Annotated in this window: 187 protein-coding genes, 6 tRNA genes, 2 other RNA genes and 21 pseudogenes (2 of these 216 cut by a window edge); 100 read left to right on the plus strand and 116 right to left on the minus strand. The window is 33.9% G+C overall.

Annotated features, from left to right (window positions below):
* The 4 genes from wmk (OPR29_RS04590) to wmk (OPR29_RS04605) all read right to left on the minus strand — a co-directional run.
* A protein-coding gene (gene wmk, locus OPR29_RS04590) for a WO male-killing family protein Wmk (RefSeq protein WP_265025140.1) crosses the window boundary here: on the minus strand, nt 1-288 show its beginning. The gene continues 621 nt to the left of window position 1, outside the view; the window shows 288 of its 909 coding nt (coding positions 1-288); its start codon is at nt 286-288; its stop codon lies off the left edge, out of view.
* A gap of 86 nt (nt 289-374) precedes the next feature.
* On the minus strand, nt 375-1,562 hold the full coding sequence (locus tag OPR29_RS04595; protein WP_264376223.1) for a hypothetical protein: 1,188 nt from the start codon (nt 1,560-1,562) through the stop codon (nt 375-377).
* A gap of 170 nt (nt 1,563-1,732) precedes the next feature.
* On the minus strand, nt 1,733-2,398 hold the full coding sequence (locus OPR29_RS04600) for a JAB domain-containing protein (RefSeq protein WP_264376224.1): 666 nt from the start codon (nt 2,396-2,398) through the stop codon (nt 1,733-1,735).
* A gap of 171 nt (nt 2,399-2,569) precedes the next feature.
* The gene (wmk, locus tag OPR29_RS04605; protein ID WP_264377138.1) at nt 2,570-3,499 is read right to left on the minus strand and encodes a WO male-killing family protein Wmk; all 930 of its coding nucleotides are present in this window, start codon (nt 3,497-3,499) and stop codon (nt 2,570-2,572) included.
* A gap of 364 nt (nt 3,500-3,863) precedes the next feature.
* Between wmk (OPR29_RS04605) and OPR29_RS04610 the strand changes: the two genes are divergently transcribed.
* On the plus strand, nt 3,864-4,760 hold the full coding sequence (locus OPR29_RS04610; RefSeq protein WP_264376226.1) for an Rpn family recombination-promoting nuclease/putative transposase: 897 nt from the start codon (nt 3,864-3,866) through the stop codon (nt 4,758-4,760).
* On the opposite strand, the gene OPR29_RS04615 is transcribed toward OPR29_RS04610, so the two are convergent.
* The 4 genes from OPR29_RS04615 to OPR29_RS04630 form a co-directional block, all read right to left on the minus strand.
* On the minus strand, nt 4,744-17,562 hold the full coding sequence (locus OPR29_RS04615; RefSeq protein ID WP_265025141.1) for an ankyrin repeat domain-containing protein: 12,819 nt from the start codon (nt 17,560-17,562) through the stop codon (nt 4,744-4,746). The genes OPR29_RS04610 and OPR29_RS04615 overlap by 17 nt on opposite strands.
* A gap of 76 nt (nt 17,563-17,638) precedes the next feature.
* Nucleotides 17,639-18,127 carry a hypothetical protein gene (locus OPR29_RS04620; protein WP_265025142.1) on the minus strand — a complete coding sequence of 163 codons (489 nt, stop codon included), beginning with the start codon at nt 18,125-18,127 and terminating at the stop codon, nt 17,639-17,641.
* Nucleotides 18,128-18,228: 101 nt separating this feature from the next.
* Nucleotides 18,229-19,464 (minus strand): hypothetical protein, encoded by a 1,236-nt coding sequence (locus OPR29_RS04625; protein WP_264685382.1) that lies wholly within the window; start codon nt 19,462-19,464, stop codon nt 18,229-18,231.
* A 333-nt stretch (nt 19,465-19,797) separates the two neighbouring features.
* Entirely contained in the window at nt 19,798-22,116 is a 2,319-nt protein-coding gene (locus OPR29_RS04630) for a hypothetical protein (RefSeq protein WP_265025143.1), read from the minus strand.
* Nucleotides 22,117-23,203: 1,087 nt separating this feature from the next.
* On the opposite strand from OPR29_RS04630, the gene OPR29_RS04635 reads away from it, so the two are divergent.
* Together OPR29_RS04635 and OPR29_RS04640 are read left to right on the plus strand one after the other, a co-directional pair.
* Nucleotides 23,204-24,643, plus strand: a complete 1,440-nt coding sequence (locus OPR29_RS04635) for a hypothetical protein (protein ID WP_265025144.1) — start codon at nt 23,204-23,206, stop codon at nt 24,641-24,643.
* A gap of 148 nt (nt 24,644-24,791) precedes the next feature.
* A complete protein-coding gene (locus OPR29_RS04640) occupies nt 24,792-25,661 on the plus strand; it encodes an ankyrin repeat domain-containing protein (RefSeq protein WP_265025145.1) in 870 nt (289 codons plus the stop codon).
* Here OPR29_RS04640 and OPR29_RS04645 read toward each other — a convergent pair.
* The 22 genes and pseudogenes from OPR29_RS04645 to secA all read right to left on the minus strand — a co-directional run bounded on the left by OPR29_RS04645 (nt 25,626) and on the right by secA (nt 44,588).
* Nucleotides 25,626-26,291 (minus strand): ankyrin repeat domain-containing protein, encoded by a 666-nt coding sequence (locus OPR29_RS04645; protein WP_265025146.1) that lies wholly within the window; start codon nt 26,289-26,291, stop codon nt 25,626-25,628. The two genes, OPR29_RS04640 and OPR29_RS04645, sit on opposite strands and share 36 nt — an antisense overlap.
* A gap of 168 nt (nt 26,292-26,459) precedes the next feature.
* The gene (locus OPR29_RS04650; RefSeq protein ID WP_265025147.1) at nt 26,460-27,620 is read right to left on the minus strand and encodes a phage tail protein; all 1,161 of its coding nucleotides are present in this window, start codon (nt 27,618-27,620) and stop codon (nt 26,460-26,462) included.
* Nucleotides 27,620-28,420, minus strand: coding sequence for a baseplate assembly protein (locus tag OPR29_RS04655; protein WP_264685004.1), 801 nt, complete (start codon nt 28,418-28,420; stop codon nt 27,620-27,622). Before OPR29_RS04655 ends, OPR29_RS04650 begins: the two co-directional genes overlap by 1 nt.
* Nucleotides 28,421-28,422: 2 nt before the next feature.
* Nucleotides 28,423-28,758, minus strand: coding sequence for a GPW/gp25 family protein (locus OPR29_RS04660; protein ID WP_264685003.1), 336 nt, complete (start codon nt 28,756-28,758; stop codon nt 28,423-28,425).
* On the minus strand, nt 28,755-29,009 hold the full coding sequence (locus OPR29_RS04665) for a PAAR domain-containing protein (protein ID WP_015587734.1): 255 nt from the start codon (nt 29,007-29,009) through the stop codon (nt 28,755-28,757). Before OPR29_RS04665 ends, OPR29_RS04660 begins: the two co-directional genes overlap by 4 nt.
* A gap of 3 nt (nt 29,010-29,012) precedes the next feature.
* On the minus strand, nt 29,013-29,477 hold the full coding sequence (locus OPR29_RS04670; protein WP_264377717.1) for a phage baseplate assembly protein V: 465 nt from the start codon (nt 29,475-29,477) through the stop codon (nt 29,013-29,015).
* A complete protein-coding gene (locus OPR29_RS04675; protein ID WP_264377716.1) occupies nt 29,464-29,937 on the minus strand; it encodes a hypothetical protein in 474 nt (157 codons plus the stop codon). The genes OPR29_RS04670 and OPR29_RS04675 overlap by 14 nt, the downstream gene beginning before the upstream one ends.
* Entirely contained in the window at nt 29,934-30,431 is a 498-nt protein-coding gene (locus OPR29_RS04680) for a phage tail protein (RefSeq protein ID WP_141457118.1), read from the minus strand. Before OPR29_RS04680 ends, OPR29_RS04675 begins: the two co-directional genes overlap by 4 nt.
* 118 nt (nt 30,432-30,549) lie before the next feature.
* Entirely contained in the window at nt 30,550-31,863 is a 1,314-nt protein-coding gene (ltrA, locus tag OPR29_RS04685; protein ID WP_264337348.1) for a group II intron reverse transcriptase/maturase, read from the minus strand.
* 498 nt (nt 31,864-32,361) lie between these two features.
* The gene (locus tag OPR29_RS04690) at nt 32,362-32,667 is read right to left on the minus strand and encodes a head-tail joining protein (protein ID WP_141457114.1); all 306 of its coding nucleotides are present in this window, start codon (nt 32,665-32,667) and stop codon (nt 32,362-32,364) included.
* Nucleotides 32,668-32,791: 124 nt separating this feature from the next.
* Nucleotides 32,792-33,796, minus strand: a complete 1,005-nt coding sequence (locus tag OPR29_RS04695; RefSeq protein ID WP_141457112.1) for a major capsid protein — start codon at nt 33,794-33,796, stop codon at nt 32,792-32,794.
* 4 nt (nt 33,797-33,800) lie between these two features.
* Nucleotides 33,801-34,172, minus strand: a complete 372-nt coding sequence (locus OPR29_RS04700; RefSeq protein WP_141457362.1) for a head decoration protein — start codon at nt 34,170-34,172, stop codon at nt 33,801-33,803.
* A gap of 142 nt (nt 34,173-34,314) precedes the next feature.
* Nucleotides 34,315-35,226, minus strand: a pseudogene (locus OPR29_RS04705) (S49 family peptidase); the annotation flags it as partial.
* Nucleotides 35,227-35,306: 80 nt separating this feature from the next.
* Nucleotides 35,307-36,460, minus strand: a pseudogene (locus tag OPR29_RS04710) (IS3 family transposase).
* A gap of 165 nt (nt 36,461-36,625) precedes the next feature.
* Nucleotides 36,626-38,029 (minus strand): phage portal protein, encoded by a 1,404-nt coding sequence (locus tag OPR29_RS04720; protein ID WP_265025148.1) that lies wholly within the window; start codon nt 38,027-38,029, stop codon nt 36,626-36,628.
* A gap of 128 nt (nt 38,030-38,157) precedes the next feature.
* Nucleotides 38,158-38,355: a type II toxin-antitoxin system RelE family toxin gene (locus tag OPR29_RS04725; RefSeq protein WP_237350101.1), complete on the minus strand. Its 198-nt coding sequence runs from the start codon at nt 38,353-38,355 to the stop codon at nt 38,158-38,160.
* A 93-nt stretch (nt 38,356-38,448) separates the two neighbouring features.
* Complete coding sequence (locus OPR29_RS04730; RefSeq protein WP_007302904.1) at nt 38,449-38,736, minus strand: hypothetical protein; 288 nt, start codon at nt 38,734-38,736, stop codon at nt 38,449-38,451.
* Nucleotides 38,737-38,775: 39 nt separating this feature from the next.
* The gene (locus OPR29_RS04735; RefSeq protein ID WP_213863749.1) at nt 38,776-39,009 is read right to left on the minus strand and encodes a gpW family head-tail joining protein; all 234 of its coding nucleotides are present in this window, start codon (nt 39,007-39,009) and stop codon (nt 38,776-38,778) included.
* A gap of 1 nt (nt 39,010) precedes the next feature.
* A complete protein-coding gene (locus tag OPR29_RS04740; RefSeq protein WP_265025149.1) occupies nt 39,011-40,843 on the minus strand; it encodes a phage terminase large subunit family protein in 1,833 nt (610 codons plus the stop codon).
* Between the two features lie 130 nt (nt 40,844-40,973).
* Nucleotides 40,974-41,392: pseudogene (tnpA, locus tag OPR29_RS04745) on the minus strand (IS200/IS605 family transposase).
* A gap of 15 nt (nt 41,393-41,407) precedes the next feature.
* Complete coding sequence (locus tag OPR29_RS04750; protein WP_038227401.1) at nt 41,408-41,716, minus strand: IS4/Tn5 family transposase DNA-binding protein; 309 nt, start codon at nt 41,714-41,716, stop codon at nt 41,408-41,410.
* Between the two features lie 220 nt (nt 41,717-41,936).
* Complete coding sequence (gene secA, locus OPR29_RS04755; protein WP_264376958.1) at nt 41,937-44,588, minus strand: preprotein translocase subunit SecA; 2,652 nt, start codon at nt 44,586-44,588, stop codon at nt 41,937-41,939.
* Between the two features lie 225 nt (nt 44,589-44,813).
* Here secA and OPR29_RS04760 point away from each other — a divergent pair, with 225 nt between their 5' ends.
* Nucleotides 44,814-44,960: a hypothetical protein gene (locus OPR29_RS04760; RefSeq protein WP_007302910.1), complete on the plus strand. Its 147-nt coding sequence runs from the start codon at nt 44,814-44,816 to the stop codon at nt 44,958-44,960.
* Between the two features lie 16 nt (nt 44,961-44,976).
* Here the strand turns inward: OPR29_RS04760 and tnpA (OPR29_RS04765) are convergent.
* The 3 pseudogenes from tnpA (OPR29_RS04765) to OPR29_RS04775 all read right to left on the minus strand — a co-directional run.
* A pseudogene (tnpA, locus tag OPR29_RS04765) lies at nt 44,977-45,395 on the minus strand (IS200/IS605 family transposase).
* Between the two features lie 464 nt (nt 45,396-45,859).
* Nucleotides 45,860-46,255, minus strand: a pseudogene (locus OPR29_RS04770) (integrase core domain-containing protein); the annotation flags it as partial.
* Between the two features lie 28 nt (nt 46,256-46,283).
* Nucleotides 46,284-46,835: pseudogene (locus OPR29_RS04775) on the minus strand (IS256 family transposase); the annotation flags it as partial.
* Nucleotides 46,836-47,057: 222 nt separating this feature from the next.
* On the opposite strand from OPR29_RS04775, the gene OPR29_RS04780 reads away from it, so the two are divergent.
* Nucleotides 47,058-48,071: an IS110 family RNA-guided transposase gene (locus OPR29_RS04780; protein ID WP_264376686.1), complete on the plus strand. Its 1,014-nt coding sequence runs from the start codon at nt 47,058-47,060 to the stop codon at nt 48,069-48,071.
* A 130-nt stretch (nt 48,072-48,201) separates the two neighbouring features.
* Here the strand turns inward: OPR29_RS04780 and OPR29_RS04785 are convergent.
* Nucleotides 48,202-48,511 (minus strand): annotated as a pseudogene (locus tag OPR29_RS04785) (transposase); the annotation flags it as partial.
* 80 nt (nt 48,512-48,591) lie between these two features.
* Here OPR29_RS04785 and OPR29_RS04790 point away from each other — a divergent pair.
* The 5 genes and pseudogenes from OPR29_RS04790 to OPR29_RS04810 all read left to right on the plus strand — a co-directional run.
* Nucleotides 48,592-49,395, plus strand: a pseudogene (locus tag OPR29_RS04790) (IS4 family transposase); the annotation flags it as partial.
* Between the two features lie 62 nt (nt 49,396-49,457).
* Nucleotides 49,458-50,286 (plus strand): annotated as a pseudogene (locus OPR29_RS04795) (IS630 family transposase).
* 29 nt (nt 50,287-50,315) lie between these two features.
* Nucleotides 50,316-51,129: pseudogene (gene tnpC, locus OPR29_RS04800) on the plus strand (IS66 family transposase); the annotation flags it as partial.
* A gap of 493 nt (nt 51,130-51,622) precedes the next feature.
* Complete coding sequence (locus OPR29_RS04805) at nt 51,623-53,041, plus strand: AAA family ATPase (protein WP_265025150.1); 1,419 nt, start codon at nt 51,623-51,625, stop codon at nt 53,039-53,041.
* A gap of 69 nt (nt 53,042-53,110) precedes the next feature.
* Nucleotides 53,111-53,329: a BRO-N domain-containing protein gene (locus OPR29_RS04810; RefSeq protein ID WP_265025151.1), complete on the plus strand. Its 219-nt coding sequence runs from the start codon at nt 53,111-53,113 to the stop codon at nt 53,327-53,329.
* A gap of 91 nt (nt 53,330-53,420) precedes the next feature.
* Here OPR29_RS04810 and OPR29_RS04815 read toward each other — a convergent pair whose 3' ends face one another.
* Nucleotides 53,421-54,005 (minus strand): RNA-dependent RNA polymerase family protein, encoded by a 585-nt coding sequence (locus tag OPR29_RS04815; RefSeq protein WP_265025152.1) that lies wholly within the window; start codon nt 54,003-54,005, stop codon nt 53,421-53,423.
* Between the two features lie 53 nt (nt 54,006-54,058).
* Complete coding sequence (ltrA, locus tag OPR29_RS04820) at nt 54,059-55,303, minus strand: group II intron reverse transcriptase/maturase (RefSeq protein ID WP_265025153.1); 1,245 nt, start codon at nt 55,301-55,303, stop codon at nt 54,059-54,061.
* Nucleotides 55,304-55,534: 231 nt separating this feature from the next.
* On the opposite strand from ltrA (OPR29_RS04820), the pseudogene OPR29_RS04830 reads away from it, so the two are divergent.
* Nucleotides 55,535-56,688: pseudogene (locus tag OPR29_RS04830) on the plus strand (IS3 family transposase).
* Nucleotides 56,689-56,710: 22 nt separating this feature from the next.
* Here the strand turns inward: OPR29_RS04830 and OPR29_RS06030 are convergent.
* The 3 genes and pseudogenes from OPR29_RS06030 to OPR29_RS06080 all read right to left on the minus strand — a co-directional run bounded on the left by OPR29_RS06030 (nt 56,711) and on the right by OPR29_RS06080 (nt 59,559).
* Nucleotides 56,711-56,869 carry a reverse transcriptase N-terminal domain-containing protein gene (locus tag OPR29_RS06030; RefSeq protein WP_406848649.1) on the minus strand — a complete coding sequence of 53 codons (159 nt, stop codon included), beginning with the start codon at nt 56,867-56,869 and terminating at the stop codon, nt 56,711-56,713.
* Between the two features lie 678 nt (nt 56,870-57,547).
* A complete protein-coding gene (locus OPR29_RS04835) occupies nt 57,548-58,621 on the minus strand; it encodes an AI-2E family transporter (RefSeq protein ID WP_213863752.1) in 1,074 nt (357 codons plus the stop codon).
* A 49-nt stretch (nt 58,622-58,670) separates the two neighbouring features.
* Nucleotides 58,671-59,559: pseudogene (locus tag OPR29_RS06080) on the minus strand (alpha/beta hydrolase family protein).
* 101 nt (nt 59,560-59,660) lie between these two features.
* Here OPR29_RS06080 and ispD point away from each other — a divergent pair.
* The gene (gene ispD, locus OPR29_RS04845; RefSeq protein WP_264376683.1) at nt 59,661-60,866 is read left to right on the plus strand and encodes a 2-C-methyl-D-erythritol 4-phosphate cytidylyltransferase; all 1,206 of its coding nucleotides are present in this window, start codon (nt 59,661-59,663) and stop codon (nt 60,864-60,866) included.
* Between the two features lie 84 nt (nt 60,867-60,950).
* Here ispD and OPR29_RS04850 read toward each other — a convergent pair whose 3' ends face one another.
* The 3 genes from OPR29_RS04850 to OPR29_RS04860 form a co-directional block, all read right to left on the minus strand.
* A complete protein-coding gene (locus tag OPR29_RS04850) occupies nt 60,951-61,817 on the minus strand; it encodes a ParB/RepB/Spo0J family partition protein (protein WP_213863753.1) in 867 nt (288 codons plus the stop codon).
* Nucleotides 61,814-62,656 carry a ParA family protein gene (locus tag OPR29_RS04855; protein ID WP_006014513.1) on the minus strand — a complete coding sequence of 281 codons (843 nt, stop codon included), beginning with the start codon at nt 62,654-62,656 and terminating at the stop codon, nt 61,814-61,816. The genes OPR29_RS04850 and OPR29_RS04855 overlap by 4 nt, the downstream gene beginning before the upstream one ends.
* A gap of 86 nt (nt 62,657-62,742) precedes the next feature.
* Nucleotides 62,743-65,223 carry a response regulator gene (locus OPR29_RS04860; RefSeq protein ID WP_007302355.1) on the minus strand — a complete coding sequence of 827 codons (2,481 nt, stop codon included), beginning with the start codon at nt 65,221-65,223 and terminating at the stop codon, nt 62,743-62,745.
* Between the two features lie 159 nt (nt 65,224-65,382).
* Between OPR29_RS04860 and hemF the strand changes: the two genes are divergently transcribed.
* The 9 genes from hemF to sucD all read left to right on the plus strand — a co-directional run bounded on the left by hemF (nt 65,383) and on the right by sucD (nt 70,962).
* Nucleotides 65,383-66,207, plus strand: coding sequence for an oxygen-dependent coproporphyrinogen oxidase (gene hemF, locus OPR29_RS04865; RefSeq protein ID WP_052264973.1), 825 nt, complete (start codon nt 65,383-65,385; stop codon nt 66,205-66,207).
* A gap of 234 nt (nt 66,208-66,441) precedes the next feature.
* Nucleotides 66,442-66,597, plus strand: a complete 156-nt coding sequence (locus tag OPR29_RS04870) for a hypothetical protein (protein ID WP_007302353.1) — start codon at nt 66,442-66,444, stop codon at nt 66,595-66,597.
* A gap of 3 nt (nt 66,598-66,600) precedes the next feature.
* Entirely contained in the window at nt 66,601-67,431 is an 831-nt protein-coding gene (locus OPR29_RS04875; protein WP_007302352.1) for a hypothetical protein, read from the plus strand.
* Between the two features lie 60 nt (nt 67,432-67,491).
* Nucleotides 67,492-67,563, plus strand: a tRNA-Glu gene (locus OPR29_RS04880).
* A gap of 32 nt (nt 67,564-67,595) precedes the next feature.
* Nucleotides 67,596-68,291, plus strand: a complete 696-nt coding sequence (locus OPR29_RS04885) for a 16S rRNA (uracil(1498)-N(3))-methyltransferase (RefSeq protein WP_265025154.1) — start codon at nt 67,596-67,598, stop codon at nt 68,289-68,291.
* Nucleotides 68,292-68,413: 122 nt separating this feature from the next.
* Nucleotides 68,414-68,487: transfer RNA gene (locus tag OPR29_RS04890), tRNA-Pro, on the plus strand.
* A gap of 198 nt (nt 68,488-68,685) precedes the next feature.
* Nucleotides 68,686-68,886, plus strand: a complete 201-nt coding sequence (rpsU, locus tag OPR29_RS04895; RefSeq protein WP_007302350.1) for a 30S ribosomal protein S21 — start codon at nt 68,686-68,688, stop codon at nt 68,884-68,886.
* A 30-nt stretch (nt 68,887-68,916) separates the two neighbouring features.
* Nucleotides 68,917-70,077, plus strand: coding sequence for an ADP-forming succinate--CoA ligase subunit beta (gene sucC / locus OPR29_RS04900; protein WP_254229962.1), 1,161 nt, complete (start codon nt 68,917-68,919; stop codon nt 70,075-70,077).
* Nucleotides 70,078-70,080: 3 nt separating this feature from the next.
* On the plus strand, nt 70,081-70,962 hold the full coding sequence (gene sucD / locus OPR29_RS04905) for a succinate--CoA ligase subunit alpha (RefSeq protein WP_007302348.1): 882 nt from the start codon (nt 70,081-70,083) through the stop codon (nt 70,960-70,962).
* A gap of 6 nt (nt 70,963-70,968) precedes the next feature.
* Here sucD and dapF read toward each other — a convergent pair whose 3' ends face one another.
* A complete protein-coding gene (gene dapF / locus OPR29_RS04910) occupies nt 70,969-71,763 on the minus strand; it encodes a diaminopimelate epimerase (protein ID WP_012481958.1) in 795 nt (264 codons plus the stop codon).
* 72 nt (nt 71,764-71,835) lie between these two features.
* Here dapF and OPR29_RS04915 point away from each other — a divergent pair, with 72 nt between their 5' ends.
* Nucleotides 71,836-72,981: a glycoside hydrolase family 5 protein gene (locus OPR29_RS04915; RefSeq protein WP_265025155.1), complete on the plus strand. Its 1,146-nt coding sequence runs from the start codon at nt 71,836-71,838 to the stop codon at nt 72,979-72,981.
* Here the strand turns inward: OPR29_RS04915 and OPR29_RS04920 are convergent.
* Nucleotides 72,957-73,529 (minus strand): nitroreductase family protein, encoded by a 573-nt coding sequence (locus tag OPR29_RS04920; protein WP_265025156.1) that lies wholly within the window; start codon nt 73,527-73,529, stop codon nt 72,957-72,959. The genes OPR29_RS04915 and OPR29_RS04920 overlap by 25 nt on opposite strands.
* Nucleotides 73,530-73,625: 96 nt before the next feature.
* Between OPR29_RS04920 and OPR29_RS04925 the strand changes: the two genes are divergently transcribed.
* The 6 genes from OPR29_RS04925 to petA all read left to right on the plus strand — a co-directional run bounded on the left by OPR29_RS04925 (nt 73,626) and on the right by petA (nt 79,068).
* The gene (locus OPR29_RS04925; protein WP_264336415.1) at nt 73,626-74,153 is read left to right on the plus strand and encodes a biotin transporter BioY; all 528 of its coding nucleotides are present in this window, start codon (nt 73,626-73,628) and stop codon (nt 74,151-74,153) included.
* Entirely contained in the window at nt 74,150-74,548 is a 399-nt protein-coding gene (locus tag OPR29_RS04930) for a DUF1284 domain-containing protein (RefSeq protein WP_007302343.1), read from the plus strand. Before OPR29_RS04925 ends, OPR29_RS04930 begins: the two co-directional genes overlap by 4 nt.
* A gap of 68 nt (nt 74,549-74,616) precedes the next feature.
* Nucleotides 74,617-75,483, plus strand: coding sequence for a tetratricopeptide repeat protein (locus tag OPR29_RS04935; protein WP_010403952.1), 867 nt, complete (start codon nt 74,617-74,619; stop codon nt 75,481-75,483).
* 64 nt (nt 75,484-75,547) lie between these two features.
* Nucleotides 75,548-75,620 (plus strand) — tRNA-Val (locus OPR29_RS04940).
* Nucleotides 75,621-75,671: 51 nt separating this feature from the next.
* A complete protein-coding gene (gene gyrA, locus OPR29_RS04945) occupies nt 75,672-78,374 on the plus strand; it encodes a DNA topoisomerase (ATP-hydrolyzing) subunit A (protein WP_265025157.1) in 2,703 nt (900 codons plus the stop codon).
* 94 nt (nt 78,375-78,468) lie between these two features.
* Nucleotides 78,469-79,068, plus strand: a complete 600-nt coding sequence (petA, locus tag OPR29_RS04950; RefSeq protein WP_006014178.1) for a ubiquinol-cytochrome c reductase iron-sulfur subunit — start codon at nt 78,469-78,471, stop codon at nt 79,066-79,068.
* Between the two features lie 448 nt (nt 79,069-79,516).
* Here petA and OPR29_RS04955 read toward each other — a convergent pair whose 3' ends face one another.
* Entirely contained in the window at nt 79,517-80,530 is a 1,014-nt protein-coding gene (locus OPR29_RS04955) for an IS110 family RNA-guided transposase (protein WP_264376686.1), read from the minus strand.
* Between the two features lie 222 nt (nt 80,531-80,752).
* Between OPR29_RS04955 and OPR29_RS04960 the strand changes: the two are divergent.
* Nucleotides 80,753-81,304: pseudogene (locus OPR29_RS04960) on the plus strand (IS256 family transposase); the annotation flags it as partial.
* A gap of 192 nt (nt 81,305-81,496) precedes the next feature.
* Here OPR29_RS04960 and OPR29_RS04965 read toward each other — a convergent pair.
* From OPR29_RS04965 to tnpA (OPR29_RS04975), 3 genes and pseudogenes are all read right to left on the minus strand, one after another.
* Nucleotides 81,497-83,731, minus strand: coding sequence for a coiled-coil domain-containing protein (locus OPR29_RS04965; protein ID WP_265025158.1), 2,235 nt, complete (start codon nt 83,729-83,731; stop codon nt 81,497-81,499).
* 836 nt (nt 83,732-84,567) lie between these two features.
* On the minus strand, nt 84,568-84,915 hold the full coding sequence (locus tag OPR29_RS04970) for a hypothetical protein (RefSeq protein WP_265025159.1): 348 nt from the start codon (nt 84,913-84,915) through the stop codon (nt 84,568-84,570).
* 44 nt (nt 84,916-84,959) lie between these two features.
* A pseudogene (gene tnpA / locus OPR29_RS04975) lies at nt 84,960-85,378 on the minus strand (IS200/IS605 family transposase).
* 353 nt (nt 85,379-85,731) lie between these two features.
* Here tnpA (OPR29_RS04975) and OPR29_RS04980 point away from each other — a divergent pair.
* A complete protein-coding gene (locus tag OPR29_RS04980) occupies nt 85,732-90,018 on the plus strand; it encodes a DEAD/DEAH box helicase family protein (protein WP_265025160.1) in 4,287 nt (1,428 codons plus the stop codon).
* A gap of 234 nt (nt 90,019-90,252) precedes the next feature.
* On the opposite strand, the gene OPR29_RS04985 is transcribed toward OPR29_RS04980, so the two are convergent.
* On the minus strand, nt 90,253-90,933 hold the full coding sequence (locus tag OPR29_RS04985) for an IS6 family transposase (RefSeq protein ID WP_264376282.1): 681 nt from the start codon (nt 90,931-90,933) through the stop codon (nt 90,253-90,255).
* Nucleotides 90,934-91,022: 89 nt separating this feature from the next.
* Entirely contained in the window at nt 91,023-91,571 is a 549-nt protein-coding gene (locus OPR29_RS04990; RefSeq protein WP_052265027.1) for a hypothetical protein, read from the minus strand.
* A gap of 196 nt (nt 91,572-91,767) precedes the next feature.
* Here OPR29_RS04990 and recO point away from each other — a divergent pair, with 196 nt between their 5' ends.
* Entirely contained in the window at nt 91,768-92,496 is a 729-nt protein-coding gene (recO, locus tag OPR29_RS04995) for a DNA repair protein RecO (RefSeq protein ID WP_007302913.1), read from the plus strand.
* Nucleotides 92,497-92,518: 22 nt separating this feature from the next.
* Here recO and OPR29_RS05000 read toward each other — a convergent pair whose 3' ends face one another.
* The 5 genes from OPR29_RS05000 to OPR29_RS05020 form a co-directional block, all read right to left on the minus strand.
* Nucleotides 92,519-93,895 carry a PleD family two-component system response regulator gene (locus tag OPR29_RS05000; protein WP_007302914.1) on the minus strand — a complete coding sequence of 459 codons (1,377 nt, stop codon included), beginning with the start codon at nt 93,893-93,895 and terminating at the stop codon, nt 92,519-92,521.
* A complete protein-coding gene (tatB, locus tag OPR29_RS05005) occupies nt 93,867-94,157 on the minus strand; it encodes a Sec-independent protein translocase subunit TatB (protein ID WP_007302915.1) in 291 nt (96 codons plus the stop codon). The genes OPR29_RS05000 and tatB overlap by 29 nt, the downstream gene beginning before the upstream one ends.
* 5 nt (nt 94,158-94,162) lie before the next feature.
* Nucleotides 94,163-98,833, minus strand: coding sequence for an NAD-glutamate dehydrogenase (locus tag OPR29_RS05010; RefSeq protein ID WP_265025161.1), 4,671 nt, complete (start codon nt 98,831-98,833; stop codon nt 94,163-94,165).
* Between the two features lie 27 nt (nt 98,834-98,860).
* On the minus strand, nt 98,861-101,422 hold the full coding sequence (gene clpB / locus OPR29_RS05015; protein WP_254229799.1) for an ATP-dependent chaperone ClpB: 2,562 nt from the start codon (nt 101,420-101,422) through the stop codon (nt 98,861-98,863).
* A 182-nt stretch (nt 101,423-101,604) separates the two neighbouring features.
* A complete protein-coding gene (locus OPR29_RS05020; RefSeq protein ID WP_264376282.1) occupies nt 101,605-102,285 on the minus strand; it encodes an IS6 family transposase in 681 nt (226 codons plus the stop codon).
* An 87-nt stretch (nt 102,286-102,372) separates the two neighbouring features.
* Between OPR29_RS05020 and OPR29_RS05025 the strand changes: the two are divergent.
* The 3 genes and pseudogenes from OPR29_RS05025 to OPR29_RS05035 all read left to right on the plus strand — a co-directional run.
* Nucleotides 102,373-102,726: pseudogene (locus tag OPR29_RS05025) on the plus strand (AAA family ATPase); the annotation flags it as partial.
* Nucleotides 102,727-102,814: 88 nt separating this feature from the next.
* Complete coding sequence (locus OPR29_RS05030; RefSeq protein WP_264376282.1) at nt 102,815-103,495, plus strand: IS6 family transposase; 681 nt, start codon at nt 102,815-102,817, stop codon at nt 103,493-103,495.
* 213 nt (nt 103,496-103,708) lie between these two features.
* A complete protein-coding gene (locus OPR29_RS05035; RefSeq protein WP_264376284.1) occupies nt 103,709-104,626 on the plus strand; it encodes an Rpn family recombination-promoting nuclease/putative transposase in 918 nt (305 codons plus the stop codon).
* Between the two features lie 337 nt (nt 104,627-104,963).
* Here OPR29_RS05035 and OPR29_RS05040 read toward each other — a convergent pair whose 3' ends face one another.
* Both OPR29_RS05040 and OPR29_RS05045 read right to left on the minus strand, forming a co-directional pair.
* Nucleotides 104,964-115,520: an ankyrin repeat domain-containing protein gene (locus OPR29_RS05040; RefSeq protein ID WP_265025162.1), complete on the minus strand. Its 10,557-nt coding sequence runs from the start codon at nt 115,518-115,520 to the stop codon at nt 104,964-104,966.
* Between the two features lie 22 nt (nt 115,521-115,542).
* A complete protein-coding gene (locus OPR29_RS05045; RefSeq protein ID WP_265025163.1) occupies nt 115,543-116,826 on the minus strand; it encodes a hypothetical protein in 1,284 nt (427 codons plus the stop codon).
* Nucleotides 116,827-117,510: 684 nt separating this feature from the next.
* On the opposite strand from OPR29_RS05045, the pseudogene OPR29_RS05050 reads away from it, so the two are divergent.
* Nucleotides 117,511-121,545: pseudogene (locus tag OPR29_RS05050) on the plus strand (ankyrin repeat domain-containing protein).
* Between the two features lie 255 nt (nt 121,546-121,800).
* Here OPR29_RS05050 and OPR29_RS05060 read toward each other — a convergent pair.
* Together OPR29_RS05060 and OPR29_RS05065 are read right to left on the minus strand one after the other, a co-directional pair.
* Nucleotides 121,801-122,349: a hypothetical protein gene (locus OPR29_RS05060; protein ID WP_264687044.1), complete on the minus strand. Its 549-nt coding sequence runs from the start codon at nt 122,347-122,349 to the stop codon at nt 121,801-121,803.
* 24 nt (nt 122,350-122,373) lie between these two features.
* On the minus strand, nt 122,374-123,387 hold the full coding sequence (locus tag OPR29_RS05065; protein ID WP_226079700.1) for an IS110 family RNA-guided transposase: 1,014 nt from the start codon (nt 123,385-123,387) through the stop codon (nt 122,374-122,376).
* Nucleotides 123,388-123,653: 266 nt separating this feature from the next.
* Here OPR29_RS05065 and OPR29_RS05990 point away from each other — a divergent pair.
* Together OPR29_RS05990 and OPR29_RS05070 are read left to right on the plus strand one after the other, a co-directional pair.
* Nucleotides 123,654-123,806: pseudogene (locus OPR29_RS05990) on the plus strand (phage terminase large subunit); the annotation flags it as partial.
* A 122-nt stretch (nt 123,807-123,928) separates the two neighbouring features.
* The gene (locus OPR29_RS05070; RefSeq protein WP_007302421.1) at nt 123,929-124,450 is read left to right on the plus strand and encodes a pyrimidine dimer DNA glycosylase/endonuclease V; all 522 of its coding nucleotides are present in this window, start codon (nt 123,929-123,931) and stop codon (nt 124,448-124,450) included.
* 208 nt (nt 124,451-124,658) lie between these two features.
* On the opposite strand, the gene trmB is transcribed toward OPR29_RS05070, so the two are convergent.
* Entirely contained in the window at nt 124,659-125,303 is a 645-nt protein-coding gene (gene trmB / locus OPR29_RS05075) for a tRNA (guanosine(46)-N7)-methyltransferase TrmB (RefSeq protein WP_063631013.1), read from the minus strand.
* Between the two features lie 103 nt (nt 125,304-125,406).
* On the opposite strand from trmB, the gene OPR29_RS05080 reads away from it, so the two are divergent.
* From OPR29_RS05080 to OPR29_RS05090, 3 genes are read left to right on the plus strand one after another with little or no spacing between them, the layout of a single operon-like run.
* A complete protein-coding gene (locus OPR29_RS05080) occupies nt 125,407-127,059 on the plus strand; it encodes a 30S ribosomal protein S1 (protein WP_052264995.1) in 1,653 nt (550 codons plus the stop codon).
* A gap of 19 nt (nt 127,060-127,078) precedes the next feature.
* On the plus strand, nt 127,079-127,357 hold the full coding sequence (locus OPR29_RS05085) for an HU family DNA-binding protein (protein ID WP_007302418.1): 279 nt from the start codon (nt 127,079-127,081) through the stop codon (nt 127,355-127,357).
* Nucleotides 127,358-127,400: 43 nt separating this feature from the next.
* Nucleotides 127,401-127,718, plus strand: coding sequence for a cell division protein ZapA (locus OPR29_RS05090; protein WP_007302417.1), 318 nt, complete (start codon nt 127,401-127,403; stop codon nt 127,716-127,718).
* On the opposite strand, the gene OPR29_RS05095 is transcribed toward OPR29_RS05090, so the two are convergent.
* Nucleotides 127,696-127,962, minus strand: a complete 267-nt coding sequence (locus OPR29_RS05095) for a succinate dehydrogenase assembly factor 2 (protein WP_019236875.1) — start codon at nt 127,960-127,962, stop codon at nt 127,696-127,698. The two genes, OPR29_RS05090 and OPR29_RS05095, sit on opposite strands and share 23 nt — an antisense overlap.
* Nucleotides 127,963-128,061: 99 nt before the next feature.
* Between OPR29_RS05095 and rseP the strand changes: the two genes are divergently transcribed.
* The 8 genes from rseP (at nt 128,062) to ffh (ending at nt 139,573) form a co-directional block, all read left to right on the plus strand.
* The gene (gene rseP, locus OPR29_RS05100) at nt 128,062-129,177 is read left to right on the plus strand and encodes an RIP metalloprotease RseP (protein WP_007302416.1); all 1,116 of its coding nucleotides are present in this window, start codon (nt 128,062-128,064) and stop codon (nt 129,175-129,177) included.
* Nucleotides 129,178-129,184: 7 nt separating this feature from the next.
* On the plus strand, nt 129,185-131,518 hold the full coding sequence (gene bamA / locus OPR29_RS05105; RefSeq protein ID WP_052265000.1) for an outer membrane protein assembly factor BamA: 2,334 nt from the start codon (nt 129,185-129,187) through the stop codon (nt 131,516-131,518).
* A complete protein-coding gene (locus OPR29_RS05110; protein ID WP_007302414.1) occupies nt 131,519-132,079 on the plus strand; it encodes an OmpH family outer membrane protein in 561 nt (186 codons plus the stop codon). It abuts the gene before it with no gap.
* Nucleotides 132,080-132,083: 4 nt separating this feature from the next.
* Complete coding sequence (gene fabZ, locus OPR29_RS05115; RefSeq protein ID WP_006014455.1) at nt 132,084-132,515, plus strand: 3-hydroxyacyl-ACP dehydratase FabZ; 432 nt, start codon at nt 132,084-132,086, stop codon at nt 132,513-132,515.
* A 45-nt stretch (nt 132,516-132,560) separates the two neighbouring features.
* The gene (locus tag OPR29_RS05120; protein WP_265025166.1) at nt 132,561-135,626 is read left to right on the plus strand and encodes a WPE palindromic element domain-containing protein; all 3,066 of its coding nucleotides are present in this window, start codon (nt 132,561-132,563) and stop codon (nt 135,624-135,626) included.
* A gap of 69 nt (nt 135,627-135,695) precedes the next feature.
* On the plus strand, nt 135,696-136,076 hold the full coding sequence (locus tag OPR29_RS05125) for a hypothetical protein (protein ID WP_213863887.1): 381 nt from the start codon (nt 135,696-135,698) through the stop codon (nt 136,074-136,076).
* Between the two features lie 609 nt (nt 136,077-136,685).
* Entirely contained in the window at nt 136,686-138,245 is a 1,560-nt protein-coding gene (locus OPR29_RS05130; protein ID WP_265025167.1) for a proton-conducting transporter transmembrane domain-containing protein, read from the plus strand.
* A complete protein-coding gene (gene ffh, locus OPR29_RS05135) occupies nt 138,230-139,573 on the plus strand; it encodes a signal recognition particle protein (RefSeq protein ID WP_265025168.1) in 1,344 nt (447 codons plus the stop codon). The genes OPR29_RS05130 and ffh overlap by 16 nt, the downstream gene beginning before the upstream one ends.
* Before the next feature lie 279 nt (nt 139,574-139,852).
* On the opposite strand, the gene OPR29_RS05140 is transcribed toward ffh, so the two are convergent.
* Nucleotides 139,853-140,554, minus strand: a complete 702-nt coding sequence (locus tag OPR29_RS05140) for an ABC transporter ATP-binding protein (RefSeq protein ID WP_012481975.1) — start codon at nt 140,552-140,554, stop codon at nt 139,853-139,855.
* Nucleotides 140,547-141,329, minus strand: a complete 783-nt coding sequence (locus OPR29_RS05145; protein WP_012481974.1) for an MlaE family ABC transporter permease — start codon at nt 141,327-141,329, stop codon at nt 140,547-140,549. The genes OPR29_RS05140 and OPR29_RS05145 overlap by 8 nt, the downstream gene beginning before the upstream one ends.
* Nucleotides 141,330-141,560: 231 nt before the next feature.
* Between OPR29_RS05145 and rpmF the strand changes: the two genes are divergently transcribed.
* From rpmF to OPR29_RS05165, 4 genes are all read left to right on the plus strand, one after another.
* Nucleotides 141,561-141,743 carry a 50S ribosomal protein L32 gene (gene rpmF / locus OPR29_RS05150; protein WP_006014434.1) on the plus strand — a complete coding sequence of 61 codons (183 nt, stop codon included), beginning with the start codon at nt 141,561-141,563 and terminating at the stop codon, nt 141,741-141,743.
* 8 nt (nt 141,744-141,751) lie between these two features.
* Nucleotides 141,752-142,789, plus strand: coding sequence for a phosphate acyltransferase PlsX (plsX, locus tag OPR29_RS05155; RefSeq protein ID WP_006014431.1), 1,038 nt, complete (start codon nt 141,752-141,754; stop codon nt 142,787-142,789).
* Entirely contained in the window at nt 142,782-143,738 is a 957-nt protein-coding gene (locus tag OPR29_RS05160; RefSeq protein WP_213863884.1) for a beta-ketoacyl-ACP synthase III, read from the plus strand. Before plsX ends, OPR29_RS05160 begins: the two co-directional genes overlap by 8 nt.
* 142 nt (nt 143,739-143,880) lie before the next feature.
* Nucleotides 143,881-143,954: transfer RNA gene (locus tag OPR29_RS05165), tRNA-Arg, on the plus strand.
* A gap of 8 nt (nt 143,955-143,962) precedes the next feature.
* Here the strand turns inward: OPR29_RS05165 and OPR29_RS05170 are convergent.
* Nucleotides 143,963-144,928, minus strand: coding sequence for a complex I NDUFA9 subunit family protein (locus OPR29_RS05170; RefSeq protein WP_250147213.1), 966 nt, complete (start codon nt 144,926-144,928; stop codon nt 143,963-143,965).
* A 33-nt stretch (nt 144,929-144,961) separates the two neighbouring features.
* Entirely contained in the window at nt 144,962-146,338 is a 1,377-nt protein-coding gene (locus tag OPR29_RS05175) for a UDP-N-acetylmuramoyl-tripeptide--D-alanyl-D-alanine ligase (RefSeq protein WP_019078639.1), read from the minus strand.
* Between the two features lie 184 nt (nt 146,339-146,522).
* On the opposite strand from OPR29_RS05175, the gene OPR29_RS05180 reads away from it, so the two are divergent.
* The 7 genes from OPR29_RS05180 to mdh are packed head-to-tail and all read left to right on the plus strand — an operon-like array spanning nt 146,523 to nt 150,310.
* Nucleotides 146,523-147,257, plus strand: a complete 735-nt coding sequence (locus OPR29_RS05180) for a hypothetical protein (RefSeq protein WP_254229885.1) — start codon at nt 146,523-146,525, stop codon at nt 147,255-147,257.
* Nucleotides 147,258-147,260: 3 nt separating this feature from the next.
* Nucleotides 147,261-147,545, plus strand: a complete 285-nt coding sequence (locus tag OPR29_RS05185; protein WP_019236871.1) for a hypothetical protein — start codon at nt 147,261-147,263, stop codon at nt 147,543-147,545.
* Between the two features lie 6 nt (nt 147,546-147,551).
* Nucleotides 147,552-147,920 carry an HIT domain-containing protein gene (locus OPR29_RS05190; protein WP_006014413.1) on the plus strand — a complete coding sequence of 123 codons (369 nt, stop codon included), beginning with the start codon at nt 147,552-147,554 and terminating at the stop codon, nt 147,918-147,920.
* A 17-nt stretch (nt 147,921-147,937) separates the two neighbouring features.
* Nucleotides 147,938-148,291: an NADH-quinone oxidoreductase subunit A gene (locus tag OPR29_RS05195; RefSeq protein ID WP_064085468.1), complete on the plus strand. Its 354-nt coding sequence runs from the start codon at nt 147,938-147,940 to the stop codon at nt 148,289-148,291.
* Entirely contained in the window at nt 148,282-148,785 is a 504-nt protein-coding gene (locus tag OPR29_RS05200; protein ID WP_007302257.1) for a NuoB/complex I 20 kDa subunit family protein, read from the plus strand. Before OPR29_RS05195 ends, OPR29_RS05200 begins: the two co-directional genes overlap by 10 nt.
* Nucleotide 148,786: 1 nt before the next feature.
* The gene (locus tag OPR29_RS05205; RefSeq protein WP_007302258.1) at nt 148,787-149,362 is read left to right on the plus strand and encodes an NADH-quinone oxidoreductase subunit C; all 576 of its coding nucleotides are present in this window, start codon (nt 148,787-148,789) and stop codon (nt 149,360-149,362) included.
* A gap of 3 nt (nt 149,363-149,365) precedes the next feature.
* Complete coding sequence (mdh, locus tag OPR29_RS05210; RefSeq protein WP_007302259.1) at nt 149,366-150,310, plus strand: malate dehydrogenase; 945 nt, start codon at nt 149,366-149,368, stop codon at nt 150,308-150,310.
* 5 nt (nt 150,311-150,315) lie between these two features.
* On the opposite strand, the gene OPR29_RS05215 is transcribed toward mdh, so the two are convergent.
* From OPR29_RS05215 to OPR29_RS05225, 3 genes are read right to left on the minus strand one after another with little or no spacing between them, the layout of a single operon-like run.
* Nucleotides 150,316-151,104, minus strand: coding sequence for a TatD family hydrolase (locus tag OPR29_RS05215; protein WP_007302260.1), 789 nt, complete (start codon nt 151,102-151,104; stop codon nt 150,316-150,318).
* A complete protein-coding gene (locus OPR29_RS05220; RefSeq protein ID WP_007302261.1) occupies nt 151,094-151,582 on the minus strand; it encodes an RNA pyrophosphohydrolase in 489 nt (162 codons plus the stop codon). Before OPR29_RS05220 ends, OPR29_RS05215 begins: the two co-directional genes overlap by 11 nt.
* Nucleotides 151,575-152,174, minus strand: a complete 600-nt coding sequence (locus tag OPR29_RS05225; protein WP_052264674.1) for an AAA family ATPase — start codon at nt 152,172-152,174, stop codon at nt 151,575-151,577. Before OPR29_RS05225 ends, OPR29_RS05220 begins: the two co-directional genes overlap by 8 nt.
* A gap of 128 nt (nt 152,175-152,302) precedes the next feature.
* Here OPR29_RS05225 and rsfS point away from each other — a divergent pair, with 128 nt between their 5' ends.
* Complete coding sequence (gene rsfS / locus OPR29_RS05230; RefSeq protein WP_007302263.1) at nt 152,303-152,620, plus strand: ribosome silencing factor; 318 nt, start codon at nt 152,303-152,305, stop codon at nt 152,618-152,620.
* A gap of 228 nt (nt 152,621-152,848) precedes the next feature.
* Nucleotides 152,849-154,111 (plus strand): tyrosine--tRNA ligase, encoded by a 1,263-nt coding sequence (gene tyrS / locus OPR29_RS05235; protein WP_052264675.1) that lies wholly within the window; start codon nt 152,849-152,851, stop codon nt 154,109-154,111.
* A 102-nt stretch (nt 154,112-154,213) separates the two neighbouring features.
* Here the strand turns inward: tyrS and OPR29_RS05240 are convergent, their stop codons facing one another.
* Entirely contained in the window at nt 154,214-154,966 is a 753-nt protein-coding gene (locus OPR29_RS05240) for an ankyrin repeat domain-containing protein (protein WP_265025169.1), read from the minus strand.
* 509 nt (nt 154,967-155,475) lie between these two features.
* On the opposite strand from OPR29_RS05240, the pseudogene OPR29_RS05245 reads away from it, so the two are divergent.
* Nucleotides 155,476-155,856, plus strand: a pseudogene (locus tag OPR29_RS05245) (IS4-like element ISWosp8 family transposase); the annotation flags it as partial.
* 79 nt (nt 155,857-155,935) lie between these two features.
* On the opposite strand, the gene OPR29_RS05250 reads toward OPR29_RS05245, so the two are convergent.
* Nucleotides 155,936-156,487, minus strand: a complete 552-nt coding sequence (locus OPR29_RS05250; RefSeq protein ID WP_007302267.1) for a WD_0033/WD_0034 family tandem repeat-containing protein — start codon at nt 156,485-156,487, stop codon at nt 155,936-155,938.
* 389 nt (nt 156,488-156,876) lie between these two features.
* Here OPR29_RS05250 and OPR29_RS05255 point away from each other — a divergent pair, with 389 nt between their 5' ends.
* A complete protein-coding gene (locus OPR29_RS05255) occupies nt 156,877-157,896 on the plus strand; it encodes an Mrp/NBP35 family ATP-binding protein (RefSeq protein ID WP_265025170.1) in 1,020 nt (339 codons plus the stop codon).
* Nucleotides 157,897-158,044: 148 nt separating this feature from the next.
* Nucleotides 158,045-158,272: pseudogene (locus OPR29_RS05260) on the plus strand (helix-turn-helix domain-containing protein); the annotation flags it as partial.
* Nucleotides 158,273-158,472: 200 nt separating this feature from the next.
* Here the strand turns inward: OPR29_RS05260 and OPR29_RS05265 are convergent.
* Nucleotides 158,473-159,036 (minus strand): DNA-3-methyladenine glycosylase, encoded by a 564-nt coding sequence (locus OPR29_RS05265; RefSeq protein ID WP_010403621.1) that lies wholly within the window; start codon nt 159,034-159,036, stop codon nt 158,473-158,475.
* Nucleotides 159,037-159,104: 68 nt separating this feature from the next.
* Entirely contained in the window at nt 159,105-160,082 is a 978-nt protein-coding gene (locus OPR29_RS05270) for a hypothetical protein (protein ID WP_265025171.1), read from the minus strand.
* Nucleotides 160,083-160,239: 157 nt separating this feature from the next.
* On the opposite strand from OPR29_RS05270, the gene mraY reads away from it, so the two are divergent.
* Together mraY and OPR29_RS05280 are read left to right on the plus strand one after the other, a co-directional pair.
* On the plus strand, nt 160,240-161,220 hold the full coding sequence (gene mraY / locus OPR29_RS05275; RefSeq protein ID WP_052264679.1) for a phospho-N-acetylmuramoyl-pentapeptide-transferase: 981 nt from the start codon (nt 160,240-160,242) through the stop codon (nt 161,218-161,220).
* Nucleotides 161,221-161,225: 5 nt separating this feature from the next.
* The gene (locus tag OPR29_RS05280; protein ID WP_007302272.1) at nt 161,226-161,819 is read left to right on the plus strand and encodes a ribonuclease HII; all 594 of its coding nucleotides are present in this window, start codon (nt 161,226-161,228) and stop codon (nt 161,817-161,819) included.
* A gap of 7 nt (nt 161,820-161,826) precedes the next feature.
* On the opposite strand, the gene virB9 is transcribed toward OPR29_RS05280, so the two are convergent.
* From virB9 to OPR29_RS05300, 4 genes and pseudogenes are all read right to left on the minus strand, one after another.
* Nucleotides 161,827-162,612 (minus strand): P-type conjugative transfer protein VirB9, encoded by a 786-nt coding sequence (gene virB9 / locus OPR29_RS05285; protein ID WP_007302273.1) that lies wholly within the window; start codon nt 162,610-162,612, stop codon nt 161,827-161,829.
* 315 nt (nt 162,613-162,927) lie between these two features.
* A pseudogene (gene tnpA, locus OPR29_RS05290) lies at nt 162,928-163,346 on the minus strand (IS200/IS605 family transposase).
* 272 nt (nt 163,347-163,618) lie between these two features.
* Nucleotides 163,619-163,984: a histidine phosphotransferase family protein gene (locus tag OPR29_RS05295; RefSeq protein ID WP_125855783.1), complete on the minus strand. Its 366-nt coding sequence runs from the start codon at nt 163,982-163,984 to the stop codon at nt 163,619-163,621.
* A complete protein-coding gene (locus tag OPR29_RS05300; protein WP_012481935.1) occupies nt 163,969-164,244 on the minus strand; it encodes a hypothetical protein in 276 nt (91 codons plus the stop codon). Before OPR29_RS05300 ends, OPR29_RS05295 begins: the two co-directional genes overlap by 16 nt.
* 137 nt (nt 164,245-164,381) lie before the next feature.
* Between OPR29_RS05300 and purM the strand changes: the two genes are divergently transcribed.
* On the plus strand, nt 164,382-165,419 hold the full coding sequence (gene purM, locus OPR29_RS05305) for a phosphoribosylformylglycinamidine cyclo-ligase (protein WP_019236866.1): 1,038 nt from the start codon (nt 164,382-164,384) through the stop codon (nt 165,417-165,419).
* Here the strand turns inward: purM and purC are convergent.
* On the minus strand, nt 165,416-166,138 hold the full coding sequence (gene purC / locus OPR29_RS05310) for a phosphoribosylaminoimidazolesuccinocarboxamide synthase (protein ID WP_052264678.1): 723 nt from the start codon (nt 166,136-166,138) through the stop codon (nt 165,416-165,418). The genes purM and purC overlap by 4 nt on opposite strands.
* Before the next feature lie 65 nt (nt 166,139-166,203).
* Between purC and trmD the strand changes: the two genes are divergently transcribed.
* The 6 genes from trmD (at nt 166,204) to OPR29_RS05340 (ending at nt 170,673) form a co-directional block, all read left to right on the plus strand.
* Nucleotides 166,204-166,902 (plus strand): tRNA (guanosine(37)-N1)-methyltransferase TrmD, encoded by a 699-nt coding sequence (trmD, locus tag OPR29_RS05315; RefSeq protein WP_213863878.1) that lies wholly within the window; start codon nt 166,204-166,206, stop codon nt 166,900-166,902.
* Entirely contained in the window at nt 166,899-167,276 is a 378-nt protein-coding gene (gene rplS, locus OPR29_RS05320; protein WP_007302278.1) for a 50S ribosomal protein L19, read from the plus strand. Before trmD ends, rplS begins: the two co-directional genes overlap by 4 nt.
* A gap of 15 nt (nt 167,277-167,291) precedes the next feature.
* Nucleotides 167,292-167,465, plus strand: coding sequence for a hypothetical protein (locus OPR29_RS05325; RefSeq protein ID WP_265025172.1), 174 nt, complete (start codon nt 167,292-167,294; stop codon nt 167,463-167,465).
* 16 nt (nt 167,466-167,481) lie between these two features.
* The gene (locus OPR29_RS05330) at nt 167,482-168,438 is read left to right on the plus strand and encodes an IS5 family transposase (RefSeq protein ID WP_213863789.1); all 957 of its coding nucleotides are present in this window, start codon (nt 167,482-167,484) and stop codon (nt 168,436-168,438) included.
* Between the two features lie 187 nt (nt 168,439-168,625).
* On the plus strand, nt 168,626-169,879 hold the full coding sequence (locus tag OPR29_RS05335) for a PstA family ABC transporter permease (RefSeq protein ID WP_265025173.1): 1,254 nt from the start codon (nt 168,626-168,628) through the stop codon (nt 169,877-169,879).
* Nucleotides 169,876-170,673, plus strand: coding sequence for a phosphoribosylformylglycinamidine synthase subunit PurQ (locus OPR29_RS05340; protein WP_019236865.1), 798 nt, complete (start codon nt 169,876-169,878; stop codon nt 170,671-170,673). The genes OPR29_RS05335 and OPR29_RS05340 overlap by 4 nt, the downstream gene beginning before the upstream one ends.
* A gap of 113 nt (nt 170,674-170,786) precedes the next feature.
* Here OPR29_RS05340 and pdxH read toward each other — a convergent pair whose 3' ends face one another.
* From pdxH to OPR29_RS05355, 3 genes are read right to left on the minus strand one after another with little or no spacing between them, the layout of a single operon-like run.
* On the minus strand, nt 170,787-171,380 hold the full coding sequence (gene pdxH, locus OPR29_RS05345) for a pyridoxamine 5'-phosphate oxidase (RefSeq protein WP_265025174.1): 594 nt from the start codon (nt 171,378-171,380) through the stop codon (nt 170,787-170,789).
* A 15-nt stretch (nt 171,381-171,395) separates the two neighbouring features.
* A complete protein-coding gene (gene mutM / locus OPR29_RS05350) occupies nt 171,396-172,211 on the minus strand; it encodes a bifunctional DNA-formamidopyrimidine glycosylase/DNA-(apurinic or apyrimidinic site) lyase (RefSeq protein ID WP_007302281.1) in 816 nt (271 codons plus the stop codon).
* A 17-nt stretch (nt 172,212-172,228) separates the two neighbouring features.
* Nucleotides 172,229-172,441, minus strand: a complete 213-nt coding sequence (locus tag OPR29_RS05355) for a hypothetical protein (protein ID WP_149168766.1) — start codon at nt 172,439-172,441, stop codon at nt 172,229-172,231.
* Between the two features lie 28 nt (nt 172,442-172,469).
* Between OPR29_RS05355 and OPR29_RS05360 the strand changes: the two genes are divergently transcribed.
* Nucleotides 172,470-172,542, plus strand: a tRNA-Thr gene (locus tag OPR29_RS05360).
* A gap of 141 nt (nt 172,543-172,683) precedes the next feature.
* Here the strand turns inward: OPR29_RS05360 and OPR29_RS05365 are convergent.
* From OPR29_RS05365 to OPR29_RS05395, 7 genes are all read right to left on the minus strand, one after another.
* On the minus strand, nt 172,684-172,959 hold the full coding sequence (locus OPR29_RS05365; RefSeq protein ID WP_265025175.1) for a hypothetical protein: 276 nt from the start codon (nt 172,957-172,959) through the stop codon (nt 172,684-172,686).
* A gap of 121 nt (nt 172,960-173,080) precedes the next feature.
* Nucleotides 173,081-173,335 carry a hypothetical protein gene (locus tag OPR29_RS05370; protein WP_265025176.1) on the minus strand — a complete coding sequence of 85 codons (255 nt, stop codon included), beginning with the start codon at nt 173,333-173,335 and terminating at the stop codon, nt 173,081-173,083.
* A 65-nt stretch (nt 173,336-173,400) separates the two neighbouring features.
* Nucleotides 173,401-173,550 carry a hypothetical protein gene (locus OPR29_RS05375; protein ID WP_265025177.1) on the minus strand — a complete coding sequence of 50 codons (150 nt, stop codon included), beginning with the start codon at nt 173,548-173,550 and terminating at the stop codon, nt 173,401-173,403.
* 17 nt (nt 173,551-173,567) lie between these two features.
* Nucleotides 173,568-174,191, minus strand: a complete 624-nt coding sequence (locus OPR29_RS05380) for a M61 family metallopeptidase (protein ID WP_265025178.1) — start codon at nt 174,189-174,191, stop codon at nt 173,568-173,570.
* Nucleotides 174,188-174,547, minus strand: a complete 360-nt coding sequence (locus tag OPR29_RS05385) for a hypothetical protein (RefSeq protein ID WP_254230006.1) — start codon at nt 174,545-174,547, stop codon at nt 174,188-174,190. Before OPR29_RS05385 ends, OPR29_RS05380 begins: the two co-directional genes overlap by 4 nt.
* A 749-nt stretch (nt 174,548-175,296) precedes the next feature.
* Entirely contained in the window at nt 175,297-176,823 is a 1,527-nt protein-coding gene (locus tag OPR29_RS05390; RefSeq protein WP_265025179.1) for an acyl-CoA carboxylase subunit beta, read from the minus strand.
* A 124-nt stretch (nt 176,824-176,947) separates the two neighbouring features.
* A complete protein-coding gene (locus OPR29_RS05395) occupies nt 176,948-177,589 on the minus strand; it encodes a hypothetical protein (RefSeq protein WP_265025180.1) in 642 nt (213 codons plus the stop codon).
* Nucleotides 177,590-177,905: 316 nt separating this feature from the next.
* Here OPR29_RS05395 and der point away from each other — a divergent pair, with 316 nt between their 5' ends.
* From der to lpdA, 6 genes are all read left to right on the plus strand, one after another.
* Nucleotides 177,906-179,231, plus strand: a complete 1,326-nt coding sequence (gene der, locus OPR29_RS05400; RefSeq protein WP_265025181.1) for a ribosome biogenesis GTPase Der — start codon at nt 177,906-177,908, stop codon at nt 179,229-179,231.
* A 132-nt stretch (nt 179,232-179,363) separates the two neighbouring features.
* Nucleotides 179,364-179,789 (plus strand): hypothetical protein, encoded by a 426-nt coding sequence (locus OPR29_RS05405; RefSeq protein ID WP_265025182.1) that lies wholly within the window; start codon nt 179,364-179,366, stop codon nt 179,787-179,789.
* Between the two features lie 5 nt (nt 179,790-179,794).
* On the plus strand, nt 179,795-180,388 hold the full coding sequence (locus OPR29_RS05410; RefSeq protein ID WP_149168763.1) for a hypothetical protein: 594 nt from the start codon (nt 179,795-179,797) through the stop codon (nt 180,386-180,388).
* Nucleotides 180,389-180,486: 98 nt separating this feature from the next.
* Complete coding sequence (locus OPR29_RS05415) at nt 180,487-180,978, plus strand: disulfide bond formation protein B (protein WP_265025183.1); 492 nt, start codon at nt 180,487-180,489, stop codon at nt 180,976-180,978.
* Nucleotides 180,966-181,844 carry an aminoglycoside phosphotransferase family protein gene (locus OPR29_RS05420; RefSeq protein ID WP_265025184.1) on the plus strand — a complete coding sequence of 293 codons (879 nt, stop codon included), beginning with the start codon at nt 180,966-180,968 and terminating at the stop codon, nt 181,842-181,844. The genes OPR29_RS05415 and OPR29_RS05420 overlap by 13 nt, the downstream gene beginning before the upstream one ends.
* 613 nt (nt 181,845-182,457) lie before the next feature.
* Nucleotides 182,458-183,843, plus strand: a complete 1,386-nt coding sequence (lpdA, locus tag OPR29_RS05425; RefSeq protein WP_265025185.1) for a dihydrolipoyl dehydrogenase — start codon at nt 182,458-182,460, stop codon at nt 183,841-183,843.
* 1 nt (nt 183,844) lies between these two features.
* Here the strand turns inward: lpdA and OPR29_RS05430 are convergent, their stop codons facing one another.
* On the minus strand, nt 183,845-184,204 hold the full coding sequence (locus OPR29_RS05430; RefSeq protein ID WP_264376009.1) for a hypothetical protein: 360 nt from the start codon (nt 184,202-184,204) through the stop codon (nt 183,845-183,847).
* A gap of 73 nt (nt 184,205-184,277) precedes the next feature.
* Between OPR29_RS05430 and OPR29_RS05435 the strand changes: the two genes are divergently transcribed.
* On the plus strand, nt 184,278-185,300 hold the full coding sequence (locus OPR29_RS05435; protein WP_265025186.1) for a UDP-N-acetylglucosamine--N-acetylmuramyl-(pentapeptide) pyrophosphoryl-undecaprenol N-acetylglucosamine transferase: 1,023 nt from the start codon (nt 184,278-184,280) through the stop codon (nt 185,298-185,300).
* Here the strand turns inward: OPR29_RS05435 and gshB are convergent.
* The gene (gene gshB / locus OPR29_RS05440) at nt 185,285-186,211 is read right to left on the minus strand and encodes a glutathione synthase (RefSeq protein ID WP_265025187.1); all 927 of its coding nucleotides are present in this window, start codon (nt 186,209-186,211) and stop codon (nt 185,285-185,287) included. The two genes, OPR29_RS05435 and gshB, sit on opposite strands and share 16 nt — an antisense overlap.
* 63 nt (nt 186,212-186,274) lie before the next feature.
* Here gshB and bcp point away from each other — a divergent pair, with 63 nt between their 5' ends.
* Nucleotides 186,275-186,742, plus strand: coding sequence for a thioredoxin-dependent thiol peroxidase (gene bcp / locus OPR29_RS05445; protein WP_010403789.1), 468 nt, complete (start codon nt 186,275-186,277; stop codon nt 186,740-186,742).
* Between the two features lie 8 nt (nt 186,743-186,750).
* Complete coding sequence (gene recF, locus OPR29_RS05450; RefSeq protein ID WP_007302298.1) at nt 186,751-187,830, plus strand: DNA replication/repair protein RecF; 1,080 nt, start codon at nt 186,751-186,753, stop codon at nt 187,828-187,830.
* Between the two features lie 15 nt (nt 187,831-187,845).
* Here recF and OPR29_RS05455 read toward each other — a convergent pair whose 3' ends face one another.
* The 3 genes from OPR29_RS05455 to OPR29_RS05465 form a co-directional block, all read right to left on the minus strand.
* The gene (locus tag OPR29_RS05455; protein WP_007302299.1) at nt 187,846-189,006 is read right to left on the minus strand and encodes an aspartate kinase; all 1,161 of its coding nucleotides are present in this window, start codon (nt 189,004-189,006) and stop codon (nt 187,846-187,848) included.
* A 90-nt stretch (nt 189,007-189,096) separates the two neighbouring features.
* Nucleotides 189,097-190,815: a monovalent cation:proton antiporter-2 (CPA2) family protein gene (locus OPR29_RS05460; RefSeq protein ID WP_007302300.1), complete on the minus strand. Its 1,719-nt coding sequence runs from the start codon at nt 190,813-190,815 to the stop codon at nt 189,097-189,099.
* Between the two features lie 5 nt (nt 190,816-190,820).
* Entirely contained in the window at nt 190,821-191,393 is a 573-nt protein-coding gene (locus OPR29_RS05465) for a thioredoxin family protein (protein WP_052264880.1), read from the minus strand.
* Nucleotides 191,394-191,499: 106 nt separating this feature from the next.
* Between OPR29_RS05465 and tmk the strand changes: the two genes are divergently transcribed.
* Entirely contained in the window at nt 191,500-192,117 is a 618-nt protein-coding gene (gene tmk / locus OPR29_RS05470; RefSeq protein WP_007302302.1) for a dTMP kinase, read from the plus strand.
* Nucleotides 192,118-192,248: 131 nt separating this feature from the next.
* On the opposite strand, the gene OPR29_RS05475 is transcribed toward tmk, so the two are convergent.
* Nucleotides 192,249-192,325 (minus strand) — tRNA-Met (locus OPR29_RS05475).
* A 96-nt stretch (nt 192,326-192,421) separates the two neighbouring features.
* Here OPR29_RS05475 and OPR29_RS05480 point away from each other — a divergent pair.
* The 3 genes from OPR29_RS05480 to OPR29_RS05490 all read left to right on the plus strand — a co-directional run bounded on the left by OPR29_RS05480 (nt 192,422) and on the right by OPR29_RS05490 (nt 197,247).
* Nucleotides 192,422-194,446: a ComEC/Rec2 family competence protein gene (locus OPR29_RS05480; RefSeq protein WP_026097260.1), complete on the plus strand. Its 2,025-nt coding sequence runs from the start codon at nt 192,422-192,424 to the stop codon at nt 194,444-194,446.
* 41 nt (nt 194,447-194,487) lie between these two features.
* On the plus strand, nt 194,488-196,293 hold the full coding sequence (locus OPR29_RS05485; RefSeq protein ID WP_265025188.1) for a hypothetical protein: 1,806 nt from the start codon (nt 194,488-194,490) through the stop codon (nt 196,291-196,293).
* Between the two features lie 81 nt (nt 196,294-196,374).
* Nucleotides 196,375-197,247 carry an RluA family pseudouridine synthase gene (locus tag OPR29_RS05490; RefSeq protein ID WP_265025438.1) on the plus strand — a complete coding sequence of 291 codons (873 nt, stop codon included), beginning with the start codon at nt 196,375-196,377 and terminating at the stop codon, nt 197,245-197,247.
* A 6-nt stretch (nt 197,248-197,253) separates the two neighbouring features.
* Here OPR29_RS05490 and OPR29_RS05495 read toward each other — a convergent pair whose 3' ends face one another.
* The 5 genes and pseudogenes from OPR29_RS05495 to OPR29_RS05515 all read right to left on the minus strand — a co-directional run bounded on the left by OPR29_RS05495 (nt 197,254) and on the right by OPR29_RS05515 (nt 203,751).
* Nucleotides 197,254-197,601: a diacylglycerol kinase gene (locus OPR29_RS05495; protein WP_254229995.1), complete on the minus strand. Its 348-nt coding sequence runs from the start codon at nt 197,599-197,601 to the stop codon at nt 197,254-197,256.
* Between the two features lie 197 nt (nt 197,602-197,798).
* Nucleotides 197,799-198,627, minus strand: a pseudogene (locus OPR29_RS05500) (IS630 family transposase).
* 165 nt (nt 198,628-198,792) lie between these two features.
* Nucleotides 198,793-202,068, minus strand: a complete 3,276-nt coding sequence (gene carB / locus OPR29_RS05505) for a carbamoyl-phosphate synthase large subunit (RefSeq protein ID WP_264684878.1) — start codon at nt 202,066-202,068, stop codon at nt 198,793-198,795.
* A 116-nt stretch (nt 202,069-202,184) separates the two neighbouring features.
* Nucleotides 202,185-202,949: an SDR family oxidoreductase gene (locus OPR29_RS05510; RefSeq protein ID WP_006013430.1), complete on the minus strand. Its 765-nt coding sequence runs from the start codon at nt 202,947-202,949 to the stop codon at nt 202,185-202,187.
* Complete coding sequence (locus OPR29_RS05515; protein ID WP_265025189.1) at nt 202,936-203,751, minus strand: YihY/virulence factor BrkB family protein; 816 nt, start codon at nt 203,749-203,751, stop codon at nt 202,936-202,938. The genes OPR29_RS05510 and OPR29_RS05515 overlap by 14 nt, the downstream gene beginning before the upstream one ends.
* A 128-nt stretch (nt 203,752-203,879) precedes the next feature.
* On the opposite strand from OPR29_RS05515, the gene OPR29_RS05520 reads away from it, so the two are divergent.
* The 3 genes from OPR29_RS05520 (at nt 203,880) to OPR29_RS05530 (ending at nt 205,412) form a co-directional block, all read left to right on the plus strand.
* Nucleotides 203,880-204,218, plus strand: a complete 339-nt coding sequence (locus tag OPR29_RS05520; RefSeq protein ID WP_265025190.1) for a TrbC/VirB2 family protein — start codon at nt 203,880-203,882, stop codon at nt 204,216-204,218.
* A gap of 86 nt (nt 204,219-204,304) precedes the next feature.
* On the plus strand, nt 204,305-204,439 hold the full coding sequence (locus OPR29_RS05525; RefSeq protein ID WP_264687584.1) for a hypothetical protein: 135 nt from the start codon (nt 204,305-204,307) through the stop codon (nt 204,437-204,439).
* 16 nt (nt 204,440-204,455) lie between these two features.
* Nucleotides 204,456-205,412, plus strand: a complete 957-nt coding sequence (locus OPR29_RS05530) for an IS5 family transposase (protein WP_213863789.1) — start codon at nt 204,456-204,458, stop codon at nt 205,410-205,412.
* Between the two features lie 542 nt (nt 205,413-205,954).
* Here OPR29_RS05530 and purF read toward each other — a convergent pair.
* Nucleotides 205,955-207,340 (minus strand): amidophosphoribosyltransferase, encoded by a 1,386-nt coding sequence (gene purF, locus OPR29_RS05535; RefSeq protein WP_052265009.1) that lies wholly within the window; start codon nt 207,338-207,340, stop codon nt 205,955-205,957.
* A gap of 249 nt (nt 207,341-207,589) precedes the next feature.
* Here purF and OPR29_RS05540 point away from each other — a divergent pair, with 249 nt between their 5' ends.
* Nucleotides 207,590-208,822: a hypothetical protein gene (locus tag OPR29_RS05540; RefSeq protein WP_064085594.1), complete on the plus strand. Its 1,233-nt coding sequence runs from the start codon at nt 207,590-207,592 to the stop codon at nt 208,820-208,822.
* Nucleotides 208,823-208,953: 131 nt separating this feature from the next.
* On the opposite strand, the gene OPR29_RS05545 is transcribed toward OPR29_RS05540, so the two are convergent.
* The 3 genes from OPR29_RS05545 to def form a co-directional block, all read right to left on the minus strand.
* Nucleotides 208,954-209,481 (minus strand): demethoxyubiquinone hydroxylase family protein, encoded by a 528-nt coding sequence (locus OPR29_RS05545; RefSeq protein WP_007302313.1) that lies wholly within the window; start codon nt 209,479-209,481, stop codon nt 208,954-208,956.
* 445 nt (nt 209,482-209,926) lie between these two features.
* Complete coding sequence (locus OPR29_RS05550) at nt 209,927-210,700, minus strand: uracil-DNA glycosylase (protein ID WP_010403847.1); 774 nt, start codon at nt 210,698-210,700, stop codon at nt 209,927-209,929.
* On the minus strand, nt 210,690-211,229 hold the full coding sequence (def, locus tag OPR29_RS05555) for a peptide deformylase (protein WP_007302315.1): 540 nt from the start codon (nt 211,227-211,229) through the stop codon (nt 210,690-210,692). Before def ends, OPR29_RS05550 begins: the two co-directional genes overlap by 11 nt.
* A gap of 137 nt (nt 211,230-211,366) precedes the next feature.
* Here def and ftsA point away from each other — a divergent pair, with 137 nt between their 5' ends.
* Together ftsA and map are read left to right on the plus strand one after the other, a co-directional pair.
* Nucleotides 211,367-212,605, plus strand: coding sequence for a cell division protein FtsA (gene ftsA, locus OPR29_RS05560; protein ID WP_265025191.1), 1,239 nt, complete (start codon nt 211,367-211,369; stop codon nt 212,603-212,605).
* 117 nt (nt 212,606-212,722) lie between these two features.
* A complete protein-coding gene (gene map, locus OPR29_RS05565; RefSeq protein WP_007302317.1) occupies nt 212,723-213,505 on the plus strand; it encodes a type I methionyl aminopeptidase in 783 nt (260 codons plus the stop codon).
* 30 nt (nt 213,506-213,535) lie between these two features.
* Here map and OPR29_RS05570 read toward each other — a convergent pair whose 3' ends face one another.
* Nucleotides 213,536-214,747, minus strand: a complete 1,212-nt coding sequence (locus tag OPR29_RS05570; protein ID WP_012481950.1) for an MFS transporter — start codon at nt 214,745-214,747, stop codon at nt 213,536-213,538.
* Between the two features lie 205 nt (nt 214,748-214,952).
* Here OPR29_RS05570 and rsmH point away from each other — a divergent pair, with 205 nt between their 5' ends.
* The gene (rsmH, locus tag OPR29_RS05575) at nt 214,953-215,837 is read left to right on the plus strand and encodes a 16S rRNA (cytosine(1402)-N(4))-methyltransferase RsmH (protein ID WP_007302319.1); all 885 of its coding nucleotides are present in this window, start codon (nt 214,953-214,955) and stop codon (nt 215,835-215,837) included.
* Nucleotides 215,838-216,820: 983 nt separating this feature from the next.
* On the opposite strand, the gene OPR29_RS05580 is transcribed toward rsmH, so the two are convergent.
* Nucleotides 216,821-217,120 (minus strand): ETC complex I subunit, encoded by a 300-nt coding sequence (locus OPR29_RS05580; RefSeq protein ID WP_007302320.1) that lies wholly within the window; start codon nt 217,118-217,120, stop codon nt 216,821-216,823.
* Nucleotides 217,121-217,262: 142 nt separating this feature from the next.
* On the opposite strand from OPR29_RS05580, the gene OPR29_RS05585 reads away from it, so the two are divergent.
* Both OPR29_RS05585 and pth read left to right on the plus strand, forming a co-directional pair.
* Entirely contained in the window at nt 217,263-217,874 is a 612-nt protein-coding gene (locus OPR29_RS05585; RefSeq protein ID WP_265025192.1) for a 50S ribosomal protein L25/general stress protein Ctc, read from the plus strand.
* A complete protein-coding gene (gene pth / locus OPR29_RS05590) occupies nt 217,874-218,428 on the plus strand; it encodes an aminoacyl-tRNA hydrolase (protein WP_265025193.1) in 555 nt (184 codons plus the stop codon). The genes OPR29_RS05585 and pth overlap by 1 nt, the downstream gene beginning before the upstream one ends.
* Nucleotides 218,429-218,805: 377 nt before the next feature.
* Here the strand turns inward: pth and recA are convergent, their stop codons facing one another.
* The gene (gene recA / locus OPR29_RS05595; protein WP_264376085.1) at nt 218,806-219,873 is read right to left on the minus strand and encodes a recombinase RecA; all 1,068 of its coding nucleotides are present in this window, start codon (nt 219,871-219,873) and stop codon (nt 218,806-218,808) included.
* 114 nt (nt 219,874-219,987) lie between these two features.
* On the opposite strand from recA, the gene truA reads away from it, so the two are divergent.
* The gene (gene truA, locus OPR29_RS05600) at nt 219,988-220,725 is read left to right on the plus strand and encodes a tRNA pseudouridine(38-40) synthase TruA (RefSeq protein ID WP_007302324.1); all 738 of its coding nucleotides are present in this window, start codon (nt 219,988-219,990) and stop codon (nt 220,723-220,725) included.
* Nucleotide 220,726: 1 nt separating this feature from the next.
* Here truA and dnaN read toward each other — a convergent pair whose 3' ends face one another.
* From dnaN to ffs, 7 genes are all read right to left on the minus strand, one after another.
* Entirely contained in the window at nt 220,727-221,878 is a 1,152-nt protein-coding gene (gene dnaN / locus OPR29_RS05605) for a DNA polymerase III subunit beta (RefSeq protein ID WP_007302325.1), read from the minus strand.
* A 111-nt stretch (nt 221,879-221,989) separates the two neighbouring features.
* Nucleotides 221,990-222,487, minus strand: a complete 498-nt coding sequence (locus OPR29_RS05610; protein WP_254229981.1) for an invasion associated locus B family protein — start codon at nt 222,485-222,487, stop codon at nt 221,990-221,992.
* Nucleotides 222,480-223,373 (minus strand): RNA polymerase factor sigma-32, encoded by an 894-nt coding sequence (locus OPR29_RS05615; protein ID WP_265025194.1) that lies wholly within the window; start codon nt 223,371-223,373, stop codon nt 222,480-222,482. Before OPR29_RS05615 ends, OPR29_RS05610 begins: the two co-directional genes overlap by 8 nt.
* Before the next feature lie 283 nt (nt 223,374-223,656).
* On the minus strand, nt 223,657-224,337 hold the full coding sequence (locus OPR29_RS05620) for a P44/Msp2 family outer membrane protein (protein WP_265025195.1): 681 nt from the start codon (nt 224,335-224,337) through the stop codon (nt 223,657-223,659).
* A 336-nt stretch (nt 224,338-224,673) separates the two neighbouring features.
* On the minus strand, nt 224,674-224,988 hold the full coding sequence (locus OPR29_RS05625) for a YbaB/EbfC family nucleoid-associated protein (RefSeq protein ID WP_019236840.1): 315 nt from the start codon (nt 224,986-224,988) through the stop codon (nt 224,674-224,676).
* Between the two features lie 21 nt (nt 224,989-225,009).
* On the minus strand, nt 225,010-226,536 hold the full coding sequence (dnaX, locus tag OPR29_RS05630; RefSeq protein ID WP_265025196.1) for a DNA polymerase III subunit gamma/tau: 1,527 nt from the start codon (nt 226,534-226,536) through the stop codon (nt 225,010-225,012).
* Between the two features lie 16 nt (nt 226,537-226,552).
* Nucleotides 226,553-226,651: signal recognition particle sRNA small type (gene ffs / locus OPR29_RS05635), an RNA gene on the minus strand.
* 357 nt (nt 226,652-227,008) lie between these two features.
* On the opposite strand from ffs, the gene OPR29_RS05640 reads away from it, so the two are divergent.
* Nucleotides 227,009-227,662 (plus strand): glutathione S-transferase family protein, encoded by a 654-nt coding sequence (locus OPR29_RS05640; RefSeq protein WP_019236837.1) that lies wholly within the window; start codon nt 227,009-227,011, stop codon nt 227,660-227,662.
* Here OPR29_RS05640 and OPR29_RS05645 read toward each other — a convergent pair.
* On the minus strand, nt 227,634-228,311 hold the full coding sequence (locus OPR29_RS05645; RefSeq protein ID WP_265025197.1) for an O-methyltransferase: 678 nt from the start codon (nt 228,309-228,311) through the stop codon (nt 227,634-227,636). The two genes, OPR29_RS05640 and OPR29_RS05645, sit on opposite strands and share 29 nt — an antisense overlap.
* A gap of 250 nt (nt 228,312-228,561) precedes the next feature.
* On the opposite strand from OPR29_RS05645, the gene OPR29_RS05650 reads away from it, so the two are divergent.
* Entirely contained in the window at nt 228,562-228,840 is a 279-nt protein-coding gene (locus OPR29_RS05650; RefSeq protein WP_265025198.1) for a DUF2671 domain-containing protein, read from the plus strand.
* A gap of 28 nt (nt 228,841-228,868) precedes the next feature.
* Here OPR29_RS05650 and OPR29_RS05655 read toward each other — a convergent pair whose 3' ends face one another.
* The 3 genes from OPR29_RS05655 to ssrS all read right to left on the minus strand — a co-directional run bounded on the left by OPR29_RS05655 (nt 228,869) and on the right by ssrS (nt 230,255).
* Nucleotides 228,869-229,561, minus strand: a complete 693-nt coding sequence (locus OPR29_RS05655; protein WP_007302335.1) for a thioredoxin domain-containing protein — start codon at nt 229,559-229,561, stop codon at nt 228,869-228,871.
* A gap of 53 nt (nt 229,562-229,614) precedes the next feature.
* Entirely contained in the window at nt 229,615-230,076 is a 462-nt protein-coding gene (locus tag OPR29_RS05660) for a type II toxin-antitoxin system RatA family toxin (protein WP_264682777.1), read from the minus strand.
* 17 nt (nt 230,077-230,093) lie between these two features.
* A non-coding RNA gene (gene ssrS, locus OPR29_RS05665) (6S RNA) lies at nt 230,094-230,255 on the minus strand.
* Between the two features lie 117 nt (nt 230,256-230,372).
* On the opposite strand from ssrS, the gene OPR29_RS05670 reads away from it, so the two are divergent.
* Nucleotides 230,373-230,686 carry the 5' portion of an MlaC/ttg2D family ABC transporter substrate-binding protein gene (locus OPR29_RS05670; RefSeq protein ID WP_265025199.1) on the plus strand. It continues 271 nt past the right edge of the window, so only the first 314 of its 585 coding nucleotides appear in the window; it begins with the start codon at nt 230,373-230,375; the stop codon falls past the right edge of the window.

Raw genomic sequence — 230,686 nt, forward strand, 5'->3', positions numbered from 1 at the left:
TTCTTTATCTTTATAACCCTTTACTAAATTTAATATTTCTTCATCTTCAAAATATCTTTTTTCATTTGGTAGCGTCTCTCCACAAACTAGACCTTTAACATTTACTGATAATGCTTCTGCTATAGCATATAATTTCTTAATTGGAATTTTACGACTCCCTTTTTCATATTGCAGTATTGCCCAGTACTTTACACCAACCTTCTCCGCTAAATCCTTCTGAGTATACCCTCTCTCTAACCTCCAATTTTTTACTTTTTGCCCTACCTCACAGTCTAGACTTTTTTCCATACAAAGAACCATACATATAATATTTTCTACTATAGCTCAAAGGCTCCAGATATAATGGTAGACTCTGGAACCTTAAAATAAATGAATTAAAGCCCCCTAAAAGTTTCTTTACTATTTTCACGTACTTTATCTACCCATGAAGACAATTTTTCACTTGGGCTATCAACCTCCTTCATAAGCTGCTTGCTATTCCATATGCCACATCTCATAAAACTTCCCTTTTCTACTGCTTCTTTAAGTTTTACTCCAGCAAAAAGACAATTTTTTCCTATTTCTTCGCCTCTTTCTTGTAATTTAGACCACATTTCCTTATTTTCTACTCTGACTTGTACTTGATCATATTTTTTTACATCGTGGTACAATATAATATCTAGCTTACCAATGCTTGTAGGAAATTCTAATATAATAGAGCTTCCATCTGACATATCGATATAGTTTCTTATACCTCCCTTCTCACTTTTAACCTCAACTGCATCATTGCCAATTTTTAAAATATTACTTCCTAACTCTCTCAGTATTTTGGCTACCTCTACCTTGCTATCCCCAGAAAATTCTATATACGATGTTGTATTATCTATTTCAACATCTATTAATTCTCCTTCTTGCACAGCACTTTCTCCAGCTTTCTCTAGTTCTTCTAGTCTCTCATCTATCTGTGGCTGAACTTCTGGTTGTAGCTCATTATAGATTTCACCTATCAATTTATTCTCCAATAAAGTATCATGAAACTCTGCACCGTTTAGCATTAGTTTACGTATTAGCTTTTTACGATCAGCCTTATCAAATTTATGAAAATGTGTACCCAATATTACATACTCAGCAAAGCTCCATTCCCCATCATTACATGCATTTAGCCTTTCTCCAGATGCTAATACTTGGTCTATGGCTTTATGCAATTCATTTACGCTTTTTGCCTCTACTACAGAACTCTTAAACCAGCTTAACTTTTCACTTTCGCTTGCACTTGGCTTTATTTTTTTCAAAGCTGAAGTAAATGGATTTAAATATTCTGCTTGATCGTTTAAAGGTTTTGTACCATATATATAATCAAGCCCTTTTCCATAGTTGATTTGAACGTCTCTATTAGAGGAGGGCACTTCTCCAGGTTTTTTAGCCTTATTAATTTTGCCTACAAAGGTGGATTGCTCCTTAGTACGACCAATTCCTATAATCGCATTTGATATTTCACCCTTTGATAATCTATCAAGATCAACATTTAATTCGTAAACACCTCCTTCTTGATCATCAAAAGGTACAATTATTTTATTAACCATATTAGCCTCCGCTATTAAATATACTTTACTAAGTCTACAACCGACTTTATTACTTTATTATTAACTTAATATATACTTTTTCATTAATTATAAGCAATAATTAATGCATTTACAAATACTTTCTTCATTCAAGTAGTTAAACAGCTCATGAAAATCTTCAAACATCTCCTTTATAACAGTCCTTGCTCTTTAAAGCTAAAATACCCAACACTTGTGATGATAATATGATCCAGTAACCTAATCCCTATAGTCTGACAAGCTTTAGCCAAGTCTTTAGTTACAGCTTCATCCTCATCAGATGGCTTTAACCTTCCTTCTGGGTGGTTATGCGATATTATTATTGACGTCGCTTTTCTTATTAATGCCTTTCTTGTTACTTCTCTTATGTAAAAAGGTACCTTATCTACTGTACCAGTAAACACTTCTTCCCCCTTTAAACGGCACTTTTGATCAAAATATATTATTTTCATCTTTTCCTCCTCTGAATAGCCAATACTCACCCTTAAATATTTTACTATGGTTTCCAAGTTATCCATTACAGGTCCTTTCTTTAACTCTTCTCTTGGTACTCTCTTTGAAGCTTCCTTTAGGCATAAAATTACTGCTACTGTAGAGTCAGTTATCCCTTCTATAGTTTTCAAGTCATCTATTTCCTGGCCTAAAACTCCTCCTATTCCAAAACTATCTATTAGCTTTCTAGCAATAATTCGAGCTTCTTCCCTGTCATGCACTGCACTTAGAAACGTTTCTATTACTTCACGATCAAGTAGTGCTTTACCGTTGCTTTCTAATGCTCTGAATTCTATTTCTTCTCTACGATCTTTCTTATTATTCATAAAAATTACCCTTCACTAATAACAAAATGTTTTTATATATTTACTGCTGTTTTTTTGTCAGCATTGGCATAGAGCCATAGCTTTCGAGTGAAGTCAAATCAATTTTTCAATCTTTTTTACTTATTTTTTCATCAAAAAGTAAAGATATTAATAGATACTGATTTTTTTATTTTAAATTTGTTGAATTTCGTCTAAAGAGATGCCCACTGTTTTTAAAATAATATTGATAGAAATTCCTTCCTTAACTAAGTTCTTTGCAATTTTTATCTTTTCTATTTTCTTTACTTTCTCTTTGCAAACTTGTATGATTTCAAGCAGAGACTTTATTAGTACATAACGTAGTTCTTGGCTTTTAATCTTTTTGTATTCTTCTATTAACCTTGATAGCTCTGCTTCACTATTCTCATTTTCTGTTGTTTCTGGAAGCAGATCTGTAATATTAATTAGTAGTACCTTTGCTATTTCATCTAACATTTCAAGTGAAACAGCAGCTCGTCCTTGTTCATATTCATATATTCTTTGATTTATTATACCCACTTTACTTGCTAAATCTTCCTGAGTGTATCCTCTTCTCAACCTCCATTCTTTTATTCTTTGACCTACTTTATACGGAATGGAAATTTTTTTCTCATCATTATCATATTCATCAATAGATAAACTGGTCGTTTGAGAGATAACATGAGCAGAAACTCCTTCCTTAACTAAACCCTTTGCCACCTCTACTTTTACTGCCTTTCCACTCTCTTCCTCACTAATACAGATGAATTTAGTTAATAAATAAAACGTTTCGCGTAATTCTTGATCCTTAATCTCTTTATGTCTTCTTACTAGATTTACTATCTCTTCTCCCTCATACCTTTGCTTATTTGATACTTCTTGTCCGCAAGCTAGATCTCTAGCAGTTGTTGATAATGCTTCTGCTAATTCATATAACTTCTTAATTGAAATTCTGCGTGTTCCTTTTTCATATTGCAGTATTACCTGATATGTTGTTCCGATTTTTCCCGCTAAATCTTTTTGAGTATATCCTTTTGCTAACCTACAACTTCTTACTTTCTGTCCTAGTTTGTAATCTAAAGATTCAAGGTCGCTAGCGGTCATTCTTTTTCGTAACCTGCCATTTTAGAAATTTTATATAGAAGTTTTGCTAGCATATTGTTATCTTTATTGAAGAGTAGTATATTAAACTTCTATGCTGTGACAAGCTAAGAAGTTCACACTTTAAATAGGTATCTTTGAGGCTGCTAAATCACGAATCCATTTGTTGGCCTTTTAATGTACCTTATAGAAGAGTTGATAAAAAGATCTATAAAAGGACGTCCAAGGTGCGTACTAGGGTCATCTATGAAGGTAGTTTTTTACCAACTCTTGAAATTTAGCTAACTTTAATAGACTTTGGCATAAAAACGTTGAATATTTCTTCACAATTGTGTATAATTATTAATGCTTTTTAGGTACTCGCGCTATGGCTCTTTCGAAGTTTCTCGATCCAAAATTAGACTTAACATTTAAAAAAATATTCGGTACTGAAAAAAATAAGAATATCCTTATTCACTTTTTGAATGATATCTTAGGCTTTACTGGAGTCAATGCTATTCAAGATGTTGAGTTCCTCAGCACCATTATGGACCCTGAAATTGCCTCTGATAAGCAGAGTATTGTTGATGTTCTGTGCAGAGATTCCACTGGGGCCAGATACGTGATTGAGATGCAACTCGCTCGTGATAAAGGCTTTGAAAAACGTGCTCAATTATATGCTGCTAAGGCTTACTCAAGGCAGGCTGATAAAGGTGGTAAGTACATTGATTTAAAGAAGGTTTTCTTTATTGCTATTTCCAATTGTAATTTATTTCCTGATAAGCCTGATTATATATCTAGCCATACCATAAGAGATGAAAAAACTAACGAGCATGACTTAAAAGATTTTCAATTTATTTTCATTGAGTTACCAAAGTTTCCTAAGAGTAGAGAAGAACAGCTAGAAAATGTAGTAGATCGTTGGCTATTTTTCTTCAAATATGCAGAAGAAACAACTGATGAAGATTTAAGGAAAATAGCAGAAAAGTCACCGATAATAAAGCTAGCATATGATGAATTAGACAAGTTTCATTGGAATGAGAAAGATCTCGTAGCTTATGAAGAAAGGGTCATGGATTTACAGAAAGAAGCTGCTATCTTGGAACAAAAACTCGATGATGCTAAACATGAAGGTAGACAAGAAGGTATCCAAATCGGCCATCAAAAAGGTAAAATTGAAGGTAAAATTGAAGTTGCAAAAAATTTACTTAAAGCTGGCATCTCTATTGACGTTGTATCACAAACTACGGGCCTTTCTTTAGATGAGATTAAGAAATTAATTTAACCTTATTCCTAGTCAAATGGCCTTGAACTGAAGCATTACTTAAATAACTTTGAGGCTCTAAACTCATTTGCTTTGCATCATCAACTTCTAATCTACCATCTCTGTTGTGTAATATCTGCTCTATTGATTGATTTAGCAGACCCTTATTAAATTGAGCTATAAACTTGTCAAATTTCTTCGGATTTAATTTACCAGCTTCTTCATCAGGACATGCTTTCTCTACATACGATTTTAAAATCCCTGAAATTTCATTGAATTTACCACCCATGATTTTTCCAGTAATCTCTTTGTGCATTCCCACAAAATCAATATTCAATCGATGCATTGATACACCACTTTTTAATCCAGCTTGCTCTACTACTTTCTCAAATTCCTTTGTAATATTTAATGCATAGCCCTGTGCTTCTAGTGGGGATATAGACTGACCTACTGTAGAAATATACTTTTGACCTGTAACTTTTCTAATTAATAAATCAAGTAACATTATTGTACCATTTACATCGATTGGTGGACTAATTTGTGAGATTGAACTTTGAGTGAATGTTTTCTCAGGTAAAGCAGCTCTAGAACCTAATAACCCACTCACAGAGCTTCTTATCCAACCAAATACATTTATCCATGAAGATGGTCTTGTGCCACTACTTGCTGCTATCTCAGGTTGATTTATAGCAAGTGGTTTTCTTGAAATATGATGACGAGCATGATCTCCATGGTGATGACGACGTCTGCGTTGCACAGGTTTTTCTCTTTCTTCCTTGAGTTTTTCTTTTAAATATTCCACAATATCATTGTGTCCTTCGCTTCTAGCAATATCTAGCGGTGTTCCATCAGCATTACATTTAGCATTAATGTTGGCCCCCTTAACTATAAGGTACTCTACTACATCCAAATGACCACTCCAAGAAGCCCAGTGCAGTGGTGTATGACCTTGTGTATCAGTATCATTAACGTTAGCTCCCTTGCTTATCAGATCTATAGCCTTATTAAGATCACCACCTTTTGCTGCGATCAACAATTTTTTATCTAAGTCTAATTGCGTTTGCTTCAAATATTCTACAACATCACTAAGTTTTTGATAGGCAGCAATATCTAGCGGTGTTTTACCAGCCTTGCACTTAGCATTAATGTTGGCTCCCTTACTTATAAGGTATTTTACTACATCTAAATAACCAACAGCAAGGTGCAGAGGAGTATCATCATTGTTATCTTTAACATTAACATTAGCTCCCTTGCTTATCAGATCTATAACTTTATTAAGATTACCACCTTTTGCTGCGATTAACAATTCTTTATTCAAATCTAATTGTGCTTGTTCTAGATATTTTACAACATTATTATGTTTTTGATCGATAGCAACATTTAACGGTGTTTTACTACCCTTGTCTTTGGCATTAATATTAGCCCTTTTATCTACAAGATACTTTGTTATATTTAGATACCCACCCCAAGAAGCCCAATGTAGTGGTGTCCAGTAACCATTATCTATTATATTAACATCGACTTTCTCTTCATCTATAAAATATTTTACTATATCTAATTTACCGTTGGAAGCAGCACAGTGCAGGGGAACTCTGCCACTATTATCTCTGATTTCTAAAATATTTTTCTCACCTATAGAACATTTAATTATATCTAAATGATTACCTAAAGAAGCATTACATGGAAGAGTGCTACCATTATTGTATTTAAATATTGAATCAGCGTATTCTTTTATCAAAAACTTTGCAACCTCTAAACGTCCTCTCCATGCAGCATAGTGCAGTGGTGTGTAACCTTGTTTATCAGTATCATTAATACTTACTCCCTTGCTAAGAAAAAACTCTATGATATCTTTACTATTATTCTCAGCAGCAACATGTATAGACTTTTTACCATAAGGGCCTTTATCTGCAGCATTAATATCAGCGCCTTTCTTTACCAAAAACTCTGCAACTTCTAAATGACCTTTGTATGCAGCCCAATGTAGTGGTGTCCAACTGTACTTATCTCTAGTATTAACATTAGCATTTCGACTAATAAGACTCTTCACTTTATTGAGATCGCCATTTTGTACTGCAGTCAGCAATTCTTTATCTAAATCTGACTGTACTTGTTCTATTATTTGTATTATATCTGTATAACCTTCTTGCACAGCCAAATCCAAAGGTGTTTTACCATCCTTGTCTTTAGCGTTAATATTAGCACCTTTATTGAGAAGAAGTTTGACTGTACTTGGTTTATTTCCTTGTATAGCTAAATGTAAAGGTGTTGAACCGTTATTATTTACATCATTAATGCCACTAGCATTTCTATCTAAAAGAAATTCAACTATTTCAAGCTTACTATCATACTGAGCAGCCACATGTAAAGGTGTATTACCATACACATCTTTAGCTTTAATATTAGCGTTCTTATCAAGAAGAAACTTAACTATGTCGAACTTGTTGCTAAAAACAGCAAAGTGTAAAAGTGTCCAATCATTACTACCTTTAGTATTCAATCCAGCACCTTGATTTGCAAGGCCTTCAACTTTATTGAGATCTCCATCTTGCACTGCAGTCAATAATTCTTTATCCAAATCTAACTGTGCTTTTTTCAAAAATTCTATTACATTTACGCGATTCTTTTGAGCAGCTAATTCTAAAGATGTTCTACCGTCAGCAGTTAAAGCATTAATATTAGCGCCTCTCTCAACAAGATACTTAACTACATCTAATGAACCCAATTGAACAGCCCAATGAAGAGGCATCCAACTTTCATTATCTTTGGCATTAATATCAGCACCGTTATTTACGAGAAGTTTAACTATATTTAAATTATTCTTTTGAATTGCCCAGAACACAGAGGCCCAACCCAGCCTACTTTGAGCATTAACATTAGCACCTCGTCTGATATTGTCTTTAACTTTGCCAAGATCTTCTTTTTCTACAGCAATCAATAACTCTCTATCCAGATTTAATTGTGTTTGTTTTAAAATTTCTACTATATCTGTGTAACCCTTTTGCTCAGCCAACTCTAAAGGTATTTTACCATCTTTATTTTTAGCCTTTAAACTAGCTCCTTTTTCTATAAGATATTCTACTACTTTTAAGCGATCATTATTACAAGCATTATGTAGAGGAGTATTATCTTTAGTCTCTAAATTTGCACCTTGAGCGATAAGATCTTTTACTTTATCAAGATTACCACCCCTTGCATTAATTAATAACCCTTGATCCAACTCCGCCTTCTTCAAAATTTCTATCATATTTCCTTTAGTAGCTAAACCTAAAGGCGTTTGGCTATTCATGTCCGTAACGTTGACACTAGCACCTCTATCAAGAAGGAGTTTGACTACACTCAACCTGTTCGCATCAACAGCAAGATGCAAAGGCTTTTTATTATCTTTGTCTTGAGATTCGGTATCAACACCTTCATCAAGAAGAAATCTGACCATATCTAAATTACCCTCTTGCACAGCAAAATGTAAAGGCGTTCCTTGAATCGTTATTTCATTATTAAATTTAGCACCGTTACCAATAAGAAGCTTTACTGCACCCCATTTACCTAACTGAGCAGCATAAAGTATCGGTGTCCAAGCAATATTATCTTTAATTTCAATATTAGCACTTCTATCAATAAGGAACTCAACCATGTCCAAATTATCCTTTTGAGTAGCAAAGTGTAAAAGTGTTTTACCTTCCTTATCTTGAACATCAACATTAGCTCCTCTATTAAGAAGAAGTTCTACTACACTCCACCTACCTGACTGAGTAGCGAGAAATATTGGTGTGTACCCAAATTTATCTTGAACTTCAATATTAGCACCTCTATCAAGAAGAAGTTTCACCTTATCAAATTCACCCGCCTCGGAAGCAAGATGCAACAGTGTTCTGTCAAGTTTACCTTGAGCATTTATGTCTCCACTGTTTGGAACCTCTGAATGTATAGAACTCTCTTGTGAATTAACAATAGAACTCACATTATTTAATTTATCAATACTGTCTGAATTATTTATTTTATCCATTTCGTTACTTAATAATATCTCTTTGTCAGTAAATTTTATAGTTAATGTTTTCATTTTAGATTCTTTATAGAAATCCTTAAACCGTATAATACATAACTCACTTGCCTCTATATCAGCATTAAAGGCATTGGTAACTATCAAGTCGTACTTATCATGAAGATAGGTATACTGCCCTGCTTTTTTAGATATTACTAATTTATTCTTTTCTTCTATGTCTTGAGGTGTTACTACAATAATTTTTTCATCAGAAATAAAGAACGAAGACTTTAAACCTAAACTATCATCTATTTCCATCGGTGCATTATCAAGAATAATTTGTAATTTTTTATACCACTTATTTACAAGGGCATCTTTTAGCCTAACTGTTACTACATCTTGCTGCAAGCCGGTAGCTGATATAGATAACTTAATTAATAAATCACTTTTGTCTTTAATAACTGTTGGTATCGGTTTTATACTCAAATCCCTATCTACTTGTTGCACCAACTGATGTAAATCTAATGTACTTCTTAAACTTTTCTTTCCATTGACATCATCATTAATCACTACTTCTTGAATAGGGAAGTTTTCAATATCAAGTGTTTCATAACCTGAAGTAATTGCACATACATCGTTTCCGCTTAGAACAATATTTCTTCTCCCACTTGCATTGAGTTCACTACATACATCTCTCCTCATAGAATCCGCAGCATTGCTTCTCCCTCTATTATTTAAATAAATATCTAAATCTAACTTATTTTTTGACTGATTTAAAAAGGTGTGCCTTTCAACATCTTCAACTATAGCAGATATTCTACTTGCTATTTGCTGACTATTTTCTTCAGTCAATATTGACTGATAGTCTACTACAGTTTGATTATAACCATTTAATTCTTGTATGCTACGTCTCTTGCGAGTAGATCCACAATCTTCAATTTTCCACTTAAATTGATCATTATTTCTATTTGAAGGCCAAGTGAACACATACCGCCTATCCCTGTCACAATTGTTTAAGTGGTACATACAATCATTATTAGGTGAGTACAAGTACCTTCCATACTCAACATTTTTTAGATACACATTACCACCATCAAGCTCAACTTTCCACTTGCCATTGTTTCCTAGCTTTGAAGGCCAGGTAAATACATACCGCCTATCCCTGTCACAATTGTTTAAGTGGTACATACAATCATCATTAGGTGAATACAAGTACCTTCCATACTCAACATTCTTTAGATACACATTATCGCCATTGAGCTCAACCTTCCACTTAAATTGATCACCATTTCCATTTGAAGGCCAAGTGAACACATACCGCCTATCCCTGTCACAATTGTTTAAGTGGTACATACAATCATTATTAGGTGAGTACAAGTACCTTCCATACTCAACATTTTTAATACATACTTCTGATGAAAATACTGCATTTCTCACTGATTCTGGTAATTTATTTTTTAGCCTTTCAAGATCAGATTTCTCTTCTGAATTGACCCTAGGCATTTTCATGGTCTCTCTAATAGAGTAAGCTAATTTGAACATTGCACCATCATTCTTTGGTATTTTGTCAAACGCAGCTATATAACCTGGAATAAACTGACCAATATAATGGTGACTGCGTATAAACCTTAATATTCCTTCTATACCTACACCCGCGTATGTGTCATTTACAGCTTCCTTAATTGCTTCATTAAACAACCTTTCATCGAAATTATAAACCTTATCTATGAGTTCAATAGTCGAAGCACTACGACTATGCAGTATACCCTCCTTTAGCACCTTTTTGGCTGCACTTTTTATTGAATCTCTTAAACTACTTATACAAGACTCTACCAATCTTTTTGCATTAGATGGAATATTTGCTTGGTTAACAACTTCCTTCTTTAAAAATCCAACCTGTTTTATCATTTTAGATGCGTCATTACTTTTAGTCTTGATCCTGTTACAAAGAAGTTCAATTACACCTGAGTCATTATTGTAAGCAGCTAAGTACAGAGGTGTTCTACCATCGTTGTTTTTAGCCTCGATATCAGCACCTCTATCAAGAAGAAGATTAATTATATTTTGCTTGGCTTCTTCAACAGCCAAATGCAGGGGTGTCTGACCCTCCTTACTTCTAATTTCAATGTTAGCACCTTTATCTACAAGAAAACTAACCATATCAAAGTTGCTGTAATGAACAGCATAGTGTAAAAGTGCCCAATTATCATTGTTACAACTAGTTAAGGCATTAATGTCACCTTTCTTCTCTAAAAATGATTTAAATATACTTTCGCTTAATTTCACATTACCGTTATAAACAGCATGATTCAAAGTCGTCCAGTTCTTTGAACACTGGTTTTTATACTCAACATCAGCTTTACTTTTTCTAGCAGTTTTATCAAGAAGAGTTTTAACTTCATCCCATTTACCTTCATAAATTGCTGTGCTTACCAAAGGTTTCAATACTCCCAATCCTGAAGTGATCATCCACTTATTGCACTGATCTATTATGTTTGAATCATAGCCATTCAGCAAAAGGTTGTTTTCTAACTTTTCAAGCAATGTTAAAATCTGATTACTACTTGGCGTTTTATTTTTTAATTCCTCAATTTGTTCTAAACTACAGGAACTTTCTGTAAAGCTAACCCGGTCTTGCAGTGAAGGAAAACCAAGACATTGATGTACTGGATCTCTATTTTCTCTTTCAAAATCGTCAACTGATATTAAACATTTAAAGTCATTTTCTACTTTAGGGGTATATTTACTTCTATTTTGATAATTTTCTGAAGCTTTATCAATTAAAGCTTGTATTTTTCTTACCTCAGGCAAACTAAACCTATCTAACTTACGGATTGTTATTGGTTCTAAACCCAGATCGAATTCCAATGTGGAAATTCTATAAGATTCAGAATTATTCCAATTGTTTATGTTGATCGTATGATTAGACTTCTTATCACGAAATATCAGATCTGTACCACTACTAGAAACTTCAACCTGATCCGGAGTAATATTTTTTAGTACCATTACTCCTATTCGTTCCTCATCTTGTCCTACAGAAGTAGAGATATTTTTTTCTAATTTTTGATTGTGCTGAATGATACTAGTAGAATCACTAAAGTCTTCAATATATTCTTTTACAATTCTTTCATAATCACCTCTAAGTTTATCCTTATACTCCACTACATTATCAACATTTTCTAATAAGCCAGAAGATAGGAAAAGGTCATTATTATTCCATAAAGAATAAGAAATATTTTCCCATTTACTTCGATCAGTATAGAATCCTTCTATTCTAATGATAAAAGGATTTTCACTTTCTCTTATTAATAAGAGATCATCCTTATCTTTATATTTCTCAATATCTTCAAGACGGGAATCTATCACTACATGATCATCTTCAAAATCTTTAGGCAATAAAAACATATTCTGAGTTTGTGTAGCCTGTAAAAAAGGAACTAATTTATCCTTTCCCGAAGAAAAGGGAGAACAAGACATTGATTGTATATTGGGGATAAAAGTTTCTCCTTTTTTGTTCATAATTATAAGATGCCTATAATTAGGATCTTGAAAGTAGTTTTTCACTCGAATGTTACTATTATTGTATTTTAAATACAGATCACATTGCTGGATTGAAAAATCTTTCTCAACTGCCGACATAAATAGTGTATCTAGTTTTTTATCACTTGAGTTATTATCAATTTTTACTTCTCTACTATTTATATCATTGCTAATAAAATACACATCACTTCCTCCTCCTCCCCTAGCAAACATAGTTCCTTGATCGAAGTTAATTATATCATCTCCTGAAGAACCAAAAACCATGTGTGAAACTACACTATTATTTTGACTTTGTGTTTTACCTCTAACAACGCTCAAGACTTTATAACCCTTATGATTATTTAGAATTTTCTTGTAATGATTTTCTACAGCTCTAAAACCCTTTAGAGAATGTTCTGAATGTAATTCAAATGAGGTGATTTTTATAGTTGATGAATCTGATCTTTCAATCTTAGGAACAATATTACTACCATTTTTATCTATTAGTACAAAGTAAGGCTTATTACTGCTTCGCTCAACGTAATTTTTTATATCGAGAGTAAATTGATTATTTTGACCAAAATTTATTTTCAAAGATAAAGTATTACTGTTTTTAGAGTAAGTTATTTGATCACAATCACTTAATAAATCAAATTCAGGAAAACTTACAGTTCCTGTTCCATCTACGTCAATTTCTGAATATAACCCCCTACCCTTATAGTCTGCAGTTTTTACGTAAAAAGTATAATTGCTTTTTCTACCTTTGACTCTAGTATACGGCGAAATAATTACTTTTTTGCAACTTTCAACTACATCTTTCTCATTGTTGTTAGAGCCACCACCACTATCTATGATAACGTCACGATCATCGGTTCCTGTAAAGTGTTCAGAATAACCCATGCACAAGATCTTATCTACCTTGTCCTTCCTTCCAACATAATGGTAATTAAAGAGGTTATTACTAACATAATCATCAATCAACAAACGACTATTTATTTTTACCTTTAATCTTCCATATGCACTAGGCTTAAAACGATAGTCAACATTTACTCCTATAACTTTCTCTTTTGTTAACTGGCTTAAATCAAGTATATTAGTAGAGTTGCTTCCACCAATAATTTTACCTGAAAAGCTAGGGTTATTTACAAGAACAAATCTGTTTGCTACATTATTGCCACCAGTTATTCCTGCTGTACCTGAGTAAATTAGAAAATTATTGTTCCACACATTACTTCCAGCAATGGTACCTCTGTCCACATTTTGTAAATCGTAAACAATCGTCTTGTCTTTCTGTTTCATCTTTACTCTACCACCGTGGTCAATAATCATTGCATTTTCACAGTAGTATACAGCCGACTTAACTGAGCTTTTAATACCTTTTTCATAATCTTGATTAGTAATCTGTGGTAAACAAATCCTGTCAGCACCTTTGATATAATCAGGTACAACACGTGAAAGATTTTTTGTATTGGCATTTGTTCTATTCATCATAATCGTTGCATAATCTGGACGAAGAGTATTACCGTTTATTTTTCCAAGACCAATACTATAAGCAACAACATTACTAGGGTCATTATTTAAAGCTTTCCAAACTCCTTTAGCTAGACTATTAACCATTTCCTTTCTTGCTGCAAGATGTTGTACATCTTGTGGTACAGGTTGAAAAGCAAATGTATGCCAAAAAATACGCCAATTTTCATCATGGGTTGTATCATACTTTTTCTCGTACTCCACGATATTGCTAACACCACTATAAACTCCGGAAGCTACCATCAATGCAACTCCAACTGCAATGCCGATTCCAGGCATACCAAGTGCTGTAAGAGCAACACCAGACACAAACGATATAGTGGAAAAAGATATAGTTGCTATATTATCTCTTATTTCTTTCTCTCCACATGGATTATCACTATTCTCTCTTTTTTTACAATCAACAAGATTGTTTACTGACATGCCTATATCAACAATATCAAAGACACCAGTTACAGCTCCTGCTGTACCTCTTGCTATTGTACTTCCAAATTTTACTCCCACAACTCGAATAGCAAATTTTGTCTGTTTACCTAAAGTACCTGGTATAATTTTTCCCACAACCTTTTCAGCTGATGCTACAACTTTTGGAGTAATTTTAACCATTACATTTTCAATCGGTTGAGATGCAAAAGACCATCCTATTCCGCCTAGATTTAATCCACAATCTGTAGCTGTCCCTTCCTTGCAAGATACGATAGCACCATGGATCCCTCTTATTAATTGTATCCCACCAGCAGCATTCATTAACCTGCCTTTTAATTTTGAGCCTTTTGTTGCACTGCTAGCTTGCTGTGAGATATCTCCATGCAAATTCTTAACACGTTCATTCTGAACATAGCGTTCATACCCTTGATCTCCAACAACCTTATCAAGTAAATACTTACGATCACCTTCAATACTTTTATCTCCAACAAACTCTACTAGTTGAGCGTTTTTTGCTTCATCTTGACTATTTTTAACATAAGTTAGGAACTTTTCACTATCAATTATAGTTTTGTCTACATTATTTTCATCTACCTTTCCTTTACTAAACTTTTCTACATCACTCTTTGAAAATAAACAAGGATTGACACTTCTTTTGCTTCTACCACCAGACCTTACACAACTGTTTAGGTTGAATTTCTTCCTATTTGCTTGTGTTTCAGCAAGTATAGCTTCATCTAAGTTAGCTATACGTTGTGGATCTATACTTAATCTATCTGAAATATTTTCTCTTTGTTCTTGAAAATATGCTTCATTTCGATTAAATAGTAACAGATCTCTAACCCAATCGGAATCATAGCCATTTGCTATCATTTGGTTTAGGGAGTGAGCATTTTCTAATGCCCATAAGCCGCAATTGTGACCATCTGTTTGTTGAGCAATAGAAACGTCATTAACGGTAATTCGAGCACGTTCTAGAACTTGACGAATATTACCTGGAATATCATTACCCAACGAGTCTACATAGTATCCATTATATTGCCCATTTTGATGGGAAATGACTAACGTAACCCAGTGATTATTATCTAAATTAACAATTAAAGTTAATGGCCGTTTTTCACCTCTTGTTGCTACGCTATTCTGAAACTGTTGTAATTGATTAGCTATATGCTTCGGTGATCCCACTACTTCAAACAATGTGTTAGCCCCATCAGTACCATAGCCATATTCTATTCTTGCAATATCAGCTATATCGTGTTGTTGAAGCCAGTAATGATAATCCTTTTCTGCTGTTGCAGACTCTAATGTACTTAGGTTCTCTTCTTGTATACCCATATCTTTGAGTCTCTGGGTTACTTCTTGTATTCCTTCTAAATGTTTTCTCTTAGCTATGTCAATAGAACTATGAACTACTAGAGCAGGAACAAACTTATCACTCGTTAATATTAAAGAATTTTTATCCTTAGCCTTCACATTAACAACTACACCCATGAAAAACATTTTATCACTATCTGTAATTGCTTTCAGTGCCGCACCTTTAGCATATCTAATGTTTTGTTCTTTTGTTAATTTATCAACTTCCTGTTTTAGCTGATCTTGATTTAAGTTTTTACCTATAAGCTTAAATTCCAGTGCTATAGGAGTGTATTCTTTAGCACCCTGAGGTGAAGGACCAATACCTTGAATTACCATATCGACACGACCACCTGCTCCTACTTGAAATTCAGGTATAATTACAGTCTTCGCAGAAGTCTCCTGTAGCTTTAAATCACTGTAACTACTAAATAAACCATTAAGAATGGCTTGTAATCTTGCTTCATTAGTAATCAAATCTTTGATAGGGTAAATCGTATCTGCTACTTCAGTAAGCAACACTTTATAGGCTTGCAATGAAACCTCACCGTCGGAAGCATGTTGAGAAGTGATTGCTTGATCAAATTTTGCCTTTAATTCATCAGAATTAGGTATCTCAATAAACTTGCCATCTGTAAATTGTTGATCATTACCACTTGATTCATATTTACTTATCTGTTCTATTTCAAAAAGGTCTTCAAAAGATAACCCTGTTTCATATTTTTTGAGACTCATTTTAATTTCTATAACATTGCCTACTCTTCCTATTTCAGGTATGTTCAGCACTGGAATTTTTTTATCAGCATAGAATTCTTTTGTATTGGACTCTCGTATATGAAAAATGAATGCTGTGTTTTCTTGCCCTTCATTACCTTGAACAAATATTAATGTCATAACCGGGCTTTTGGACAAAGTGTACTCCGTTCCTCCAGACCAATCCAGAGGGTACTCACCATATGAGTATATATATTTTTTAATGTTACTTTGATCTTGACCAATCTTGTTGATTAAAATTGATTGACCTAATATGTCTCGACTGAAATAGTAATGATCTTTTGTTTCTTTATTTGCTGGAAAAGTATGGTATTCACTTGATAACAAATCCGTTATTTCTTGCTTAAAATCTTCCTCAGAAATTTGTTGATTATCCCACTCGCCAACTAGTTCGATAAATTCCTCCATCAAAGGAGCTGGTGGTTGTTTAATAGGTTGTACTTCGGTTTTAAACGGTTCCGCGTCATCTAAATTTAACCCAACAGCAATGGCATTATCTGCATTGGTTAAAATCCTCATCTTATTTGGTCTAAAACCTTTTATATAATCTTTAGCTTGCTCAAGTGCATCACTTGGATCAACTTGTCCTTCAGTTCCAGCCTTGAGTTCAATAAGAATTGGAACTGAATCAATAGCACGATTAGGCCCACGAACAAGCAAAACAATATCAGCGTAACCTCCACCAGCAAATTGTTCCAAATAGAGTTTGGTATTATCACGATATCGAAAATTATCGAATATTCCTGCTACAAAGCCATGTTGAGCAGCTTCGCGAGCTTTAATACCATAAACATTACCCTGTAAATCTAAATTGGTATGAACTTCTTTTATGTAAGTTAGAATTTTTTCAAGATTATCCTGAACTTGATCTATTTCTGCATCTGGGTTAGCAAGCTTTTCAATATAACTTTCCAGATAGACAGATTTATCTAACTTTTTTGTCACTTCTTGAAACTTTACTGTAGGCTCGATGGGTTGATCTACAATCTTCTTTTTACTTTCTACCTTAATGTTTATTTTTTCATCTTCTCCATCACTCTTTAAGGTATATCCCTTTGCTGACGTGATTCTTGATAACTCCTTTCTAACATCATCACTAAGATCTTTACCTGACTTATCTAAAAACTGCTTGATTTCATCAAAAAATTTATTTTTAAATGCATTATTACCTTTTAATTCATCAGGACCAATTTGTATCGTTTGAGTATTTCCATATACATCCTTAGCTTTACACTTCAATACGTTATTCCTCAAGTATAAATATAACTTCTTCGATTTAACATCTTTATCTGACTTCGATCTGCTTTTTACTAACTCATAACTTATCTTTTAAAATTTTTATTACATCAATTTGAAGCTTATGCGCATCTGATTTAGTATAATCTCTACCCATCACATTCTTCCACTCACCTGTGGTGAATTCGAAATTCTTAGTATTTGTTTGTTTAGAATGTTGAGCTTCTATATCTTCAGTGAAAATAAAAACATGTATTTTGGATTCTGTTTCTGCTACAACTTTTAAAGTTCTCGCCCCCTCAAAACGAAAGTGCAATTTCTTTATGCCTAACTTGTCATTAAGTTTAGTATCTAATACACTGGAAAAAGAACCTAAAAATCGATGAGGAAAAAAGCCAGGCTTTTCACTAGAATGTAAATAAGATTGTATTTGATCAACCAACGACTGATATCTTGCTTCAAAAGATTTATCCAGTGAATCAGAAGTTGAAGAATCTACTTTCCCAAAAAGTAACTCCATTAGCTCGAAATCTTGTGGTTTTTCTTGCTGTTGATCGTTATTAACCATAACTAGCCCCCGATTTTAACCCTTTACAAATTTTATCCTCACTAAGCTCTTTGCATGCTTTCGTTTAAGTCTAAGTAACTGAATTTTTAAAAAGAGAAACTCTACACTTCGCCTCTAACACCACTTACCTTCTGCTGTATAGTTTCTACATCTAATGATGAACTTGGCAACTGATCACCACCTCCACCAACTAGTTGCTTATTTCTAACCTTGGCAAATACCTCATACCTTGACTTATCTTTATCCATAATATATTGTATTTGCTCTTGACTAAGTGAATTGATAATTTCTGACAATATCTCAATAGCCATATTCCTTTCAATTAAACAACCAACTCTATATCTGGACGGTGAGTACTGTCCACTTAACTCATGCAAAAAGTGTTGTCTATGAGACTCAAAGCCAGGACAATTCCACATAGAGGTGAGCATGTCACTGCCAGATTTAACACAATTATCATCTGGTGCAGAAACAAGCGAGTTTAATGCTGAAAACATTGATGTACTGTAAGCTTCAGGAGATAAATCTTCTGGCTTTAAATGTTCAAATAGCTTTCTAGCATTTTCGAAAGAATGGTTTCTTCTTAATATACTTAAAGTATAATAACACCCATGTTGTTTAAAATCCCTTTTCAATAACTCATGATACTTATCTTCATGAAGGTAACGTAGACAGAAATCAACCATACCAACATCGTCAGTGGAAAAACGCCCTTTATTATATGCTACCTCCATCAATAAATCTTCTTTCCTTTTTGGGGATACAGAACCAATTGACTGTAACTTATTCCAGAAGAATTCCAAAGCTTCAACATGCTTTTCCAGCATTGCACATTTAAAAGCGTAAACGTATGGATGCTCATTATTTAATTCTAACTGATGTTCTTGGTTATTCATAGCATGTGACCAATAGATCATTAAAGCCCCTTTATCACATCCCTTAACTAAACTCTCTACTGGTTTACCACCTAATGTTAATTTAAATTCTTCAAAAATAGCTCTTATCTCGTCCTCAAAACAACACCAGCAGGCTATTTTGTAGCGATCAAAGGGTCTAATAAGACTTCTTTGCCCATCCAAAGTTTTCAAGGCTAACAATTTTTCCCCGAAAGTATACCTATTGAGTCTAATTTGTCCTGAAGCATCTTCTATCTTCCAACAAGTTTCATCTTCTAAAACTTTCTTAAAAAGGGGTGGTATTATTGTTCTACCCCATTTATTCAGCAATGTCTGATATGCAATACACCATCTTTTAATCTCTAACTCTTTAAGCCCTTTATGAGGATCATCTTCTTTAATAGACGTTAGTAATATCTTTTGTACATCTTCGTAATCCATACTTACCCCTTAACAAGATTTAATATATTTTAGGAATATTGCTCTACCTTTAAAACTCTGTCAATTACTATTTTAGAAAAATTTTCTAACCTAAAGTGGTTTTCAGTAAAAGGCTCTTAATAGTCTTAATATACGATCTTTTGTTCATTTTTTAATTCTGTTTTTTATAAGTCTACCTTAGTGATTATTCTAAAATAAACTAGTATTAATTTAGCAAAATATATTATTAAGATCTCAAGTAAAATAACCACTTCCAGCGTTCAAAATCAAAGTCGGTGAGAAGTGTTTTTCTTGGGATGGCATGGTCTACCGCGCAAGATCATTGACATCTTCTTATTTGCTTTTCCCTATTCCACTAATATTCTGTTGTTGAAGCGATATATCATCCAAGGGAGTAAAAGGAACTCTTCTAACTTTTTCATATAGTATACTAAATACCTCACGCCGATTATCTTTGATAAGATTGTTTAAATATTCTGTTTTATTTCCTGCCTTATCAAAACAAAGATCATGTAACTTCTCAAAAATGTGACAAACATTAATCCCTACTCCATATAATATCTTATTTGATAAATTTTTCGGCGTAAAAAGTTTTTCCTCGGTGAGGAAGTGATTTAAATAATTTTCTTTAAAACATGATGTGTGAAAATTTCTTAAAATAGAAGAGGCATTATTTCCTGCCATGGATAATACATTTGATAGATAATCCGGCCTAAAACCTTCCTTATAAAAATCATCTAAAAGCTGTGTTACGTTTCCCGTCTCATCAAAACAAACATCATGAAAATTTTTTAAAGCAGAACAAATATTAGCTTTTGCTCCGTGTAATATCCCAGATAAATTACTTGCTGTAAAACCCCCTTCTTTATTTAAAAAATGGTATAAATACTTTTTTGTCTCTCCTATAAAACAAAAATTATGAAATTTTTTTAAACTATCAGCTGATCCACTCAGTATACTACATAAATCACATGGCCTAAAACCTCCCTTATATAAATCATCTAAAAGCTTTGTTTTTTCCCTTTTCTCATTAAAACAAACACTATGCAACTTTTTTAAATTAGAAGAAGTATGAACCCCTGATCCACATAACATACAGGATAAGTTGCTTGGCTTAAAACCTTCCCTATAGAAATCATCTAAAAGTTCTGTTCTTTCCCCTTTTTCATTAAAACACAGATCATGCAATTTTTTAAAAGCACCCTTAGCATTAACTCCTGCTCTACTTAACATACCAGATAAGTTATGTAACGTAAAACCTTCTTTCCCATCTTTGTTCTTAATAAAGTGCTCTAAATATTGAGTTTTATTTCCTTCTGCATCAAACCAAAGGTCATATAATTCTTTAAAAGCTTTTGCAGCATTAGCTCCCGCTCCACCTAAAATACTCGATATATTAGATAGATTTATTCCTTCTTTTTCTAGAGTTTTTAAATATCGTGTCTTTTTTCCGTTCTGATCAAACCAAAGATCATATAATTCTTTAAAAGCTTTTGCAGCATTAGCTCCTGCTTTACCTAAAATACTTGATACATTAGATAGATTTACTCTTTCTTTTTCTAGAGTTTTTAAATATTGAGTTTTATTTCCTTCTGCATCAAACCAAAGGTCATATAATTCTTTAAAAGCTTTTGTAGCATTAGCTCCTACTCCACTTAAGATACTAGACATACGAACTAGATCTACTCCACTTTCTTCTAGTTTTATTAAGTATCGTGTCCTTTTTCCGTTCTGATCAAACCAAAGGTCATATAATTCTTTAAAAGCTTTTGCAGCATTAGCTCCTGCTTTACCTAAAATACTTGATACATTAGATAGATTTACTCTTTCTTTTTCTAGAGTTTTTAAATATTGAGTTTTATTTCCTTCTGCATCAAACCAAAGGTCATATAATTCTTTAAAAGCTTTTGTAGCATTAGCTCCTACTCCACTTAAGATACTAGACATACGAACTAGATCTACTCCACTTTCTTCTAGTTTTATTAAGTATCGTGTTTTTTTTCCTTCTGTATCAAACCAAAGATCGTATAATTCTTTAAAAGCTCTAGGAGCATTAGCTCCTGCTCCATGCAAAATACTAGACATACGAACTAGATCTACTCCACTTTCTTCTAGTTTTATTAAGTATCGTGTTTTTTTTCCTTCTGTATCAAACCAAAGATCGTATAATTCTTTAAAAGCTTTTACAGCATTAGCTCCTGCCTTACTTAAAATACTGGAGACACTAGATAGATTTATTCGTTTTTCTTCTAGAGTTTTTAAGTATTGAGTTTTATTTCCTTCTACATCAAACCAAAGGTCATATAATTCTTTAAAAGCTTTTGCAGCATTAGCTCGTGTTCTATGTAAAATACTGGACATATTAGCTGGGTTTATTCCATTTCTTTTCAGAATTTCTAGTCTTTTTTCTCTAATTAAACAATCTAAGAACTGATCAAATTCAGGTATTCCATCTCTACCAATCACACTTTTAGCAAATTTAGTTTCCTCATTGTGCAGCCTCTTCGATACTACGTCAACACAACGCCTCCGTTTTCCAGAGCTAGAACCAGCTTCAGGACTTTCCTTGGCTGAACTCCTTGAACCACTACTTTGTTCTGATGGGGTAGTTCTAGCATCTCGTAATCGTTTCGAACGCTCTTTGCCTAACATAAAAAACACTCCTTGCTTCCATTATCACTTTCTTAATTATTGATGGTATTCAAAAATAAGCAAGTTAAATTTTATGACTCAATGTATGAGTCCAGAGTATTAGATATAATATTCAAGAGATCGCAATAATAGCTACAAATTAGCAGTCAGTATAATCCGATAATTTTATTCTATTAACAGCCTATTAGCATCACATTAATAATCCATAAATTTGTTTTACGTTTTTTGAAATGCAAGCTTTAATTGAGTCACTAGGCTTATGTTTTTAAAGTTGAAACTAGCGCTGACAAGCAAGATTATGTTTATTTTATTATATCTTTGCTATAAATTTACCTTAATTCTTCTTCATTCTTAGATAAATCTGTTATTAATCTAGGAATAAATATTGCTAAAAACTTAAAAAACACAACCACTTCCAGCAACCAAAACCAAGGGCGGTGAGAATTGTTCGTTTTGGGATGGCATGGTCTACCAAATAACCAGTACGAACTTTTTTATATGGCAATTTCACTGTGCGCTAAAATCAGCTATATTAGCCCATTTCATCCATATCTACATACGAACTTTTTTGCCTAAGCTTATTGAAATAATTTAAATCTTCTATTTTTATAACCTTATTTTTACGCGGCTTGTTCTCACAAATATACGACCTTTTTTGCAATCTTAGGAAGAGTCAATAATTCAATTCTTTAGCTAGCATGGTATCTTCACTAAAATATTTTTTGAAAAAGTTAGTTGACTTATAAATAATTCTCTACTAATACTGGCATGTGTTTGTTTATTCTGCTGAAGTTGCTCCATACAGGTTTGCTGTAAAAACTTCAGCAGTTTCCGTACTCCTTTAAAGCATAATCCATCACGCTCTTAATAATAGTGATATCAAATATAGGTCTTAACTATTTTAATCTATAGTAAAATTAGCTCAAATTTGCAGTCATAAGCAACTTTTAACCTATCTACATACTCCATTGTTACTCACCATAAAAACTTAACAAAAATATGAGTAGTAAAAAGATTGTGTTGAAATTAGCTTGACCAATATTATATATTGTACATAATATATTCTATATCTAGGCTAGGAGGTAGTATGGATACAGAGTCAGTAAAATATGTTGTAGAATCTATCAGTGAACAAAAGCTAGGAGAGGAATTAAATACTGAGCCATGGCATTCAAAAATTGAGCGTAATAGCAATGAGGAACCAACACCTGAAGATGACATAACAGATTTAGATGATTATAGTTTGTTTGTTCAAGGAATAAGTAATCGTTCGGAATGTTATGACCTTGATCAGAGACATGAAACTAGGGAGGCTGTTGACACATGTGTAAAACATACATTGTCGTATCAGAGTAAAACTGATGATATTGATTTATATTGGAAAAATTACCCTATTAGTCCAAGAGACTCTGCTTTAATTAAGCTAGATCTACCACTGACTGAAAGTGAGAGAAGTCTAATTGATGAATTTCGTAAAGAGTTAAAAGATGTAGTAGCAAAAAATGATCAAGGTTATAGGGATAAGCATGAAAATTTTACAAACACTGCTTTAGAGCGTATAGAGTGCATAACAAATAAATATTTGCAAAAAGGGATAAGACTCAATTCAAAATATAACGATGATAAGTATACTATAACAAGTTTAATTTTTAAGGAAATAAGAAATATCCCTGATAGAATACGACAGCATAAGGGATTACCACCTTATGAGAGTTTATCAGACGATAGTGAGACTATAACAAGTTTAGTTTCTAAGGGAATAAGAGATATTCCTGCCTACGAGGGTGTATCAGATGATAAAAATATAGGTATTATACGCAATATCATGAGTAATTTACTATTAAAAGGTGGAAGAGTAAAATGCAGTTCCTTTTATGATGATAAGTTATTGTATGCAACTTATGGGTTCAGTTATGAGATTTTTGCAGAATGTGAAGAAATCGATAACAAGCTAAAAAGTGTAGCAGATGAAGGTATTATAAACAGTAGTGCCCAAGGCAAAGCTTTACACGTAGAAATGGATAATGGATATTTTTATGTAAAATATTCGCAAGATAGCACTGTTGAGGTTGCAAAAGTTATAAATAATCCAAAAGTGAAAGATTTAAGTTTTAGACATCATATATTTCATGTTGGAAAGAGTATAGTAAGAGTTGAAAATGTAGGAGGAAAAAGAAATTATACAGACGTTTTAGAAGGTGGCATTGAAATGTCTTTTACTACTGAAGTAGGAAAGATTAGTATTCATCTACGTTCTAGTGATAAAGACAACAATAAAATTGAAGTAAAGATAAGTGACGATGACAAGAAGAAACTTGATCAATTAAAAGATAAGGAAGAAATAGGAGAAAATTGCTTACTTGGTGGATATTCAGTACATGATGCGATTAAACGAGGATATTTTGAAAAACATGAAACACTACGTCAATCTTCTGAAAAAATTACCTTATCTAATGAAAAGAAAAAAAATAGTTGGTGTGAGATAGTAACAAATTCAAAACAGACAACAAGCCGTACTGTAGGGTAAATGCTAAACTGCTTGATTGTCTAAAGATCTTATATTACTCACCATAAAAACTTAACAAACGACATAAGTAGTAAAAAGATTATGGTTATTGACTTAATGTTACATATCACATACAATGTATCATATATCTTAGCTTAGAGGGATAAGTATGGGTGAGTCTACTGGGATAGTAAAATCTATTATCAATCTACTAAAACCAAAATCCAAACCAGAGCCATCTGATTTTGAATATGAATCAATTATAGAACATCTATCATCTAAAGAGCATTTATTAAATGAACTGATGAATGATATGTGGTACTCAGGAGATTTACCATCAGTTAGAAACTATAATGAACCATCATCTTTGATAGATAGCAAACTTGGATTAAGTGAACAGATTTGTGTTTGGTTTGCTCTAGATCATGATCTTACACCAAGTCAAAAAAATTTAAACAAAAAGTTACTTAGTGCTCTAAAATGTTTAGCTTCTAACTGTGGTTCATTTGATAATACTGAGCCCCTTGAAGAATTCTTACATGATAATAAAAACAATAAAGATTTAAAAGTAATTCTTAACCTCAGAAGAGGAGAATCTCAATCAACAGTATTGCATGCAATTGCAGGAGCAAACATTGGTGGATTTCGTCGCACAGGAAATCAGGCTATAGATTTACTCTTAGAAGCAGGCGCAGATCCTAACATACAAGATAATAAAGGAAAAACACCATTATACCTTGCTGCTGCCAAAGGTCACCACGATAATGCAAACTCTCTTCTTTTGAAAGGAGCTAAACCTAATATAACAAGTAGAAAGGGCAAAACTCCACAACAAATAGCAACTAATAAACTCTGCTATAATATAGAAGAATTATTTTTAACTGATAAACAGAAAAAGTTGAATAAGGAATTGTATGACTTACTTGTACTCGATTCAGACTGCACTAAAAATTTAAAGGAGTTTTTAAGTAAGCATAAAAGAGATTCAGACCTAAAAGTAGTGCTAAATATTAGGCAAGGAATTTATCTTGCTTGCTAAATTTTGACATTCTTCCTTTATTAGTGATTTGTCTCTCTTCCTTATTTCTTCTATCTCTATTATTTTTAACTCCGGCATATAGCTCCCATTCAACATGTCTGCTATTTCTCCTACTAGCCTCTCTATTCCATAGCAGGTCAGTTCTCTACTTTTTGTTATTCCTCCTTTTTCTCTCAGAAATTTACTCGCCCTTTCACTTTCTTTGCTATCACATAGACGATACTTTTCACTTTCCCAGATGTAATACATTGGTGTTGCACCATACTTATTCAGTTGATTAACTTCAGCTCCTGCTTTTACTAGCTCTTTTATTATTTCAACTCCTCCTATTTTGCATGCAGAGTGGAGTTGCGTACATCCAGTGACATATTGAGTGGCATTTACTTCTGCTCCTTCCCTTAGCAGCACTTTTACATTTTCTAAGCTTTTCGCAAATACTGCACAGTGTAGTGGTGTATAACCATTTTTATCTCTTGCATTTACCTCTGCCCCTTTTTTTATTAATAATCTCACTGTTTTGTAATCAGAGATTTCTACTGCTTGGTGCAATATCGTCTCTCCTTCTTCATTTCTTTTATTAATATCGTTACTTGATACTTCTTTAAAAAACTTACTCTTGCTAAAACTCATTTCATACCTCACAAAATTAGCTTTTCTAGCGCCAGACAAATTTCTTATATTTACCTGCTGCTATTCAAGTCATGTCCTTTTTAGCATGAGAAAGCAAGTCCTTTTCTTTTTATTTCATACACTTTAACCTTATATTAATATAATATATGAGAATCTAAATATAAGTACTTAACTTATTAGACATATTACTTGACTATTTTTCCAACTTCTGTGCAAATGTCTATGTTCGTGCCACTTCAGTACTCCTGGGTAAAATACTAAAATGTAATTTTCTAATTCATGTATCGAATCTTTTTGGTCTGAATCTAAATCGTTTTCATACTTAATATTGTGTTCTGCTAAACCATATTTTGTAATCTTCTGATCTGTATAGTTTTCTATTTTGTAGTGGTGAGTAACGCTAAACCTTTCTAAAATTGGCTTGTGTTTTAAACTCCAATGCTGCCCTGAAAGTTTATCGCTTCCCAATACAAATTTATTTCCTCTTTCTTCTACGCTACTAACTGGAAAGCACGTATTTATGTCTCCTAAATCCCAACTGTCTGATAATACTATCTGCGCTTTTGCAAATTTAATCGATGGTAATAAACTCTGTGGTAATGGATATAGTGCTTTTAAGTTGTACCACAAATGATCTCTTTCATAGATGCCTTTATAATCCCTTGTGTGAGGCTCGGTTTCTCCAAGGATTGCTACATCTAGGCGATATATATCATTGCTTAAAGCTCGTTCATAATGATCGCGTAGATAGTTTTCTATAATCCTAATAACTGGACCACTAGACCTGAAAAAATTTACTCTTCCAAACGATAATACTGGTCCATCTTTTTCAACTTTTCTACCTGAATAGTCTGACAATAAGCTGCCGAATAAACTTTCATCTAAAATAAACCTATCAACGTTATAGTGATCATTGAAAATCCTCATTAGCCTTGATCTTGCTGGTAATGATAGTTTTGCAAGTTCTACTACTGCATCCACAAAAAAGTCATTTGGCACATCCTTTATTCCAATTTGCAGCTCAAAAAAATGTTTTCCAGGCGGTTCTTCAATAATTGTAATCTCATCTATATTGGCCCATTTTAGAGCTATTTTTAATGATGCGAGCGTTCCTCTAACTCTTTGAAACTCTATTCCTTCTTTGATTGTTTTCTTTTTATCTTTTACCCATGAGAGAATCTCTTCTAATCCGTATTCCTCAATTAACCATGGTAATATTTCTTTCTCTAAGTTGAACTTGAACCCTTTTATGCAGCTCGAATCTACTTTGTAATCTATTGCTTCAACTATTTCACGCTCTTGTTTTGTTGAGTTTTGTGGAAGCAGCATCAGTTTTTCCTCACCAGTTCAATTCTCAAATTTTCTAACTTAGCACACTCATTGCCTGCTACAACAACATCTTTTTTTGGTTCGATTAATTCTACATTCTCTACACCCTCTACAAATAGGTTTGCTATTATCCAAGATCTGGTCACATTCCATCCTAGTCTTTTGTTTGCTTCGAACTTTTCGATAAATTGTTTTTTTATTTCTTCCTCTGATATTACAGGACTTATGCTCATTCTGCTGTGAATATCTATTTCTATAATATTGCAACCAATTACTGTTATCGTATCTGTTAGTATCCTTATATCATCTCTAGTAACTTGCTTTCTTACAATTTCAAGTAGCTCTTCTAACGCTATGCCAGTTTGTGTTGATAAGATTGAAATTTGTACTTTTCCTGGTATAGGTGATTCTACTAGTGCATCTTTTACTCTACTATCTGCTGACAGTGCATGATATTTATAATATTCCTTACTTCCTCCTGTTGACCACCCCTTTATTTTTGCTTTGATTCTTTTTCTAAATCGTTCGTCCTCTTCTTCTTTCTGCCTCTCCACTCCATAAAACTCAGCTAAATTATCAAGATCTTCTCCCGTTGCAAATTTTAGTAAATTGCTCTTTACTGCTTCATTTATTCTTTGTCTTAGTAACAATTCCCTCCATGCTGCTACCTCCAGAATCTTTATCGCTGGATCACTTTCTACTAATGCTGAAAAGGTTTCATCTCTATTTACTAACTCTTCCTTCATCCGAGAAAAAATCTCTTCAAAGTTCAGTGGTTCGATAATATTTGGCTGCTGCATTTTTAAACAACTACTCCATTAATATTTATGAACTTACCTTCTGAAAGATAGACACCTTCTAAATTCAATGTTACTCTCCCTTCTTTTACTCCTTCAACTTTTACTTTTTCTAACTTAAATCTCTTTTCCCATTTTTCCAAAGCTTCTGCTGTTGCTGCATATATCTCAAGTGTTAAATCTCTATTTATTGGCTTATCTACTAATTCAAATAATCGAGAACCATACTCTCTTCTCATAATACGTGATCCAATAGGAGTGGTTAAAATATCAGTAATTGATTGTTTTAAATGTTCTATTCCTTCCAATTCCTTTCCCGTGCTAGCATTCATGCCTCTCATTCTGCAAATACATTTTTGCTAACACCTATCACTTTAAAACTACACGATACCAAGTCTCCTGTTCTTGTTACTCCCATACCGTTCACAAATACGCTGTTTGACCCTTGCGTTAGTGTCTCCCCTATAGTCAAGATATCACCCCTACGACACACAGATCTACTATTTACAAATACGTCTTCACTTCCACTCATACAAACATGAACCGGTATTCCTGTACAATTATCCCCTACACAAACGATTGCTTTACCCATATGCTAGTTTAGATCTATTCTCCTTCCCTTAAGTTTTATTCTTTCTTTTGTCATTTCTATACTCGATTCTCCAGCTTTCAGTGTTATTTTATCTACTACTTCAATCTCTAAATGATGTTTATCTTTATCGTATGATAACTTTGTTCCATCTTGAAATGTTAAGCTACTCACCTCTTTTTTATTCTCTGATGCAGGGTATTTTTCCTGGTATATCCCTCCTAACACCACTCCTAACGATAATTCGCCAAGAGGAGAAAATATCATAACCTGTTCACCGATATCTGGTGGAGACCAATCTCTATCTTTTCCTGCTTTACTTGTTATCCACGGTAAATAATCTGTTAAAAATTCGCCTATTTTCACTCTTACTTTTGCTTTTTCATAATCTATTTCTTTTACAATTCCTATACGAATAACGTTTGCTAGCTTCCTATTCAGCTCTGAAATTGCAAAACTATGGTCTAACATGCACTTCACCTATCTCAATAACATGTGGCATTATGCCAGTTGACCATACTGATTTACCCGAGTGTACCTCATGAACCCATTCAACTAGCCACACAAGATAAGCATCTAGCTCTGGCCTAAATCCGTCAACTTCCGCAGAGATAAATTCAGCAGGTGAAACATTTTCCACATTCCAAGTATTTTTATTTACTACTCTTGCTACTTCTGCTGCTAATGACCTTACAACTAACGAGGAATACTCGACTGTTCCATCAACTACAATCCTTGCCTCAAATCTTACTTTTAGTGCTAACTCTTCTGTTCCAGGATCATGTCCCTTTTCAAATCCGCTAAGCTCCACAAAAACCGCTGGTGCTACTAATTCTTTTCTTATTGCTGGATATACTTCGCATGTCTGTATCGATGATATTTCTCTCTTCAGCGTAGTGCAGATTGCATTATGCAAATCTTTAAAATTCATACATTTCTTGTAATATAGTTCAATTCACGTTCAAAGAACTTTCCAAACATCCTTTCAAACTCATAATTAACTAGCTCCTTTATTATTTTTGATGCTTCTGGCTCCAGTCCTAATTTTACCTCTTGTATTGGCAAAGCTTTTCTTCCTTCACGCCTAAAAACACCACTATTTCCTCTTGGCATTGTTGCAGTAAACGCTCCTATAAACTCATGTTTTCCTATTTTTGTACCTCTTTTTGTTTGTCTCATCTTGCCCATTGCTGATACTCTAATATCATACAAATTTGCTCTAATTAACACGTCTAATCTGCTAGTTTTTGCCTTAAAAATTCTTAATCTCTTTCTTATCAAACTTAATTTTATCTGCTTTTCCTCACTGATTTCCTTAGCTGCTTGCGCTTTTAACCATAGTGCCGTTTTGTTTAATGCCTTTACCGTTGCTAATTCTACTTTTCTTCTTTTAGCATTTACATTTTCTATTACCTCAACTTCTATATGAACAGGTCTGGTAGAGACTTATGACCTTGAAATCAGCGATTTGGTCTCATAACCATAGTCTCCCCAAAAGAACCGTGCTTGCGGATTTCCCGCACACGGCTCCACAATACAGCGTTCACACTAGTGCTCCTGTGTATAAAGAAACATATACCTTTGGTTTTGGTAATGGATTTACTTTTAAATAGTGTATAAATTGTTCCCAATCGATACTTTTCTTTTGACTACGTCGGTTTATCCACTTAAATGCTAACTTTGTTGCCAGTCGATTGAATTGAATCAAACACCGATAATTTCCGCTAACTCCGAAGTAGCTATAGTGTCCTGTTAGTTTGGCTTTAAGTTTCTGCCACCAATCTTTGAGACAGATACGACTTCGTACCATCTTCAACCACTCTTTGATTTCTTTAATCTTTCTAGCTAGGCTTATTTTTGAAGTTTTCTGCTTCATCATAAGTTTACCATTACGACTTTTTCCACAATAATGTGTAAATCCTAGAAAGTTGAAGCTAGCCGTCCTACGTTTCTCTCTTTCTGCTTGATACCATTCTTTCTTACCAAACTTTACTATTTTTGTTTTATTTTCAGCTATTTCCAATCCAAATTTACTTAGTCTTTGTTTCAGTAATTCTAGAAATTCTTTTGCGTCTTCTTCCCTCTCGCAGCCAACTACAAAATCGTCGCAAAACCTTATTAGCTGTATATATCCTCTGGCTTTTGGCTTAAATTTCTTTTCAAACCATAAGTCCAGCACATAGTGTAAGTATATATTAGCTAATACAGGGCTTACTATACCACCTTGTGGTGTGCCTTGATCGGTTGCTTTGTAACATCCAACTTCGACTATTCCTGCCTTTAGAAATCGTTTTATTAACCACAATAAATTTGGGTCAGCTATTCGTTCCCTTAGACAATTCATTAGCCATTTATGTTGAACATTATCAAAGAACTTCTTGATATCCACTTCTACAATATAGTTAATTGGTTTGTGCATAACTGCTTTATCTAGAGCGTTTATCGCCTGATGACAATTTCTTCCTGGTCGAAATCCATACGAGCTGTCCATAAAGTTTGCTTCATAAATATTTTCTAATATCTTCTTTAGCATTACCTGTACCAACTTTTCTTCTGTTGATGGTATTCCGAGACCGCGTTTTTCCTTGCTTCCAATTTTGGGTATGTATACCCTTTTCACTGGTTGCGGTCGGTATTGCTTTCTCTTCATACTATCCACTAGCGTTCTAAGTTTCTCTTCTAGATTTTCTCCATAAGCTTCCACTGTCACACGATCTATACCGCAAGCCTTGTTGCGTTTTAGTTCCTTGTAACACTCTGCAAGATTCTCTTCATTAATCAAATGAACTAGCGATGTAAATTTTACTCGCTTATCTTGCTTAGCCCTTACTGCTATCTGGTTTAGTTTTCCTTGCATACTCCTCCAATCTCTGTTGTATTGGTATAGCAATCCCTATACCAGTCACTATATTGCTAACCGCTTCCCCTTGTATGTGGCTTTCCCACACTCCGAGTACTATCAGTTAGTCCGACTTCCTTTGCATCTTCCTCCAGTCCTTGCCTTTATTGACTTGTTCCAGAGTACCCTTACAGGAATACAAAGGATCTCCCAAGTTCACGTAAGGTCCATCTCAACACATGACGCGGCCTTCGATCCCGATGGGGTGAGTAATATCTTTCCTTAGCGTTATTACCCATGTTGCCTTCCACCAAATGTAAAGTGTCGGCCCCCATGACGCGTGAATTACGGGACTCAATACCTTCACTTTCGTTGCACCCTATGTTGTCCATTCCATTAGCTTTACTACGCTCGTTACCTTACGCAGCATAATGGTTTGTTCCAGGTTGCTGGCTAAGCTTTACCCGTGTTGGATTTTCACCAACTGTTCCTTACGCACTTCTTGGCGCACACATTTTACACCCCAGACGCTTTTATTTTCCACGTTATTCCAGACTTGTCTCTAAGTGGCGGTGAGTGTACTTTATATCTTCGATCACCTATAACAAAAACATCTCCTACTATTGGCCTTAACACATCAAACGCACTTACTTCTAACGCTAAAGTTTCTTCCACAAATTGTCCTTCACCAATCTCGTATAATTTATCTGGCTGTTGCTTTAATACTTGTACCATATATGACTTATCCTTTGACTCATATAAAGCTATCTCCCCTAAATGGATAAGACAATCTTTCAATAACCTCTTTACATTTTCCTGCATACCATTTTCTATTCATTCAAATTCACTTCTAAAGGCTTCTAAAAATATATTGCATCCTTATATTTTTTTAGCATACTCAACACATATTAAAACCATAAGTAGAGTTTTCTACGTGAGGGCTCTACTATGTTGTTACTATTTTTACCAAAACGGACGGACGGTGGCACATTGGCAATGGATTCGACTGCGTATGTAAATCAGTTCCTCTATCAAATCTCCTTGGTTCTTGTTTTGCATATAGTGGCTGTCCAAGAGTATTTACTGTTTCATTAAAATCTGCTGGTGCAAAATATGTTGTAAATGTGCTTGCTGTTCCTAGTGGAAAACAGTGCCCTGTATCTTTCTCAATAAATCTTCTTACGGTTCCTTCAGGATCAGTTGCTTGCCCTCTATATTCCTCAAATGTAATTCCACAGAACGTAAATCCTGATCTCATATCATTTCGAAGTGCTGCTCCTTCTTGCCATCTTTCATATGCTTCTTTTACTTTTTGGTGAGAGGTTAATGCATCAAAAAATTCAGGACTTACCAGAGCATGTACTCTTTCCATATACTCGCCACTTAAATTATCTTCAATATGCCTTAGTACTTCCATGCACTTTCGCTTTACATCTGTCGTTGCTGTGCCAAGAGCAAAGTTTACTGTTTTTGCTGTAATTCCAAACTCTGTGTACAGGTTAAGTAATTCAGACCCATCTGCATCTAAAATTATTCCCTTTAAAGCTCCCATACGCAGATGTTCTAGCGTGATTGAATGTTTATTTCTCATTGTTTGCAAGTGATCAGTGATAACGTCAGCAAGCGCTACAAGTTCGTTTTCTGAGCCAAAAGCACGGATTCCTTGAACTTCTTCAGGTAAAACTACATCATCATGAGGAATATGTGGTATTGTAAACGTTCTTACTCTTCTTTTTCCTCTTTTTCCTACTGTTGCTGGTGCTCCTGGAACTTGCGTTGGCAATAAACTTAATACACCGTTTTGCTCTTCTATAGTAATATGACGAAACCTTACTGACTTGCCTGGAAATAACTTTAAACTTTCAGTTCTACCAAAATTACTCGGCAATATGTTAATAGCACCAGTTAAAGCTGTCATACTGAATGCTGTATTTGAAAATGGATTTTGCATTATGTTACGCTCCTTTACGAATAATAATACCACGTGTTTCTAGTTGTTTTATTGCTGCTGCTTTTTGCTCTTCAGTTATATTTGCTGGCCATACAACAGCGTTATCAGCAAGTAAAGCTATTCGTGTAATTATCACTGCTTTTGAGTTTTCTTTTGCATTTACATCACTTGCAATAACACCTATTGCTGTCTGTGTGCCATCTGTTCCAGCAGGATTAAGTACTCTAATAAAACCATCTTCCGTCTTTTTGGCAACTACTGCACCAAGCTTAAGATTTTGACCTTTAGCTACTGTTATTTGGTCTCTTGAATATAGGTTGGACACTTCATATTTCAGAAGATCGCCTAAATTATTTCCTTCAGTTATACTTATCATGTCTTTTTCTCTCCTTTTTTTATTTTTTTTACCACCGTGTTTATAACTGCTATACACTGCGGTTATTACCTTATAATTAGCCATTATGGCGCATTTTGGACACTTATTTACCGCAGAGCACTATATATGGCGGTTATAAAATTTAAATGCACCGACTTTTCGCTACCTGTGTCATCAAATCTTCCTGCGAATTCTGTGGTATTGCACTCAGTATCTCTGTCTTCTTCGTTCTCTCTGCAAGTAATTCCATTAAAACCTCCCTTGCTTGCTCAACACTTACGCCCTGCTCAATAAATTCTCCTATTTTCTCTGGCATTCGTGATAAGTTACATAAACGTATTAATTCAACAACTTCAGTACGATACTTAGTTAAATTATCAGTTTCTAGGTCAGTTGTAGTTTGTTTATTCATAGTATTTTCTCCTTTGTTAATAAATTCAAAAAATGTTGTAACTCCATCTGCAAGACCTATTTCTACTGCTTTCTCGCCAAAATATAGACCTGCTTCTGTTGATCGAATCTTTTCAATTGAAAGACCTCTGTTTCTTGCTATTAGCTGCACAAACATTTCATATAGTCGGTCTACTTCTTTTTGTAAGCTTTCCAGACTTTCAGACGTCATTGGCTCATGTGGGTTTAAATCATTCTTTCGACTACCAGCAAAGATTGTGGTGTACTTAATACCTTGCTTTTCATCAAAACCGCTTTGGTCAATGTGACTTGCAATAACACCTATACTTCCAACACCAGAGGTTCTACACACAAAAACCTTTTCAGCGCTTGAAGCTATAGCATATGCAGCAGAGTACGCATCATCATTTGCTATCGCTATTATCCTCTTTTTTCCTCTTACACCGTAGATAAAATCAGCTAGATCAAACACTCCATTTACTTCTCCACCTGGACTATCTATGTCAAGTAGAATCGTCTCTATGCTTTTATCTTCTAAAGCGCTCTCTATCTCTTCATGAATATTTTCATACGAAGTCATATCTAAAATATGATCAAAAGCTTCTGTTTTTTTTGTCAACACTCCATAAATACGTATTACTGCTATTCCTTTTGGGTTTATATGAAAATGCTTTAAGTTTGACCTTACCCAGAAAAAGTAGACAGGTAGTTAAGACGTTTTTTTCATGAAAATGATGAATCAAATTTTTCAGGAATGCAATAGTTAATAGTAGAATGTCTACGCTGTTTATTATAAAAAATTTCTATATATTCAAATATTGCGGTTTTAGCTTGTTGTGCAGAGTGTTGTGAAGTATCAATGAGTAACTCTCTCTTAAGTGAACTAAAAAAGCTCTCTGAAACAGCATTATCATAACAACAACCTTTGTGACTCATACTAGAAGTAATATTTTTTGTACTTAGTAAAAATTGATAATTTTTAGAGGTGTATTGCGATCCTTGATCGCTATGAAATAGTAGATTTTTAACGGGTTTGCGCCTATCAACAGCCATCAATAAAGCATCTATAACTAATTGCTTATTTATTGAATTACTCATTGACCAACCAACTACCATGCGTGAATATAAATCTATTATTGCTGTCAAATATAGCCATCCTTCGTTGGTGTTTATGTGTGTAATATCAGTTACCCATATCTTGTTTGGCTGATCAGTGGTGAAATTCTGATCCAATATGTTAGGAGTTATAACTCTATTGTCTGTTTGAAGTTTCTTAGTCTTAAACCTTCGTCTAAGTTGGGCTTGAATGCCATTTTCCTGCATAACATTTTGCACTGTTTTGATGTTATAATTTTTACCTAAAACCTTTAATTCAGCGTGGATTTTGGGAGCTCCGTATCTGCATTGTGACGCTTGATATATCTTTTGAATATCTTTTATGAGCTCTTCTCTTGTTGATTTTTTATTACTTTTTTCCTTAGAAATCCATTTATAATAACCACAAGCAGATACGTTCAAAAACCTGCATAGCTCTCTTATTTTACAGCAGTTTTCATGCTCTTTTATAAAAGAATATTTTACTCTTTTTGGTTTGCAAAATATCCCAGGGCTTTTTTTAAAATGTCTCTTTCCCTCGTTACTCTTGCCAGCTCTTTCTTTAAATCAAACTTTTCTTTGTCACAATGAGCTACTTTCCCTTTTCCTGGAAACGCATCTACTCCAGACATTCTATCATTGTATGTTTTTACCCATCTGCTTAATGAATCACTGCTAATACCCAAATCTCTTGCTATTTTTGCTGATGATTGACCTGTTTCTTTTACTAGTCTTATAGCTTCAATTTTGAATTCTGCTGTATATTCTTTTCTTTTTGTCATACCACACCTCTTTGAAAAAACGTTTTATTTTACTTCAAAAACGTCTTAACTTTCTGTCTACTTTTTATGGGTAAGGTCAGTTCTTAAAGATAGGTTGTTTGCTATTATATAATGATAATAGTTCAAAGCTTCTTCTCTCTACCATTACTGGTTTATTTATCCACATCACCTTCCTTCCCTTTTATGATTAATGTCAGAATCGAAACAAAGTCCAAAAGAATCAGCTCGCTTTTGATCTTCGGCAATCTCTTGATCAATTTCTTCAACATCGTAACCCAATTCTGAAACAACTTCTGAGCGACTCTTGAAGCCATTTCTTACTGCCATTTGCTGTGCTTGTTGGTCTTTTAAAGGATCAACCCAATCAAACCCTTGTGGTACCCATTTTACTTCTTTCAGCGTTTGATCATCTGTTGTAGAAAGTTTTCCAGATAAAAGAGCAAGCTCTAGCCATCTATTCCATATAGGTCTGCAAAACTGATATACCATAATATTATGCTGCAACATTGAGCATCTTCTTCTGAACTCTATTAACCCTGCACGAATAGATGAATAATTAACACCTGTTAAATCTCCTGTTAGTTGCTCATATGTTATTCCTGTGCCTATTGCAATAGCTCTCAGTTGCTGTCTCATGAATGCTTCATAACTTCCTCCAACATCAGATGGCTCTGAAAACTTTATATCCTCACCTGGATCAAGTAGTTGCATAGTACCAGGTTCTAGGCCAGATAGTGCTACTCCTTGCTCATTACTTTCACCTTCTCCCATGATATTTGCTTCAGGATCGAGTCTCGTAATGAATCCCGCAAACATTGCAGCAGTCTTTTTTCGTACTAATTCTGCATCATCATATTGGTCAAGTTCGTAAAGTTTTAAAAGCACGTTAGAAAGCCATGGTTCCCCTCTAATTTGTCCAGGTCTTAATGGTCTATAAATATGTAAAACATCATTTGCTGGTACTCTCACTGATTCACCAAACAAACCTTCACCTGGGTGCTCTCTAAATAAGTAATATGCTTCTCTTTGACCAAGTCGGTTAAATTCAATGCCATTACGGATTATGTTACCATTTGCTAAAGTTTTATTTGTTTTATTGTCTAAATGTTCAGACTCAAGTACTTGCAATTGCAACGGCACACAAAGACCATCTTCTCGTTTTCTTGTTCTTAATCTTACAAAACATTCTCCTCCCTCTATCATACTTCTGCATACTAGAGCTTGTAATCCATAAAAATCACTTATTCCACAGCTATCTGCTTCATCTGTCCATCTTAGCCATAATTCTTGCACCTTCTTTCGAAATTCTCCATCTTTTGATTGTGGTTTTATTCCTGTTCCAATAGAGTTACTTACTATCGTATCAATTATATTTGCAGCGTAAGGATTTTTTCTCACCATATCACGTGATCTACTACGTAAAGTTTCAAGGCTTTGAGACAGCAAATTGTTTATACTTCCTAACTCTGGTTGAAAGTGAAAAAATCTTCTTCCTGAGTCTGCTGCATCCCACGCTGAGCCTTTTATCTTTGGCTTACTAAATAGTTGTTTGAACGATTTTAATAGCATTTTGCCTCTTTGATTATGCAGCAGTTTGTTGCGCAATTTGACATTAAAAAATTACAGCAAGCTGCTGGAGAGTCTGGCTGTTAACACTTTATAAATTATGCATGAGGCTCTTGCACAAATACCAACGCTTATTCTGGGCTGCGTTCATAAATGTCCTTCCGATGTCCCATTGCAGTAATAGTTACTGTGTGTTTTGAGTAATTTATCCTATAAATTACACGATAATCACTTACTCGTATCCTAAAATACCCTTTGAATTCATGCGATAATGCTTTACCTATTGCTTTAGGGTTGGTTGCAAGACGACTATCTACAGCTCTTCTCACTCTAGATCTTATCGTTTGTGGTAATGCAAGAAAGTCCTCCTCAAGAACTCTTTTTGAATAGATAATATCGTATCCCAGCTTGTATCTCCACCTTTAGACTGTTTTTGCAGATAATATTCTATTCCAATCTACATCCTCACTTCTAATTTCTTCATCACCTCTAGCATCACGCTCAAGAGAAAGCTTAGCCAACTTTATATCTACTTCATCTATTTCATCATCTTCTTCAGATAATTTGCTTGCTTCAATTTCTTCTTCCACTAGGTCCTTTACAACTTCTCCTATAGTTCTATTTTGAACTTTTGCCATTTCTATAAGGTAGTGAGCAAATTCCCCCTCAAAATTTACATTAACATTAAGCCTTTCTTGACTTTGATCCATATTTTAACTAGAAAATACCAATTTTAAACTATAACATTTTTACACAATTTTGTCAATCCCCTTACTTGTCGCAATCACAATTCTTCTCTTCGGTCTCACACCTGCAACTTTCAGTTCAGCTTTAATACGTTGTCTTAAGCTTAGCAGGTCATTTATCTGAACTTCAGCATATCTCACAACATGGTCACCATATGCAATTGATACTACTCGCTCTCCGTTTTGCAGCTTCTTTATCGCTTCTTCGACTTGACTTAAATATTCTTGATTGTACATTTTACTTCTCATTCAACCATTTACTTTGCCTCACTTTTTTAGGCTTTTTGCTTTCCATTTTTCCACTTAAACTATTCCATTTACTCTCTGGCCATCTGTCTACTCCCAGTGCTATCGATGCTGCTCTTGCGTAAATTCGGCAATCTAGTACTTCATTTCTTTCTCTTACCTTCTGCCACTCTTGTTTAGTGTATCCTTTTACTACTTTGCTGACTAATTGCTCTGCCGTTAGTTGCTTAAAATATTCAGGTGCATACTCAGGAAAATGACAATATCCTGCTGGCACTTTTTCTTTTTCCCCGTTTTTTAAAACATTAAGTAATTGAAAAAGCTCTGACTTTAATATCGATACTCCTACTGGCCAGAGCTTTATTCCTCTCTTTAGCTTTTGACCACCAACTGTTATATCTACTCTACTTGGGCTGCTCAGTGGCACTAGGGCTTTATTTACACCTTTGACTGCCATTACTCTTCCAGATCCTTGATGACCTCTTACCCAGTTGTATACTTCTTGCGTTGCATATCCAGCATCTACCGCCATCATGCTTATCATATATTCAAGCCCATTTTCACCGATAAAATGATGATTGAGGAGCTCCGAAAGCTTTCCCCATACTTCTCCTCCTCCTGTATCTCCTTCAAATACTCGGTAGTCTATTGACCAACTTTCACGGCTTTTTCCCCATGCTACAACTTCTACTTCTAACCGATCTTTTTGGACATCTACTCCTGCTGTGAGAACCACTTCACCTTTTGGTACTGTGCCTACGGGAAAAAATTCTCTCCTGTTAAATAATTGCTTCCAATCTGGTACTTCTCCTTTATCTACCCAGGTTTCTCCAAGCGTAGTATTTATCCAAACCTTCAGTAATTGTTCGCTTTCCTTTGCATGGAGAAAGTCCTCTACTGCTTGTTGCCAACTATACCAGCCTACTGGACTATAAAGACTTGAAAGATGAAATCCTTTTTTCTCCCCTTCTTTTGCCCCTGTAGCTCTCCATTCTCCACGGTCTAGCATCTCTGTCTTTTGATGATTTTCTATCTTTTCACCACATTCTATACACATATAGTGTGCTGTATTTGGATTTTTATCTTCCCATTTTATTTGTGACCACTTTAAAATTTGGTAATAATTACAATGCGGACATGGTACAAAAAAATATCTCTTGTCTGTAGCTTCAAATTCCTTCTCAATTCTGCTTATTCCATGAATCGTTGGCGTTGATACTAAAAAGATCTTTCGCCGTGCAAATGTATTGGTACGAGCTATGCTGAGCAGTACTGGATCTCCTTCTCCTCCTGAGTCTCCTGGATATGCATCTATTTCATCAAGAAAGAGGTATTTTACTGGCATAGAGCGAAGTCCTACACTGCTATTTGCACCTGTTATTACTACAATTCCACCTGGAAATTCCTTACTTTGTACAGTATTCCCTGAATCTCTTGATCTTGGGTCTTTTACTTTACTTTTTAAACATGGTGTACTTTCAATCAGTGGCGCAAATCTTCCTTTTGACCAACGTTTTCCCATTTCAACTGTTGGCTGTACTACTAGCATTGGCCCTGGTGTTTGATCGATGATATAGCCTATCCAATTGTTACCAGCTTCTGTTCCCCCAATCTGCGCTCCTTTCATGAATACTACTTTTTCTGCAGGTGAAGAAGGAGAAAGTGAATCCATTATTTCTTTTAAATAAGGAGTTCTTTCTGTTCTCCATTTCCCTGGCTCTGATGCTGCAGTTGGTGCTAGAACTCGATACTCATTTGCCCACTCTGATACTTTAAGCTCTGGATCTGGTCTTAAACCTTCAGAAAATGATGTGGCGTATATCATATTGCTAGCTCTTCACCATCATTAGATGATACTTCAACATCACTTAAATTAGGACTACTTGTTTTCTCACTTTCGAGTTCATTCAACCACTATGGATTAAAATCCAAAGATTGAGAGAGAGCATAGAATGCTAACTTTCGACTTGAAAGTCACCAAATTTATCTTCTTTTTTAGAGTGATTTTCAATATAATTTTTTATCATTTCGTCAGTTACATTTCCGCTAGTCCTGACAAAGTAGCCTACTGCCCACAACCCAATATCTCTTTTTTAGCTCTGGAAAGTTTTGCTGGATTTTTCTGGAACTTTTTCCTTTTATTAACTGCACTAACTTACTAATACTTAAGTATGGGGGTACAGAAACGTATACGTGTACATGACTTGACGCAACTCTACCTCTGATAATTTCTACTTGATTATTTGCACATACTTCTTGTACAACTTCTTTAGCTTTCTGTCCAATATCTCCAACTAGTACTGGATATCGATATTTTGTTATCCACACTATGTGATATATATACAGAGTGACTGCTTTTTCTATAATATTCCACATTCTTTCAGATTTTTCACCTTAAAATTATATTCTTAAAAGGATGGACTTCAAGTCCAGGGTTTTTCTCCCAAATTTGGGACAATAAATTATCCTTATCCTTAAGCTTTTCATTGCTAAATAATCTGTATGCACCCTTAGCTTCTTTCCATCCACTACAGCTTTGATTAATTGATCCAGACACCTTACCCTCTATACAATAGCCTGTTTTAATAAGTCTCTTATTAAGTCTTGTATCTCCTAAATTAACGTGTTTTAACTCTCTTTCCAGCCATTTATCCCCTAAGCCATCAGTATATTGCACATTTGTACTTACTTCACTCATTTTAATCCCAAATTTATTTGGTATCCATTTTACTCACTTTTTTATTTGTGGGTAAAAGTGAGATTTGAATCCGATTGAGAAGTTCTGATCAAGCACGCCATAAGAAAGTCTCTACAAACCTTTTGGCCCAATATTAATTCGGCTATTGATTTTGTCTTTCAGAGTGCTCGAGCAGATCTGACTTCGGTTAGCTATAGCAGCTATAATGTGCTTGCAACAACTAATTCACTACGGCAACTGCACCGTGACAGTGTTTGTATTTTTTTCCAGAGTTACAAGGGCACTTGTCATTTCTTGAAACTTTTGGAAGTCTGCTATTTTTAGTAGAGCGTGACCTATTGCCTATTTCTTGATTGTCTAGCAACTTAAAGTGCGCTAGGCGGTGAATGGTAAGCTCCCTCCACTTTTCAAGCATCGACTCAAACATTAAGAAAGCTTCGCGTTTAAATTCATTCAGTGGGTCTTTTTGCCCCATGGCACGCAAATTTATGCTTTGTCTTAGGCTCTCTAAGACCGAAAGGTGCTCCCTCCATAAATGATCAAGTGTCATGATCATCACTTGTTTCACTATCGTATTCCACAAATCTGTAGTTTGTTGACTATTGAAATATTTTTCTTTCTCAGTAAAAAATTCTTGTATTTTGTCATTTATATAATCCAAGGCTTCTTGTTTATTCAAAAACTCTGCTAGATTAAGCGTTATCCCGTATCTTATGTGGAATTCTTTTGCAATATCTTCAACATAATCTTCGTAATAACCACTTTGTACTATACCTTCTATTATATCCTCATTTACTTCACTATATACTTCAACTAAATCATTGATTTCATTGTTTAAAATATGATTTCTCTGCTTAAAAATAACCTTACGTTGATTGTTAATTACATCATCAAACTTTAGCAAAGACTTCCGCACATCATAATTTCTAACTTCAACTTTCTTCTGTGCTTTCTCAAGTGCTTTATTAATCCATGGGTGATGAATAGCTTCATTGTTCTTTAGTCCCACTTTTTGTAAAAAATTCCTCATTCTATCAGAGCCAAATATTCTCATTAAATCATCTTCAAGTGATAGAAAGAACTTAGAAAGTCCAGGGTCACCCTGACGACCAGAACGGCCACGCAGTTGATCATCTATTCTCCTGCTTTCATGCCTTTCGGTTCCGATAACACATAAGCCACCAGCTTTTATAGCAATTTCCTTATCTTTTTTTACTCTTTCGACTATTTCTTGATATTTTTTTTCTCTTTCATCAGCATTTTTTATTTTCTCGAGCTCTATTTTTGCAATCATTTCAACATTTCCACCAAGCTGAATATCAGTTCCACGTCCTGCCATGTTTGTTGCTATAGTAATGCTGCCTGGTATTCCAGCTTGCGCTATTATGTACGCTTCTTGTTCATGATAACGAGCATTTAGTACTGAATGCTTAAGAGAATAGCTTTGCAAAAGCGCAGAAAGTTTTTCAGAGTTTTCAATACTTACCGTACCAACAAGGACTGGTTGTAGGCGTTTGTGGCATTCTTCTATGAACTTCAATACAGCACTAAATTTTTCTTTTTCTGTGCCATAAATTTCATCGTCAACATCTATTCTTTTAACAGACACATTAGTTGGAATTTTTACTACATTTAATCTATATATATCATGAAACTCCTCTGCCTCTGTTACTGCTGTTCCTGTCATACCAGAAAGTTTGTTGTACATACGAAAGTAGTTCTGAAATGTGACTGATGCTAAAGTTTGACTTTCATGCTGAATTTCAAGATTCTCCTTTGCCTCCAATGCCTGGTGAAGACCATCAGAATATCTCCTACCTTCCATCATGCGCCCAGTAAACTCATCAATAATTACCACCTTACCGTTTTTCACTATATAATCTTTATCAGCAGTAAACAGCTTATGTGCACGAAGTGCTTGATCTATATAATGAGTCAGTATAATATTGCTAGTATCATAGAGCGAGGAATTTTCAGGAATGATGTTATACGATTTTAGTAATTCCTCCACTCGTGAAATGCCATTTTCAGTGAGGAACACTGCTCTACTCTTTTCATCGACTTCATAGTCAGAATCAACTAATTTGATTACTATTTTATTGATATGCTTATATATCTGATTATTTTCCTCAAGTGGGCCAGAAATAATGAGCGGAGTACGCGCTTCATCAATCAGTATAGAGTCTACTTCGTCTACTATCGCGTAATTGAAGCCTCTCTGAACCATATCTTCTTGAGAAAATTTCATATTATCTCGTAGATAATCAAAGGCAAGTTCATTATTTGTTGAGTATACGATATCTGCGCTATAAGCCTTTTTTCTCTCGTCGTCTGTCAAATTATTTGTAATAAATGCAACAGAAACTCCAAGAGAATTATATAATTTACTCATCCACTCTGTATCTCGTTTTGCAAGATAGTCGTTAACAGTTACGATGTGCACACCTTTTCCTTCTAAAGAATTTAGATATGCAGCTAAAGTTGCGACGAGTGTCTTTCCTTCTCCTGTTTTCATTTCTGATATCATGCCATTATGGAGAACCATGCCACCAATTAGCTGAACGTCGAAATGCCTCATGTTAAGGAATCTTCGTGATGCTTCTCGTACAACCGCAAATGCAGGTACGAGAAGGTCATTTAGTGTTTTTCCATTTTTCAGTTCTTGTTTTAATTCCGCAGTTTTACTAGCAAGATCCTCATCAGATAAGCTCTGCATTTCTTGCTCTAGCGCATTAATCTGCTGAGCAATTTTTCTGAAGGATTTTATTATCTTCTTGTTCGTTGATCCAAATATCCTTTTTATAAAAAAAAGTGACAACGTAAAGATGAAGAATATAAGAATAGTTGTTAAAACTAACGTAGAGTCTGGCATAAACTTAGGTAAAGTTTTATTTAATATGAGATTATATTACTAAACGTAACCTGCGGCAATTAGATTCAGAAAATCTTTATTTACAAACTAAGGAAAAGATCCTTGCAGATGAAATGTAAAAGAGTCTATTTATTTTATTAAATATTATAATTAATAATTAAACTTTCTTGATAAATTATTAAAATAGTCTTAAGCTACATGTATAAAACGGTTAGTGGAGTTACAATGTTAAGCAATATTATAAAAGTAAAATTAGAGAAAAATAGTTGTCCTTTTGAAGAATTAGAAGAATTTTTTGCTTCATTAAAATTTGGTACAAAAGGGTTTAAAGATTCTTCATTCAACCACTATGGATTAAAATCCAAAGATTGAGAGAGAGCATAGAATGCTAACTTTCGACTTGAAAGTCACCAAATTTATCTTCTTTTTTAGAGTGATTTTCAATATAATTTTTTATCATTTCGTCAGTTACATTTCCGCTAGTCCTGACAAAGTAGCCTACTGCCCACAACCCAATATCTCTTTTTTAGCTCTGGAAAGTTTTGCTGGATTTTTCTGGAACTTTTTCCTTTTATTAACTGCACTAACTTACTAATACTTAAGTATGGGGGTACAGAAACGTATACGTGTACATGACTTGACGCAACTCTACCTCTGATAATTTCTACTTGATTATTTGCACATACTTCTTGTACAACTTCTTTAGCTTTCTGTCCAATATCTCCAACTAGTACTGGATATCGATATTTTGTTATCCACACTATGTGATATATATACAGAGTGACTGCTTTTTCTATAATATTCCACATTCTTTCAGATTTTTCACCTTAAAATTATATTCTTAAAAGGATGGACTTCAAGTCCAGGGTTTTTCTCCCAAATTTGGGACAATAAAATTAGTTTGCCAAGGATGGGGTGTGCCGTAGAGACACAAAGAAAGATCAGAAATGAGCAAACTAAGTGCTTAAGCTGCACAATAGATGAGGGAAAGGTCCCTCACAGTCGGCTTGCAAGAGCAGGCTTTAAACAACCATAAGCTGCTTTGATAAAGAGTCAAGGTAGTGAGAGTTATGGATAAAGGCACAAATACGTGTCATGTACGAAATAGAGAGGCGAATGAAAATGAACCACTGATGAAGTGTCGAAAGGGCTGAAACGACGTCAAAACCAGGAGCTCCCATCTCTCCTGGGATAGATCTACAAAGAACTTGCTTACTGGGTAGGTGGCGTGAAACTATGTAATAGTTTAGACTTAATCTGACAGGCATAAATTAACTGACAGAAGAATCGACGAAGTCAAAACCGATATCAGAATCTGTTTTAATGTTATCAATATTTTTTTGGTAAGCAATATGCATACTATCAAAAAAGGTCTGCATAGGAGTCTTACCATAGCAATATTTACCGGAATGAGGTCTAGCTCTATTGTAAGAATGCAACCAATGATCGACATCTAACTGGAGTTCTTCCAAAGTACTATAAATCTTTTTCCTAAAAATAATATTATAACATTCATCTTGCATAGTTCTATGAAGCCTTTCACATATACCATTAGTCTGTGGAGAGTAAGCTTTGGTTCTAGAATGATCAATATTTTCTACTCCCAAATATAACTGGTACGCATGATTTCCTGGCTTGCCACAATACTCTGTACCACGATCGGGAATGTTCAAAAAAGTGTGTCAAGCCGCATTTTTAGTTCAACTCAATTTTCAATCTGTTGGGAAAGAAGATGTCAAGTTGAGACATAGTTAAAGCCCAATTAGGGAGAGCCATAATCCACTTTTGCTCCACTTTTTTTATAGCACAATATACCAACTTATACAAGGCATTTGTACTGGTAAATGAGCCCTTGGTTTTAATGAATTTCCTGATTCGTCTATGCAACCCCTCAATTGGATTGGTGGTATAAATTAGCCTTCTAACAGGGCCAGAATACTTAAAATAACCAGACAAATTTTCCCAATTGTTTTGCCACGATTTTATGACCAAAGGATATTTTTCACCCCATTTTTCTTCCAGCTCAAGCAAATAATTTTCAGCGATTTCTTTACTTGAAGCACGATATATTTTTTTCAAATCATTCATGAAAATTTTCACATCTTTGCTGGATACATATTTCAATGAATTTCTTATCTGATGCACTATACATATTTGTACTTCTGCTTTGGGAAATACACTATTTATAGCCGCAGGAAAACTTTTTAGACCATCAACACATGCAATCAGAATATCCTCTACCCCTCTTGTATCTTGTAAAAAGCATCTAATGTTTTAAGCTTAAGCATTAGGTGGAGGAGGGAAGAACTCTGTTTCCCCTCTTAGATATAAAATCTGTAAGAAAGATAAGAGTTCCCTCCTCAAAAGTATAGGCTGGACGGTATCGTAGAAAGACCTAAATGGCTCTAATTCTGTATCCACAAGGTTAGCCTTACTTTTCGTTTTAAATGGTAACGTATGGGGTTATATATGATCAACAACTTTCTTGGAATTGATGTATCAAAAGATCGCTTTGATGTTTTTCTTTCATTCATAAGTAAAAAAGAAAAGCGTGAAACTAGGAAAAGAAGCTTTAAGAACGATGATCTTGGGTTTCAAGGTCTGCTGAGTTTTCTACAAAAGCATAATGTGGAAGAAGTAAAGTCATGCATGGAGGCTACTGGTTGTTATAGCGAAGCTTTGGCTGAATTTCTGCACAATGCTGGACATTTTGTTAGTGTTGTAAATCCTTATTGTATTAAATCTTATACAAGGAGTAAACTCGTAAGACAAAAGAATGATCAGACTGATGCAGAAATTATTGCTGATTATTGCCAAAGACAGGAACCAACTCGTTGGACACCACCTTCTTCTGAAATGAAAAAATTAAAACATCTTTATCGTTGCTCAGTTGCGTTAAAAGATGAATTAGCATTAGTAAATAACCACCTAGAAAAAAAAGAGAGACTGCCTAAAGAAGTTGCAAATGCTTGGGAAGACCTTGCAATGAATATAGCTCAAAAAATAGAAACAATAAAAAACTCCGTACGTGAACTATTAAAGCAACACAAAGAGTTGTTGGAAAATTTTCAACTTCTACTGACTATTCCAGGCATAGGAGAGGAATCAGCAGTAGCTATTTTAGCTGAAATCCCTGACATAAAAGCTTTTAGAGATGCCAGACAATTGGCAGCATATACAGGAGTTATACCGAAAAATATAACATCAGGTTCATCTGTACATTCTAAACCAAGATTAAGTAAATCAGGTTCACAAACATTACGTAAGGCCCTTTTCTTTCCTGCCATAGTAGCCAAGAATCACAATCCTATCATTGTGAGTTTTTGCCAAAGACTAAAGAAGAAGGGTAAGCATAATATGGCAATTGTGGGAGCTGCAATGCGTAAGCTACTCCATATCATTTTCGGTATCCTGACATCCAAAAGTGCTTTTGATCCAAATCATATCAAGAATTACAGAACTAGGATGTTGACTGTAGTTTAAAATCAAAAAATGCTTCCAATCCATTCAACATATTCACTAACTGTAATCTGTGTACTGTTACACAATCAGAAGTATTTTTTGATTTTATGATACAGCTTGAGTAATTTTTTTGTTGACTAGCAAGACAGTATCTCTCTTTTAGGTCATTTAACACTCCTAACCAGAACTTCACTTTCGGCTAAATAAAAGCCTAGTACTTCTTTTCTGCCATTTTGATCTATGCCTAATATATTATACATGCATTTACTTACGCAATGCCCGTCCTCCTTGACTTTGAAAAACATGCCATCCATGAATACTATTGGATATACAGATTGCAGTGGACGACTGCGCCATTCATTGATTAACGGCAGTAATTTGTCGGTAATACTTGATATCTCTGCTGCCGATATTTTGTGGTCATACATCTCCTCTACATGCGATGCTATGTCCCTATACCCTTACTATTACCCACAAATGTAAATGGACTTATAAATAAAGGATTAGAATATTAAAGTTTGTGAATATTGAGGGTATAAAAATGGCAAACAAGGGTAATGAATGGGCTAGAAATGAATTGGGGGATGCTGCACTTGGAGATAAAAGACTGACAGATCGATTAGTAAATATTGCTGATAGTTTAATAAGTTTACCTGAAAGTTCAATCAATCAAGCATGTGGAAGTTGGTCAGAAGCAAAAGCAGCTTATCGTTTTTTTCAAAATGAGAATGTAAAAGGAAGTGATATCTTAACATCGCATATTGCAAAAACTGTTGAAAGAACAAAAACTCATAAAAGGATTCTTGTGATTCAGGATACAAGTTGCATTTCATATATGGGACATGAAAAAATAAGAGGATTGGCAGTTGTTTCAAAAAAACAAAGTAAAGGTATTATGATGCACACAGCTTTTGCGATTAGTACAGAAGGCTTGACATTAGGAATACTAGACCAAAAGCTTTACTCGAGACCATCTATATCTAAAGAAGACCAAGAGCTAGAAAAAAGAAGACGTTGTAGAAACGTTAGTATTGAAGATAAAGAAAGCATAAAGTGGCTAGAAAGTTTAAAGAAAACAAATGAAATTATAGATTCAACTCAAACAGAAACTATAACGGTATGTGATAGAGAAGCAGATATTTATGATTTTTTTGAGCTTGCTTACCGTCTTAATTCAGCGGTTTTGATAAGAGCTTGTAGAAACCGAAACGTAAATAAAACATCTAGGTATTCTCGAGAAGAAAAATTATGGCAATTTATAGAAAGGGTTCCTTGTACTGGAAAAGTAGAAGTTGAAATTCCGGCTAGAGATAACAAGCCAAAAAGGATAGCATCTTTAGAAGTTATAGCACTTCTCATAATAGTCCAAAAAAGGTAAGATATGGATTTATAGTAGTGATGGTAAGCATGCCAGCAGCATATAGTTATGACTTAAGGAAAAAGGTAATGGAAGCATTGGATGAAGGAGAGAGTGGAGAAACTGTTGCCAAGAGATTTAAGATCGGAAAAACAACTTTATATGAGTGGAAGAAAAGACGTGAGAAAACGGGAGATTTTCAATCAAAAAAGCCTGGAAGCGTGGCATAAAATTACCGACTGGAATGCATTTACCGAATTTGCAAATGAGCAAGGTGGTAAAACTCAGTCAGAGATGCTGGGGCAATATTAGTAGACAAACAATTCATCGAGCACTTAAAAATATAGGATTCACAAGAAAAAAAAGACCTACGGATATAAAGAAAGAAATGAAGAAAAGCGAGCTCAATTTTCAAAGGTTATAGCAACAAAAGAACCTAAAGAATTAGTGTATATAGATGAGTCTGGCATTGATAACACTGAACCTATGGGTATTGCCAGAAAGGACAGCGGTTTTATGCCCTAAAATCTGGAAAGAAAACTCAACGAATTAGCATGGTTGCAGCCTTAAGTGGAAGAAAAATAATTGCTCCGTTAACCTTTAAAGGCCACTGCAATATGGATATCTTTAATAAATGGTTTGAGCAGTTTCTGACACCGATTTTGGAACCTGGACAAACTGTTATCCTTGATAATGCTACTTTTCATAAGTCTAATAAGATTTGCTAAAGGAGTTGGTGCAGAAATTTTATATCTTCCTCCATATTCTCCAGATTTCAACAAAATTGAGCATTATTGGTTTGCTATAAAAAACAGAGCCAGGAAAAACATTCCTCTATTCGAATCCTTTCGTCGTGCTGTTGATTCTGCCTTCCTATGACCTGTTCGGACTATTATGAGAAATGTTATAACCCCAGCATTAACATGAGTATAAGTGTTGGTAGTGTGTCCAACAGCGAAGCAAGGGTCTCATCAAAATGTAAAGAAGTCTATGAACAAATAGAGGAAGAAATGAAAGCAAGCGAAATTTTGCATATTGATGAAATCAGTCACTACAACAAAGGCAAGTTGGGATGGTGCTGGATGTTTGCCAACAATAACTCAAGTCTTATGAAGTTAGCAGATACAAGAGGAATGAGGTTTTTAAAGAATAGTGCATTTTGTGATTACAAAAATCGTGTAATTACCGACAGATATGCAGTTTACAACTACTTCAGTGATGAAAAACGACAAATTTGTTGGGCTCACTTGTTGAGAAATTTCGAGAGGTTATCTCATAGCTGGAATAGTGAAGTAATGAGACTTGGCAATTGTTTAAAAGATGCAGCTAATGGATTATTTGCATTAAAAAATGCTTTGTCAGAAAATGAAATTAGTATTTCAAAGTTCACTAAGCAATCTAAAGAGTTGCGAAGATTTATGCAGTACTGCATGATAAAAATATCTTATATACTTGAAGCAAAAGGAGCTTCACGAACGGTAAAGGGTATTATAAAATCCGAGCCAATGATGTGGACATTTTTGGATGACCCAAAGAATATTCCATTAACGAATAATCATGTTGAACGACAAATACGGCGTTATGTTGTCTATCGTAAGAATTCATATTTTGCACAGTCAGAGCGAGGGAATAGATTCCTTGAGCGGATAATTTCTCTGTATCTCACTTGGAGACAAAAAAAAGTTAAATCCATTTCAAAACCTTTTATCTATTGTCTCTTAAGCCGCACCTCTGAACGGATACCCGTAATTGGGTTTTAAAGCGATTCTACAACCTCAGGGTACAACTATACCACCAAGACCCAAGTTACTCACATAGGGTAGCTTAAAACTCGATTATGAGGTACTTCTAAATTATCTTTTACCTTAAACTTTCACTTACTAGAAAGAGCCCTGTTCAATTTTATTATGTTTTTTATTCCTTGTAAAATATTTTTTCAAAAAAGTGAACAGTTTTTGTAATTTCGGTGAAACAAGAGCTGGTTTTGGAGGTCTTATTGAAATATAACGACTTTTATCTAAAATTCTTAAGTTGAGTTTTTAGGTAATCTGTATAAATAATTTGTAGATGAAGCTAAAGGAAAAAAGTTTTGCCATAAACATAAGCTACAAAACCCTCTCAATAATTCAAGATGGAGACAAAGATCTAAATTTATTTATTTACGTCTCCAATTTTATCGCGTATAATGGAGACAAAGATTTATATTTCGTATTTTATGTCTCCATTGTTTATTGGTAGAAAAACTGAGTTAAAGCAATTACTGGAGCTTACAGAAAAAAATACTGCATCTTTTGTAGTAGTCAAAGGAAGGCGTCGTATAGGAAAAAGTCGTTTAATTCAAGAGTTTGGTAAATACTTCGAGCAATATTACTCCTTTATAGGTTTGCCACCAGAAAAGCATACTACAATGTCCTACCAACTTAATGAATTTTCTAGACAAGTTGCTAGACAATTTAATACATCTTTTGCTAGGTATGATGACTGGAGCGATTTACTATGGGCAGTTGGTGAACGTCTACTATCAGGAAAAACATTATTGCTGTTTGATGAAATTTCTTGGATGGGCTCAAAAGATCCAACCTTTTTAGGCAAAATAAAAAATTTTTGGGATACGCAGCTAAAAAATAATAACAAGCTAATTTTCGTTGTTTGTGGATCAGCTTCATCATGGATCGAGAAAAATATACTTAGTAGTACTGGTTTCGTAGGGAGAATATCGTTAACTTTAACACTCGGAGAATTATCACTTTCTGATTGCAATGAATTTTGGCCAAAAAATATTTCAGCATATGAAAAGTTCAAGGTGCTTGCAGTAACTGGCGGAATTCCAAAGTATTTAGAAGAGGTAAATTTTAAGCATAGCGCTGAAGAAAATATTAAAAGGCTTTGTTTTACAAAAGGTGGGTTTTTAGTTGAAGAATTTAATCAAATATTCTCAGATTTATTCATGCGAAAAACGGCTTTTTATAAGCAAATAGTCAGAGCTCTTTCTACTGGAGCTAAAGAACAAGAAGAAATTTGTGCTACTTTAAATATCGTAAGACATGGACGCATTTCTGAGTATCTACATGAGCTTGAGCTTGCTGGTTTTATTGCAAAAGATCATACTTGGAGTATAAAAACTGGTACTGATTCACGACTCAGGAGATACAGACTTCAAGATAATTATTTAAGGTTTTATCTAAAATATATCGAAAAAGATCTAGGGAAAATTAGTCGTGACACCTATTCTATAGGGTTCTTACCAGAGTGGTATACAATTATTGGGCTTCAATTTGAAAATTTGGTGCTGAACAATAGAAAGAGCATACATAATATCTTAGGGATTGATGGAATAATAAGCGAGAATCCATTTTTTCAGAAAAGAACACGTAATAGTGCAGGTTGTCAAATTGATTATATGATTCAAACGAAGTTTAACACTCTCTACATTTGCGAAATCAAATTTTCAAAAGATAAAATTGGTCATTCAATAATACAAGAGGTACAAAAGAAAATAGATGCACTAAATCGTCCAAAAGGCTTTTCATGTCGTCCAGTCCTTATCCACGTTAATGATGTAAGTGATGATGTTATAGATAGTGGTTACTTTTCACACATAATTGATTTTGGAAAATTATTAAATTGTAAGTAATGGTTTTTCTGACTTTAAAATAGTGTCTTTTTAGTTTTTATGTTTATTCTTAACTTATAGAGGTTGCTTATGACTGATACTTTAACTTTAAAAGAGGGAGATATTGAAACTACTGCTTTTGATAATAGCAATTTTACTAGAGTATTACACGATGGAGAATGGTGGTACGTAATAACAGAAGTAATAGCTTTTCTGACAGGTAGTAAGAACCCATCTGACTATCTAAAAAAGATAAAAAGCAGAGATATAGGGCTTTCTGAAGGATGGGGGTCTGGTAGAGACTTATGACCTTGAAATCAGCGATTTGGTCTCATAACCATAGTCTCCCCAAAAGAACCGTGCTTGCGGATTTCCCGCACACGGCTCCACAATACAGCGTTCACACTAGTGCTCCTGTGTATAAAGAAACATATACCTTTGGTTTTGGTAATGGATTTACTTTTAAATAGTGTATAAATTGTTCCCAATCGATACTTTTCTTTTGACTACGTCGGTTTATCCACTTAAATGCTAACTTTGTTGCCAGTCGATTGAATTGAATCAAACACCGATAATTTCCGCTAACTCCGAAGTAGCTATAGTGTCCTGTTAGTTTGGCTTTAAGTTTCTGCCACCAATCTTTGAGACAGATACGACTTCGTACCATCTTCAACCACTCTTTGATTTCTTTAATCTTTCTAGCTAGGCTTATTTTTGAAGTTTTCTGCTTCATCATAAGTTTACCATTACGACTTTTTCCACAATAATGTGTAAATCCTAGAAAGTTGAAGCTAGCCGTCCTACGTTTCTCTCTTTCTGCTTGATACCATTCTTTCTTACCAAACTTTACTATTTTTGTTTTATTTTCAGCTATTTCCAATCCAAATTTACTTAGTCTTTGTTTCAGTAATTCTAGAAATTCTTTTGCGTCTTCTTCCCTCTCGCAGCCAACTACAAGGAGAGTAGACCGGCGGAGCTTCCCCACCAGTCTCTCGCAGAACTGCACGGAAACCTCTCGGCTTATACAGCTCCCATTATTTAGCCTTTTGATCCTAACCCAAGTGTCCAATGATAGAAAATACTTGGAGACCTCTTTCTCACTTTTCCTAGAAATTGCTTTGCTAGTCTTCCGTGATCACGAAGTTTCTTATATTTTGTCCTGACCCATCTTATGAGGTATCTCTCTATATTTCTAAGAGATGGATACATCTCTGATTTATAAAACCTGCCATAGTACTGAAACCAGCCTCTGACTATTGGATCTATCTTCTTCGATATTTCCTCTAGTGTGGTCCATGTAATCCGATGTATTCTCCATGACTTTATGGTTTTCTTGATCTTCTTCTTGGCTTTGTTACTAATTGCAGGTAGAAATGAGATGAAATAATTCCTCATCTTATTCTTTGCTACTCTAGGTCTAAAAGTATAACCTAGAAAATCAAAGCTTTGTTTAGGAAATTGTTCTTTTCTATCATCATCCTTACTGTACACAATCTGTGTCTTTTCAGGATGTAACTTCAATTTACACTTAGCCAATCTTTCTTCAATCATTACTTTCATAAATCCTGCCTGTCTTTTAGTTCTGCAGTGCACTATCGCATCATCTACATATCTTTCAAATGGTACTGTTGGATAATTTTGTTTCATCCACATATCAAACGCATGGTGCATAAATATGCTTGAAATGATTGGGCTTATTGAACCTCCTTGCGGAACTCCTTTATCCCTTGTTACCCTACTGCCATCTGCTTGCTGAATGGGGGCTTTCATCCACCTCTCAACATACAGTATGACCCATTTGCAGTCTGTGTGTTTCTTGATAGCCTGCAGTGCTAAATCGTGGTCCAGATTGTCGAAAAATCCAGATATATCAAGATCTACCGTCCAATCATTTTTCCAACATCTCTTCTGTGCTGTGTATACCGCATCCAGCGCAGACTTATTTGGTCTATAACCATATGAATCTTCGTGAAATTTCGGTTCTACTAACGGCTCAAGATACATTGTAGCTGCTGTTTGCGCTATTCTGTCGAATACTGAAGGCACACATAAAATTCTTTGCCCTCCTGTATCTTTTGGTATCGCAACAGCTTTTACCGGCTCTGGAAAATAACTTCCGGATGACATCCGATTCCATAATTTGTATAGATTATCCTTTAGATTTTCTTCAAACTTTGTTATCGAGACCTCATCTACACCTGCTGCACCTTTATTTTTCGATACTTGTTTATAAGCTCTCCAAATAAGTTGCTTCGGTATATCAAAAGACTTTGTTTTATTCATTAACTCCTCCCTTTCGGTTGATAAATAATTAAAACTAAATAACTTAGCCCCTTCACTCCATTTCCATTACAGAAACTTCTTCGCTACTACGAGCTAATCCGCCCCTGTTTTTCGCATCGGTACTCTCATCCTCAGAGATCAGCTCTTTGGACTGACCTTACCCATAAAAAGTAGACAGAAAGTTAAGACGTTTTTGAAGTAAAATAAAACGTTTTTTCAAAGAGGTGTGGTATGACAAAAAGAAAAGAATATACAGCAGAATTCAAAATTGAAGCTATAAGACTAGTAAAAGAAACAGGTCAATCATCAGCAAAAATAGCAAGAGATTTGGGTATTAGCAGTGATTCATTAAGCAGATGGGTAAAAACATACAATGATAGAATGTCTGGAGTAGATGCGTTTCCAGGAAAAGGGAAAGTAGCTCATTGTGACAAAGAAAAGTTTGATTTAAAGAAAGAGCTGGCAAGAGTAACGAGGGAAAGAGACATTTTAAAAAAAGCCCTGGGATATTTTGCAAACCAAAAAGAGTAAAATATTCTTTTATAAAAGAGCATGAAAACTGCTGTAAAATAAGAGAGCTATGCAGGTTTTTGAACGTATCTGCTTGTGGTTATTATAAATGGATTTCTAAGGAAAAAAGTAATAAAAAATCAACAAGAGAAGAGCTCATAAAAGATATTCAAAAGATATATCAAGCGTCACAATGCAGATACGGAGCTCCCAAAATCCACGCTGAATTAAAGGTTTTAGGTAAAAATTATAACATCAAAACAGTGCAAAATGTTATGCAGGAAAATGGCATTCAAGCCCAACTTAGACGAAGGTTTAAGACTAAGAAACTTCAAACAGACAATAGAGTTATAACTCCTAACATATTGGATCAGAATTTCACCACTGATCAGCCAAACAAGATATGGGTAACTGATATTACACACATAAACACCAACGAAGGATGGCTATATTTGACAGCAATAATAGATTTATATTCACGCATGGTAGTTGGTTGGTCAATGAGTAATTCAATAAATAAGCAATTAGTTATAGATGCTTTATTGATGGCTGTTGATAGGCGCAAACCCGTTAAAAATCTACTATTTCATAGCGATCAAGGATCGCAATACACCTCTAAAAATTATCAATTTTTACTAAGTACAAAAAATATTACTTCTAGTATGAGTCACAAAGGTTGTTGTTATGATAATGCTGTTTCAGAGAGCTTTTTTAGTTCACTTAAGAGAGAGTTACTCATTGATACTTCACAACACTCTGCACAACAAGCTAAAACCGCAATATTTGAATATATAGAAATTTTTTATAATAAACAGCGTAGACATTCTACTATTAACTATTGCATTCCTGAAAAATTTGATTCATCATTTTCATGAAAAAAACGTCTTAACTACCTGTCTACTTTTTCTGGGTAAGGTCACCCCATCTTCCTTCTTGGAAAGCCTTAACAATACGCCTCTGTAGCCTCATAACAACTTTTTGGCATTTCTTCCAGGATAACTGGTTCCATGCTTCGGAATTGTTGGTAAGTGCACTTACAGTTTTACTTGTAATCATCTGCTTTCCTACCTTAAGTGGTTAACAAAGTTTCTTGTCACGAAGGACCAAATGGAAGTCTGCTCGTTTTCACGCGAATTAATGTTACAAATTCTATCCATTTCATTACAAACTGGCATTCGCTTTCTCCATTCTCCTTTACCTGCACCTTCATCAGCATTCCTTGCGGTTTGCTTGCCATATAGGCGAAAATACAGGCTTACCCTGTTCCTTCTATCATACAACAGTGGGTTAGGTGGCTTCTCTATATCGGTGGAGTTATTATTTGCGTACATCCAGAAATGAAGAATGTAACTTATCCACATTACCTTTTGGTCAGAGCTTATCAGCATCTTTAGCTCTTTCGTAATTACGATACTTATGAAACTTCACTTACGTTCACCATACCACTAAGCCTAGCCCTCCAACCACATGATGCTTGCAGTTTATGCCCCTCTCACGATTGAGCATCTTCTTTTTCAAGAGGAGGTTCATTGTCCGCATCGCTTGGCACCAACCGGTTGCCCGATTCGCACTGATGCGTAGACTCAGACGGCAAAACATCTGGTTTAATAAGTTTTAGAATCCTTTCAGTTTCTTTCTGAATGAATTCCTCTCCTTTTAAACAATATGACCGAAGACTTTCAGGTCGCACCATCTCTCAAATGTATCAGAGATCCTTTTTTTATCGTGAACTAATTAGCCATTTTTATAAAGCTCACTTTCAAAATATTTATTGACTGCATATTCTACTAATACACTGAACATTGCTATTATTGGAATAAAAAATAATATACCTATAAATCCAAAATATGAGGTGCATATGACAACTCCTAAAATAATGATAGTTGGATGTATATGAACTTTTTTTCCTATTAATAAAGGCACTAATATGCTTGAATCTATTAATTGACCAACACTAAATAATAGCAAGACAGCAGCACTTTCAAACCATCCACTAAATTGAGTAATGGCGCTCAAAAATCCGATAATAGTGTATAATAATGGCCCTATATAGGGTATAAATGTTAATATTCCTGATAAAATTCCAATAGCTACAGAATGCTTCAGCCCAATTATGCTAAGGCCCACGGAGTAAAAGATCATCATGATTATACATACGTTTAACTGTCCCCTTAGGTAATTAGATATAATGAAATCTACTTTGGAAAAATAACCTGCAGCTTTTTCTCTGTAAAGAATGGGAATTAGTTTATTAGCCTTTTCTACAATTGCAGGCCAATCACGTAATACATAAAAAAACACCACAAGCGTAATAGCTATTAATGATACCATGTAAATCAAATTAAAGCTTGAATTTAGCACTTGAATTATAAGATTACTGCCCATGCTAAGAGCATTTATAAAATAAGATATATAATCACTGTAATTTTCTACTAGATTTTTAGACAAATGATCAAATAAACTATCTTCAGTTTTTATATTAAGAAATTCTAGCACAGAAGGAATCACTTTAAGCTTTAATGAAGGTATCTTATTTACTAAGAAATTTAATATTAAAGTAATTTGAAAATATATAATAGGTAAAACAAATGTAATAACTAATATAAAAGCTATCAATAAGGCAAGTGTTATAAAAACTACAGAACATGAACGCGGTATTCTATATTTTTCAAACTTGGTTACTAGCGGGTTAAATAGATGTGCAACAAAAACAGATATTAGACACGGAACAATCATAGGACGCATCAAAAATAATGCCCCTATTATGAAAAGCAGTACACAACAAATAGTTATATGACGTTTTTGCATGTGTTTAGAATAGTTAATTTACCGAAAAATATAAAGTTTTTTGTAAGTACTATCTATTCATTATTTTATTAGGCATGAGATCAGCCAAATTTTCACTCAATTGCCAACTAGATAAAACTCCGTTATGCGGGTTATCTGTAAAGCCTCTCAGATTAACGATCTTAATCGAATTTCTATTTAACAATAGATCATCTACTGCCTTTGCCAATTGTGCAGGATATGGTATTAAGGTGTCTCTTTCATGATTAATGACTACTATTGGTATATTATCATTTTGTAGCTTTTGTATATTGCTTACTATATCAAAATCTAAATTTAGGACCTTAAGCATCTTTTTCAATAAGCATGAGGGCAGTACACTTAAAATTTTTGCTTGAGGAATTGGAAAATGCTTTATTGCATTATGAAAAGAGCTGAAAGTGCTAGTAAAAATAACGCCTCCAAGTTTAATATTTTTGTCTGTAAAATATTTTAATACTTCTGATGCAACTGCTCCCCCAAAAGAATGGCCGAAAAGTATTATATTTTCCGATTTCACACCCTTCTCCATTAATTCATTGATTTTTTCTATTGAAGACTTAGATAAGCTTTGATTCTTATTTATAAATGGAATCATGAGTGGTGGTACAGATAAAAAGGTGCAAGTTAAAGCTGCTAAGATGGCTAAACTTGCTGTACTAGATGTCATTGGATTAGTAAGTAATATTAACAGTTGGTAATAGTATTGATGTTCCTAAAAACAAGAAACTAGCTATTGCGTAAGTTATATAGTTTTGAAATGCAATTGGGTATTTATGTGCATGAGTGTAAAAATTAGACCTATGGAGATATGTAGATCTATCTTGTATATACCTGGCCGCATTCTTATAATTATCACCTATTCCATGAAAAAATATAAGATGTATCTCATTTTCTTTATTATACTTAGCAACGTGTATTATTTTCCTCTAGCATATATTACACCTAGTAAAAGAATATTCTTTTTTGAGAATTGGATCAACTTTTTTAAAATGCTAGATAACTTGTATTAACACCGAAAATGGTAAGCATGTACACTAACAGACTTGAGGAATACAAGATAGCAGCATTAATAGTTGCAGCAGGAGTAGGCAGTAGATGCAATGCCAAAATCCCTAAACAGTATATAAAATTGGCAGGTAAGTCTGTTTTATTTCACACAATTAGGAAATTCTTAGCTAATCAGTACATAAGTTACATAAGAGTGGTAGTGAATGAAAGTCAAAAAGATTTCTATAAAGAAGTTACGTCATCAACTATAGATACTAAATTGCTGAGTCCAGTATGTGGAGGAAAAAGCAGGCAGAGTTCAGTTAAACTTGGACTGGAGAGTTTGCAAAAGATCAATCCAGATTTTGTTATTATACATGACGCTTGTAGGCCTTTTGTATCAAATATTCTAATAAACAACTTGATTGAATCTATGATTAATGGTCAATATACAGGAGTAGTTCCAGCAATAGAAGTCGAGGATACTATATCGTTGGTGAGTAATAATTTCATTGAATCTACGATTTCAAGAGAAAAACTTAGAGCCATGCAAACTCCTCAAATTTTTAATTTCAGAGAATTATTATCGTGCCATCAATCAGTCAAAGAATTTACTGATGATTCATCACTAATGGTAGAGCATAAAAAACATGTTGCGATTATTGAAGGTGAGAAAAAGAATTTTAAGTTAACTACAAAAGAGGATATCAATATGGCAAAACTTCTCTTTGGAGAGCCAAAATTCCGTGTCGGAACCGGTTATGATATACATAAATTTGTTAAAATTCAAAATGATGCTAAGAGCTTTATAAAAATTTGCGGTGTGGAAATTGAGCATAATATGGCAATAGAGGCACATTCCGATGGTGATGTTGCAATACATGCAATCGTTGATGCAATACTCGGAGCACTAGGATGTGGCGATATAGGAGAACATTTTCCTCCTAATTCCTCTAAATGGAAGGATTGCAATTCATCTCATTTTCTTGACTTTGCTGCTAAAAAAGCACAGGAAAAAGGATATAGCGTGTCTAATTTAGATATTACTATAGTTTGTGAAGAGCCTAAAATATCGCCTTACAAAGCAGGAATGAAGGAATTCATATCAAAAATATTAGAAATTAATGGTGAATTCGTAAATATCAAAGCAACCACAGCGGAAAAATTAGGTTCTATTGGAAGAAATGAGGGAATAGCAACGTATGCTTCTGTGCTATTGCGTGCAAATTTTTATTGAAGGTAGAAACGAAATAACTTACTTGACAAACTCCACCATTTCACTTCCATTGCAAGGAAAGTGGGAAGGTTTGTCAAGAAATTTCTATGAGCTACTTTCGACATTAATAGCTGATTCAAGTCTTCTATTCAAAATTTTCAATATAAAATCCAATTCATTTGAGTTGTTATAACGTATCATGACTTTACCCTTAGAATTACTGTCATTAATTTTGATCTTTAAACCAAGCTGAGAAGATATAGCTCCTTCTAATACTGCCATATCTTGATTTTTAGTACACTTATGCTCTTTTCGGTCGTTATTTTGTTGTAAGTCTTTTATCAATTTTTCAGTTCGCCTAACGCTCAGGCCCTGAGAAACTATTCTTTCTGCAATACTTTCCGCATTTTCAACATTAATCAATGCTCTTGCATGACCCATAGACAATTTTTTCTCGTTGATCATTGTTTTTACTCCATTAGGGAGTGACAGCATTCGTATCATATTGGTTATGTGACTGCGGCTTTTACCTAAAGTTAAGGCTAATTCTTCGTGTGTATAGGAGAATTCATCTATTAGTTTTCTGTACGCCTCACCTTCTTCTATTGGATTAATATCTTGCCTCTGTATGTTTTCAATTATCGATACTTCTAAGCATTCCTTGTCATTTAAATCTTTTATGATAACCGGCACACTATCAAGATTTATGACCTTACTTGCTCGCCAACGACGTTCCCCTGCTACTATTTCATAACCTTCATTACTTGGATCTTTGCGCACCACAACAGGTTGTATTATACCATTTTTCTCTATCGAACCTGCAAGTTCTTTTAATGACTCCTCATCAAAATATTTTCTCGGCTGAAATTTGCTCGGGTGTAGTAATGAAATAGGTAACCGATCTTCTTTATTACCATAATTATCGCCTATGAGGCCAGCAAGACCTCTACCTAAGCGCCTATTGTCCTTCACGCTGCACCCTCACTTATCAGCTTTTTCTCTTTACAGATGCTCATGTGTTTCTTTAAAATTTCTTTTGCCAAACTTATATATGCTTGTGCACCAGGACACTTAAGATCATATACAATAGCAGGTTTTCCATGAGAAGGCGCTTCTGATAACCGTACATTACGTGGAATAATGGTCTCATACAAGGGGATAATAGTTTTATATACTTTATCATTTAAATATTGGCAAATATCATTTTTAATCTGCTCACTAAGTTTGTTGCGTCTGTCATACATTGTGAGCAATATTCCTTCTATTAACAGGAAAGGGTTTAGGTTATTTCTTTTTATCAGCTCTACAGTCTTAACTAAATGGCTCAATCCTTCCAGAGCGAAAAATTCACACTGAAGAGGAACAATAATCGAGTCAGCAGCGGTCAGAGCATTGATAGTAAGCAGACCAAGTGATGGAGGACAATCGATAATTATGTACTCATAATTATTACGTACTTTCTCTAGCGTATCTTTTAGTACGAATTTTCCCTGCTCAAGTTGTGATAGCTCAATTTCTGCAGCTGATAAGTCAACCACTGATGAAATCAGCGATAGATTTGGAATTTCCTTTATATTGAAAATTGCCGATTCCACCAATTCACTTTCGCTGCTCAGCAGTATTTTATATATATTTTTTTCTTCCCTGCTACGATAAGAAATCCCAAGTCCTGTACTAGCATTTCCTTGAGGGTCAAGATCTACCAGTAAAGTACTTTTTCCCACAGCAGCAAAGGCTGTTGATAAATTTATACTAGTTGTAGTTTTACCAACTCCACCCTTTTGATTTACTATTGCAATGATCTTGCTCACGCCTTTTATCTTATGTATAAAATAACTCTATTGTATATATGCAAGAAATTTTTGCATTAGAAAAATTTTTTTGTTGCCAATCATGCTCAAAGTAAACTGCCTTTTTTTGTCTTGTGTAACACACTTTGAACCTTATTTCCTAACTCATTCAGAGTAAATGGTTTGGGTAAAAAATGGAAGTCTTCTATATTGATTTCATCGCTCTTTAAAAAAGCATCCTCTGTATACCCAGAAATAAAAATAACTTTGATGTTTGGCCTATGTATCAATGTTTCTTTAACTATTTCTGGACCACTCACCTCTGGCATGATTACATCAGTGATTATTAGATCTATGTGTTGATTTTTTTTTCTAATGATCTCTAGTGCCTCGCTGCCTATACTCGCTTCTATTACATTAAATCCTTTTCTTGTAAGAGCCTTAGCAGTAAATTCCCTTACTGAATCTTCATCTTCAATTAATAAAATTATACCATTACCTTTAATCTCTACCGGTTTCTCTATTTCTTTACTATCTTCCTCTTTATCATTTTCATCCGATATGTAAACTATGGGCAAAAATATGCTAAATTTAGTTCCATGATTCACTTTGCTAGCAACATAGATGTATCCTTCGGTTTGTTTAATAATGCCATATACAGTAGAGAGGCCAAGACCTGTACCAGAAGTAATATCTTTGGTAGAAAAAAATGGATCAAATGCCTTTTCAATTATATCACTCGTCATTCCACATCCAGTATCAATCACTTCAATCACAACATAATTCCCATGTTCAATCGTTTCCTTATCTGGAGAAAACATATCCTGAGGTGTAGAATTTAATGAATCAACCTTTTGATTAAAGGTTCGTATAGTTAACTCTCCCCCCTTTTCCATAGCAGCACCAGCATTAACTGCTAAGTTAAGCATAACTTGCTCTAATTGTCCTTGGTCAGCCCTAACAGCACCCAAATCGCTACCATAATAAATATTAAATTTTATATTTTCACCTATTAATCTTTTGATCATTTCATAAAGATTAGCTATCGTACCATTTACATTAATAATCTTTGGCTGCAAAGTCTGTCTTCTTGAAAAAGCAAGCAGTTGTCTTACTAAATTTGACCCACGTTTTGCATTTTGCTGTATCTGTATTATATCTCCAAAAGATGGATCGCTAGCTGAGTGCTGGAGTAAAAGCAAATCACAAAATCCTATTATTCCGGTTAATATATTATTGAAATCATGTGCAATACCACCTGCTAATTGCCCTATAGCTTGCACCTTTTGATAATGCTCAAGTTTTATCTCTAGTTTTTTACGTTCAGTATTATCAATAAAATAACAAAGTATGAACATCACTTTATTATGAAGAAACTTATTAAAATATATTTTCATGTTATTACCGCCATTGAGCTGCACATCAAAGGACGCATTATTTATCCTATTACTTGAAAAATATTCACGCACTTTCATATGATAACCATCTGATATCAATGCAAAGATAGAATCATTACTTGACCCCGCAAGTTTTACTAATGCTATATTTTTCTTTATAAAATTGCCATTTATATCGCATTGTGCAATAGCAATTGACGAATTTGTAAAACAAGGGTGTAGTTGATAATCAACAATATTTGATTCAGTTGGTGTTATAAAGCCGTGTATATAGCTATGATTGTATTTATCACAAAATATAGCAGTACTCATATAAGCCTTAAATGGAGCACCGCTTATAGTAAAAAACATAATTTCATTTTTGGTTATTGTATCGTCATACTTAGATTGAGATATAAAATCATTGATTGAGCTACCTTTTTCCAATTTTTTTAGTTCAAACATGTCTAAAAATCTTTTATTTACAGATAAGATACCTCCTTTTGTATTTGCAACGTAAGTTGCTATATTGTGTTTCTCTATCAACTCTTCATATACCTGCTCTTTGTTTACCTGTGTTGCCTTCAGTACAAAATACCCATTCGGTCTTGCTATTGGGGCTAATGATAAATTTAAAGTCTTATTACTATTTATAGCAATTTGTGGATTATCCGGTATTGGTTCAGAGAGCAAAAGAAAGTTAGATATTCTACTCTTCTTGCTTAAGGAAATGCATACTTTTACAGAAGTGTTATTTCTTAACGCATGATAGAGTGATTTTCTGTCTTTTTCTGACACATCTCCTGCTTCAAGAATTTTATCTAGCGTAACATCATCGTTTATGTGATCTTTGAACCTTTCGTAGAACCTCGCATCAGCATAAATAATACCCTCATCTTTATGTAAAATGAGACAAAACTCTGTATTATGATTCAGCGCATTTGCAAATATTGCATTTTGAAACTCTATGATATTAAGTAGATACTTGTAACGTTTTATATTATATACCACAAAGAGAGTCATTAGAATGCTAATTAATAAATTAATCTCTATATTAACATGCTGACTATATACATTAGAAAAATAGAGTACTGATATTGCTATTGGAGGTAAGAACATAATGACTGCCATCACAATAATTGACATCCCATAATTTCTTAGTATGAAGTCAACTCTGTTCTCTTTTTTGTTATCTATGTATCTTTTACTCATTATTATTGCTTGGCATCCTTGCACATATAAAAATATTCTACTATATTGATTTAATTATTATAGATTTATTAACATCCTTGATGAGTAGTTACTATCCCAATCTAATTAAGTCCTGTAAATATAGAGTACAATAATATTAATAAGCCAACAGAAGGCATTATGGAAAAACAAAAGACACAAGCATTTGAATGGTTCTGCGCACTGAGAAACAAGATCACCGAATCTTTCTTATCAATTGAGGTACAGTCATTCACACAACCAAAAATCGAAAAAAGAAAGTGGAACCGACCAGGTGGAGGAAGTGGTGAATCTACAATTATCTTTGGTAATATTTTTGAAAAAGTTGGAGTAAACGTTTCAAGAGTATACGGAAAGCTCGAAGACTCAGCCATTAATGAAATTCCTGGTGCAAGTGAAAGCAATGGAGAGTTTTGGGCAAGCGGTATATCTTTAGTGTCTCACATGCAATCTCCCCTTATCCCTGCAGCACATATGAACACAAGATTGATATATACCTCAAAACAATGGTTTGGTGGAGGAATGGACTTTACTCCAATTTATAAGGATGAGGGAGATTGCAAGTATATTCACGAATCAATTAAAGCAACTTGCGATGAGTTCAACATCGAATATTATCCGAAATTTAAAAAGCAATGTGATGATTACTTTTTTTTACAACATAGAAAAGAGCCACGTGGTATTGGTGGAATTTTTTATGACAATCTAACTTCTGGCAACTGGAAAAACGATTTTGAGTTCACAAAAGCAGTAGGTGAAGCCTTTTTAGAAATTTACTTACACATCATACACAAACATATGCAAAAATCTTGGACAAAAGAACAACGAGAAGAACAATTGATAAAACGTGGCAGATATGTGGAGTTCAATCTTCTTTATGATCGTGGTACAAGGTTTGGTTTAATGACTAATGGTAACCCCGATGCAATTATGATGTCGATGCCTCCTCTTGTTAAGTGGGTGTGAAAAGCGATTATTAATATAAAATAAATCGTTATAGTTTAAGATTGTACCACATATGGTGAGCTTTTGTATAGAGGGGTACAATCATGGGTATAAGTAGATAGTTTTTTAATTAAATCCGCTAGAAATAGCAATATAAGAGGCGTGAGGCTAGCTTTAAGTCTTCATAATATAGTAAACAGCTTTGAAAAACTCTTTTCTAGAATTAATCCTTTTAGGAACAAGGGGTCATTTGACTTGAATAATGATCAAACTTTAAATCGAGCTTTAGAGTATGCAGTAACAAATCTTGATCATAATGTAATGACGTTACTTATTAGTGCTGGAGCAAATATTAATGAGATAAATAATAGTATAGGAAATGTAATCCTTCAATACAAAATAGCATCATAAGCTATGCAGTACGGAGATAAGGACAGTCTCAAAGATCATAAAGAAAAATGTTGTTTAGTGCTTGGTGAGCTAATAAAAAAAGAAAGAAAAGAAATATTGGAGATTTTGAAACAAACGGAAAGTTGTGACAAGCTTAAAGAGGAAGTAGAGATAAAATTTAAGGCCAACTCACCTAAAAAACCTCCTAGGATTTTTGAGCATGATGATATTTTACTTTTAAAAGAGCCCATTTATGATGAGGTATATGACGCTAAGGTTAGTAACTCATTAGAAGAGTTGAGCGTATCGGAAGAATCCATTTATGCTGAAGTATATGATTTGCATAAAAGATCTACTGAAAATTTATCATTGAAAGATAGTGGTTATTCTAGTATATCAGGAGAACCTATTTATGAAGATGTAGATGATTTCTCAGAGCAAAAAAAGCCCACTAGCTTAAATCATAAAGAGCAACCAGAGCCTATTTATGCTAAAGTAGATTTATCGAAAAAGAGATCAGAAAGACAAGCAAAACATATAAAAGATAATTCTGGGACTTATCATGGATTAGTGAAGGATAAAGTGAATAATTTGCAAGTAAAACTAAATGAGCAAAGTGCTAATAAGCCAGCGAGTCAGCAAATCAAGACCAAGGCTGGCTTTAACGTAAAAGAAATAAGGCAAAATTTTGAGCGTAGAGATTCTGGATACGATTCTGGCTATGATTCAGATACAAAAGTTGAACAAAAATTAGAATTAGGATCTAAAGCTCCTAAATCTGAGATAGGTTCAGTAAGCATTGAACATGGGGTAATAGGAGGCTGTCGATATAAAATCACTACTCTAACTGTGTGATTCAAAATAATTGAATTGACTTTATATGTATAATCGATATAACTCAGTTAGATTCAAGTCGACTCTTTCGTCTAGTGGTTAGGACACCACCCTTTCACGGTGGTAACACGGGTTCAAATCCCGTAAGAGTCACTCAAACAGAATGCAAATAACTAAAGTTTTGAATGAAAAAAATTAGGCTTTATGTTGAAGAAGCTTTATCACAAAATGTAAGTTTGGCGCTTCATCCACGACAAAGTCACTATATTTACAATGTAATGCGGCTTAAGAAGCATGATAACATCTATCTTTTTAATGGAAAGGATGGAGAATGGTTAGGAGAAGTAGTGAATATATCAAGTAAATCGATAAAAATTATAATAAAAGAACGCACTAAACAACAACAACATGAAAAAAATCTATATTTGTATTGTGCTCTGGTAAAAAGCGGCGCCTTAAGCAACATAGTAAGACAAGCAACTGAAATGGGAGTAACCTGCATTCAATTTATTTCAACAGAACGTACAGTAGTAAAAAACATTAACCTAAGTAGAGCGAAATTACAGGCAATTGAAGCTGCGGAACAATCCGGTAGGACAAGTATACCACAGATTTTTCTTCCTATTAATTTTTGTGAATTATCCGATTCCCAGAATAAAAATTTTGTTTTGTGTGATGAAACAGGTGAAGGACAACCTCCTAATAAAGTTCTAAAAGGCAAGAAAAACGTTGCTATTATTGTTGGCCCCGAAGGTGGTTTTTCATCTTGCGAACTTGATTCTGCCAATAAATTTTGTCAGAAACTGAGTCTAGGAAAAAGAATTTTGAGAGTTGATACTGCTGTAGTTGCTGCATTAACCTTCACCAATTGGTATAGCTAGATTTTTTAATATGGCTAGTGCAACTTGACACTCTATATAAAGAAATCTGCATTATATTTTTCCTAAAAGAAATAAATGAAACTTGCATTTTTCCGAACTATCGATACTCTTAGTAAAGAAGTCGGGGCGTAGCGCAGCCTGGTAGCGCATTTGGTTTGGGACCAAAGGGTCGGGAGTTCAAATCTCTCCGCCCCGAGATTAGAAAAATTACAAGAGCACTGTAACCTAAGAGCAATTTTTATCAGCAAGTAAATGATTGACAGCAGAATGAAGCTTTTTTCATATAAATCACTGCATATCATATTCTATCGCTCAAGTTTATAAAATAATTGACAATGTTAATTTTCTAATTTATAAATGGATTTTGAAGTGATTACCGAAGGAGGTATAGAGTTTGATTGAAGTATCAGTCCATTATGGTGATGTAGATAGAGCTCTTCCAGTGTTGAGAAAAATAATTCAAAAGGAAGGAAGAGGGCTCAAAATGAAAAAAAAATATCACGAAAAGAAATCAGAGAAAACAGCTAAAAAAAAAGCTGAAGCAAGGAAAAAGAGGTATCAGCAAGAATGCAGAAGACAGCGTTATGGTTGGTAGTTTTTACTAAGGTTAATAATTAGTTATCTTATGAATATTCATGAATATCAAGCAAAGGAAATTTTACACAAGTTTAATGTCCCGGTACCAAAGGGTTTTGTTGCTACATCTGCAGAAGGAGTAGAAACTCAAATAAATCAACTAAAATCTGACGTGTTTGTGGTTAAAGCTCAGATTCATGCAGGTGGTAGGGGTAAGGCTGGTGGTGTAAAGCTAGCAAAGTCAGTTGAAGAAGCTCAACAGTTTGTAAAGAACATGCTCGGCATAACTTTAGTTACTCATCAAACAGGGCCTAGTGGACAGCAGGTAAGAAGAGTATACATTGAGGAAGGTTCAAGCATTAAAAAAGAGTACTATTTGAGTCTAGTAGTTGATCCAAAGCTCAGTAGGTTAGTATTTATATTTTCCTCAGAAGGTGGTATGGATATTGAAGAGGTAGCAAAAAATTCTCCTACAAAAATTGTGAAATTTGATATTGACCCTGCTACTGGTTTTACAAATCTTGATAACAGTAAACTTGCCAATAATTTTAATTTGAATTCAGAACAAATAGAAAGAATAACAAATATTGCAAAAAATATATATGATGCGTTTATTACAACTGATGCAAGCCAAATAGAAATTAACCCACTAGTTGAAACAAATTCTGGGGATTTTGTTGCACTTGATGCTAAAATTAATTTTGATGACAACGCTTTATATCGTCATCCAGAAATCGTGCAGCTTCGTGATTATGATGAAGAAGTTAAAGAAGAGATAGAAGCTTCAAAACATGGACTTAGTTACATCAAAATGGATGGCAATATTGGTTGCATGGTGAACGGTGCAGGTCTTGCTATGGCAACAATGGATATAATAAAGTACTATGGAGCAGAGCCTGCTAACTTTTTGGATGTTGGTGGTGGAGCGAGTAAAGAAACTGTAACTGAAGCATTTAAAATCATATTGTCTGATAGCAACGTAAAAGGAATTCTGGTTAACATATTTGGTGGTATAATGCGTTGCGATATTATCGCAAGTGGAATTGTTGCGGCTGCAAAAGAAATGAGCATTAAAGTTCCTCTAGTGGTTAGATTATCAGGTACTAATTTTGAAGAAGGAAAAAAAATCTTAGAAGAGTCAGGATTAAATATTATTGCTGCAGATGAACTGGGTGATGCTGCGCAAAAGATAGTAAAAGAGGTAAAATAAAGCATGTCCGTTTTAGTAAACAAAGATACAAGATTAATATGCCAGGGTTTTACTGGTGCACAAGGCACATTTCATTCAGAGCAAGCAATTGATTACGGAACGAAAATGGTGGGAGGTGTAACTCCTGGAAAGGGTGGTAGCACTCACCTTAATTTACCGGTTTTTAATACTGTAGCAGAAGCCAAAGAAAAAACCTGTGCAAATGCTACAGTTATATATGTACCTGCTAAATTTGCTGCTGCTGCAATACTTGAAGCAATAGATGCAAAAATAGAATTGATAATTTGTATTACAGAGGGCATTCCTATACTTGACATGGTAAAGGTAAAGCATGCTCTCGCTGGTTCAAACAGTCGATTGATTGGCCCAAACTGTCCAGGGGTTATTACACCTGAAGAATGCAAAATAGGAATTATGCCAGGACATATTCACAAACGTGGACATATAGGAATTATGTCTCGCTCTGGAACTTTAACTTATGAAGCGGTAGCACAAACAACTGCTGTTGGTCTTGGTCAATCCACGTGTATCGGAATTGGGGGGGATCCAGTTCATGGTATGACATTTGTTGACTGTATGGAGCTCTTTTTAAAAGATGACGATACTCATGGTATTGTAGTTATTGGTGAAATAGGTGGAAACGAAGAAGAAGATGTATCACATTTTGTGAAAACAGAAAAAACTAAAAAGCCAATCGTTGGTTTTGTAGCAGGCCAAACGGCACCTCCAGGAAGACGTATGGGACACGCTGGAGCAATCATCTCTTCCAGCGGTGGAAGTGCTGGTGCAAAGTTAGAGGTTATGCGCAGTGCTGGGATTGCGATTGCAGAAACCCCTGCTGTGATTGGTAAAAAGGTGTTAGAAGTAATGAGTGTCAGTGCCTAGCCTAGGTCATAAAAACCCTATATCCCCAGTCATCAGTATATTTTTTGACCACTCAATCAGTAAATGACCTCCTGGTAAATGTACTGAAGTTTGTTTAGTAGCCAAACACTTACGAAGTATAGATGCAACAAATGCTGCACAAGCCGCACTACCACATGAAGCAGTAATACCTGTTCCTCTTTCCCAAACTCTTAAGTTTATTTCTCCAGATTTTTCTATTTGTGCAATACTAACATTTGTTTTCTGAGGAAATAATTCGTGATTTTCTAGCTTTGGTCCTAAATTCTGCAATGGTATTTCGCTTATGTTATCAACAAAAAAAACTATATGAGGGTTACCAATATTTACTGCAACTGGCTCTTTCAGCATTTCAAGCTCTATAGGTAGATAAAGGGGATCGCATTCACAAGAAAGAGGAATTTCATTCCATTTAAGCAGTGGTTTACCCATATTGACCTTTATTGATTTATCACCTACTTTAAAACATTCTAAGATACGATTATTTATCAGCTCAATAGTGATATATTCAGTACCTTTTTCTAACATTATCAAATACCCAACACAGCGTGCTGCGTTTCCACACATTTCAGCTCGACTACCGTCAGCATTGTAGATATGCATAAAGCAGTTTGCAGCATTAGACATTGTTATAATTATCACTTGATCACAACTGCCTTGATCAGCAATTTGTCTATAATTCCAGTCTAAATTATTTGCTGAACGTGAGTCTATGATAACAAAACTATTGCCAGTACCATGCATCTTTACAAACGGGATCTTGTCTGTTAGGTTACTTACCATTATAGCAAAATTATATAAGTGAAAATTTTTCTTCTAATTACAGCTGTTTTGTATTCTATAGTTTTCTGTAATGTGAGTGCTAAGTCAATACCGGAGAACAGCAAAATGCTCTTTTGGCAAACTGGAGTTAGAAAGGGAGCAAATGTTTTCAATAGAAAAGTTGATAGTGACTTAATCAAAGCAGCAAAGGAATACAAAATTGGTTTTATTCGTCTTGCTCCTGACAAATTTGAAACTACGCAACGTGACTTCCTCTTAGGTAATGCAGACAGTTATCAGGGCCTAATTCCCAAAGACCTGAAAGTTCTGAAAGATGTTTTAGATGCTTTTCATCAACAAAAAATACCAGTAGTGTTAACGATGCTTAGCTTACCTGGATCTAGATGGAAGCAAAATAATAACGATAAAGATGATTTACGTTTATGGTCAGATCAAGCTTTTCAAAAACAAGCAGCAAAATTTTGGCAAGATCTTGCGAAAGAGCTTAAAGATCATCCTGCTATTGTTGGATATAATATCTTAAATGAACCACATCCAGAAAGGCTTTATAATACTGCAGATTCGGCTATTTATAACGTAGAACAAAGCAAAGTTCAGAAGAATCTATTTGGCTTTTATAGCAGCGTGGTAAACAGTGTCCGCCAAGTTGACTCAGAGACCCCAATAATACTTGATAGCAGCAGTTATGCTGACTCTAATACTTTTGATAAATTCAAACCAGTTGATGATTCTAATATTCTTTATTCTTTTCACATGTATGAGCCCTTTGCTTATACAAATTTAAAATTAAACCAGGATAACTTTGCCTACCCTGGACATGTTCAATCTTTTGATGGAAAAAAAGTAGAGTATTGGAATAAAGATAAGTTAAAATTATATATAGAACCTGTAAAAATTTTCCAAGAGAAGTATAATATACCAGATTATCAGATCCTTGCTGGAGAGTTTGGCGGACATCGCTGTTCAAAAGGATTAGAGCACTATTTTCGAGATCTTACTTCTATTTTTAATGAATATAATTGGCACTTTGCTGTTTATGGCTTTCGAGAAGATATGTGGGATGGAATGGATTATGAATTGGGAAGTAAAAAGCTTTCATGGAAAGATTGGCAAGCAATTGAAGAGGGTAGGATGAAAAAAAATTATTTGCCAGATAATCCAATTTTTAAGATATTAAAAAAAGAATGGTCAAGTCAGCTCGCTGGCCATTCGTCATAAAAAAATATTTCTTCTATTGGCTTTCTGTTCTTTTCTTTAACTTCGGCACCTTCTTCCTCGTAACCAACCGCTATCACTGACATTACATTAAAATCATCAGGTACATTAAACTTCTCTATTATTTTGTCTTTGTCAAATCCGCCCATCTGATGAGCCATTAAGCCTATAGCTGTAGCCTGTAGCATAAGTGCGTAATTTGCTGCACCAGTATCATGCTTAGCCCAAAAATTTCCCCCTTTGTCTGGCTTTCGGAAGTTTTTAGCACTTAAAGATATGATTAACACTTGTGCATCTTTTGCCCACTTTTGATTAGATTCATCAAGGCAATCGAACAATTTTTTCCATGCGCTTTGATTGTTCTGTTTGTTGCATATCACATATCGCCAAGGTTCATCACCAAAACACGAGGGTGTTAGCCTTACAGCTTCTATTAAAATATCCATTTCTTTTTGAGATATTGCTTTTGTAGGATCGTATGAACGTCCACTGTGTCTTGCTTTCATCAACGATAATAGATCTTGTTTACTCATCATTTTTAAATAGTGCATAAATAATTCATTGTAGCGCAATATGAGCAAAATTTAAATTGCAAAACCTCTTATACACATATATTACATTTAGTAAGTTATTTCTATTGGGAAGATATGTTTATAACACAATCAAGCAGTAGGTCAACACTGGTTGAAATATTGTCTTGCGTTTTACTTTTATTCTTGATGGCTCAAATAAGCGTACCGTTGCAGCCTGTGCCTATCACATTGCAAACTTTAGGAGTAATGCTCATTGGGCTTAAATTTAACCGCAGAACAGCATTCTATTCTGTGCTTACATATCTATCACTTGGTGCAGCAGGATTTCCTGTTTTTGCGAATTTTTCTAGTGGTTATCACATTTTTCTTGGACCAACAGGTGGATATTTAATTGGCTGTTTAGCTGCTGTTATGGTAATGAACAAAGTAAATGAATTACTGAACTCTAAATATAAATCATTTGTGTGTAATTCTTTAAGTTGTCTGGCCGGTACAGCTGTAATCTTTATTTGTGGTGTTAGTTGGCTTTCTGTTTACTTTGGTCTGGAACGAGCAATAATGGTAGGTGTTTTACCATTTATCCTTCCTGGTTTGGTAAAAATTTTTCTACTTGTAGCAGCTTTGCAATATTTGAAAAAATGATAAAATTTCGTCCTCATCATTTCATGTGCACTCTTGCATTTCAAGGATATGGGTATTCTCAGGGTTTTGTAGAAAATTACAAAAAGATAGCAAGTAAAGTAATTAATGATCCTAATACTAAAATCGAAGTAGTTGATAATCTTGACACTATTTGCAGTGTTTGCCCAAACCAGACTAAACAAGGTAAATGTACCACACAAGCTAAAGTTTTAGAGCTAGATAGAAGGCATATGGAAATTTTAGGAATGAAAATAGGAGAGATTTTAACCTGGAATGAAGCAGTAAAAAGAATTAGAAAGAAAATGTCTTTAGAGAAATTTGACTACGCATGTGAGGAGTGTAATTGGCAACCATATGGAATGTGTAGAAGTGCTCTTTTAACTCATTCTAAATAGTATCTGCCAATTAATAATATCTTTATTATTATATTAGATAAGTAATGTAGCATTTATGAATTTGTAATGTGTTGCGTATAGTTCAAAGAAATAAGATTTACTGGTTACGCGCTGCAGCCAATGCCACAACACTAGGATCTATGTTTGTCTGCATGTTAATTTGCGTTGTGATTTTATGGAGGTCTTCTGTTACCTATGCTAGTGAAAATTTGGAGATACAGAAGGTCTTTGATAGTGTTGTCAAGCATATAAAAGCTGATAAAAAATATAAAGATCTTGATGTTATCGAGAGAAAAAGTGACAAATTTAATATCAAAATTTCGCAGAATTCTGGCAAGAATTTTGACATATACTCTATTTTAAAAAAAGCAAAAGATTCCTTTGAGTTAGGAGATAGTGAAACAGCTACTTCTCTCCTCAATCAGATTATCGCAAAATTTCCTTATCATGAAAGTGCTTTAATTGGACTAGGGAATATCTATTACGCTAACAAAGAATTTAAAAAAGCTGTAGAGATTTACACAAGACTGTTAAAAGAATATCCTAGCAACCCTTATGTATTAAAGAACTTTCTGACGATAATCTCACAATATGATCCTAATTTAGCATTGAGTGAAATGTTGAAATTGTATGATACACTCAGAAATAGCGCCCCTTTATCAGCAAATTTAGGTTTGATCTATATGAAAAAAGGGGATTACGTAAAAGCTAAAGAATATATGAAAGCAGCAATTTCTTTAGATCAAAACAATATTTTTTATACCTATAATTTAGCTGTTATTCTAGATAAGCTCTCAGATTTTAAAAATGCCACAGCATGTTATTCAAAGTTGTTGAACATGTCAAAAAATGCAAGTGAAAGAATACCTTTATACAAGGTAGCAGCAAGACTAAAATTTATACAACTCCATAGTGCGCACCCAGCGATTCCATAAGAGTTGCTTGTATCGCTATTTTTGTTTACAACAACAACATTGAACTATAGAATTATATCTAGAGGGGCAATTAGCTCAGCTGGTAGAGCATCTCGTTTACACCGAGGAGGTCGGCAGTTCAAGTCTGTCATTGCCCATTAGCCTAGTTGAATATTAATATTACAATTATTTCAATCAAAGTATAGAAAATGCAAGACAACATAGTACCAGTTTCAATAGTGAAAGAGCTAGAAGATTCTTATCTCTCCTATGCAATGAGTGTGATCATAAGTCGAGCTATACCTGATGTGCGAGATGGATTTAAACCTGTTCATAGGCGCATATTATACGCAATGTCGAGGGCTGGGTTCGATGCCGGTAAACCGTATAAAAAAGCAGCTCGTATAGTCGGGGATGTAATGGGAAAATATCACCCACATGGTGATGCAGCCATTTACGATTCTTTGGTCAGGATGGCTCAAGATTTTTCTCTTCTTTTACCGCTTATCGATGGGCAAGGTAACTTTGGTTCAATAGATGGAGATCCACCAGCTTCAATGCGATATACAGAAGCAAGGCTCCACAGAGTATCGCATTTTTTACTGAATGATATTGATGAAGATACAGTTGACTTCAGATCAAACTACGATGGAAATGAAACAGAGCCTGTTGTACTGCCTGCAGAATTTCCGAATCTATTGGTAAATGGTGCAAGCGGTGTTGCAGTTGGTATGGCAACCAATATTCCTTCTCACAACCTTGGAGAAATAATAGATGCTTGTATGTTATATATAGATAATCCTGAAGTTACTTTGGATGAGTTACTTGAAGTGATGCCAGGACCGGATTTCCCAACTGGAGGAACGATTCTTGGAAGGTCTGGAATAAGATCAGCATTTGCAACGGGTCGTGGATCAATTGTTGTGCAAGGCAAGACTCACATGGAAGACCTGCCACAAGATAGGCAAGCAATAGTGATTGATGAAATACCTTACCAGGTAAATAAAGTAAAATTAATTGAGAAGATAGGTGAGCTTGTAAAAGAAAAAAGAATTGATGGCATAACAGAAATTAGGGATGAGTCTGATAAGTCTGGTATTAGAGTAGTAATTGACCTCAGAAGAAATGCTGAAGCAAGTTTTATACTTAATCAAATATTGGGACTAACTCCACTAAGAAGTAGTTTTAGTGTTAATACTTTAGTCCTCAACAATAACAGGCCTGCTTTGATGTCATTGAAAGAAATCATAGCTGCTTTCATTGATTTTAGAAAAGAAGTATTAATCAGGAGAACAGAATTTCGTTTAAGAAAAACGAGGGAAAAAGCTCATATATACATAGGGCTCTACATTGCGGTCTTCAGCATAGATGAAGTGATAAAAATCATCCGTGGTGCAAAAGATCCTGAAGAAGCAAGTAGAGAGCTTTTAAACAAGAAATGGAAAACCTCAGCTGAAATAAACACGATTATTGAACTAATCTCAGACAGTGTGAGCTTTTTGAAAGATGGAGTATATAGATTAACTGAGCTGCAAACAAAAGCTATTCTTGACATGAAATTGCAACGTTTAACAGGCCTTGAAAAAAGCAAATTAGAAAATGAGTTAAATTCAATGCTTAGCCTGATAAAAGAATATATCTCTTTTCTTGGCTCAGAAGAGAAATTGATGCAAGAAATAAAAAACAATTTACAAGAAATAAAGAATAGATTTGCCGTACCTCGAAGAACTTCAATAGAAGAATCAGACATGGACATTGAAGCTGAAGATCTAATTCCACAAGAAGATATGGTAGTGACCGTAACTATGAATGGTTACATCAAACGTGTGAAGCTCTCTCACTATAGAACCCAGCATCGTGGTGGAAAAGGAAAGCTAGGACAGGGGTTAAAAGAGGAGGACGTAATCACAAAATTATTTGTTGGAAATACTCATACTAGCCTTTTATTCTTTTCTAATACTGGTCGAGTTTACAGATTAAAGGTTTATAAACTGCCTCTTGCAGAGCCAACTGCACGTGGAAGAGCGCTTGTTAATATATTCCCGCTTAGCGATGGTGAAACTATAACTAACATCATGCCGCTTCCAAGTGAGAATGACGAAAATCAAAATATAGTTTTTGTTACTGCTCATGGGAACATAAGGCGTAACTCCTTAGCAGATTTTCACTATATTCCAAGCAATGGAAAAATAGCAATAAAGCTCGACGAAGGGGATAGGTTAATATCAGTTAAAGTATGTAGCGAAATTGATCATGTTCTACTTTCAACAACACTTGGAAAAAGCATCAGATTTGTTGTAAGTGATGTGCGTCAATTTAAAAGTCGCAATTCAGATGGCGTAAGAGGTATCAAACTTGCAAAGAATGACAGCGTGATATCTATGACCATATTAAATGGGATAGGTGTAGCAACAGAAACAAAAGAACTTTACTTAAAAGTTCCACTTGCAAAAAGACTGGGGACTGCAATTAATAACTTCATTGATTCTAAATTGGAAAAGACTTTGAATGATTTAGGAATAGATAACAAACTGTTCTTAAAACTTGCAATGAATGAGGAGTTCATATTAACTATTACTGAAAATGGCTTTGGTAAAAGAACTTCTGCGTACGAGTATAGGGTAACAAATAGAGGTGGTGTTGGTATTACAAATATCCTGACTACCGACAGAAACGGTAATGTTGTTGCTAGCTTTCCAGTTGAACAGGGTGATAATATCATGCTTATTACAGATAAAGGAAAGTTAATTCGTATTTCAGTAAATGATATCAGAATTGCAGGACGTAGCACTCAAGGAGTCACTCTGTTTAAAACAGAGAGTAGAGAAAAGGTGGTGTCAGTAGCGAAAATTGAGGATCCCGATTCCACTGAAGATAGTATTTCCGAAATTGACAACTCTGTTTCTTCTTAACTGTATAGCAAAGGTTAAACAAATAGTGCAAATTTCTATTGATTAATCTATAATATTTAAATTAAAATATATGTCTATGTTCAAGTAGAGATTGATGGATAAGAAGTTAACTAAAAATAAAAAATCATTGACGAATGAGAAGAATAAAAAAACATCTCTTGTTAAAGATTTTGCCAAAAATAAGAGTAGAAGAGATTTTATCACATTAACTACGTGTGCCATGGCAGGTATAGGAGCTGCAAGCGGTCTTTGGCCATTGGTTAAGTCTATGAATCCTTCTGCTGAGGTTTTAGCGATGTCTACGGTTGAAGTTAATCTATCTGATATTCAAGAAGGACAAGGAAAAAAGGTAAAATGGCAAGGTAAGCCAGTATTTATCCGCAAGCGCACAAAACAAGAGATTGAGGCTGCAAGAGCCATAAATGCAGAAAATTTGAGAGATCCTGAATCAGATGAAAAAAGAGTATACAAAGGAAAAGATGAATGGTTAATTATGATTGGAATATGCACCCATCTTGGATGTGTACCAGTTGATCACGCTACAAAAGACGGCAACGGTTGGTTCTGCCCTTGTCACGGTTCATATTATGACACATCAGGCCGAGTAATTGGCGGTCCTGCACCAAAGAACATGGCTATACCTGACTACTTTTTTCCAAGTGAAAATATTGTAGTAATTGGCAAGAAGGCTTAACGGATTTTCATAATTAAAGTAATAAAAGTATATTGCATTTCAAGAAGCACACTGACTTCATAGGCAAAGCTCTTGAAGTCTATCAAGCTAATTTTATACTATGCACATATTCGGGTGATAATTAAGAAACTTGCCTGCCAAATTTTCAGAGTTGACAGCTAAATTTAAAACTTGTTCCTTTGCGTCAGAAAAATTCTGACTAACTTGCTTAAAGTTATTTTCTAACTCTTCGAGGATGGAGCTGAAATTAAAAAAACTTTTCTGCATTTTATCAAGATTTTGAGTTATATAGCTTAATACATAAAGATAGAGACAAGATACTGTCTTGCTAGTCAACAAAAAAATTACTCAAGCTGTATCATAAAATCAAAAAATACTTCTGATTGTGTAACAGTACACAGATTACAGTTAGTGAATATGTTGAATGGATTGGAAGCATTTTTTGATTTTAAACTACAGTCAACATCCTAGTTCTGTAATTCTTGATATGATTTGGATCAAAAGCACTTTTGGATGTCAGGATACCGAAAATGATATGGAGTAGCTTACGCATTGCAGCTCCCACAATTGCCATATTATGCTTACCCTTCTTCTTTAGTCTTTGGCAAAAACTCACAATGATAGGATTGTGATTCTTGGCTACTATGGCAGGAAAGAAAAGGGCCTTACGTAATGTTTGTGAACCTGATTTACTTAATCTTGGTTTAGAATGTACAGATGAACCTGATGTTATATTTTTCGGTATAACTCCTGTATATGCTGCCAATTGTCTGGCATCTCTAAAAGCTTTTATGTCAGGGATTTCAGCTAAAATAGCTACTGCTGATTCCTCTCCTATGCCTGGAATAGTCAGTAGAAGTTGAAAATTTTCCAACAACTCTTTGTGTTGCTTTAATAGTTCACGTACGGAGTTTTTTATTGTTTCTATTTTTTGAGCTATATTCATTGCAAGGTCTTCCCAAGCATTTGCAACTTCTTTAGGCAGTCTCTCTTTTTTTTCTAGGTGGTTATTTACTAATGCTAATTCATCTTTTAACGCAACTGAGCAACGATAAAGATGTTTTAATTTTTTCATTTCAGAAGAAGGTGGTGTCCAACGAGTTGGTTCCTGTCTTTGGCAATAATCAGCAATAATTTCTGCATCAGTCTGATCATTCTTTTGTCTTACGAGTTTACTCCTTGTATAAGATTTAATACAATAAGGATTTACAACACTAACAAAATGTCCAGCATTGTGCAGAAATTCAGCCAAAGCTTCGCTATAACAACCAGTAGCCTCCATGCATGACTTTACTTCTTCCACATTATGCTTTTGTAGAAAACTCAGCAGACCTTGAAACCCAAGATCATCGTTCTTAAAGCTTCTTTTCCTAGTTTCACGCTTTTCTTTTTTACTTATGAATGAAAGAAAAACATCAAAGCGATCTTTTGATACATCAATTCCAAGAAAGTTGTTGATCATATATAACCCCATACGTTACCATTTAAAACGAAAAGTAAGGCTAACCTTGTGGATACAGAATTAGAGCCATTTAGGTCTTTCTACGATACCGTCCAGCCTATACTTTTGAGGAGGGAACTCTTATCTTTCTTACAGATTTTATATCTAAGAGGGGAAACAGAGTTCTTCCCTCCTCCACCTAATGCTTAAGCTTAAAACATTAGATGCTTTTTACAAGATACAAGAGGGGTAGAGGATATTCTGATTGCATGTGTTGATGGTCTAAAAAGTTTTCCTGCGGCTATAAATAGTGTATTTCCCAAAGCAGAAGTACAAATATGTATAGTGCATCAGATAAGAAATTCATTGAAATATGTATCCAGCAAAGATGTGAAAATTTTCATGAATGATTTGAAAAAAATATATCGTGCTTCAAGTAAAGAAATCGCTGAAAATTATTTGCTTGAGCTGGAAGAAAAATGGGGTGAAAAATATCCTTTGGTCATAAAATCGTGGCAAAACAATTGGGAAAATTTGTCTGGTTATTTTAAGTATTCTGGCCCTGTTAGAAGGCTAATTTATACCACCAATCCAATTGAGGGGTTGCATAGACGAATCAGGAAATTCATTAAAACCAAGGGCTCATTTACCAGTACAAATGCCTTGTATAAGTTGGTATATTGTGCTATAAAAAAAGTGGAGCAAAAGTGGATTATGGCTCTCCCTAATTGGGCTTTAACTATGTCTCAACTTGACATCTTCTTTCCCAACAGATTGAAAATTGAGTTGAACTAAAAATGCGGCTTGACACACTTTTTTGAACATTCCCGATTAAGTCTAAACTATTACAGATAAATTAATCTTTTCTTCATCATTTATTTTAACAGTTACAAGCTTATTTTTACCATCACAAAAAGCACCTCCCGGCTCTAAATTAAAACGCATCTTCATCCCCCTTATTTTTATATCTACAATGTACAGCAACTATCATAATCCCCGACCATAAGCTCTTGCATTTACTCTGAGTAATTGATTTTTATTCACCCCCTCTAGAAAGCTAGATGGATTTTCCATTGTACACTCTGACTGTTTAATAGTCTTACCTGACTCTTTAAAAACACTACTATTTCTTTCGAAATATCCATTTTCTATAGCTGTCAAAACACTTTTTCCCCCTAACAGACAACTCTGCCCTAAACTTGATTTATTCTCTAACTTGTTAAATCTTACTTCATCGACAAGCCTCACCTCTATTTTATTACTATCTTTCTCATTAGGACATAGATGAATACTGATCTCTCCTACTTCAGTGGTAAAAGACATTTCAATGATATCTCCTGAGATGTCTGTATAATTTCTCCTTCCTTCTATGTTTTCAACTCTAATTATACTTTTTCCAACTTGAACTATACCAATATTTAGATTTAAATCTTTAGCTTTTTGATTATTGAATATCTTTGCAACTTCAATAGTACTATTTTGTGGGTAATCTATACAAAAATATCCATTATCTATTTCTAGTTCAAAGTCATGTTTATCAATTTGCTCACTTTTACTTATAATACTTTCAAGTGCTAACTCCTTCAGCTTTGAAAGGTTTGCTTTTCGCTGACCTAAGGTATCTTTATCTGAACAAATTACGTTTACTACATCTCCATGCTCTTCATCGCTAAATCTGTTTAAAGATGCACCTTCTGATATTATCTGAAATATTTTTTTCTTGTGTAAAAACTCATAAATTCGAGTAGTGTCAGCAGATAAATATAGCTTTGGGAATGTGTCAGCTATACGATCTATCAAGGACATATCAGATTTATATGGAAAAGTGAACATTATTCCTTGTTTCAGTGCTTCGTTTATAACTTTATCAAGTTCTTTTTCGCACTCCTCATAATCTTCTTCGCTACCAGAGTAACCTAAAATGTCCAGATAATCATGGATCTTATTTATTTTTTGCCAAATACTTTCATACTTTTCTTCTTCTCTTGTATTCGGTTTTACTTTCGCTAAAGAAAAAGAATCTTTTTGACGAATTAAAACAAAAGTATCTTTTTCTTTATGAATTATGGCTTCATCATAGAATAGTTGACTGTAACGCCTACCAAAACTTTCATCATAATCAGGGCAAGGGCTAACATTGTCACTTTCACTATCCGTTTCGTTCCATACTTCAATTGGGAAATCATTATTTTCAAGGTTTTCATCTTCACTTGTTCGGCAATTTTCTGTTTTTCCATATAGCCAGGTTGATTTCTGGTCATCGCTACTTTCATCGTCAGCTTCATTCCATACTCCAATCTCGAAATCAGTATTTTCAAGGTTTTTATCTTCACTTGTTCGATAATTTTCTGCTTCTCTATCTGGTAAGGTTGATTCTTGGTCATTATTATCAATAATATGTTTAATTTTCACTTCAGGTACAAACTGAAGCTTTGCTATTTCTTCTCTTACGTTTTCTTTGTTTATTTCATCTGCAAGAGACACTTCATTACTAATATAGAAATTTTTCTGTTTTAAACTTTCGTTTTCCTTCTGCAGTCTATTGAATTCTGCAAATAGTTCTTTATACTCTGATAAATAAATACAAAATTGATCTCTTACATCATTAAGCTCCTTCTCTTTTTCTAATATCTGATTTTCATAATCACCTTTCAAATCCTCTATACTGTTTATCAGCACTGTACTTTCTTTTCTTACTCTATTTAACTCATCTTCAGTCAAAACCAGTTTTTGCTGTAATTCTTCATTTATTTTGTCTGTTAACTGAATTTCATTCTTTGCCTCTTTTAATTGATTATTTAAGTTCTTAATTATATCACTTTTGTTCTGAGTTTCTAATAATAATATTTCTACTTTCTGTTTTAGCTGTTCGATGTCTTGATCATTTTCAGTTAAATTTCTCGTCCTTCTTTGTAATTCAACTTCAAGCCTTTTAATTTTCCCTTCTAGGGTTTGCATTTCTCTGGTAAGTTCACTTACTTCTTCGTAATACTCTTCTACTCTTTTCTTATAGTGTTTTTGTAACTCTACATTTTTTTTAAGATCAAAATTTTCTTGTTGTAGATTTTCTATTTTACTTTTCAAACTATCTATTGCTTGATTTTCTTCATTGCTAATCTCAAATACCTCTTCAGGAAAATCTTCAAATTCACAAGATGAATTGCCTTCAAGGTCGTTACTACCAAATAAATTATATTGTACTACCTGCTTTAAACTAAACATACCTATACCCCCCACTAAAATAAACAAGTAATATATTGTATGCGCTATATATTATAAATACAATCAATTTGAATATAATCTATTTACTAATTCGTATTGTGAATTTTTATAGAGTAGGTTTAGGTGTAAAATATTATAATACCATTAAAGCAGGTGAATAAAGCATAGTCTTTTTGAAAGGATAAATTTAATGAAAAGACCATACTAATTAGTGTTATAAGGAATTGAATTATTTACTTTCTCCAAAAAACATAAAAAGATCGTATATTTGTGAGAACAATTTAAGCAAAAGCTGCGTTATGAAAATAGAAGCTTGAAATTTTTGCAACAAAGCCAAGTAAATTGGTTCGCATGTAAATATGGCTGAAGTAGGCTAATATAGCTGCTTTTACTATATAATAAATTGATATAAAGAAAAGTTCGCACGGATCTAGCGGTAGACCAATTGATTCCAAGAAAAACACTTCTCACCGCTCTTAATTTTAAACACTAGAAATGTGTAATTATTTAAGTTATTAATAGTATATATTATTAAATTAGTAAAGATTTATCTAAAATATATAGGAAAGTATGGTAGCTTTATATCTTGAATAGAATAAAAGATTTTTATTGGTATCATTCTTCTTATGAAAAATATTCCTGTCTTCTGCACCTTCTTCTCGGATAAGGTTAGCTCTCAAAATGCTACTTGATTAACAAATTTACTGATATTAGTATATCTCTTTTTGAATTTGCTTCATAAATTCTTCTCATGAGTAGCTATGTGACAAGATCCCTTAACTTATTTTTTGTCGTTATTACAAAAACAACTGTGCAAGATTAGGTTACAACTGTCTTTATAGTTCTTCCTGCTCTAGCTTATATTTTTTGTGCTTGTTGGATATATAAATAAGTCCTCTTCTAACAAGATATTCAGTAAAAGTATTATGAGTAAACTTCTGTTTATCATCTATAATATCATCCACTACTCCAACATACCCATTTCCTTTCTTCATATCTTCTATCAAAGAATTTATTTCTTGTATTTTACTAGGATATAAACACTTTAAAACCTCTTTTCCAAAAACTAAGTATAAAGCCAAAAATTGACGCTGCTTAAAAAAACTATTAAATGATAATCTATCACTTGGTCTTATATTTCTTTCGTGTATACTGGAATATATGTCAAATCTAGTCTTATTCAACCACTATGGATTAAAATCCAAAGATTGAGAGAGAGCATAGAATGCTAACTTTCGACTTGAAAGTCACCAAATTTATCTTCTTTTTTAGAGTGATTTTCAATATAATTTTTTATCATTTCGTCAGTTACATTTCCGCTAGTCCTGACAAAGTAGCCTACTGCCCACAACCCAATATCTCTTTTTTAGCTCTGGAAAGTTTTGCTGGATTTTTCTGGAACTTTTTCCTTTTATTAACTGCACTAACTTACTAATACTTAAGTATGGGGGTACAGAAACGTATACGTGTACATGACTTGACGCAACTCTACCTCTGATAATTTCTACTTGATTATTTGCACATACTTCTTGTACAACTTCTTTAGCTTTCTGTCCAATATCTCCAACTAGTACTGGATATCGATATTTTGTTATCCACACTATGTGATATATATACAGAGTGACTGCTTTTTCTATAATATTCCACATTCTTTCAGATTTTTCACCTTAAAATTATATTCTTAAAAGGATGGACTTCAAGTCCAGGGTTTTTCTCCCAAATTTGGGACAATAAAGATAGAATGCAATATTTTAAATTAATTAATAAACTAGATCTGCAGATTCAAAGGAAAACAGTTTTCACGATCTTTGGTTTTTATTGCTATCAATGGTTATATTATTTGGGTTTTTACTAATGTACATTAAAGAGTTCATACTAATTCATTTGGAAATAATAGAAAAATTTATGATTATTTTGTAATTCATTAATTAAATATATTGATTAATTATTTAATTTCCTATATTATTAAAAGATTAACACTGTATTTTAAAGGTAAAAACATGGTACATTCATCTGCGCAAATATTCACAAAGTTTGATGACGATTCAAAAAAGAGAAATATAGAAGGGCTAGAAAAGACTTACTTGGGAGTCTTGCTGTCAATTGAATTAAATAGCAAAACTTCTCAAATTGCGAAGGGCATTAAAGAAAAAATAGAAAGTTTGTTAAGTAGCAATAAAGATGAAATAAATGATAAAGTAACAATAGGTGAAAGACAAATTGGTGTAACTTTAACGAAGAAGGAAGAAGGTACATACAATGTTAAATTTGATGAAAGTGCTTCTTTTTCGGTAGATATTAAAGATACGACAGATTACACTGACGAATATCTACTTACTTTGTGCACACAGCATGAGTTGACAATCAGCAGAGATAAGAAAGGTAATCACCATTATAGTGTAACAATCAAAGGTAAAGAAAAAAGTGCAACAATAGGTGGGCTTGGTAAAATTGTAATATTTCCACAACATTTATCTTACATCAAAGAAACAATAGAACACTTAAAAGAAGGTAAGAGTCCAACTAAAGAGTTTGCGCTTGCAACAGGAACTGGAAAAACATTTATAGAACTGCTTGTTGAATATCTACCAGCTAGGCTAATGGGTGTACCTTACATATCTCTAGCACCTAATGAAGATCTTGTAACACAGAAACGTGATGATTGGAAAAAAGTATTATCTGACTCTGATATTGAAGATATTGAGTTGAAAGAGATAAGCGGTAATAAAGGGTGCTCTATATTGAGCAGCGAAAGCTTGATGAAAAATTGGAATCAATTTTTAAAGGCAATAGGTCTTGAACATCTTCCTGATATTATAAAAGCTCTCAACATTGGAGACAAAGAATTTAAAATAAAGAATGGGAAAATAAATATAGATGGCAAAGATTTTTTAATTCTTACAGATAAAATTCAATTTGGAGATAAGGAATATAAAATTCAAGATGGTAAAGTTACAATTAATAATCAAGAATTTGAACTAAATATTGAAAAATCTATATCTCTGTCCTTTGATGAGGAGCACCGAGTGGTAGAACAGGAGTTGTATAAACATCGTATGGGACTCTTATCTGCACTTGTACCTACGCTGTTTTTAAGTGCAACGCCTTCAATAAGCACTCATAAATATATCAAAGAAAATGATGGTTTACTTAAAACTCTTTCTTTGACAGATAAAATGAAGTCTGGTGTATACGGGGATTTAAATCTACAAGTTCATACCAAAGTAAAAAGTAAAAATCTAGCAAAAGAATATTCTAATGGCGTTGAAGAGTATGTGGATTTTAAGCCGGAAGAAAACAATAAATATAGCGATGCAAGTTTAACAGACGATGAATTAAAAAAAGAAGTAGAGAATTATTTATATAGAAATGTTCAAAGCGTAATTGGTGAACCAGCATTGATTTTAGCTGAGTCAAATAAGCAGATAGAGAATCTGAAAAAAATATTGCAATATGGTAGAAACAAAACCTTACCAGAGTTTAATGAATCAAAGATTCTTGATTTCTTGGAGCGAACGTTCGAACCCCAACCAGAATATAAGTTAATAACTCAATCAAAAAAAATTGTTCTCATAACAGAGCAAGTTGCTAAGCGGTTCAATATTACAAAAGAAAAAGCATCAGGAATCGTAAAAGAATATTATGACTTCAGTGGTATTGCTGATTATTCTGCATTCCGTGTAATGCATGGAATAATTGAGAATACACTTTCATACTTAACAGGTCTAAATAGACACGAGCTTGATGAGAAGAGGTGTGCAGATTTGGAAGGTTTAGTAGCAGAAGTTAAAAAAGCGTTAGACAAGAATTGTGATTTAAAAACATACGTTGAAGATCAAGGGATTAAAAGCGATAAATTAAAGAAAAACCTTGTTAAGCATATGCGATCTGTAATTAACCTTCTAAAGGAAAATAAAGACCGTGATTTATTTATAAGATTAATAAGGAATTGGAACCAAGATAAAGAACTTCATCTCTTGATGTCATCTGAGGGATTAGAACAAGTTCCTACAAAGCTAGTAGATTTGCTAAGTAGAGGCTATTACGATGTAGTGAGAGACTACCTTGAATATTATGGAGTAGAAGAAGGTAAAATGGATGACTTTTGTGACCTGTTCAAAAGAGTAGCTGCTGAAAGAAGAAAGTTTGCCTCTTCTTTAAGAGGATTGAGAGATAAAGAACAAGATGAGAAAAAAGGATCTACACGCCTAGGAGAAAATGAGAAAAAGCTACTTGAAGATCTCGGGAAAGCACTTGGAATGACATTACAAGATGGTAGTAAGCTAACTTATTCAAGATATTCTAGTCCTTGTTATTCTTGTAATGAAAAAGAATATCCATTAGGAGCACTACAAGATTTTTGTTACGAAAATAAGTACAAAGTAAAATTAGTAATGTTAGATAGCTCAGGCAATTTACCTGCAGAAGATCTTAAGAGTAAGCTTTCAGACTATATAAGTGGCCAACCATTAGAAGAGTTAAAGCTTGTAAAAGAGAAATTGTCCTCGATTAATAATAAAGACATATATGAAGATCTAATTAACCTAGATACATTTTATGCTAAGAGACTCAAAGAGTCAGTTAGTAAAAATAATAGCTCGGACATCAAGTATTATCAAGAAAGTACTTTAAAAGATTTAAATCAGGAACAGTTAGCTAAGTTAGCAATTGACCATTTATCAGAAGATGAGCTAGAGGATTTATATAAGGGTTTATTGGAAGAAGAAAATGATTATTATGCTTTGTGCCGTATGGGGTTAGTTGGTAATGATGTAAATCCTAGCAAGGTACAGGGGTACAATGACATTAATTTGCAACATGTTGGAATGCTAATAGATCCAATATCTACTGATCTCAACAAGCCTGCACAGCTTATTCAAGCTCCAGGTAGACTTAGATGCCTAAACTCTAATAGAAAGTCTGCATTCTTTTGCTATTCGAGTGGTGAATTGAGCTTTGACATAAATCTACTCAAGAAAGGAGGAGAGTATATTGATGCTTATAATAAATCAGTAGTAAGATTATCAAATCAACAAGCTTATGGAAATAAACTTGCAACAGAGATAATAGATTATATTAACCAGGAAATAAAAAGCCTGAAAAGAATTGACGATCTGGCTGATCAAAGTATTGAAATTGCCTTAAATTTGTTTATAGAAGTTTACAATACCAATGAGCATGATTTCAATAAAAGTAAGAAGGAATTTATTGGTGTATTAAAACATGCACGAAGAAAGCTTAATAATTATGAAAAAGAATTGAGAGATAATTATGGTGGTACTTTGTTTACAATGCTAAGAAATGCTTTTATAACAGTTGTGTATCTTCTTAATCGTTTCGAGTATTACTTAAAAACAAAAAGTACTTACAATAGCTTTTCAGAGAAAGTTAATAAGTTAAGGAATAATCCTAGTGTGGATACTTATGCTCATATTATAGCAGAATATAGCGTTAAAAGTGTCACAGAGATTAATTTGTTACGTGAGAAATTTAATGAAGTTTATCAACAGAGAAAAAAAACACAGGACGAAAATGACACTAAAAGCTTCAATAATTACTTAGAGCATATCAATGCATGTTTGAAACATCCAGTACATCTAAAATTATTTGATAAAATAACATCACCGTTGAAAAAAGGTGATTATTTGCTTAAGTTACTTGATCAAATTTATCCAGGAGGAAGAAATCAAGATAAAGTGGAAAGTTTGAGAAAATTCAGGAAAAATTTAAAAGATAAATCTTTTAAATTCACAAAAGATGACTTACAAAACATAGAACAGGTGCAATCTTATCTGCAGAATATAATTCAAAGGATTAACATTTATAATAGTCATTATTATAGAGTAGAAGAGCATGATGACTCTACTATTCCTTCTGCGGTATCGCAATATAGGATTAATAGTAGGTCTGATATTGGAGAGAGTGAAGAATCAAAAGGTGATAGAGAGTACTACATAAAATTACAACAAGGTAAAGCTGGAATTACATGTGAAAGTGACTTAAATGAGCTAGAGATTTTGTCACAAAGGGAAAATATAAAATTGGCAAAAGAAGCTGCAGATTATGTTATCTCTCCACTGCTTGGTGACTCTTCTTGTGCAACAAAAAATAAGCAAAGCTCAGAAGAAGATAAAAAAATTATCAATAGTGTTGTTGATAAAGCAAATGAAGTTAAAAATGATCTTGAGAAAAACGTCAAGCCTTTTACTACTGAAGAAATTGTTTCGCCAAGCACCGAGTTTATTAATCCTATAGCAAAATTGAAAGACACTTCGAGAAGTTTATAGGAGGTAAGAAAAAGGGAGGAAAGCTAAATAAAGAGCGATTGCTCTATTATGCAACGAATATTTTAGAGAGCACAGATGATGAAAGTTAGTAATCACAAAAATGTAAGGTGTGCCAAGAAGTATAGCCTTTCTTATAATAGTTCGAACGGGTTCTGTCGCATCTATAAATTGTGGTACAAGAAGATCATTAAACTGGGATTATGGGAGTTATAGAGCAATTAGCATAGCAAAATTCTAAAAAGTAGAAACATTATCATTAGCCCCGATAATTTGTCTTTTTTGAATCATACGAATATTTTCTATGCCGGTAATGGTAATCTTTGCGGAGTGGAAGCTCTTAAAACCAAGCATTGGCTTTATTCGTTTTTTGATAAATCTATGATCTTGTTCGACAATATTATTTAGATATTTTATTTGAAAAACCATGATTCTACAATCTTCAGAAATTTCTGTATTCAAATCATCAAGAGCAGCAGTATTACTGCCGCTTTTATCAATTACTACTTTCTCAGGCAGGTTATTCTCTCTAAAGGCTTTACGAAAGAACGCAAGTGCCGCAGACTTGTCTCTACGAGCACACAACAGAAAGTCTACAGTATTACCAAGACTATCTAGTGCTCTGTATAGATAAACCCATTTGCCGTTTAATTTAACGTAGGTCTCGTCCATTCTCCAGCTACTGCCAACCTGCTTCTTCCTTTTCCTTACCGCTTCATCTATCAGTGGCACAAATCTGATAACCCACCTTTGTAACGTAGCATGATCAATTTTTGCTCCCCTTATACTCAGCATTTCTTCCAAATCTCGATAGCTCAAAGAGAATCTACATTTCATATATACAGATAACATTATTATCTCTGCTGAAAAGCTAAATCCTTTGAAATATGGCAATAATTTTGAACTAATACGAAACATCTTTGCTTTTTTTTTAGATGATCATATCACTTCTTTTCTACTTTCCTACAAATGTTACATACCAGGATTTATAGATGCGACAGAACCCTTTAAGTCCAGTGTTTTTCTCCTAAATTTGGGACAATAAAATCTAACGTGACTTCGCGCCAAATGTGATGCTGCTCAGCAGGTAAGCCAATTAACGGGCTACATTTATATACTGCACGCATTGCATTATCTGCTGCTGATCTAAAAAGAGGATTATTTTGATAAGAACTACTATCTGCTACGTTGGCTACAACGATCTCGCCTTTACTGGATAATAATAAGTTAATTTTTATACTAAAATTTTCTTTATAAACTATGCTCTCAGGAATGCTCCAACACTCTGTCAGTTTATCCCTTATAGAATTAATAATTTCTGTTACAGCCAATTCATCATCTTTGTTCTCAATATTTTTCTTATCTCTTATTTCATTTTTCACCTCTTTGATGTCTTCTCTTAGTTTTCTTTCTACACCCTTTTTTCTTTTGGGAATTGGAATACCCTCATCAATTTCCTGTATTTCAATAATTTGCCTCGGTTGTACTAACTCAACTAATTCTTTTTTTCTTTGTGGTATAGGAATAACTGACGAATCATCCGTTTGGGCTTTCATTGAAAAAAGCAAAAAACAACATAGAAACAAAAGAAGAGTATAATTAAAATAGAGAGGGCGCATATGTTAAGCAGCTTGTTTTACTGGTTTAAAGCTAATATTGCACATAAAGTCAATATATTTCAGTTGACTTAAACTCAAATTTGCTACACTAATTTTATTATCTCTATAATATCATATGGTCAATATACTCTGAATGAGATGGAAAGATGAAGGTGTTATTATAGCTGTTAAAAAATACGGTGACAAAAATTTAATTCTTTCTCTATTTACAAAAAATCATGGAAAGTGCAGAGGATTAACTAGGTTAACAAACAATAGCAATTATAAGTTTCAAATAAGTAATCTATTACATGCAGAATGGAGTGCTAAGCTACCTGAAAATCTAGGTTTTTTAAAGTGCGAATTGATTGAATCTCCATTTCATCATTTCTTTCAAGATAGGTTAAAAAGCATTGCTATTGTTTCTTTCTCGTCTATATTAGAAAAAGTGCTTCCAGAAAGTGAATCCTGCATCAAGTTATATGATAATTTTAGACACTTCATCGATGTAATAAAACATAATAGCCAGTTTTGGCAAAGTCATTACCTTAACTTAGAGCTTCTGCTTCTTACGCAACTTGGATTTAAGTTAGACCTATCAAAATGTGCTGTAACAGGTGTGAAAGAAAATCTACAATTTATTTCTCCAAAAACTGGTAGAGCAGTGTCAAAAAAAGTAGGTGACTGTTATGCAGATAAATTACTACCTTTTCCACAGATGTTGCATGATGTATACAATAACAACCTACAAAATAGCTACTCATATCAAGAATTCAGACTAGGGTTAAAAATTACAGGGTATTTTTTAAATAAATATCTATTTCTGCAGTTAAATGCGAAATTTCCGGAGTTGAGAAATTTTATGCTATCATTTGAATCTTAGTTACTACTTATTTGAAAGAACTTCAACCAGTAACCACTCTATTTCTACCACTGTTTTTTGCTTTATATAAATATTTGTCAGCACGTACTATAAATTTTTTAACATCATCAAGGTCAGATCTTTGCATTGCTGAAATTCCAATGCTCACAGTTACATTATGGGTTGTATTTTTACCCACAAGTATAAAAGGTTCTTTGGCAATAATTTTCCTTATTCTCTCTGCAATAGTATACGCATCTGATACATTGGTATCTGGCATTACAACAACAAATTCCTCACCACCAAACCTAGCTAATAAATCTGTCACTCTGATATTTTCAGAAATTCTTTTCTGTATTTCCTTTAAAAGTTCATCTCCAGCATTATGCCCAAAGTTATCATTCACCATCTTAAAATAATCTATATCAAGTATCATAAGAGATAAACTTCTATCTTTTTCCACAGAATCCTTAACAATATTTCTTAAGTGTGCATCAAAATATCTTCTATTATAACAGTTAGTTAATGGATCCTTTATAGACATTTCTACATTATTAAATAAATTCATTCTCAAGGCATCTTGATACCTTTTGCGTTTCACTTGCAAATTAACCCTAGCTATTAATTCACTCTCATCTAAAGGTACTGTTAAATAATCATTAGCACCTACATCAAGTGCCTTTACTAAATTGCTTTTATCATAATCTTCAGAAAGGATCAGAATTGGTGTATAACGTGTTTCTACTTTACTACGAAACTTAGAACACAACCGTAGGCCGTCAGTTTTTGAAAACTGCATGTCAGAAATAATCAGGTCGTAATTATCCTTAATACCAACCTTTAATGCTTCTTTTGGATCGTGCAGTATTTTAATTGATCTGAAGCGTTGCTTTAGAACATTGTGTATCTGCTCTGCTTGAAAGGTGTCCTCATCTACAACAAGTATGTTAGCATCAAAAATCTGATTAGAATAATCCATAATACTGCTTTCTGCTACTCCACCAATCTCAGCATTAGTTTCTCCTCTCAAGCACAACTCATCTATTATCATCTTTAAGCGCACAAGAGACTTAATTCTTGCAGATAAAGCAGTTTCATCTATCGGCTTAGTTAGAAAGTCATCCGCACCAGCATTAATTCCTTCCACTCTATCATGAGTGTCATGCAGCGCAGTTACCATAATGATTGGAATATAAGTCGTTAAGGGATCATTCTTTAGCTTCTTACAAACCTCAAAACCACTCATTTTTGGCATCATGACATCAAGTAAGATAATATCTGGCTGCTGTTCCGCTACTAAATCTATCGCCTCCTCGCCATCATAAGCTACAATAACTGTATAGTACTCTGCTTTTAGCTGAGCCTCCAAAAGCTTAACATTAGATGGTATATCATCTACTACTAGGATTTTTGCTGTCATTTTTTGTACTATCTACATTGTAAGTAGGATAAAGCTTGCCATCTTCACCAATTATGTAATTGACTTTTTCAACGTTATGCCCTTCATATAATTCTTTAATTCCGGTATCCTTCAACAATTTCCTAACTCTTGATTTTACAACCCAGAAATACCTATATATATTTTTAATAAGATTAAGAAATACAGGTACTTTACTTTTATCAAAAACAATTATACTCACTAAAGCTACAACTAAAATTTCTGAAAGACCTATATTAAACATTTTTCCTATGAAGCAAGTACTTTAATTCTCCTGATTATGAGTATTAATTTACTTAAATCAAGTTTAGAAGCAACCATCTCATCTAAAAAGCTATTGTAACGCTCTATATAATCCTTATCATTAAGAGCCCAAGTTTGAACCTTATCTATATGATTATCAGTAGCTTTTATAACTTTAACAGCTAGCTTATGATGATAATTGCTTAAATCATCTAATAAATCATTAATTAAGCTGCGATCCCAATAAGAAGAATGGCTTTTAATCTTGACAGCAATTGTTCTAATCATATCAAACCTTAGCAGCGACTTTAATTTAAAGTATATTCTACCAGCTTCAAAGATTGATAAAGATGTCTGTTCAGCAATAGATATAACGTCCAGCGCATAAATAAGAATACGTAAATCAGCAACCTTTTTTGCTAGATCTTTATTTATGTTAAGCTCTACCAAAGAGGTTAATCCATGATTATAGATCTTTAACAGGCGATCATCTAAAATATCATGGCCTAAAGTTTCAATTGCACCCCTAAATTTTGTAACACCATCTAGTTCTACAAGATTAAGCTTACCAAGATTTTTTACTAACCAAAATGATACCCTACCAATAAATTTTTGCACACTTCTCACTACTTGCAAATATGAATCAACATCAATTTTTCCATCCAATTCATCAATTTTCTGCCAAAGGCTACTTAAATTATATAGGTGATTAACAACGATATATATGTTAACTGCTTCATGTACTTTAATTCCAGTACTCTCAACCAAATTATTAATAAATATACAGCCCATCCTATTTACTACATCGTTTGTAATGCAAGTAGAAATAATTTCCCTACAAAGTTGGTGTTTCAATATGGAATCCTTGAACTCTGTTACCATCCTTTGTGGAAAGTAATTTAGTAAGTAATCACGGCACAAAAAATCTTTTTCAGGTAGCTCAGAGTGTATAACTTCATTTTTTATTGCTGTTCTTGCATAAGACATCAGAACAGAAAGCTGAGGAGAACAGAAACCTTCTCCATCAGTTAACATTCTTGCTACCTCTTCTTCAGCTGGAAGAAATTCTACATCTCGGTTTAGCAGCCCAAATTTCTCTAAACTGAGTAATAATTTATGGTGCTGCTCCAACTTTTCTTTAGCTTGCAAGCACTCAAGAAGCAATGCTTTTGTTTCAATCCTGTTATGGTTTTCAAGTACCTTAGATGCAACTTCATCTATCATGCTAGCCAGTATTTCATTCCTTTTTTCCAAGGAAATTCCCCCTTCTTTCATAATTGCAACAAAAGCAATCTTGATGTTAACTTCAAGATCAGAACATATTACTCCTGCTGAATTATCAATAAAATCTGCATTGATATACCCACCTATTTTAGCGTATTCTACCCTTCCAAGCTGCGTGCAACCAAGGTTGCCACCCTCTATAAACATAGAAGCTCTAATATCATGACCGTTTACTCTTAATTCATCATTTGCTTTATCGCCAACCATGCCATGGCTTTCACTTTTTGCCTTAACAAAGGTGCCAATTCCTCCATTCCATATGAAATCCACTTTTGCCTTGAGCAAATATCGAATCAAATCATTTGGAGATAATGTATCTTCCGTTATATCAAAGCACTTTTTCATTTCTTGAGAAATTTCTACTTGTTTGCTACTACGTTCAAATACCCCGCCACCATGAGAAATCAAATCTCTATTGTAATCCATCCAAGTGGAAAACGGTAATTCAAAGAGCCGTTTACGCTCCACGAAACTCTTTTCCGCATCAGGATTTGGATCAACAAAAATATGCATATGATTAAATGCTCCAATTAAACTCATATTTCTTGAAAGCAGCATGCCGTTCCCAAATAGATCGCCAGCCATATCTCCAATTCCAATAACAGTTGTATCCTGGTAAATATCCTTATTCATTCTCCAAAAATGGCGTTGTGCTGCAATCCATGCACCTCTTGCTGTAATACCCATCTTTTTGTGGTCATAACCTGCTGATCCACCAGATGCAAATGCATCTTCGAGCCAAAAGTTACATTCAGAGGATATTTCGTTTGCATAATCAGAAAATGAAGCAGTGCCTTTATCTGCTGCAACTACCAAATATGGATCATCTTCGTCATACCTAATCACATTTTCTGGTGGAGTTATTTTGCCATCAACTACATTATCAGTAATATCAAGCATTCCTCTGATGAAATTCTTATAGCATTCAACACCTTTCTCCCTTAAAATGTTTTTGTCTTTATAAACTTGCTTTATTACAAACCCACCCTTTGCGCCAACAGGTACAATGACCGCATTTTTTGTCATCTGGGCTTTCATGAGTCCCAAAACTTCAGTGCGAAAATCTTCCGTTCTATCCGACCATCTCAAACCACCACGAGCCAACTTCCCTCCTCTTAGATGTATTCCCTCAAAAAGGTTTGAATAAACATACAATTCACGGTATGGGCGCGGGTCAGGTAAACCATTTATTTTACTTGAATCAAATTTGATAGATAAGTATGGCTTATCATCTTGATAATAACTGGTTCTCAAAATTGCCATTATCAAGTTAAATATCGAACGCAAAACGTAATCATGTGAAACGTTGCTGATCTCTTTTAGTAGTTCTTCAATTTTTTCTATCAAAATGCTAGTAGTTTCTGCCCTATCAATATCTATTTTAGTATCAAATCTTGAATGAAATAATTCTACTAAATACCTTACTACTTTTGGATACTCTGATACTACTTTCTGGATATATTCTGGGTTATAGCTAAATGATGTCTGCTTTAGGTAGGCGCTTAGCGCTCTAATCAGAAGCACTTCCTTCCACTCGAGCCCAGCAATAATGATCAAGCTGTTAAAATAGTCATTTTTTATTTCCTTGCTGAACACTTTTACAAGTGTTACCTCAAACTGCTCTTTTAAAGTAATGTTGTCCATTAATTCATCAACTCTTGACAACACAAAATGATGTATCCATATTCCACCGTTGATTTCTATATAATAACCATTATGAGATAGAATCTTAGCCCCTAAATTCTTAGTAACCTTTAATATCTTTGACAATTCAAGGCCTCCGTTGCTTGGAGTGTAAACCTTCAATTGATAGTTGAGATTGTCACGAGTAAGCCTCAAATCAACTTCGCTGACTTTTTTCTTTCTCACTATCTCCAATTTTTTCATATCATAATACGCATCATGAGGTTCAAAATTCTCTTGATAACTTATCGGAAATGCCTTGCAATAGCGGATAAATATATCCTCAACAGTGCTAAAAGTATTATATAAATTGTCTATAAAACGATCTTCCCACTTTTCTGTAATGTTTCTTAACTTGTTTTCGATACGCAAAACTTCATCATCAAAAATGCTAGCGCTTTTGGTTCTTAGCACCACGTGTAATTTCATCAAATCATATTCATTGATAATGTGATTGTTATAAATATCTGAACTTTCTGCATTCGTTTCATCTTTCAATATATCGCGTATCTTAAACATTAGTCTTGCACTAGCATAACGCATCGGTATCAATACTATGCAACTAATAAAGTTCCCTACCTTTCTCAAAAATAATTTGACTCTTGGTCTAATCGCAAGAGACATGATCGAGGTGCAAATTTCAAATAACTCGTCTTCATTTGATTGGAATAATTCGTCACAAGAAAATGCCTGTAAAATGGAAATTAAAGCTTTATTGTTATGGCCACCAGGAACAAATCCTGCCTTTTTTTCTATTGTTGTAACCTTATCCTTTATTACCGGAATAGTTCGAATATCTTGCACTTCTGCTATAGAAGTAAATAGCCCAAAAAAATGCTGTTCCCTTATTACATCACCCTGATCATTAAATTCTTTCACTCCTATACAATTCATATAGGTACGCCGATGAACTATTGAGATTAGGTCTGATCTTAGTATGTATAAAGAATTCAAGCTTTCAGAAAAAATTGATGAATTTTGGTACTCTTCACTTGCTCTCATTAACCCGAGGCTCTCCTTACCACTTAGAGCAAGCTTCCCTTCTTTATTAGTAATGTATTCTTGATAACCTAAAAATACAAAATTGTTATTTTTCAACCAAGCTAGAAAATCTCTGCCTCCAGCATCCAATGCCGGATGCTCAAGAAGCTTCTTGAGCATCAATTGCCAGTCCTTTACAACGCAGTTAACTGCTTTTAGCGTCTTTCGTAGAGATTCTTCTAGTGTATCAACAAAGCTACCGCTTATGCCTTTAATAATTACATATATTACTGACTCTTTGATTCCATTACTTTCTTCTAAAAGATGAATTTTATCTATTAGGCTATTTTTTCTTTGAACATTAATTATGCTGTTACTATAATAGCATATAGTTAAACCGTTTGACTTAATAGTGGAAATGACAGAATCCACTAAAAAGGGCATGTCATAATTTGTGATTTTAATTATAGTGAAATTGCCTTCTATTCCTGAAATATCATTTACATTACTTACTGCCAATTTACTTTCTTCTTTTTCTTTTTTAAGAATGAAGTTGTATGCATCTTCTGCAATGTATAAAAGAAATTTATCGTTGACTTTTAGGTCACTATTATAAACAAAATTATAAAAGTACTGTATAAACTCTTTAATTTTTTCTTTCTCTTTTTTATTCCCTTGATCAACTAGCTTAAATAAAGACTCAACATTAACATTATGATTTATACACATTTTTCAAAACAAAAATACACAGCGAATCTAGATCTTTTTAACTAAGATTTCGTTACCAGAAGTATACACTATTAGCTCATCTCCTTCTACTATTTCCCCAGATAAAACTAACTTAGCTAGATTATTTTGAATGCATTCTTGTATTACCCTTTTCAGAGGCCGCGCTCCATATTCAGGGTCATATCCAGTTTGTGCTATTAGTTCTTTAGCTTCTTGCGATAAACTAATACTCAGTTTACGCTTAGCAAGCATCTTTTGTAAATAAGAGAATTGAACATCTATAATTTTATCAATGTCATCTTTGGTTAAGCTGTGGAATATAATAATTTCATCCAGTCTATTTAAAAATTCTGGACGAAACGCTGACTTAACTATTTTCATCACCTCATCTTTCACAGATTCGGTAGCTCCTCTTAGCATCATCTCAGCTCCAAGGTTAGAAGTTAAAATTAGTATGGTATTACGAAAATCAATTAATTTGCCATGGCTATCGGTTAGTCTACCTTCATCCAAAATCTGCAGTAGTATATTAAATATATCTGGATTTGCCTTTTCTATCTCATCAAACAAAATTACCTGATATGGTCTTCTCCTTACTGCTTCGGTTAATCTGCCACCTTGTTCATAACCAACATATCCTGGAGGCGCACCAATTAACTTTGAAACGGAGTGTTTTTCCATATACTCTGACATATCAAAGCGTAGAAGTGCTGATTGATCATCAAACAAAAATTCGGCAAGAGATTTTGCTAACTCTGTTTTTCCAACTCCGGTTGGACCTAAGAATAAAAATGAACCAAAAGGTCGATTAGTATCCTGAACACCAGAACGGGAGCGCCTTACTGCATTACTTATCGCTTCAATTGCATCTCTCTGCCCTATTACTCTTTTTCCTATTTCATTTTCCATGTTAAGGAGCTTTTCCTTTTCACTATGCATCATGTTATCAACTGGAATGCCTGTCCATTTTGAAACAATATTTGCAATATCACTCTCAGTAACTTCTTTCTTTAGGAAACTATCAGTAACTTTTTCCTGATTTTTTAACTCATTTTCAAGTTGAGGAATCACACCATACATCAATTCCCCTGCCCTTCCTAAATTTCCATTCCGCTGAGCCAATTCTAGCTCTTTCCTCGCATTATCCAATTTTTCAGCAGTTTCTTGTATTTTAGCTATTTTATTCTTTTCCATCTGCCATTTACTGCTTAAGTCAGCAAATTTACTGTTTAGACTCTCAATTTCCTCATTTATCTTTTTTAAACGTTGCTTAGAGTTTTCATCACTTTCTTTTTTCAAAGCCTCTGACTCAATTTTCAGCTGTATAATCTTTCTTTCAAGCTCATCAACAACCTCAGGCTTGCTGTCCATTTCAATTCTAACCCTACTTGCTGCTTCATCAATTAAATCGATCGCTTTATCAGGTAAAAACCTATCTGTTATATATCTATTAGAAAGCGTTGCAGCAGCGATTATTGCACCATCTGTGATTCTAATACCATGGTGCACCTCATACCTCTCCTTCAAACCCCTCAGTATTGAAATAGTATCAGTCTCAGTCGGTTGAGAAATAAACACAGGCTGAAAACGCCTTGCAAGCGCAGGGTCTTTCTCTATATGTTGACGATACTCATCCAAAGTTGTAGCCCCTATACAGCGAATTTCTCCACGCGCAAGAGCAGGCTTGAGCAAATTTGAAGCATCCATCGCACCACTTGTCGCTCCTGCTCCCACTAAAGTATGAAGCTCATCTATAAACAAAATAACTTTGCCCTCTGCTTTTAAAATCTCATTAATCACTGCTTTTAGTCTCTCTTCAAACTCCCCTCTAAATTTTGTTCCAGCAATTAATGCACCAAGATCCAAAGCTAAAACTTTTGCATCACGCAAACCAAGTGGTACATCATTTGCAACAATTCTGTTTGCTAAACCTTCAACTATTGCAGTTTTTCCAACACCAGGTTCACCTATCAGTACTGGATTATTTTTTGTTCGCCTCAACGATACCTGCATAGTTCTTCTGATTTCCTCATCACGACCAATTACAGGATCAAGCTTACCTTGCATAGCAAGCTCTGTAATATCTTTTGTATACCTCTTTGCCGCATTTAATTTTTCCTCGCTATTTGGAGAGTCTGCACTGCCACCTTTTCTCATTTCTGCAATAACTGAATTTAATTTTTGCGGTGTTACACCACCTTCTGCTAAAATTTTACCTACAATTTCATCTTTTTGTGCAGCAAGGCCCTGCAACAACCGCTCAACAGTAACAAATGTGTCTTTATTTCTCCTCGCAATACCAATTGAATCATCAAAAACTTTTGCTACCTCTCTTGAAAGCTGAAGTCCAACACTACCTGGTCCTCCAACCACTGGAAACTTTTTAATTGTACTACTCACAGCATCAGAAATATTCTGAACATTTCCACCACAGGTGCCTATCAAATCCTGAACTAAACCTGACTCATCTTCAAGCATTACTTTAAGTAAATGTTCAGGCATAAAAATCTGATGCCCAGCTCCCAATGCTTTCATTTGAGCGCTCTGGATTAGGCTTTTTGCTTTTTCGGTAAATTTATTCAAGTCCATAATACAAATTTAACTCATACTTGCTGATATATATAACAACTACTTTCTCAATTTTAAACTTAAAGTCATTCAGCATTCAACCACTATGGATTAAAAGGTTCTGTCGCATCTATAAATTGTGGTACAAGAAGATCGTTAAACTGGGATTATGGGAGTTATAGAGCAATTAGCATAGCAAAATTCTAAAAAGTAGAAACATTATCATTAGCCCCGATAATTTGTCTTTTTTGAATCATACGAATATTTTCTATGCCGGTAATGGTAATCTTTGCGGAGTGGAAGCTCTTAAAACCAAGCATTGGCTTTATTCGTTTTTTGATAAATCTATGATCTTGTTCGACAATATTATTTAGATATTTTATTTGAAAAACCATGATTCTACAATCTTCAGAAATTTCTGTATTCAAATCATCAAGAGCAGCAGTATTACTGCCGCTTTTATCAATTACTACTTTCTCAGGCAGGTTATTCTCTCTAAAGGCTTTACGAAAGAACGCAAGTGCCGCAGACTTGTCTCTACGAGCACACAACAGAAAGTCTACAGTATTACCAAGACTATCTAGTGCTCTGTATAGATAAACCCATTTGCCGTTTAATTTAACGTAGGTCTCGTCCATTCTCCAGCTACTGCCAACCTGCTTCTTCCTTTTCCTTACCGCTTCATCTATCAGTGGCACAAATCTGATAACCCACCTTTGTAACGTAGCATGATCAATTTTTGCTCCCCTTATACTCAGCATTTCTTCCAAATCTCGATAGCTCAAAGAGAATCTACATTTCATATATACAGATAACATTATTATCTCTGCTGAAAAGCTAAATCCTTTGAAATATGGCAATAATTTTGAACTAATACGAAACATCTTTGCTTTTTTTTTAGATGATCATATCACTTCTTTTCTACTTTCCTACAAATGTTACATACCAGGATTTATAGATGCGACAGAACCGGAATTACTGCAACAACCACAATGTCTGGAGCAAATGCAGATGCGGACAAAACTGACTGGTCACAACTTAAAGGCAAGCATATTGTTATTTGGCCGGATAACGATGAGCCTGGTAAACAATATGCTGAAAATGCTACTACAAAACTTCTCAGCTTAGGTATTGCATCGCTTTCTATAGTCAAAATTCCAGAAGGTAAACCAAAAGGTTGGGATGCTGCGGACTATGTACAAGAAAACACAAATGTTTCTGACTTCATTGAAAATAACTTGAAAAAGGTAATTATTAGACCACCACTGAACATTTTAGACTGGAGTGCAGATCGTTTTGTAGGTCCAGTACCAGAGCAAAAGTTTCGGTTCTGTCGCATCTATAAATCCTGGTATGTAACATTTGTAGGAAAGTAGAAAAGAAGTGATATGATCATCTAAAAAAAAAGCAAAGATGTTTCGTATTAGTTCAAAATTATTGCCATATTTCAAAGGATTTAGCTTTTCAGCAGAGATAATAATGTTATCTGTATATATGAAATGTAGATTCTCTTTGAGCTATCGAGATTTGGAAGAAATGCTGAGTATAAGGGGAGCAAAAATTGATCATGCTACGTTACAAAGGTGGGTTATCAGATTTGTGCCACTGATAGATGAAGCGGTAAGGAAAAGGAAGAAGCAGGTTGGCAGTAGCTGGAGAATGGACGAGACCTACGTTAAATTAAACGGCAAATGGGTTTATCTATACAGAGCACTAGATAGTCTTGGTAATACTGTAGACTTTCTGTTGTGTGCTCGTAGAGACAAGTCTGCGGCACTTGCGTTCTTTCGTAAAGCCTTTAGAGAGAATAACCTGCCTGAGAAAGTAGTAATTGATAAAAGCGGCAGTAATACTGCTGCTCTTGATGATTTGAATACAGAAATTTCTGAAGATTGTAGAATCATGGTTTTTCAAATAAAATATCTAAATAATATTGTCGAACAAGATCATAGATTTATCAAAAAACGAATAAAGCCAATGCTTGGTTTTAAGAGCTTCCACTCCGCAAAGATTACCATTACCGGCATAGAAAATATTCGTATGATTCAAAAAAGACAAATTATCGGGGCTAATGATAATGTTTCTACTTTTTAGAATTTTGCTATGCTAATTGCTCTATAACTCCCATAATCCCAGTTTAACGATCTTCTTGTACCACAATTTATAGATGCGACAGAACCCCTTATGGAAACAGTAGTATACTTTGCCATACAGAAATAAATATTATACAGGTTAACATAAATCAAAATTGTTGAACATTTCTTCACAATTGTGTATAATTATTAATGTTTTCTAGGTTAACCCGTCATGGCTCTTTCGAAGTTTCTCGATCCAAAAAATGATATATCGTTCAAGCGCATCTTTGGCACTGAAAAAAATAAAGATATCCTTATTCACTTTCTTAATGATATTCTTGGCTTCACCGGCAAAAGTGCAATAAAGGATATAGAGTTTTTAAGTACTATTCAAGACCCTGATATTGCCTCTAAAAAACAAAGCATTGTCGATGTTCTTTGTAGAGATGAAAATGGGCTGCAAGTCATAGTCGAAATGCAGGTCGCTAAAACCAAAGGCTTTGAAAAACGTGCTCAATATTACGCAGCTAAAGCTTACTCAAGACAAGCTGATAAAGGTGATCAATACCATGACCTTAAGGAAATTATCTTTATTGCTATAGCAGATTGTATTTTATTCCCTGATAAGTCTGAGTACAAATCAAAGCATACTATTCGCGATGAAGATACTAATGAACATGATCTAAAAGATTTTTACTTTATATTTATTGAGTTGCCTAAATTTCCAAAAACCAAAGAAGATCAGCTTTCAAGTATAGTTGAAAAATGGGTCTACTTTTTCAGATATGCAGACGAAACTAGTGAAGAAGAGCTAGAGAGAATAATAGGAAGTGATCTAATAATTAAAAGAGCATATGAAGAACTAAATAGGTTCAACTGGTCAGAAAAAGAATTTATTGCCTATGAACAGGAGATCAAGCGTATTCGTGATGAACAGGCTGTCCTTGCTCAAAAACTCGATGATGCTAAACATGAAGGTAGACAAGAAGGCATCCAAATCGGCCATGAAAAAGGTAAAATTGAAGGTAAAATTGAAGGTAAAATTGAAGTTGCCAAAAACTCACTCAAGGCCGGTGTATCTATTGATGTTATTGCTCAAATTACCGGTCTCTCTCATTCTGAAATTTTACAACTCAGGGAAAAAACATAAATACTACAACTTATTCACTTCAACATTTATGAAAACCTTCTCTAAGTTAGACATATCCCCTCATTAAGAATCTAGTGAACTGTCTAAAACAGCTATGAAGATTGTACATAGAATTATATAAATTACTATCATAACATTACCCAAACTTCTATATCAAAGCTACGTGCTGTAAGTTCAATATGGAAAACACATTAACCACTTAGCATTTAATGTCTACTTCATCCATGTTAGTATTAGGACCATCAAACTTGGTCTGGTATCTCTAATTATTTTGGCTACCCTCACTTTAAATTTTCCACTACTTGGCACATTATAGCTCCACCTCTTATATTATAAACTACCTATTGAGATTACCTCCAAGCTTGGTTACTCCTATCTCAGAAAGATAAGTTGATACTTTATCTTTTTGTAGGACATTTGTACAAAAGCGCTTCTTGGACTTTTCTAAAACATTATCTAACCCAACATTACCACTAAATTCAACTCCTCTTTCCAAGCTTGCTATTATTTCTGGATACGCATCTTTAAGTTCAACACGTATTCTAGCTTGTTCTTTTGATTCTAGGTTTCTTATTTTATCTTCTACAAATGAATTAAATTTTTTAAGAGCAAATTCAACTGCAACTCTGCTGCTTGGCACAACTTCTACTCCTTTACTCATTAAACCTTGATAGCGCCTACTTGGAGTATTATCTAATGCATCGGCAACACAACTCGCAAGAGCAATATTTTCATTATTTAGGAATTTATTCCAACCAACAGATGATGTACTTTGTGGTATTTTTTTATTATCACTTTTTACATTATTCTTGTCTGCAATGTTGTATTGAGAGGGTAATGCAGGAATTATAGAGAAAGTGCTAGCTGCTAATTTTTTCGCCCAAGAAATACAATTATTTATCCATGAAGATGGTCTTGTACCACTACTTGCTGCTATCTCAGGTTGATTACTCGAACCTAGCAACTCACTCAGTAAATGACGGCGTTTACGTTGTACAGCTTCTCCTCTTTTCTGCTTGAGTTTTTCTAAGCACTGCACAATATCACTACATTCTTTGTTTTTACCACGTTCTCTTAGTTTCTCTTTAGCAATATCTAGTGGCGTTTTACCATCCTTTTTAGCATCAACATCAGCCCCTTGACTAATAAGCTCTCTAACTTTAAGGAGATTTTCTTCTCTTACAGCAGTAAACAACTTCCTGCGTAATTGCTCCTGTTCTAAAACTCTCACTATATGACCTTGTTGGGTGAACAATAATGAACTATTGAGAGATTCCTGATTCTCTTCAAGAACGTTCTTTGTATTAATAGCAAACTCTAGCGGTGTTTTACCATTCTTGTTTTTAGTATCAACATTAGCTCCTCGACTTATAAGCTCTTCAACTCTAGGAAGATTAAATTCTCTCACAGCAGTAAATAACTCTTTACCTAATCGTTCCCGTTCCAAAGCTTTAACTATATCTGTGTAACCCTTTTGAATAGCCAATCCCAAAGGTGTTTGGTTATGAATGTCCTTGACTTCAATATCAGCACCTCTATCAAGAAGGAATTTGACTGTATCTAATTTGTTTCCCTCTACAGCTACATGTAAAAGTGTAGAGTGGTCATTAGTTACATCATTAATATCACTAGCATCCTTATCTAAAAGAAATTCAACTATTTCAAGCTTACTACTATACTGAGCAGCCAGATGCAAAGGTGTATCGCCGTAGATATCTCTAGCTTTAATATTAGCGTTCTTATTGAACAGAAACTTAACTATGTCAAACTTGTCACTAGAAGCAGCAAAGTGTAAAGGTGTCCATCCATATTTGTCTTTGGCTTCAATCTTAGCACCCCTATCAAGGAAAAATTGGACCATGCCCAAATCTCCTTCTTGAGCGGCAAAATGCAAAGGTGTTTTTCCTTCCTTATCTTGAGCATCAATGTTAGCATCGTCCAAACTAGCACCTCGATTTACAAGATCTTTAACTTTTTTAAAATTACCACCTTGCACTGCAGCCAGTAATTGCTCATTTAATTGAGCTTGTTTTAAGTATTTTACGATGCTATCATGCTTTCGGTCGATGGCGATATCTAGCGGTGTCTTACCATCCTTATCTTTAGCTTTGATATCTGCTCCCTTACTTGCAAGATACCCCATTACATCCAGATGGCCGCCACCAGAAGCCATGTGCAATGCTGTCTGCCCATCACTATCTTTTAGATTAACATCAACTTCCCCTTCATCTACAAAATACTTTACCACATCTAGCTTACCATTGTAAGCAGCATAGTGCAGGGGAACTCTACCGCCATTATCTTTAATTTCTAAGCTATTTTTTGCATCTGCTACAAAATATTTTACTATATCCAGATTACCACCATAAGCAGCAGAATGCATAACAGTCATCCCATTACTATACTTAGCATTCAAGCTAGCCCCTTGACTTACAAGATCTCTAACTTCATCAAAATTACCATATTGTGCTGCAATAAGTAATTCTTGATTTAGCTGCACTTGTTTTAAATACCCTACAACATCTTCATGTTTTTGATCAGTAGCAGCATCCAGCGATGTCTCACCACCTTTGTCCTGAGCATTAATGTCAGCTCCCTTTTCTACAAGGTACTTCACTACACCTAAGTGACCATTCCAAGAAGCACAGTATAGTGGTGTTCGACCATATCTATCAACATCATCGATGCTCATTCCCTTGCTGAGAAAAAATTCTATAATGTTTGTATTATTATTTTCAGCAGCAACATGTATAGGTTTCCTACCAAAAATATTCTCAGCATTAATATCGGCTCCCTTCTCGACTAATGATCTAGTATCATTTAATTGACCTTTCCATGCAGCTAAGTGTAGCGGCGTCCAACCATTTTCATCTTTAGAATGAACATCAACATTTTCTCCAAAATGACTATTCACAGAAACATTGCAAACAGGAGGCTCTATTAGGCTTTGATTAAAACTAAAAGCTCCGCCATTATTGTCTCTAGAGCCAGTACCTGTACTCTGGCTTCTACCTTTTCTTATAGTAGATCCACAATCTTCAATCTTCCATACACCTTGTGTAACCTCTCCCCCTGGAATCCAAGTGAATACGCTTCTTCTATCTTTGTCATGTTTAGCATAATCAGCAGCATACACATATTCTTTAAGCTTAACATTCATTATAGAGCAGTCGTTACCATCAGGTTTAATCATCCACACATCTCGTGCAACTCCTCCCCCTGAAACCCAAGTAAATACCATTCTCCTGTCGTTGTCATAATTGAAATAATCACTAGCAGCATACAGATTTTCATTAAATCCAGCATTCACTATATTAAAGTTATCACCATCAGGTTTAATCATCCACCTAAACTTATCATTTTTTTCATTCTTTGGAGTCCAAGTAAATACCTTTCTTCTATTGCTGTCATAATTAAAACAACTATCAGCAGCATATAAATATTCATTTTGATAAGTATTTTTAATACATACTTCTGACGCAAATACTATATTCTTTACTGACTCTGGCAATCTGCTTTTTAGCTCCTCAAGGTTAGATCTTTTTTCTAACCGGGCATTAGCATAGTTATCAAAATTCATTGTTTCTTTTATATAGTAAGCTAACTTAAATACTGCACCATTATTTAAATCATCATTCTCTTGCATTGCATCAAACACAGCTACGTAACTTAAAATAAGCTGATCAATATAACCATGACTTCGTACAAAACTTAATATTTTTTTTGTATCTACTTTTCCATACACATCATTTATAACTCCTTTAATTATATCATCAAACAACTTTCCATCTGATCTATAAATTTCATCAGCAAGTTTATTAACTGAACTATATCCATTATGCAACATGCCATCCTTTAGCTTCTTTTGTACTACATTTTTTATTGAATATCTTAACTTCTCTACAAAAAACTCTGCCCATTTTTTTACATTAGCCGCAGTATCTGCTTGGTTAATAATTTCTTTTTTTAGAACATCAACCATCTTCATCATCTTATATGGGTCATTATTCTCGATACTTGCATTCTTATCAAGAAAGAACTTAACCATCTCTAAATCACCGTTGTAAGCGGCCATACGTAGAGGTGTTCTACCATCTTTATCTTTAGCCCTAATATCAGCACCTTTATCAACAAGAAACTTAGCTATATTCAATTTACCTTCTTGAGCAGCTAAGTACAGAGGGTAGGTGTCCTTATTTTCAACACTAAAATCCTTTCTATCAAAAAGAACTTTTACTACATCTAACCTACCTCCTTGAATAGCCATATATAAAGGTGTTAATTCATGCTTACTTTCAGTATTCACACTTTCAATTTTTCTAATTAAACCTTTAGCTTCATTAATATTGTTTCGCACTATAGCATCAAACATTTTCTCCTTTAATAAAGTTACTTTCTCCTTATTAAAGTCCTCTATAATATCTTCTGAATTACAAGCAGAGACTATGCATTTCAAATTAGAAACCATCGTATCATTAAAAGCAAACATCATTTCTCTTGCTAGTTGATAACTATTCCAATTTTCTACTTTCGCTAAGGTATTATTCTTATGTGATAACACTAAACTATCATCAGTAATCTCGGCATCAAAATCCAATATAGACTTATCTCTAAAATCAACCAAACCAATATCATTCTTATCGATAGGTTGATTATGATAAATTTGTAACCCTTGTTCCTCTGGTTGATAGTATCTGAAAGAGTCCGGGTTCATTTCTACATGCTCAAGCTTTAAGTTTGTACTATCTATTTTATAAATCTCATTGTTTATTCGTAATACAATTTGTTGATTCTCTGGATTTTTAAAATAATCAACTAAACCAATAGACAAAGACCATTTATTACCTTTGCTATCAAGTATAGTAATATCTTTTATCTCTAAGCTATCCTCTGTAAGGTCAGAGATTGATTTGCTATAGCATGCATTTATATAACTCCTTTTACCTTCTTCTATTCTTATACTATCAACATCTGTTACATTTAACTCAGCAAAATCAATGATACTATAAGGTATGTTTTGATAAGACACCACTTTGTTTTTTATTTTTAAATTGAGCCTTATTGGCGACGACGAAATTTTACTATTTAATGTATCTGGCAGTTTGATAATATACTGGTGTTGCCCTTTCTCTCCTTCTATTGTAATATCCTGATAGTAATTACATAGCATCACGTAGTCATCATAACCATAGCCCTGTCCATTATTAAGGTATTTCTGATAACTACTTGTAACATCAAAATTATTGTAACTAAAATCAACAATTACCTGATCTGAGTACATTCCAGCAATTATCACTTTTTCATTAGGTACTCCCATGTGATTTTTAATAACTTCTACTTGAGATACTGGTATGTCAAAATTATTGTTATTGGCAATATCTTTTGCAATTTGGTAAGTATCAAGTAATTCTTGGTCTAGTATACTTGCTTGTATAAATGCTTTTAACTTTTTTCCACTATTTTGTATGACTTCTCTATTAACATCATTTCCTGAATTTCTCAACTTTTGACATCTAATATCTTCTATTGTATCAGACAAAGACTTATCTTGTATTGTAACAGACTCTGTTATCCCTTGGCAATTTACTTGAATTACTAGACTTTTAAAATCATTGACTTTAGTACTTGAAACAATAGTCTGTCCATTATTAGCTAAAAGATCTAAGCTATAACTACCTTTTTCTATATCCTCACTTATTCCCCACTGTATGATATTACTAACTTGAATCCTTATTACGTCAATATTTCCTTTTATTTTTCCTGTATCTCCTAAATCATTTACTATCCTCACATTATCACTATCTTCATTAACAACAAATATTGTTTGCTTTAATCCCCTGTGATGCACATTTTCTTTGTTAACTACTCTAACTTCATAATCTTTGTCTGTGCAGTTAAGTGAATTCTGCCAGACTTCTGCATTTTTTACATTAATAAATCTTGTTTTACAGTGAGTAGTAATATTTTGCTTGCTGTCAGAACTAGATACGTAGTTATGTGTGTTGACCAATCTTATGTTGTTGCTATTACCGTAATTTAACATTCCATTGTGCAAATCAGCAACGATATTATTAGCTTTAACATTCATTACCACAGTATTTTCTTTTCCTGCTCCACCTTCAAGAGTACCAGATGTAAAGCTGTCAACAACAAAGATAGTTTCATTATTTTTTGAGCCAATATAACGTATATTACTACCTTCTGGAATATGCATTACTGCTGGATAATTTGCAGCTGCTATTAATGTTTTTGGCCCTGAAATATATAACACTGATCCTTTAGGAAATGTTTGCTTTTTTGTATTACTAGGATCTTTTCTTGTTGGATTAGTGAAAATAAAAGGTTCTTCTGAAAGAACAAAAGTATTTTGACACTCTCTGTAGACTTTGTTGCTGTTACATGGGTAGTACAAATTGCCATTCTTATGTTGTGTAGTGATTACTTTACCGCATTGCGATTTTGGTCCTGAGTATTTTAACGGTACCTTTACAATTCTTAAGCCAAGGTTTTCATATTCATACTTGGTCAGATGAGGAATATGCTTTGCATCCGTATTAACAACATAAACTTTTTTTTCATCTATCTCCTGATGACATTGATGGTTATTTTTTATATCACAGATAAACCTTTCCCAACCTTCATTCATAACCAAAGTATAAGGTGCCATACCTAGTATTTTAGAGATATCAAGAGAATATAAATCATTCTTTACATTAGAAGCTGTATTAACCTTACTAAAAGAAATACTATTGTATCTTTTTTCCAACCCACATATCCACACCATCCGCTCTACACAACCGAGATCCTCTCCTATATTAGGATTATACGGGGGATACATAACACACATGGGCTTTACTTCCTTATCTTTAATCACCTCACTATATTTCTCTTCAATGGAGATTACGTATTGTACAACCGCAGCTATGTCATAATTATCATTTAACAGTTTTATAGCTACTTCTTTTACAGAATTTAAATAACCCTTTATTCTAATTTTGTCTTCATATTCCTTTTCTACATTTTTTCCTGTAAAAAACTTGATTACTCCTGCAAAAAATACTTCCGCTTGTTCACCACCAGGTAATAGAGGTACTTGTTCTGCTATTGCTTTTGTATACTCTATTCTCTCATGAATTTCTACACCAATTGTTATTAATACATCAGCAACCATAGTAACTACTGCTACCCTACCTAAAACTTTACCTGCAGCAGATAACCCTCTTAAAATCTTAGTAGTAGCACTTACACTTTTTACTGTAAAGCTAACACTTGCACTTATAGGCCTTATGCTCATACTTGCTAGTTTTACACCACTACTAGCTGTCCAATAATAATTTAATGGATGATGATTACCTTGAGCTATTTCATTTATACTATACCCAAATTGATAAGCAATAGTTGCAAATGTAATACTTTGAACTATGGGGTTACTGATAATCTTAACAAACGTTTGACGTACAGGTTGTGGTACTTTACTAATCAATTTTCCTACTTTACTATTAGAAGAAATACTTACACTCGTCCTAACATCATCCATAGCATCTAGTATACCATTGATACCAAATACTTGCTTTAAAGCATTATTATCATGTCGTCCAAGTGTTGCTGTATCACCTATACTATCAAGCAAGTCATATATAGCCATCATGGAAAAAAACTTTCCACCTTTTGCTCCTTTTATTTTCGCTGAATCAAATTTATCACGATCAAATGCAATTCCTTTTTCTTGAAGGCTGCTTTCTACATTACTAATATAATCTGCAAAAACTTTTTCACCAAGATCATCAAAATGATTTTTAAACGTATCAAAAGTATCTTCCCTAACACCTTTTGCTAGCAAGTTCTGTTTAATTTCCTCTACAATATTAGAGTAATCTTGATTAGTTTGAACATCACCTATATCTTCAATGTATTTTTTATTCTCTAACAACTGCTTATCATTTGATAGTTGATGTAATTTATTATGAATTTTCTCTCTTTCTGCATCTGTAGTAAAATTTTTAATTATATCATCGAATTTTACTTCATAGCCATCGATGCTTAAATAATACTCAATATTTTGTCCTTTTATTTTTTCTTTTATAACGCGATCCTTATCTCTGCCTACTTTTACTAAGATCTCAATACCATCACTATAATCATCTACAAAATATCTTTCTGCATTCTTCATTTCTATAATATCACCTATTATCAATTTTTTATCATTACCATTGTTATCTTTTACTTTTACATATACATCAGTCCTATCAGCATTGCCTATCATATCAAACACTTGCTCACGACCTATATCTACAATTTCATTAGTTAAATCCTTAGCATTATCAATATCAAATAGCTCTTTAACACGTTGCTTTTTTTCTTCCTTTGTAACCTTTTCTTCATCACGTGAATCTATGCATGGTATACCTATATCACGTCTTTTTCTTGTTGCACATTGGCTAAAACTAAAAATGGAGCTATGAACTACCTTAACAGGAGTAAATTCATCTTTACTTACTAAAATAAGAGAATTTGTATTACTCGCCCCTTTGTCAAAAATAACACCCATAAAAGCAACTTTGTTGCCATCTGTAAGCGTTTTATAAGTAACACCTTTTGTATACTCTTTAGTTATTTGATTATTTGCTTCTGTTATTAATGCATCAGCTGTCTTACCTTCCCTTGGTCCTTTAACCTCCAATCCTACCGGATCATACTCTTTAGCACTGCTGGCTTGGTTTGCAAACTTAATACCATGAACTAGCATATCAATGCGTTTTCCCCTACCTGTTTGAAACTCTGTTAATATTAACGCTCTATCTTCTTGTTGTGGTTCTCCTAGCTTGATATCACTATAATGGTCAAATGCTCCATGCAATACTGCCTGAGTATGTGCTTCTTTTTCTATTAAACCTTTAAGAGGTAATATTGCCTCGCCTACTTTGCCAAATAACTTCTTGTACTTACCTATTGATGAAGATTGATCTTGTAAAGAAGCAAGCTGAGATACTAGTACTTCATCAAATGTTTTCTTAAAATCCTTAGGATAAGGAATATCTTTAAAATTACCTTCAAATTTATTAGTTTCTCTTCTATTATACTGCTCTAGGGAAACGGATTCTCCCACCTCCACGCTAAAATACTCTTCAAATTTTGATTTTTTCTTAATGTTAAAACTAAGGTTTAGTTCAACTATTTTCCTGTTTCCTATTTCTTGCTGAAGTTGATCAAGAGGAATTCCCTTGTTCATCGCATTATCTCTTCCATCTGTTTCAACAATATTCATCACACAAACTGATTTTTGAACATTGATTGGAATAAATACCATTGTCACAACTCCATGGCTTTGATCCAAGTTAGATGGTTGACTGGCACCTTGCCCTTTACTTTTCTGATCTTTAAGACGTTGAGATTTAGGTTCAGGTTGAGCTTCTGTGGGTATATTTTCTCCATAAATAAAAACGTGCTTTTTAAAACTGCTTTCTAAAACTTGAACTTCATTTAATAACAGAGACTGCCCTAACAAAAACCTACTAAAATAATGATTATCTCCCTTCTCTCCTGTACCAGGAAATGTATGGTAGATACGCTCTATGTTATTTTGAACTTTCTCCTTCAGCCCTTCTTCATTAATTCTACCATTATTTCGTCCATCAATAGATTCCATTATATCATTAAAAAGAGGGGTGATTTCTTGATCACGTGATTTAGCAACGATATTCGAAACAGGAGATGGATGATCAAGGTTTACACCAACGCATAGCATGTCATTTGCAGTAGTTAAAATTCTCATTACATTCGGTTGAAAACCTTTTGTATAATCCTCAGCTTGCTTTAAAGCAGTAGTTGGTGCAGTTCCACTCTTTTCTCCTATTTTACCTTCTTCTAACTCTGCTTTAGTAGCAGCCTTCATTTCTATAATAATAGGAATAGCATTCAATGACCTATCCTTACCACGAGGCACTAAAACAATATCAGCGTAACCTCTCCCTGCAAATTGCTCTAGATAAACCCTAAGATTATGTCTATAGCGAAAATTCACTAGGGCGCCTGCTATAAACCCATGATGTGCTGTTTCCCGGAATTGAACGGTAACCTTTTTGCCATTGGATAGCGTACGCTTTTTTTCACCGTACATAAGTGAATCCTTATATTCAGAGTGAATTTTACTAACTTTTTTTAGAATATTCTCAATAGGCTCTTTCACTTTTTCCACATCAGGATTAGTCAGCTTCGCTATATCACTTTCTGGATTACTCCACAACCCTCCTTTTACCTCATGAAAACCTTTGCTAACAGCGGAATTAAGTACTCTCGTATCTATTACTTCAACATTAATACCCTCTTTGTTAATATTATTTCTGGAAATATGTATTAACCTAAAGTCCATTTCTAATACAGAATCTATCGGACCTTTAAATGCATCTTTTATATCTTGAGCTTCAGCTTGTATACTTTTACCTTTAGGTGAAGTAAGACACTTCTTCAATATCTCTACCAGATCACCTGAAGTAAACTTACAGTTTTTATTATCAGAGTTATGCTCTGAGATAGAAATTAATTTTACATGATTCTTAACGTCCTCATAAGATTGTATTTTATCATTACTAATAACAGCTACTTTTAATGTACCCGAAGTATCAAATCTAAAATATATTTTTTTAATCTTCAGCTTTTTCGCAATTTCTGTATTTATCAAGGTAGAAAAGCTTCCTAGAAAGAAATGAGGAAAAAATCCTTCTTTACCTACCGAATGTAAATATGATGGAATCTGATCAATATATGACTGAAATCTTGCTTTGAAAGATTTAAAATCACTTCCCTGTTGAGTTGAAGTACTTGCTACATCTGAACTCACCTCTCTAATTAATAGTTCTATTAACTCAAAATCTTGTGGTCTTTCTTCGTTCGGCATATAACCCTCCTTTTAGATCTTTTTAATGATCACCTAACCCCATATAAGATTGTTTACTAATCTCTACCTCAGCTAAATCACCGCTTGGGCCAGGTATGTTTTTTTGATCGAGTTCTTTATCAGCAGACTTGCCATACGCTAAAAACTTATTTAATGAAACATGATCTCCTTGCTCTAATATAGAACGTATGTAATTTGCTTTTTCAGAAGACATGAACTCCTTGATTTGTCTAAAATTAGCATTATCTAACATTGCCCACACTGGCTTCATAAAACCTTTTTCAATCAAATGTACTGAAAATTTTCCTTGAAAAGAAGAATCTTCCATCATTTCCCCGTCTAATGTGAAAGCACGATGACTATCAAATCCTTCCTTCATCCACATATGCATAAAAACTCTCACACCCTCACCTAAATAATACTCTGGACAGTCCTTTATCATGAATTTTGACCAGAGACGATAATCATCTTCTGTAATATCACTTGGCTTTAAACAATCGAACAATTCCTGAAATTTATCAAAGCTAAGCACGTCCTTCATTTTATTCAAAGAACCGTAATAACCATTTTTCTCCAAATCTCTTTTTAAAAGCTCTGGATATCTATCAGGATTTATCTGATCAAGGAAAAACTCAAATATATCAGGGTAAACGCGAAAATTAGGTCCTGCCGAATACACTGCATTTTTCATGAAGATCTCATCCTTTTTCTGTGCACTCATTTTATTGTCAGGCAAGGATTTTATCTTATTACAAAAGAATTCCACTGCTTCTACTCTGTGCCAACCTACTGCACAGTCAAGCCCACACTCATATAGATGACGACCCCTCAAATCCAATTTATCAAGATACCCACTAATGAAATGTGACCAAAACTGTGCTATAGGACCTTCTCCAAAGCACTTAACTAAGTGGTTATACTCTAGCAAGCTACTTCTACCTTGAGCAGACAATTCCTCTTTTCTTTCCTCAAATATAGCTCGTATTTCATCCTCTAAACAACACTCACATGCAATTTTGTATCTACTTGCCCTGCCAAAAGCATTATCCGAATCTGGTAGTGTAGTAAGCCTTTTACCTACCTCCCGTCTATTAAGCTTGACTCCATGCAATCCTCCTACCTCCTCCCAAGACTGCTTGTCAGATAACACTTGTGCAATAAGATTGTGTCCTTTTTGACCACTTCTTTCAATTATTTTTGAATGTGTATAGCACCAGCGTTCAATTTGGAGGAGCTTAGATGCCTTGTAAGGATCATCCTCCTTAACAGATGAAAACAAAACTTCCGGAATATCTCCACGGTCCATAATTACCCCTCTTTACAAATGAATGAAAAAATACTTTGATTCTTAACCCTCTCACGTACCATAATGAACTAGCCTCTATTATACTCTAGGTATATTACTCTGTCTTTAAAACCTGTCAATCATGATTTTAGAAATTTTTCCAACCCAAAGTAACTTTCGATGAAAGACTCTTAACAGGATCAATTTGTTTTTATATTCTATTTTTATCATACACTTGTTAATTCTTTCACAAGTAAAATGCTATTAATTTAGCAAAACATATTATTAGGATCTCAAGCAAATTAACCATTTCCAGCGTTCAAAACCAAGGGCGGTGAGAATTGTTCGTTTTGGGATGGCATGGTCTACCATGTGATATATGCGAACTTTTTATTATAGTGATTTTGCTATTCGCTGAAACTAGCTATATTAGCTGCTTTTTGCTAAATTTATATATGAACTAGTTTGCCTAACTTTGTTGCAACAATTTTGCGTTTTTATTTTTGAAACACCACTTTTACGTAAAAAGCTCTCACAAATATACGTACTACTTTTATGCTTTTAAAAAAGTAAACAAATAAATTTTCGTTGATGCTAGAAAGCATAGTGCTTTGTTCAATTAGAATAGGCTTTATGTTGACAAGAACTTGAGTGAGTGACATCATTAGTAATGAAGGAAGTATTATAGCACTACTAAAGGAATTTATGCCTGGTTTCAACGTTAACGGTCTCTCTGAGATTGATCACTATAAGATATTAGGGGTGTCAAGAAATGCTACTCTTACAGAGATAAAGGAAGCACGTAATAGATTAGTGCTTATACTTCACCCAGATAAAATTATTTCCCCTGAGGAAAAACCCATATACAATAAATTATTATGCAAAGCCAATAATAGACAGGCATTTTCACAATCAGAAGAAAAAGATTGGGCTAAGTTTCAAGAAAAGTTCAATTCTGCAAAAAAAATCAATATTGCATATGAAGTACTAAGTGATGAAAAGAAAAGGAATGATTACGATAGAAAACTCCAGGTCGATAATAGTGGTCTGAATAATTTCAAGCGATCTTCTAAAAATACACAATCGACTGATAGAGAAACAGAAAAAAACAAAAAAGATATTAAAGTTCGTTTATTTCATGCATTTCATAATGGAGATTTACAGGAGGCAAAAAATCTAGTAAGGAAAGTGGATGACCTTGATATAACTCTACCAGAATACCCTACCGGTTCCGCATTGTATTTTTTTGTTCTACGCGCTTGCATGAGTGAGGATTGGTTCAAATTTTATCAAGATGTTTTATCGAAGCAAGGCAGTAACGTTGACCTTAACATTGAAGTTCATCCAAAGTTAGGAACAGCTTTAAGTGCTGCATGCAGCAAAGAAAGACCAAACTCAAAAAAGAGAGATGTTGTAAAATTACTATTGAGCTATGGAGTTGATGTTAATAAAGTTAGTCAATCGCGAAAGAGAGCACCAATCCTTTACGCTCTAAAAAACAATGACCACGACTTAGCATCCTTACTTTTTAAACATGGAGCAAAGATTGATGTTACTCCTGAATTGGAAAGTTCAATTATTCTTTATAGCAATCTGAGAGGCTGCAGTAAATATACAAAAGAAACAATGGAAGTTTTGTTGCAACATACTTCTCCTAAGCAAAACACTGAGATGCTAAAGCGTTTTGCAAATAATGGAACCTTAGAAAATCAAGATATTGAAATTGTAAAGTTACTTTTAAGTAAAGGGGCTAACCCTTCAATCATTCAGGGCAATTCTGAGCTTGTGTCTCTACTTAGACAATACTTATTTTCAGCGTTTAAAGATAGAGATCTTAAAAGGGCAAGAGAGCTAGTGAAGGAAGTGAAAGATCTAGATATAAAGGAATCTGGAAAGCCATTATTACATTGTTTTGTTGAAAATGCTTGTCAAGATGGCAATTGGTTTGAGTTTCTTAAAGAAGTTCTTTCTAAACAAAGAGTTAAGATGGACATTAATATTTGTTATGATGAGCATAATGAAACAGCCTTAAACTATGCATGCAGATGCAATAAAAAAGATGTTATAGAATTCCTATTGGGCAGTGGCGCTGATGTTAATAAAGTTAATGGCATATACGCCCACAGAACACCAATCCTTATTGCTCTGAAGTATAATTATTATGATTCAGTACGTTTACTTTTTGAATATGGAGCAAAAATTGATATATCTTCTGGAATCGAACAAGAAATTATTAATAATAGCCGTGAATACAAGAGGGAGACAATGGAAATTCTGTTAGAACATACTTCTCCTCAGCAAAACACTAAAGTCCTAGAATGTTTTGTAAATAATGAAACCTCAAGGAGTGGAGATATTGAAATTGTAAAGCTACTTTTAAATGCAGGAGCAGATCTTTCGATCATTCCTAGAGGTCGATTTACGGAATGTTCATTTTCAACATTTAATAATAAAGATTTAGAAACGGCGAAATTGTTAATAGATCACGTAGACCTTAATAAGGTTTTCAAAGTATTACGTGGTAATAAGGAAGTAGAGATATCATTATCCTATTTGTTTCTTATGAATGCCTGTCTAGGTACTGATTGGTTTGAGTTTTATGAAGATGTTTTAAAAGATAGGAAGGTTGATATTAATGCTGTCTTTTCTCATGGTTATACAGCTTTAGGTTATGCATGTAAAAAAGGAAAAGAAGATGTTATAAAACTACTTTTAAGTAAAGGAGCTGAAATTAATAAAGGTAAGAAGACACCAATTTATTTTGCTTTAAAGAATAATGATGACAGGTTAGCATCTTTGCTTTTTGAACATGGAGCGGGCATTAATGCAACTCCTGAATTAGGACAAGAAATTATTGCTAACAGCTATAATAAACGAAGTAAGTACACAAAAGAAACAATAAAGATTCTGCTACAACATACTTCTAAAGAACAAAATACTGAAATACTAAGGCGTTTTGCAAATAATGGAACCTTGGAAAATAAAGATATTGAAATTGTGAAATTGCTTTTAAGCAAAGGAGCTGACCCTTGTTTTGGAAACCCAAATGCAGTAGCACTTGCAACTGAGCAAGGTAATACTCAGCTCAAAGATCTATTTAGTCAATCACAATTAGACAGTGAAAGTCAAGAAGCACAAGTTACTCTACTTGGTAGTGAACAAGGCTTTGAAGGGAGTGATAATGAGTTCTATTCTGCAGAAGAGGATATAGTAAAGGGTACTAGTGAAGATAAGTATGAAGGCAATACACCACAAACAACGGCTGAGGAAGATTGTAACGGTCAATCAGGCGATCAAAAAAGTTCAGAACCTGAAAGTGCTGGTAGCCAACAGACGGAAAAAAATGTTCTTTCATCAACAAAAAAAAGTAATGCAATAAATAATGCAGGGGCTTCAATGGAGGAAACTGTAAGCAATGATCATAAGAAGGGTAAAATGCATGCAAACACACAGCAGGGCACAAGCTCATTAGAGCAAAATAAAAAAGTTAGTGAAGCGGCTAAGCTTGCTGGAGGAAATAGTCAACTAAAGGAAAGTCTAAATAGTACACAGCACCAGCTAATCGAAGAGCTACAAGAACAGCTTGCAAGTAAAGATAAAGGGATAGATGCTGCAAATCAAGCTTTGAATGCAAAAACTAAAGAATTCGAGAGTGCAAAAGCTCAGTTAGAACGGGAGCTGGGTAGTGTACAGCAAGAATTGGATAAAACAACTGAGGAACTTAGGAGGAAAAAGGCTGATCTTGAAAACAGCAAGAAAGAGCTGGGTAATGTAAATGAAAAGGTTTTAAAGTTAGAGCACGAGACATTAAATCAACAAGCAAGTATTAATGATCTTACTAAAGAAAGAGATCAACTAGCTAGTAGGACAAATACACTTACTGAAAAACTTAAAAATGAAAGTAAAAAGCTAAATGATGCAAATCAAGCTCTGGATACAAAAATTAGTGAAGTAACTCAACTGACTAAGCAAAATAGTCAACTAGAAGAGCAGCTTAGAAAAGAGCTGAATAATGTAGCAGAAAAGTTAACACAAGAATAACAGAAGGCTTTTGAATTAGGTAATCAAGTAACTACACTTACTAAAGAGCTTAAGGAAAAAAAAGCTGAACTAGAACGAGAGAATAGTAGTTTGGTTAGTCAAGTAGGAGAGCTTAAAGGGGAATTTGAGGGAGTAAAAACTAAGCTTGCAGGGAAAGAGGAAGAGCTAAGAAGCAAAATTAAAGAAGTAGCCGAGCTTAGTGTCACTGTAGGGAAGCTTGAAAGGCAGACGGAAGAGTTGATGGCTACTCAAGCTGAATTTGAGACAGAGAAGGCGAAATTGAAAAGTGAACTCACAAAGCAAGATGAAGTTCTGGAGAGTACTCAAGCTCAACTCAAACAAGAGGTTAGCAGTCTAAAAGGTCAAGTCACTAAAATGGCTAAAGAAAAAGATCAATTAGCAAAGCAGCTAAATGACACTCAGCAGAACCCTAATCCAGATAATGAAAACAAGAAACTCCTGGCAGTAAGCGCTCAAAGTAGAAAGCAAATAACCTACGCCTCTGTTTCTTTTGTGTTATCTGGCGCATTTGCTGTTGGTGCAAGTTTAACAATGTTTCATTTAACAATATGTATTTCACTCGCTGTAGCTGCATTAACTTTTCTTGCAGTAGGATGTTACTGTTCGTATAAGGCAAATACAGCGCTTAGTAATGTTGAAATTGATAATTGTGTTAATCCTGCAGTTGTGGAAGTTTGAAATAGCCCAATTTGAGAAGGAATGGAGGTTAAGTTTTAGAGGTTTTTCTAAACTTATGGTTTTTAAAATAGCTTTTTAAGATCCTGAAGTTGAGTGAAGAGAGGCAATTTTCTCCACTTAGATAACGTTGTTGCCCCTAGTTATTTGAGGTTTATGCTTTTGGGTCATTTTTTACAACTATTGCTATAAACCCCATAAAAACCGCAGCAAATGAATCTATGGATTTAACCGCATAAAAGACCACAAAAATGCCAATTATGCTGGATTCAAACAAGGCTGAGCGATAAGTTGCTCCAAATCTTCTACTTTTTCAAATTTGGTATTGGGCTTTATAGCATTATACAGGGAAAAACCCATACAAACCAACCCAACAATCCCTCCAATTACCGCTATAACGTGTGCTTTGGAATATTCAATCAGTAGATAAGATGCAACACAACTTACCAATAATTTTGATGATTTTTCGTCTACAGAATTTCCTTCACTATCGAAATATGCAGTAGAAGAGGAGCTGTCAGGGGCGTTTGGCTCTGCAGTGGTTTCTACTGAATCATTTTGCATTTCTTCTCTGCTTTCAAATATTGGTTGTTCTATCTCATTATTTTCAGTATATAATTGAGTGTCGGTCTCTGTAGCTTTATCAACATTGGTTTGCTCTTTCACCTCAACTTTCACTTCTTCAACATCTTCTGGCATATTAAAAGTCCTTAATTCCTCTATAGCAGCTCCTTTTGCAGTGGTGGCTATCGGGCCTCCCTTCCTATTTTTAAATTTTCTAGCAATAGCTTTCCCTATCTTTTTCATAATGTTTTTCTCCTATGATTGTTGTCAACTATAAATTTCATATTTTGTAAAATCTTTGAAAACCCAGTTGTTTTTAAGAGTATAGAAAATGGTTGTTAGAAACTTCCTAGCAGTTGCAGTAATAGCCTTAGCAGCACCACGCTTTTTTTTCACATGTTCATAAAAGCTTCTCAAATAAGGGCTATAACGTATAGCAATCCAAGTACACTGTACTAAAGAAGTACGACCTATTTTCGGTCCACGTTTGGTAATCTTTCCAATTGTACATTGTTGATTAGATTGAGAAACTCGTGGTACAATTCCAAAATAAGCTGTCAGTTTTTCTGGATTACTAAAATTATTAATATCACCAATTGTTGCAACAAAGACAGCTGCAGAAATTGCACCAATGCCTTTAATACTGATGAGATTATTAAATCCAGGGAGCTGTTTGGCAAAAGCTATCATTTCCTTTTCAAGTTTTTTGAGACTTTCTCGAATAACTTCCAGGTTACTGCTAATTACTTCAATCTCAACCTTTTCCAAGTAACTCCAATCACGTTTACCTAGAGAGCGTTCAAATCCCGTTTTGGTTGTCAGTACTTCCTTTTTAATCTTTATTCCGTGGTAATTGAAAAGTCCATGCATTTTATTGATTAAAGATACCCGTGATTTTACTAACTGATCTCTTGTTTTAAGAAGAGAAGCTAACTGTTGGCATTGTTTGCTCTTGCATTTTGCTTCAGGCAACATATCTTTGCTGAGAAAAAAAGCAATAGCTCTTGCATCATGTTTATCTGTTTTATTTACAGAACGACGAATAACTTCAAATTGCAAGGGAGCAACCACAACAACACGCTTAACGCAGGGTGACACTTCATCATAAAAGAAACAGCTATTCCCTGTTGCTTCAAAAGCTACTTCATCTGTTTCTCGAAGATCTTTAATAAATTTATCTAAATCCTGTAAGCGAAATGTTTTAATATGCTCTGGTTTTTCCTGTTCTAAATAACAAACAGTAAAACTATTAGTATGTAAATCAACACCTATATAACGCATAAATTTTCCCTCTTATTGAATACTCCAATATATCAGAGTAGAATATTACCGGTTGGTCCATTCTCCTATACGCGGTTACTAAATTTTATAGGCCGCATGATGGTTTTCGGTGGCAGGGGCGATTAATCTCCCTCACGAGGTCTTTTTCCTGTATACTGCAAAAAGCAGAAAGGGCCTCACAAAAACTTTCAACCTGCCACCTATCCACTCTGAGAAGTTATTATACCTTCTCATGCTTCCAACCAAGCAATAACAATTCATATCATCTCCCTAACCAAGCAGTATGGCTTAGCGACTTTGAGTATGAGATTTTAATGTTTCCAGAAATCCGTCACGACGATCAAGTAGACAGTACCGTGCAATATCTTCAGTGGGTGAGAAATAATATTGCTAGAGTGGTAGCTATACGTTCATTGTAGCTTGAAAAGGTTCCTCGGAATTGTGTATAATTTTTTTAACTGAGTTTTATCCATTTTCTGAATGATATTTTAGGGTTTATTGAAATAAATACTACGCAAAAATTCTATCTCTGGGTGCTTAGATGAATATCTTTATATTAGACGAAAATCCTGTAACTGCAGCACAAATGTTATGCGATAAGCACATAGTAAAAATGCCGCTAGAAACTGCTCAATTGCTTAGCAGTGTTTTTTCAATAGCATTAAAAGAGCCAAATCCTTTAGTCAGCATTACAAACCAGAATATAGAAGTTCCATATAAACTTACTCACAAAAACCATCCTTGTTCTTTATGGGCTAGACAATCAAAAGGAAACTTTGATTGGTTAATAAAACATGGAAAAGAATTGTGTATAGAATATAGCTTGCGATACAAAAGAACGCATAAATCCGAAGAAGTTATAGATTGGTGCGATAATAACAAGGATTTGCTAATATTTCGATCAGCTGATATACAAGCTTTTACACAAGCGTTACCTGATCGATATAAATGTAATAACCCAATAGAAGCATATAGAGAATATTACCTAAAAGAAAAGATGAGATTTGCTAAGTGGGAAAAAGGTAGAGAAGCACCAGATTGGTTGCTAGACAAAATGCTATAGGTTATAAAATTATCCAAACCGATCATAAAAAAGGTAGAATTGAAGTTGCAAAAGCAATGCTGGCTGATAATGTTGATGTTTATCAAGTTTATTGATCTTTCTATTTGTGAGATTAAAGAATTCAGTAAACTGTTATTCCCAGTATATGGTAGGCTACTTGCACTATAGAGTGTCATGTACACATCTGTACTAACAAGCAGAGGTAAATCTAAGTCAGTTTAGATATAACATTTACTTTAAAAAACTTTATTTTACGCTGATATTCTAGCGCTTTTCTGTGGTATTTTGTTGGGGTATAATTTGCAAAACTATCTTCCTTATAGGTTAAAAAATTACACTGCTTTATATGTAACTCTATCCACTCTGCATAATCCTGATGATCAGTTGCAATAAATATTTCACCTGTGACAAGTATTTTTTTTGCTAATAAATTTAAAAATTCCGTATTAATTAACCGTCTTTTGTTGTGACTTCTTTTTGGCCATGGATCTGGAAAGAGAATAAAGAATTTTTCAACACTGTGGTCAGGAAAATTGACAATTAATTCTCTTGCATCTTCTGTCCATATTAAAATATTTTTTATGCTGTGTGCTTCTATGCTTTTTAGCAAGGAAGAGACCCCCTTTAAATAAGGCTCACATCCTATAAATAATAGATCAGATTCATTGAATGCCTGATGGAGCATATTTTCACCATTACCGAAACCTATTTCTACTCGTATTCTTTTTTGTAAGTCTACGATCTTTTTTATAGATTCCTTGCTGTTTTTAATAGAATACTTCTCCAAAACATTCAACTTCAACCTAGATCTTCTGGAAAATGACCTAATCCAATTATTATTCCTAGATAACATATCTTACATAACTTAATCTTTTATAGCTTAAACAATTCTCGAAATGAATTAATGAGAATTTACTTGTCACTAATTATTAATATTATATAATATATGATTTCTAATGAAGTTAAAATTAAAAGGTATGGAAAGTACAGTTGCTATCAAGAGGCTATCATCAAATAGGTTCATAGAAGAGATATTTCAAGATCAATTTGATAATCAAGACAATGACTTTTGTGAAGATTCTTTTGCTAACAAAATCAAAGAAGGAGATGTGGTAGAAGGTATAATCACAAGAAGAAATTCTAATGATATTGTGGTTGATGTTGGTTTAAAGTCAGACGGAAGAATTCTGATTAAGGAGCTCAGTTGTAATGATGATATCACTGTTGGCTCGAAAATTAGAGTTTATGTTGAAAGAATTGAAGATTACCATGGTAATGTTGTTCTTAGTCGTGAGAAAGCAATCAGAGACGAAAAATGGAATAAATTGGAAGAAAGCGCAATTACAAAAGATGAAGTAACAGGAATCATTAAACGCTCAATTAAATGCGGTTTTATTGTTGATCTTGGTGATGGAATAAGTGCGTTTTTACCTCTGAGTCATGTGGATTTGAAGCAAATAAAAGATGCTAATCACCTTATTGAAACTGAACAAAAATTCATCGTTCTTAAAATGGATAAGAAGCAGGGGAATATTGTAGTATCAAGAAAGCTGGTATTAGAGAAGTTGCATGCTGGTGAAAAAATTAAGTTTTTAGAATCTTTAAATGAAGGTGATGTAGTAGAAGGCAAAATAAAAAGCATCACTCACTACGGTGCATTTGTTGGCATTCATGAATCAGATACAGTGGGAGTTATAGATGGACTGCTACATATTACAGATATCTCTTGGAGTAATGTAAGTCATCCATCTGCAATTTTTTCTTGTGGTCAGCATATAAAAACTAAAATTATAAAAATAGATAGAGAAAATGGAAAAATCTCCCTGGGTGTAAAACAATTAGGAGACAATCCTTGGCAAGATCTAGAGTCAAAATGCCCAATTAACAGCGTACACAAAGGATGCGTAACGGGTATAAAAGATTGTGGATTCATTGTTGAGATTAAACCTGGGATTGCGGGTTTGGTACACTCATCAGAAATAACTTGGAGCAAGAGTAATTTACCAATTAGTAGTTTTGTAACAATAGGACAAGAAGTGGATGTAAAAATTCTCGGTATTGACATTATTAAAAATAAGATGAGTTTAAGCACAAAAAGGTGCGTAGAGAATCCTTGGCAAGTATTTATTGATAAATATCCTCTTGGTTCTATTGTTTCTGGTAAAGTTAAAAGCAACAATGGTTCACAAATATCTGTGACTTTTGATAATTCTGAGATATCTGAGGACGTAGAAGGAACAATTTATATGCAAAATCTAAGTTGGTCGAAAAACAATTCAGATGAGATAAAAAAGTATAATGTAGGTGATGAAATAGAAGCAAAAGTGATAAGGGCTAACGTAGATCGGACAAGAATTTATCTTGGAGTAAAACAAATAGAGTATGATCCTCTTGAAGAACTGATAGAGAAAGTTAAAGTAGGGGATAAAATTCAGGTTACTGTAAGTAAGAGAGAGGAAAATGGTCTAATCGTTGAAATTGAGAACAATGTAACCCTTTTAGTAGATCAAGAGCATTTACCAGAAAATAAAAAGTTTTCTATATCAGAAAAAATACAAGTTGAAGTAGTAGGTGTTGAAAAATATAATATAATATTATCTGCCAAATAACTTCTTGTGCTTCATATAAATGGCAACGAAATCTGATATAATAGCAAAAGTGGCAAAAAAAAACCTTTTGTTAGATAAGGTTATTATAGCAGCCATAGTTGATAGTTTTTTTCGAGTGTTTTCAAACACGTTAAAATATCATAATAGAGTTGAAATCAGGGGGTTTGGTTCTTTTTCAATTAGAAGCTATAACTTGAAAGAAGCAAGTAATTTGACGTCACAGAAGGTTGCAAAACATCAATACTTTAAAACTTATTTTCGTAGCAGTAAAAAGTTATCCCTCTTGATAAATGAATGAAAATCTATATTGTAAATTTGAAAGTTGTACAATATAGCATCATATGCAAGTAGTAGAAATAGTTATACATAATAACACATATAAAATATCTTGCGAAAGTAAAAAGAAGGACCATTTATTACAACTTGCTAATAGCTTCAACAAGCTAGTTAGCTCCATATCTCAAAGAACTGGAGGTAAGGGCTCAGATGCATTAAATTTCTTACTTGCAGCATTGACTCTCGAAGACAAAATTTTAGAATTAACAAAGCGATTAGACGAAATAAATCAAGAATGCAAAAAGTATAAGGAGGAAAAAAGAGTAGAATATGCTGAAGTATTAGATAGGGTAAACAAGATTATTGGGTGCATAAGTGATTAAAGGAAGCAATCAAATCGACTACCTCACTACTCAAATCAGGGGGGAGAAGTCTCTTACGAGTTATGTAACAATATAATTCGCAATCATCAAGATCAACTATTTTTTCGTATTCAATTAGTTCACTTAAGGAAAATTTATCAAGATATTTCAATGCAAAATGCCCTAAAAGTATATCAGTTTCTTTACAACCCCTATGCCAACTCCTATACATCAGTTTTCTTCTTAATAAGGAGATATCTATCATTGTCATTAAACTTTTTTTTAATTTAAAGACTAAACTAAATACTTGTCAAGCAAGGCGCATTTTAATATACTCAACGTTTGATTAAGATTTAAAACATAGGTGGAATTAATTTCTCATCAACTTAGCGCTGGAATATATTATTTTTTATCGTTTTCTTTAATAATTTCTATCATAGTATTCGTGCATGAATGTGGGCATTATATTGTCGCTAAAGCATGCAAGGTTAAAGTTGAATCTTTTTCTATAGGCTTTGGTCCTGAAATTTTTGGTTTTAACGACAAGTCTGGAACTAGATGGAAATTAAGTGCCTTTCCATTGGGTGGTTACGTTAAAATGTTAGGGGATACTAATGCAGCAAGCGTTCCTGTTGATCAACAAAAATTAACTGAAGAAGAAAAATTATACTCATTCCATACAAAACCTCGATATCAAAAAGCAGCAATAGTTTTTGCAGGGCCTTTTGCAAACATGATATTTACCGTTATAGCCTTCACAATATTTTTCAGCGTGGCAGGTTATTATCGTACTCCACCAGTAATTGGTAATGTAATTGAAGAAAGTGCAGCAAAGCAAGCTGGCCTATTACCAGGTGACACTATTACACAGATCAATGAGTACAAAATAAAATACTTTGAAGATATTTCACGCGTGATAATGTCCAACCCTGAAACAAGAATAGAAATTAAGTATAGCAGAAATAACGAAGAGTACAGAACTATTCTAACTCCGTTTACAGTTGAGGATAGAGATGTCTTTGGTAACATAATAGAAAGAAAAACTATAGGAATTACCTCAATTAATATGATAGGGTTAAAACAGTCATCTTTTCTTGGAGCTGCTAGCCTATCAGTGAATGAAACCTACCACACTATGTGTTTAACAATCAAAGCACTCTTTCAAATTGTTGTTGGTAAAAGGAGTATAAATGAAATAGGTGGGCCAATAAAAATTGCAAAATATTCAGGGCAATCAGCTAAAAAGGGACTTATTATGGTTCTATATTTTATGGCAATTATTTCAGCGAATTTAGCTGCAATTAACTTGCTGCCAATACCACTACTAGATGGTGGGCATTTATTTCATTATATTATAGAAGCAGTTATACGTAGAGATTTGAGTTTGAAATATCAAAAATATGCAGCCACTTTTGGTGCTACCATACTGTTTTTGTTGATGGCAGTTGCAATCACAAATGATATTAGGCATCTTTTTTAAGATACATATGAAAAAGTTATTTCACATACTAATAATAATATTTATTTCTTTTCCCACTCTACTTGTTGCTCTAGAAAATAAGGAAAAAGTACAGATAAAAAATATTAAGTATATTGGCAATGAGCGAGTAAGTGATCAAACAATAAGGTTTTATACAAAATTAGAACCAGGTAATCATATAAATGATGATGATGTAGATTCAGTTATAAAAGATTTATATAAAACAAAGTTATTTGCTAGTATTAACGCCTATATCGATGATGAAAAAAACTTAGTAGTAAAAATTCATGAGAATCCATTGATTAACAAAGTAATATTGAAAGGCAATAAGTTATTTAACAGTAAAGAGTTGCTAAATAACGTTATCCAGTCAAAATCACTAACTATTTTCACTGAAACAAAATTACAAAACGATTTAATAAATCTAGCTACTCTTTATAGGAACAGTGGTAAAATTGGTGTTAAAATTGCATATGAGCTAGATAAGCTTGGTAGCAATAGGATAAACCTAATTTTTAAGATAAAAGAAGGAAGAACTTCTAAAATTAAGGGTTTACGATTTATAGGTAATAAAAACTTTTCAGCAAATGAGTTAGAGCAAGTTATCAAAAGGCATAGCAATGATATATTTAGTAAGTTATTTAGAGCCATTTTTAAAAGCGGAACTCATTATTCACCTCAATATCTACTGATTAACACAGAACTGCTTGATCGCTTCTATTCATCTAAGGGATATATTCAAAATAATATCCAACCAATTGTTGAGGTTGATAATAATAACCAAATAGAGTTAACTTTTTTGATTGATGAAAAGCAGCAATACTTATTTGGAAATAATGAAGTTGATATTGAAACTGAGATTCAGGATTTAAGTTTAAGGGAAGAAATATTAGAATTTATCAAAGAGGAAAATAATCAAATATTTAATAGAGTTAAAATTAACAATACAGCAGAAAAAATAAGTAAACATTTAAGCGAAAAAGGATATATATTTGCAAAAGTTAATCCAGAATATACACAACATAACAATATTGTGGATGTAACTTACAAAGTGCTACCAGGTAAAAAGATTTATATAAACCAAATTACTATTGATGGCAATGACCGCACTTTAGATAAAGTAATTAGAAGAAAACTTAGCATGGCAGAAGGTGACGCATATAACACATCTGAGATCCAAAAATCACGTAGAAAATTGATATATAGTGATTTCTTTGAAACAGTAAAAATAAATAGTTATACAGTGGATGACAATGCAGTGAATCTTGATTTAAATGTTAAAGAAAAAAGAACTGCCTCGTTATCTTTAACAGGTGGTATGTCTCTTCCTGGTGGAGTATTTGTTAAAACCGATTTCACAGATCGTAATTTATTTGGTAGTGGTAAAGAAGTATCTTTTGCTCTTGAAAAAAGTCAATATGTTCTTTCTACTAGTATAGACGCTGTTGAAAATAATTTTAACGACTCTGATACTTCACTAGGCATGGGTGTTTTTTATGAAAAACAAGACAAACCAAACACTACTTTCGATACCTGCAACTGGGGAGGAATAGCAAAAGTATCATATAAAATCTCAGAAAATCTAACCAATTCCTTTCAATATTCTTATAAGTATAATCACATACACATGGACAATAAGGGTGGAAAAGATGAGGATATCTCTGAGATAATAAGAGATCAAGAAGGTGAGTATCAGGTTTCATCAGTGGGATATACGTTATCATACAATAAACTGGATAACCTCTATACTCCTAAAGAGGGATATTTATTGCGCTTAAATCAGGATATTTCAGGATTGGGAGGAAATGTAAATTTCCTAAAATCTGAATTCTTATCTTTTTATACACATCCTATATTAAGCAAAATTGATGATGATATAACACTGCGCTTTAAAGTAGCAGCAGGTCATATTTTTTCTTATACCGATGAAGATCTAAACATTGGCCAGCACTTTTTTAAAGGGGGTAATGAGATTAGAGGATTTGACCTTTCCGGCATTGGACCAAGAGCAGAAGACAAAAATCAAAGCTCATTGGGAGGCAAAACTTATTTTAATTTAACACAGCAAGTAGATTTTCCACTATCTAAATTATACGACTATGCTGGTATCAAAGGCTCACTATTTGTTGACTATGCAACACTTTTTGGTTTAGATGAAAAGAAGAGATATAGTGGGAAATATTACGATAGTAAGCTTATAAGAGTATCACCAGGTTTTGGCTTTTCAATGCCTTCTCCTTTTGGTAGAATTAGATTAGATTTTGGGTTTCCTTTAGTAAAGGAAGCTTATGACATAATACCATCGACAAACGTTAAAATTTCTATTGAAGCGGGGATTTAAATGAAATATATACAGTTATTTACATCAGTTATTGCCTTAATTATTTCCTTATTTGTGGGGTATAAGTTTGTAGGGTATCAACCTCAGAGCACGCTTAATACAAAGGCTGCCATTATTGATAGTGATAAGGTTATCAATGAATCTCTGGCTCTGCAAAATATACAACAACAAATAAAGGAGCAGAATTCTAGATTACAGAAGGAATTTGAAAATGAGTTAGAAAAATTTAAGCCATCGAAAGAAGAATTTGACCTTTTGTCAGAAGAAGCAAAAAAAGAAAAGACAGAACAATTTAGTAAGCATACTGTAAGTGTTAGGGATAATTACGCTAAGAAAATGTCACATTTAGAAGAAAATTATAGAGAAGCAGTAGAAAGTGTCTTTAACAAGATAAAAGAAGTTGCTAAAAGAACAGCAGAAAAAAACAACATAGATTTGGTACTATTTATTTCAAAAAAGAATCAAGTTTTATACTCTATGGATGAAGTAGATTTATCGGATGTAGTATTAAAAAATGTAAACAAGGAAATACCCGAATTTGCTTTGCAAAACATTGAATAGACTTATGCAATGTAATATCAATGATATTATAAAAATACTACCACATTCTTATCCTTTTCTCTTAGTAGATAGGGTCATAGAATGCGATCCTGGTATGAGTATAAAAGCAATTAAAAACGTGACTTTCAACGAGCAATTTTTTATTGGTCATTTTCCTGGCCATCCGATAATGCCAGGAGTTTTGATAATTGAGTCTTTAGCTCAAGCATCTGCTATATGTGTTCTCGGTAAAAAAACAGTAGAAAATAAAGTTGTATACTTTATGTCCATTGAAAACGCAAAATTCAGAAAGCCAGTCACTCCAGGAGATACCTTAATTCTTCAATCTAACTTTGAAGGTTTGCGTTTAGGTGTATACAAATTTAAGTGTGTTGCATCTGTTGGAAAAGAAGAGGTTGCAGGAGCAACAATCTTAGCAAAACTGCAAGATAAATAAAATCTTCATCTATAAGAAACAGTATGTACACTGTATAGTATAAAGATGCAACTGAATTTCAAAATCTCATTTTCAAACTTATACACTCGTAATGAATTAATAAAGTTAGATAAGGCGTTTTTGGATTACATAAAATCGTGCGATGAAAGCTTGTTTTATTCATTAGTTGAAGCAAGAGAAAAAGCAGCTTCTTCTTCGATGTCATCCCAGTGTTCATCCCAGTGCTTGACACTGGGATCCAGAAAACAAGAAGGATGGATTCCAGCTTGGATGAAAGATGGTTGTAATAGCCAGTTAATAATGGATCTCTCACATTTACTTGATGAATTTATTGCAAAATTTTTCAATATTGAAAAAGAAGTAGAAGAGTTAAAGGAAAAACACAATGACTTTGCTGTAATATACAGATGCAAAAGATTATTTGTTCAGCGTTATGCATTGAAGAAATACACTGATGTAGCAAATATTGATTATGTCACTAACAAATTAAATAGTTTCATTACTTTACCGACAACAGAAAAAAACTTTTCTGAGCAGGTAATGAGTTGGCTTGAAAATAAAGAGGATCACAAAGAAGAAATAGAACTTGCGGCTCAATATGCAGTTTGGAGAGTAAAAAATAAACAGAGTATACTATTTAGCATACATAAGAAAATTGATTACGAAAATCTCGTATCATTCTTGAAAAAAGAAGTAGACGAGGTTGAGGTTCTGTATTCAAATGAGGTGAAAAGAAGATATGATTTTGATCTAACAAGCAAAAAGGTGAGTTTGAATAAAGCACTAGATAATGCTCACTACTGCATATTTTGTCATAAGCAAAGTAAGGACAGCTGCTCAAAGGGGCTAATCAATGATGACAACACTTTCAAAAAGTCTCCACTTAGAGTTGAGCTGCACGGCTGCCCACTAGAGCAGAAAATATCAGAAATGAATCTGGTAAAAAGCGAAGGATATAGCATAGCAAGTCTTGCAATTGTGATGATAGATAACCCATTATGTGCAGCTACTGGGAATAGAATATGCAATGATTGCATAAACTCATGCATATATCAGAAACAAGAGCCTGTAAATGTGCCAGTGGTTGAAACAAGGATTTTGGACGACGTACTCAATTTGCCGTACGGATTTGAAATATATTCTCTGCTTAGCCGTTGGAATCCTTTAAATTTTCAGCGTCCATTGCCAAAAGAAAATACTGGAAAAAACGTTCTAGTTGTAGGACTTGGTCCTGCGGGTTTTAATTTAGCTCATCATTTATTAAACGATGGGCATAACGTTATCGCCATTGATGGACTAAAGATTGAACCTTTGATCGATAATTTTCAGCTAATTAAAGATTTCAAACACGAAAAATTGAGTGAACGCATGGCAGATGGGTTTGGTGGGGTGGCAGAATATGGCATTACTTCCCGATGGGATAAAAATTACTTAAAGATTATTAGATTACTACTGGAAAGGCGTGAGAATTTCGCACTTTATGGAGGCATTCGTTTTGATGGCACGATTAATGTTGATGATGCCTTCAACTTGGGTTTTGATCACATCGCACTAGCACTTGGCTCTGGCAAGCCACGAATGATCAAAATAAAGAATATGCTGGCTCGCGGAGTGCGCATGGCATCTGATTTTCTGATGTCATTACAACTTACCGGTGCTCTTAAGTTCGACTCCATAGCAAATCTGCAAGTTCGCATGCCGATAGTTGTCATAGGTGCAGGACTCACTGCAATTGATACTGCCACTGAAGCTTTAGCATATTATCCAATTCAAGTAGAAAAATTTCTTCTTCGTTATGAGATATTAGTTGATAAGTATGGAAAGAAATATGTTGAAAAAGATTGGACGGAAGAAGAATATGAAATTGCAAATGAGCTTATATCGCACGCAAAATTGATCCAAGCAGAGCAAGAGTTAGCAAAAAAAGAGAATAGAGAAGCAAAAATATTGGAACTAACTAAGAGCTTCGGGGGAGTGAAAATTATATACAGAAAAGAGCTAAAAGATTCACCGAGCTATCGATTAAATAGCGAAGAGGTGCAAAATGCATTGTCAGAAGGAATCTACTTCATTGAAAACTTAGAGCCTATTGAAATTGTTACAGACAAATATAATCATGCTGAGTTGATAAAACTGATTGATACAAAATCCCACGAAATTAAATGTATCAAAGCACGCTCTATTCTCATAGCAGCAGGCACTGAACCAAACACGGCTATTGCAACAGAAGATAAAAAGCATTTTCAACTAAGTAATGGATATTTTATTCATTTAAACTCATTAGGAAAAGAAATAGATCCAGTATTTTCTCCTAAGATGCAGGATAAAGACAGGATATTGGTATATAAGCAAGACAATAAAACAATTAGCTTTTTTGGTGATCTTCACCCTTCGTATAGCGGCAGCGTCGTGAAAGCTATGGCAAGTGCTAAGAACGGCTACCCTATCATTTCTCAGCTTTTGAATAGAGTTAGCTTCATTTCTCCCACTCCAGCTAGAATCTCGGAGTCATATGCACACTTGTATGAATGTTGTAATGTAAGAGTAACTTTCACCAAAAAAGATGTCATTCCAGTGCCCAGACACTGGGATCCAGAAAACTTAATTTTGAATGAGTACATCAGATGGTTGTATAGTCAGAACTGGATTCCAGTGTCAGCTACTTGCATAACACCACCTACTATGCGAATTACCTACAAATTGCAGCATTTGTACACTAAAGCGTCACGCGCTGGAATAATATCAGAACACCTGGCTAACGAAAAATTTTTTAATAGAATCAAAGAGCAATTCACCGCAAAGATTATAAAAATTCAATATTTAACTGACAAAGTTGTGGAAATAGTGATCAAAGCACCACTTGCGGCAAAAAATTTTAAACCCGGACAATTCTTTAGGTTGCAAAATTTTGCAATCAATAGCAGAAAAGTCAATAATACAACCCTTGCTATGGAAGGTATAGCTGTAACCGGCACTGAAGTAGACAAAAAAAAAGGAATTATTTCCACTATTGTGCTTGAAACTGGCGGCTCCACTAATTTGTGCAGAGGCTTAAGAGAAGGAGAGGAAATAATCTTTATGGGTCCAACTGGTAAACCCACTTCGCACTAATTATATCATAATATATATTATTTATTAATAAATCTATACTACAATAATAATTTTTATTAAGGTAGCATTATGACATACAACTTAACACTGTCATTTCCAAAGGAAAAATACTCTATAGACAAGAACAGCTATGAATTTATAGCAAGAGATAAAGAAGGCAACAGATTTATCATGACTACAGATGATAAACAAAAAGGAAAAATTTCTTTTTGTAAAGATGACGTTAATGAGTGTAAGTTTACGCAACACTATGCAGTCAAAGATCCAAAAATATGTAATAAGCTCCCTGATATTGACAGTGTTGACTATATCACTGTTATTATGGAAGATTATGGTGAAAAATACTTCCACAATAGGATATTAAGTGGGCTCAATAAGTGTGATATTGATTACACAGTTGTGGATGATGGTACAACACAGAATGTACTGTTAGAGGATTTTATAATCTAATTTTTCACTATATAGCTACTCAAGAGCTTTCTGAGTTCCAGTATCTGCTGCTCAAATGCGTAATTACAGCACTTGACTATAGACTGAAAACAATCTAATATTCCGCTACTTGTTAGTGGAACCTATCTATACCATTATCCAAAAAACATAAAAAACTAAATTAACAAATAATTCTTTAATAGGATCAACTATTGCAAAGGTCATAAAAGTTGAATGAGTGAATTGAAAACTACTAGCTACATTAGATTTGTACAGATAATTAAGAGAAAGCGAGTAAATAACTTTCAATTGGTGGAGTTACTGAAGTTCTTGGTATTAAAGTGACGCCAAACTTTATTTCAAAAAGTAAATAATTTACTAACGCTCGTGCACAAATTAAAAATAAATTATGCACGAGTGTAGCACTATGAATTAGGAGTGCTATATTAAAGCTTACCTCACTATTAAAGCTATCGGTCAGATTAGATTAAAAACCTAATCTGACCGGTTTCTCTACAACCCTCTAAACCCTGATATAATTATATGGTAATTAGTTTAATTAGTGGTTAATATGCAAATTGATTTTATTCATATATTAAGATAGCATAAACCATATTGGTTTAAATTATTGTGCAACTTTATAAATCGTCACTGCTACTTCTACTGACTGCATTAATAGTTATAGTTCTAAAATTACCTGAAAATTTGAGCATTGCAGTAAATTGGTCTCTCCCAATTCTAGATTTTGATTTATCTTTTCGTATCGTACTAATATCTTTTTTGTCAGTTGCATTTTTAGCTGTTCTACCAACACAAAATTTGACTTTTTCAGAGATGCTATCTTTTGCTGCTTACACTACCTGTTCACTCTGTGCAATTTTATCCAAGCAGATGATATTGGTTATAATATTCTGTGAATTAATGACCGTCAGTGCATTTTTTACTATCGCAGCTGGCTGTAGAGATAGTGGACCTGCAATAAGGTACGCTTGTGTACACTTTTTCGTTGGAGTTATATTAATAGCAGGATTGGCACTTCAAAGCACTAACCTGATAATTTTGGGTTTATTGATAAACTGCGCTTGTTTTCCTTTTTCATTTTGGGTTGTTGATGCATATCCTGCTGCATCGCTACATGGCACCACATATCTCTCTTTATTTACCACTAAAGTCTCTTTTTTAGTGATGCTTTTACACACTTATAACCTATGGCAAGATTGTACTGAAATATTAGCGCTTGTAGGCGCCATCACTGCAATTTACAGCATTATATTTGCTTCTCTTGAGCAAAATATTCGTAGATTTTTATGCTATAATATTGTAGGACAAATGGGCTTACTGATTATTGCAGGAGGTTTACTCAGCCCTTCGGAAAAGGCAATACCAATTTTGATACTGCATATAATCTTCTCTCTTGTTTATCAATCATTATTGTTTGTGGTCAGCAATTCGATTATTTCACGAACAAGAACAATTAGTTTTAATGGAGTAGGTAAACTGATGTCAGTGGAAGGCATGTGTGCTATAATTGCAATACTTACAATGGCTGCATTTCCTGGAACCGCTGGATTTATTAGTAAATCATACATTACAGCCGAGATTGAAGCAAGTAGTGCTAATTTAGAAGTGTATAAAAACTTATACAAGACTCTAAATTTACTGCTTTATTTAAGCGTGGGGCTCAAGTTTCTTTACTACATATTTATTGCAAAAAGTAAGTCGAAACCTTTAGCAGATAAGGGAGGCAAAATGACTATGATTATTTTAGCATTTATATGCGTAATCGCTGGCAACCCTTACTTACCTATTTACAATAAACCTTCAATTTTTGATCTGGTGTACAATACACAAAACATTTGGTCTCAGTTTTATTTATTACTATGTACCACTTTATTGTTTATTCCTTTACGCAAGTTATTTTTGCCAAGAATAAATTTTAAAATGGATGTTGATTGGATTTTTAGAGCTTTCATACCTTATACTGTCTTGCTGTTCAATCAACTGGTCTTTAAAGTGAGAGAAATGTCTGCCACCGTACTGCAAAACTTGACTAATTCACTTGCTAGTTTATACTTTAATAATATTACTAAACTTAAAGAAGTGCTGAGTTATAACTCAGTGAGTTTTGTTTCAGCTTCTTCTCTCTTTTTAATGAGTATTCTACTAGCGCTATTATGTTTAAATCGTTAACCGAAAGTTTAAATTCTGTATTTAGTAAACTGAGAGGAAAGTCAATCATTTCTGAAGATGATTTTAACCTTGCCATGCGTGAAATACGTATAGCTTTAATTGAAGCTGACGTTTCACTTGAAGTTGCGAAAAAATTCATCAATGACATTAAAGATAAAGTGATTGGGGAAAAAGTCATAAAAAGCGTTTCTCCATCGCAAATGATAATCAAAATTGTGCAGGATAATTTAGTTGCAGTTCTCGGATCAGAGAAAAGCGACTTAAACCTAGCAGCTAAACCCCCTGCTGTGATTATGATGGTGGGCCTACAAGGTGCGGGTAAAACAACCACCTCAGGGAAGCTTGCTTTAAAGTTAAAAAAACAAAAGAAAAAAGTGATGCTCGCTTCTTTAGACATTTATAGACCGGCTGCCCAAAAACAACTTGAAGTGCTAGGTAAACAAATAGATGTGCAAACTTTACCTGTAGTAATAGACGAGAAGCCCGTTACAATTACAAAAAGGGCACTGGCAGCAGCAAAGAACGAAAATTATGATGTATTAATACTAGACACCGCAGGCAGGCTTCATATTGATAATAATATGATGAATGAGTTGAAAGCCGTAAAGGAAATAGCTTCACCTGCAGAAGTTATTTTAGTAGCCGACGCAATGATAGGCCAGGATTCGGTCAATATTGCCAAATCATTCAATGAGATAATAGGTGTAACCGGCATTATTCTCACCCGTGTTGATGGTGATGCACGTGGTGGTGCTGCTCTTTCTATGAAAATGATCACCGATTGTCCAATTAAATTTATTGCTTGTGGTGAAAAATTAAGTGATATCGATGATTTTTATCCCGATAGAATTGCAAAAAGGATACTTAGCATGGGTGATGTTGTATCATTGGTTGAAAAAGCTGCTGAGATTGTTGGTCAGGAAGAAATTGATAAGTTACAAAAGAAAGTAAAAAAGGGTAAATTCGACCTAAACGACCTAGTGGGAATGTTAAAGACTCTGAGTAAAATGGATGGCATTAGCAACATAATGAAATTCATTCCTAGTTCATTCACAAAAAAGCTAAGTAGCAGTGTGCCCGATGACAATAAAGTGAAAAAATATATAGCCATCATAAACTCAATGACCGAAAAAGAAAGGCAAAATCCAGATATTTTAAATGGCAAAAGAAGACTTAGAATTTCTAAGGGGTCCGGAACAAGTGTAACTGACGTTAATCTTCTAATTAAGCAGTATAATCAAATGAGCTCTATGGTGAATAAGTTCAGTAAAATTGACCATAGTAAACTCAAAGAATCTGATTTGATGGATATGCTAAGCAGAAAGTAAGTCAGCAGGTAGTGGAATGAAATAAAATCATCAGTTGTAATTGCTGTTGAATAGTAAAGTATATTATTTTAGCGTGAAGTAATAAATTCAATAAATTTCTTCAGTTGGAATTGGCATGATAATCAAAATTGATACAAGTTACTTTATCTATATTTAATGCGCTGTTTTATAGCTAACACACTATACCACCGTAGCACTACACTAGTAACAGACCGAAGGTTATCGATATCTCAAGTTAGGCTAGTTACAGCATCCATAATATCGTTTGTAAACCTGTAGCTATATACAATAAATGAACTTTTTTATATATTCGTTGTTAGTATTTTGTATTTCCTGAACAGTTCCGTGAGAAATGATCTCCCCTTCATATAATACTGCTATTTTGTCAGCTATTTTAAATGCACTATGAATATCATGTGTAATCGTGATAATTGTAGGACGAAGATCTTGAGATAATTTTATTATTATCTCGTTTACTACATCTGACATGATTGGGTCTAATCCTGAAGTTGGCTCATCCAATACAATAATTTCTGGGTTGTGTGCAATTGCTCTTGCAAGTGCCACTCTTTTCTTCATTCCACCTGATAGTTCTACTGGAAACATTTCTGCTATGTTTTCTTCCAGCCCAACATCATTTAACTTCTCAATTGCTAGGCGTTTTGCCTCCTTTATGCTGATATTAAAGCGTTTTTTATAATTAAAAGATATATTTTCCCACACTGTAACGTAGTCAAACAAAGCGGAATTTTGAAATAAGACTCCAAATTTATTTTTGCTTTTACTATTTATTTTAATAGACCCTGAGTCTGGTGTCAGTAATCCAATAATTATTTTTGTTAATACAGATTTACCACTTCCTGAGCCGCCAAGTATGACTAATGATTCTCCTTTCGATATATTGAAAGTTATGTTGTTTAATATCGTTCTATCATCAAAGGATAAGCTTATATTCAATATTGATATTATGGGGCTATGCATGTATTAAAGTAATTAAGTAATTTGCTAAAATTATCAATATAGAGGATATAACAACAGTTGATGTTGTTGCAATACCTACTCCTCGTGCACCTTCCCTACAATGGTAACCGTAATAACAACTTGAAACAGAAATTATGGCTCCAAAAGCAGTCGCTTTCATTAGCCCAACAATAAAATCGTACATATTAAAGAATTGAGCTGTATATTTTATGTATATATTTAAATTGTGGTTAAATTCAAAGACTGCGGTGACATACCCTCCAAATATTCCTATTAGATCTGCACATACTGTAAGTATTGGAAATACTATAACTGACGCTAGAATTCTTGGTACAATTAAATATTTGAAAGGATTGATGTCCAAAGTTGTAAGTGCATCTATTTGTTCAGTGATGCGCATCGTGCCAATTTCTGCTGCAATTGAGGACCCAACCTTTCCTACCATTATTAAGCTGATCAAAACTGGCCCTAACTCTTTAATGATAGTGATCGTAACAAGTTTAGGTACTACTTGTTCTTGATTAATCAATATACCACTTAAGCTACTCTGTAAAACTATCACTGCTCCTATAAAAACTCCAGTGAGCCCAACAATTGGCAAAGAGAAAAAGCCTATCTCTATAATTTGTCTTGCCACATTGCTAAAATAATATGGAGGAATAAAGCAGTGGTATAGAGATTGAATAAAAAATACAAATGCGTTACCAATCCTCAACAGAAAGTTCATAAAGCATCTACCGATTATTCTAACGCTGTCTATATTAAAGGAACTCACTTTACATTTATCTTAGCTCAAATTAGTTTTACTGATTTTATTAAAATTTTTATTAACTTCGCCAGAGTATAGTCAAGATATGTCTTAAGTTCAATATACTTTGATCAAAATGCTTGAGTTTAAGTTTATAAGACTGAATTGTATAAGAAAACCTTATTTATTTTGCTATTTACTCCTTGTAAAAAACATGCTACTAATAAATTGTGTTATATAATTGAATTGGAGTAAGTTTTGGCAGTTCCGAAGAGAAAAAAGTCAAAGTCAAGGCGTAATATGCATCGTTCTCATCATGCTATTAAGCCTAAGAATATTGTAGTATGTGCAACAACTGGAGAATTCATGTTGCCTCACAACATAGCAGTTGACAATAGTTACAAAGGAAAACGTGTTTTCATTAAACAAAAGGCGGAGTAACTCATGATATGTTACCCACGGTCAACAACAACATAGTTATCGCACTTGATGCTATGGGAGGGGATTTTGCACCTCTTTCCGTAATTCAAGGTGCTAGTTTTTTCTTGGATAATCTTGTTGACCCAGGTGTTGAAGTTTTTTTTCATATTTATGGAGATCAGAAAGAAATATCTCCTTTGCTTTCAAAATACAAAAAAGTAAGCGATAACTCCGAATTTACCCATTGCTCTGATAATGTTCTTCCAAATGATAAACCCTCTTTTGCACTTAGACATCGCAAAGATTCAAGTATGAAGGCAGCTGTTGAAGCAGTGAAAAAAGGTAAAGCTTTTGGGATGGTGTCTTCAGGCAACACTGGAGCATTGATGGCTATCTCCAGATTTATTTTAGGAACATTACCCAATATCTATCGTCCTGCTATTGCATCTGTCTGTCCAACTAAGACAAAAAGCTTTGCATTGCTTGATCTTGGTGCAAATGTTGACTGTAATACTGACTCATTATTTCAATTTGCATTAATGGGGAGTATATTTGCAAAAATAGCATTAAAAGTTGAAAATCCTGAAGTCGCTTTGCTAAACATTGGTACAGAGGAAGTGAAAGGTACTGACTCAGTAAGAGGAGCTTTTGAGTTACTCAAAAATGCTCCAAGTATTAACTTCAAAGGATATATAGAGGCAAGTGAATTTTTAGATGGTAATATAGACGTAATTGTTGCTGATGGTTTTGTTGGTAATGTAATGCTCAAGACAGCTGAGGCAACTGCTGGTACTTTTATCAGTCTAATAAAACAGGAAGTATTTAATTCATGGATGACAAAAATGCTTGTCGGCATATTGTTAAAACCCAAGCTAAATAAAGCATTAGAGCGTTTTAATCCTAAAATTAGAAGTGGAGCTATGTTTTTAGGGCTAAATGGTATCATTATAAAGAGCCACGGAAATTCTGATGCTATTTCTTTTGCTCACGCTATAAAATTTGCAGTAAATGCAATCAGTGAAAATTTGAACCAGAAGATAATTAACGGGGTAAGTCATATTGAATAAAAGTTTCATATTGAGCACTGGTTCTTACCTACCAAAAAAAATTTTGAGTAATAACGAAATTGCATTGATAGTTGAAACAAACGATGAATGGATACGGCAAAGAACAGGAATAGTTCAAAGACATATAGCAGATGAAGGAGAACTAACGTCAGATTTAGCTGTTAATGCAGCAAAAAATGCTATAGAAAAAGCGAAAATTTCAATAGATGAAATTGGTTTGATCATAGTTGCAACAACAACACCTGACAAAACTTTGCCTAGCTGTGCAACGATTGTACAAAGTAAGTTAAAATGTAAAAATGCATTTTCTTTTGATGTACAAGCAGCATGCTCTGGTTTTATATATGCAGTTACAGTTGCTGATTCGCTCATAAAATCTCACAATAGAATAAAATATGCGCTCGTTATTGGTGCTGAAATAATGTCTAGGATTGTTGACTGGGAAGATAGGTCAACTTGTGTACTCTTTGGTGATAGTGCTGGTGCAGTGATAATAAAATCAGAAATGGGTAGCAGCGGCATCATATCAACAAACTTACACTCTGATGGCAATGTGGACATACTATGTACGAACGGAGGGGTATCCTCTACTCGTGATTCTGGAAAGATACTTATGAATGGAAGAGAAGTGTTTAAACATGCAGTGGATAAGTTAACAGCCTCAGTAGAGGAAACTCTGAAATGCAATAATTTGAAAATCATTGATATTGACTGGTTAATTCCCCATCAAGCAAACATTCGTATTATTGAAGCAGTAGTAAAGAAATTAGATTTTCCTATAGAGAAAGTGATTAATACCGTTGATAAGCATGCAAACACCTCAGCAGCATCAATTCCACTGGCCTTAGACTATGCAATACAAGAATCAAAAATAAAATCAGGAAATCTGGTACTGCTGATTTCAATAGGTGCAGGCCTGACCTGGGGTTCTGTGTTACTGCGCTATTAGACTTCCTATTACCCACGCTTCTTTTTTCTCAGTTTTATCGTTACATGCTGTACTGACAAAGTTTTGAGATATTATCACAAACATTATATTCACAAGAAATACTTGACTTCACGTGTACTAAGAAGCATTTTATATATGATGTGTGCCCGTAGCTCAGTTGGATAGAGCAACAGCCTTCTAAGCTGTGGGTCGTAGGTTCGAATCCTACCGGGCACATTCTTCTATCAATGCTTTCTATAAATTTTCAAGTATTCTGGTACCACATTTTCAATTGCTAGTGGTCTAATTTTCATTGTTCCGAGATCATCTGACTTTTCGATTGAACTACTCATCATAACTTTCACCTGATCTCGAGTAAGTATAGGGCTTGCATCTCCGGTTATAGGTTTTAACAGTACAGAAACAACTTTACTTTCTAAGAAAAAGGCTATCAATCTTGCCATTGGAAAAGGTACATTGATCAGTAGACACTTTCTGTTAGTCACATTCAGAATAAACTTTAATAAGCTTTTAAAAGAGTAAACTTTTGGTCCACCTATATTATAAATTTTTTTATCTTGCTTATTAAAGCTGATAATACGGTATACCACTTCAGCTAAGTTTGTTACACATATCGGCTGAAACTTCGTTATTCCACTACCGATTAACGGCAAAAAAGGAAGAATTGTTGCTAATCTTGCAAATTTATTGAAGAAACTATCTTCTTTACCGAATACAAGACTTGGCTTAATTATTATTGCTCCCTGAAATGCTGAAGTTACAGCTTTTTCACCTTCTAATTTACTGTGGGCGTATCTTGACAGCTTACTATTTTCTATTCCCATGGCAGAAAAATGTATCATCATGTATACACTTTTTATTTGCGCAGCTTTTGCTATTCTTTCAGCTACTCTAACATGAACGTCATAGAAATCGTATTTTCTTTTTTCATATAATATTCCTACTAAATTTATAACAACATCACACCCCTCCATACTTTCTAAAATTGATCTTTCATTAAAAAAATCTCCTTCAATTATTGATATTTGTCCTAAATTTCCACATAACTTCAGACAAGCAGCTTTTTCCTGATCACGAGTAAATATTCTTATTAAATACCCCGCCGCTGCCAAGCGTCTTACGATGTGTTTTCCTATAAATCCCGTTCCACCAAAAATAATTATACGTTTTATCACAGTTAAAACTTCCAATAACTTAACTTTAAATTAATACAATAGTTTTATTTAATATTCTATTGTGAATTCCTGCACTATAAGGTCCATTCTCATTCCATGAGAACCTTTAACTAAAATTACATCATTACCTTGAACAATATTAGCTAAATTACTTTTCAATTGGTTAGAATCATCGAAATGCATGCCTTTTATATTCTCCGGTAAAAGTTTATTCAATTCTAACATAAATTTACCAACTGTATGAACTTTATTCACATTTTGTTCTACTATAGAGTCAAGCAATTCTGTATGAAATACTATGCTTTCATTACCAAGTCCTAACATATCGCCAAGTAGTGCCACTTTTCTTAAATTAGAATATGTACCTAAAGTTCTTATTGCAGCCTTCATTGAAGTAGGGTTAGCATTATAGGAGTCGTTAATCAAATGTACTAATTTTCCATTGTATTTAGCTTGATGAACATTACCTCTACCTTCTGTTACAGTAAAATTCTCAAGTGCTAGTGGTAATTTAGATAAATCAAGTTCGAGACTTTGCAAAACTGCTGTAACAACTAATGCAGAGTATGCAAAATGTTCGCCTTTTACAGGTAAATTACAGTTCATAATTTGACCACTGTTCAGTTTGATTTTTAAATTTAGACCGTTATCGTCTCTTATTAGTTCTAACAAACAAACAGTAGCACTTTCATTCTTACCAAAGCTTACTACATTTCTGTTAGCATTTGATAAGAGATAATCATAATGTTCATTATCCTTATTCAAAACCAAAGTACCATTATTTTTCATACCATGTAGAATTTCTAATTTCGCTTGCGCAATATCAAGTAGAGATGAAAAGTTTTCAACATGCGCAGGTTCAATGTTGGTAATAACTGCAATATCCGGATTGCTAATCTTCGATAACTCTTTTATTTCACCAGCTCTACTCATTCCTATTTCAAGGATTAAATACTGGCAGTCTTCTGGCGCTTTTAGAATCGTAAAAGGCAATCCTATATTATTATTCAAGTTACCTTCATTTACATGAGATACTCCATAATGCAACAAAACAGTGTTAAGCATATCTTTTGTAGTGGTTTTCCCAACACTACCTGTAATTGTGATAACTTTAGCATTAACAAGAATATTTCTAATGTAATATGATGCCATATTATGCAAAGCTTTTAGAGTATCTTGCACAATAATTAGAGGAAAATTTCTATATTTATCTTCGCTTACTACCGCAGCAACAGCTCCTTTTAAAAATGCTTCATGTAGAAAATCATGCCCATCAAATTTCTTTCCCTTGAGAGCAATAAATAAATCACCTTTTTTTATGCTTCTTGTATCCGTTGAAATATTTGAGCTATACACCGAATTACAAACACCCTCCCCTCTTCCGCCAGTAGCATCTATAATATTATTTGCGTTCCATTTTAACATAATTTATCTTTAAAGGTAATTTGAACAAGAAAAGCAGCAAAAATACTACATACTTTGGTAATGTACAAATAATGATTGCTATTTCTATAATTTCATCTTATAATAGATATACAAGCTTAAATATTTTCGTCTATAATTGAGTGTGTTTTACTATCTGATTGTAGAAAGTGACTTGGAGGTATGTATGGCAAAAGATGAGTCAAATAAAAAGTCTATTTTGGCTAAGATAAAAGGCGTGTTTTTTCTTGTGCCTAAAGCACTTATTTATCCTATAAAGAAACCGTTTGCTTCAATTGATGAAATGAAGCATGATGCTAAAGTTTCATTAAAAAACGCTGTGAGTGATTTACCTAAAGAAGAAGAGAAATATGACCCACCTATAAAAACCACAGAAGCTAGTAAGTACCTCGGCATACAAATAACAAAACAAGAAAAAGGTAAGGTAAGTTTTTTAGCGTCAAGAACTTTAACGGGGGATATACCTTACTTGAGTCCAGAGAAATTAGATGAAATAAGGGAAGATCTGCCCAATATAACTATTTTTAGAGAAGAAAACAAAATTGTAATTGAAGTTGATGTTGAAAAAATTATCCAAGAAATAAAAGATAAAAATCTAGGTATGGATGAAAAAGTAATGAAAAAGTACGCTCTTGAAGGAATTTATAATAAGATTGATTGTGATCTTAAAAATTTGGCAAAAATTACTGGTGGAGAGTTTAAAGTTCACACAGATCGGAAATTGCTGTATGGTATTGCAGAAAAGTTGTATAGTGGATATGATAGTAAAAAGCAGAAGTCACAGGAAGTTGTAAGGCCTATGGATAAAGAAAAGTCATCAGAGAAAATTTTAAATAATTGGCAAAAAGCTATTAAACAAGATTTTGAAAGTTGCGAAAGCATAAGAGGTAGGGGGAAATAAATTATGGAGAGTGTTATGAAAGAAGTTCAAATAGAGGAAAGGTATCATAGCCTAACTGTTCCTGGAGATATGTATCATTTACAACCAGAAGTTATTGCTGCAAGAAGGGCAAATAGAATAGAAACTTTTTCAAAAAGACACCAAATGGACTATGGGTCAATTTTGCGTGGACAAGATATACAGCTAAAAGACGACGTTTCAAGTCTTGAAGATGCTTCTAGCGAAGCAGCAATAAGCCCACCTTCTACACCAAATCATAAGCAAAATAGAAGAGGACCAGGAATTTAATAAAGTATGGGTAGTACAGCTTATGATGACACTAATATCTTTGCTAAGATATTAAGAGGTGAGTTGTCTTATGAGGAAATACATAAAAATGAAAATGTGCTGGCTTTTCGTGATAAGTATCCTGATGCACCAGTTCATATTCTAGTTATACCAAAAGCTCAATACGTTTCATACGATGATTTTGTTCTGAAAGCTTCCGAAGAGGAAATAGTAAGTTTTTTTAAAACTGTTAGAGAAATAGCACATAAATATAACTTAGAAAAAACAGGATATAGATTAGTTACTAATCACGGTAAAGATGGAGAGCAAGTTATACCGCACTTTCACATACATATTTTAGGTGGTAAAAGATTAGGAAAGCATGTAAATTCATAGTGTTATATGTTTTTTAAATGAGTGAATATTTAACCATATTAATTTTTATCTGTGTATCAATTGTAGTATCCTTTACTTTAGGTGTATTACCTATGTTTCTTGCAGTCAGTAACCCAGATGGTGAAAAGCTTTCTACATATGAGTGTGGCTTTAATCCTTTATCAAGAGCCAGAAAAAGTTTCGACATAAAATTTTACTTAGTTGCAATATTGTTCATAATATTCGATTTAGAAATTGCTTTTCTTTTCCCTTGGGCCGTTTCTTTATCTAAAATAAGCTATTGCGGATTTTGGTCTATGATGATATTCCTTGCAATACTTACTATAGGCTTTATTTATGAGTGGTGTAAAGGTGCGTTGGAATGGGAATAAATTTATCTAATGGCGACTGGAATCGTTACAAAAAAGAAGGTTTTCTTATCACTAAATTTGGCGATTTAATAGATTATATAATGAACTGGGCAAGGTCTGGTTCATTGTGGCCAATGACATTTGGTCTTGCATGTTGCGCAGTAGAGATGATGCACACTGCATCCAGTCGTTATGATCTTGATAGATATGGCATAATCTTTCGTGCAAGCCCAAGGCAAGCAGATGTTATGATTGTTGCTGGCACGTTAACTAATAAAATGGCAGCAGCATTGCGTAAAGTTTATGATCAAATGGCAGATCCCAAATACGTCGTCTCTATGGGAAGTTGTGCAAATGGCGGTGGCTATTATCATTATTCTTACTCAGTAGTCCGTGGTTGCGATAGAATTGTGCCAGTTGATGTGTATGTTCCTGGATGCCCTCCAACTGCTGAGGCGTTGCTATATGGAATGCTATGTCTACAAAATAAAATAAAACGAACTAAAAATATATAGCATGGATAAAACTGCAAAATACATACAAAAAAAGACTAAATGTGAATGTATTCAGAAAAATGATGGCACTATTGTAATATATTCAGCTTTGAATGACATTGAAAATCACTTACTCTTTCTACGTGATGATGAAAAGTGTAGGCTTGAATTATTAGTTGACGTTTTTGGAGTTGATTACCCAGATAGAGAAAAACGTTTCGAGCTAATATACAATTTGCTCAGCGTTGTACACAATATCAGAGTGCACATAAAGCTTCAGTTATGTGAAGGTGATATACCTCTAAGTGTAGCAAAGATATTTAACGCAGCTTCGTGGTTTGAGCGTGAAGTATTTGATATGTATGGAATAGAGTTTTCTGATCACCCAGATTTACGTAGGATTTTAACGGATTATGGATTCAAAGGTCATCCAATGTTAAAAGATTTTCCTCTCACTGGCTACGAGGAAGTAAGATACGATATAGAGGCAAAAAAGGTTGTATATAATCCTATAGACTTACCACAAGATTTTCGTATGTTTGACAGCTTATCCCCTTGGGAAGTTAGTAAAGCCACAAAAGTAAATATAAAGGAGTAGAAAATGACAGCACAAAGAAAAAAAATATCTTTGATTGGTGCAGGAAATATCGGTGGGACTCTTGCCCATATGATTGCACTAAGAGAGCTAGGAGATGTTATTTTGCTTGATGTAAGCGATGGAATACCACAAGGTAAAGCACTTGACATTACAGAATCATCTCCTATTGATCGATCTAATGTCAATATTACTGGTACAAATAGGTATGAAGATATAAAAAACTCTGACGCAATTATAATAACTGCTGGCATTGCCAGAAAACCTGGAATGAGCAGAGATGACCTTCTGCAAACTAATGCTGCAGTAATGAAAGAGGTTGGGGAAAATATTAAAAAACATTCTCCAAACGCATTTGTAATAGTGGTTACCAATCCTTTAGATGCTATGGTTTCAGTAGTATACAAATCTTCAAGCCTGCCAACTAATATGATTGTTGGTATGGCAGGAGTGCTTGACTCTGCTCGTTTTCGTTATTTTCTTGCAAGTGAGTTAAATATTTCTGTCGAAGATGTATCTGCTTTTGTGCTTGGAGGACATGGTGACACTATGGTACCACTAATCAATTATGCTTCAATTGCTGGCATTCCACTTACCCAAATCATTGAGATGGGTGTGATTACGCGAGGAAAAGTTGATGAAATAGTTGAGCGCACTCGTAATGGTGGAAAAGAAATAGTTGATCTACTTAAATCTGGATCTGCATACTATGCTCCTGCATCTTCAGCCATAAGCATGCTAGAATCATACTTAAAAGATAAAAGGCGTATATTACCATGCGCTGCTTATCTTAATGGTGAATATGGTGTGAAAGACTTATTCATTGGTGTTCCTACTATTATTGGCAAAAATGGAGTTGAGAAAGTTCTAGAAGTTAAAATGAACGATAGTGAACAAGAGATGTTTTATAAATCTGTAAGTGCAGTAAAAGAGCTCTGTCAGCTAAATTAATTGCCCTATAGAATTTCTTTGAGCTCAAGCTTCGAAAACAGTCTAAAAAAATTATTTGTAGTTATTTTTGCTACTTCTTCTGGCGATTCATTCCATAATTTCGCTAAACAATTCACAACGTATTTCACCATTGCTGGTTCATTTTTTTTTCCTCTGTAAGGCTCAGGTGACAGGTAAGGTGCATCAGTTTCAACTAAAACACGCTCACGTGGCACATTTTGTGCAATTTCTCTTAGTAAGTTCGCATTTTTAAAAGTAATAATTCCAGAAAATGAAATGTATAATCCCAAGTCCATAGCCTTATAAGCAAGCTCTTTAGAAGAAGCAAAGCAATGCATTACTCCACTAAAAGCGTCCTTCTTCATTTCTGAATTTAACATATCAATCATCTCACTATCAGCACTTCTAGTGTGAATAACTAAAGGTAATCCTGTTACTTTTGCCGCTTCTATGTGTGATGCAAAACTTTTTTTTTGATTGCTTTTGTTATCAGATTTATAAAAATCTAATCCGGTTTCACCGATACTAATTACCTTTTTGCCCTTAGTAAATTCAATCAATTCATCAGCATTTATACACTCACCTTTTTCCACAGTAGTATCAAGCGGATGTATACCAACGGAGCAGTAGACTTGATCATAGGATGAAGAGATTTTTAATAATTTAGGGATATCATTAATGCTTATACATATGTTATGCAAAATTCTCACACCATTTTGCTCTGCTCTTGAAATTACCTTTGGTATTTCATCATCAGAAAAATAAATTAGATGACAATGAGAATCAACTATCATAAATAGATCCTTTTATGATAGAAGAAAACTCTTCTATCACTTTTTTATAAACTTCTTTTTTGAACGGTATAGCACTGGCTACCAAATCATCCACATTTTGCCAACGCCACTCTTTGAACTCTGGATGATCAGTATAGTTAATATTAATATCCTTATCCTTCCCACAAAATTTCATTAAGAACCACCTTTGCTTTTGGCCAGAATATCTCCCATTCCAGCATATCGGTATAACTTCCTCGGGTAAGTTGTAATATATCCACTCTTTATTTTGAGCCACAACTTCTGCTTCATCAGTACCAACTTCCTCCAATAGCTCACGTAGCGCTGCCTGCTCTAGCTCTTCACCTTCATCAACTCCTCCTTGTGGCATCTGCCAATAAGAGTCACTATCAAAACGTTTTCCAATAAAAATATTTCCCTGTTTGTTAAATAACATTATGCCAACACAAGGGCGATACTCTTTCTCCTCACTAATCACAAATACTCTCTGTTGCTAAATTATCTATCATAGAAGTTCCAACTACTTTTTTACTATTCATTTTTTCAACAATTTTTTTTGCAACTTCTTTTGCGCTTAAGTTTGAGCTATCAATTTCAAGTGAACCTTGAGGGACAAATAGTTTCTTTCCTTTAATTCTTCTCATAGCAAAATCTGAATCAGTAATTTTTCTCTCCTGCTCTCTTTCCTTTAATTGAACGCGCTTTACTAGTTCTCCACTATTACAATATAACACCACAGGGAGAATCTCCACGTTCATTTTTTTACTTAAATTCACCACTGAGTTGTATACTTTTTGATCATAGGAATCACCTTTTATCAATTCGTTTGTAAATATATAATGCTTTGATTCTATATGGTATTTTTCCAATATTGCTAACATATTCTCTCTAATCACAAAAATTTTTTCCCATATTTCACTTGTAACCTCAGCATTTCTGAAGTCAATCATATCAAATATAATATTATTAAACAGGTTATTGTCTACTATCACCCCATCAATAATATTACACAGCTCTTTTGCAATCGTAAGTTTGCCACTACCCGGAAATCCGATTAAGTAAATGATCATACCATCAGAAAACTATCATATATTACAAATATATGTATTATAAACGTTACACTAGAAACATATCAAAAATAGTTCATATTCAGAAATTTTGAGTGTATCATTACAGATAAATTATATAATTTAGAATAATGAATGGTGATACAGAATCAATAAAAAATACAATTGTAGATGTAATAGATCAAAACAAAGGTCAAGATATAGTTACTTTTGATGTACAGAATAAAACTGTCATTGCAAAATATATGATCATTGCATCCGGTGATTCGAGCCGCCATGTAAAAGCATTAGCTGAGCACGTGATGAAAAATCTCAAGCAATATGATAAAATAGATGTAGAAGGTATGGATGAAGGTAACTGGGTGATTGTGAATTTTCAAGGTATAATGGTTCACCTATTCAGGCCAGAAGTAAGAGAATATTATAAGATAGAAGAGTTATGGAATTGATTATCCAGGTAGCTGGTATACACTTTCAAATGTTGTAATTTTGAAGGCAACCCTTATGAAGTTGGTGGTGTCATTCCAGTGCTTGACGCTGGAATCTAGAAAACTTAATCATAAACGAGCACACTATACAACATTTTTGATGAAATTTCATAATAAACTGGATTCCAGCGTCAAGCACTGGAATGACACCATCGTTAACAACACCGTTTACACACAAAATAACATATTATGAAACATAAATCCGAGTTTTTAAACTTCATTCAAGAAAGAGGATACCTATATCAATGTACAAACATTGATAGGTTAGACCAGCTATTATCACAAGATAATTATATAATTGCATACATTGGGTTTGATTGTACGGCACCAAGTTTGCATATTGGCAGTCTCATTCAAATCATGATGCTCCGTCACCTACAAAAATTCGGTTATAAGCCAATAGTTCTACTTGGAGGTGGCACAACAAAAATTGGTGACCCATCTGGTAAAGACAAAGCAAGAAGCGTCTTGCCGATAGAAGATATCAATCAAAATATACTTGGTATAAAGAAAACCCTCGAGAAGATGATATCTTTCGATTATGGAAAAACTGGTGCAATCATAGTAAACAACGCAGATTGGTTAGATAACATAAAATATATAGACTTTTTGCGTGATATAGGGACACATTTTTCTGTAAATCGCATGTTAGGCTTTGATAGTGTGAAAATTAGGCTAGATAGGGAGCAAAATCTAAGCTTTCTCGAGTTTAATTACATGTTGTTACAAGCCTATGATTTTGTCGAGTTGAATAAAAAGTATGGCTGTCGTTTCCAGATTGGAGGGTCAGACCAATGGGGAAATATAGTAAACGGAATTGAACTTAGCAAAAAGTTAAATTTACCTGAGCTGTTTGGTCTTACCACACCTCTTTTATTAAACGCACAAGGAAAAAAGATGGGCAAAACTGAAAGTGGGGCAGTATGGCTTGATGGCAGCATGCTAAATTCTTATGATTACTGGCAATATTTTCGCAATGTTGATGATCAAGATGTTGGTCGTTTCTTGAGACTTTTCACTGATTTACCAACTGATGAAATTAAAAAACTAGAGTCCTTGAAGGATCAAGAAACAAACGAAGCAAAAAAGGTTTTGGCAACAGAAGTGACGAAAATATGTCACGGTTGCAAAGAAGCCGAACTTGCACGATCTGCTGCAATCTCTGCTTTTGAAAATGAAGACAGTTCATTGCTTTCTGGTTACACTATTACAAAAGAACAAATTGCAAATGGTATACCCTTGATAGACCTGCTGTATGACACCGGTTTTGAACCTTCAAAAGGTGCGGCAAAGCGTTTAATACAAGGCAATGGATGCAAAGTTAATGATAATACTATAAACGATGTTAACTATACAATAAACTCTGAAAGCTTTAAAGGTCAGCCATTTATAAAATTATCTGCAGGAAAGAAACGACATATTAAAATTTTAGTGAGTGAAGTAAGAAAGTAAATTTGTCTCTGTTCAGCAGAATAGCAAAATAAGGTAGCCAAGAAAAGACAATTATAGGAACAAATGGATATCATTAAAGCAGCTGACACTGTGGCAGAATCGCTAGGCAACCCTACTATCGCTAGCAGTTTCTTGCTGTCGATTTGCTGAGATTGGTTTATCAACTTGAGTGTCAGGCTTTGACAATTTATATATAGCATTGCCAACTATTAATGCTGTTGCTGTAATTGCAACTACTGCTATAACTATAGGTACTAACTCAGCTGTAATTGCTCCGGCTGTAAAAAGTGCTATAGATATAGCAGTACCTAATAATGCAGTTACTCCACCGGCAATCCACCCTTTCTTAATTGCTGGACAATTAAGATAGTATAAAGGAGTCTCTCCCCACATATCTACTGCATTAACATTGACACCTCTTTCTACAAGAGCATCTATTATGGCCATACTGCGAAATAAAGCAGCATAGTGTAAAGGAGTCCTTCTCCATATATTTATTGCATTAACATCTGCACCTTTTTCTATGAGAGCGTTTGCTATGTTTATACTATCAAGATAAGTAGTATTATGTAAAGGAGTATCTCCTTTTACATCTTTTTCATTAACATTTGCCCTTTTTTCCATGAGAGCCTTCGCTATATTTTCTAGGTTAAAGGAAGCCACCAAGTGCAAAAGAGTCGCTTTTTCACCATCTTTAAACACATAATTTATATCAAAGCCAGACTTTTCCCACTCTTCATATTCCTTTGAATATCTTTTCAGCTCATTTTGTATTTTTTCAATTACGTTATCTTTGCTTAAATCTTTGTCAACATTAACTAAACTCAATAATTCGTGCCAATTTGAAATTTCCATTGCTATAACCTTACCTTTAATTTTCAATAATGTATTTAATTATATGATAAGAAGTCAATTTAAATAAATTACACATACATGGAACTTATCAGATAAATATATAATATGAACTAGATTCCAGCGGGCTTTGTTGCATCACTATCTATGAAAGGCTAACTATACAAGCAGCTTATTGAAAATCTTATTTTTTGCAATCTATCTGATTAAATTTAAGAATAGTAATTTATTGTTTGTACTAGTAAATTTAATTCTACTTAAAATAGCTAAAGCATTGAAATTCTTGAATTCTAGCTAGATTAGTGAATGATAGTAAAACTTCTTTTACTTAAATTTAGATATTTACTGATTGTCCTTACTATAAATGCTAGAATAATAAGCTACTGATATTCTACATTTTATCTTTTATTCATCGTAGATAGCGATGCAACAAAGCCCAATAGCGTCAACTTAAGAAAAGATGTTAAGGAATAAAATACTGTAAAAAATAGGACCTTTGGTTTCTATTTTATTTCAATAAAGAAGATATCAGTAAAGCTTATCTATTAAGTGTCACATAGAGGAGTGCTATAAACGACTCAAAGTAGAAGCAGAATTAGAGAATTTTTCTGGGATAAATTTAGAAACAAGAATTTTGTGCAAACTTGGTCATGTGCAATACTTCATATGTGTAATGCACAAGAGCCTTGGAACCCAGATCAAATTGCTGAGTATCGTTTAAATTTTTCAGTTTTATTTGGTGTAATGAGACAGAAACTTTATCAGGTGCTTATTAGCACCAAAAAACTTTCAAGCCCTTTTTAAAATACGCACTAAAGTTAACGTGAAGATTGTATAGCCGCAATAAAGTAGATAAGCCTAAACGCCATAATGTCTTTAGGAGAGCTTGCTAATTCATTCTCTTAAGTTAACGCCATTGCCTGAACAGATACATAAAAAAGTAGTACTTGCAAGAAAGAGTTACTTAAGAAATTAATTAACTTTGCTATTTTCTCTAACATACCTAGAAGAAATAGATACATTATCTAATGCAGTCCTAATACTAGCATTGTTCTCATTAACAACTACAGCTAGCTCACAAGCATTCAAAGTATATCTACCATATGGAAACAGTACAGTACTTACTTCAGTAAATGCATCTTGTAGCATGCTACTATTTTTAGCTCGTATTAAAGTAGAATTAACACATTCATTATTACCTTTATATATAGCAAAGGCAAATGGTTTAATGACATACGTCACGCCTGGAAACTGCACAATATCTTTAGAAGTAAGGATATTTCGTAGTGTATCACTATTTTGAACTCGTATTAAAATAGAATTGATACATTCGTTATTGCCTTTATATATAGCAAAGTTAAGTGGCGTTAAAGTACACGCTATAATACTTAAATACTGTACAATATTTCTAGAAGAAAGAATATCTTGTAATATACCATTTTCTTGGGCTGTTGTTAAAATAACATTAATATACCTTCCCTTATTATGATGTATGGCAAAGCCAAGCGATGTTAAGGTGTACATCAAACCATTTTGATAGTTTATAATATTTGGAGCAGTAAGAATATCTTGTAGTATACCATTGTTTTGAGCTTGTTCTAAATAGAATTAACACATTCATTATTGTCTCTATGTATAGCTAGGCTAAGTAGTGTTAAAGTGCGTTCCCCACCTCTTGGAAATTGTGTAGTATATCAAGTGATAAGAACTTTAGTAAATCATTTCCTGAAACTGCTTCCAAGATATCGCTGATGCTCCTTCCATTCCATATAGATCTTTTTAGCTAAAAATACAAATCTTTTTGTTTTCGTGTTAAATTTTGATGATTTAGCATATTCTTGTAACCTCGTTTTAAAGTCAGTGCAGTTTAATTATTCTATGTTAGTATACACCAATAGAAAAAATTTCATCATATGTTCTGGAAAAATTTTACACAGGTTAATGAGGAAATCGTAAGAGAGAGCCTAAAAAAGGTTATAGAGAAGAAAAGTGGTAAGAATGTTGGTGTATTATCCTCAATTGTTATTAAGGGTAAAGATGTTGCTTTTGCTCTTGAAGTTACTGAGCCAAATGAAGAATTAAGAAAAAATTGTGAGCAAGCTGTTAAGGCGATACCGGGAGTAGGAAAGGTTACTGTAGTTGCTACTGGTCAAAAACAAGCTAGGCAACAAAAAGCTAAACTTCATATCGAAGGAGTGAAAAATATAATTGTCGTTGCTTCTGGTAAAGGAGGTGTGGGTAAGTCGACAGTTGCACTAAATCTAGCTCTTTCGTTAGCAGAATTAAAACATAAAGTTGCGCTAGTTGATGCAGATATATATGGTCCTTCGATTCCTAAAATGTTGGGCACTGAGAAATTAAAACCAGAAATACAGAGTGGTAAAGCAATGCCTATAGAGAAACATGGTCTCTATACTATTTCAATTGGCTATTTTATTGATAAGGACCGCGCAGTAATATGGCGTGGACCTATGATCACAAAAGCACTTTACAATTTGCTAATGGGAACAAGGTGGTCTGATATAGAATATTTAATCATTGATACACCGCCTGGCACTGGCGATGTACATTTAAGTCTGATGGAGAATTTTAGTTTAACTGGAGCAATAATAGTTTCAACTCCACAGGAGCTTGCTTTAGTCGATGCACAAAAAATTTATGATATGTTCACAAAGCTCAGCGTGCCAATTATCGGCATTGTGGAAAATATGAGCTATTTTGTTCAAGATAATTTAAAAATACACATATTTGGAAAAGGTGGTGCAAAAAAAATGTCTGAAGAGCTGGGAGTCAAACTCTTGGGCAGAGTTCCTCTAGATCCGCAAATATGTAGTGCTTCTGATTGTGGAGACCCTTCAATGCTAAGTGAGGATTTAGTAAGGATTTATGAAGGCATTGCTAAAGATGTTAGGTCTTTTGTATGCAGTCTATAAAGTTTGTTTAACTACTTTTAAAATAGGTAGAATGTAATTTTAGGTGAATAAAATATTTCAAATGGCAGCAGCTACCTCGTATCTGAACAGACAATAGACTTCTTGGATAACTTAAGAAACAAGTAGTAGAAGCAATATTAGGGAAGGTATAAATTTTGAGCAGGTAAGTAAACTTGATGAAGAGAAGCTTCGAAGACTAAGAGGAGTCAAAAGAAAAACATTGGAAAAATAATAGAAATTTTAATAGAGGAAGAGGCCAAGAAAAAGGCAAGAGGAGGAAAACCAAATATATTTATTAATAGCACTCGAATATTTGTGTAAATACCGTACATATTTCCATATAGTGCAAAGCTATGGAATAAGTGAAAGTTCTTGCTAACGGCTGAATAGAAGATGCATTGATAAAACATCCAGATTTCAGGAAGATAAAGAGCTATTAAAGTTAAATAGGAGTATGCAAAAGTTTTATAAAAAGGGAATGTTTAACTCCCCCATAGAAGATCAAAAAATATCCTTAGGTTATCCAAGAAGTCTATTGTTGGTAAACATAAAAGGCTATTTGCCTTTTTATCTAGTTTATGCAGGAGGTCTATATTTATTGTTGAGTGTGATTTTAGGCATTTCTGCTAAAACGCAACTTTTAAATCGCCAAAATTTCTCCTTGCCTTTACTAATTCCGATTCTTGGAGTGCACACATAATCTGGTTTGAGGTGATATTCATAGAGACAAAATTCATGACTTATAGTAAGGTCTTGTTTATTATGTTCTTTTGTAATGTTTAATTTTTTGCACAGTATGCCTGGCCCGCCTAAATTTGCTTCAAGCGGTTCAGTGAGCTTTAATCCTCGTATTAACACTGCTGCTGGGAATCCTTCTGCTTCTGTTACAATATTTAGACAATAGTACATTCCATATATAAAATATACGTACGAAAACCCTGGCGTACCAAACATTACTGAGGTTCGATTAGTATAGCCTCTTGCTGCATGACAAGCTGGGTCATCCATTCCTATATACGCTTCAACTTCAGTTATTATTCCACTAAAATTAGAAAATTTCAGAATCTTCCCTAGCAGCTCCCCAGCTACGGTTAAAGTTGGCCGTTCATAGAAATTTCTTGGTAATATTGTGTTATTCATCATAGAAGTACAAGTTACTTACATTTGTAAGCAAGTTATACTATTTTTGCTTTTTCTTATTTATTTAGTCAAGAGCATCTCTGAGAAGTAGAAGTTGGTGTTGTTGTCACATTTGTTACATCTGTTGAAGGCTGCTGTAAAACCTTGACTGATTCAGAGCTCTTTTGTTGCAATTGCGGTACTAACGCTTCATATAAAGATTTTGGTTCACGTCTCTTACCTATTTTGACTTCTTTATTTGCACGCAACTGCTCTGCAGTAACACCGTTGCCTTCAAGGAGAGTTACACCATTATTACCATCAATGTTAACTTTAATTTTGCATTCTCTTCCATCAACATACCACTTTAAAGTCATTTCATATAACCCACTAATTATTTCATAAACTCTTTCCTCATTATCACTATCATTATTAATATAGCAACATGCCCCTCTCTTTTTTTCTTGATTAGGATGACAAAATGTAATTGTTCTTACACCATACTCTTTACATATACTACCGCCTAGAAGTTTAGCTATATCTACTCCTTCTTTATTGGCATGTAGCACAACTCTCACAGTAGGATAAACAATATTCTCTTCCCTTTTGCCTTCTTTTATCATTATGGACTCTATGGTATATACCTTCGATATCTCTGCCTTAATTTGGTCAGCAATCTTGCCTACAATCTCTTTACCATGATAGTGAGATTCTCCTTTCTTCGAAGAAAAAGGTTCTTTGTTTGTAGTATTAGTGTCTGGATCATTCTGTAACTCAAAGAATTTATCCCATTCTTCATCACTGTCTAATTTGATATATTCACGCTTGTTCTTGCCTGATACTGCATTCTGAATACTAGACGATCCTTCTGTTACAGTTGTACCAGAGCTATTGCCTTTACCTTTTAGAAGAACAAGATGCTCTTCTGACCTTTCTTCCTTACTCAACTTTGAAGCTGCATCACCAAAAGAAGGTTTCTCTACTATATGCGTGTAAGAACTTTTAACTCTACTCTCATTATCAGGTACTGTAGTAGCCCACAAAAGCTTTTTAATATAATCTAACATATGCTACCTCTTACCATTAACTAAATATCAGTATGCAAACTTTGCTATAGCTAATCAATAACTAAATTTACTCCAAATAAAATGAGCTGATAAAAAGGTATAAATTGAGATTAGGTAAAGCTTTTGGTATAATATCTAGTTAATTTTGAATAGGCAGGTGATCTCATCTACAAAGACGTTTTTTATCTCATTTATTTTTGGGTTTATTCTCTTTCCCTATTTTATAAAACTTCTAAAAAAGATAAGTAAAGATGGACAACCAATCAGATCATATGGACCAGAAAGTCATTTAATAACAAAAAAGAATATACCACCTATGGGTGGAATAATAATACTAACTTCTGCTTTATTACCAATCCTGCTTTGGACTCAATTAACACCAGAAATTTCATTGCTGGTATTTATAACTCTATTTTTTGCTCTACTTGGATTTATTGATGACTATTTAAAATTGAAGACAAATCACCACCGAGGTTTAAGTGCAAAAACCAAAATACTTATTCAGTTTGTCGTTACTCTGGTCTGTATGTTTATACTTAAGCTACAATCTGCTGAAGGTTTTACAAAAATTTCTCTATTTAGAGAAGTAGCAATCGACCTTGGCTATCTATATCTTCCGTTTGCTGCATTTGTAATTGTCGGCTCTTCTAATGCTGTGAATCTTACAGATGGCCTAGATGGCCTTGCTGCAACTCAAGCCATTACTTCCTTTGCTTTTTTGGGGCTAATTGCATACATCACTCAGACAGATGTAAACATTACTTTATTCTGCATTGCATTTATAGGAGCTATTTTAAGTTTCTTGTGGTTTAACACACATCCAGCAAAAATATTTATGGGTGATGTTGGAAGCCTATCAATCGGTGCAGCTTTAGGACTCACTAGTGTTCTAATTAAAAAAGAAATGCTTTTTGCCGTTATTGGAATAATCTTTGTAATAGAGACTTTATCTGTGATTATTCAGGTATCATATTTTAAATATACAAAATTTAGATATGGAGCAGGAAGAAGAATTTTCCTTATGACACCAATACATCATCACTTTGAAAAGAAAGGGTGGTCAGAAAATACAATAGTTATAAAATTTTGGATAATTTCTATCGTTTGTTCGATTTTTGCTTTAACTTTCTTATTATAGGAATTATGAAATATCCAGACTTTTCATTAGAAAATACATTATCAGGAATTATAGCAGGAGTAGATGAAGTAGGAAGAGGTCCGCTTGCCGGTCCAGTGATATCTGCAGCTGTAATATTTACTGATAGAGATACGGTTATTGATGGAATAAACGACTCAAAAAAGCTAACCCCTAAGTGTAGGCAAGTTCTATACGAAAAAATAACGTCTGTTGCAAAATTTGGTATAGGAATGGCAAGCGTAGAAGAAATAAACTCATACAATATTTTGCAAGCAACAAAGCTTTCAATGAAACGTGCGTTGGCAAACTTGAATCTAGAACTAGATTATGTGCTAGTTGATGGTAATCAACCACCTGAAGTAAAATGGCAAGTAAAATCTATAGTGAATGGTGATAGTTTAAGTATATCAATTGCAGCCGCTTCAATCGTTGCAAAAGTTACAAGAGATCGGCTTATGGAAGAATTGCATAATAAACATCCTCAATATAATTGGTATAAAAATAAAGGATATGGAACAAAAGAACACCTCAGCGCTATTGGCCTTCATGGAATTACGAAGCACCATAGAAAGAATTTTGCACCTATAAGAATACTATAGCCTTTAATCACTTACCTTTTTTGAAAGGTATGTTTTCATTAAACAGGCAGACTGTACTTGATCCGTTTCTTAAGGTAAATACCGAGCTTACTCTTTCAATTATCAGGTAGTCATCAACTGTACGAAAATTTATCAAGGATTCATATCCTGCAGAATCAACCATAAAAACTGCCGGGAAATCAGAGTTTATTTTATTAAATTGTAGATATGTAAATTTTCCGTCATCAAAAACCTTAATTGGTATTATTGATTGACTGCCTTTAACGTGCGAGATGGAATAGTTAAAATTCAAGCCTTTCTTTATAACCTCAATATCACTTATATCAGGGATAGTGGTATGACTAGCTTGCTCTAGAATATCACCGTTACTCGTTGAATAAATTTCATCACTGTTGAACAGTGGATAAAGAAACCTTACTTCATATGCTAACCTTGGATCATCTAGCCCGTTTGCTTCTTCAGCATGAAATTCGAAATAATAAACTCTTTTATTGGTAATTATAGTTGCATTAGTATCGGCAATATCATCTATAGGCTTAATAAATAATCTATTACCTTGAGGAAGGAGTTGCCAACCGGTTGCATCACCCATTGAAAGACTCTCTATTACCTCCCCTGGCTCAAACAATATGCTGGATTGATAACCATAAAAGCCCGTGTACTTATGTATAGCCTGTGGATTATAATTCATTACCTTTATGTGGTTATCACCAGCTATTGGTCTTGGTTCCTGTTTTGCAAGTGCATAACCACCACAAAAAAATAATAGTGCAACAAAGAGTACCCTAATCATAGTATCAAAATAAACTGATCTTTATTTTATCATTGATAGACATGTACTGCAACTGTCAAGCTATCCCAGTAGTAAGCGACAGAAAATGCAAGCTTCATAATAATTCATTACTGCAGGAAAAAATTCTTTAAACATTATTTTCATATATGTTAAAATGAGTTGTGAGGTAAATTAGGGAGTGTTAAATAAAGTTATTAATTTATAGATTCTTCTGAAAAAATTATCTTCTTCTAGATAAGAACTCCCTAAAAAAATAAATGTAACAATTCAACCACTATGGATTAAAATCCAAAGATTGAGAGAGAGCATAGAATGCTAACTTTCGACTTGAAAGTCACCAAATTTATCTTCTTTTTTAGAGTGATTTTCAATATAATTTTTTATCATTTCGTCAGTTACATTTCCGCTAGTCCTGACAAAGTAGCCTACTGCCCACAACCCAATATCTCTTTTTTAGCTCTGGAAAGTTTTGCTGGATTTTTCTGGAACTTTTTCCTTTTATTAACTGCACTAACTTACTAATACTTAAGTATGGGGGTACAGAAACGTATACGTGTACATGACTTGACGCAACTCTACCTCTGATAATTTCTACTTGATTATTTGCACATACTTCTTGTACAACTTCTTTAGCTTTCTGTCCAATATCTCCAACTAGTACTGGATATCGATATTTTGTTATCCACACTATGTGATATATATACAGAGTGACTGCTTTTTCTATAATATTCCACATTCTTTCAGATTTTTCACCTTAAAATTATATTCTTAAAAGGATGGACTTCAAGTCCAGGGTTTTTCTCCCAAATTTGGGACAATAAAATGCCCATCTCAAATGTTGCTATATTTCACGATATTTCCTTAACTTGACGCGTATGGTTTATTTAATACTTCCTGCAAATTAACTACAGATTTTATGTCTAAGTTACTCCACAAAATTTTTCCTTTCCTTATCCAAGATTCAAATTTATAGTATCGATTCCCTTTTATGAAATATGAAGCCATCTCAAGTTATAGTTAAGCCTATATTCAGTGAATTACTTTCACAAGTGCAATTGATTTTAGTGTTATACTGTTCTAACAGTAAAGAAGTCATATAGATAATAATGTCTTTTGTATCCAAACGAATATCATTTTTTTTTGTTAATTTGCTCACTAATAATGTACTTATTGATTTATGTTCATTTACTACTTTTATAGTGAGTAGTGTTTTATCTTCTGTTTTAGTCAGTAAAATAGACACTAATTCAATTTGTGCCACTGCACTGATTATAGTTATCACCATATTGGAAATTATCTTATTTATTTTTTCAATTAAGTTTTCTGTAGGACATTCACTTACTCTCCACTGAAGCTTTACTTTTTTTTTAATAAATAATTTTCTATATTGGATTTAGTCTTAACAAAGCTGCAATTATCTGATGAATGAGAATACGCTTGCTTCATAACTTTATATTTATATATTAAATCATCGGAGCTTTCTTTAAGCAATGACAATGCTTCGTTTTGCATATTAGGGTTGTTTTCTTCAAGCTCTTCCAATCCACCCACTATTCCTTGCATAGAACTAGCAAAATCATGAAGAATTCGTCCTGATAGGCACTCTGTTATTAACATTATGTTTTTATTCATTGGATAAAAGTATAAATGATTTAAGTTAACCCTATATTGGTAGGCATGTAGTAGTCAATTTAAGAGAAAGTTTCGTTGCGCTTTTTGTGTCAAAGCATTAATGTAGTATTAATAATTATAAGATTTGTGAAGGCGTTATGAATACTTATGCTAAATCTGGAATAGACCTTAAACTATATAATGAACTAATAAAAAAAGTTAAACCTATTATTGAAAAGACTAAAGGAGAAGAAGTAATTAGTGAAGTAGGATCATTTTCCGCATTGTTTGACTTTTCTTCGCTGAGTAAGAAATACGACCATCCAGTACTTGTTTCCTCAACTGATGGAGTGGGCACAAAACTATTAATAGCTCAAGAGGTGAATAAGCATGATACTATAGGTATAGACTTAGTTGCAATGTGTGTAAATGATTTACTTGCACAAGGAGCAACACCTTTATTTTTCCTTGATTACTTTGCAACAGGCGTTTTAAACAAAAACGTTTTATTGTCTGTAATCCAGGGCATTGCAGAAGGGTGCAAGGAATCTAAAATAGCATTAGTTGGTGGAGAAACTGCAGAAATGCCTGGAATGTATGGTAACAATCACTATGACCTTGCAGGGTTTGTGGTTGGTGTTGTTGATCGAAAGCAAATTCTTCCAAATTGTAGTATAATGAAAGCAGGTGACTGTGTAGTTGGTTTAGAATCAAATGGAATTCACTCAAATGGATTTTCTTTGGTGCGCCATATTTTTAAAAGCTTAGGTATAAATTATAATGATATATCTCCATGGAATAATAAATCTTGGGGTGAAATATTACTTAAGCCAACAAAGATATATGTTGATTCTTTGTTGCCTATTATGCCAAAGGTAAAAGGCATTGCGCATATAACAGGTGGCGGGTTAATAGACAATATTCCAAGAATTCTCTCAGGAAATTTATTTGTAGACATAAATATTAATTCTTGGAAATGGCCAGATATATTTTTATGGCTGAAAGAAGAAGGTAAAATAGAAAAGAGAGAAATGTTAAAAACATTTAATTGCGGCATAGGTATAGTACTGATTGTAGATCCCGATAATATGAAGGATGTGGAAAGCCATTTCCAAAAGCGTGGAGAAAAAATTGAGATTATTGGAAAACTTGATGAAGCATGTCAGCCTCCACTTGATAGAGTAGTATTTAGTTAGTCTAACTTTACCGACAGTCTTTTTGCAACTTCTGAGTATGCTTCCTTTAAGTTTCCTAGATTTAAACGGAAAACATCTTTGTCTAGCTTTTTATGAGTATTTTTATCCCATAGCCTACAATTATCAGGGCTGATTTCATCGGCTAAAATGATTTTAGTGCTGTTGTTTATCAATTTGCCAAATTCTAACTTGAGATCAACTAAATATATATTTGCATTTGAAAATAGGTCGACTAAGATTTTGTTGATCTTTAAAGTTGTAGTTTTAACTTCTTCCATTTCTTTATGGGATAACCAACCAAAATATAGTATGTGATTTTCATTCACCATTGGGTCAGCTAGGTCATCATTTTTGTAAAAAAACTCGATTATAGGAGATGTAAGTGCCTCACCTTCTTTGATATTAAAACGTTTGCAAAAGCTGCCAGCTGCAATATTTCTAACCACTACCTCAAGAGGTATTATCTTGAGCTTTTTGACTAGCTGTTCTCTTTCGTTTAGAGCTTTTATAAAGTGCGTGCTAATTCCTGCTTCTTCAAGCTTTTCCATGATAAAAGCACTAACATGATTATTAATTATTCCTTTGCCCTCAATAATTTCATATTTTTCCTTATTGAATGCTGTAACATCATCTTTAAAGTACTGTATAACAGTTGATGAGTCTTCAGTTTCAATAATGACTTTGGCTTTACCTTCGTATATCGTTTTATTCAGTGACATGATTAATTTAGCTGTATACTATAAGATAATATCAAATTGCTGCTTAGTTTACTACAAATTTGCTAATGACGTTTAGTGTTACAGTGTTAACCATATTTCCAGAAATGTTCCCCGGGTTTTTGAACTATTCTCTTGCCGGAAAAGCGTTGGAAAAAAAAATATGGAATCTTGAAATAGTAAATATTCGTTCTTTTGCTAAAGATAAACATTCAACTGTGGATGATGTTCCATATGGAGGTGGAGCAGGGATGGTTATGCGCCCAGATGTGATTGGTAATGCAGTTGATAATGTGCTTTCTGCTCATAAAAATACTAGATTTATTTATATGACTCCATCTGGTACAAAATTTAATCAGAGAATTGCGAAGGAGTTAACAGAAATTCCTCATGTAACAATATTGTGTGGTCGATTTGAAGGTGTTGACCAAAGAGTAATTGATGTGTATACTCCTTATGAGTTAAGTATTGGAGATTATATACTTTCGGGAGGTGAGCCAGCTGCGATGGTGGTTCTTGATGCATGTATTAGGCTTCTTCCAGGTGTAGTAAATAATTTCGATAGCGTTGCTGAAGAAAGTTTTAGTTATAGTGGTGGTATACTTGAATATCCTCAATATACTAGACCTGAGCAGTGGAGTAGGTACAAAGTTCCTGAGGTTCTGTTGTCTGGCAATCACAGAAAAATAAGTGATTGGAGAAGGGAACAGTCATATGTTAGAACAAAGGAACGTCGACCTGAATTGTTGAATGGAGATGATAAATGACAAACTTACTTGAAAAATTTAACGAACAACAAATACAAAGGTTAGCCAAAGAGATGCCAGCTTTTTGTCCTGGCGATGATTTGAAGGTTACTTTTAAGGTAGTTGATAGTACGGGTGAGCGTATACAGATATTTGAGGGCGTATGTATATCAAAAAGAAATCGTGGATTACACTCTTCTTTTTCAGTTAGAAAGGTAAGTCATGGAGAAAGTATAGTATCACAATTTTTTGTTTACTCTCCTGCATTAATTTCAGTACAAGTGATGAGAAAGGGAAAGGTCCGTAGAGCAAAATTATATTATCTGTGCAAGCTATTTGGGAAAGCTGCAAGGATCAAAGAACGTACTACTTATGTTAAAAAAAAATCTAAGTAGATACAATAGGGAGTGATGTCAATTGTATCATCTCAAAACTCTCTCTTATTATCCCAGTGTGTGGCGCACAACTACTTTCCCTCCTGCTGTGGTGTCATCCCAATGTTTGACACTGGGATGGCTTTGTTGCACCACTCAAGGAAAGAACAGGCAGTTACTGATGGAATTTGTTATAAAATAGATATTTAGCCGACAAAGGAAAAATATGCCAATAAGAATGAAAGTCAGTAACTGCAATGAATATAACAAATTTCTTCAAGAAAGGGGAAATGTTTTTCATTATATCAACGATGCCATTGAAAATTGGTACGAAAATAGTCCAAAAGTAGCAGGTGGCAACAATGTCTACAGCGACAAAGTAGTGATTCTAATTCACATAATAACCTATCTATTCAGGATTGGTCTTAGGCAAACAGTGGGATTTATAGAGAAATATCTTGAGCAAATAGGGAAAATTTTGCAAATTATCAGCTATTCGCAGGCTTCAAGAAGGTTTAAAAAGCTTAATATCAAAATCAACGACTGCAGAGTTGATAAGAACGATATGGAAGATATTGAAATTGCTATAGATAGTACAGGTATCAGCATCTACAATAATATTCCAGGCCATAGTAAGGCAAATGGTACAGATAGAAAGTATCGCCGCTATGAGCAAACAAGAAAGCTACATGTAATGCTAGAGATAGGTAGTAAAAAAGTTATAGCTGCAAAATACAGTAGTGGAGTTTATTCCGACCACTATGGAGCCTGTGATCTTATTGAAAGAGTGGATACCAAGTATAACATAAGCACGATATATGCAGATAGGGCATATAATCGAAAGAAGTTATACAAACTGTGCGATGAGCTTGACATAAAGACAAGGATTCCTCCGCAAAATAATGCAGTAGAGCATCCAAAGTTGGATTATATGAATGAGAGAAATTCTACAATCAAGCTCATAAAGTCATATGATGAAGATGGTATGAAGAGGTGGAAAAAAGAGATAAATTATTGGAAGAGATCTTATATAGAAAGTTTTTTCTCGCGACTGAAGCAAATATTTGGATTTAGTTTTAGGAATAAATCTGAGATTAATCGTGAGAAGGAACTGCTACTCAAGTGTTATTTGCTTAACAAATTTACTGAAATAGGCATGGCTAAGTTTGATATAGCTTCATGAATTTATTATACATTACCCACTATCCGAAGAGCTGTGCAACAAAGCCCACTGGGATCCAGATTCTCCTTTTGGTTTGTGCTTTCATGGAAAATATAAAAATTATTTGCAGGCAAAGCCTGTTAGATCTCAGTGTCAAGCACTGGAAAAAGGGGAAAGTCTTTTCAAATCCTCATGTAAAGAAAAGTAAATGGGTATAATAAAGAAAAACTTTCTTAAGTTACTTCAATCTAAGCGCGTACATGCTCGTGTAAAAAGAAAAAATAAAAAGAACAACATTTTATGCTTTTGCTCTTTTACAGCACTGATTATCTCAATTGGGTGTCCTATATGTATATTACTAAGTATATTAGTTAACTCTTACAGTGCTTTAACAGTAACGAAAATTTTATTACCAGTTGAAATAAATGCTGATCTTATTTTAACTAATAATCCTGGTGATTTACGATATAAGTCCATTGGCTTACTCAACAATTCTTTACGTAAGGTGTTTGAAGGAACTGATTTTAAAGACGGTGACGAAATTTTAAGTCGTAATTCTTACAAAGAACTAGAGAAATTTTTTCATAAGAAAGTAAAAGATAGTGGTGAATATGAGATCTGGTTTACCGCGTCAAGTATAATTAATTCAATAAATAAATATAAACATTTGAATGATCATTATGCTAAATTACTTGATTGGTTAAAAGAGAAGGGAAGAGTAAGAAAATTTTTTAATAAGTCTCTGTTTCTTAAGTCTGATTCTTGTGAGCCTGAGAATGCAGGGATTTTAGGGGCATTTATCGGTTCATTAATGACAATTATAGTATGCTTAGCGTTGGCATTGCCAATAGGAATTATGTCAGGTATCTGTCTTTATGAATTTATGCCTAGAAATAGGCTAATAACCAGTATTGTAGAAATTAGCATGAATAACCTTGCTGCAGTGCCTTCGATAATATTTGGTGTGGTAGGACTGACTCTCTACTTGGGCATATTTGGTTTACCCCGTTCTTCACCGCTTGTTGGCGGGATGACTCTTTCATTTATGATGCTGCCTAATATTATTATTGCAACAAAAAATGCCTTTACAAACGTTCCTATTGCAATAAAAGATGCAGCGTTTGCGCTAGGTGCACCTCACATCAAGGTGATATTGGATCACTCTTTACCGATTGCGTTGCCACGGATAATACATGGTGCAGTGCTTGCAATTGCAAGGATTTTAGGCGAATCTTCCCCTTTACTTATGATAGGCATGGTAGCATTTATTGCTGATACACCTACATCCTTCTTCGATCCGGCAACTGTTTTACCTGTACAAATATACATATGGTCAAGTAGTCCTGAAATTGCATTTATTGAACTTGCTGCCATTGCAATTATAGCTTTATTGTTAATGCTATTTGCTTTGAATTTAATAGCAAATTTTGTAAAAAGAAAGTTCGAGTTTTTTGATTCATGAAAATTACAATCCTATCTGGTTATGGCTTAAATTGCGAAAAAGAAACTGCATTTGCATTTATGGAATGCAGCAGAAAGCTTGGTATTAATAATATTGAAGTAAAAATCGTTCACATTAATGATATTATAGATAATCCAAGTGAACTGAAATTAAGCAATATACTTGCAATTCCAGGAGGTTTTTCCTATGGTGATGACACTGGTGCTGGTAATGCGTTTGCTTTGCGTATAAAAAACAACTTGTTAGACGAATTTCAAAATTTCTTATCTCAGGATAAGCTTATTATAGGGATATGTAATGGTTGCCAGATATTAGTAAAGTTAGTTCCAGAATTCTCTAATCTAGCTTTAACCTCTAATGATATAGGTAATTACCAATGTCGTTGGATTAGAGTGAGAGTTAATCCGCAGAGTAATTCTGTTTGGCTACGGGGCCTGAGTGAACTATATCTCCCTATTGCTCATGGGGAAGGCAAATTTTTTATGGATCAAGATACTTTAAATCAATTGATTGAAAATAATTCCGTTGCACTGCGTTACGTTGATGAAAATGGTGACTATGCAAATTTACAATTTCCTTACAATCCAAACGGATCTATATACGACCTGGCAGCTTTGTCAGACAAAAGTGGTAGAGTTTTAGCTTTAATGCCTCACCCAGAGAGAGGAATATTTTTTACTCAGCAGGACAACTGGCCTCTTGAAAAAGAAAAATGTAAACGTTCAGGAGTGGCTATGCCAAAATATGGTGATGGAATGCTCATATTTGAGAATGCACTAAAATATTTTGCGTAAGTATTACAATACGTTACATACAACAAGTTTTTAAACCATAAAAAGTTACTTGATCAGGTCCTGTTATGACAATAAATCCTTATCTTTGATCTGCAGAGTAGCTTTCTCTAACGTTAGGGATATAATTGTTCCACTTTCCAATTGCTTTTCTCAACAAGAGTATATCTAAATCTAGTGTGTCTCCTATATTCACCTTCTTGCCAAAATTCAATTACCTTTGGGATTACGCAAAATCCCACCCAAAAGTCAGGACGAGAAACTTGTGTATTGTGAAATTCTTTCTCTTTCAATTCTATAGCCTGCTCAAAATCTTGCCAATTTTTCAGAACTCTTGATTGTTTTGAGCACCACGCGCTAATTTGACTATCACGTGCTCGAGAAGAGAAATATTCGTCAGCCTTTTTGCCGCTTAGAAGCCTAACTTCTCCTTCAATTCGTACTTGTCTAGAAAATTCTGTCCAATGAAATACGAGTGCAGCTTTGGGGTTCTCAGTCAATTCTTTTCCTTTTCTACTGTTTGCGTTAGTGAAGAACACAAAACCTTCTTTACTATACTCCTTTAGTAATACCACTCTTGCAGATGGAATGCAGTCTTTGCTACACGTTGCTAGCGTCATTGCAGTTGACTCTTTACACGGAAAATTAAGTACTTCTTGATACCACTTTGAGAACAAATCAAAAGGATCTTTTTCAGGTAAGAGTGTCATATGCAAAAATAAAATTTAATTCTGACATGCATTGCAAAAATAAGTGCTACGACCATTTTGTCGTATAAGTGTTATGATATTGTTGCAGATTCTGCAAGGTTTTTGCACTTTACCATATACGTAAAAGTTATTTTGAAAGTATCCAGCAGATCCAGATGGTTGTGCATAATCTTTCAGTGTTGAACCACCAGCAGCAATTGCATCACTCAGAGTATTTTTTATTTCGATAGCAAGTTTTTCGCACTCTATATATGTTAAATCTTGTGCTAGCCTAAGTGGTGATATGCGAGCTCTAAATAAGCTCTCAGAAGCATATATGTTACCTACGCCAACTATTAGCTTATTATTCATTAATACTGATTTGATATTTGCTTTTCTGTTCTTTAGCAACTTCTGTAAATAATGTCCGTCAAATTCATCTGTGAGGGGTTCTATTCCTAGGTTATTAAAAAAATTTAGTTCTTGCTCTCTGTTTAAAACAATCACTAATCCAAACCTTCTTGGGTCATTAAAGATTAGTGAAGTGTTGTCAGAAAATAAGAATATCACATGATCATGTTTGTTCTGTGCTTGATTGTCTTCAACATATATAAGCTTTCCGCTCATGCCAAGGTGTATGATTACAGCCATACTAGCATCTATATTCGAGATTATATATTTACCTCTACGCTTGATATCATTTATAACTTTGCCCTTTAGCAAATCATCAATATTTTTTGTTATTGGTACACGCAAATTCCAATTATTGACTGTAACATTGCTTATTTTCTTATTTTTGATTTTATCAAATAAGAAGTTAGAGATGACTTCCACTTCTGGGAGTTCTGGCATGATACCTCCTTCAAAACTTAAGTTTCTGATGGTAATTTTGTTGTTAAAGCTTCCTCAAATACGTTTGGGTATTCTGCAGCGCTTTCTCCTAAAAATTCCTCACCACAAACAAATTTTGGAAGGGGTCTGCTTTGTCTACTCTGTTGCTGTTTTTTTCTTTTTAGAATATTTTGCTTTAAAGCTTTTGCCAATCTTTTTCTCTCTTCTTCTTTTTCCTTATTTTTTTTCATGTTATTCATTATCATAATACGTGAACTTGCCGTTGTAGCTCAGGTGGTAGAGTACGTCATTGGTAATGACGAGGTCCCAAGTTCGAATCTTGGTAACGGCAGTTTAGAGGACGATATTCATAAAGTCAATCCTCTAGATGCTAATTAGATTATAGAAAAACGTCTAGTAAATACCTTTTATACACTACCATTAAGCTGCTTTTTCAGTATTACTATTCAATAATACCTGCCGTAATTTTTCTTTAGAAAATCCATGCATTAAGAGAAATTGTATAATCCTTTGCCAAAAATCCCTCACAATATACTGAAGGATTATTAAAACTTACGTTGGCAGGGTTAAACCTGTTACCATAACTTCCCCCACCACAAATATTTTCATAACAACACTGCTTACAATCGTCAGGCCTGTTTTCCATATCACTCAAAAAGTTATTAAAAAATTTATCTGATGAGAACTTAGCCCAACTAGTATTGCTTATGTTATATTCAACAAACTTATGAGGGACACATGTTCTCAAATCATCTAGTGGGCCGAGATTACCATTATTGGAAACACATATTAACGGTAATACAAAAGGACTTCTTTTGCCAAATCCTTCAACTCTTGAATAATTACCGTAAAATAGCTCTAATGAAAAGTTATATAGAAATTTCTCTATCCTTTTTATGATAGTTCTCAGTCAGGTCTTCTTTTATCTTATCTGCCCAGCATATATTACCATGCCCTCCACCATCTCTATCAAACTGACAATGGCTATTGTGATTATTTCTACCATGAAAATTATCTGAAAGCTTTTCTATTCTTTTAAGTATGACACTACTACTAACTTGACCGATATTAGCGCTAAGAAGCTCTAATAATAAATTCACTTGTTTTTCTTTATTGTTTACCATAATTATTTTGCCTTAAAATAGCAAAGTCTAGGTTTACTATAGCTTTTGTCAAGCATTTATCTGAGCTATTTATATATTGGAGTGCTACTCGTCATTTTATTTGCTTTCAAATGTATAACTTTCGGTATCTTGTTTTCAAGGACTTTTAACTTAATATTACCACTATTAAAGTCAATACTATAACACTTTAGTTCTTGACCATTCTTGAGTCCCATATTATGGCAATCACTACCTAATTTAACCCACGTATTTTTTGTAGCTCTAGACTTCTGGTTAAGTTAAAGCATATATCACTATACTTATCAGTATCTTGGAAAGTTAAATTTTTATTGAGTAATCTACTAGGTAACAAACTGAGAAGTATGCTAGAATCTCTTATAGAGGCTATGATGTCGTTTATAAAAGACTCTGGTAAGTAGTGTTTTAAATGACTTGCAAATAAGTCAACATTAAAATTAACTTGCTTTGAAGTTATTTCACTTATTATACTATTTACAGTAGTTAATAAGTTATACCTTCCATTACTAACCTCATTTAATTTCTCATCAATTATCATTGCAAGAATAAAACCTCTGTTATAGCTCAACATGCTTATGTTTTGATCAAGTAAATGCTTTTGATTTATTTTTTCGAAATCAATATTAGGTATTAAAGAATTAAAATACTCTTTTAAAGTAATATTAATTATTTTTAAGTACTCATCTTTATCAATAAGTTTCGTGTCAAGTAAGGTTTTCACTCCATAAAATTCCGTAAATCCTTCAAAAAACCACTTATATTTTATTTCATTTTTCTTATCGTTGTCTTGCTCTATTATATGTCCTATATATCTGTGAATTAATTCATGTGATATCACTCTAGTATAATCTTTGATATTTTTTTTAAGCTTCCCTCAATAATTACATAGTCCTTTCCTGCAGCACCTGTAGTTCTACTAAGATTGGGATTATCAACAAGTACTATATTATACGGCTTACTTTCTAGTATGAATAAGTTATCTTGAGCTAAGATAATTTTATTAATAATATTTACAAGACTGATACTATTATGAGCATTGGTATAAAGCTTATTTCTTTTATCAAGATCAAAACTTCTAAAATTGTCAGTTCTAATAATTTTTTCTATATTATCAAAAGGTTTTCTAAAAGGTAAAAAATTAGGTAAGTTTTTTAAATGTGATGAAGAGTTACCTAAAGCAATAGCAGAATGCATATACTGAATGTATATAAGGAAAAAACAAATAATATAATTTAATAGACTGTGTACATTTTTAAGCTTAATGTTTGCCATAAATAAAACAGGACATTGAGAAGTGTAAGTAATTACGATTAAGCAAATATAATTTATTGCTAAGTAGGTGATAAGGATAATTTTAATTATCTCTTTAAAACTTTACTCTTCCCATATTATTGAACACCTTATAATAAAGACTGAGAAGAAAGTTACAAAGGATTGTATATTCTTATCATCATAGCGCTGTTACTACAGTAATAACACTAAGAATAACTATAAGTTTCTTTGAATGATAGTTGAATTTTGATTGAAATTTTGAGGCTATAAAAACCGCAGGTACCAGTTGGTTTTTATTAGCTAAAGTAAACGTCAAATATCTGGAATTCTGGACATAAAATCCTCCTTTGAAAAAAAAGATTAGAAAAAAATGCAATGCACATACGACAGAAATTAAGTATGTGTGTATGCACCCACATACGCTGAAGAGGATACGCTACATTTTTTTATGAGTTTGATTGTTTAATAAAAAAAAGTCTGCAGACAAAGATAAATTTTTGAGCTCTAAAAGTATCTCTAATTGTCATTATAATCAGATTTAGAATATGCGGAAGTAATTTTTTAGCTATAAGAATATATTATAGAAAAAAGGAACCCAAAAGTTAGCGTTATTGGTAATCCAACTTGGTGTAACGGCACTGTAGACCTTACAATAAAGACTGAGAGGAAAGTTACAAAGGAAGATTATCATGCTTCTTCCATATCCTTTCTACTTTCTTGTTTTTAAGCAGCTCTAGTGCTTTGTGAAAGTGATGCCTTGTTTTACTTGGCACTATAATGTCATCAATGTATCCATGTGATGCAGCAAAAAATGGATTAGCAAATTTCTCTTTATATTCTTTGATTAACGTTTGCTGGTCTTTTTCATGCCTAAATATAATTTCAACTGCACTTTCAGGGCCCATTACAGCTATTTCAGCGGTTGGCCAAGCATAATTTATATCACCTTTTAAGTGTTTTGAGTTCATAACAATATATGCACCACCATACGCTTTTCTAGTGATAAGACTAATTTTCGGCACGGTCGCTTCAGCGTAAGCGTAAAGCAGTTTCGCTCCGTGTTGTATTATATTATTGTATTCTTGATTTGTACCTGGCAGGAAACCTGGAACATCAATAAGTGTGATGATGGGAATGTTAAATGCGTCACAAAATCTTACAAACCTCGCAGCTTTTCTTGAAGAGTCAATATCTAAGCATCCTGCAAGGTGCATAGGTTGATTTGCAACAACACCAATAGTACTTCCTCCAATTCTGCCAAAGCCAATTATGATGTTACGAGCAAAATCGGGTTTTAGTTCAAAAAATTTCCTTTCATCACACACCTTTTCAATGAGTTCATACATATCATAAGGAGTATTAGGATTACTAGGCACTAGAGTGTTCAAAGATTCATCAACATCATCAATTAAGTTGCAGATTGGTACAGATTTCGTTGACTCTTGATTATTTACTGGTAAAAAGGTAAGGAATTCACGGATTCTCAGCAGCATTTCAACATCGTTATTGAACGCAAAATCTGCTACTCCTGTTTTGCTTGTATGAATTTTTGCTCCACCAAGATCTTCGTGGCTTACATCTTCATAGGTAACTTTTTTCACTACATCTGGTCCGGTTATAAACATGTATGAGCTATTTTTTACCATGAAAATAAAATCGGTTAGCGCTGGAGAGTAAACTGCACCGCCAGCACATGGGCCCATGATTAGAGAGATTTGTGGTATAACGCCTGATGCATTTACATTCCTTTGAAAAATTTCTCCGTAACCAGCAAGGGAATTTACTCCCTCTTGAATTCTAGCTCCACCAGAGTCGTTTAGTCCGATAATTGGAATCCTGGCATTAATTGCCATATCCATAATTTTGCATATTTTTTTTGCATGTGATGCACCAAGTGATCCACCAAAGACAGTGAAATCCTGAGAATAAACAAAAACTTTTCTGCCATGAATAGTACCATGGCCAATTACAACTCCATCACCTAAAAAATCAGCATTTTGCATGCCAAAATCAGTTGCGTGATGCTTCACAAACTTATCATACTCTTGAAATGAATTTTCATCGAGCAATATACTCAGCCTTTCTCTAGCGGTTAGCTTTCCTTTTTCATGTTGCTTGTTAACTCTATCAGGACCTCCTCCTTTTTCGGCTTCTAATGTTTTGATCTTTAGAGTTTCTAGTATTTCAGAGTCTTGCATGTAGTAAAATAACTTTCAAATTGGTTGTAAACTTTATTGAGCTTACAAATCCTATTGATTATACACATACACCGTTACTGCATGCAACGGTGTATGTGTACGATAATTAATGCGCTAGCAATTTCTATTTAATATTTTGAGAATGCTGAGACTCACTAACATTCTGTGCACTTGCACTTGTTACACCTGTTGATGGATTAATTGTTATAACTTCTCTTTCAATTCCTTGTAAGTTTGAAGCCAATGAGACCAATTTTGCTAGAGTCATGTCATTATATTTATCCATCTTCTTATTCTCATAATAGCCAATTTTTATTTTTACAGCTTTGTTTTCCTCGAAGTCCTCAGGACTTATATTATCACTTAAATCAGTACAAAATACGTTACCATTTCCACTAATATTTAAAGCAATACTGCAATCTCTATCACCCACTTTCCAGTTAAATTTAATTATACAAGACTCATTTAGTATTTGATAAAGCCTTACACCATCATCACTTTGTGAAACACGCACCAACCTTTTATCTTCTTGAGATACCAATGTAAAAGCTCCAATTTTTAGATTACTATCCTTCAAGGCTTTACCAGGAAATGAGTTATCAAATTTTAACTCACCTCTGCCTTCTTTTAACGATACCCATGCAGTAAATGATTTATCTTCTTTTCCTCTCAACCTCACATCTATAGAATCATTACCTGTATATTCAGCAATTCCTTTTCGAATTACACTCAGAAATTTCTTAGTTTCTTCATCATTGTCACTCAAAAAAATCCTTATTTGCATGTGACCGGGATTGATCATTGAGATTCTCCAATGCTTTAGCTAAAGTTATATAGTTATATATACGTGTCCTGTTGTTATAAGGTGTCCCTAATTTATAAATTTGAGGAGTTAATTGAGCAACTTGATCGAAATTCATTATTAAAGTTTCATTTGCATTATGCATAGCGCCTCCAATTTTACATAATAAACTTAAGATAAAATATCCTAATTTTAGGATAGGTATATAATCTATCAAGTCAATAGTTAAATTAAAAAATTTTGATTATAATTTACTATTTATAAAATACGCTCTTAAACTATGCTGAAAATAGTCATAATAGGCCTTCCAAATGCAGGCAAGTCAACTCTTTTTAATAGGTTGGTGAGAAGAAAAGCAGCGGTGGTTAGTGACATTCCAGGAGTAACGAGAGATAGGCGTGAAGGAATTGGAAGAATTAGTGATTTAGAGTTTAAAGTTATAGATACAGGAGGATGGAATGACCAAACCAGTTTTTCACTACAAGTTATTGAACAAATAGAGCTTTCTTTATTAAGCGCAGATGTAATTTTTTTTCTTGTTGATGCAAGAGTGCAAAATGAGCAGAACAAAGAGTTTGCAAAGTGGCTGAAGAGAAAAACGAACAAACCTGTAATACTAATAGCAAACAAATGCGAAAGTCATAAATCGGAAAACGTTGATTATTTGCAGTTCTTCAACTTCATAGGTCCGGTGTACATCTCAGCCGAACATAATCTTGGTATGATTGATCTTTATGATGCATTAGCTAGTGTTATTGAAGGTCTTAGCAAAGGCACTGAGCTGCCTGAAAGTGAGTCCATTAGACTGAGGATTGCAATCATCGGTCGCCCAAACGTTGGAAAATCAACTTTTTTAAACAGTTTACTTGCAGAAAATAGACTAATAGTAAGCTCAGAACCCGGTACCACGCGTGACTCTGTGGATATTTCATACGACCATAATGGGAAATTAATCACTCTCATCGACACTGCGGGAATCCGCAGAAAGGCAAATGTTGTTGATAACTTAGAATCAAGATTTGTTGAAAAAAGTATAGAGTCAATAAAGCGCTCTCATGTAGTGATTTTAATGTTAGATTCCTTGCTTGGCATTGAGCAGCAGGATTTATCAATTGCTGAAGCTGCAATTAAAGGGGGGAAGGGAATTATCATTGTTTTAAATAAGTGGGATTTAATAGGTAAGGATGACAGAAGTAAGTTAATAAAATTTGTCAAACAACAGGAAGTGACTCGGTTATTTTTGGAAGTGCCAACTGTAACAATTTCTGCATTGAAAGGTATGCGCTGTGGTGATGTGATAGATAAGTGTCTTGAAGTGAGTGAATCCTTAAACAAGAAGATCAGCACTGCAAAACTGAATAATTGGCTAATAGATGCTGTGGAAAAACATTCTCACCCACTTATAAAAGGTAGAGAGATTAAAATGAAGTATATTGCTCAAATTGGCACCAAACCTCCAGCTTTTTCTTTGGTATGCAACGTCCCGGAAAGTGTTGATGAGAGTTATAAACGTTATTTGACTAATGGTCTTAGAAAAAACTTCTTTGTTGAAGGTGTACCAGTTAGATTGCTTTTGAAAAAGAATAAAAACCCCTATGTAAAGTAGATAATCTTGTTTTACTAATAATATACTTTTTTATCTTAGTAATATTATTAATAAGTAAATAATATTACTTAAATAAGTAGTTGATAAATTAATATTATATAGTAAAGTATTAACTTGTTTAGTACTTTTGCTATGAATTATAAAGGACAAGATTTAAGGCCTGGATCTCCACATACTTTCACGGTTGATACACCTTTAGTATTTCAGTGGCTTCCAAAAAGATATGGATACCCGATTCCAGAAAAATATTTGGAAAGATTGAGCAATTGGGCAAAAAGGGAAGATACGTGTGTAGTGAAATTAGTAATAAATGGATCTGGTTTTACTCCTACGCAACGTAAAGAGTTGGAGAATAAAATATCAAACAGAGAGTTTAACCCAAACAAAAACATAGAGCTTATAGACTTTAATGAGCTGGATTTAGGAGAGTATGAATTTAGCTTTCACTTACAAACAGATAAGAAAACAGAACTATCTAAATGTCCTTTATACACTGTATCTCAATATTTCAAAGATCTATACTCTATTCCAGAAAGTAAAATTTTGGTGTTGAGATAGACAGTATGCGTATATTTATGTTGTTGGTATTGAAATCTCCTATGATCTATTTTGATTTTGATATCTTACCTAAAGAAGATAAGAAAGTTGGTGAGATTCAGGCTGTGCATGGCTTTTTGGTTGCTGAAAATGACAGAAAAGGTTATGACTATGATGGTATAGCAAGTATTGAAAATGCTATCATTGCTCTAAGCGATGCTGGTAGAGTAAAAATTATGGAAATTTACAATGAAGTAAAGAATAAGTTTCAAAAAGATTATCCTTTGTTTAAGTTATCAGAACATGAGATTTACAAAATTATGGAAGAGATAGTATATTTCACTCTTTCTAATGACGTTCTTCTTCTTATATCTAGCTATCAAGATTCTAACAAACGTTACAACAGACGTTTGGAAGAAGCAAGATTGCTTATGCAAGAAACATTTGGGTTTAAAACCAATGGAGGAGAAGTTGATATTCAATATGACAATAGCTGGACGAAAAACAAGGATGAATTGTATACCAAAGAAGAAATTGCAAAAATAGATAGTGATACTAGGGTTGTAACTAGTATGCAAACTAAATCAGTATCTAGCTGTGAATACATGCATAGAGGCTAGATAAAAAAGTTATAGAGTGATATGTGTCGCTTTATAATTATATAGAACATTATTAAACAAAAGTTGACTTTTTCGGTTGTTGTGGTAATTCGTTAATTATGTCAGATATAAATAACAGTTCTACAATCTTTTTGCTGTCAAGTGCCGCTGCTCTGATTTTTGCATATGTGCTAGAGTATTTCTTCAATATGCTACAATGCAAGTTATGCATATACGAGCGAGTAGTTTACTATGTTACAGGGCTACTTGCAGTTGCGTACATGTTCAAAGACAACAAAATCCTAATCTATGCGATGTTTTGCAGCTATCTCATTGGTGCAATAATATCTTTTTATCATGTAGGTCTTGAACTCCACTTATTTCATGATGTTTTAGGCTGTACAGAGCAAGCAAGTGGTAACGTTAGCATAGAAGAGTTGAGAAATAATCTATTAAACCCCAATTACTCTCCGTCTTGTGACAGGCCTCATTATATTTTTGGTGTTTCATTAGCAACATGGAATCTTATTTATCTTATAGTAGCCCTGTTTGTATCAGGTAGGATATATTGTAAAGAAAGAAATTTAAGGCACAATTGGTGCAAAAAGTAGCAAGAGTAGATGCTGCATTTGTACACCGCTTAGTTGTCACCCAGTTTCCGCAATTTAAAGATCTGTCTATCTGCCAAATCGTGCCCGGTGGATGGGACAATAGAACATTTCGTCTGGGTGATCACATGCTTGTACGTATGCCAAGCGCTGCAAAGTATGCAATGCAGGTGGAAAAGGAACAAAAGTGGTTACCCAGGTTGGCACCTTTACTGCCACTTTCAATTCCAAAGCCTTTGGCAATGGGAGAGTCGTGTGAGGGTTACCCATGGCAATGGTCTATTTACCAATGGATTGATGGCAACACCGCTGCATCTGTGCACATAGCAGATCTGAATAACTTTGCAACCAGCCTTGCTCAATTTCTCGCTGCTTTACAACGCATAGATACTACAGATGGGCCTCTTCCCGGACCACATAATTTCTATCGTGGAGGGGTACTAACAACCTATAATTCTGAGACAAAGCAAGCAATTGCCGTTCTAAAAGATAGAATAGATGCCAATGCTGCAATCGAGCTCTGGGAAGCAGCGCTAGCAAGCGCTTGGAAAGGTTTGCCAGTGTGGGTCCATGGTGACGTTAGCGCTGGCAACCTATTGGTGCAAGAAGGAAAATTGAGTGCCGTCATTGATTTTGGAGGATTGGGGATCGGCGATCCCGCTTGCGATCTAATGATTGCTTGGACGCTGCTTAGAGGAGAAAGCCGAAAAATCTTCCGTGCAATGCTTCCGTTGGATGCTAGCACTTGGACTCGTGGCCGTGCCTGGGCTTTATGGAAGGCTCTTGCTGATATTACCACAAACACGAACGCTGTCGAAACTTGGCACACTATTAATGAAGTGTTTAGAGATTATAAACGCAATTCATAAAGTATATTTGTATGAACATTGTGATTTGAGAGCAATCTCCACTAGAAAGGATGTAATCTCAGTATTGAAATCCAGTTTTTTTATCAAAAAATTTTTTGTATAAGGAAGGTGTCATACTAGTCACAGCTGTACGAACATTGTGATTTGGGCTAAAAAGATGCGAGTAGCCCCTTCGGTGTCATCTTATGTTTTTGTCATCCCAGTGCCCAGATACTGGGGTCCAGAACAGGTAATAAGAAGTGCTGGAATGACATCCTGAAATTTTAGCTACAAATATTAAGAAATTTACCAAATAGAAAAAAGGCAAAAGAATCCCTATATAGCGAGTTTTAATAATGTAAATTGATAATGTGCTAACAAGCGTGTTTTGGCTGAAGTAGAAAAAATTTAAAAAACATGTAGCCGCTATAATTTTTATGTAATCTGCCAATAAATATCTGAGTTTTTTACTGAATTTTGTTGTTAAATCTGCAGAGATTAAAAACAAGGATAAATACTCTTATTGATATAAGAAGAAAAGTGGGAAGGTTTGTCAAGCCGCTTCTATGCACCTGAGCATTGATCATACGGGTTCCATCTGTTATATATAGTCTTTTGCACACGAAAAAAACTGATGAATGAGTATGATATTACAGTTATAGGCAGCGGTCCTGGTGGTTATATAGCAGCAATTAGAGCGGCGCAGCTTGGACTTAAAACTGCAATTGTTGAAAAGGAGGAAAATTTGGGTGGTATATGCTTAAATTGGGGATGTATACCAACAAAATCGCTACTTAGAGCATCTGAAATTTATAGATTAATAAGAAGATCAGAAGAATTTGGCATAAAAGTAAAGGATGCAAGTTTTGATATACAATCAATGGTGAAATATTCAAGGAACGTTGTTGGCAAGCTATCAAGTGGTGTTGAGTATTTGATGAAAAAAAATAACATCAAAGTCCATCAAGGCTTCGGTAAACTTGCAGGTAATCGTACTATAAAAATTCTTAATGACAAAAAGGAGGAGGAAATTTCTTCCAAGCATATCATTTTAGCAACAGGTGTAAGGGCAAGAAATCTTCCTGGAATCGAAGTAGATGGAGATTTAATATGGAATGCGCAGCACGCTATGACTCCAAAGAAGTTACCAAAATCTCTACTAATCATAGGTTCTGGTGCGATAGGAATAGAGTTTGCAAGTTTTTATAGTACTTTGGGAGTTGATGTAACAATTATAGAAGTAAAAGACACTATTTTGCCGCTGGAAGATAAAGATATTTCAAATTTAGCACAAGAAATATTCACAAAACAAAGGATAAAAATATATACAAACAGTAGCGTAAAAGCTTTGACTAAAAATAAAGACTTTGCTCAAGTGTTACTAAGTAGTGGTGAGAGCAAAGAATTTGATAGGGTGATTGTTGCAGTTGGCGTGCAAGCAAACACTGAAAATATAGGTTTAGAAAATACAAAAATTAAGTTGAGTCCTTCTGGTTTCATTGAAACGAATGAGTGGTATGAAACAAGTGAATCAAGTGTGTATGCAATAGGTGATGTAGCTGGTCCCCCATGTTTAGCGCATAAAGCAAGTCATGAAGCTGTAATCTGTGTTGAGAAAATTGCCGGTAAAAATGCTCATAAGTTAAAAAAAGAGTGCATACCAAATTGCACTTACTCTCATCCGCAAGTAGCAAGCGTTGGCCTTACTGAGGAACAGGCAATAAAAAGTGGATACGATATAAAAGTAGGAAAATTTCACTCCAACTTTAATGGTAAATCTATTGCACTAAGTGAAACTGAAGGTTTAGTGAAAACAATTATAGACAAAAAAACAGGCGAACTTCTGGGTAGCCACATGATAGGAGCGGAAGTAACAGAGTTAATTAGCAATTTTGCTCTTGCAAAGCAACTAGAAGGAACAGACTTCGACATAAAATCTACGATTTTTCCTCATCCAACTATTTCGGAAATTATACACGAATCAGTACTTGCTGCAGATGATGAATCGTTAAATAGTTAAGCTAACGATCCATTGTTTTAGAGCTACAATTATCCTGATTAGGCGATTCAATTCTAATAGATTGATTACCAATATCAGATTTTTCTAACTTTTCTTTTAACCCTTCAGCTGCTTCTTTCACTTCAAGCTTTTTTTCCTGATTAAGATCCTCTGGGCTTTTTCTTTTACTGTCTAAACCTTGTTGTCTATCAATATTTTTATTGAGTTGTTCTTGCTGAGGTAGATCAACAACTGAGTTAAAAAGAGCTTTTATTATGTTTTTTAATAAACCTCCGCTTCTGCTTTGCTCTTGAGGCTTATTTTTTACGTTAGATTCTTTTTTACTGTCACTATTTTTAGGCATTTTTAACTCAACTATCATAAAGCTTGATAAAATTTTACATGCAAAGTATTAAAAAATAATTAACAATCTATTATCAAATTGCTATTTACAGATGGATATTATTCTAGCAACAGGCGGTACAGGTGGGCATGTTTTTCCAGCTATAACCTTAGCAAAAGCACTAAAGGTACAAGGGCACAATTGTATATTATTCAATGATCAAAAAACCATCAATATAGAAAGTTATATTTTACCATTGTGCAAGCCAAGTGGCAACAAATTGAAGTTTCTCTTTTTGTTAATGTATAGTTGTGTATTAGCACTGTATCAAACGAGAAAATTAAAACCAAAGCTAATCATTGGTTTTGGTAGCTACGCTTCTTTTCCAACTCTTCTTGCAGCAAAGATTCTTTCTATACCTATAGTTTTACATGAACAAAACACAGTTTTAGGGAGAGTAAATAGATTCTTTTTCAAGAGTGCAAAATTAATTGCAACTAGCTTTCCAGAGACTAAGTATGCAGAAGGTAGTAAATGCGTTTTTACAGGAAATTTTGTCGATATAGAAGCACAAGGCTATTCTAGAGCTGAAACAGTTTTAAACGTGTTAATAATAGCAGGCAGTCAGGGTGCAAATTTTTTTGATGATGTAGTGAGCAGCGTAATTTGTGATCTACCTGTTGAAGTAAAAGAGAGGATTAGAGTAACGCAGCAATGTACGAAGAAAAATATAAACAAGGTCAAGAGTCTATACAAAAGTGAAGGAATTGATTGTGAGTTAAGTGAGTTTTTCGATGATATGGAAAATAAACTGGCCAATGCTCATTTGGTAATTAGCAGAGCGGGGGCAACTTCAATAGCAGAGATTACTCTTGCTGAGCGTCCTGCTGTATATATTCCTTATCCTCACTCAAAAGATAACCATCAATTTTATAATGCAAAACATATTGAAGATTCGGGAGCAGCTGTAATGGTTGAGCAAAATAGTAACGCGAAAAAGAATCTAGGAGAGTTGCTAGTTGATTTATTGCAAAATTGTCAAAAATTGCGTGATATGGCTAATAATACTAAGAAAACAAGAATAAGGAATGGAGTTACTGAATTTATTAAGGCAATAGCTCAAGAACTTAGTTGACGAATTGCTTTTTCTTCAAATGCATCCCATAGTTCTTTTTCTAGTGATTTACTATACAACTTATTGATATAAACTACTCCCGTAGGCGAAGTTGTGTTAATTTCAAGAAGGAAGTCATCTATAATATCAATACCAACAAATATTAGCCCTCTTTTCTTTAGCTCAGGACCGATTTTATTACATATTTCAGTGTCTCTATCATTCATTTCAATAGATTCAAAACTTGCTCCAAGCCTCATATTTGTTCTGATTTCTCCGCTAGACTTTGGAACTCGCTTCATTACTCCTATTGGCTTTCCATCCAGTAGCAGTATTCTTTTATCTGTATTTATCTTTTTACAAAATGCTTGTGCAATTACAGGACATTCATATTTTGCAATCATGAGATCGACTACCACTTGAATGCTATTTTGGTCTTGTATTCTTATTACGTCATTTCCTCCATAGCTATATAGTGGTTTCAAGATGATATCTTGATAGTCGTGACAAAAATTTCTAATCATCGATATATTTTCAGTGATCAAAGTTGGAGGAATTAGCTCTAGAAATAGTGAAGTAATTAATTTTTCAGGACAGTTTCTTATTTCTGTTGGATTATTTATTACTAACGCAGTAGTCTTTTCTAAGATATAGGTTGTTGTAATGTACCGCATATCAAAAGGTGGGTCATGCCTGATAAGTATGATATCCATTTCATTCAAATCTATAGTTACATCTTCTTTAGAAGTAAAACCAAAATCATCAACGCTGACTTTCTGAGCAAGAGCAATTGACTGATTTAACTTGAGTGCTAGATTATTAGGAACATAGACAAAAATTTCGTGCTTTCTCCTCTGCGCTTCTTTTATTAATGCAAATGTAGTATCAGTTTCAAAATTTATATTTTCATCCATTTGAAAAGCTACTTTCATTTATCCTCCCTTCCTATTACAATATACTATAGTACCATAAAAGTGTTAATAATGGAGCAAAGTATGGAATTAACAGTAGGAAATAATGCACCTGATTTTAGTTTGCCAACAGATTCTGGCGAAATTTTATCGCTGAGTGAATTTTTTGATAAAAAAAATGTAGTCCTTTATTTTTATCCTAAAGACGATACTCCGGGCTGTACAATGGAGGCAAAAGGCTTTAGAGACAAAATAGAAAATTTCTCTTCTCTTGACACAGTGATAATTGGTGTATCAAAAGATAGCGTTAAGTGCCACGCTAACTTCAAAGCAAAATATTCTTTGCCATTTTCTTTAGTTTCTGATGAAAATGCTGAAATGTTGGAAAAATATGGTGTTTGGGTAGAAAAAAGCATGTTTGGCAAAAAGTATATGGGAATAGAGCGCACTACTTTTTTAATCGATAAAAAAGGTAAAGTAGTGAAGATCTGGAAAAACGTAAAAGTTAGTGGACATGTTGATGAGGTTCTAGAAGAAGTAAGGAGAATATAAATTAAAGAATGACTACCCATTGCTATATAAAAAAACTGAAATTATATAACTTTCGTAGTCATTCAAACTTTGAACTGGATTTAGATGATAGACCAGTTGTAGTAACTGGCAAAAATGGTATTGGAAAAACTAATATACTTGAAGCAATCTCATTGCTTGCTAAAAGCAACGGAATGAAAAAAGCAAAAATCAATGAGATGCAAAATAGGCGCAGTAATGAAAGTTGGGTAGTGTATTATGATTTTTTCAATGGAGCAGAGCTTAACTCAATTGGTATAGGAAAGAATCTTAATAAGAAATTAATACAAATTGATGGGAAAACGCAGTCAAGCTACTCATCTTTGTATAGAATATCTAATGTAATATGGCTAATTCCACAAATGGACTATATTCTTCTTAATTCTCCAAGTGACAGGTTAAAATTTTTAGACCGTATAGTTTCACTATTTGAAGAAAATTACACCTATTGCTACATGAAATATAGAAAAGCTAAGCATGAGCGAAGTAAATTGCTTAGAGAGAATATTTTGGACGAAAGTTGGCTCTCTAGTCTTGAAAACGTCATGGCTACCAATGCAATTGATATTTTACGTATGCGATCATCTGTTTTAAAGATATTACAAGACACAATTGATAACCATTCTTGTGAGTTTTTTCCAAAGGCAAGTTTGAAATTTAGCAGTCAGCTAACTTTGAACGATACTGCAGAATATTTTCAGAATCGTCTAAAGGAAAACAGAGAAAAAGACTCATTAACTGGTAGAGTAACCTTTTCTGTACATAATGATAATTTTTGGGTTTTTTGCCAAAAAGGGGACATGCCAATAAATCTTTGTTCTACTGGAGAGCAAAAGCTATTACTGCTTTCTATCATCTTATCTAGTGTAAAAGCAAGGTGTATTCATTACAATAAAGCACCTCTTCTTCTGCTTGACGATATAATGTCGCATCTGGATAAAGATTACAGAAAGGTGTTAATGGAGGAGGTGTTAAGCATTCAATGTCAAACTTGGATAACCGATGTAAATCAAGATAATTTCAATAACTATCTTTGCTCTTTCAAGTTTTTTGAATTATCAAGTAAATAAATTTCAAGCGTGCTGTCATACATCAAGCTCATATTCGGTATGTAAATCTCTAATTAAAGCCTCAGCGTGTTTTTTTTGAACAACTATACTGATCTTGATTTCGGACATTGTGACAGCAAGTATTTCTATCTTTTTTTCGCTTAAAACCTTGAGTGTGCGATACATCACTTCAGTGTTAGACATAACACCAATACCAATTATTGAAATTTTAGCTATATTATTGTTTACGACATAATTTTCATTTTTGTTCAATAACTTTGTCATTAAATCAACATCAAATTTAGAAATCAAAAAGCTTGACCCATGTATCATGTCAACTTTAACGTTTGCTCCTGCTATATCTCTTAAAGTATCCAGAGTATTTGCAAAGTTAGTAAAAGTTACAAGAGCTTCGTGAGTGCTATAAGTTATTCCAGTAATTAAGTATCTTTCCAGTACATCTTTTTCGTGTAGTACTGTAGTGCCTTCTACTTCCTCAAAAGTGGATAACACTTGCACCTTAATATTATGCTTCATTGCAAGTTGTACTGAACGATTATGCAATATTTTAGCACCAGATGACGACATCTCCAATATTTCATTGTAAGAGATAGATTTAAGCTTGCGTGCCCTTGGAACAATTTTTGGGTCTGCTGTATATATTCCGTCAATATCAGTAAAAATTTCACAAGTCCTAATACCAAAGACTACAGCAAAGGCAATTGCTGAGATATCAGATCCTCCTCTACCAAAAGTAGTGATTCTATCATCGTGTATACCCTGAAAACCAGCAATGATTGCAGCAGTATAACCCTCAGCAAAAGATCTTTTTACATGGTCAATTTTTATCTTTTTTATTTTAGACTCAGAATAAAAATTATCCGTTACAATTGGTAACTGCCAGGCGAGCCATGATTTAGCATTAACTCCAACAGACAGAAGAGTGATAGCTAATAACCCGCAAGAGATTTGTTCTCCTGCTGAAAGCAGGACATCATACTCTGATAACTCTTGTCTACAATTTAAATTTGAAATTTGCCTGGCTTGAAAAGCCATTTGGTCAGTGAATCCTGCAGCAGCAGATACAACAGCAATTACATTATAACCTTTTTCAATATCGTTTTTTATTAGATTTGCAACTCGATTTAAGTCAGTTAGCGAAGTACCACCAAATTTTTTTATTATTATTTTGTTCATAGTTACAATAAGGTCAATTTCACCTTTCTAGAGAGTATAGTTGCTTAATTAAATGTGTTTTTCTGATCACTAATTAAAGTTGATAGAGGATTATTCATCTTTATCACTACCAAGGTCTTTTAACATACTGTAGTTGCCTTTTCTAAATTTACCTTTTAAAGATGTAACTCCGCTTTCGCTAATTCCACTTAAGCTTAATGCTGCTCCACCTAGCTGCAATCCAATCTCAGACGTCTCGGGAATAATTTTACTAGCCCCTAGATCTTTATAAACCTCCACATTATTCAAATCTGGTAAACGTATTATAATATTTACATGTGGGAAGTTTGTTGCAACTAGAGAAACTATTTTCTTTATAGTGACTTCGTTCTTTATTGAAACCACAAGAGCTTGAGCTCTTTCTATTCCTACTGATTTTAAAATTTCATATCTTGTAGCATCTCCAAGATATATAGGGAAACTGTCATTTTTTCCTTCTTTCACTATTTTTGATTGAATATCTACAACAACATAACTTAAATGCTCTGCAGTAAGCATTTTCGTTACCATATATCCCACTCTACCAAACCCGGCAACTATTACGTGGTTATAAAGATCTTGTGTGTCTGTTTCGATTGCTTCATCGTCTAGTATTATTTTTTCAGTGCTAAATGAATTTGCTATCCAGTCTCCAATTCCCGATAAAAGAGGAGTAAAAGCCATAGTTACTGTAGTTACCATCATAAGCACTTGAGCGATTTCACTTGATAGTACATCTAATTCATCTGCTAAACGGAATAAAATAAATGCAAATTCACCGCCTTGTGCAAGCAGTAATCCAGCTTGTATTGCAGGTGCACTTCTAAATCCAAAAAATCTACACAATGTATATATAATGGACGTCTTTAAAACGATAAGGATAATTGATAATAAAGTAACGAGTGGTAACTTATTGAGTAAAAGGTCAATATCAATAGACATGCCAACAGTCATAAAGAATAAACCAAGAAATAAGTCTTTAAATGGCAATACTGCATGTTCTACCGAATTCCTGTGTTCTGTTTCTGCAACTAGTAACCCAGCAACAAATGCGCCTAATGCCATTGATAAATGAAATTGTTCAGTAATAAATGCTGATCCTAATATTATCAGAAGTGTTGTTGATATAAAGATTTCATTACTCTCCATTTTGGCAATAACCGAAAACAATGGCCTCAGTAATAACCTACCAGTTACAAATATCAACACCAATGCAATAGCTGCTTGCACTAATGAGCCTGCCAACGAGCTTATTAAGCTGTGTTCAGAATTGCCAGTAAGCAGGGGCACTAGTACTATTAGAGGTACCACTGCAAAGTCCTGCATTAGTAGCACTGCTATTGACAATCTACCAACTTGGCTTGCTTGAGAACCCTTTTCTTGCAGAACCTGCAACACTATTGCTGTTGAGGATAGTGCAAGTCCACCACCAATAACTGCTGCCATGTTTGTATTTACTCCAAAGGCAAGAGCAATGCACCATATTGCTATCATGGTAACTATAACTTGAAGGGAACCAAACCCAAACACATGCCTACGCATAGCGATAAGGCGTTCAAATGTCAATTCAAGACCTATAATGAACAATAGGAAAACTACGCCAAACTCTGCAAAGTTATCCATTACTTCAACTGAATGTATCAGATTAAATCCATGAGAACCAATCAATGCACCTGCAACAAAGTAACCAAGCACTGGACTAATATTCATTTTCCAAAACGCTATGACTATAAACACAGCAGCGGAAAGTAAGATTATAATATCAAACAAATGCTGAGAGCCGCTGTGCATAATATTTAACCTGTAGAATTAGACCATTTTATTGAACAACCAATACTTGATTTTTGGTCAATTGGAGGATTGCTAGTTTTTGCAATAAATTTCATCGCTTGAAATAAATCACTACTTCCTATTTCATAATTTTGAACTTTCTCTTTTTTTGCATTGTTAAAACGTCCACGATAACGAAGTTTTAAATCAGCGTTAAACCCAAAGAAATCAGGGGTACAAACAGCACCATACTCTTTAGCTACTTCTTGGTTACTGTCAATTAAATATGGAAATGTAAACTTATTTTTCTCTGCAAAATTAATCATGTTTTCAAAGGAGTCTTCTGGGTACTTATTCACATCATTTGGCATGATTGCAACGGTGTTTACCTGATAATCTTTTTTCAACAAATTAACATCGCTTACTAGATTGCTAATAATTGATTGAACGTAAGGACAGTGATTGCATATAAACATTACAATAAGACCATTTTCCCCATAGCAGTCACTTAATGTATAATATTTGTTATCCACTCCCAAGAGATTGAAATTCTTTGCAGTAAAGTCTAAATCTATCTTAGGAGTGTCTAGCGTAACCATAGCTCATAGAGAATTGTATACCGTATATAATTTATGATCTTATTGCTTAAATGTCAAATGGTTTCTATGTACACTATTTGCATTTAGCATTGTAATTATAAAATTTATGTTCATAACCTTCGAAGGAATAGATGGTTCTGGTAAAACAACACAGTCTGAGTTACTTGCAAATTATTTCAAGCAAATTCACGGTGAAAATAATGTCGTATTGACTAGAGAACCAGGTGGTACTGATTTTGCAGAAAAAATAAGAGGATCACTACTTAAGGATAATATTGATCCCATCTCTGAACTTTTATTATTTACCTCAATGAGATATGAACATATGAAAGAATTAATACTACCAGCTCTTAAAGAGGGAAAGACAGTTATTTGTGATCGATTTATCGATTCAACTATTGCGTATCAAGGGTATGGACTAGGTGTTGACTTGAGTCTAATAAGAGACTTACACAAATTAGTGGAAATTAAATATCCAGATATCACATTTATTTTAGATATTGATGTTCAAGTTGGACTCAGCAGAGCAAAGGATAAAAATAAGTATGAAGAAATGAGCATTGATTTCTATCATAAAATTCGAAAAGGATTTCAAGAAATAGCTATAAAAGAATCTAATAGATGTAATGTTATTACTGGAATTGCAGATAAAGACAACAATAAAGTGTATAGTGAAATTATTGATGTAATAAGAAAAAAGAAAAAAGGCATGCAGCCGCTATAATTTTGTCAATAAATACCCTGAGTTTTTTACTGAATGTTACGATTGAGCCTACAGGTCAAAAACAAGCTTTGAGTTAGAAATAACATTGCTATTATAATAAAAGAAATCGCAATATTTGTACAATTGAAAGATGGTTGCGGGAGTAGGATTTGAACCTACGACCTTCAGGTTATGAGCCTGACGAGCTACCGAGCTGCTCCATCCCGCGTCATTGCTTATTTATTATTATATGCGTAATAATAATAAATAAAAGAATAAAATCACACTATTACATATATTTATATATCTATTAACCTTTCTTAACATGATAGTAAATTATATACATAACAATCTGTGCAATGAAAAATATAACTTGATATTGTGGTTCCCTATTTTTCAGTGTGCAGGAATTTTAACCTATTTCTCATTAAATTTTGAACCAAGCTGTGCTTTCACTATATCTATTTTTCTCTTGCTTTCACCTATACTAATTCTGATTGCAATATTATACAGGAAATACGCAATATTATGCATTTCTTTAATTGCAGTGCTCATAGGATTTACAGCCAGCAAATTCAGAACAGATTCAGTTAATACTCATATTCTTGATAAGGAAAGGTATGTGAAAGATATTGTTGCTACAGTGAAGGATATTAACGATAGGGGCTCATATAAACAATTTTTGCTTTATGAAATAAAAAACACGAAGTTCAAGCTGGATAACATCAGAATATCAGTTAAAACAAAAGCGGAAGAAGGCATTAAAATAGGGGATCAAGTAAAATTATCAGCAAAACTCTTTCCTCCAAAAATTGCGCCTTCGGAATATGCATATGATTTTGCAAGAATAGCATATTATCAGAAAATAAGTGCAACAGGCTTTGCAACAAGCAAAATAGTCCTGTACAAAAAGGCTGAAGCAAGAAAATTTCAAGAGTATATAGAATCTTTCCGTCAATATATCTATGAAAACCTACAGCAAAATACCAAAAAGCCACACGCGGACATAATCTCTGCATTATTAATTGGCAAAAAAGACGGGATAGATCAAAAAACTATGAATGCGATACGAGATTCAGGTATAGCACATTTATTCGCTATATCTGGTTTACATTTATCGTTTGTTGCTGGTCTATTTTTTATAGTATTCCGTAATTTATTTGCAATATCTGAAACTTTGACTCTTAAATATAACACTAAAAAAATATCTGCATTCTTTACTATCTTGCCAACTACCTTTTATTTGTTGATTACCGGTATGCAAATTTCTGCTCAGCGTGCCTACATCATGGTGATCTTGGTACTTGTTGCAATAATCATAGAAAGGAAATATCGAGGATTAATAGCAATTGCGTTTGCTGCTTCGGTGATACTCATAGTGGAGCCAGAAGCAATCTTAAAGCCAGGTTTTCAAATGTCATTTTCTGCTGTTTTGGCACTAGTTGCCAGCTATCAGATCAATGCTAATAAGTTATTCAAAATAAAAATAATAAAATATTTTGTGTCGATAATGATCAGCTCAGTCATAGCAAGTTTAGCAACTGTTCCGTACACAATATACAATTTTAACTATTTTTCAATCAGTGGCATTATCACAAATTTGATTGCTATACCAATAGTTACACTCATTATTATTCCACTTGGAATAATTTATGTTTTATTGATTCCTTTAGGTATTGAATGGATTATAGCGCCATTTATAGAGCGCCCAATTGACAGTATCTTGTGTATAACAAATGCAATCGCTAGTCTTCAGTATTTGGTTATTCCCACTCGCACTTTTCCTGGCTCATCAATTATTATAATAACACTTGGGTTATTGTGGCTATGCTTGTGGGAAAGGAATTGGCGTTTTTTTGGAATTTTCTTTATTGTGCTGGGTATTTTCTCTAGCGCTATGTATAGAACCCCTGACATCCTGGTCAGTATTGATAATCTTGCTGTAAAAGAAGATGACAGTTTACTATATTCTCTTACTAGGAAAAATAGGAACTTTGTTGTCAAAACATGGGCTAAACAAAACGGGCAGAATCAAATTTTGAATCACACTAAATTCAGTAATTCAAACAAAAGGCTAAAATGTAATGATTATGACTGTACATATAATAAAGGAAATAATAAGTCAGTGTTGCTAGCTCATAAAAGAGAAGATATTTTAGAAAATTGTAACAATGTCGATCTAGTAATTCAGTTAAGCAAGTTTAACTATCCAGCTTGCAATACTAAAATCATCAAATACTCTGACTTAGAGGCATATGGCACACACTCTGTTTGGCTAGCAAATAGTGGCATAAAGGTTAGCAAAGTCCGTTCTAATCGTCCTTGGCATAAGCCAAAAAACTTGTTTTAAAAGTGTTATTAGTATATAATTAATTAGGTGCTAGGAAGTTTATGCCTTTAGATATAATAAATCCTTTAAGTGTTAAAGTAGATCATAATTTTGCCAAAATAGATGATGCTATTGGTTTTTTCCCTAGATTATGGCATGCAGCAAAGAAATATTCCGTAAGTAACACTCTACCTATAGCAGCTGTAAATACTTGGCTTCAATTTTCTTTGGCTTATGTAGCTGCAATAATAATAACTAGTAATAATTTAAGCTTTATTACAGATATTTTTAACCCAACATTCATGCCAATTTACACTTTGGTTTCTATTATTCTTTTAACAACTTTTGCAGCCTCTTCTGCTATGAGATATATGCATAAGCAGAAGATAAAAGAAGGAAAAAAGCCGATAGAGGAATTAATAAATGATAAAATTAGAGGTGGCAAAGACAACGAGATAAGTGAACTTGCTGAAAATGCTCTAAAAATAGAGATAAAACCAAATTTAAGTCTTATAGGTCGCAAAAAAGCAAACTTTTCAATAATTTTGCCAATTTCTGAAAATCAAAGAAAAACATTAGATGATCAAAGACAAGAGAATAAAAATAAGGCCATTTTTCTTACCATAACATATATAATTAGCACTGTAATTATAGTTGGCGCATTAATACAAAATAGATTTAGCTTTGCCAATGTTCAGGATTTGGAATGGGCCATAGTTGCACTGGCTAGTATCATTGCTATTGTTGGGATATGTATAACATTCAGCAAGCTAAAAAACAATGAGATAAACAATAATCATAATATTGTTAAAAAGTTTAACAATTTGGATATTCTCTTTCCATTCAGAAGAGGTGGGGTTGTATCGGTAATAGAAAAAAAGACAAAAGATGAGGAAGAAAATGATTCTATATCTCAATTGATAAAATTACTTGATAAGCACTTGACTGATTTTACAGATAAAATTGTTGCTTCATTTGATAAGCAGCTAGATGAAGTTAAAGATCTACTTGATAATAGCCTTCTAAAGCCTGCAAATGATGAAATTCAAGAAACACTTGTTCATCTACAAGGAATTAGAGGAGACATCAAAAAAGATTTAGATAAGTTGCGTAAGGAAATGATGGTCATTTTAAGCGAAGCTAAAGGGTTGGCAAAAAGAACAAATTCACTAAACATTGAAAGCATTTTTTCTAGTTTAGAGAATACTATTAAAATCGCTGAAGATAAGGTTGAGCGATTTGAACCAAGCAGATTTGTTGGCTTTTTTCAATCTAGAGAAGAAATAATTAGCAACGACAACGATTTTTTTTGTATGTTGAAAAAGCAAGAAGAAGCGGAAAAGATAAAGAAGGAATTAGAAGAAGAACTCAAAAAAGTAAAAGATGAACTAGAGGAATTAAAGAATAAACAGACTCAATCAAATGAACCTAATAGCAGTGAAGGCAGTATTACTGCTACTCCTTTTGACAAACAACGGGATGAAGAGAAAAAAGCAAAAGAAAAAAATAGACTATTAAAATCAAAAAAAAGGATGAAAGAGCTGGAGCAAGAAAATGCAAAATTGGAAAAAGAATTATCTGAACAAGAAAAAATGGATGAATGGAGAAAAAAAGTTAACGGTAAAGCAAGTGACTTTCTATATTATTTATTAGAGTCTATTAAGCTAGAAGAAAAAGATAAAAAAGAAGAAAAGAGGGAGTTAACGCTACGGGATTTTGATAATAAAATAATAATTTACTGGAAAGATGGCTCTCAAATAATTTGCCATATTAAAAAACAAGACGGCCTTCAAATTCAACCTAGTACAAAAGTTGATTTTGTGAATCCAGATGTTCATGCAGCATTCAAAGTAGCTTGCGCAGGGTAGTGACCATAGATATAACCTTAAATGTTAATAGTGACGAAAAAAAAATTAAGGCTAGATACTTACATAGCTAAAAAGTGCAACATATCACGCAGTAAAGCGCAAAGATTGATACAAGATGAGCGGGTAACATTATTTGGCACGCCGATAATTAATAATGACCACATAGTAAAACCAGGTGAAGAGTATATAGTACATCTCGTTCAACCTGACATATCCACATCAATTGAACCTAACTATAATATAAAGCTTGATATCATCTACGAAGATGGGGACATTATAGTTCTGAGTAAACAAAGTAGATTAACAGTACACCCAGGTGCTGGAACAAACAATGATACACTCCTGAATGCGGTGATCGCTCACCTTGGCAAAATTCCATATACAAATACAAGACCAGGAATTGTTCACAGGCTTGATAAAGATACTAGTGGACTCATGGTAATTGCAAAAAATGAACAATCCCACAGCTTCTTGTCTGAACTGCTATCAAATCGTAAAATAAAAAGGGAATACTTAGCAGTAATTTGGGGAGCATTACCTAATCTGCAAGGAACAGTAAAAACCCATATTGCTCCAAAACGCAGTAATAAAGAAATGATGTGTGTCACAAAAACAGCAGGTAAATTAGCAATCACTCATTATTCAGTGAAGAAAATTATAGGGCAAGCAAGCCTGGTTAAATGTACTTTAGAGACAGGCAGAACACACCAAATTCGAGTACACATGAGCCACATAGGACATTCTGTAGTTGGTGATCAAGTTTACGGAAAAAATAGTAGTAAAAGTGAAAAACATGCTAAAAACTCTGACTTTATCCGTAATTTCAATAGACAGGCACTACATGCTCACACGCTAGGCTTATATCATCCAAAAAGTAAAGAATATATAGAATTTGTTTCTGATTTACCACAAGACATGCAAGTCTTAATCGGTGAATTTGAAAATATATCTTAACAACATTCATATCAATATTATCATCCATGTTATCAAGAGGTTAATTAATGAGAGAAAAACTGCTGCACTACCTAGATCTTTCACTTTTTTTGAAAGTATATGTTGTTCACTGGAAATACGCTCAATTGTTGTTTCAAAAGCAGTGTTAATAATTTCTACAATTAACACCAAAAATAGGCTACTTACCATTACTGCAAGTTCTAAATTACTTACATCTAAAACAAACAAAGTTGAAACACATATTATAAAAAGCAGTAACTCCTGTCTGAACGCAACTTCTGATACAAAAGCTGATTTTATTCCTTCACAGGAGTATTGAATTGCTTTTATTAGACGAGTAATGCTTTTCTTCATTATCAATTTTGGAAACTCAATGAATTACACTTATTGCACTCAGGTAAAAAATGCATGAAAATACCTTTCAGTCGTGATCACTTACAAAGATTTTTAAGTTAAAGTCTAGCATATTGTTTGAATCAAGAAAATTAGTACAAAGCCTTTCAACAAACGCTCAAGGCAGTTATAGCATTTCTCATAATAGTCCGAACAGGTCATAGGAAGGCAGAATCAACAGCACGACGAAAGGATTCGAATAGAGGAATGTTTTTCCTGGCTCTGTTTTTTATAGCAAACCAATAATGCTCAATTTTGTTGAAATCTGGAGAATATGGAGGAAGATATAAAATTTCTGCACCAACTCCTTTAGCAAATCTTATTAGACTTATGAAAAGTAGCATTATCAAGGATAACAGTTTGTCCAGGTTCCAAAATCGGTGTCAGAAACTGCTCAAACCATTATTAAAGATATCCATATTGCAGTGGCCTTTAAAGGTTAACGGAGCAATTATTTTTCTTCCTACTTAAGGCTGCAACCATGCTAATTCGTTGAGTTTTCTTTCCAGATTTTAGGGCATAAAACCGCTGTCCTTTCTGGCAATACCCATAGGTTCAGTGTTATCAATGCCAGACTCATCTATATACACTAATTCTTTAGGTTCTTTTGTTGCTATAACCTTTGAAAATTGAGCTCGCTTTTCTTCATTTCTTTCTTTATATCCGTAGGTCTTTTTTTTCTTGTGAATCCTATATTTTTAAGTGCTCGATGAATTGTTTGTCTACTAATATTGCCCCAGCATCTCTGACTGAGTTTTGCCACCTTGCTCATTTGCAAATTCGGCAAATGCATTCCAGTCGGTAATTTTATGCCACGCTTCCAAGCTTTTTTGATTGAAAATCTCCCGTTTTCTCACGTCTTTTCTTCCACTCATATAAAGTTGTTTTTCCAATCTTAAATCTCTTGGCAACAGTTTCTCCACTCTCTCCTTCATCCAATGCTTCCATTACCTTTTTCCTTAAGTCATAACTATATGCTGCTGGCATGCTTACCATCACTACTATAAATCCATATCTTACCTTTTTTGGACTATTATGAGAAGTGCTATATATATTGATACTGACACAAAAATCCTTTAATTAAATTTCTCTCGCCTTAGCTTACACGATCCTCATTTTGAAATAAGTAATAATTTATTATAGTCTTGATATTTAAACATTTTGTATCTGCTGTAATGATTTCACTTCCAATTTGCTATTCTTTACATATTGAATTGCAAGCGCTAACGCTTTACTCCCAGAAGCTGTGGTGCTATAAGCTATATTTTGCAAAATAGCAGTTCTCCTGATATCTTTGCTATCTGAAACTGATTTCACACCTTTTGAGGTATTGATTACTAGATTTATTTTTCCATCTTTGAGCATATCAACTATGTGGGGTCTGCCTTCTCTCACTTTATTTACAGCTTTTGCAGCAATGCCGTTATTGTTCAGATACGAAGCTGTGCCTTTGGTGGCATATATTTCAAAACTCAGTTCTTTCAACATTCGTGCAACAGTCAATATATACTCTTTATCATCATCTTTTACTGAAATCAGAGCTGTTCCTTCTGTTGGTAACTTGTATCCTGCAGCCATGTGCACTTTTGCAAGTGCAGCTTCGAAAGATGAGTCAATTCCCATCACTTCTCCTGTTGATTTCATTTCAGGACCAAGTAAAGTATCAACTCCTGCAAAGCGGGTAAATGGAAAAACAGCAGCTTTAACTGCAAAATGATTGAAAGGCTTGTTTTCCTGATTCAAAATTTTACCCAAAATAACCTGAGTGGCAAGCTTTGCAATAGGAATATTGATTACCTTGGAAATAAAAGGAACGGTTCGACTAGCTCGTAAATTTACTTCAAGTATGCATACATCACTCTCTTGAACAGCAAACTGAATGTTTATCAGACCTTTCGCTTCTAGTGCAAGAGCTATTCTTTCAGTTTGGAGCTCGATCTCTTTTATTACTTCGTCACTCAATGTGTTTGTCGGTATTGAGCATGTTGAATCGCCAGAGTGGATACCAGCTTCTTCAATATGCTCCATGACCGCTGCAATGAAAACTTTTTCCCCATCACACACAGCATCAACGTCAACCTCAACTGCATTGACTAAAAATTTATCAAGAAGAAGCGATCCGTGTTCAAAAATTTTGGTTTGATTCAAGACATACTCTTTAAAGCTCTGAGTATCATGTCTAATCGACATAGACTGACCGCCGAGGACATATGATGGCCTAACTACTAGTGGAAACCCCACCTTTTCTGCGTTGGTTAACGCTTCTTCTACTGAATGGCAGATAGAACTTTCAGGTTGTTTTAAATTAAGTTGCAAAGCAAGGTTTTTAAACCTCATGCGATCTTCTGCAAGGTCAATAGAATCAAACGAAGTTCCCAGAATTTTGAAACCTCTCTCGTTAAGCACTTTGGCTAACTTTAAAGGTGTTTGACCACCTATTTGAACTATTACACCAACCAGTGTGCCATTTTCTTGCTCTTTGCTTAGTATTTCAAGCACATCCTCTGCAATCAGTGGGGCGAAATATAAACGATCAGCGGTATCATAATCAGTTGAAACGGTTTCTGGATTACAGTTAATCATTATTGTTTCATACCCCATTTCTTTGGCGGCAGAAGCTGCATGTACGCATGCATAATCAAACTCAATACCTTGACCAATGCGATTTGGACCACTTCCTAAAATGACAACCTTTTCTCGGTCAGAAACATCTGCTTCGCACTCCATTCCCTCTGTCATCCGAGTAGCTGACACTGGGATCCATTCTTCCTTATCTCTAGTCACACGCTGGATTGTGTTACTCTCATAACAGCCATACATATAAGCAGTGCTCGATTCAAATTCAGCTGCACAGGTGTCTACACGCTTATAAACTGGATTAACATCAAATTTTTTCCTTATTGCTTCAATTTGTTCTACTTTCTTATTGCTTAATTTTGCCAATCTTGCATCTGAAAACCCCATTTTTTTCAGCTCTAACATTTCATATGCAGTTCCAGGAAGGCCGTTTTCCTTGATTTTTTGTTCAGCCAAGATGATTTGCTGTATATTTTGCAGAAACCATAAGTCATATCCTGTAATCGAATTTATTTCTTCTATGCTAATTCCGTGACGCATTGCGTCAGCAGCAATCAGTAATCTGTTTGGCAGCAATTTTGCTAATTGAGATTTAACATCTGTGTCTTCAGAAAACACTTCATCAAGTCCCGTGAGCCCTGTTTCAAGTGAGCGAAAAGCTTTCTGTAGTGACTCATTAAAAGTGCGGCCTATAGACATTACTTCTCCCACTGATTTCATGGAGGTTGATAGTTCACAATTCGTCCCCTTAAATTTCTCAAACTCAAATCGAGGAATTTTAGTGACGATATAATCAATCACTGGTTCGAATGCAGCAGGTATAACTGGAGCACAGTCGTTACATATTTCATCGAGCGAATAGCCAATAGCAAGTTTAGTTACAACTTTTGCAATAGGATAGCCTGTTGCTTTCGAAGCAAGTGCAGAGGAGCGAGAAACCCTTGGATTCATTTCAATTACAACGAGGCTTCCATCTTCTTTAGGATTCACTGCAAACTGAACATTTGCACCACCGGCGCTAACATCAATTTCTCTCAACACTGCTATAGATGCATTTCTCATTTGTTGATATTCAGCATCACGCAGAGTCAAAGCAGGAGCAACTGTGATACTATCTCCGGTGTGCACTCCCATTGGATCAATATTTTCTATTGAACACACTATTATACAGTTATCCTTGCAGTCACGGATAACTTCCATTTCATATTCCTTCCAGCCCATAATTGATTCATCTATCTGAACTTCATTTATTGGTGAAATTTTTAGAGCACTTTCTGCAATATTGAAAAACTCCTCTTTATTGTATGCTATGCCGCTACCTGCGCCACCAAGAGTGAATGATGAACGGATGATTGCTGGTAATCCAATGTAATCCAAAGCCTTTTTTATTTGTTCTTGATTTTTTATAATGATACTTTTGGGGTATTTTAGACCTATTTTATCCATGGATTGGCGAAATAATTCTCTATCTTCCGCTTTTTTTATTGCTTCTCTATTTACTCCTATTAATTCTACGTTGTATTTGTCTAACACTCCATCATCTGCAAGTTTTATTGCGCAATTGAGTGCTGTTTGCCCGCCCATTGTTGGCAATATTGCATCTGGCATCTCCTTAATTATAATTTTCTCTATGATTTCAGGTAGCACCGGCTCAATATAAGTTGCATCAGAGAATTCAGGATCTGTCATTATAGTTGCGGGGTTGGAGTTAACTAAAATGACTTTATAACCTTCACTTTTTAATACTTTACAGCTTTGCGTTCCAGAATAATCAAACTCGCATGCCTGACCTATAACTATTGGGCCTGCTCCTATTACTAATATAGATTCTATATCTGTGCGTTTTGGCATAATTACAATAATAGTCTCGACTCAAATAATGTTACCAATCTTTCCTGTGTATGTGAATTTTTATTAAACCTAACTACCTTTAGGCTTAACAGTATCTTTGCAGATACTATGGTAATTTACTCGGGAGATTTGCTAAGTGGTAAGATTTGTCCTGATATGCTACAATCTTCAGAAGCAAGTTCTACAAATTTGTCTGTCAGTTTATCAGGTGGCACCAATTCAGATATATCTTTTCCCGAAAATGCTTGCTTATACATTTCACTATCGATAGGCCCTTCCGAATACACGGCATTTATGCATAAGTTCGTATGTTTTGTCTCAGATGCATATATCTTCACCATTGCTTCTAGTGCAGCCTTACTTGCAGCATATGGTACCCAATATGGATAAGAGGAAGGAGAAAGTGTTATCTCTGAGGTCATGAATATCGCTCTTCCAGCATTAGACTTTTTTAGTATTGGACCCAAATTTTTTAGCAAGTACCAACTGGCAGTAAAATTTGTATTCATTACGTTCTGTAGATCTTCAAGCTCACAATCATGAACAGAGCTCAACTTACCTAAAATTTCAGTGCATGCAATCAGTATATCAAGTGTTCCAGATTCTGATAATTTTGGGCTTTCTATCATATTTGCCAGTTTTTCTACGTTTTCAAAGTCTAAAAGGTCAAGCTGAATTAGTTTCACAGAGCCTTCTTTCAGCTCTTCAATTTCGTTATACAATGGCTTGAGATTATCAAGAGATCTGGAAATCAGAATTACACATGCACCTTCTTTTACAAATCTTTTTGCAACAGAAGAGCCTATTCCACCTGAAGCTCCGGTAATTAAAGCTATTTTACCTTCTAAGTCACCCATTTCTTTCTCCTTAGCAAGATCCATTGAAATATTTTAGCTGAAAATTAAATTTTGCTCCATATATAAAAATCAAACTTAGCACATAAAAAAATAGTAACGATACTATCACACCACCTAAACTTCCATATATCAAATTCAGTTGGTCAAAGGAAGCTTTTAAGTATTGCTTGAAAGCTGAAGCAGAGATCGTCCAAAGAATAACAGCTACACAAGATCCGGGAAATACGTCTGATAAGTTTTGTTTTATGTTTGGCAATGTAAAATATAGCCAAGATACTATAGTAAAAAGCAAAAACTCAATAAGTAAATATCTAGTATAACTTAGCCCTTGGTAAGAAAAATCAATTAACATTGGCACTAATGTAAAAAATACTATAGTCAGAGTTGTAACAAGCGTAATTGCTAAAAATTGTAATATACTGAGCACCCTTCTCCATATATAAGGCGATGAAACCGGGACTTTATAGGCCTTATTCAATATCGTTCTGAATCCTTCAATTGTCGATGAGGCAGTCCAAACAGCGCCTACAATTGCCAAGGTTAATAAGCTTTGCGGAGGGCCTGATATTATCTCCCTAATACGTGGCATCAAAGATGATAAAATATCCTGTGGCATGTTATCAATAATAAATGCCCAGCCGACATTGTATTGATCTAAGAAATTTGCGAACGTTGATGCCATGGCCATTAAAACAATAAGAAAAGGAAATATTGATAACAGGATTAAAAATGATAGATATCCTGCGTGCTCCACTCCATCATTATAAATTGTGTCAATTAAAGCACGATAAAGGCAATAAACGATACTATAAAATTTCTGTAGCACTTGTAATACAAATAAACTAAGAAAAGTATTCTAAATGAAATAAAGCATACTTTTAAGCAAAAAATCCTCACCGTTTACTTAAATTTAATCAAATTGAAGGATAATCCAGCGTTAAATACGGAGGCATAATGAAAAACTTTCTTCTACTTGTAGCTTTAATTCTTTCCTTTGCGTTTGATGTACATGCTGATGAAACATCAGCAGTGATATGTAAAATAGTGAGCTATACTCACAGTTTGGGTGGACCAATGATCACGATAGTGATAATAGGTGCAGCATTGCTTGCAATATTTGGCAGAATGCCGTGGCCAGCACTTTTTGCACTTGGTGCATTTACTGCTGTGTTTTTTGGTGCTCCTGCAGTTGTGAAAGCAATAACAGGACAAGATGCATGTACAACTAGTAGTACAACCCCAACTTGCCCTAGTGGTCAAACATGGGATGCAGCATCAAATAGATGCCGCTAGGCACTAAAATTTCAGAAAAACATTAGCAAATGGTGCTTCTTAAAGAAGCACCATCATTGCACGAACTTGTGATTTAAGAGCAATTTTTGCCAGTTCATCCAAGTACTGGTTTACTTTATGACGGTGTCATCCCAGTGCTTGACACTGGAATGGCTTTGTTGCACCACTCAAGGAAAGAACAGGCAGTTACTGATGGAATTTGTTATAAAATAGATATTTAGCCGACAAAGGAAAAATATGCCAATAAGAATGAAAGTCAGTAACTGCAATGAATATAACAAATTTCTTCAAGAAAGGGGAAATGTTTTTCATTATATCAACGATGCCATTGAAAATTGGTACGAAAATAGTCCAAAAGTAGCAGGTGGCAACAATGTCTACAGCGACAAAGTAGTGATTCTAATTCACATAATAACCTATCTATTCAGGATTGGTCTTAGGCAAACAGTGGGATTTATAGAGAAATATCTTGAGCAAATAGGGAAAATTTTGCAAATTATCAGCTATTCGCAGGCTTCAAGAAGGTTTAAAAAGCTTAATATCAAAATCAACGACTGCAGAGTTGATAAGAACGATATGGAAGATATTGAAATTGCTATAGATAGTACAGGTATCAGCATCTACAATAATATTCCAGGCCATAGTAAGGCAAATGGTACAGATAGAAAGTATCGCCGCTATGAGCAAACAAGAAAGCTACATGTAATGCTAGAGATAGGTAGTAAAAAAGTTATAGCTGCAAAATACAGTAGTGGAGTTTATTCCGACCACTATGGAGCCTGTGATCTTATTGAAAGAGTGGATACCAAGTATAACATAAGCACGATATATGCAGATAGGGCATATAATCGAAAGAAGTTATACAAACTGTGCGATGAGCTTGACATAAAGACAAGGATTCCTCCGCAAAATAATGCAGTAGAGCATCCAAAGTTGGATTATATGAATGAGAGAAATTCTACAATCAAGCTCATAAAGTCATATGATGAAGATGGTATGAAGAGGTGGAAAAAAGAGATAAATTATTGGAAGAGATCTTATATAGAAAGTTTTTTCTCGCGACTGAAGCAAATATTTGGATTTAGTTTTAGGAATAAATCTGAGATTAATCGTGAGAAGGAACTGCTACTCAAGTGTTATTTGCTTAACAAATTTACTGAAATAGGCATGGCTAAGTTTGATATAGCTTCATGAATTTATTATACATTACCCACTATCCGAAGAGCTGTGCAACAAAGCCATCCCAGTGTCAGCTACTCGGATGACACCATTTGCTACGCAATTTACTTTCAAAAATGAATGCTCGTACAGCTGTGTGTCAGCTACTTACATAACACCTCTCGAAAATTACTTTAGTTGCAAATATTAAGAAATTTACCAAATGAAGAAAAAAGGCAAAAGAATCCCCGTGTGACAAGTTTTATAATGTAAATTGGCGCTATAATAATGTGCTAACAAGCGCGTTTTGGCTGAATGTAGAAAAAATAAAAAAAGCCGCTATAATTTTTGTGTAATTTGCCAATAAATATTTGAGTTTTTTACTGATTTTGTAATTGAGCCTGCAGGTCAAAAATAAGGATAAATATTCTTGGTATCATAGTAAAGGGAATGACGAAATTTGTAAAGTAGTTTTCACTCAAATGACGCCCAGGCAAAAACTATATGGTTATGCAAAAAATCTATTTTTAAAACTGTTAATATAACATAGAAAAAACCTCACCTTTATTAATAATAGATTACTTACCAATTGGGTAGTCACCAGTGAAACAAGCATCACAATATTGCGGTGTAGCGTTGTTACGTTTTTCTTCTTTAACAGCCCTGTATAGGCCATCAATACTCAAGAAGGCTAGGCTATCTATTCCTATAACTTCCTTAATTTCCTCTACAGATTTATTTGCAGCAATTAAATCTTTGCACTCTGGCGTATCTATTCCATAAAAACAAGAGTGCTTAATTGGTGGACATGAAATCTTTAGGTGAATTTCTTTTACTCCTGCATCTTTTAACATAACTATTATACTTCTGAGCGTGCTACCACGCACTATACTATCGTCTATTAAAATTATGTTTTTACCCTTTAAAATATGCTTATTAGCATTGAACTTTAATTTTATTCTAACCTTACGTATTTCAGGGATTGGCTGTATAAATGTTCTTCCTATATAATGATTACGAATTATCCCCAGTTCCATAGGTAATCCTGAATGCTTTGCATATCCAATAGCTGCAGGTATTCCAGAATCAGGTATTGGTACAATCATATCTACATTGTTCTTTGGTGGACTTTCCTTTGCAAGTATTCTTCCTATTTCTTTTCTTGTATCGTATATAGACCTATTCTCCATTATGCTGTCTGGTCTTGAAAAATAAACGTATTCAAAAATACAAAAACTTGATTTTTGCTTTGGGAAAGGAAACATTGAGGCTAGCTTACTATCCGAACTGATGGTAACTAATTCGCCTGGTTCTATTTCTCTAATAAACTCTGCATTTATTATATCAAGAGCACAAGTTTCAGATGCAAGAACGTAAGAACCGTTTAACTTTCCTAAAACAAGAGGCCTGATTCCAGATGGATCACGTACTCCAATAACTACTTCTTGATTGATTGCCACAAAAGAATAAGCACCTTGTATTTGCTTTAATGCATATATAAAACTCTCTAAAAAGCTATCTTTTTCACCGCTTGCTGTCAGATGCACTACTACTTCTGTATCAATATCTGACTGAAAAACACACTCTTGTTTAATTAATTGTTCGCGTATCGGAGAAATATTAATTAAATTACCATTATGTGCTATGGCGAAATCTCCAAATTTGCCACTTTTGCCAAACATGGGCTGCACTCCAAATTTACTACCACTGGTTGAGTATCGAACATGACCTATTGCACAATCTCCAGGTAAGGATTTCTTTATTTCATCTATATCATCAAATACGCTGCTCACTTGACCTTGAAAGTGATAAGAGAGCAGCTTATCGTTGTTACTGGTTACTACACCAAAAGACTCTTGACCTCTATGCTGCAAAGCGTGGAGAGCAAGTATAGAGTTAAAAGCAGCACTTTGGTTGCAACTTATGCCAAATACCCCACACTCCTCATGTACTTCATCAAGCATGAAAAATATTAAATAAAGCCTGATTGTACTTTAGTAGAGGCAAAGTACAAGAATTTTATTTGTTAATCCCTTTCAAAGTTGAAGCTTTCTACGGTAGTTTTGATGTATACCAGAAAGTAGATTATATGCAATTAACCAATTTTGAGATTTTTGACAATTTTTTAGCACTGAAGAGAAAAAGATATTTTTATTGACTTATCTATGTATTGAAGTAATCACTAAAAAGTTTTATTGGTTATGGTATATAATATGTCTAAGCAAGTAGGTAAACAAGGTGAAAGTAATCTTATTTTAGAGCCTGAACAGTTCTCTAACAGCTTCTTCAATAGTCAACAGAGTAGTTCATCAAATCCAAAATTACCGACTATAAGTCGTAAAGATAGGCATATGGATTTAATCAAGAAAAGGTACGCAAAAAACAAAGATGTTGCAGAATATCTAAGAAGTTATGACTTTATTAAAAGAGCAGAAGAATTGTCAATAATTTATCTTTTTGAGCGAGACTCATCTTCTACGAAATTGCAAATACCATTGACTACAGATGAACAAATTCTAGTTAAAAAATTTTGTGATGAGATGATAAAAGGTATAACAGAACACGATGAGCAAGAAAGCGTTTTAAAGTACATGGAACGCATAATAGAGGGTTATTTAAATCAAGGAATAAGATTAAACTCATATTACGGTAAGGATAATAAGACTGTAACAAATTTTATATTTGAAAAAATGGAAGAATTAATTAATCGCTTTCATGCAAATCCACACAATTCAACTACAAAAAATATCATACAAAAGATCACTCGTAATTTAGTGTTAAAAGGTGGGGTAGAAAAAGGATTATCTTTTTATAGCGATATTGAAGGCGGATATTACGGCTCTAATTATTTAAATGATCTTAACGAACAATGTAAGAGTAAGAAAAAAATGCTAGAGGGTCTAGCATATGAAGGTATTGTGAAAGAAAATAACAAGCAAATTGATAAATATGATCTTGAAGTAGAAGTAGATAATAAATATTTTTATATTAAGTATCCACAAGGTAGTATTGTTGAAACTGCGAGAACTTTAAATAATGAAAAAGCTAAGGATTTAGAAGTTGGCATATTTCAGATTGAGGAAAGTATAGTAAAAGTTGAAATTACAGAAGATGGAAAAAGAAATTACACAGATATCTTAAAAGGTGGTATTGAAATATTTTTTACTACTAAAATAGGAGAGATTAGTATTTATCTACGGAAAGATGGTAACAAAATGGTAGTAGAAATTGATGAGAAAAGCAAAATAAGGTTTAGCAAGTTAGAAAACAAATCAAGCTTTGGAGGGAATTGTCTTATACAGGGGAAAAGTGTTTTAGAAGTTATGGGCAAGAGTTTTGAAAATATTCCTGAGGAGTTAACTCAGACTATTAAAAACGTTCCATCTACTAGTCTTATGCAAACATGTTTACAACAACAAGAAAACTCTAATAGGGAATTAAATTAATGTATTTTTAAGATAATAATTAAGAAATTAATTATAAACATTCATACGCATTCGATTGTAGTAGAGGATATGGGGCAGCAATTAGCACAAGAACTAAAGGCAAATGTGGTTGGTTGTCAAATAGTGATTGATTAAATCAATTTAGAGAGGTAAATAGCAGCTTTGCAGCTTGTTTTTATGAACAAAGATAAAACGTTGTAGCCAAGTGCGCTTTCGGCATTGTGCTGAATTGCAATATCTCTGTGCTCTAATTCCTCATCGCGAAATTTACTTATAGTTTCTCTTAATTCCCCATCTTCTAAATGTAAGACTTGCTCCTTGTAGTGCTCTCCGATCACTTCTTCAACTGCAGCAGTGCAAGCCATAGCGGCTTTTTTACCCATCATGGCAGTTACAACACCAAGTGATACCCCTAAAGCACCCCAAACTGGCAACAAAACAGTAGGACGAACTCTTTGCTCCTTGATTTTCTCATTAAAATAGTGGAAATGTTTTTTTTCCTGCTCCTCCATTTCAATTATTTTGTCAATTATGGAAGATTTTTTAAGAATAAATTTTTGACCGGAATAAATGCAAATGGCTCCATATTCGCCAGCATGATTTACTCTAATTGCTTGTTCTAAAAAATTTCCTTTCAATTTTTTTATATTGCTTTCCAATGTCTCCTCCCTTTATTTCTGCATTAGTACTACTATAAACCAATATATTATAGAGTAAATAAAATTCCATGCGTGCATTGCACCAACATTGTGATTACAGGAACTCAAGCAGCTATAGCAACGGCAAGAGTTACTTGACGGACTCCGCCATTCTCCTTAAAATAAGGGTGAAGATATATTATTTATCTTCAGTCTGTGCAGATAAAAGGACAAAAAGCTCGATATACTTGATGTTTAATTTTTTGCACTATGTGCACTCTATGTCTTTATAAAACTTTTACCCACATAAGCTAAAATACGCTTATCAAAGCATTTAATGCAATGAAAAACGCCAATTAAAAAAAAGGTAGTAGCTGATAGATTTTCTTTTGCCTTTTTCTCTGTTTAGTAAATTTTTCAATATTTAATGCAATTAGCCGGCACTGGGATGACAACGAGTAGTGAGCTAAACGTCCGTGTGGTTATTGGTATTATCAAGATATTCTCTAATCTTCTTTAAATCTTCCCAAGCTAAGCGTTTTTGTGCTGGTTGACGAAGTAGATAGGCTGGATGAAATATAGCGGCTGTGGTAATTGCATGAGATAAATATTGGTTAGTATAAGTATGAAATTTGCCACGCAAGTTCGATATAGTCTTTGTGTTATCAAGAAGGCTATAACATGCGATTCCTCCAACAAAAATCAGAATCTGCGGTAAAACAAGAGCAATATGCTTCTCAACAAATGGTCTGCACATATCAAGCTCTAGATCAGTTGGTTTTCTATTACCTGGTGGACGCCAAAACACGGTGTTGCTTATATATACCTTAGTGCGGTCCAGATTAATTGCACCGAGCATCTTATCGAGCAGCATTCCGCTTGCACCACAAAATGGTATGCCTTTCAGGTCTTCATTTGCTCCTGGTGCTTCACCAACAAGCATGATTTTTGCATTTGGATTACCATCGGAAAAAACAGTATTAGTTGCAGTTTTTTTTATTTCACAACCCTCAAATGACTTAACTGCACTTCTTAGTTCATCTACACTACCACATTCACTTGCAAGCTTCCTTGCTTCAATGATCCAGTCACTTGGGAACATGGCTTTTTTCTGCTCGATGACAGAAGACTGTGCAGCTCTCTCATTTTCCACTTTTTTTTCCTCTTCACCTTCAGTTAGCGTGCAGTCAACACCCACTTCATGATAGAACTTCAACAATTCTAGATCTTCATTGTTCATAGTGCCTCTTAACCTTTTGAGCTTTTTTCATAGCCATATCGTACTTCAATTTAGACAAATGTCTAACGTATAATATACCATTTAAATGATCTAACTCATGCTGAATACACCTTGCAAGCCAACCACTAGCTTTTAGCGTCTGTTCTTCGTTATTTAAATTTTTATATTTCACAGTTAAATATTTTGGACGCTTAATTTCATGGCTTTGCTCTGGAATTGAAAGGCACCCTTCTTTGAGAATTACTTGTTCACCCGATAATTCTGTAATTTCAGGGTTAATCATGCAAAATTTGCCAGTTGATTCATATCCTGCTGGCCCATCTTCAGCCTTCTCTGGCTGAACGTCCATGATAAAAATTCTCTTCAGCACTCCAACTTGTACTGCAGCAAGACCAAGACCTTCTGCATAGTACATAGTTTCGAACATGTCGTTTACTAATTCTTTAATTTTATCGGTTATATCTATTACTTCACTGGCACGTGTAGTTAACCTTTCATCAGGGGCAATTACAATTGGCAATTTAGACATAAAATTAAAATTTTATGTTTTATTTTTTCCTTTGTACAGTATTTTGGGTATATTAAAATGTTGCTGTATTTTTAATAGAAATATAAATTATTAAAGGAAGCTACAATTTGAATGGAATTGTGTCATAAGGTCAACTAATGTACTCTGCAGTAATAATAAAACCAAAGCGAAATGTTTTTGCCGTTTTAGACGTAGGTACAACAAAAATTATCTGTCTCATTGTTAAGATCAATAGCAACTTCAGCTATAAAATAATAGGAACGGGTTATAAAAGTGCAGAAGGTATAAGCGGTGGATCAATAACTGATGCAAAGCATGCAAGTTACTCTATTTCATCAACTATAGGTTTAGCTGAGCAAGTATCAGAAGAGACTATAGACCAGATATATGTGAATGTAGCCGGATGTGGAGTCTCATCTTTTAACGTATATAACGAAATTATTGCAGCTAATCACGAAATTTCAGACCGAGATATAAAACGTGTAGTCTTTCAGACGTTTGAGAAATATATCGAAGAAAATGTTATCATTCACAATATACCACTGAAATATCACTTGGATGACATGACTGATATAAAAGAGGTTGGTGGATTGTACGGAAAAAGACTATCTGCTGATGTTAATGTCGTCACTGCTTCGCGTCCAGCGCTTACCAACATTGAAAATTGTATAACTAATAATAGCGGGATAAGTATGGCTGGTTGTATTGCTTCCGCATATTCTGCAGGCCTTGCCTGTCTAAGTGAAGATGAAAAAGAGCTAGGAACTGCCATTGTTGACATAGGGGGTGGGTGTACTGCAATTGGAATTTTTAAGAGAGGAAAGCTTATATACACAAGCAGCATTCCAATTGGTGGCATTCACATTACCCGAGATATAGCTTATGGACTATGCACAAGTATAGAGCATGCTGAACGCATAAAAATACTATACGGTAGCACTATTGTAACTTCAATAGATGAGAATGAATGTATTGCAGTGCAAAGTAATGAAAGCGATGAACCAACTCAAGTGTTTAAGTCTGAACTTGTTAACATCATAAGACCAAGGGTTGAGGAAATACTTGAGCTGATAAGAGAACAATTTCAAGAACAGAAAGATCCAATTAATAAAGTAGTGATCACAGGTGGAACCAGTCAACTCACAAGCATGAAAGAAATTGCAAGCTATATATTCAATAAACAAGTCCGTATCGGATGCCCTGAATCTTGTAGCGGTCTTGATGGCGAATACGACAAAAATCCTGTATTTTCTGCTGCTTTAGGCTCTATAAAGCTAATAGTTGACACCTTTTATAGAAATAATTCTGGAATGCTTGGTCACGATGGCAAAATAAGTAAGTTATACCATTGGGTTAAATCAAAAGTCACAGTCTAGATTTTTGTCTTTATCTCTTAATATACAAATGGCTTGATCTAGGAGCTTATTTTTATAGTATTATTACACTGATGTATCCGTAAGAGAAGCAGAAAATTACAATAAAACGTAAGAAACATGAACATAACTATACATTCACAAGAAGATTTTGACTTTATGCGTAAAGCTGGCAGGCTTGCAGCTGAAACCCTTGATTTTATTGCACCACACGTCAAAGTAGGCGTAACAACTAATGAATTAAATGATCTATGTCATGATTTTATAATCAATGCAGGTGCAATTCCAGCACCACTGAATTATAAGGGATATCCGAAATCAATTTGTACTTCGAAAAATGCTGTTGTATGTCATGGTATTCCTGATGATAAACCTCTTAAAGATGGAGATATTTTAAATATTGACGTTACAGTGATTTTAAATGGCTGGTATGGTGACACAAGTCGCATGTTTTGGGCTGGTAAACCCTCAATAAAAGCAAAGCGTTTGTGTAATGCTACTTATAATGCGCTAATGGAAGCAATAAAACAAGTCAGGCCAGGCAATAAGTTAAATAAAATAGGACTTACTATAGAAAAATATATTGAAGATTTTGGATATTCTATCGTACGCAATTATTGTGGACATGGCATAGGAAAGGTTTTTCATGCTCCACCAAATGTTGTACATTTTTATGATGAAGGTGAGGATCTTATCTTAAAAGAAGGCATGTTTTTTACGGTAGAACCAATGATCAATGCTGGAAAACATGAAACTCTGCTCAGCAAGCTAGATGGCTGGACAGTGACAACACGTGATCTTTCACTTTCTGCACAGTTTGAGCATACGCTTGGAGTCACAAAAGATGGAGTTGAAATATTTACACTATCACCTAAAAATTGGCATTTTCCACCTTATGATTAGATTTTTTAAACACTTGGTTTTTGAAAAAATCTAACTCTTAACTTGTGATATAGCAACTAACCCAATTAATGCACAGAAAATCATGTAAAAACTTGCTAAAGTTCCTTGTCCTGTAACTTTGATAATAGTTGTGCATATAAATGGTGCAAGACCACCAAAAAATCCCGAAGCTATATTTCTTGATAAACCAAATCCACTGTATCGTACCTTTATTGGGAATAATTCACACATAAACGCGCTAACAGGACCAAGAGAAGCAGCTATTGGGATTATAAAAAGAACGTGCGCCATTATGGTGAGCAAATTATTACCACTTAGTATCATTGAAAAAACTGGATAACTTACTACTATAAAAGTCACAAATGCAAATTTCATGACTCTTTCTCTCCCTACCTTATCAGAAAGTATTGCAAATAGTATAGTCAATCCTCCAAGTGCAACCTGATTCAATATTTCTACTGCGTGATTAAAGTGAGTGTTTATTGTTGATGCAAGTAGATTAAAAAACACTAAATATATGTAAAGAGATGCATTCTCAACTATGTCAACTCCAATTGATATTAGAAAAGGTTTTTTATAGCCATTTAACAGTTCTTTTAACGGTAATTCATGTGGCTTTTCCTGCTTTTTATATTCTGGGCTTTCATCGAGTATATATCTCATATATATACTGATTAATCCTATTACAAAACTGAAAATAAAAGGCAATCTCCATCCCCAAGATTCAAAATCGGATACTTTTTTGCATATAAGCACCACTATAAGACTTAATATTGAGCCAAGAATTGCGCTCAATACTTCAATACTGCCAAAGAATCCTCTTTTATTTTTAGGAGCATGCTCTATTAAAAATGGGGCATTTCCTGCCTCTCCTCCAAGAGATATACCCTGCAATAATCTTAAACATACCACCAGTACTGATGCGAGTACCCCAATGTTCTGATAGCCTGGAACAAATGCAATAAGTACGGTTGATAGAGTCATCAATATGATAGAGAGAAATAGAGCAATCCTTCTTCCATATTTATCGCCAATGTGGCCAAATATAGCAGCACCAATTGGTCTTATTAAGAAACCCACTGCAAACACTCCAAAAGCTTTAAGTATGCTGACTAATTTGTCGTCTGATGGAAAAAACACATCTCCGATTATGCTTATTAGATGGCTGAAAAGCATGTGATCATACCACAACAAAGTGTTACAAATTAAACTTGATAGTATTACTTTTGTTATTTGTTGCACGAAATCTTCCGTAATTTGTTTGATATTATAGTAATATTACTTACTTTTTCAAACGTGAATTATGTAAATGTTATATTAATAATATTATCTTATTAAATTTTTATATCGTTGATTATATTTAAATATTCTTATACTATACCTATATATTTCCATATATTTTTTGGCGAGAAAGTTATTTTAATTTAAGTGCACAAAGTCTCTTGATATGACACATATTCCAGTTTTGTTGAAAGAGATGCTACTGCAATTGTCACCACACAGTGGTGGTATATATGTGGATGCCACGTTTGGAGCTGGAGGATATAGCAAAGCAATATTGGAATCCGCTGATTGCAAAGTGTATGCAGTTGATAGAGATGAAACAGTTACTAAATTTTATGATGATCTAAATGTTAAATACCCTAATAGAATAAAGTTATTTATTGAAAAGTTTAGTAATATCAAAAATTTATTAGATAGTAATAATATTAAAGGTATCAATGGAATAGTTTTCGACGTTGGAGTTTCATCTATGCAGCTTGATAATGGAGATAGAGGATTCTCATTTCTACGTGATGGCCCACTTAACATGAGCATGGATAACTATTCTCATATGAATGCTTCGACGTTTGTTAACGCTTTACGTGAAGAAGAGATTGCGAACACTATATATAATTATGGGGGTGAGCGTCATTCCCGCAGAATCGCAAGAGCGATAGTAAATGCGCGGAAGAAGAAAATTATCAAAACTACATTTGAACTTGCGGATATTGTACGTTCTGTAGTGTTTCGTGGAAAAAGCAAGATTGACCCTGCAACTAGGACATTTCAGGCAATCAGAATATGGGTAAATGATGAGCTAGGAGAGCTTGAAAAGGGTATTAAAGCTGCATCTGAGATTTTAAGTGAGAACGGCAAATTAATTGTAGTTACTTTTCATTCTTTAGAAGATCGTATAGTCAAAACTGTTTTTAAAGATTTATGTGAACCAGGATCTACTAAAACATTCTCCCTTTTAAATAAAAAAGTGATCAAAGCAAGTTCAGAAGAAATAAATGTAAATCCACGCGCGCGTTCAGCAAAACTGAGAGCTATACAAAGGTTATCATGAGGACCTTTCATGCCATTTCAATAATTATATTTTTATTGTAGGGTTATTTAAGGTAAAATTACACGTTCAATCACTAAATAGAGAACTAGCATGAATAAAGCATAAAATTAATTTAGTGCAAAGCGACATAAAAGTCCTGCAAGCAGAATGGAGTTATTTGAGTAATCTAAAAAAACTTGCAGTCTTACGGAGAAATACCTAAAAAATAACCCTTTGATACTAGCTAGCCAGATTCGACTCTCTGTAGTGTGTTAGCACAACTTAAAACCCAGAATAACAATTAGAACCTATCTTGAAAGGGAAAAAAATAAGATGAGGTAAGCAAAAAATAGGAGGGTAACGAGTGATGTCAGTGACAAGGCCAAATGTTGCACAAGGGAAGATAACAATTATTAATGCAATAAAATATATAATGAGGGAGTGGTAACCTTTAATATAGTTATGCAAGAGGCCTAATTTGAAATATTAACATGAAAAATTGCTTGCGCATATTTCAAATCTGATTATAATTACAATTAGAGATATTTTAAGAGCTCAAAATCTATCTTTGTCTGCAGACTTTTTCTATTAAACAATCAAACTCATTAAATGTAGTGTGTCTTCTTCAGTGTATACACGTATACTTAATCTCTGTCGTATGTGCACTGCATTTTTTTCTAATCTTTTTTACACAGGAGGATTTTATGTCCAGAATTCCAGATATTTGACTTTTACTTTAGCTAAAAACCAATAGGCGCCTATTGTTTAACGCTAATTAAAATAAAAATTTTTCTAATATATAGAAGAATCACTGTTTACTGAAAATGGGATACGATTGCCAAGAAAGCTGCGAATGTCAAAGAATTTTAGGTAAACATTATTTGCTTGACGTATGAGCGTGCTCTCCTTACTGCAAGAACTCTTTAATATATGCTTAACCACTTAAGTCCTTTCAAGATATGTTCTTAGATTTAAGCTTTTAGGTAAACATACTACAATAAAATTTACTTTAGTATAAAATTATTTGCATAAGATTTTGGCAGTCTTTTAACATCTTTTGGCATTTCAATTGTGTACTTTGTGTTGTGTTTCTTTGCGTAAGATATTGCTTTTTCAAGAGAATCAAACTTTAATACAATCTGTTTTTGGGGATCTTTTGAGCCAACCCATCCCATCAAAGGTTCAATATAGTAAGAACAAGGCTCAATTTTTAGGTACCAGAATTTTGTATTACCTAAGCCAGATTGTGTTGCAGTTTTTGTTGGCTTATAAATCTTAAAAACTACTTGATCGTTAATACTCATAGTCCTTACTACGTAATCTTAAGTATATATCTAAATAAATTTTTCCACAAAGAATTAGTGTGAAAGAATGAAGTTTGAAATAAATATTTTTATGTTATATTATTAAATTATATAAAAAGGATTAGCTGAATAGGAGTAATCGATGGCACAGCAAGAAATGGTAACAATTAATGCAGAGTTACGTAATGTAAAAAAAAAGAAAGCGATGCAGGCTCTGAGGGAAAAGGGAAGTATACCTGCAGTTATATATGGTAAAGGGCATGATAACGTAAATTTGACATTGTCTGCAAAGGAATTTACTAAAGAATATAAATCAGGTGCTCTTTCTGCACATTTAATAGAACTAGATATTTCAGGGAAAAAAGAATATGCTCTTGTTCGTGATATTCAATGGCATGTAGTAAAGGATACTGTGCAACATGTTGATTTTCAGTTTGTTGATAAAGGTAGTGAAATTAAAATAGATATACCTTTATCATTCATCAATGAAAGTAAATCACCAGGAATCAAATTAGGTGGAGTGCTTAATGTTTTGTGTCGTTCTATTACTGTCAAATGCTCTCCTGAGAAAATACCTCAAGTCATAGAAATTGATTTGTCTGGCAAAATGATTGGTCAGTCTATACATATCAATGATGTAAAATTGCCAGAAGGTGTTAAATTTGTAGCTCATGAGGAAGAAAATTTCACCATTGTCACAATTTCTGCTGCCGATAGTGATGTTGAAGAAACTCAAACAAAAACAGAGGAGTAGTGCATTTAATAGCTGGGCTTGGTAATCCTGGTAGTAAATATGAATTAACTCACCATAATATTGGTTTTATCGTTATTGACGCAATTTACAAATATTGGAACTTTCAGTCATTTTCTAAGAAAGCTGATTACTTGATAACCTCAGGCATAATTAATAATAATAAAACCATACTGATAAAGCCTTATTCGTTTATGAATAATTCAGGTATTCCTGTTGCAAAAATAAAAAATTTTTACAAATTATCGCTAGACAATATTGTTGTCATACATGATGATGCTGACTTAAAATTTGGAAGAATAAAAGTAAAAAAAGGTGGTAGCTCTGCTGGACACAATGGACTTAAGTCTATAGATAGCTTTATTGGTAATGATTATTGGCGTTTAAGATTTGGAGTAGGCAGGCCTGAAGATCAGAAAAGCTTAGCAGATTATGTATTATCAAAATTTGAAAATTTTGATAATGTTATCCTCTTAGTGGAAAAAATAGCAAAAAATATACACCTAATGCTACAAGGAGATATCGCAGCTTTTATCAACTCAGTTGGGAGAGTGTGAAATATAGCAATTGAACAGGACATCCTATTCAATATAAAACTTGTATCCGTTCAGCAGGGTAGCAAAATAAGATAGACAAAAATATAGGAAGAAATAGTCAGTGTGCAAACACACAGCTATACGAACATTGTGACAATTTGCGTAACAAATGGTGTCATCCCAGTGCTTGACACTGGGATCCAATTTTTCATTTAAGCTCATTAATTTAGCATAAGCTTACCGAATTAGTTTGCCTGTGAATTTTCTTAGATCCCAGTGTCAAGCACTGGGATGACACCAAAAGGGCTACTTAGGCGACAAGAAAAGAAGCACTGATTTCAACATTTGCACATTAGCCATGCATCTGAATGGATACTAAAACTTCACCCTAATCTAGATTAGAATACTGATTCTTCTAGAAGTTGTTCGCGTTCCTCTTCTATTGCAATAGAATTATCGTGATTTTTAAATAAATCTCTGATTTTTGTTTCTATTTCATTTGCAATTTCTTTGTTTGCCTTGAGGTAACTTTTTACATTTTCTCTTCCTTGGCCAAGACGCGTATTGTTATATGAATAATAAGCGCCTGCCTTTTCAAGGACACCAAGTTTTGCTCCTATATCTATTATTTCCCCAAGTTTTGATATGCCTTCATTATACATTATATCAAATTTTGCCTCTCTAAATGGAGGAGCGACTTTATTTTTTACAACTTTAACTCTCGTTTCATTACCCGTAATATTCTCTTTATCCTTTATCGCACCAACTTTTCTTATATCAAGTCTTATAGAAGTATAGAATTTTAACGCATTTCCACCAGTGGTAGTTTCAGGATTTCCATATACTACTCCTATTTTCATACGAATTTGGTTGATAAATATCAATATACAGTTTGCTTTTGAAACTACAGAAGTTAGTTTCCTGAGTCCATGGCTTAGAAGTCTTGCTTGTAGTCCCATGTGCTGATCGCCCATATCCCCTTCAATTTCAGCTCTTGGAGTTAGTGCTGCAACAGAATCAATAACTATTACATCAACTGCACTAGAACACACTAAATACTCAACAATATGCAACGCCTGCTCTCCAGTGTCTGGTTGTGAAATTACCAAATCATCAGTTTTCACTCCAAGTTTACGAGCATATATAACATCCAGTGCGTGTTCCGCATCGATAAATGCACATAAACCTCCTTTTTTCTGTGCTTCAGCAATTACATGCAAAGCAAGGGTAGTTTTACCAGAACTCTCAGGGCCAAATATCTCAATTATACGTCCTTTTGGCAATCCCCCAACACCCAGAGCTGAATCAAGTGCAATCGACCCTGTAGATATCGTGTCTATTTTTTCTACAGGATTTTGCTTTAGTTTCATTATTGCACCTTTACCGAATGCTTTTTCAATTTGACTTATTGCATTATCTAGTGCTTTTTGCTTATCATTATTTCTTTCTTCTGGATTATGTGCCATGGATCATTTATTAACTTGTATAGTCTCCATGGTAATTGAACGCAACCAATCTGCCAAGGGTTTTTTAATAACGAAGAACGTTAGTTACCTAAAATTAGATAGATAGACTTTGTAGTGCGATACAAAATAACGATAGAATACAATGGTAGTAGTTTCTCTGGCTGGCAAAAGCAACAACACTCTGCTAACTCAATTCAGGAAACCATAGAAAACGCTATATTTAATTTCAGTGGCGAGAGAGTCTCTTTGCATTGTGGTGGCAGAACTGACACAGGGGTTCATGCTTTAGGGCAAGTTGCTCATTTCAATATGGAAAGGCAATTTGAGCTTTACAGAATAAGAAATGGAATAAACTATCACTTAAAAGCGATTCCTATAGTTGTGCTTAGTGCAGAAGCCGTAGATGATGCATTTCATGCGCGATTTTCAGCAAAAAAAAGATATTATGAATATAGAATAATTAATCGCTACGCTCCTGCAGCTCTGGAAATCGGTTATGTGTGGCAAGTATTTAACCCACTTGACGTAAACATCATGCGTGAAGCTGCTAGACACCTGCTTGGAAAACATAATCTTTCAAGCTTTCGCTCAAAAGATTGTCAAGCTACAAATCCGGTCAGAACAATCGATGATATTGATATAGTACAAAACGGAAGTCACATATACATCAAAATATCTGCGATTTCCTTTTTACATAACCAGGTGAGGATTATTGTTGGTACTTTAGTTGAATTTGGAAAAAATAGAACTAATCCACAAGAAATGCTAAACATATTAAGTCAATGTAAAAGAAACGCTGCTGGAATCACTGCACCGCCTCACGGCTTATACTTAGTAAAGATAGATTACTAGCTTAAGTCCTCATTGGCATTACTATATATAGTGCACTTGGATCATCTTCATCAGTGATAATTGTAGCGCTATTACCATCTGATAAGCTAAATTTACACTTGTTTTCTATACAGGATAAAACATCAAGCAAATAACGAGAATTAAATCCTACTTCCATAAGAGCTCCATCGTAATCCACTTCTATAGACTCAGTTGCATCACTACACTCTTGGGAATTTGAATGTAGAGTTAATAAATTCTCTTGCAATGAAAATTTAATTGATTTTATTTTATCGGACACAACAACGGAAACTCGGTCTATAACACTAGCAAGTTTGCTACTCTCAACAATCATTTGTTTATCTTGAGACGTTGGAATAACGGCTTTGTAATCTGGAAAAGTTCCATCTATCAATTTTGATATTAGAATATACTCACCACATGTAAATTTGATTTTTCTATCTGAAAGTTTTATATTTATCTCATTACAATCATCCAATACTTTCAACAGTTCCATGATAGTTTTACGTGGAATGATCACCCCAAATTCTCCGTTGATATCTTCAGGTTTAGGCCTTTTTATACATGATAAACGGTGGCCATCAGTTGCAACGCAGTACAGAAATTGCTCATCTGTATGCAGATATATCCCATTCAAATTATACCTTGTATCATCTAGCGACACAGCAAACTTCGTTTTAGTCAACAAGTCTACCAAATCTGCACTTAGTAGAGTGAAATCGTATTGATGATCACCTTCTTCAAGAACAGGGAAGTTATTTGAAACTACGTTCGGTAAAGAAAAATTTGCATTTCCACAGGATATCAATAATTTTCCTTGATTATTCATTTCGAAATTGACATCCAAATTAGTTGGCAATTTTTTCACTATATCATGTAAAGTATGTGCTGAGATTTTCACTTCTCCTTCTGCTGATACATTTGCAGTAAGTGAGGCAAATATTGAAATGTCAAGATCAGTAGCCTTCAATTTTATGCTACCATATTGTGCTTTGATATTTATACACGCTAAAACATCTATCGCGTTGCGCCTTTCAACCACTCCACTTACCCTGGATAGCGTATTTAAAAGGCTTGCACGACTTACACTAAAACGCATTTGTTCACACACAGAACTTTGTTCTTTGATTCCTATATCTACAATTTTTGACATATTAATTCTCAAAAATATATTTTAAATGATATTCATATTCTATGTAAAGTGATATCCATATTTTTGTCTGAGAGACAAAACAGCCTATCTTATACTTTAGTGATCAATAATTTACTTTGTATGGCATAAGTCATGCATTTTTTGGTACGCTTTTTGAAAGCCAAGCAAGGAATAAGTATCATCAACATTTGCTGTTTTTACTTTTCCATTAACTACCATTGATAATCCCTGCTTCATTTTTAGAATCAAATCTTGGTCTATTTTTGTATCATCTGTCCACGCAAGACTTCCCTGTATTATTGGCAATTGATATTTAATTTTTTTATCGATATTGAGAACTACAGGCTCATTATTATACTGAAAGCCAGAAGTAACGCTCACCTCATCTGCTTTTTTATCAACGTAACTGACCATTACATACGGCTTGCGGTCGGCTGTATAATGTTCACTTTTTTTCTTAGGATGAGATACAATGTAACACACTTTTTCACCATCTTCCAATGCAGTATACACAAGCCAATCTTTATATTTTTCGTTCAGTTGTACGTTATTAACCGATGCAAGAGCACCTGCTGAGAGAAATATTAGAAGTACGAAAAGACTACGCATGTAACCCAAGTTTCAAACTCTCTGATTTTATGTATTGTTTTACCTTACTCATCGCTTGCTCAGCCAGCTGTCTTATTCTTTCTCTTGAAACACAATATTTTTTGCTAAGCTCATCCAAAGTCTGAGCATTCTCAGACAAATATCTGCTAATGAAAATGTCTCTTGATCTTTCATTAAGACTTGCTAATGCATTGCTTAAGATTGTTTCTTTTAATGCCTTTTCTTCATGATTCTGGTAAGCTACTTCTTGACTAACTAAATTACACGGAATCATATCTTGTAACTCCTTTTTAGAGTCATCACCTATTTTTATACAATTATTTAACGACTGATCCTTACAAGCCAGACGATAGCTCATCTGTACAACATCTTCTTCAGATACAGAAAGCTCATTTGATATTGCTTTTATTTCTTCTTTACTCAAAGTTTCTCTGTTTGTGTATTGTAAAATTCTTTTTTTTATTTTACGTAAACTAAAAAACAATCTCCTTTGTGCTTGCGTTGTACCTATTTTTACAAGTGACCAAGATTTTAATATAAAGTCTTTCATTGAAGCTTCAATCCACCATACTGCATAAGTTGAAAAACGAAATCCCAAGTCAGGATTGAACTTTTTCACTGCATGCATTAAACCCATATTTCCTTCCATGACCAGGTCCATCAACAATAGACCGTAATTCTTAAATTTCATTGCAATTTTTACTACCAAATTCAAATGGCTAGTAATCAACCTGTGAGCAGAAGAAATATCCTGGTATTCTTGCCAATTTTTTGCTAATCGCACTTCCTCTTCTTGGGAAAGCATAGGAAATTTTCGCACTTCAGCAATATATTGCATGAGATTAGTGCTACTATTAACAGATAAATTCGCTACTGAGGTCAACATAATAACTTAAATTAAAATTCCATGTATATAATATATTGATTTTCAGCAAAAAATTCAAGCTTTAATTAAAAAAGCATAACTTTATATCTAGTTGGGATCTTAACAACAGCTACCTAAATGTAGCATTAAAATTGCTAGCGTGTAATGATAAAAACTACATTAAATAAATAATGTGTCATTCCAGTGCTCAAACACTGGAATCCACATTTCTTTTTTCTAGATCCCAGTGTCATGCTACTTGAATGACAAGAAAAACCCACTGGGATAATAAGACAAAGATAGACTAGAAATTAAATGCTACTCCAGCTTCTGCACCAACAGTGCTGTAAAGAACTTTGATTCCGCCATCATCTTTAGCTGTCTTACCAAAATTAGCACCATAAGAACCAAAATAACGAGCACCAGCATAAAGCTTGATTTCTGGAGTTACATCATAACTAACACCAGCTTTTGCTTGATAAGCAAAACCAAATCCAGATTTTTTATCACCAGTAATCTCTGTTACTAAAGGATTGCTTACATACGCTGCACCAACACCAACACCAACATATGGAGTGATAGGCATATCTTCAATTGCTATATCGTAATAAACATTAACTAGTCCTGAAAATGCTGTTAAACTTTCTACAACTGCTGGAGAAGTATCTACTACATCTGCATCTTTACTCAATTGTGAGTAAAGTCCTTCAACATCAACCCTGATATCATCCATTTTATAACCAAATGCACCACCTCCAGCTAGAAAAGATGGTTTTAAGGGACTATTGTTGTCCTTACCTGATTTATATGTAACACCATCAATCTTTGTTTTAAAAGGTAAAACTTCACCATTATATTGCAAACGAACATAGTAGCTAGTTTCTTCATCACTTATTGGACCAATAGGGTCTGATGAAAAAGCAGAGTTTGATAGGCTTAGCAACGTCACTAAAGCAGCTGCCGAAAAAAACTTTTTATAATGCATAATTGCCCTCGTTAAAAAAATTAAAATTCCACTTTAGCAGTCTAAATAATAACTAAAGTTAAGTCAAGTGCTAACTTAATAACATAAAACCTTCTGTATCTTAACTAACTTTTAGGAAAATACAAAGATTTTATTAATTAATAAATAGAGTTACTCTACTTTTTTTACTCTTGATCTTCTGACACCTATTTCACTAATGTCTTTTTATCTTCTGATCTGCATTCATCATTGTGAATTGCTGCATATTCATGCAGTAATATGAATGTACTTCATGGAAGTACTAGTATAAAAGAAAAACACTTAGTTACTGCATTAAGGCAAACTTCAGTAGTAAATTTAAAAAGGAAGTTTAAATCCAGGTGGTAACCCCATCATACCTGCAAGATCAGAGGTTGCATTTGCCATATCTTCTTCTGCTTTTTTGATGGCATCATTAAACGCTGCTGTCACTAAATCTTCTACTATGTCTTTTTCTTCATTTCTCATAAGCTCTAAGTCTATGTTTACCTTTTTAGCTTTATAGCTACCTATTTTTATAACTTCCACTAATACAGAAACTTTGCCACCACCAGAAATACCTTGAAATTCTTTTCCAATATATTTTTCTTGGGCTTCCGCAAGCTTTTTTTGCATTTCTTGCGCTTGCTTCATTATTTGACTGAAATCCACAACCTACTCCTTATTTTCTATATTAATTACCTTTGCACCTTTAAACGTATTTAATATATCCTTAACTACAGGTGCATAATTTAAATTACTCACTTCCCTATTCATATAACTCGTATCAACTATAATAACCCACTCCTGATTAGTAGCTTGATTTAAGTAACTTTTCAAGTCATTACAAAAATTACTGTTCAAGTTAGATACAGCTTTTAATTTTAAACACCCAAATTTACAATCTATTAATTTTAGATTACTACACAGTTGTTTGTAAAGATAAATTTGGTTACTCCGCCTTAATAGTTGCAAAATCTTATCAAAATCGTAATTTTGTTGTTTATTTTTCACATGGATCCCAGTGTCACGCACTGGGATGACAGAGGGGGAAGGTGCAACAGGTCTGCCCTGTCTATTTCCTTGCTCTACATTCTGTGAAAGAATTTTTTTGATCACCTGTTCCGGAGAAGGCAAATCAGAAAGATAACAAAGGCTAATTAATATCATTTCAGCGGCAATTTCATTGCATGTTGAAACCTTTATATCTTGAATACCCTTAAGCAGCACCTTCCACAATCTCGAAAAAAATATTAAAGACTTTTTTGTACTCAAATCTTTTACTCTGCTCTTCTCATATTCTGTATCAATCTCTTTTGTAATTAAAAAACGGCATATTAACTGGATTGTTTGCAGTAGATCTTCAAAAATATTGAGCGGATTTGCTGTTTTTACCACATTGTCGAATACTAACAAAGCCTTCTGTAAATCACTATCTAATACTGCTTCCAGTAGATCAAATATAACGTTTCTATCTACTAGACCAAGTATGTCTTTAACACTTTGAGTGGATATTGTACCATCTTTGCTATATAGCACTGCTTGATTCATCAAAAATAAAGCGTTACGCATTGAATTGCTACAGTGGTGCGCAATTAATTCCGATGCTTCTTTTTCAATAAAATAATTTTCTTTTTGTGCAATATCATTTAAACGCTCCATTATCTTAGCTGAAGGAATGTTATGTAAGTCAAACCTTTGACAACGCGCAATAACAGTTATTGGTATCTTTTTTATTTCTGTAGTTGCTAGAATAAACTTTACGCTAGATGGTGGTTCTTCTAGAGTTTTAAGTAATGCATTAAATGCATTACTGGATAACATGTGTACTTCATCTATAATGTAAACTTTAAATTTAGAACTTATTGGTAAATAGCAAATATCTCCCAAGATCGCTCTAACATCCTCAACACTAGTGTGACTTGCCGCATCGATTTCAACTACATCTGGATGGCTTGAATTTTTTATTGCCAGACAACTTGTACATGATCCACAAGGTTCAAAAGTTGGCCCCAATGAGCAATTCAAACATAAAGCTATTATTCTTGCAGTGGTGGTTTTACCAATTCCACTGCTACCAGAAAGCAGTATAGATTGTGGAATTTTGTTGAGAGTAAAAGCATTTTCTAGTATACGCACCAATATATCTTGACCTACTAAATCTTTAAAGCTACTAGGACGATATTTTAATGCTATGTTCATAGCCTAGAATAAAACAAATAGTACAAATAGGTATGCAACCCAAAAAGATTCTGATATGGTTGCTTCATTTCTGACCTGACCAAGTTACAGAATTTTTGCCTGCATACCTTATAAAAGGTTATACTCTTTTTTTTTTTTAGCAAGGTATATTCTATATTAGCCTTATAATTTATATGTTAGACCTTTTGCAACATTACTTTGGAGTAAACAGCTGTTACCTAAAATACTCTTCTTCTGTCATTCCAGTGTCAATCACTGAAATGACACCCTTCCGGTGGGGATTGCTCTCAAACTACAATGTTCGTACAGTTGTACTGGGATTCAAGTATAAAAATATTTGGAAATTATACAATGGACAATGGATTCTAGGAATATATGTTAAAAGTAATGTCCATAATGAAATAAGCTGGATTCCAATGTCACGTACTGGAATGACAACATATAGGTATTGGAATAACAAAAGAGGAATATTATGATTTTATATCATTTTCCTCTTTGTCCATTTTCACGAAAAGTTAGAGCTCTTCTCAAGGAAAAAAAGCTGAGTTGTGATTTGGTATATGAAAATCCATGGGAAAAGCGGAATGAATTCATGGAGATCAATCCAATCGGACAAGTACCAGTATTAATAGATAATAACTTTGTAATAGCGGATAGTAATGCCATTTGTGAATATATAGAAGAGATTTACAATAGTGACGTCAAATTACTTGGTTCATCAACTATTATTAAGTCTAAAATACGCGCTTTAATCAATTGGTTCGATAGCAAATTTTACAATGAAGTTACTAAGTATATTATGAATGAAAAAGTAATTACTAACCGCAGCCCTGACTCTAGATTTCTTCATGCAGCTCAGCATAACCTGCCTTACCATATGGAATACATCGAACACTTAATTAACAAGAACGTTTGGCTTGCAACCGATAAGTTCACTTTAGCCGATATTACTTTAGCATCACATATTTCTATAATAGACTACGTAAATAGTTTTCCCTGGGAAAAAAGTAAGATTTTAAAAGAATGGTACTCCATTGTTAAATCAAGGCCTTGTTTTCGCGAAATATTATTAGAGAGAGTTTTTGGCTTAACTCCCCCTAGACATTACGCTGACCTTGATTTTTAACTTGCGTTAGTTTTAAAGCTACAGTCATTCCTTCGTCAGTAGGAATCAATATGGAGAAATATTTTTTTTCATCTGACAATCTATCGTTAAACTCTCTCATAGCATGCCATGACTTTTCTGATACTTCTTTTGGAGGAGATTCTAAAAATACTGTATCAAATAATAGAGTGTTATCTGCAACGATTAGCCCATCTTGTTTAATGTATGACTCTGCCCAATCTAAATACTTAGGATAACTACTTTTGTCAGCATCGATGAATATCATGTCAAATGGTGCCTTTGCTGATAATTCATTAATTTTTTCCAGTGCATCACCTTCTATTAGAGTAATTTTATCACTTAGATTAAAAGCACTAAAATTTTTTTTTGCTATTCTTGAGTGTTGAGGATTATTTTCTATTGTATATATATGACCATCTTTCGGTAAAGCTTTTACCATACAAATTGACGAATAACTATATAAAGTGCCAATTTCAACTATGCTTTTAACTTTATGGATTTTGATAAATAAATTTAATAATTTTCCTTCTTCAGGAGTGATTTGAATACGTTGTTTCTTATCAAGAGTACAATGTTCTTCTATTTTTTTATACTCTTTTGCAAATAAGCTTCTTATGTACAACGATTTTCTGCTAAAGTTATGACGCATTAAGTTTTATAATATAAACTAAGGAGGTTTAATCTATATAAGATTTATAGATATAACAATAGAGTTAAGAATAATAAAATTTTTTATTTTAAGTTGTTATTTTATAAAGTAAAATTTTAAGTGACAAAGATTATTATATATTTTACTATGGTTAACTAGTATAATAACCAGTTGTTATACTAGAATTAAGGGATCGTTTATTTACATCTCTCTTAAAATGTAATTTTTATAATCAATTAGAGGGGGTTATATGTCTTATAACATTGCTAACGAAGTTGAAACGTTAAGCAAGAAATCTAATAATAATGAAGGAGTGAAATTACTGCACAATCCAGCTTATCGCGAGAAGTACAAAGAACGCTTTAACGAAGCTCAGAAAAAAGTTATGGATATGGTCCAATTTTATGATGGAACGATAGTATTAATAGAGAATAAAATTGCTATGTATTATTATGCTTGGCACAGTAAAAAAAGAGAGTTTGAGCGTAAAAAGCAACAAACAATATCAAAAAATACTGATTCAGCATAGGGTTTTTATATGGTAAGCTAAAGTGTTATTACTTCACTATAGCTTTTCCATATAACTCATCTATTACATTAGTGAAATATTCCAGCTCTCTATATCCTTCATGTTTGATTTTACCATTCTCTACGTATGATTTGTCATCGTTAATCTTGATGATGAATACAGGAGTAGCTGTGATATCAAGTTTATTAATTGCAAGTGATTTATCATTTATAATTTTGTCCATCATCTTTTTATCATTAATGCATTGGTTAAATACATCTTGCTTCAAATTGCTTAGTGCAGCAATTTTTTGTAGTATAGTTAAATCACTAAAATTAGAGTAGTTCCACGAGTCTATTGCATTAAACACAGCTTTGTTAAAATTAAAATAGTCTTCTTCTTTTTCATAGCAATAACTTAGCATTGCAGCTTTTAATCCTCTGTAATCTAGAGGAAAATGACGGAATATGTATAACATCTTACCTGTATCTATGTACTTTTCTTTGATTTTAGGAAAAACTTTCTTATGAAAAAGAGAACAGTGATAACAAGTGAGCGAAGCATATTCTATCATTAAAATTGGTGCTTTTGGATCACCTAATAATTTATCATCAGGCAGTAGTGACAGTAGTTCTTTTGATGTTATTTCATCAGTTTTTTGAGTGTTGGGTAAGTTTTGTTCAATAGCTGCATAAGAACTAACACTTATAAAAATAAGTAAGAACAATAATCTAAAAATCATTACAATGGAAACACTTAACTTATTAAAGAATTTATGCATTTATATAAATGATGTCAAGATAACTTTTTCTCGGCAACACTTTCTACTCTGTCTTTAAATGCAGCAATTATTTTACTTTGTGTGTATTTATAAACTGAGTTTAATAAGGCGGAAAACAAATTGGATTTAAATTCAAACTTTATATAGAACTCTACCATAGTTTTACTTTCATCTATAGGAGTGAATTTCCATTCGTTGTATAAATGTTTAAATATTCCATTTGACGACACAGCTTTTATCCAACTTTTATTTGCTCCATTTGGAGAAAGAAAGGTCACTTCTGATGTGTAACTTCCTTTAATGCCATGAAAAGCTGCAAGGAGGTCCACAATCATTTGGCTATCAGTTTTTTCTTTTATATAAACAGCTTTGCACCAAGGAACAAAATCAGGATACTTCTCAACGTCAATTACAACTTGAAATATCTCATGAGATGAAAAGAAAAAAACACCTTGTTCTTTATATTGGTGTAACATAAACCTAAATAATGGAAAAGGGATCCATATCTACCGTCAGTCTTAGTAGATTCCTGAGACCTAAAGTTAAGGTGGGCATCACGTACTAATTTCAATGAAATTAACAGAGGCAATTCCCTTGATCAGAAATTATCGCTCGGGAAATTTAACTTAACTCATAACGCATAGCACAGACCCCTAAATTAATTATAGATTATTTATATAGAGTATGTCTATAGATATATTAAAACTAGCGATCATTATTTTGCCTTTGTTAAATTTTGCATTTTAAGTATCATAGCTAATAAATATATCTTATGAATCTTATTAAGTTCTTAACCATTTTTATTGTAATCTCCTCAAGTGCTTACGCGAATTGTATAGGGCACAAAACTTTTGTGCTTGCCATGAAGCAGCAAGTAGACAACACGTCTATGAAAGGGAATAGAAAAAATTCAGAACATGTACAAGAAGAACTTCTGAAAATTATTCAGAATAATGTTGACCTCAAAGGAATATCTCGATTTGTCATAGGGAAATATTGGAATTTATCTACTCAGAAAGAAAAAGAAGTGTTTCTAAAAGAATATGAAGTATATCTCGCGCGTTTGTGCGCTAAAATTTTGTATAA

Origin of the sequence: Wolbachia endosymbiont (group B) of Pammene fasciana (assembly GCF_947251495.1) — a bacterium.
In the GTDB taxonomy this organism is placed as follows: Bacteria; Pseudomonadota; Alphaproteobacteria; order Rickettsiales; family Anaplasmataceae; genus Wolbachia.

Excerpts from the sequence above, each read along its gene's own strand:
- clpB (WP_254229799.1), bottom strand. The coding sequence starts at position 101,422 with ATGGACTTGAATAAATTTACCGAAAAAGCAAAAAGCCTAATCCAGAGC.
- OPR29_RS05300 (WP_012481935.1), bottom strand. The coding sequence starts at position 164,244 with ATGAATAAAAACATAATGTTAATAACAGAGTGCCTATCAGGACGAATT.
- OPR29_RS05435 (WP_265025186.1), top strand. The coding sequence starts at position 184,278 with ATGGATATTATTCTAGCAACAGGCGGTACAGGTGGGCATGTTTTTCCA.
- OPR29_RS05620 (WP_265025195.1), bottom strand. The coding sequence starts at position 224,337 with ATGCATTATAAAAAGTTTTTTTCGGCAGCTGCTTTAGTGACGTTGCTA.
- ftsA (WP_265025191.1), top strand. The coding sequence starts at position 211,367 with ATGTACTCTGCAGTAATAATAAAACCAAAGCGAAATGTTTTTGCCGTT.
- OPR29_RS05180 (WP_254229885.1), top strand. The coding sequence starts at position 146,523 with ATGGCAAAAGATGAGTCAAATAAAAAGTCTATTTTGGCTAAGATAAAA.
- OPR29_RS04990 (WP_052265027.1), bottom strand. The coding sequence starts at position 91,571 with ATGAAAGCCCAAACGGATGATTCGTCAGTTATTCCTATACCACAAAGA.
- OPR29_RS05280 (WP_007302272.1), top strand. The coding sequence starts at position 161,226 with ATGAAATATCCAGACTTTTCATTAGAAAATACATTATCAGGAATTATA.
- OPR29_RS04655 (WP_264685004.1), bottom strand. The coding sequence starts at position 28,420 with ATGCAGCAGCCAAATATTATCGAACCACTGAACTTTGAAGAGATTTTT.
- recO (WP_007302913.1), top strand. The coding sequence starts at position 91,768 with ATGAGATGGAAAGATGAAGGTGTTATTATAGCTGTTAAAAAATACGGT.
- OPR29_RS05430 (WP_264376009.1), bottom strand. The coding sequence starts at position 184,204 with ATGATAGTTGAGTTAAAAATGCCTAAAAATAGTGACAGTAAAAAAGAA.
- OPR29_RS05120 (WP_265025166.1), top strand. The coding sequence starts at position 132,561 with ATGCAACTGAATTTCAAAATCTCATTTTCAAACTTATACACTCGTAAT.
- OPR29_RS04695 (WP_141457112.1), bottom strand. The coding sequence starts at position 33,796 with ATGCAAAATCCATTTTCAAATACAGCATTCAGTATGACAGCTTTAACT.
- OPR29_RS04660 (WP_264685003.1), bottom strand. The coding sequence starts at position 28,758 with ATGAGAGGCATGAATGCTAGCACGGGAAAGGAATTGGAAGGAATAGAA.
- OPR29_RS04980 (WP_265025160.1), top strand. The coding sequence starts at position 85,732 with ATGGTACATTCATCTGCGCAAATATTCACAAAGTTTGATGACGATTCA.
- OPR29_RS05225 (WP_052264674.1), bottom strand. The coding sequence starts at position 152,174 with ATGATCATTTACTTAATCGGATTTCCGGGTAGTGGCAAACTTACGATT.
- OPR29_RS04835 (WP_213863752.1), bottom strand. The coding sequence starts at position 58,621 with ATGCAAAAACGTCATATAACTATTTGTTGTGTACTGCTTTTCATAATA.
- purF (WP_052265009.1), bottom strand. The coding sequence starts at position 207,340 with ATGCTTGATGAAGTACATGAGGAGTGTGGGGTATTTGGCATAAGTTGC.
- OPR29_RS05465 (WP_052264880.1), bottom strand. The coding sequence starts at position 191,393 with ATGGTTACGCTAGACACTCCTAAGATAGATTTAGACTTTACTGCAAAG.
- OPR29_RS05205 (WP_007302258.1), top strand. The coding sequence starts at position 148,787 with ATGGATAAAACTGCAAAATACATACAAAAAAAGACTAAATGTGAATGT.
- OPR29_RS04930 (WP_007302343.1), top strand. The coding sequence starts at position 74,150 with ATGATAAAATTTCGTCCTCATCATTTCATGTGCACTCTTGCATTTCAA.
- OPR29_RS05000 (WP_007302914.1), bottom strand. The coding sequence starts at position 93,895 with ATGACAGCAAAAATCCTAGTAGTAGATGATATACCATCTAATGTTAAG.
- OPR29_RS05335 (WP_265025173.1), top strand. The coding sequence starts at position 168,626 with ATGGGTATAATAAAGAAAAACTTTCTTAAGTTACTTCAATCTAAGCGC.
- OPR29_RS04805 (WP_265025150.1), top strand. The coding sequence starts at position 51,623 with ATGTCTCCATTGTTTATTGGTAGAAAAACTGAGTTAAAGCAATTACTG.
- OPR29_RS05040 (WP_265025162.1), bottom strand. The coding sequence starts at position 115,520 with ATGCCGAACGAAGAAAGACCACAAGATTTTGAGTTAATAGAACTATTA.
- OPR29_RS05185 (WP_019236871.1), top strand. The coding sequence starts at position 147,261 with ATGGAGAGTGTTATGAAAGAAGTTCAAATAGAGGAAAGGTATCATAGC.
- OPR29_RS04750 (WP_038227401.1), bottom strand. The coding sequence starts at position 41,716 with ATGAGTGAAGTAAGTACAAATGTGCAATATACTGATGGCTTAGGGGAT.
- OPR29_RS04620 (WP_265025142.1), bottom strand. The coding sequence starts at position 18,127 with ATGGTTAATAACGATCAACAGCAAGAAAAACCACAAGATTTCGAGCTA.
- OPR29_RS04955 (WP_264376686.1), bottom strand. The coding sequence starts at position 80,530 with ATGATCAACAACTTTCTTGGAATTGATGTATCAAAAGATCGCTTTGAT.
- OPR29_RS05455 (WP_007302299.1), bottom strand. The coding sequence starts at position 189,006 with ATGAACAAAATAATAATAAAAAAATTTGGTGGTACTTCGCTAACTGAC.
- OPR29_RS05485 (WP_265025188.1), top strand. The coding sequence starts at position 194,488 with ATGCCTTTAGATATAATAAATCCTTTAAGTGTTAAAGTAGATCATAAT.
- OPR29_RS06030 (WP_406848649.1), bottom strand. The coding sequence starts at position 56,869 with ATGATTACAAGTAAAACTGTAAGTGCACTTACCAACAATTCCGAAGCA.
- pdxH (WP_265025174.1), bottom strand. The coding sequence starts at position 171,380 with ATGACACTCTTACCTGAAAAAGATCCTTTTGATTTGTTCTCAAAGTGG.
- OPR29_RS05265 (WP_010403621.1), bottom strand. The coding sequence starts at position 159,036 with ATGAATAACACAATATTACCAAGAAATTTCTATGAACGGCCAACTTTA.
- OPR29_RS05540 (WP_064085594.1), top strand. The coding sequence starts at position 207,590 with ATGTCTAAGCAAGTAGGTAAACAAGGTGAAAGTAATCTTATTTTAGAG.
- OPR29_RS05375 (WP_265025177.1), bottom strand. The coding sequence starts at position 173,550 with ATGGGACTCAAGAATGGTCAAGAACTAAAGTGTTATAGTATTGACTTT.
- mutM (WP_007302281.1), bottom strand. The coding sequence starts at position 172,211 with ATGCCAGAACTCCCAGAAGTGGAAGTCATCTCTAACTTCTTATTTGAT.
- OPR29_RS05085 (WP_007302418.1), top strand. The coding sequence starts at position 127,079 with ATGGCAACGAAATCTGATATAATAGCAAAAGTGGCAAAAAAAAACCTT.
- ltrA (WP_265025153.1), bottom strand. The coding sequence starts at position 55,303 with ATGAATAAAACAAAGTCTTTTGATATACCGAAGCAACTTATTTGGAGA.
- bamA (WP_052265000.1), top strand. The coding sequence starts at position 129,185 with ATGAAAAAGTTATTTCACATACTAATAATAATATTTATTTCTTTTCCC.
- OPR29_RS05340 (WP_019236865.1), top strand. The coding sequence starts at position 169,876 with ATGAAAATTACAATCCTATCTGGTTATGGCTTAAATTGCGAAAAAGAA.
- OPR29_RS05200 (WP_007302257.1), top strand. The coding sequence starts at position 148,282 with ATGGGAATAAATTTATCTAATGGCGACTGGAATCGTTACAAAAAAGAA.
- tyrS (WP_052264675.1), top strand. The coding sequence starts at position 152,849 with ATGAAACATAAATCCGAGTTTTTAAACTTCATTCAAGAAAGAGGATAC.
- plsX (WP_006014431.1), top strand. The coding sequence starts at position 141,752 with ATGTTACCCACGGTCAACAACAACATAGTTATCGCACTTGATGCTATG.
- OPR29_RS05355 (WP_149168766.1), bottom strand. The coding sequence starts at position 172,441 with ATGAAAAAAAATAAGGAAAAAGAAGAAGAGAGAAAAAGATTGGCAAAA.
- rsmH (WP_007302319.1), top strand. The coding sequence starts at position 214,953 with ATGACACATATTCCAGTTTTGTTGAAAGAGATGCTACTGCAATTGTCA.
- OPR29_RS04640 (WP_265025145.1), top strand. The coding sequence starts at position 24,792 with ATGGGTGAGTCTACTGGGATAGTAAAATCTATTATCAATCTACTAAAA.
- OPR29_RS05175 (WP_019078639.1), bottom strand. The coding sequence starts at position 146,338 with ATGTTAAAATGGAACGCAAATAATATTATAGATGCTACTGGCGGAAGA.
- petA (WP_006014178.1), top strand. The coding sequence starts at position 78,469 with ATGGATAAGAAGTTAACTAAAAATAAAAAATCATTGACGAATGAGAAG.
- OPR29_RS05390 (WP_265025179.1), bottom strand. The coding sequence starts at position 176,823 with ATGCAAGACTCTGAAATACTAGAAACTCTAAAGATCAAAACATTAGAA.
- OPR29_RS05580 (WP_007302320.1), bottom strand. The coding sequence starts at position 217,120 with ATGAGTATTAACGATCAAGTAGTTTTTAAGATTTATAAGCCAACAAAA.
- trmB (WP_063631013.1), bottom strand. The coding sequence starts at position 125,303 with ATGTTATCTAGGAATAATAATTGGATTAGGTCATTTTCCAGAAGATCT.
- gshB (WP_265025187.1), bottom strand. The coding sequence starts at position 186,211 with ATGAAAGTAGCTTTTCAAATGGATGAAAATATAAATTTTGAAACTGAT.
- OPR29_RS05625 (WP_019236840.1), bottom strand. The coding sequence starts at position 224,988 with ATGAAGCAAGCGCAAGAAATGCAAAAAAAGCTTGCGGAAGCCCAAGAA.
- OPR29_RS05410 (WP_149168763.1), top strand. The coding sequence starts at position 179,795 with ATGCGTATATTTATGTTGTTGGTATTGAAATCTCCTATGATCTATTTT.
- lpdA (WP_265025185.1), top strand. The coding sequence starts at position 182,458 with ATGAATGAGTATGATATTACAGTTATAGGCAGCGGTCCTGGTGGTTAT.
- OPR29_RS04675 (WP_264377716.1), bottom strand. The coding sequence starts at position 29,937 with ATGAATTTTAAAGATTTGCATAATGCAATCTGCACTACGCTGAAGAGA.
- OPR29_RS05140 (WP_012481975.1), bottom strand. The coding sequence starts at position 140,554 with ATGCATAGCCCCATAATATCAATATTGAATATAAGCTTATCCTTTGAT.
- rsfS (WP_007302263.1), top strand. The coding sequence starts at position 152,303 with ATGAATGGTGATACAGAATCAATAAAAAATACAATTGTAGATGTAATA.
- OPR29_RS04965 (WP_265025158.1), bottom strand. The coding sequence starts at position 83,731 with ATGTTTAGTTTAAAGCAGGTAGTACAATATAATTTATTTGGTAGTAAC.
- OPR29_RS04690 (WP_141457114.1), bottom strand. The coding sequence starts at position 32,667 with ATGCAGGAAAATGTAAAGAGGTTATTGAAAGATTGTCTTATCCATTTA.
- sucD (WP_007302348.1), top strand. The coding sequence starts at position 70,081 with ATGTCCGTTTTAGTAAACAAAGATACAAGATTAATATGCCAGGGTTTT.
- OPR29_RS05610 (WP_254229981.1), bottom strand. The coding sequence starts at position 222,487 with ATGCGTAGTCTTTTCGTACTTCTAATATTTCTCTCAGCAGGTGCTCTT.
- gyrA (WP_265025157.1), top strand. The coding sequence starts at position 75,672 with ATGCAAGACAACATAGTACCAGTTTCAATAGTGAAAGAGCTAGAAGAT.
- purM (WP_019236866.1), top strand. The coding sequence starts at position 164,382 with ATGAATACTTATGCTAAATCTGGAATAGACCTTAAACTATATAATGAA.
- OPR29_RS05480 (WP_026097260.1), top strand. The coding sequence starts at position 192,422 with ATGATAGTAAATTATATACATAACAATCTGTGCAATGAAAAATATAAC.
- OPR29_RS05020 (WP_264376282.1), bottom strand. The coding sequence starts at position 102,285 with ATGTTTCGTATTAGTTCAAAATTATTGCCATATTTCAAAGGATTTAGC.
- OPR29_RS04610 (WP_264376226.1), top strand. The coding sequence starts at position 3,864 with ATGGCTCTTTCGAAGTTTCTCGATCCAAAATTAGACTTAACATTTAAA.
- OPR29_RS05030 (WP_264376282.1), top strand. The coding sequence starts at position 102,815 with ATGTTTCGTATTAGTTCAAAATTATTGCCATATTTCAAAGGATTTAGC.
- OPR29_RS04740 (WP_265025149.1), bottom strand. The coding sequence starts at position 40,843 with ATGATATACGCCACATCATTTTCTGAAGGTTTAAGACCAGATCCAGAG.
- der (WP_265025181.1), top strand. The coding sequence starts at position 177,906 with ATGCTGAAAATAGTCATAATAGGCCTTCCAAATGCAGGCAAGTCAACT.
- OPR29_RS04875 (WP_007302352.1), top strand. The coding sequence starts at position 66,601 with ATGCAGTACGGAGATAAGGACAGTCTCAAAGATCATAAAGAAAAATGT.
- OPR29_RS05585 (WP_265025192.1), top strand. The coding sequence starts at position 217,263 with ATGGCACAGCAAGAAATGGTAACAATTAATGCAGAGTTACGTAATGTA.
- OPR29_RS05125 (WP_213863887.1), top strand. The coding sequence starts at position 135,696 with ATGACATACAACTTAACACTGTCATTTCCAAAGGAAAAATACTCTATA.
- sucC (WP_254229962.1), top strand. The coding sequence starts at position 68,917 with ATGAATATTCATGAATATCAAGCAAAGGAAATTTTACACAAGTTTAAT.
- OPR29_RS05530 (WP_213863789.1), top strand. The coding sequence starts at position 204,456 with ATGCCAATAAGAATGAAAGTCAGTAACTGCAATGAATATAACAAATTT.
- OPR29_RS05090 (WP_007302417.1), top strand. The coding sequence starts at position 127,401 with ATGCAAGTAGTAGAAATAGTTATACATAATAACACATATAAAATATCT.
- OPR29_RS05045 (WP_265025163.1), bottom strand. The coding sequence starts at position 116,826 with ATGGACCGTGGAGATATTCCGGAAGTTTTGTTTTCATCTGTTAAGGAG.
- OPR29_RS05065 (WP_226079700.1), bottom strand. The coding sequence starts at position 123,387 with ATGCGTTATATAGGTGTTGATTTACATACTAATAGTTTTACTGTTTGT.
- OPR29_RS05460 (WP_007302300.1), bottom strand. The coding sequence starts at position 190,815 with ATGCACAGCGGCTCTCAGCATTTGTTTGATATTATAATCTTACTTTCC.
- OPR29_RS05080 (WP_052264995.1), top strand. The coding sequence starts at position 125,407 with ATGAAGTTAAAATTAAAAGGTATGGAAAGTACAGTTGCTATCAAGAGG.
- virB9 (WP_007302273.1), bottom strand. The coding sequence starts at position 162,612 with ATGATTAGGGTACTCTTTGTTGCACTATTATTTTTTTGTGGTGGTTAT.
- OPR29_RS04925 (WP_264336415.1), top strand. The coding sequence starts at position 73,626 with ATGTTTATAACACAATCAAGCAGTAGGTCAACACTGGTTGAAATATTG.
- OPR29_RS05060 (WP_264687044.1), bottom strand. The coding sequence starts at position 122,349 with ATGAAAAAGATAGGGAAAGCTATTGCTAGAAAATTTAAAAATAGGAAG.
- OPR29_RS05270 (WP_265025171.1), bottom strand. The coding sequence starts at position 160,082 with ATGTTAGATTATATTAAAAAGCTTTTGTGGGCTACTACAGTACCTGAT.
- OPR29_RS05095 (WP_019236875.1), bottom strand. The coding sequence starts at position 127,962 with ATGATAGATATCTCCTTATTAAGAAGAAAACTGATGTATAGGAGTTGG.
- OPR29_RS05510 (WP_006013430.1), bottom strand. The coding sequence starts at position 202,949 with ATGGATCTTGCTAAGGAGAAAGAAATGGGTGACTTAGAAGGTAAAATA.
- OPR29_RS04730 (WP_007302904.1), bottom strand. The coding sequence starts at position 38,736 with ATGGATCAAAGTCAAGAAAGGCTTAATGTTAATGTAAATTTTGAGGGG.
- OPR29_RS05190 (WP_006014413.1), top strand. The coding sequence starts at position 147,552 with ATGGGTAGTACAGCTTATGATGACACTAATATCTTTGCTAAGATATTA.
- OPR29_RS05660 (WP_264682777.1), bottom strand. The coding sequence starts at position 230,076 with ATGTTACACCAATATAAAGAACAAGGTGTTTTTTTCTTTTCATCTCAT.
- recA (WP_264376085.1), bottom strand. The coding sequence starts at position 219,873 with ATGGCACATAATCCAGAAGAAAGAAATAATGATAAGCAAAAAGCACTA.
- OPR29_RS05255 (WP_265025170.1), top strand. The coding sequence starts at position 156,877 with ATGTTCTGGAAAAATTTTACACAGGTTAATGAGGAAATCGTAAGAGAG.
- OPR29_RS05385 (WP_254230006.1), bottom strand. The coding sequence starts at position 174,547 with ATGCATTCTGCTATTGCTTTAGGTAACTCTTCATCACATTTAAAAAAC.
- secA (WP_264376958.1), bottom strand. The coding sequence starts at position 44,588 with ATGCCAGACTCTACGTTAGTTTTAACAACTATTCTTATATTCTTCATC.
- OPR29_RS05370 (WP_265025176.1), bottom strand. The coding sequence starts at position 173,335 with ATGGTAAACAATAAAGAAAAACAAGTGAATTTATTATTAGAGCTTCTT.
- OPR29_RS05070 (WP_007302421.1), top strand. The coding sequence starts at position 123,929 with ATGAATATCTTTATATTAGACGAAAATCCTGTAACTGCAGCACAAATG.
- trmD (WP_213863878.1), top strand. The coding sequence starts at position 166,204 with ATGACGTTTAGTGTTACAGTGTTAACCATATTTCCAGAAATGTTCCCC.
- ispD (WP_264376683.1), top strand. The coding sequence starts at position 59,661 with ATGGTAAGCATGTACACTAACAGACTTGAGGAATACAAGATAGCAGCA.
- OPR29_RS05250 (WP_007302267.1), bottom strand. The coding sequence starts at position 156,487 with ATGTACACCTTAACATCGCTTGGCTTTGCCATACATCATAATAAGGGA.
- OPR29_RS05405 (WP_265025182.1), top strand. The coding sequence starts at position 179,364 with ATGAATTATAAAGGACAAGATTTAAGGCCTGGATCTCCACATACTTTC.
- dnaX (WP_265025196.1), bottom strand. The coding sequence starts at position 226,536 with ATGAACATAGCATTAAAATATCGTCCTAGTAGCTTTAAAGATTTAGTA.
- OPR29_RS04645 (WP_265025146.1), bottom strand. The coding sequence starts at position 26,291 with ATGAGTTTTAGCAAGAGTAAGTTTTTTAAAGAAGTATCAAGTAACGAT.
- OPR29_RS04760 (WP_007302910.1), top strand. The coding sequence starts at position 44,814 with ATGTTAAGCAATATTATAAAAGTAAAATTAGAGAAAAATAGTTGTCCT.
- fabZ (WP_006014455.1), top strand. The coding sequence starts at position 132,084 with ATGCAATGTAATATCAATGATATTATAAAAATACTACCACATTCTTAT.
- recF (WP_007302298.1), top strand. The coding sequence starts at position 186,751 with ATGACTACCCATTGCTATATAAAAAAACTGAAATTATATAACTTTCGT.
- ltrA (WP_264337348.1), bottom strand. The coding sequence starts at position 31,863 with ATGCAAGGAAAACTAAACCAGATAGCAGTAAGGGCTAAGCAAGATAAG.
- OPR29_RS04600 (WP_264376224.1), bottom strand. The coding sequence starts at position 2,398 with ATGAATAATAAGAAAGATCGTAGAGAAGAAATAGAATTCAGAGCATTA.
- bcp (WP_010403789.1), top strand. The coding sequence starts at position 186,275 with ATGGAATTAACAGTAGGAAATAATGCACCTGATTTTAGTTTGCCAACA.
- OPR29_RS05650 (WP_265025198.1), top strand. The coding sequence starts at position 228,562 with ATGTCTTATAACATTGCTAACGAAGTTGAAACGTTAAGCAAGAAATCT.
- rplS (WP_007302278.1), top strand. The coding sequence starts at position 166,899 with ATGACAAACTTACTTGAAAAATTTAACGAACAACAAATACAAAGGTTA.
- OPR29_RS04860 (WP_007302355.1), bottom strand. The coding sequence starts at position 65,223 with ATGAGTAAAAGATACATAGATAACAAAAAAGAGAACAGAGTTGACTTC.
- OPR29_RS04630 (WP_265025143.1), bottom strand. The coding sequence starts at position 22,116 with ATGTTAGGCAAAGAGCGTTCGAAACGATTACGAGATGCTAGAACTACC.
- OPR29_RS04650 (WP_265025147.1), bottom strand. The coding sequence starts at position 27,620 with ATGCTGCTTCCACAAAACTCAACAAAACAAGAGCGTGAAATAGTTGAA.
- OPR29_RS04735 (WP_213863749.1), bottom strand. The coding sequence starts at position 39,009 with ATGTACAATCAAGAATATTTAAGTCAAGTCGAAGAAGCGATAAAGAAG.
- OPR29_RS05035 (WP_264376284.1), top strand. The coding sequence starts at position 103,709 with ATGGCTCTTTCGAAGTTTCTCGATCCAAAAAATGATATATCGTTCAAG.
- tatB (WP_007302915.1), bottom strand. The coding sequence starts at position 94,157 with ATGTTTAATATAGGTCTTTCAGAAATTTTAGTTGTAGCTTTAGTGAGT.
- OPR29_RS04665 (WP_015587734.1), bottom strand. The coding sequence starts at position 29,009 with ATGGGTAAAGCAATCGTTTGTGTAGGGGATAATTGTACAGGAATACCG.
- OPR29_RS05495 (WP_254229995.1), bottom strand. The coding sequence starts at position 197,601 with ATGAAGAAAAGCATTACTCGTCTAATAAAAGCAATTCAATACTCCTGT.
- mdh (WP_007302259.1), top strand. The coding sequence starts at position 149,366 with ATGACAGCACAAAGAAAAAAAATATCTTTGATTGGTGCAGGAAATATC.
- hemF (WP_052264973.1), top strand. The coding sequence starts at position 65,383 with ATGGAAAAACAAAAGACACAAGCATTTGAATGGTTCTGCGCACTGAGA.
- OPR29_RS05645 (WP_265025197.1), bottom strand. The coding sequence starts at position 228,311 with ATGCGTCATAACTTTAGCAGAAAATCGTTGTACATAAGAAGCTTATTT.
- OPR29_RS05415 (WP_265025183.1), top strand. The coding sequence starts at position 180,487 with ATGTCAGATATAAATAACAGTTCTACAATCTTTTTGCTGTCAAGTGCC.
- OPR29_RS05615 (WP_265025194.1), bottom strand. The coding sequence starts at position 223,373 with ATGTTGACCTCAGTAGCGAATTTATCTGTTAATAGTAGCACTAATCTC.
- OPR29_RS05550 (WP_010403847.1), bottom strand. The coding sequence starts at position 210,700 with ATGAACAATGAAGATCTAGAATTGTTGAAGTTCTATCATGAAGTGGGT.
- dnaN (WP_007302325.1), bottom strand. The coding sequence starts at position 221,878 with ATGTCAAAAATTGTAGATATAGGAATCAAAGAACAAAGTTCTGTGTGT.
- OPR29_RS04700 (WP_141457362.1), bottom strand. The coding sequence starts at position 34,172 with ATGATAAGTATAACTGAAGGAAATAATTTAGGCGATCTTCTGAAATAT.
- purC (WP_052264678.1), bottom strand. The coding sequence starts at position 166,138 with ATGTCACTGAATAAAACGATATACGAAGGTAAAGCCAAAGTCATTATT.
- OPR29_RS05110 (WP_007302414.1), top strand. The coding sequence starts at position 131,519 with ATGAAATATATACAGTTATTTACATCAGTTATTGCCTTAATTATTTCC.
- OPR29_RS05215 (WP_007302260.1), bottom strand. The coding sequence starts at position 151,104 with ATGATAGTTGATTCTCATTGTCATCTAATTTATTTTTCTGATGATGAA.
- wmk (WP_264377138.1), bottom strand. The coding sequence starts at position 3,499 with ATGACCGCTAGCGACCTTGAATCTTTAGATTACAAACTAGGACAGAAA.
- OPR29_RS05010 (WP_265025161.1), bottom strand. The coding sequence starts at position 98,833 with ATGTGTATAAATCATAATGTTAATGTTGAGTCTTTATTTAAGCTAGTT.
- OPR29_RS04985 (WP_264376282.1), bottom strand. The coding sequence starts at position 90,933 with ATGTTTCGTATTAGTTCAAAATTATTGCCATATTTCAAAGGATTTAGC.
- OPR29_RS05655 (WP_007302335.1), bottom strand. The coding sequence starts at position 229,561 with ATGATTTTTAGATTATTGTTCTTACTTATTTTTATAAGTGTTAGTTCT.
- OPR29_RS04920 (WP_265025156.1), bottom strand. The coding sequence starts at position 73,529 with ATGCACTATTTAAAAATGATGAGTAAACAAGATCTATTATCGTTGATG.
- OPR29_RS04670 (WP_264377717.1), bottom strand. The coding sequence starts at position 29,477 with ATGTTAGACCATAGTTTTGCAATTTCAGAGCTGAATAGGAAGCTAGCA.
- tmk (WP_007302302.1), top strand. The coding sequence starts at position 191,500 with ATGTTCATAACCTTCGAAGGAATAGATGGTTCTGGTAAAACAACACAG.
- OPR29_RS04810 (WP_265025151.1), top strand. The coding sequence starts at position 53,111 with ATGACTGATACTTTAACTTTAAAAGAGGGAGATATTGAAACTACTGCT.
- OPR29_RS04625 (WP_264685382.1), bottom strand. The coding sequence starts at position 19,464 with ATGGATTACGAAGATGTACAAAAGATATTACTAACGTCTATTAAAGAA.
- OPR29_RS04885 (WP_265025154.1), top strand. The coding sequence starts at position 67,596 with ATGAAAAAAATTAGGCTTTATGTTGAAGAAGCTTTATCACAAAATGTA.
- OPR29_RS05240 (WP_265025169.1), bottom strand. The coding sequence starts at position 154,966 with ATGGAAATTTCAAATTGGCACGAATTATTGAGTTTAGTTAATGTTGAC.
- OPR29_RS05640 (WP_019236837.1), top strand. The coding sequence starts at position 227,009 with ATGATTTTATATCATTTTCCTCTTTGTCCATTTTCACGAAAAGTTAGA.
- def (WP_007302315.1), bottom strand. The coding sequence starts at position 211,229 with ATGTCTAAATTGCCAATTGTAATTGCCCCTGATGAAAGGTTAACTACA.
- OPR29_RS05195 (WP_064085468.1), top strand. The coding sequence starts at position 147,938 with ATGAGTGAATATTTAACCATATTAATTTTTATCTGTGTATCAATTGTA.
- OPR29_RS05330 (WP_213863789.1), top strand. The coding sequence starts at position 167,482 with ATGCCAATAAGAATGAAAGTCAGTAACTGCAATGAATATAACAAATTT.
- map (WP_007302317.1), top strand. The coding sequence starts at position 212,723 with ATGAACATAACTATACATTCACAAGAAGATTTTGACTTTATGCGTAAA.
- carB (WP_264684878.1), bottom strand. The coding sequence starts at position 202,068 with ATGCCAAAACGCACAGATATAGAATCTATATTAGTAATAGGAGCAGGC.
- OPR29_RS05520 (WP_265025190.1), top strand. The coding sequence starts at position 203,880 with ATGAAAAACTTTCTTCTACTTGTAGCTTTAATTCTTTCCTTTGCGTTT.
- ffh (WP_265025168.1), top strand. The coding sequence starts at position 138,230 with ATGTTTAAATCGTTAACCGAAAGTTTAAATTCTGTATTTAGTAAACTG.
- dapF (WP_012481958.1), bottom strand. The coding sequence starts at position 71,763 with ATGGTAAGTAACCTAACAGACAAGATCCCGTTTGTAAAGATGCATGGT.
- OPR29_RS04595 (WP_264376223.1), bottom strand. The coding sequence starts at position 1,562 with ATGGTTAATAAAATAATTGTACCTTTTGATGATCAAGAAGGAGGTGTT.
- OPR29_RS04635 (WP_265025144.1), top strand. The coding sequence starts at position 23,204 with ATGGATACAGAGTCAGTAAAATATGTTGTAGAATCTATCAGTGAACAA.
- OPR29_RS05325 (WP_265025172.1), top strand. The coding sequence starts at position 167,292 with ATGTCAATTGTATCATCTCAAAACTCTCTCTTATTATCCCAGTGTGTG.
- OPR29_RS04780 (WP_264376686.1), top strand. The coding sequence starts at position 47,058 with ATGATCAACAACTTTCTTGGAATTGATGTATCAAAAGATCGCTTTGAT.
- OPR29_RS04720 (WP_265025148.1), bottom strand. The coding sequence starts at position 38,029 with ATGCTATTAAAATCGTTCAAACAACTATTTAGTAAGCCAAAGATAAAA.